This is a genomic window from Pseudomonas sp. KBN10P06128 (assembly GCF_037574945.1).
In the GTDB taxonomy this organism is placed as follows: Bacteria; Pseudomonadota; Gammaproteobacteria; order Pseudomonadales; family Pseudomonadaceae; genus Pseudomonas; species Pseudomonas aeruginosa.
This window is the reverse complement of sequence record NZ_JBBELR010000001.1, coordinates 4,614,228-4,836,957: the sequence shown is the minus strand read 5'-3', so window position 1 is coordinate 4,836,957 and position 222,730 is coordinate 4,614,228. Positions and strand designations below refer to the sequence as shown.

Annotated in this window: 217 protein-coding genes and 7 tRNA genes (2 of these 224 only partly in view); 144 read left to right on the top strand and 80 right to left on the bottom strand. The window is 65.1% G+C overall.

Annotated features, from left to right (window positions below):
* Positions 1-545, bottom strand: partial view of an RNA polymerase-associated protein RapA gene (gene rapA / locus VQ065_RS22650; protein ID WP_023434747.1) — the 5' portion only. The gene continues 2,308 nt to the left of window position 1, outside the view; the window shows 545 of its 2,853 coding nt (coding positions 1-545); its start codon is at positions 543-545; its stop codon lies beyond the left edge, outside the window.
* A 235-nt stretch (positions 546-780) separates the two neighbouring features.
* On the opposite strand from rapA, the gene VQ065_RS22645 reads away from it, so the two are divergent.
* The 7 genes from VQ065_RS22645 to VQ065_RS22615 all read left to right on the top strand — a co-directional run bounded on the left by VQ065_RS22645 (position 781) and on the right by VQ065_RS22615 (position 5,542).
* Complete coding sequence (locus tag VQ065_RS22645) at positions 781-1,089, top strand: hypothetical protein (protein WP_003091664.1); 309 nt, start codon at positions 781-783, stop codon at positions 1,087-1,089.
* Between the two features lie 53 nt (positions 1,090-1,142).
* Positions 1,143-1,745, top strand: a complete 603-nt coding sequence (locus tag VQ065_RS22640) for an alpha-ketoglutarate-dependent dioxygenase AlkB family protein (RefSeq protein ID WP_003091662.1) — start codon at positions 1,143-1,145, stop codon at positions 1,743-1,745.
* Positions 1,742-1,903, top strand: a complete 162-nt coding sequence (locus VQ065_RS22635) for a hypothetical protein (protein WP_003091659.1) — start codon at positions 1,742-1,744, stop codon at positions 1,901-1,903. Before VQ065_RS22640 ends, VQ065_RS22635 begins: the two co-directional genes overlap by 4 nt.
* Positions 1,904-2,151: 248 nt before the next feature.
* Positions 2,152-2,265, top strand: coding sequence for a cytochrome c oxidase subunit CcoM (gene ccoM, locus VQ065_RS22630; protein ID WP_003091657.1), 114 nt, complete (start codon positions 2,152-2,154; stop codon positions 2,263-2,265).
* 207 nt (positions 2,266-2,472) lie between these two features.
* Entirely contained in the window at positions 2,473-4,467 is a 1,995-nt protein-coding gene (locus VQ065_RS22625; RefSeq protein WP_003091656.1) for an FUSC family protein, read from the top strand.
* Positions 4,454-4,657 (top strand): DUF1656 domain-containing protein, encoded by a 204-nt coding sequence (locus tag VQ065_RS22620; protein ID WP_003091655.1) that lies wholly within the window; start codon positions 4,454-4,456, stop codon positions 4,655-4,657. The genes VQ065_RS22625 and VQ065_RS22620 overlap by 14 nt, the downstream gene beginning before the upstream one ends.
* 27 nt (positions 4,658-4,684) lie before the next feature.
* Positions 4,685-5,542 (top strand): efflux RND transporter periplasmic adaptor subunit, encoded by an 858-nt coding sequence (locus VQ065_RS22615; RefSeq protein ID WP_003091654.1) that lies wholly within the window; start codon positions 4,685-4,687, stop codon positions 5,540-5,542.
* Here VQ065_RS22615 and VQ065_RS22610 read toward each other — a convergent pair.
* The 3 genes from VQ065_RS22610 to VQ065_RS22600 all read right to left on the bottom strand — a co-directional run bounded on the left by VQ065_RS22610 (position 5,523) and on the right by VQ065_RS22600 (position 8,266).
* Positions 5,523-6,698, bottom strand: a complete 1,176-nt coding sequence (locus VQ065_RS22610; protein ID WP_003091650.1) for an MFS transporter — start codon at positions 6,696-6,698, stop codon at positions 5,523-5,525. The two genes, VQ065_RS22615 and VQ065_RS22610, sit on opposite strands and share 20 nt — an antisense overlap.
* A 150-nt stretch (positions 6,699-6,848) precedes the next feature.
* Positions 6,849-7,319: a MaoC family dehydratase gene (locus VQ065_RS22605; protein WP_003091647.1), complete on the bottom strand. Its 471-nt coding sequence runs from the start codon at positions 7,317-7,319 to the stop codon at positions 6,849-6,851.
* The gene (locus VQ065_RS22600) at positions 7,316-8,266 is read right to left on the bottom strand and encodes an alpha/beta hydrolase (RefSeq protein ID WP_003091646.1); all 951 of its coding nucleotides are present in this window, start codon (positions 8,264-8,266) and stop codon (positions 7,316-7,318) included. The genes VQ065_RS22605 and VQ065_RS22600 overlap by 4 nt, the downstream gene beginning before the upstream one ends.
* Before the next feature lie 246 nt (positions 8,267-8,512).
* Here VQ065_RS22600 and fadD2 point away from each other — a divergent pair, with 246 nt between their 5' ends.
* From fadD2 to hrpA, 4 genes are all read left to right on the top strand, one after another.
* A complete protein-coding gene (fadD2, locus tag VQ065_RS22595; protein ID WP_003091644.1) occupies positions 8,513-10,201 on the top strand; it encodes a long-chain-fatty-acid--CoA ligase FadD2 in 1,689 nt (562 codons plus the stop codon).
* A 234-nt stretch (positions 10,202-10,435) separates the two neighbouring features.
* Positions 10,436-12,124 (top strand): long-chain-fatty-acid--CoA ligase FadD1, encoded by a 1,689-nt coding sequence (gene fadD1 / locus VQ065_RS22590; RefSeq protein ID WP_003091643.1) that lies wholly within the window; start codon positions 10,436-10,438, stop codon positions 12,122-12,124.
* A 119-nt stretch (positions 12,125-12,243) separates the two neighbouring features.
* Positions 12,244-12,453: a hypothetical protein gene (locus tag VQ065_RS22585; protein WP_003091642.1), complete on the top strand. Its 210-nt coding sequence runs from the start codon at positions 12,244-12,246 to the stop codon at positions 12,451-12,453.
* A 174-nt stretch (positions 12,454-12,627) separates the two neighbouring features.
* Positions 12,628-16,608, top strand: coding sequence for an ATP-dependent RNA helicase HrpA (gene hrpA / locus VQ065_RS22580; RefSeq protein ID WP_003091640.1), 3,981 nt, complete (start codon positions 12,628-12,630; stop codon positions 16,606-16,608).
* A 72-nt stretch (positions 16,609-16,680) separates the two neighbouring features.
* Here hrpA and phoA read toward each other — a convergent pair whose 3' ends face one another.
* On the bottom strand, positions 16,681-18,111 hold the full coding sequence (phoA, locus tag VQ065_RS22575) for an alkaline phosphatase (protein WP_003091639.1): 1,431 nt from the start codon (positions 18,109-18,111) through the stop codon (positions 16,681-16,683).
* 204 nt (positions 18,112-18,315) lie between these two features.
* On the opposite strand from phoA, the gene VQ065_RS22570 reads away from it, so the two are divergent.
* The 8 genes from VQ065_RS22570 to VQ065_RS22535 all read left to right on the top strand — a co-directional run bounded on the left by VQ065_RS22570 (position 18,316) and on the right by VQ065_RS22535 (position 26,131).
* Positions 18,316-18,753, top strand: a complete 438-nt coding sequence (locus tag VQ065_RS22570; RefSeq protein ID WP_003091638.1) for an HIT family protein — start codon at positions 18,316-18,318, stop codon at positions 18,751-18,753.
* Positions 18,754-18,981: 228 nt separating this feature from the next.
* Entirely contained in the window at positions 18,982-21,048 is a 2,067-nt protein-coding gene (gene tssI / locus VQ065_RS22565) for a type VI secretion system Vgr family protein (RefSeq protein ID WP_014603942.1), read from the top strand.
* A 9-nt stretch (positions 21,049-21,057) separates the two neighbouring features.
* Positions 21,058-21,873, top strand: a complete 816-nt coding sequence (locus tag VQ065_RS22560) for a DUF4123 domain-containing protein (RefSeq protein ID WP_003091635.1) — start codon at positions 21,058-21,060, stop codon at positions 21,871-21,873.
* Positions 21,870-22,391 (top strand): DUF3304 domain-containing protein, encoded by a 522-nt coding sequence (locus VQ065_RS22555; protein WP_003091634.1) that lies wholly within the window; start codon positions 21,870-21,872, stop codon positions 22,389-22,391. Before VQ065_RS22560 ends, VQ065_RS22555 begins: the two co-directional genes overlap by 4 nt.
* Positions 22,376-22,726: a DUF3304 domain-containing protein gene (locus VQ065_RS22550; protein WP_079380431.1), complete on the top strand. Its 351-nt coding sequence runs from the start codon at positions 22,376-22,378 to the stop codon at positions 22,724-22,726. The genes VQ065_RS22555 and VQ065_RS22550 overlap by 16 nt, the downstream gene beginning before the upstream one ends.
* Positions 22,723-22,926 carry a DUF3304 domain-containing protein gene (locus tag VQ065_RS22545; protein ID WP_071534585.1) on the top strand — a complete coding sequence of 68 codons (204 nt, stop codon included), beginning with the start codon at positions 22,723-22,725 and terminating at the stop codon, positions 22,924-22,926. The genes VQ065_RS22550 and VQ065_RS22545 overlap by 4 nt, the downstream gene beginning before the upstream one ends.
* Positions 22,914-23,465, top strand: coding sequence for a DUF3304 domain-containing protein (locus VQ065_RS22540; RefSeq protein ID WP_034004990.1), 552 nt, complete (start codon positions 22,914-22,916; stop codon positions 23,463-23,465). The genes VQ065_RS22545 and VQ065_RS22540 overlap by 13 nt, the downstream gene beginning before the upstream one ends.
* A complete protein-coding gene (locus VQ065_RS22535) occupies positions 23,450-26,131 on the top strand; it encodes a T6SS phospholipase effector Tle1-like catalytic domain-containing protein (RefSeq protein WP_071534586.1) in 2,682 nt (893 codons plus the stop codon). Before VQ065_RS22540 ends, VQ065_RS22535 begins: the two co-directional genes overlap by 16 nt.
* A 38-nt stretch (positions 26,132-26,169) precedes the next feature.
* Here the strand turns inward: VQ065_RS22535 and VQ065_RS22530 are convergent, their stop codons facing one another.
* Entirely contained in the window at positions 26,170-26,583 is a 414-nt protein-coding gene (locus VQ065_RS22530) for a hypothetical protein (protein WP_003091632.1), read from the bottom strand.
* A gap of 112 nt (positions 26,584-26,695) precedes the next feature.
* Here VQ065_RS22530 and VQ065_RS22525 point away from each other — a divergent pair, with 112 nt between their 5' ends.
* Positions 26,696-27,166, top strand: coding sequence for a cysteine hydrolase family protein (locus VQ065_RS22525; protein WP_003091631.1), 471 nt, complete (start codon positions 26,696-26,698; stop codon positions 27,164-27,166).
* Between the two features lie 3 nt (positions 27,167-27,169).
* Here VQ065_RS22525 and VQ065_RS22520 read toward each other — a convergent pair whose 3' ends face one another.
* The gene (locus VQ065_RS22520) at positions 27,170-27,685 is read right to left on the bottom strand and encodes an ankyrin repeat domain-containing protein (protein WP_003091630.1); all 516 of its coding nucleotides are present in this window, start codon (positions 27,683-27,685) and stop codon (positions 27,170-27,172) included.
* Between the two features lie 490 nt (positions 27,686-28,175).
* Here VQ065_RS22520 and VQ065_RS22515 point away from each other — a divergent pair, with 490 nt between their 5' ends.
* From VQ065_RS22515 to VQ065_RS22455, 13 genes are all read left to right on the top strand, one after another.
* Positions 28,176-29,297, top strand: a complete 1,122-nt coding sequence (locus VQ065_RS22515) for a beta-ketoacyl-ACP synthase III (RefSeq protein WP_003091629.1) — start codon at positions 28,176-28,178, stop codon at positions 29,295-29,297.
* A gap of 2 nt (positions 29,298-29,299) precedes the next feature.
* Positions 29,300-29,911 carry an RNA polymerase sigma factor gene (locus VQ065_RS22510; RefSeq protein ID WP_003091628.1) on the top strand — a complete coding sequence of 204 codons (612 nt, stop codon included), beginning with the start codon at positions 29,300-29,302 and terminating at the stop codon, positions 29,909-29,911.
* Positions 29,905-30,144, top strand: a complete 240-nt coding sequence (locus tag VQ065_RS22505) for an anti-sigma factor family protein (protein ID WP_003091627.1) — start codon at positions 29,905-29,907, stop codon at positions 30,142-30,144. The genes VQ065_RS22510 and VQ065_RS22505 overlap by 7 nt, the downstream gene beginning before the upstream one ends.
* Before the next feature lie 405 nt (positions 30,145-30,549).
* A complete protein-coding gene (locus VQ065_RS22500; RefSeq protein ID WP_003091625.1) occupies positions 30,550-30,864 on the top strand; it encodes an HvfA family oxazolone/thioamide-modified RiPP metallophore in 315 nt (104 codons plus the stop codon).
* An 18-nt stretch (positions 30,865-30,882) separates the two neighbouring features.
* Positions 30,883-31,737, top strand: coding sequence for an HvfB family MNIO-type RiPP peptide maturase (locus VQ065_RS22495; protein ID WP_003091624.1), 855 nt, complete (start codon positions 30,883-30,885; stop codon positions 31,735-31,737).
* Positions 31,734-32,468 (top strand): HvfC family RiPP maturation protein, encoded by a 735-nt coding sequence (locus tag VQ065_RS22490; protein WP_003111723.1) that lies wholly within the window; start codon positions 31,734-31,736, stop codon positions 32,466-32,468. Before VQ065_RS22495 ends, VQ065_RS22490 begins: the two co-directional genes overlap by 4 nt.
* 2 nt (positions 32,469-32,470) lie before the next feature.
* Positions 32,471-33,061, top strand: a complete 591-nt coding sequence (locus VQ065_RS22485) for an HvfX family Cu-binding RiPP maturation protein (RefSeq protein WP_003091622.1) — start codon at positions 32,471-32,473, stop codon at positions 33,059-33,061.
* Positions 33,062-33,307: 246 nt separating this feature from the next.
* On the top strand, positions 33,308-34,624 hold the full coding sequence (oprO, locus tag VQ065_RS22480; protein WP_003104423.1) for an outer membrane porin OprO: 1,317 nt from the start codon (positions 33,308-33,310) through the stop codon (positions 34,622-34,624).
* Between the two features lie 458 nt (positions 34,625-35,082).
* Positions 35,083-36,405, top strand: coding sequence for an outer membrane porin OprP (gene oprP, locus VQ065_RS22475; RefSeq protein WP_003122437.1), 1,323 nt, complete (start codon positions 35,083-35,085; stop codon positions 36,403-36,405).
* Positions 36,406-36,573: 168 nt separating this feature from the next.
* Positions 36,574-36,873, top strand: coding sequence for a hypothetical protein (locus tag VQ065_RS22470; RefSeq protein WP_003091621.1), 300 nt, complete (start codon positions 36,574-36,576; stop codon positions 36,871-36,873).
* A gap of 124 nt (positions 36,874-36,997) precedes the next feature.
* Positions 36,998-37,810 (top strand): SDR family oxidoreductase, encoded by an 813-nt coding sequence (locus VQ065_RS22465; RefSeq protein WP_003091619.1) that lies wholly within the window; start codon positions 36,998-37,000, stop codon positions 37,808-37,810.
* Positions 37,811-38,042: 232 nt separating this feature from the next.
* Positions 38,043-38,465: a hypothetical protein gene (locus VQ065_RS22460; protein WP_003091617.1), complete on the top strand. Its 423-nt coding sequence runs from the start codon at positions 38,043-38,045 to the stop codon at positions 38,463-38,465.
* Positions 38,462-38,791: a YnfA family protein gene (locus tag VQ065_RS22455; protein WP_003091616.1), complete on the top strand. Its 330-nt coding sequence runs from the start codon at positions 38,462-38,464 to the stop codon at positions 38,789-38,791. The genes VQ065_RS22460 and VQ065_RS22455 overlap by 4 nt, the downstream gene beginning before the upstream one ends.
* A gap of 78 nt (positions 38,792-38,869) precedes the next feature.
* Here the strand turns inward: VQ065_RS22455 and VQ065_RS22450 are convergent, their stop codons facing one another.
* A complete protein-coding gene (locus tag VQ065_RS22450) occupies positions 38,870-39,157 on the bottom strand; it encodes a hypothetical protein (RefSeq protein WP_003091615.1) in 288 nt (95 codons plus the stop codon).
* A gap of 166 nt (positions 39,158-39,323) precedes the next feature.
* Here VQ065_RS22450 and VQ065_RS22445 point away from each other — a divergent pair, with 166 nt between their 5' ends.
* A complete protein-coding gene (locus VQ065_RS22445; protein ID WP_003091614.1) occupies positions 39,324-39,707 on the top strand; it encodes a hypothetical protein in 384 nt (127 codons plus the stop codon).
* 68 nt (positions 39,708-39,775) lie between these two features.
* Positions 39,776-44,122, top strand: a complete 4,347-nt coding sequence (locus tag VQ065_RS22440) for a DEAD/DEAH box helicase (RefSeq protein WP_014603939.1) — start codon at positions 39,776-39,778, stop codon at positions 44,120-44,122.
* A gap of 7 nt (positions 44,123-44,129) precedes the next feature.
* Here VQ065_RS22440 and VQ065_RS22435 read toward each other — a convergent pair whose 3' ends face one another.
* Positions 44,130-47,609, bottom strand: a complete 3,480-nt coding sequence (locus tag VQ065_RS22435; protein ID WP_003091610.1) for a PAS domain-containing hybrid sensor histidine kinase/response regulator — start codon at positions 47,607-47,609, stop codon at positions 44,130-44,132.
* A 265-nt stretch (positions 47,610-47,874) separates the two neighbouring features.
* On the opposite strand from VQ065_RS22435, the gene VQ065_RS22430 reads away from it, so the two are divergent.
* The 4 genes from VQ065_RS22430 (at position 47,875) to VQ065_RS22415 (ending at position 53,694) form a co-directional block, all read left to right on the top strand.
* Positions 47,875-48,462, top strand: coding sequence for a GNAT family N-acetyltransferase (locus tag VQ065_RS22430; protein WP_073660237.1), 588 nt, complete (start codon positions 47,875-47,877; stop codon positions 48,460-48,462).
* Between the two features lie 66 nt (positions 48,463-48,528).
* Positions 48,529-49,383: an AraC family transcriptional regulator gene (locus VQ065_RS22425; RefSeq protein ID WP_003091607.1), complete on the top strand. Its 855-nt coding sequence runs from the start codon at positions 48,529-48,531 to the stop codon at positions 49,381-49,383.
* 96 nt (positions 49,384-49,479) lie between these two features.
* Entirely contained in the window at positions 49,480-51,645 is a 2,166-nt protein-coding gene (locus VQ065_RS22420; RefSeq protein WP_003091606.1) for a TonB-dependent receptor family protein, read from the top strand.
* Between the two features lie 174 nt (positions 51,646-51,819).
* On the top strand, positions 51,820-53,694 hold the full coding sequence (locus VQ065_RS22415; RefSeq protein ID WP_003091605.1) for an MFS transporter: 1,875 nt from the start codon (positions 51,820-51,822) through the stop codon (positions 53,692-53,694).
* Positions 53,695-53,754: 60 nt separating this feature from the next.
* Here VQ065_RS22415 and VQ065_RS22410 read toward each other — a convergent pair whose 3' ends face one another.
* The 4 genes from VQ065_RS22410 to rdgC form a co-directional block, all read right to left on the bottom strand.
* Complete coding sequence (locus tag VQ065_RS22410; protein WP_003091604.1) at positions 53,755-53,964, bottom strand: cold-shock protein; 210 nt, start codon at positions 53,962-53,964, stop codon at positions 53,755-53,757.
* A 214-nt stretch (positions 53,965-54,178) separates the two neighbouring features.
* Positions 54,179-54,493 carry a quaternary ammonium compound efflux SMR transporter SugE gene (gene sugE / locus VQ065_RS22405; RefSeq protein WP_003091603.1) on the bottom strand — a complete coding sequence of 105 codons (315 nt, stop codon included), beginning with the start codon at positions 54,491-54,493 and terminating at the stop codon, positions 54,179-54,181.
* A gap of 139 nt (positions 54,494-54,632) precedes the next feature.
* The gene (locus tag VQ065_RS22400) at positions 54,633-55,568 is read right to left on the bottom strand and encodes a bile acid:sodium symporter family protein (protein WP_003091602.1); all 936 of its coding nucleotides are present in this window, start codon (positions 55,566-55,568) and stop codon (positions 54,633-54,635) included.
* Positions 55,569-55,654: 86 nt separating this feature from the next.
* A complete protein-coding gene (gene rdgC / locus VQ065_RS22395) occupies positions 55,655-56,575 on the bottom strand; it encodes a recombination-associated protein RdgC (protein WP_003091601.1) in 921 nt (306 codons plus the stop codon).
* A gap of 164 nt (positions 56,576-56,739) precedes the next feature.
* Here rdgC and VQ065_RS22390 point away from each other — a divergent pair.
* The 4 genes from VQ065_RS22390 (at position 56,740) to VQ065_RS22375 (ending at position 58,727) form a co-directional block, all read left to right on the top strand.
* A tRNA-Val gene (locus VQ065_RS22390) sits at positions 56,740-56,815 on the top strand.
* Between the two features lie 16 nt (positions 56,816-56,831).
* Positions 56,832-56,908, top strand: a tRNA-Asp gene (locus tag VQ065_RS22385).
* A 256-nt stretch (positions 56,909-57,164) separates the two neighbouring features.
* A complete protein-coding gene (locus VQ065_RS22380; protein ID WP_003091600.1) occupies positions 57,165-57,926 on the top strand; it encodes an FKBP-type peptidyl-prolyl cis-trans isomerase in 762 nt (253 codons plus the stop codon).
* Positions 57,927-58,295: 369 nt separating this feature from the next.
* Positions 58,296-58,727 carry a YkvA family protein gene (locus VQ065_RS22375; RefSeq protein ID WP_003091599.1) on the top strand — a complete coding sequence of 144 codons (432 nt, stop codon included), beginning with the start codon at positions 58,296-58,298 and terminating at the stop codon, positions 58,725-58,727.
* On the opposite strand, the gene VQ065_RS22370 is transcribed toward VQ065_RS22375, so the two are convergent.
* Positions 58,715-59,461, bottom strand: coding sequence for a substrate-binding periplasmic protein (locus VQ065_RS22370; protein WP_003091598.1), 747 nt, complete (start codon positions 59,459-59,461; stop codon positions 58,715-58,717). The two genes, VQ065_RS22375 and VQ065_RS22370, sit on opposite strands and share 13 nt — an antisense overlap.
* A gap of 103 nt (positions 59,462-59,564) precedes the next feature.
* Here VQ065_RS22370 and VQ065_RS22365 point away from each other — a divergent pair, with 103 nt between their 5' ends.
* From VQ065_RS22365 to VQ065_RS22355, 3 genes are read left to right on the top strand one after another with little or no spacing between them, the layout of a single operon-like run.
* Entirely contained in the window at positions 59,565-59,876 is a 312-nt protein-coding gene (locus tag VQ065_RS22365; protein WP_003091597.1) for a helix-turn-helix domain-containing protein, read from the top strand.
* A 2-nt stretch (positions 59,877-59,878) separates the two neighbouring features.
* A complete protein-coding gene (locus VQ065_RS22360; protein WP_003114793.1) occupies positions 59,879-60,244 on the top strand; it encodes a hypothetical protein in 366 nt (121 codons plus the stop codon).
* Positions 60,234-60,713 (top strand): tetratricopeptide repeat protein, encoded by a 480-nt coding sequence (locus tag VQ065_RS22355; RefSeq protein WP_003091595.1) that lies wholly within the window; start codon positions 60,234-60,236, stop codon positions 60,711-60,713. Before VQ065_RS22360 ends, VQ065_RS22355 begins: the two co-directional genes overlap by 11 nt.
* 13 nt (positions 60,714-60,726) lie before the next feature.
* Here the strand turns inward: VQ065_RS22355 and VQ065_RS22350 are convergent, their stop codons facing one another.
* Together VQ065_RS22350 and VQ065_RS22345 are read right to left on the bottom strand one after the other, a co-directional pair.
* The gene (locus VQ065_RS22350) at positions 60,727-62,475 is read right to left on the bottom strand and encodes a bifunctional diguanylate cyclase/phosphodiesterase (RefSeq protein WP_003091594.1); all 1,749 of its coding nucleotides are present in this window, start codon (positions 62,473-62,475) and stop codon (positions 60,727-60,729) included.
* A gap of 95 nt (positions 62,476-62,570) precedes the next feature.
* Positions 62,571-64,667, bottom strand: a complete 2,097-nt coding sequence (locus VQ065_RS22345) for a carboxy terminal-processing peptidase (RefSeq protein WP_003091593.1) — start codon at positions 64,665-64,667, stop codon at positions 62,571-62,573.
* 129 nt (positions 64,668-64,796) lie between these two features.
* Here VQ065_RS22345 and VQ065_RS22340 point away from each other — a divergent pair, with 129 nt between their 5' ends.
* On the top strand, positions 64,797-65,759 hold the full coding sequence (locus VQ065_RS22340) for an NAD(P)H-quinone oxidoreductase (RefSeq protein ID WP_003091592.1): 963 nt from the start codon (positions 64,797-64,799) through the stop codon (positions 65,757-65,759).
* 66 nt (positions 65,760-65,825) lie between these two features.
* On the opposite strand, the gene VQ065_RS22335 is transcribed toward VQ065_RS22340, so the two are convergent.
* From VQ065_RS22335 to VQ065_RS22310, 6 genes are read right to left on the bottom strand one after another with little or no spacing between them, the layout of a single operon-like run.
* Positions 65,826-66,476: an HAD family hydrolase gene (locus VQ065_RS22335; RefSeq protein WP_003091591.1), complete on the bottom strand. Its 651-nt coding sequence runs from the start codon at positions 66,474-66,476 to the stop codon at positions 65,826-65,828.
* Positions 66,476-67,471, bottom strand: a complete 996-nt coding sequence (locus VQ065_RS22330) for an ABC transporter ATP-binding protein (protein ID WP_003091590.1) — start codon at positions 67,469-67,471, stop codon at positions 66,476-66,478. The genes VQ065_RS22335 and VQ065_RS22330 overlap by 1 nt, the downstream gene beginning before the upstream one ends.
* 2 nt (positions 67,472-67,473) lie before the next feature.
* Entirely contained in the window at positions 67,474-68,271 is a 798-nt protein-coding gene (locus VQ065_RS22325) for an ABC transporter permease (protein ID WP_003091589.1), read from the bottom strand.
* Positions 68,258-69,097: an ABC transporter permease gene (locus VQ065_RS22320; protein WP_003091588.1), complete on the bottom strand. Its 840-nt coding sequence runs from the start codon at positions 69,095-69,097 to the stop codon at positions 68,258-68,260. Before VQ065_RS22320 ends, VQ065_RS22325 begins: the two co-directional genes overlap by 14 nt.
* The gene (locus tag VQ065_RS22315) at positions 69,094-69,903 is read right to left on the bottom strand and encodes an alkaline phosphatase family protein (protein WP_003091587.1); all 810 of its coding nucleotides are present in this window, start codon (positions 69,901-69,903) and stop codon (positions 69,094-69,096) included. The genes VQ065_RS22320 and VQ065_RS22315 overlap by 4 nt, the downstream gene beginning before the upstream one ends.
* A gap of 54 nt (positions 69,904-69,957) precedes the next feature.
* The gene (locus tag VQ065_RS22310; RefSeq protein WP_003091586.1) at positions 69,958-71,016 is read right to left on the bottom strand and encodes an ABC transporter substrate-binding protein; all 1,059 of its coding nucleotides are present in this window, start codon (positions 71,014-71,016) and stop codon (positions 69,958-69,960) included.
* A gap of 362 nt (positions 71,017-71,378) precedes the next feature.
* Between VQ065_RS22310 and VQ065_RS22305 the strand changes: the two genes are divergently transcribed.
* Positions 71,379-72,095, top strand: coding sequence for a UTRA domain-containing protein (locus VQ065_RS22305; RefSeq protein ID WP_003091585.1), 717 nt, complete (start codon positions 71,379-71,381; stop codon positions 72,093-72,095).
* Positions 72,096-72,160: 65 nt separating this feature from the next.
* Positions 72,161-72,712 (top strand): GNAT family N-acetyltransferase, encoded by a 552-nt coding sequence (locus VQ065_RS22300; RefSeq protein WP_003091584.1) that lies wholly within the window; start codon positions 72,161-72,163, stop codon positions 72,710-72,712.
* A gap of 42 nt (positions 72,713-72,754) precedes the next feature.
* Here the strand turns inward: VQ065_RS22300 and VQ065_RS22295 are convergent, their stop codons facing one another.
* The 5 genes from VQ065_RS22295 to minC form a co-directional block, all read right to left on the bottom strand.
* A complete protein-coding gene (locus VQ065_RS22295) occupies positions 72,755-74,044 on the bottom strand; it encodes a M18 family aminopeptidase (protein WP_003091583.1) in 1,290 nt (429 codons plus the stop codon).
* A gap of 168 nt (positions 74,045-74,212) precedes the next feature.
* Positions 74,213-74,848 carry an RluA family pseudouridine synthase gene (locus tag VQ065_RS22290; protein ID WP_003091582.1) on the bottom strand — a complete coding sequence of 212 codons (636 nt, stop codon included), beginning with the start codon at positions 74,846-74,848 and terminating at the stop codon, positions 74,213-74,215.
* Between the two features lie 103 nt (positions 74,849-74,951).
* On the bottom strand, positions 74,952-75,206 hold the full coding sequence (gene minE / locus VQ065_RS22285) for a cell division topological specificity factor MinE (protein WP_003091581.1): 255 nt from the start codon (positions 75,204-75,206) through the stop codon (positions 74,952-74,954).
* On the bottom strand, positions 75,203-76,018 hold the full coding sequence (gene minD / locus VQ065_RS22280) for a septum site-determining protein MinD (protein ID WP_003091579.1): 816 nt from the start codon (positions 76,016-76,018) through the stop codon (positions 75,203-75,205). Before minD ends, minE begins: the two co-directional genes overlap by 4 nt.
* Positions 76,019-76,079: 61 nt before the next feature.
* Complete coding sequence (minC, locus tag VQ065_RS22275) at positions 76,080-76,871, bottom strand: septum site-determining protein MinC (protein WP_003091578.1); 792 nt, start codon at positions 76,869-76,871, stop codon at positions 76,080-76,082.
* A gap of 159 nt (positions 76,872-77,030) precedes the next feature.
* On the opposite strand from minC, the gene VQ065_RS22270 reads away from it, so the two are divergent.
* A complete protein-coding gene (locus tag VQ065_RS22270; protein ID WP_003091577.1) occupies positions 77,031-77,969 on the top strand; it encodes a lipid A biosynthesis lauroyl acyltransferase in 939 nt (312 codons plus the stop codon).
* Between the two features lie 67 nt (positions 77,970-78,036).
* The gene (locus VQ065_RS22265; RefSeq protein ID WP_003091575.1) at positions 78,037-79,206 is read left to right on the top strand and encodes a patatin-like phospholipase family protein; all 1,170 of its coding nucleotides are present in this window, start codon (positions 78,037-78,039) and stop codon (positions 79,204-79,206) included.
* A gap of 63 nt (positions 79,207-79,269) precedes the next feature.
* Here the strand turns inward: VQ065_RS22265 and VQ065_RS22260 are convergent, their stop codons facing one another.
* The 4 genes from VQ065_RS22260 to VQ065_RS22245 all read right to left on the bottom strand — a co-directional run bounded on the left by VQ065_RS22260 (position 79,270) and on the right by VQ065_RS22245 (position 82,799).
* A complete protein-coding gene (locus VQ065_RS22260) occupies positions 79,270-80,127 on the bottom strand; it encodes a pirin family protein (protein WP_003109175.1) in 858 nt (285 codons plus the stop codon).
* A 139-nt stretch (positions 80,128-80,266) separates the two neighbouring features.
* Complete coding sequence (locus tag VQ065_RS22255; protein ID WP_003091554.1) at positions 80,267-81,070, bottom strand: MlaA family lipoprotein; 804 nt, start codon at positions 81,068-81,070, stop codon at positions 80,267-80,269.
* Between the two features lie 3 nt (positions 81,071-81,073).
* Positions 81,074-82,435: an alpha/beta fold hydrolase gene (locus VQ065_RS22250; protein ID WP_003091553.1), complete on the bottom strand. Its 1,362-nt coding sequence runs from the start codon at positions 82,433-82,435 to the stop codon at positions 81,074-81,076.
* 142 nt (positions 82,436-82,577) lie between these two features.
* Positions 82,578-82,799 (bottom strand): DUF2061 domain-containing protein, encoded by a 222-nt coding sequence (locus VQ065_RS22245; RefSeq protein WP_003091551.1) that lies wholly within the window; start codon positions 82,797-82,799, stop codon positions 82,578-82,580.
* A 292-nt stretch (positions 82,800-83,091) separates the two neighbouring features.
* Here VQ065_RS22245 and VQ065_RS22240 point away from each other — a divergent pair, with 292 nt between their 5' ends.
* The 7 genes from VQ065_RS22240 (at position 83,092) to VQ065_RS22210 (ending at position 90,309) form a co-directional block, all read left to right on the top strand.
* Complete coding sequence (locus tag VQ065_RS22240) at positions 83,092-83,949, top strand: glycine betaine ABC transporter substrate-binding protein (RefSeq protein WP_021265067.1); 858 nt, start codon at positions 83,092-83,094, stop codon at positions 83,947-83,949.
* Positions 83,950-84,166: 217 nt separating this feature from the next.
* Positions 84,167-84,478: a DUF485 domain-containing protein gene (locus VQ065_RS22235; protein ID WP_003091547.1), complete on the top strand. Its 312-nt coding sequence runs from the start codon at positions 84,167-84,169 to the stop codon at positions 84,476-84,478.
* Positions 84,475-86,130: a cation acetate symporter gene (locus VQ065_RS22230; protein WP_003091546.1), complete on the top strand. Its 1,656-nt coding sequence runs from the start codon at positions 84,475-84,477 to the stop codon at positions 86,128-86,130. Before VQ065_RS22235 ends, VQ065_RS22230 begins: the two co-directional genes overlap by 4 nt.
* 89 nt (positions 86,131-86,219) lie before the next feature.
* On the top strand, positions 86,220-88,019 hold the full coding sequence (locus VQ065_RS22225) for a CBS domain-containing protein (RefSeq protein ID WP_003091544.1): 1,800 nt from the start codon (positions 86,220-86,222) through the stop codon (positions 88,017-88,019).
* Entirely contained in the window at positions 88,016-88,642 is a 627-nt protein-coding gene (locus VQ065_RS22220; protein WP_003091543.1) for a 3'-5' exonuclease, read from the top strand. The genes VQ065_RS22225 and VQ065_RS22220 overlap by 4 nt, the downstream gene beginning before the upstream one ends.
* Positions 88,643-88,750: 108 nt before the next feature.
* Positions 88,751-88,909: a DUF3309 family protein gene (locus VQ065_RS22215; RefSeq protein ID WP_003091542.1), complete on the top strand. Its 159-nt coding sequence runs from the start codon at positions 88,751-88,753 to the stop codon at positions 88,907-88,909.
* Between the two features lie 275 nt (positions 88,910-89,184).
* Positions 89,185-90,309, top strand: coding sequence for a GNAT family N-acetyltransferase (locus VQ065_RS22210; protein WP_003091541.1), 1,125 nt, complete (start codon positions 89,185-89,187; stop codon positions 90,307-90,309).
* A gap of 32 nt (positions 90,310-90,341) precedes the next feature.
* Here the strand turns inward: VQ065_RS22210 and VQ065_RS22205 are convergent, their stop codons facing one another.
* The 5 genes from VQ065_RS22205 to VQ065_RS22185 form a co-directional block, all read right to left on the bottom strand.
* Positions 90,342-90,608: a DUF2790 domain-containing protein gene (locus VQ065_RS22205; RefSeq protein WP_003091540.1), complete on the bottom strand. Its 267-nt coding sequence runs from the start codon at positions 90,606-90,608 to the stop codon at positions 90,342-90,344.
* 281 nt (positions 90,609-90,889) lie between these two features.
* Complete coding sequence (locus VQ065_RS22200; RefSeq protein WP_003091539.1) at positions 90,890-92,722, bottom strand: ABC transporter ATP-binding protein; 1,833 nt, start codon at positions 92,720-92,722, stop codon at positions 90,890-90,892.
* A gap of 62 nt (positions 92,723-92,784) precedes the next feature.
* A complete protein-coding gene (ppiA, locus tag VQ065_RS22195) occupies positions 92,785-93,348 on the bottom strand; it encodes a peptidylprolyl isomerase PpiA (protein ID WP_003091538.1) in 564 nt (187 codons plus the stop codon).
* A complete protein-coding gene (locus VQ065_RS22190) occupies positions 93,330-94,157 on the bottom strand; it encodes an alpha/beta fold hydrolase (RefSeq protein ID WP_003091537.1) in 828 nt (275 codons plus the stop codon). The genes ppiA and VQ065_RS22190 overlap by 19 nt, the downstream gene beginning before the upstream one ends.
* A 6-nt stretch (positions 94,158-94,163) precedes the next feature.
* A complete protein-coding gene (locus VQ065_RS22185; RefSeq protein ID WP_003091534.1) occupies positions 94,164-95,093 on the bottom strand; it encodes a LysR family transcriptional regulator in 930 nt (309 codons plus the stop codon).
* 199 nt (positions 95,094-95,292) lie between these two features.
* Here VQ065_RS22185 and VQ065_RS22180 point away from each other — a divergent pair, with 199 nt between their 5' ends.
* Both VQ065_RS22180 and azoR3 read left to right on the top strand, forming a co-directional pair.
* Positions 95,293-95,610 (top strand): hypothetical protein, encoded by a 318-nt coding sequence (locus VQ065_RS22180; protein WP_003091533.1) that lies wholly within the window; start codon positions 95,293-95,295, stop codon positions 95,608-95,610.
* Positions 95,611-95,756: 146 nt separating this feature from the next.
* The gene (azoR3, locus tag VQ065_RS22175) at positions 95,757-96,398 is read left to right on the top strand and encodes an FMN-dependent NADH-azoreductase AzoR3 (RefSeq protein ID WP_003091530.1); all 642 of its coding nucleotides are present in this window, start codon (positions 95,757-95,759) and stop codon (positions 96,396-96,398) included.
* Between the two features lie 254 nt (positions 96,399-96,652).
* Here azoR3 and VQ065_RS22170 read toward each other — a convergent pair whose 3' ends face one another.
* The 6 genes from VQ065_RS22170 to VQ065_RS22150 all read right to left on the bottom strand — a co-directional run bounded on the left by VQ065_RS22170 (position 96,653) and on the right by VQ065_RS22150 (position 100,211).
* Positions 96,653-97,396: a DsbA family protein gene (locus VQ065_RS22170; protein WP_023098494.1), complete on the bottom strand. Its 744-nt coding sequence runs from the start codon at positions 97,394-97,396 to the stop codon at positions 96,653-96,655.
* Positions 97,397-97,480: 84 nt separating this feature from the next.
* Positions 97,481-97,867: a glycine cleavage system protein H gene (locus tag VQ065_RS22165; protein WP_003091526.1), complete on the bottom strand. Its 387-nt coding sequence runs from the start codon at positions 97,865-97,867 to the stop codon at positions 97,481-97,483.
* 111 nt (positions 97,868-97,978) lie between these two features.
* Positions 97,979-98,446, bottom strand: coding sequence for an NmrA family NAD(P)-binding protein (locus VQ065_RS32025; protein WP_224786710.1), 468 nt, complete (start codon positions 98,444-98,446; stop codon positions 97,979-97,981).
* Positions 98,355-98,819: an NAD(P)H-binding protein gene (locus VQ065_RS22160; protein WP_003091521.1), complete on the bottom strand. Its 465-nt coding sequence runs from the start codon at positions 98,817-98,819 to the stop codon at positions 98,355-98,357. Before VQ065_RS22160 ends, VQ065_RS32025 begins: the two co-directional genes overlap by 92 nt.
* Positions 98,820-98,963: 144 nt before the next feature.
* Positions 98,964-99,581: a glutathione binding-like protein gene (locus VQ065_RS22155; RefSeq protein ID WP_003091520.1), complete on the bottom strand. Its 618-nt coding sequence runs from the start codon at positions 99,579-99,581 to the stop codon at positions 98,964-98,966.
* A gap of 75 nt (positions 99,582-99,656) precedes the next feature.
* Entirely contained in the window at positions 99,657-100,211 is a 555-nt protein-coding gene (locus tag VQ065_RS22150; RefSeq protein ID WP_003091518.1) for an NAD(P)H-dependent oxidoreductase, read from the bottom strand.
* Positions 100,212-100,312: 101 nt separating this feature from the next.
* Between VQ065_RS22150 and VQ065_RS22145 the strand changes: the two genes are divergently transcribed.
* A complete protein-coding gene (locus VQ065_RS22145) occupies positions 100,313-101,266 on the top strand; it encodes a LysR family transcriptional regulator (RefSeq protein WP_003091516.1) in 954 nt (317 codons plus the stop codon).
* 79 nt (positions 101,267-101,345) lie between these two features.
* On the opposite strand, the gene VQ065_RS22140 is transcribed toward VQ065_RS22145, so the two are convergent.
* From VQ065_RS22140 to VQ065_RS22130, 3 genes are all read right to left on the bottom strand, one after another.
* Positions 101,346-102,239, bottom strand: a complete 894-nt coding sequence (locus tag VQ065_RS22140; RefSeq protein ID WP_003091513.1) for a DMT family transporter — start codon at positions 102,237-102,239, stop codon at positions 101,346-101,348.
* A 9-nt stretch (positions 102,240-102,248) separates the two neighbouring features.
* The gene (locus tag VQ065_RS22135; RefSeq protein ID WP_003091512.1) at positions 102,249-102,584 is read right to left on the bottom strand and encodes a tRNA-binding protein; all 336 of its coding nucleotides are present in this window, start codon (positions 102,582-102,584) and stop codon (positions 102,249-102,251) included.
* A 64-nt stretch (positions 102,585-102,648) separates the two neighbouring features.
* Positions 102,649-103,413, bottom strand: a complete 765-nt coding sequence (locus tag VQ065_RS22130) for a helix-turn-helix domain-containing protein (RefSeq protein WP_003091511.1) — start codon at positions 103,411-103,413, stop codon at positions 102,649-102,651.
* 146 nt (positions 103,414-103,559) lie between these two features.
* On the opposite strand from VQ065_RS22130, the gene VQ065_RS22125 reads away from it, so the two are divergent.
* Together VQ065_RS22125 and VQ065_RS22120 are read left to right on the top strand one after the other, a co-directional pair.
* Complete coding sequence (locus tag VQ065_RS22125) at positions 103,560-104,372, top strand: UDP-2,3-diacylglucosamine diphosphatase (RefSeq protein WP_003091510.1); 813 nt, start codon at positions 103,560-103,562, stop codon at positions 104,370-104,372.
* Positions 104,369-105,424 carry a glycosyltransferase family 4 protein gene (locus VQ065_RS22120; protein ID WP_023093910.1) on the top strand — a complete coding sequence of 352 codons (1,056 nt, stop codon included), beginning with the start codon at positions 104,369-104,371 and terminating at the stop codon, positions 105,422-105,424. Before VQ065_RS22125 ends, VQ065_RS22120 begins: the two co-directional genes overlap by 4 nt.
* Here VQ065_RS22120 and VQ065_RS22115 read toward each other — a convergent pair.
* Both VQ065_RS22115 and VQ065_RS22110 read right to left on the bottom strand, forming a co-directional pair.
* Positions 105,414-106,805: an adenylate/guanylate cyclase domain-containing protein gene (locus tag VQ065_RS22115; protein WP_019485235.1), complete on the bottom strand. Its 1,392-nt coding sequence runs from the start codon at positions 106,803-106,805 to the stop codon at positions 105,414-105,416. The genes VQ065_RS22120 and VQ065_RS22115 overlap by 11 nt on opposite strands.
* A gap of 218 nt (positions 106,806-107,023) precedes the next feature.
* Complete coding sequence (locus tag VQ065_RS22110; protein ID WP_003091504.1) at positions 107,024-107,341, bottom strand: Mpo1-like protein; 318 nt, start codon at positions 107,339-107,341, stop codon at positions 107,024-107,026.
* 142 nt (positions 107,342-107,483) lie between these two features.
* Here VQ065_RS22110 and VQ065_RS22105 point away from each other — a divergent pair, with 142 nt between their 5' ends.
* A complete protein-coding gene (locus tag VQ065_RS22105) occupies positions 107,484-108,497 on the top strand; it encodes an AraC family transcriptional regulator (RefSeq protein ID WP_014603938.1) in 1,014 nt (337 codons plus the stop codon).
* A gap of 22 nt (positions 108,498-108,519) precedes the next feature.
* Here VQ065_RS22105 and VQ065_RS22100 read toward each other — a convergent pair whose 3' ends face one another.
* The 5 genes from VQ065_RS22100 to VQ065_RS22080 form a co-directional block, all read right to left on the bottom strand.
* On the bottom strand, positions 108,520-109,152 hold the full coding sequence (locus tag VQ065_RS22100) for an ABC-type transport auxiliary lipoprotein family protein (RefSeq protein WP_003091501.1): 633 nt from the start codon (positions 109,150-109,152) through the stop codon (positions 108,520-108,522).
* Positions 109,149-110,087, bottom strand: a complete 939-nt coding sequence (locus tag VQ065_RS22095) for an MlaD family protein (RefSeq protein ID WP_003091500.1) — start codon at positions 110,085-110,087, stop codon at positions 109,149-109,151. The genes VQ065_RS22100 and VQ065_RS22095 overlap by 4 nt, the downstream gene beginning before the upstream one ends.
* Before the next feature lies 1 nt (position 110,088).
* On the bottom strand, positions 110,089-110,883 hold the full coding sequence (locus VQ065_RS22090) for an ABC transporter ATP-binding protein (RefSeq protein ID WP_003091499.1): 795 nt from the start codon (positions 110,881-110,883) through the stop codon (positions 110,089-110,091).
* A complete protein-coding gene (locus VQ065_RS22085; protein WP_023098496.1) occupies positions 110,880-112,025 on the bottom strand; it encodes an MlaE family ABC transporter permease in 1,146 nt (381 codons plus the stop codon). Before VQ065_RS22085 ends, VQ065_RS22090 begins: the two co-directional genes overlap by 4 nt.
* 66 nt (positions 112,026-112,091) lie before the next feature.
* On the bottom strand, positions 112,092-113,546 hold the full coding sequence (locus tag VQ065_RS22080) for a TrkH family potassium uptake protein (RefSeq protein ID WP_003091497.1): 1,455 nt from the start codon (positions 113,544-113,546) through the stop codon (positions 112,092-112,094).
* 157 nt (positions 113,547-113,703) lie between these two features.
* Here VQ065_RS22080 and VQ065_RS22075 point away from each other — a divergent pair, with 157 nt between their 5' ends.
* Both VQ065_RS22075 and VQ065_RS22070 read left to right on the top strand, forming a co-directional pair.
* The gene (locus VQ065_RS22075; protein ID WP_003114826.1) at positions 113,704-114,075 is read left to right on the top strand and encodes a YkgJ family cysteine cluster protein; all 372 of its coding nucleotides are present in this window, start codon (positions 113,704-113,706) and stop codon (positions 114,073-114,075) included.
* Between the two features lie 64 nt (positions 114,076-114,139).
* The gene (locus tag VQ065_RS22070; protein ID WP_003091495.1) at positions 114,140-114,700 is read left to right on the top strand and encodes a nitroreductase family protein; all 561 of its coding nucleotides are present in this window, start codon (positions 114,140-114,142) and stop codon (positions 114,698-114,700) included.
* On the opposite strand, the gene VQ065_RS22065 is transcribed toward VQ065_RS22070, so the two are convergent.
* The 7 genes from VQ065_RS22065 to VQ065_RS22035 all read right to left on the bottom strand — a co-directional run bounded on the left by VQ065_RS22065 (position 114,681) and on the right by VQ065_RS22035 (position 119,342).
* The gene (locus VQ065_RS22065) at positions 114,681-115,157 is read right to left on the bottom strand and encodes a hypothetical protein (protein ID WP_003091494.1); all 477 of its coding nucleotides are present in this window, start codon (positions 115,155-115,157) and stop codon (positions 114,681-114,683) included. The two genes, VQ065_RS22070 and VQ065_RS22065, sit on opposite strands and share 20 nt — an antisense overlap.
* 43 nt (positions 115,158-115,200) lie before the next feature.
* Positions 115,201-116,538, bottom strand: a complete 1,338-nt coding sequence (locus tag VQ065_RS22060) for a sensor histidine kinase (RefSeq protein ID WP_340080471.1) — start codon at positions 116,536-116,538, stop codon at positions 115,201-115,203.
* A 114-nt stretch (positions 116,539-116,652) separates the two neighbouring features.
* On the bottom strand, positions 116,653-117,093 hold the full coding sequence (locus tag VQ065_RS22055; protein WP_003091492.1) for a Spy/CpxP family protein refolding chaperone: 441 nt from the start codon (positions 117,091-117,093) through the stop codon (positions 116,653-116,655).
* A gap of 128 nt (positions 117,094-117,221) precedes the next feature.
* On the bottom strand, positions 117,222-117,899 hold the full coding sequence (locus VQ065_RS22050; RefSeq protein ID WP_003091491.1) for a response regulator transcription factor: 678 nt from the start codon (positions 117,897-117,899) through the stop codon (positions 117,222-117,224).
* A gap of 10 nt (positions 117,900-117,909) precedes the next feature.
* Positions 117,910-118,278, bottom strand: coding sequence for a hypothetical protein (locus VQ065_RS22045; protein ID WP_049285231.1), 369 nt, complete (start codon positions 118,276-118,278; stop codon positions 117,910-117,912).
* 175 nt (positions 118,279-118,453) lie between these two features.
* Positions 118,454-118,753, bottom strand: a complete 300-nt coding sequence (locus VQ065_RS22040) for a YciI family protein (RefSeq protein ID WP_003091489.1) — start codon at positions 118,751-118,753, stop codon at positions 118,454-118,456.
* Position 118,754: 1 nt separating this feature from the next.
* Entirely contained in the window at positions 118,755-119,342 is a 588-nt protein-coding gene (locus tag VQ065_RS22035; protein ID WP_003091488.1) for a septation protein A, read from the bottom strand.
* A gap of 215 nt (positions 119,343-119,557) precedes the next feature.
* Between VQ065_RS22035 and VQ065_RS22030 the strand changes: the two genes are divergently transcribed.
* The 6 genes from VQ065_RS22030 to VQ065_RS22005 all read left to right on the top strand — a co-directional run bounded on the left by VQ065_RS22030 (position 119,558) and on the right by VQ065_RS22005 (position 124,048).
* The gene (locus VQ065_RS22030) at positions 119,558-120,445 is read left to right on the top strand and encodes a PHP domain-containing protein (RefSeq protein ID WP_003091487.1); all 888 of its coding nucleotides are present in this window, start codon (positions 119,558-119,560) and stop codon (positions 120,443-120,445) included.
* A complete protein-coding gene (locus VQ065_RS22025; protein WP_003091486.1) occupies positions 120,442-121,071 on the top strand; it encodes an L-threonylcarbamoyladenylate synthase in 630 nt (209 codons plus the stop codon). The genes VQ065_RS22030 and VQ065_RS22025 overlap by 4 nt, the downstream gene beginning before the upstream one ends.
* Before the next feature lie 172 nt (positions 121,072-121,243).
* Positions 121,244-121,996 (top strand): segregation and condensation protein A, encoded by a 753-nt coding sequence (locus VQ065_RS22020; RefSeq protein ID WP_073660263.1) that lies wholly within the window; start codon positions 121,244-121,246, stop codon positions 121,994-121,996.
* Between the two features lie 145 nt (positions 121,997-122,141).
* The gene (gene scpB / locus VQ065_RS22015) at positions 122,142-123,140 is read left to right on the top strand and encodes an SMC-Scp complex subunit ScpB (protein WP_003091483.1); all 999 of its coding nucleotides are present in this window, start codon (positions 122,142-122,144) and stop codon (positions 123,138-123,140) included.
* Between the two features lie 80 nt (positions 123,141-123,220).
* Positions 123,221-123,751 (top strand): hypothetical protein, encoded by a 531-nt coding sequence (locus VQ065_RS22010; protein WP_003091482.1) that lies wholly within the window; start codon positions 123,221-123,223, stop codon positions 123,749-123,751.
* A gap of 114 nt (positions 123,752-123,865) precedes the next feature.
* Positions 123,866-124,048, top strand: coding sequence for a DUF1289 domain-containing protein (locus tag VQ065_RS22005; protein WP_003091481.1), 183 nt, complete (start codon positions 123,866-123,868; stop codon positions 124,046-124,048).
* Between the two features lie 6 nt (positions 124,049-124,054).
* Here the strand turns inward: VQ065_RS22005 and gap are convergent, their stop codons facing one another.
* Positions 124,055-125,059, bottom strand: coding sequence for a type I glyceraldehyde-3-phosphate dehydrogenase (gene gap, locus VQ065_RS22000; protein WP_003091480.1), 1,005 nt, complete (start codon positions 125,057-125,059; stop codon positions 124,055-124,057).
* Positions 125,060-125,188: 129 nt separating this feature from the next.
* Between gap and edd the strand changes: the two genes are divergently transcribed.
* The 11 genes from edd to VQ065_RS21945 all read left to right on the top strand — a co-directional run bounded on the left by edd (position 125,189) and on the right by VQ065_RS21945 (position 137,646).
* The gene (gene edd / locus VQ065_RS21995) at positions 125,189-127,015 is read left to right on the top strand and encodes a phosphogluconate dehydratase (RefSeq protein WP_003091478.1); all 1,827 of its coding nucleotides are present in this window, start codon (positions 125,189-125,191) and stop codon (positions 127,013-127,015) included.
* Positions 127,016-127,117: 102 nt separating this feature from the next.
* On the top strand, positions 127,118-128,113 hold the full coding sequence (locus VQ065_RS21990; protein WP_003091477.1) for a glucokinase: 996 nt from the start codon (positions 127,118-127,120) through the stop codon (positions 128,111-128,113).
* A 34-nt stretch (positions 128,114-128,147) separates the two neighbouring features.
* Entirely contained in the window at positions 128,148-128,876 is a 729-nt protein-coding gene (gene gltR, locus VQ065_RS21985) for a two-component system response regulator GltR (RefSeq protein WP_003091475.1), read from the top strand.
* 23 nt (positions 128,877-128,899) lie between these two features.
* Positions 128,900-130,321, top strand: a complete 1,422-nt coding sequence (gtrS, locus tag VQ065_RS21980) for a two-component system sensor histidine kinase GtrS (RefSeq protein WP_003130488.1) — start codon at positions 128,900-128,902, stop codon at positions 130,319-130,321.
* A gap of 57 nt (positions 130,322-130,378) precedes the next feature.
* Positions 130,379-130,732 (top strand): endonuclease domain-containing protein, encoded by a 354-nt coding sequence (locus VQ065_RS21975; RefSeq protein WP_305954232.1) that lies wholly within the window; start codon positions 130,379-130,381, stop codon positions 130,730-130,732.
* A 113-nt stretch (positions 130,733-130,845) separates the two neighbouring features.
* Positions 130,846-132,108, top strand: coding sequence for an ABC transporter substrate-binding protein (locus VQ065_RS21970; protein WP_003091472.1), 1,263 nt, complete (start codon positions 130,846-130,848; stop codon positions 132,106-132,108).
* Between the two features lie 100 nt (positions 132,109-132,208).
* Complete coding sequence (locus VQ065_RS21965) at positions 132,209-133,141, top strand: carbohydrate ABC transporter permease (protein WP_003091471.1); 933 nt, start codon at positions 132,209-132,211, stop codon at positions 133,139-133,141.
* Complete coding sequence (locus tag VQ065_RS21960; RefSeq protein ID WP_003091470.1) at positions 133,134-133,979, top strand: carbohydrate ABC transporter permease; 846 nt, start codon at positions 133,134-133,136, stop codon at positions 133,977-133,979. The genes VQ065_RS21965 and VQ065_RS21960 overlap by 8 nt, the downstream gene beginning before the upstream one ends.
* Positions 133,980-134,011: 32 nt before the next feature.
* On the top strand, positions 134,012-135,172 hold the full coding sequence (locus tag VQ065_RS21955; protein ID WP_003091469.1) for an ABC transporter ATP-binding protein: 1,161 nt from the start codon (positions 134,012-134,014) through the stop codon (positions 135,170-135,172).
* A gap of 43 nt (positions 135,173-135,215) precedes the next feature.
* Positions 135,216-136,580, top strand: coding sequence for a carbohydrate porin OprB (gene oprB, locus VQ065_RS21950; protein WP_014603936.1), 1,365 nt, complete (start codon positions 135,216-135,218; stop codon positions 136,578-136,580).
* A gap of 214 nt (positions 136,581-136,794) precedes the next feature.
* Positions 136,795-137,646: a D-hexose-6-phosphate mutarotase gene (locus VQ065_RS21945; RefSeq protein WP_003112064.1), complete on the top strand. Its 852-nt coding sequence runs from the start codon at positions 136,795-136,797 to the stop codon at positions 137,644-137,646.
* 8 nt (positions 137,647-137,654) lie between these two features.
* Here the strand turns inward: VQ065_RS21945 and VQ065_RS21940 are convergent, their stop codons facing one another.
* Entirely contained in the window at positions 137,655-138,512 is an 858-nt protein-coding gene (locus VQ065_RS21940; RefSeq protein ID WP_003091466.1) for a MurR/RpiR family transcriptional regulator, read from the bottom strand.
* Positions 138,513-138,698: 186 nt separating this feature from the next.
* Between VQ065_RS21940 and zwf the strand changes: the two genes are divergently transcribed.
* The 3 genes from zwf to VQ065_RS21925 are packed head-to-tail and all read left to right on the top strand — an operon-like array spanning position 138,699 to position 141,551.
* Positions 138,699-140,168: a glucose-6-phosphate dehydrogenase gene (zwf, locus tag VQ065_RS21935; protein WP_003091465.1), complete on the top strand. Its 1,470-nt coding sequence runs from the start codon at positions 138,699-138,701 to the stop codon at positions 140,166-140,168.
* The gene (gene pgl / locus VQ065_RS21930) at positions 140,155-140,871 is read left to right on the top strand and encodes a 6-phosphogluconolactonase (RefSeq protein WP_003130495.1); all 717 of its coding nucleotides are present in this window, start codon (positions 140,155-140,157) and stop codon (positions 140,869-140,871) included. The genes zwf and pgl overlap by 14 nt, the downstream gene beginning before the upstream one ends.
* Before the next feature lie 17 nt (positions 140,872-140,888).
* Positions 140,889-141,551, top strand: a complete 663-nt coding sequence (locus VQ065_RS21925) for a bifunctional 4-hydroxy-2-oxoglutarate aldolase/2-dehydro-3-deoxy-phosphogluconate aldolase (protein ID WP_003112105.1) — start codon at positions 140,889-140,891, stop codon at positions 141,549-141,551.
* Positions 141,552-141,640: 89 nt separating this feature from the next.
* On the opposite strand, the gene VQ065_RS21920 is transcribed toward VQ065_RS21925, so the two are convergent.
* Positions 141,641-142,078 (bottom strand): NUDIX hydrolase, encoded by a 438-nt coding sequence (locus VQ065_RS21920; protein WP_003091462.1) that lies wholly within the window; start codon positions 142,076-142,078, stop codon positions 141,641-141,643.
* A gap of 147 nt (positions 142,079-142,225) precedes the next feature.
* Here VQ065_RS21920 and rluB point away from each other — a divergent pair, with 147 nt between their 5' ends.
* Both rluB and VQ065_RS21910 read left to right on the top strand, forming a co-directional pair.
* The gene (gene rluB / locus VQ065_RS21915) at positions 142,226-143,386 is read left to right on the top strand and encodes a 23S rRNA pseudouridine(2605) synthase RluB (RefSeq protein WP_023098498.1); all 1,161 of its coding nucleotides are present in this window, start codon (positions 142,226-142,228) and stop codon (positions 143,384-143,386) included.
* A gap of 92 nt (positions 143,387-143,478) precedes the next feature.
* The gene (locus VQ065_RS21910) at positions 143,479-143,856 is read left to right on the top strand and encodes a hypothetical protein (protein ID WP_003091461.1); all 378 of its coding nucleotides are present in this window, start codon (positions 143,479-143,481) and stop codon (positions 143,854-143,856) included.
* A gap of 103 nt (positions 143,857-143,959) precedes the next feature.
* On the opposite strand, the gene VQ065_RS21905 is transcribed toward VQ065_RS21910, so the two are convergent.
* From VQ065_RS21905 to VQ065_RS21870, 8 genes are all read right to left on the bottom strand, one after another.
* Positions 143,960-144,883: a GGDEF domain-containing protein gene (locus VQ065_RS21905; protein ID WP_003091460.1), complete on the bottom strand. Its 924-nt coding sequence runs from the start codon at positions 144,881-144,883 to the stop codon at positions 143,960-143,962.
* Positions 144,884-145,111: 228 nt separating this feature from the next.
* The gene (gltS, locus tag VQ065_RS21900) at positions 145,112-146,326 is read right to left on the bottom strand and encodes a sodium/glutamate symporter (RefSeq protein ID WP_003091456.1); all 1,215 of its coding nucleotides are present in this window, start codon (positions 146,324-146,326) and stop codon (positions 145,112-145,114) included.
* 38 nt (positions 146,327-146,364) lie between these two features.
* Positions 146,365-147,300, bottom strand: coding sequence for a formimidoylglutamase (gene hutG, locus VQ065_RS21895; RefSeq protein ID WP_003091455.1), 936 nt, complete (start codon positions 147,298-147,300; stop codon positions 146,365-146,367).
* 15 nt (positions 147,301-147,315) lie between these two features.
* Positions 147,316-148,044 carry an IclR family transcriptional regulator gene (locus VQ065_RS21890; protein WP_003091454.1) on the bottom strand — a complete coding sequence of 243 codons (729 nt, stop codon included), beginning with the start codon at positions 148,042-148,044 and terminating at the stop codon, positions 147,316-147,318.
* A 158-nt stretch (positions 148,045-148,202) separates the two neighbouring features.
* Entirely contained in the window at positions 148,203-148,943 is a 741-nt protein-coding gene (locus VQ065_RS21885; RefSeq protein ID WP_003091453.1) for a YciK family oxidoreductase, read from the bottom strand.
* A 64-nt stretch (positions 148,944-149,007) separates the two neighbouring features.
* Positions 149,008-149,688: an N-acetylmuramic acid 6-phosphate phosphatase MupP gene (gene mupP, locus VQ065_RS21880; protein ID WP_019371598.1), complete on the bottom strand. Its 681-nt coding sequence runs from the start codon at positions 149,686-149,688 to the stop codon at positions 149,008-149,010.
* Positions 149,685-150,383 carry a bifunctional 2-polyprenyl-6-hydroxyphenol methylase/3-demethylubiquinol 3-O-methyltransferase UbiG gene (ubiG, locus tag VQ065_RS21875; RefSeq protein WP_003091451.1) on the bottom strand — a complete coding sequence of 233 codons (699 nt, stop codon included), beginning with the start codon at positions 150,381-150,383 and terminating at the stop codon, positions 149,685-149,687. Before ubiG ends, mupP begins: the two co-directional genes overlap by 4 nt.
* A gap of 150 nt (positions 150,384-150,533) precedes the next feature.
* On the bottom strand, positions 150,534-151,868 hold the full coding sequence (locus tag VQ065_RS21870; RefSeq protein ID WP_340080470.1) for a TRZ/ATZ family hydrolase: 1,335 nt from the start codon (positions 151,866-151,868) through the stop codon (positions 150,534-150,536).
* A 109-nt stretch (positions 151,869-151,977) separates the two neighbouring features.
* Here VQ065_RS21870 and mtnA point away from each other — a divergent pair, with 109 nt between their 5' ends.
* From mtnA to VQ065_RS21760, 22 genes are all read left to right on the top strand, one after another.
* On the top strand, positions 151,978-153,054 hold the full coding sequence (mtnA, locus tag VQ065_RS21865) for an S-methyl-5-thioribose-1-phosphate isomerase (RefSeq protein ID WP_003091449.1): 1,077 nt from the start codon (positions 151,978-151,980) through the stop codon (positions 153,052-153,054).
* 236 nt (positions 153,055-153,290) lie between these two features.
* Complete coding sequence (gene gyrA, locus VQ065_RS21860; protein ID WP_012613862.1) at positions 153,291-156,062, top strand: DNA gyrase subunit A; 2,772 nt, start codon at positions 153,291-153,293, stop codon at positions 156,060-156,062.
* A gap of 87 nt (positions 156,063-156,149) precedes the next feature.
* On the top strand, positions 156,150-157,235 hold the full coding sequence (serC, locus tag VQ065_RS21855) for a 3-phosphoserine/phosphohydroxythreonine transaminase (RefSeq protein WP_003111764.1): 1,086 nt from the start codon (positions 156,150-156,152) through the stop codon (positions 157,233-157,235).
* Positions 157,235-158,332 (top strand): prephenate dehydratase, encoded by a 1,098-nt coding sequence (gene pheA / locus VQ065_RS21850; protein ID WP_003091446.1) that lies wholly within the window; start codon positions 157,235-157,237, stop codon positions 158,330-158,332. Before serC ends, pheA begins: the two co-directional genes overlap by 1 nt.
* 68 nt (positions 158,333-158,400) lie before the next feature.
* On the top strand, positions 158,401-159,510 hold the full coding sequence (hisC, locus tag VQ065_RS21845) for a histidinol-phosphate transaminase (RefSeq protein ID WP_003091445.1): 1,110 nt from the start codon (positions 158,401-158,403) through the stop codon (positions 159,508-159,510).
* Positions 159,503-161,743, top strand: coding sequence for a bifunctional prephenate dehydrogenase/3-phosphoshikimate 1-carboxyvinyltransferase (locus tag VQ065_RS21840; protein WP_003091444.1), 2,241 nt, complete (start codon positions 159,503-159,505; stop codon positions 161,741-161,743). Before hisC ends, VQ065_RS21840 begins: the two co-directional genes overlap by 8 nt.
* Positions 161,743-162,432, top strand: a complete 690-nt coding sequence (gene cmk, locus VQ065_RS21835; protein ID WP_003091443.1) for a (d)CMP kinase — start codon at positions 161,743-161,745, stop codon at positions 162,430-162,432. Before VQ065_RS21840 ends, cmk begins: the two co-directional genes overlap by 1 nt.
* Positions 162,433-162,699: 267 nt before the next feature.
* Positions 162,700-164,379 (top strand): 30S ribosomal protein S1, encoded by a 1,680-nt coding sequence (gene rpsA / locus VQ065_RS21830; RefSeq protein WP_003091442.1) that lies wholly within the window; start codon positions 162,700-162,702, stop codon positions 164,377-164,379.
* 136 nt (positions 164,380-164,515) lie between these two features.
* Positions 164,516-164,800, top strand: a complete 285-nt coding sequence (ihfB, locus tag VQ065_RS21825) for an integration host factor subunit beta (RefSeq protein ID WP_003091441.1) — start codon at positions 164,516-164,518, stop codon at positions 164,798-164,800.
* A gap of 40 nt (positions 164,801-164,840) precedes the next feature.
* Positions 164,841-165,083, top strand: a complete 243-nt coding sequence (locus VQ065_RS21820; RefSeq protein ID WP_071534085.1) for a lipopolysaccharide assembly protein LapA domain-containing protein — start codon at positions 164,841-164,843, stop codon at positions 165,081-165,083.
* A gap of 86 nt (positions 165,084-165,169) precedes the next feature.
* On the top strand, positions 165,170-166,231 hold the full coding sequence (locus VQ065_RS21815) for a Wzz/FepE/Etk N-terminal domain-containing protein (protein ID WP_340080469.1): 1,062 nt from the start codon (positions 165,170-165,172) through the stop codon (positions 166,229-166,231).
* A gap of 86 nt (positions 166,232-166,317) precedes the next feature.
* On the top strand, positions 166,318-167,553 hold the full coding sequence (locus VQ065_RS21810) for an oligosaccharide flippase family protein (RefSeq protein ID WP_015502630.1): 1,236 nt from the start codon (positions 166,318-166,320) through the stop codon (positions 167,551-167,553).
* Complete coding sequence (locus tag VQ065_RS21805) at positions 167,553-168,557, top strand: glycosyltransferase family 2 protein (protein WP_003130527.1); 1,005 nt, start codon at positions 167,553-167,555, stop codon at positions 168,555-168,557. Before VQ065_RS21810 ends, VQ065_RS21805 begins: the two co-directional genes overlap by 1 nt.
* On the top strand, positions 168,554-169,789 hold the full coding sequence (locus tag VQ065_RS21800) for a hypothetical protein (protein ID WP_023100414.1): 1,236 nt from the start codon (positions 168,554-168,556) through the stop codon (positions 169,787-169,789). Before VQ065_RS21805 ends, VQ065_RS21800 begins: the two co-directional genes overlap by 4 nt.
* Positions 169,782-170,816 carry a polysaccharide biosynthesis protein gene (locus VQ065_RS21795; RefSeq protein WP_023093913.1) on the top strand — a complete coding sequence of 345 codons (1,035 nt, stop codon included), beginning with the start codon at positions 169,782-169,784 and terminating at the stop codon, positions 170,814-170,816. The genes VQ065_RS21800 and VQ065_RS21795 overlap by 8 nt, the downstream gene beginning before the upstream one ends.
* A 3-nt stretch (positions 170,817-170,819) precedes the next feature.
* On the top strand, positions 170,820-171,938 hold the full coding sequence (gene wbjC, locus VQ065_RS21790) for a UDP-2-acetamido-2,6-beta-L-arabino-hexul-4-ose reductase (protein WP_003091436.1): 1,119 nt from the start codon (positions 170,820-170,822) through the stop codon (positions 171,936-171,938).
* Positions 171,939-171,955: 17 nt separating this feature from the next.
* Positions 171,956-173,086: a non-hydrolyzing UDP-N-acetylglucosamine 2-epimerase gene (wecB, locus tag VQ065_RS21785; protein ID WP_003091435.1), complete on the top strand. Its 1,131-nt coding sequence runs from the start codon at positions 171,956-171,958 to the stop codon at positions 173,084-173,086.
* Between the two features lie 17 nt (positions 173,087-173,103).
* The gene (locus VQ065_RS21780) at positions 173,104-174,306 is read left to right on the top strand and encodes a glycosyltransferase family 4 protein (protein WP_023093914.1); all 1,203 of its coding nucleotides are present in this window, start codon (positions 173,104-173,106) and stop codon (positions 174,304-174,306) included.
* On the top strand, positions 174,303-175,247 hold the full coding sequence (locus VQ065_RS21775) for an NAD-dependent epimerase/dehydratase family protein (RefSeq protein WP_015502635.1): 945 nt from the start codon (positions 174,303-174,305) through the stop codon (positions 175,245-175,247). Before VQ065_RS21780 ends, VQ065_RS21775 begins: the two co-directional genes overlap by 4 nt.
* A gap of 100 nt (positions 175,248-175,347) precedes the next feature.
* On the top strand, positions 175,348-176,373 hold the full coding sequence (locus tag VQ065_RS21770; protein WP_023093916.1) for an MraY family glycosyltransferase: 1,026 nt from the start codon (positions 175,348-175,350) through the stop codon (positions 176,371-176,373).
* 12 nt (positions 176,374-176,385) lie between these two features.
* Positions 176,386-178,383: a polysaccharide biosynthesis protein gene (locus tag VQ065_RS21765; protein WP_021265047.1), complete on the top strand. Its 1,998-nt coding sequence runs from the start codon at positions 176,386-176,388 to the stop codon at positions 178,381-178,383.
* A gap of 190 nt (positions 178,384-178,573) precedes the next feature.
* On the top strand, positions 178,574-178,903 hold the full coding sequence (locus VQ065_RS21760; protein WP_003091430.1) for a ComEA family DNA-binding protein: 330 nt from the start codon (positions 178,574-178,576) through the stop codon (positions 178,901-178,903).
* A 72-nt stretch (positions 178,904-178,975) separates the two neighbouring features.
* Here VQ065_RS21760 and VQ065_RS21755 read toward each other — a convergent pair.
* Positions 178,976-179,051, bottom strand: a tRNA-Asn gene (locus VQ065_RS21755).
* 68 nt (positions 179,052-179,119) lie between these two features.
* Positions 179,120-180,316: an amino acid aminotransferase gene (locus tag VQ065_RS21750; protein ID WP_003091428.1), complete on the bottom strand. Its 1,197-nt coding sequence runs from the start codon at positions 180,314-180,316 to the stop codon at positions 179,120-179,122.
* 187 nt (positions 180,317-180,503) lie between these two features.
* Between VQ065_RS21750 and uvrB the strand changes: the two genes are divergently transcribed.
* Positions 180,504-182,516 (top strand): excinuclease ABC subunit UvrB, encoded by a 2,013-nt coding sequence (gene uvrB / locus VQ065_RS21745; RefSeq protein WP_003091426.1) that lies wholly within the window; start codon positions 180,504-180,506, stop codon positions 182,514-182,516.
* A gap of 3 nt (positions 182,517-182,519) precedes the next feature.
* Here uvrB and VQ065_RS21740 read toward each other — a convergent pair whose 3' ends face one another.
* Together VQ065_RS21740 and VQ065_RS21735 are read right to left on the bottom strand one after the other, a co-directional pair.
* Positions 182,520-184,019, bottom strand: coding sequence for an MDR family MFS transporter (locus tag VQ065_RS21740; RefSeq protein WP_073660307.1), 1,500 nt, complete (start codon positions 184,017-184,019; stop codon positions 182,520-182,522).
* Between the two features lie 49 nt (positions 184,020-184,068).
* A complete protein-coding gene (locus tag VQ065_RS21735) occupies positions 184,069-185,103 on the bottom strand; it encodes an HlyD family secretion protein (RefSeq protein ID WP_003091421.1) in 1,035 nt (344 codons plus the stop codon).
* A gap of 102 nt (positions 185,104-185,205) precedes the next feature.
* Here VQ065_RS21735 and VQ065_RS21730 point away from each other — a divergent pair, with 102 nt between their 5' ends.
* The 11 genes from VQ065_RS21730 (at position 185,206) to VQ065_RS21680 (ending at position 192,159) form a co-directional block, all read left to right on the top strand.
* The gene (locus VQ065_RS21730) at positions 185,206-186,126 is read left to right on the top strand and encodes a LysR family transcriptional regulator (protein WP_003091419.1); all 921 of its coding nucleotides are present in this window, start codon (positions 185,206-185,208) and stop codon (positions 186,124-186,126) included.
* A gap of 37 nt (positions 186,127-186,163) precedes the next feature.
* A complete protein-coding gene (gene gltX, locus VQ065_RS21725) occupies positions 186,164-187,648 on the top strand; it encodes a glutamate--tRNA ligase (RefSeq protein WP_003091417.1) in 1,485 nt (494 codons plus the stop codon).
* Between the two features lie 201 nt (positions 187,649-187,849).
* Positions 187,850-187,925, top strand: a tRNA-Ala gene (locus VQ065_RS21720).
* 48 nt (positions 187,926-187,973) lie between these two features.
* Positions 187,974-188,049, top strand: a tRNA-Glu gene (locus tag VQ065_RS21715).
* A gap of 93 nt (positions 188,050-188,142) precedes the next feature.
* Positions 188,143-188,218: transfer RNA gene (locus VQ065_RS21710), tRNA-Ala, on the top strand.
* A gap of 46 nt (positions 188,219-188,264) precedes the next feature.
* A tRNA-Glu gene (locus VQ065_RS21705) sits at positions 188,265-188,340 on the top strand.
* Positions 188,341-188,498: 158 nt separating this feature from the next.
* Positions 188,499-189,041 carry a TetR/AcrR family transcriptional regulator gene (locus VQ065_RS21700; protein ID WP_003091415.1) on the top strand — a complete coding sequence of 181 codons (543 nt, stop codon included), beginning with the start codon at positions 188,499-188,501 and terminating at the stop codon, positions 189,039-189,041.
* A gap of 11 nt (positions 189,042-189,052) precedes the next feature.
* Complete coding sequence (locus tag VQ065_RS21695) at positions 189,053-189,910, top strand: alpha/beta fold hydrolase (protein WP_003091413.1); 858 nt, start codon at positions 189,053-189,055, stop codon at positions 189,908-189,910.
* A 112-nt stretch (positions 189,911-190,022) separates the two neighbouring features.
* On the top strand, positions 190,023-190,670 hold the full coding sequence (locus VQ065_RS21690; RefSeq protein WP_003091412.1) for a bifunctional 4-hydroxy-2-oxoglutarate aldolase/2-dehydro-3-deoxy-phosphogluconate aldolase: 648 nt from the start codon (positions 190,023-190,025) through the stop codon (positions 190,668-190,670).
* The gene (locus VQ065_RS21685) at positions 190,670-191,107 is read left to right on the top strand and encodes an acyl-CoA thioesterase (RefSeq protein WP_003091410.1); all 438 of its coding nucleotides are present in this window, start codon (positions 190,670-190,672) and stop codon (positions 191,105-191,107) included. Before VQ065_RS21690 ends, VQ065_RS21685 begins: the two co-directional genes overlap by 1 nt.
* Positions 191,108-191,199: 92 nt before the next feature.
* Positions 191,200-192,159 (top strand): tRNA dihydrouridine synthase, encoded by a 960-nt coding sequence (locus VQ065_RS21680; protein ID WP_003091408.1) that lies wholly within the window; start codon positions 191,200-191,202, stop codon positions 192,157-192,159.
* A 14-nt stretch (positions 192,160-192,173) separates the two neighbouring features.
* On the opposite strand, the gene VQ065_RS21675 is transcribed toward VQ065_RS21680, so the two are convergent.
* Together VQ065_RS21675 and VQ065_RS21670 are read right to left on the bottom strand one after the other, a co-directional pair.
* A complete protein-coding gene (locus tag VQ065_RS21675) occupies positions 192,174-192,920 on the bottom strand; it encodes an SDR family oxidoreductase (protein WP_003091407.1) in 747 nt (248 codons plus the stop codon).
* Between the two features lie 16 nt (positions 192,921-192,936).
* On the bottom strand, positions 192,937-193,740 hold the full coding sequence (locus tag VQ065_RS21670) for a glyoxalase/bleomycin resistance/extradiol dioxygenase family protein (protein ID WP_003091406.1): 804 nt from the start codon (positions 193,738-193,740) through the stop codon (positions 192,937-192,939).
* A 157-nt stretch (positions 193,741-193,897) separates the two neighbouring features.
* On the opposite strand from VQ065_RS21670, the gene VQ065_RS21665 reads away from it, so the two are divergent.
* The gene (locus tag VQ065_RS21665; protein WP_003091405.1) at positions 193,898-194,347 is read left to right on the top strand and encodes an Hsp20 family protein; all 450 of its coding nucleotides are present in this window, start codon (positions 193,898-193,900) and stop codon (positions 194,345-194,347) included.
* A 43-nt stretch (positions 194,348-194,390) separates the two neighbouring features.
* Here the strand turns inward: VQ065_RS21665 and VQ065_RS21660 are convergent, their stop codons facing one another.
* Positions 194,391-195,719 (bottom strand): SGNH/GDSL hydrolase family protein, encoded by a 1,329-nt coding sequence (locus VQ065_RS21660; protein ID WP_022580339.1) that lies wholly within the window; start codon positions 195,717-195,719, stop codon positions 194,391-194,393.
* Positions 195,720-195,830: 111 nt separating this feature from the next.
* Between VQ065_RS21660 and VQ065_RS21655 the strand changes: the two genes are divergently transcribed.
* Complete coding sequence (locus tag VQ065_RS21655) at positions 195,831-196,742, top strand: LysR substrate-binding domain-containing protein (RefSeq protein ID WP_003091403.1); 912 nt, start codon at positions 195,831-195,833, stop codon at positions 196,740-196,742.
* Between the two features lie 79 nt (positions 196,743-196,821).
* Positions 196,822-197,199, top strand: a complete 378-nt coding sequence (locus VQ065_RS21650; protein WP_003091402.1) for a RidA family protein — start codon at positions 196,822-196,824, stop codon at positions 197,197-197,199.
* A gap of 92 nt (positions 197,200-197,291) precedes the next feature.
* Here the strand turns inward: VQ065_RS21650 and VQ065_RS21645 are convergent, their stop codons facing one another.
* Entirely contained in the window at positions 197,292-198,185 is an 894-nt protein-coding gene (locus VQ065_RS21645) for a LysR family transcriptional regulator (protein ID WP_003091401.1), read from the bottom strand.
* A 162-nt stretch (positions 198,186-198,347) separates the two neighbouring features.
* On the opposite strand from VQ065_RS21645, the gene leuC reads away from it, so the two are divergent.
* The 16 genes from leuC (at position 198,348) to VQ065_RS21565 (ending at position 216,651) form a co-directional block, all read left to right on the top strand.
* Positions 198,348-199,772 (top strand): 3-isopropylmalate dehydratase large subunit, encoded by a 1,425-nt coding sequence (gene leuC, locus VQ065_RS21640; protein WP_003091399.1) that lies wholly within the window; start codon positions 198,348-198,350, stop codon positions 199,770-199,772.
* A gap of 11 nt (positions 199,773-199,783) precedes the next feature.
* Entirely contained in the window at positions 199,784-200,422 is a 639-nt protein-coding gene (leuD, locus tag VQ065_RS21635) for a 3-isopropylmalate dehydratase small subunit (protein WP_003091398.1), read from the top strand.
* A 71-nt stretch (positions 200,423-200,493) separates the two neighbouring features.
* On the top strand, positions 200,494-201,255 hold the full coding sequence (locus VQ065_RS21630) for a class I SAM-dependent methyltransferase (protein ID WP_003091396.1): 762 nt from the start codon (positions 200,494-200,496) through the stop codon (positions 201,253-201,255).
* Between the two features lie 58 nt (positions 201,256-201,313).
* On the top strand, positions 201,314-202,396 hold the full coding sequence (leuB, locus tag VQ065_RS21625; protein ID WP_003091395.1) for a 3-isopropylmalate dehydrogenase: 1,083 nt from the start codon (positions 201,314-201,316) through the stop codon (positions 202,394-202,396).
* Between the two features lie 69 nt (positions 202,397-202,465).
* Positions 202,466-203,578, top strand: a complete 1,113-nt coding sequence (gene asd / locus VQ065_RS21620) for an aspartate-semialdehyde dehydrogenase (protein WP_003111187.1) — start codon at positions 202,466-202,468, stop codon at positions 203,576-203,578.
* Positions 203,579-203,679: 101 nt separating this feature from the next.
* Positions 203,680-204,690, top strand: coding sequence for an aspartate-semialdehyde dehydrogenase (locus tag VQ065_RS21615; RefSeq protein ID WP_003091393.1), 1,011 nt, complete (start codon positions 203,680-203,682; stop codon positions 204,688-204,690).
* A 168-nt stretch (positions 204,691-204,858) separates the two neighbouring features.
* A complete protein-coding gene (gene fimV, locus VQ065_RS21610; RefSeq protein WP_023098502.1) occupies positions 204,859-207,633 on the top strand; it encodes a motility hub landmark protein FimV in 2,775 nt (924 codons plus the stop codon).
* A 21-nt stretch (positions 207,634-207,654) separates the two neighbouring features.
* On the top strand, positions 207,655-208,512 hold the full coding sequence (gene truA / locus VQ065_RS21605) for a tRNA pseudouridine(38-40) synthase TruA (RefSeq protein ID WP_003091390.1): 858 nt from the start codon (positions 207,655-207,657) through the stop codon (positions 208,510-208,512).
* 89 nt (positions 208,513-208,601) lie between these two features.
* Complete coding sequence (locus VQ065_RS21600; RefSeq protein WP_003091389.1) at positions 208,602-209,237, top strand: phosphoribosylanthranilate isomerase; 636 nt, start codon at positions 208,602-208,604, stop codon at positions 209,235-209,237.
* Between the two features lie 268 nt (positions 209,238-209,505).
* Positions 209,506-210,378: an acetyl-CoA carboxylase, carboxyltransferase subunit beta gene (gene accD, locus VQ065_RS21595; protein ID WP_003104199.1), complete on the top strand. Its 873-nt coding sequence runs from the start codon at positions 209,506-209,508 to the stop codon at positions 210,376-210,378.
* Positions 210,375-211,664, top strand: a complete 1,290-nt coding sequence (folC, locus tag VQ065_RS21590) for a bifunctional tetrahydrofolate synthase/dihydrofolate synthase (RefSeq protein WP_003091387.1) — start codon at positions 210,375-210,377, stop codon at positions 211,662-211,664. Before accD ends, folC begins: the two co-directional genes overlap by 4 nt.
* A 3-nt stretch (positions 211,665-211,667) precedes the next feature.
* Positions 211,668-212,315 carry an SPOR domain-containing protein gene (locus VQ065_RS21585; protein WP_011666600.1) on the top strand — a complete coding sequence of 216 codons (648 nt, stop codon included), beginning with the start codon at positions 211,668-211,670 and terminating at the stop codon, positions 212,313-212,315.
* Between the two features lie 73 nt (positions 212,316-212,388).
* The gene (locus VQ065_RS21580; protein WP_003113932.1) at positions 212,389-212,931 is read left to right on the top strand and encodes a CvpA family protein; all 543 of its coding nucleotides are present in this window, start codon (positions 212,389-212,391) and stop codon (positions 212,929-212,931) included.
* A gap of 222 nt (positions 212,932-213,153) precedes the next feature.
* Positions 213,154-214,659, top strand: a complete 1,506-nt coding sequence (gene purF, locus VQ065_RS21575; protein ID WP_003091383.1) for an amidophosphoribosyltransferase — start codon at positions 213,154-213,156, stop codon at positions 214,657-214,659.
* A 16-nt stretch (positions 214,660-214,675) separates the two neighbouring features.
* The gene (locus VQ065_RS21570; RefSeq protein WP_003091382.1) at positions 214,676-215,887 is read left to right on the top strand and encodes an O-succinylhomoserine sulfhydrylase; all 1,212 of its coding nucleotides are present in this window, start codon (positions 214,676-214,678) and stop codon (positions 215,885-215,887) included.
* The gene (locus tag VQ065_RS21565; RefSeq protein WP_003091381.1) at positions 215,884-216,651 is read left to right on the top strand and encodes an SDR family oxidoreductase; all 768 of its coding nucleotides are present in this window, start codon (positions 215,884-215,886) and stop codon (positions 216,649-216,651) included. Before VQ065_RS21570 ends, VQ065_RS21565 begins: the two co-directional genes overlap by 4 nt.
* Positions 216,652-216,737: 86 nt before the next feature.
* Here VQ065_RS21565 and xcpQ read toward each other — a convergent pair whose 3' ends face one another.
* A complete protein-coding gene (xcpQ, locus tag VQ065_RS21560) occupies positions 216,738-218,714 on the bottom strand; it encodes a GspD family T2SS secretin variant XcpQ (protein ID WP_003091380.1) in 1,977 nt (658 codons plus the stop codon).
* 4 nt (positions 218,715-218,718) lie between these two features.
* Entirely contained in the window at positions 218,719-219,426 is a 708-nt protein-coding gene (gene xcpP / locus VQ065_RS21555; protein WP_003119750.1) for a type II secretion system protein N, read from the bottom strand.
* 219 nt (positions 219,427-219,645) lie between these two features.
* Here xcpP and xcpR point away from each other — a divergent pair, with 219 nt between their 5' ends.
* The 3 genes in view from xcpR to xcpT are tightly spaced (at most 4 nt apart) and all read left to right on the top strand, a layout consistent with a single transcriptional unit that may run on beyond the window.
* On the top strand, positions 219,646-221,154 hold the full coding sequence (gene xcpR, locus VQ065_RS21550; protein ID WP_003091377.1) for a GspE family T2SS ATPase variant XcpR: 1,509 nt from the start codon (positions 219,646-219,648) through the stop codon (positions 221,152-221,154).
* Positions 221,154-222,371: a GspF family T2SS innner membrane protein variant XcpS gene (gene xcpS / locus VQ065_RS21545; protein WP_003091376.1), complete on the top strand. Its 1,218-nt coding sequence runs from the start codon at positions 221,154-221,156 to the stop codon at positions 222,369-222,371. The genes xcpR and xcpS overlap by 1 nt, the downstream gene beginning before the upstream one ends.
* A 4-nt stretch (positions 222,372-222,375) precedes the next feature.
* A protein-coding gene (xcpT, locus tag VQ065_RS21540; protein ID WP_003130409.1) for a GspG family T2SS major pseudopilin variant XcpT crosses the window boundary here: on the top strand, positions 222,376-222,730 show its 5' portion. The gene runs 92 nt beyond the window's last position; the window shows 355 of its 447 coding nt (coding positions 1-355); its start codon is at positions 222,376-222,378; its stop codon lies off the right edge, out of view.

The window sequence follows — 222,730 nt, the reverse complement described above, 5'->3', positions numbered from 1 at the left end:
AGGCCCACTTCGTCGGCCAGCAGGACGCGCGGCGCCATGCGGTCGGCGACTTCGCGGGCGATGTGCAACTGGTGGGCGATCGGCTGGGCGCGGGCGCCGCCGAGGCCCCAGAGCGAGGACTGGAGCAGTTGGCTGCGGCGTTCGAGAGTGTGGTAGCGCAGGGAGAACCAGGGCAGGGGATCGATCTGTCCGGCGAACAGACGGTCGCTGGCGAGGCGGAACTGGATGAAGTTGGAGAGCTGGGTTTCCGGCAGGGTGCGCTGCTCGTTCTGCGCGGTGAGGCCGTGGTACACCAATAGGCCCTCGCTTTCCTCGACCTCGCGGACGGTCATCTTCCAGCCTTCGAAGTGCGTCACTTCATCGCCGGGGGCGAAGCGCACGCGGGTCAGCGGCGCATTGCGCAAGGCGTACTGGCGGGTATCGCCGGTCGCCGGATAGAGCACGGTGAGCAGGCGGCCATCCTGGGCCAGGATGGTCCCCAGGCCCAATTCCGCTTCACTGTCGCTGATCCAGCGTTGCCCCGGTTGATACTGCGCCATGTCCACCTCCCAAAAAAGCCGGGTATGGTACCGCAACGCGTGGCGTTGAGCGACGCTTGGCGATGGATTGCGTGTTGCGCCAGGGCTTCGTCGGAGAGCCGTCCGTCGGTACGGGAGCGACCGCCTGGCGGCTGGTTCTCAAGTCGAGCGGCGGGTCGACCGATAACCCTTGTAGAAGAACGCCGCAAACCGGCACGCTGCGAGAACCCATGACGCGGCACTACCCAGAGAGGTTGCCTGCATGCTTCCGCCGATCCCCCAGGGCCTGATCCCGGTCACCGTCCAGCAGGACCCGCCCAAGCCCCGTCCGGCCACGCCGCCGGTCGCGCCGACCCAGGCTGGCGCGGGCAGCGATGGCGTCGCCTTGCGCCAGGAGCGCGACGAGGAAAGCTGGCTGGAAGAGGAATACCGCCGTCGCCAGCGCCGCCAGGGCGGCGAGGCGCACGCGCGGAGCGACGAGGGGGACGAGGCGCCGGCTGACGAGGCGGGGGAGAGCGCCCAGGCGGACGAGCTGCCGCGCAAGGGACAATTGATCGACATCGAAGTGTAACCCTGGTTTTCCAGGCTTCAGCAGCGGCCTTGCGGCGTAGTAACCTGCGGCCCATGGACCTGTTCGCCGACGCACCCCTGACCCTGCCGGACGCCGACCTGCGCTATCTCCCGCATTGGCTGGATGCGCCGCTGGCGAGCGCCTGGCTGTTGCGCCTGGAACAGGAAACGCCCTGGGAACAGCCGATCCTGCGCATCCATGGCGAGGAGCGCCCGACCCCGCGCCTGGTGGCCTGGTACGGTGACGCGGAAGCCGCCTACCGTTATTCCGGCCAGGTCCACCGGCCGCTGCCATGGACCGCGTTGCTCGGCGAGATCCGTGAGCGCGTGGAGCGCGAGGTCGGCCAGCGGGTCAACGGCGTGCTGCTGAACTACTACCGCGACGGCCAGGACTCCATGGGCTGGCACAGCGACGACGAGCCAGAGCTGCGCCGCGATCCGCTGGTCGCCTCGCTCAGTCTCGGCGGCAGCCGCCGCTTCGACCTGCGGCGCAAGGGCCAGACCCGCATCGCCCATTCCCTGGAACTGACCCATGGCAGCCTGCTGGTCATGCGCGGCGCAACCCAGCATCATTGGCAACATCAGGTGGCGAAGACCCGCCGCTCCTGCATGCCCCGTTTGAACCTGACCTTCCGCCTGGTGTACCCCCAGCCATGAACGACGACGACAAGGTGATCGACCTCAGCGCCGAGCGCGACAAGCGCATCCACGACGTGCACGAGAAGCGCCTGCAGGAGGTCCGCAAGGCCTTCGAACAGGTGTTGCCGCTGGGCAAGCCGCGGAAGAAGCCGAAAGGCAAGCCGAAGAAGCGCTGAAGCCTCTGCCGCCGCGTTCGCCGGCGGCGCATTCCTGCGGGCAACGTGCGGCGATCGGGCAGGTTTTCCCCGGTTATCTGCGGCGTCCGACCGCATTCTCCCTCCTGCGAAACTTGACCTGGGTCAGTGTCATGCACCTGGCCGAAAAAGCCCGTCCGGGCGATTGATCCAGGTCAATATTGCGCCGCCGCGCCTCGCTAATCTGAGCCCATCGAGCAACACCCAACCGGCAACTGGAGGCCATCAACATGTTCATCGACGAAGTGGTTCTCGCAGGGATTCTTACGGTAGGCCTCATGGTCGCTTTCTTCGGTGGGGTCGGTTACTTCATCTGGAAGGATTCCCATAGCCGCAAAGGCTGATCCTCCCGGATACACAGAGCACGCAAGGCACTTAGGGCGACTTCGGTCGCCCGTTTTTTTGCGCCTGGAAAAACACCGGCGCAGCGATCGGGATACTACGAATGTCGCTGGACGATATTGTTAGCAACCTAATAATATAGGCTGCACATATCGCCTCGGCGTTCGCCGGCTATCTATGCTGATGTAGACCCCGTTTCGGAAGACCCTGTGCCCATTCACTGGAAGCCGTTCCTGGCACCCTCGACGCTGGCGCTCAAGTTCGCCATCAAGACGCTCCTGGCCGGCGGCCTGGCGTTGTGGTGCGCCTTTCGCTTCGACCTGGAGCAGCCGCAATGGGCGCTGATGACCGTGCTGATCGTGTCCCAGCCGTTGTCCGGCATGGTGGTGGCGAAGGGCTTGTTCCGCCTGCTCGGCACCCTGGTCGGCACCGCGATGTCGGTGCTGATGATCGCGCTGTTCGCCCAGGCGCCCTGGTTGTTCCTGCTGGCCATCTCGCTCTGGCTGGGGCTCTGCACGGCGGCCTCGACCTCCCTGCGCAACCACGTTTCCTATGCCTTCGTACTTTCCGGCTATACGGTGGCGATCATTGGCCTGCCGGCGGTGGACCAGCCGCTGCTGGTCTTCGAGCAGGCGGTGGCGCGTTGTACCGAGATCTGCCTGGGGATCATCTGCGCCTCGGCGGTCAGTGCGATCCTCTGGCCGCAGCGGGTCGAGCAGAACCTCGACAAGCAGGCCCACGCCACCTGGCTGCTGGGCATGCAGGCCGCGCGCGGCGAGATCGACCCGCGCCAGCGGCAGCCGCAGGGGCTGCTCAACGCGCTGAGCAAGATCGTCGAGGTCGATGCGCAGCGCGACCATGCCTGGTTCGAAGGCGAGCGCGGGCGGCGCCGGGCCGGCGCCCTGGCGTTGCTCTCGCGCGACCTGCTCAGCCTGTTGCGCACCGCGCGCGGCGTGGCCCGGCAACGGGCGCGGCTGAGCGAAGAGGAAGAGCGCCAGGTGGAGCGCTGGCTGGCCGCGCTGGCCAGCGCCCTGGAAGGAACCGATCCGGCGTCGATGCAGGCGCTGCGCGAGGAGTTGGCGCAGGTCGCGGTCGAGCCGCAGTGGAGCAACGACCAGCGTTACCTGCTGACCCGCTGCTCGGTGCTGCTGCTCAAGGCGGTGAATGCCGAGAAGGGTATGCGCGCGGTGGCCAGCGGCGAGGTCGAGGGGCGGGTGGGCAGCGCCGGCACCCTGTCCTGGCATCGCGACCTGCAGATGGCGCTGTTCTACGGCGCGCGTAGCGCCCTGGCGTTGCTCGGGCTGTCGGTCTACTGGATCTATACCGCCTGGCCGGCGGCGTCCGGCGCGATGCTGCTGGCGGCGGTGGTGTGCAGCCTGTTCGCCAACCGCGACAACGCGGTGGCCATCGGCCTGAGCTTCCTGCGCGGCATCGTCTACGCGATCCCGGCGGCGATGCTGGTCAGCCAGTGGCTGCTGCCGCAGTGGAATGGCTTCCCGCTGCTCTGCCTGGCGATGGGCGTGCCGCTGTTCTTCGCCACCCTGGGCATGGCCGTACCGGTCACCGCCGGCACCGCCACCTCGTTCGCGATCCACTTCATCGTCCTGGTCGCGCCGCGCAACCAGATGGACTACAACCTCGCGACCCTGCTGAATTCCGCCCAAGGCGTGCTGATCGGAGTCGGCTTCGCGGTGGTGATCTTCCGCTTGCTGACCTTGCGTCCGGGCTGGCTGACCCGACGCCTGCTGGACGCCACCTGCGTCGATCTCGGCCGCCTCACCCGGCGCCCGCTGGCGCAGGCGGAGAACTGGTTCGGCGGGCGCATGGCCGACCGCCTGTTGCGCCTGGCGCGGCACGCCAACCTGTTGCCGGAACAGGAACGGCGGCGTTGGGACGATGGCCTCCTGGCGCTCGACCTGGGTAACGAACTGATCCACCTGCGGGCCTGCCTGGAAGGCGCCCGTGGCGTCCTGCGCAAGGCGCGCGACCGCTTCCTCGGGGAACTGGGCGAGCTGCTTGAGGCCGGTCCCGCGGGGCCGCGCAGCGACCGCCTGGAACGGATCAGCCTGCCGTTGCGCGAAGCCCTGGAGCGCGACGCTCGCCACGACGACGAAGCCAGCCGCCTGGCGCGCGCGGCCCTGGCGCAACTGCTGTTCACCTGGCAGCAGTGGTGCCATCAGGAGGAAAGCCATGAGTCTGCATGAGTCGGCCTGGGGCGGCGTCTACCTCAGCCCGCTGTTCGTCTATGCCCTGCTGGCGCTGGCGGCCACCGCCGCGCTGCGGGTGCTGATCCAGAAAACGCCGTTGCGTCGCTGGGTCTGGCACGAGGCGCTGTTCGACTGCGCCCTGTTCATTTTGATGTTGAGTGGCATTACCTGGGCGGCCACGACCTGAATCCGTCGCCCCGAGAAGGAGATTCGCATGCGTGCATCGCTTCGCGTCGTCGTCACCCTGCTGGTGGTCGCTGCCGCTGTCCTCGCCGGCATCTGGCTCTGGCGCTACTACATGCTCTCGCCCTGGACCCGCGATGCCCGGGTACGGGCCGACGTGGTGGTGGTGGCGCCGGACGTGTCCGGCTGGGTGACCGACCTGGAGGTCAAGGACAACCAGGTGGTCAAGGTCGGCGACGTGCTGATGCGCATCGACCAGGAACGCTACCAGGCCAACCTGGAGCAGGCCCGCGCCGTCGCCGAGACCCGTCACCAGCAATACCTGTTGCGCCAGAACGAGGCGGCCCGGCGCAGCCGCCTGGGCATCGGCGCGATCAGCGCCGAGGACAAGGAAAACGCCCAGATCAATGCCGCCATCGCTCGCAGCGAGTACCAGGAAGCGCTGGCCCAGGTGAAGATCGCCGAACTCAACCTCAAGCGCAGCGAACTGCGCGCTGCGCGCAACGGCCAGGTGACCAACCTGCGCCTGGCCCAGGGCAACTACGCCACGGCGGGCCAGGCGGTGATGGCGCTGGTCGACCAGCAGTCCTTCTATGTGGTCGCCTACTTCGAGGAAACCAAGCTGCCCGGCATCCGCGTCGGCATGCGCGCCCAGGTCCGCCTGATGAGCGGCGATCAGCCGATCGACGGCACGGTGGAGAGCATCAGCAGCGGTATCACCGACCGCAACTCGACGCCGGACGGCCAGTTGCTGGCCAATGTCGAGCCGACCTTCAACTGGGTGCGCCTGGCGCAGCGCATTCCGGTGCGCATCCGCCTCGACCAGGTGCCGGCGGATGTCCACCTGAGCGCCGGGATGACCGCCAGCGTTACCGTGCAGGGGGACTGAGCGGCAGCGCTTGCGTGGCGCCATCCAGCGTGCTGGCGCCAAGCGCGCAGGCCAGCGCCGCCAGCACCAGGGCGAGGCCGACCCAGGGCGTCGCGGCGACTCCCAGTGCCGCCACCACCAGGCCGCCCAGCGCCGCGCCGAGGCCCACGCCCAGGTGCATGGCCGAGGTGTTCAGGGCGACGCCGGCGGAACCGCTGGCCGGATCGCTGCGCAGCAGGAAGCTCTGCACCACCGGCGAGATCATCCAGCTGATCGCGCTCCAGACCATCAGTACCGGCAGGAACCCGATGCTGCCCAGGCTCAGCGGCACCGCCGCCAGCGCCAGGGCGAAGGCCGCCGGCACCAGACGCAGGGCGCGCCGGTGGCCGAGGCGGTCGGCCAGCCAGCCGCCGATATAGCCGCCGCTCAGCGCTGCCAGGCCGATCAGCAGGAGGATCAGGCTGATCTCGCCGGGCGAGCGAATACCGGCCATGCTCGCCAGGTACGGGGTGAAATAGGCGAACAGGGTGAAGTGCCCGCCGAGCAACAGGATCGATACCAGTTGCGCGAGCCACAGCGCGGGCTGGCGCAACTGCTGCAGGTAGCCTTCGCGGCCGGGCAGGTCGCCGGCCTGGCGTTGCGGCAGGTAGCGCCAGAGCAGCAGGCACAAGGGCAGCGAATAGACCGCGATGCCGGCGAAGATCCAGCGCCAGCCGAACCAGTCGCTGATCTGTACGCCCAGTGGCACGCCGAACACCAGCGAACCGCTGATGCCCATGAAGATCAGGCCGATCGCCCGGCCGCGCTGGGCCGGGGCGGCCAGCTCGGCGGCGAGCAGGCTGGCGAGGACGATCAGCAGCCCGCAACAGGCCGACATTCCCAGGCGAGCCAGGAGCAGGCCGAGATAGCCCGGAGCGAGGGCGGCGAGCGCGTTGCTGAGGGCGAACAGCAGCAGGGTCGCCAGCAGCAGGCGGCGGCGTTCGATGCGCCGGGTCAGCCAGCCGAGCAGCGGTGCGGCGAGGGCGAAGCCGAGGGAGAACAGGGTGGTGAGCTGGCCGGCCAGGCTGATGGAGACCCGCAGGTCTTCGGCCAGGGGCGGCAGGATGCCGATCAGGATGCTTTCCGCCAGGCCGGCGGCGAAGGTGGTCAGGGATAGCAACAGCAAGCGAAGGTCCATGGCGGCTCCGATTCCCGGTAAGGGGTTTCGGGCGGTGGAATGCCTTCGGTTATCCCTGGTGATTGAGGTAAGACAGCGGACAGGGTAGAGCAGCGCGCGGCGGCCCGGCAAGTCCGCCGGGCCGGATGGCCCGACGGTAGGGAAAGCCGCTCAGCCGATGCTGATCGGTGGCAGTTCGGCCAGCTCGACGCTGAGCTTCTCTTCCGGCGCCATGATCTCTGCTTCGCCGTCGACCACCTGCTTGCCTGCCTGGTTGAACACCCGCGTGGCCATGCGCACGCGGTTCTTCGGCAGCTTCTCGAGGACTTCCAGTTCGACCTTCAGGTCGTCGCCGAGCTTGACCGGACGGGTGAAGCGCAGGGTCTGGCCGAGATAGATGGTGCCTGGGCCGGGCAGCACGGTGGCGATCGCCGCGCTGATCAGGGCGCCGCTGAGCATGCCGTGGGCGATGCGTTCCTTGAACTGGGTGGTGGCCGCGTAGGCGGCGTCCAGGTGCACCGGGTTGCGGTCGCCGGAGACTGCGGCGAACAACTGCAGGTCGCGCTCGGCGATGCTGCTGGTGTACTCGGCCTTTTGCCCGACCTCTAGCTCGGCGTAGGGAATGTTCTGGACCTGGCTCATGTTCTCTCCTTTGTCGAATGATCCCGGCGGTGGCGCAGGGCCTGTTCCAGCCAGTCGATCAGGTCTTGGGTGACCGCGTCGCGGTTGCTCTCGTTGAACAGCTCGTGACGGGCCTCGGGATAGGTCTTCAGGGTCACCTGGCGCAGCCCGGCGCCGCGCAGGGCGTCGGCCAGGTCGCCCAGGCGCCTGCCCTGGCTGACCGGGTCGCGTTCGCCGCCGATGACCAGCAGCGGTAGGCCGGCATCGATCTGCCGCAGATGGGTGGGCGGGGTGATATCGGCCAGGCCGCCGAGCAGGTCCATCCACAACTGGTTGCTGCAGCGGAAGCCGCACAGCGGGTCGGCCACGTACCTGTCGACTTCCTGCGGATCGCGACTGAGCCAGTCGAAGGCCGTGCGATTGGGCTTGAACGCCTTGTTGAACGAGCCGAACGAGAGGAAGTCGATCAGCGCGCTCTTGCCCAGCGGCCCCTGGCGCCAGCGCTCGAAGCGGGCGATCAGGCGGGCGACCCGGTAGAGCGCTTGCGGCTGGTAGTTGGAGCCGGAAAGGATCGCCCCTTGCAGGCTGCAGCTGTGGTGCAGCAGGTAGGCCATGGAGATGTAGCTGCCCATGCTGTGGCCCAGCAGGAAGATCGGCAGTTCCGGGTGCTGCTGGCGGATATGGTGGTTCAGGCTGGCCAGGTCGCCGACCACCTTGCCCCAGCCGCCCTGGTCGGCGAAGTGGCCCAGCTCGTCGGCTTCGGCGGTCCGGCCGTGGCCGCGCTGGTCGATCGCATAGAAGTGGTAGCCGGCAGCGTTCAGCGCGGCGGCGAGACGCTCGTAGCGACCGGCGTGCTCGGCCATGCCGTGGGACAGCATCACCGCGCCGACGGCCGTTGCGCTCGGCCAGTGGCGGGTGTACAGCGGGGTTTCGTCGCTGGCGGGGAGCCAGTAGGCAGCGGCGGGCATGTTCGTTCCTTGTGCCGGGCGGACGCGTTCCGGCGCATTCTAGCAGCGTGCGCGGTTTCGTCCCGGAAAAGCGCCACCCTTGGGCACGGGCCGCTCTGGAATGGCGGGCGGCGAAGAGCGACAGGCTGGAGATTCACACTATCAATAAGGGCAGGAGGAGTATTTGCGCTGTCCGATGCAACTGCTAAGTTGCCCGATACCCCGCACACGCGGGCCAGACCCGCTCAGGTAAGAGGACAAGAATAAATGCAACCTGAATTCTGGAACGACAAACGCCCGGCCGGCGTACCCGACAGTCTCGACTTCGCCGCCTACCGTTCCGTGGTCGAGGTCTTCGAGCGCTCCTGCAAGAAATTCGCCGACCGCCCGGCCTTCAGCAATCTCGGCGTGACGCTCAGCTACGCCGAACTCGATCGTCTGTCCGCCGCCTTCGCCGCCTACCTGCAGAAACAGACCGATCTCCAGCCCGGCGACCGCATCGCGGTGCAGATGCCCAATGTCCTGCAATATCCCATCGCGGTGTTCGGCGCCTTGCGCGCGGGGCTGGTGGTGGTCAACACCAATCCGCTGTACACCGCCCGCGAAATGCGCCACCAGTTCAAGGACGCCGGCGTGCGTGCGCTGGTCTACCTGAACGTGTTCGGCAAGCTGGTCGAGGAAGTGCTCCCGGATACGCGGATCGAGTACCTGATCGAGGCGCGCATGGGCGACCTGTTGCCGGCGCTGAAGGGTTGGCTGGTGAACAGCGTGGTGAAGTCGGTGAAGAAGATGGTCCCCGATTATCGCTTGCCCCAGGCGCTGCCGTTCAGGCAGGCCTTGAAGCAAGGCCAGGGCCATGCCCTGCAGCCGGTCAGGGTCGGCCTGGAGGATGTCGCCGTGTTGCAGTACACCGGCGGCACCACCGGGGTCTCGAAGGGGGCGATGCTCACCCACGGCAACCTGGTGGCGAACATGCTGCAGGTCCACGCCCAGCTTTCCCAGCTCGGCAAGGATGGCCTGCCGCTGATGAAGGAGGCGCAGGAGGTGATGATCGCGCCGCTGCCGCTCTACCACATCTATGCCTTCACCGCGAACTGCATGTGCATGATGGTCAGCGGCAACCATAACGTGCTGATCACCAACCCGCGCGACATCCCCGGTTTCGTCAAGGAACTGAAGAAGTGGCGTTTCTCCGCGCTGCTCGGCCTCAACACCCTGTTCGTCGCGCTGATGGAGCACCCCGGGTTCAAGGACGTCGATTTCTCCAACCTGAAGCTCACCAACTCAGGCGGCACCGCACTGGTCAGCGCCACCGCCGAGCGCTGGAAGGGCGTCACCGGCTGCACCGTGGTGGAAGGCTATGGCCTCACCGAATGCTCGCCGGTGGTGACCACCAACCCCTACGGCGAGCAGGCACGCCTGGGTACGGTGGGGATACCGGTCGTGGGCACGGCGCTCAAGGTGATCGACGAGCAGGGCAACGAGCTGCCTGTCGGCGAACGTGGCGAACTCTGCGTGAAAGGTCCGCAAGTGATGAAGGGGTACTGGCAGCGTCCCGAGGCCACCGAGGAGATTCTCGATGCCGAAGGCTGGCTGAAGACCGGCGACATCGCGGTGATCGACGAGGACGGCTTCGTGCGCATCGTCGATCGAAAGAAGGACCTGATCCTGGTCTCCGGCTTCAATGTCTACCCCAACGAGATCGAAGACGTGGTGATGGCCCATCCGAAGGTGGCCAGTTGCGCGGCGGTGGGCATTCCCGACGAGAAGTCCGGCGAGGCGGTGAAGCTGTTCGTGGTGGCCCGCGACCCCAGCCTGTCGGTCGAGGAACTCAAGGCCTACTGCAAGGAAAACCTCACCGGATACAAAATTCCGCGACAGATTGTGCTCAAGGATGCATTACCGATGACGCCTGTGGGTAAAATCCTCCGTCGTGAGCTGCGCGAAATCGCCTGATAGCCTTACAAGGCTCTGAAACGGGCATTTGCCGGGGACAGGAAAGACCGTGACCGAGACTAATGTCTCGGTCATTTTTTTGACCGAATAGGTCATGTTTGGTGCTGGTCTGCCTCTGGCAAAGCTGATAATCTCGGCGCGCCTAATAGCCCTGGGTCCAGGGTTAGCGAGCAGATCACAACAAGATGCCGCCATGAGCGGTGAAGATTAGCTGTTGCTTAGGAGTGGGCTTCCATGATCGAAAACTTCTGGAAGGACAAGTACCCAGCGGGTATTGCTGCCGAGATCAATCCCGACCAGTACCCGAACATCCTGTCGGTACTGAAGGAGTCCTGCCAACGTTTTGCCACCAAGCCCGCGTTCACCAACCTGGGCAAGACCCTGACCTACGGCGAGCTGTACAAGCTGTCCGGCGACTTCGCCGCCTACCTGCAGCAGCACACCGATCTCAAGCCCGGCGACCGCATCGCCGTCCAGTTGCCCAACGTCCTGCAATACCCGATCGTGGTCTTCGGCGCCATGCGCGCCGGCCTCATCGTGGTCAACACCAACCCGCTGTACACCGCGCGCGAACTGGAACACCAGTTCAACGACTCCGGCGCCAAGGCGGTGGTCTGCCTGGCCAACATGGCCCACCTGGTCGAGGGCGTACTGCCGAAGACCGGCGTCAAGCAGGTGATCGTCACCGAAGTCGGCGACATCCTGCCGCCGCTGAAGCGCTTCATCGTCAACTTCGTGGTCAAGCACATCAAGAAGATGGTGCCGGCCTACAGCCTGCCGCAAGCCACCAAGCTGACCGACGCGCTGGCCAGGGGCGCCGGCAAGTCGTTCCAGGAAGCCGCGCCGCAGGCCGACGACGTCGCCGTGCTGCAATACACCGGCGGCACCACCGGGGTCGCCAAGGGCGCCATGCTGACCCACCGCAACCTGGTGGCCAACATGTTGCAGTGCAAGGCGCTGATGGGCGCCAACCTCAACGAGGGCTGCGAGATCCTCATCGCGCCGCTGCCGCTGTACCACATCTATGCCTTCACCTTCCATTGCATGGCGATGATGCTCACCGGCAACCACAACATCCTGATCACCAACCCTCGCGACCTGCCGTCGATGCTCAAGGACCTCGGCCAGTGGAAGTTCACCGGCTTCGTCGGCCTGAACACCCTGTTCGTCGCCCTGTGCAACAACGAAACCTTCCGCAAGCTGGACTTCTCCGCGCTGAAGCTGACCCTCTCCGGCGGCATGGCGCTGCAACTGGCCACCGCGGAGCGCTGGAAGGAAGTCACCGGCTGCGCCATCTGCGAAGGCTACGGCATGACCGAGACCGCGCCGGTGGTATCGGTCAACCCGTTCCAGAACATCCAGGTCGGCACCATCGGTATCCCGGTGCCCTCGACCCTGTGCAAGGTGATTGGCGACGACGGCCAGGAAGTGCCCCTGGGCGAGCGCGGCGAACTCTGCGTGAAGGGTCCGCAGGTGATGAAGGGCTACTGGCAGCGCCAGGAAGCCACCGACGAGATCCTCGACGCCGATGGTTGGCTGAAGACCGGCGATATCGCCATCATCCAGGAAGACGGCTACATGCGCATCGTCGACCGGAAGAAGGACATGATCCTGGTCTCCGGCTTCAATGTGTATCCGAACGAACTGGAAGACGTGCTGGCGACCCTGCCGGGCGTCCTGCAGTGCGCCGCGATCGGCATCCCCGACGAGAAGTCCGGCGAGTCGATCAAGGTCTTCGTGGTGGTCAAGCCGGGGGCGACCCTGACCAAGGAACAGGTCATGCAGCACATGCATGACAACCTGACCGGCTACAAGCGGCCGAAGGCCGTGGAGTTCCGCGACAGCCTGCCGACCACCAACGTCGGCAAGATCCTGCGCCGCGAACTGCGCGACGAAGAGCTGAAGAAAGCGGGCCAGAAGTAAGTCCGCCGTTGCCTGAAGAAGCCCCGCCGATGCGGGGCTTCTTCGTTGCAGGCAGTCGGTTGCGGGGTGAGCGGTGTGCGGACGTGCCGGCAGCGCATCACCTGCCGGAGGAACCCCCCATGGCCCGCCTCGATCCTGCCCTGGCCGAAGAAATACGCCGTCTGCCGATCAGCCGGCGTCTGGAACTGACCCAGGCATTGCTGCATCGCGCCGGCCTCGAGGTGGAGCGCCAATGGCTGCGAGTGGCCGAGGATCGCCTCGCCGACTGCCGGGCGGGGACCGCCGATGCGCTGCCGCTGGCCGAGATGCTCAAGCGACTGGGGCGCTGAGAGGGCCATCGCCCACCTGCAGCGTCGGCCGTATCGCGGCAGCGAGCGTTAACCGGGATTCTTCCTCTTCCGCTCAAATCTGCGACAATTCCGAATATTTTTCGCCTCGGCAGTGGCCGGAGCTTCTCCCGTCCTCCGCGACTGCGGCACGCTCACAGCATTCGAAAAGCCTAGATGACCGACCAGACTCCTTCCCTCGACCAACTCGTCCGGCGCCTCGACCAGGCCCAGATCAGCGACCGCCACCGCTTGCGCCGGCAGCTCCACGAACTGCGCAAGCAGCCCGACGACGCGCGCCTGGCGCAGTGGGTCGAGCGCTTCCAGACCTCCTGCGCCAAGGTCGAGGCGCGGCGCGCCAGCGTGCCGGCGATCCGCTACGACGACAGCCTGCCGATCGCCGCCAAGCGCGACGAGATCAAGGCCGCTATCGCCGCCCACCAGGTGGTGGTGATCGCCGGCGAGACCGGCTCGGGCAAGACCACCCAGTTGCCGAAGATCTGTCTGGAGCTGGGTCGCGGCATCCACGGCCTGATCGGCCATACCCAGCCGCGTCGGCTGGCGGCGCGCAGCGTGGCGACGCGGGTCGCGGAAGAGATCGGTACGCCGCTGGGCGCGCTGGTCGGCTACCAGGTGCGCTTCGAGGACCAGAGCGACGACAGCACCCTGGTCAAGCTGATGACCGACGGCATCCTCCTGGCCGAGACCCAGCACGACCGCTACCTGGAGCGCTACGACACGCTGATCGTCGACGAAGCCCACGAGCGCAGCCTGAACATCGACTTCCTCCTCGGCTACCTGAAGACCCTGTTGCACCGGCGTCCGGACCTGAAGCTGATCATCACCTCGGCGACCATCGACCTGGAGCGTTTCTCCCGGCATTTCGACGGCGCCCCGGTGATCGAGGTTTCCGGCCGCACCTATCCGGTGGAGACCTGGTACCGGCCGCTGGCGGCGGAAACCGACGAGGAGGGCAACCGGGTCGAGGACGACCTGTCGGTGGACCAGGGCATCCTCGCCGCCCTCGACGAGATCGCCGCCCACGAACGCGAGGTCGGCAAGCGGCCCGGCGACGTGCTGGTGTTCCTCCCCGGCGAGCGGGAGATCCGCGACGCCGCGGAGATGCTGCGCAAGGCCAACCTGCGCCACACCGAGGTGCTGCCGCTGTACGCGCGACTGACCCCGGCCGAGCAGCAGAAGATCTTCCAGCCGCGCCCGGGACGCAAGATCGTGCTGTCCACCAACGTCGCGGAAACCTCGCTGACGGTGCCGGGCATCCGTTACGTGATCGACAGCGGCACCGCGCGGATCAGCCGCTACAGCTACCGCGCCAAGGTCCAGCGGCTGCCCATCGAGGCGGTGTCGCAGGCCAGCGCCAACCAGCGCAAGGGCCGTTGCGGACGGGTCGAGCCGGGCATATGCGTGCGTCTCTACAGCGAGGAGGACTTCAACGCGCGTCCGGCCTTCACCGACCCGGAAATCCTCCGCACCAACCTGGCCGCGGTGATCCTGCAGATGCTGCACCTGCGCCTCGGCGACATCGAGGCGTTCCCCTTCATCGAGCCGCCGGACGGCAAGGCGATCAAGGACGGCTTCACCCTTCTGCAGGAACTGTCGGCGGTCAACCGCGAAGGCCAGCTGACCCCGCTGGGGCGCCAACTGGCGCGCCTGCCGATCGACCCGAGGCTGGGCCGCATGCTGCTGGAGGCGGCCCAGCAGGGTAGCCTCGAGGAAGTGTTGACGGTGGCCAGCGCGCTGTCCGTGCAGGACCCGCGCGAGCGTCCGGTGGAGCGGCAGCAGGCCGCCGACCAGGCGCACGCGCAATGGAAGGATCCGGATTCCGACTTCGCCGCGCTGATCAATCTCTGGCGTGGCTTCGAGGAGCAGCGCCAGGCGCTGGGTTCCAACGCCCTGCGCAGCTGGTGCCGGAAGAACTTCCTCAACTACCTGCGCCTGCGTGAGTGGCGCGACGCCCACCGCCAACTGACCCTGATCTGCCGCGAACTGAAGCTGCCGTTCGGGCGTCCGGCCAAGGCCGAGGCGCGCAAGCCGGAGGCGAAGAAAGGCGCGTCGGCCGACAACGAACGCGAGGTACCGGGGATCGATTACGCGGCGGTCCACAAAGCGATCCTGTCCGGCCTGCTCAGCCAGATCGGGCAGAAGGCCGAGGAAGGCGACTACCTCGGCGCTCGCCAGCGACGTTTCTGGATCCATCCGTCCAGCGGCATCGCTCGCAAGCGCCCGCAATGGATCATGGCCGCGGAACTGGTGGAGACCACCAAGCTGTTCGCCCGAATGGTCGCGAAGATCGAGCCGGACTGGCTGGAGCCGCTGGCCGGGCACCTGATCAAGACCAACCACTTCGAGCCGCACTGGGAGAAGCGTCGTGGCCAGGTGGTGGCGTTCGAGCAGGTCACCCTCTACGGCCTCATCGTCATCGGTCGACGTCCGGTGCACTATGGTCCGATCGACCCGCCGGTGGCGCGCGAGCTGTTCATCCGCGAAGGCCTGGTGCGCGGCGAGATCAACAGCCGCGCCAGGTGCCTGAGCGCCAACCGGCAGTTGCTGGAAAAGCTCGACGAGCTGGAAGCCAAGGCACGCCGGCGCGACATCCTGGCCGACGAGGAAACCCTGTTCGCCTATTACGACGCGCGCCTGCCGGCGGATATCTACCAGACCGCCAGTTTCGAGAAATGGTACGCCCGCGAGCGGCAGAACCAGCCGGACCTGCTGCTGATGCGCGAGGAAGACGTGCTGGCCCGCGAAGCCAGCGAAGTCACTGCGGCGCAGTACCCGGATCGCCTGCGCCTGGGCGATCTGCACCTGTTGCTGAGCTACCAGTTCGAGCCCGGCACCGCGCGCGACGGCGTCACCGTGCGGGTACCGGCGCCGCTGCTGCCGCAATTGCCGGCCGAACGCATCGACTGGCTGGTGCCCGGCCTGCTCTACGACAAGGCGGTGGCGCTGGTGCGCAACCTGCCGAAGGCGATCCGCAAGAGCTTCGTGCCGGTACCGGACTTCGTCCGCGCCGCCCTGGAGCGCATCACCTTCGGCGAAGGTTCGCTGCCGCAGGCGCTGGGCCGCGAGCTTCAGCGCATGACCGGCGTGCGGGTAGCCGATGAGGCCTGGGCCGAGGCGGCGACGCAGTTGGACGATCACCTGCGGATGAACATCGAGGTGGTCGACGCCCAGGGCAAGTTCCTCGGCGAGGGCCGCGACCTGGCCGAACTCACCGCGCGTTTCGCCGAAGCCAGCCAGGCGGCCCTGGCGATACCCCAGGTCGACAAGGAACAGCAGCGTCCGGTGGAGGCCAAGGCCTTTGCCAGCGTCGCCGAGAAGGCCCAGCAGAAGGTCGCCGGATTGTCGATGACGGTATACCCGGCGCTGGTGGAGGAGCAGGGCGAGGTCAAGGAAGGGCGCTTCCCGACCCAGGCCGAGGCCGACTACCAACATCGCCGCGCCCTGCAACGACTGCTGTTGCAGCAACTGGCCGAGCCGGCCAAGTACCTGCGCGCCAAGCTGCCGGGGCAGACCGAGATGGGCCTGCTGTACCGCGAGCTGGGACGGGTCGAGGCGCTGGTCGAGGACATCCTCCTGGCCAGTCTCGACAGTTGCGTGCTGCAGGGCGAAGGCCTGCCGCGCGACGGCGCCGCCCTGGCCGCGCTGGCCGAGCGCAAGCGCGCTGCCTGGCACGAGCACGCCGAGCGCCTGGCACGCCTGGTGCTGGATATCCTCAAGCTCTGGCACGGCCTGCAGAAGCGCTTCAAGGGCAAGGTCGAGCTGGCCATGACCGTGCCGCTGAACGACGTCAAGGGCCAACTGGCCAACCTGGTGTATCCGGGGTTCGTCCGCGCCACCCCGCTGGAGTGGTTGAAGGAGTATCCGCGTTACCTCAAGGCCATCGAGCAGCGCCTGGACAAGGTCGCCGGCCAGGTCCAGCGCGACCGGGTGTGGAGCGGCGAGCTGGGCGAACTCTGGGCGCAATACCAGGCGCGCCTCGCCAAGCACGCCCAGGAAGGCAAGCGCGACGCCGAGTTGCAGGTGTATCGCTGGATGCTGGAGGAGTACCGGGTCTCGTTGTTCGCCCAGCAACTGGGGACCCGGCTGCCGGTCTCGGACAAGCGCCTGGCCAAGCAGTGGAGCCAGGTCGAGGGCTAGTTCCAGGGATGCCGCGCGAAATGAAAAAGGCGCGCCGGTCGAAACCGGCGCGCCTTTTTCGTTCTGGTCCGATCAGTCGCGCAGGTTCAGTGCGCGACGGATGGTGAAGAACAGGTCGGTCTGGTCGGTCAGGCCGGTGACATTGGCGGCCTGCGGGCCGTAGGCGGCGATGCGCAACTGGGTGCCGGTGTGCTCCTGGGAGCCTTCCTCGGAGTTGCCGTAGCTGATCGCCAGCGGCGCGCCGTCCTTGGTCGTGAGCAGTTGGGTCAGCCCCGGCGCGGCGGTTTCCGGCGGGATGATCTGGCTGGAGTGGGCGTGGTCGGCGGTGACGATCACCAGGGTCTCGCCATCGGCCTTGGCGAAGGCCAGGGCCTTCTGCACGGCTTCGTCGAGGTCGACGGTCTCGCCGATCTGGCCGCACGGATTCGCGGCGTGGTCCTGCTTGTCGATGGACGCGCCCTCGACCTGCAGGAAGAAGCCGTTCGGATTGTCCTTCAGCAGCTCGATGGCCTTGCTGGTCATTTGCGCCAGGGTCGGGATGTCGGCGGTGCGCTTCGGGTTCGCCTCGCAGCTCACCGCCGGCTGGTTCAGGTTGCCGTGGTAGGTGGCGGTCGGACCGAGCCAGCGCACTGGCATGTTGCCCGGCGCGAACAGGCCGATCAGCGGCTGCTTCTGGTTGGCGCGGCGCACGGCTTTCAGCTCGTCGAGGTTCTCGACGATCCGGTAGCCGCGGGCTTCGGCCTGGGTGCGGAGGGTCTTGCCGGCATAGCGGCCAGCCTTGGCGGTTTCCGCGAAGGTCGCGGCGCCGCCGCCGAGGACCACGTCAGGGCGGGTCTTCAGCCATTGCTCGGTGATCGAGCCGGCGCCGCCGTTCTCCAGGGCATTGCTCGGGCACTGCTTGCTGGTGGCTTCGGGGCCGTAGCACTTGCGAGCGGTGACGTGGGCGAGCAGGGCGGCCGGGGTGGCGTCCTGCAGCTCGGCGGTGGAGACGTTGCCGGTGGCCTTGCCGTTGAGCTTGGCCAGCTCCAGCAGGTTGCGGTGTGGCTGTTCGTGGATATCCACGCCGATTGCGCCGTTGTACGACTTGACCCCGGTGGTCCAGGCGGTGGCGGAGGCGGCGGAATCGGTCACGTAGTCCGGCAGGCCGCTGTCCTTATGCAGGGAGTAGTGGGTGTACTGGCCGGTCAGCGGCAGCGCATCGATACCCTTGAAGTAGCCGCCCGCGCCGCGCGCGTAGTTGCGCGCCACGGTGATCTCGGAGTCGCCCATGCCGTCGCCGATCAGCAGGATCACGTTCTTCGCCTTCTTCTTCGACAGCGACTGCTTCAGGGCCTGGGTCAGGTCCTGCTCGACGCGCCGTGCGCCGCCGTATTCGCTGAGTTCGCCACGGGCCTGGCGGTTGAACAGCGACGGATCGTCCTGGCGCGCCTGGGCCGGCAAGGCGCTGCCGAGCACGGCCATGGAGACGGCAAGAGAGAGGGCGAGGGGATAACCTGGGGTCATGACGCATTTCCCTATGTTGAGGAGGTGGCTGTGCGAGACGGCGGGGCCATCCGGCGAGTGCTACGAAAGTAGGGAAGGGTGATGACGGGCTTGTGACAATTTCTTTCGAAGTGTGTGGAGCGCGCGACGCATCACGTCGTGACGAGCGGGGAGCGAGCCGGTATGGTGCGCAGGTCTATTCCGGTTCGTTCAAGGAAAGCCTTCATGAGTCTGCACGGCGTTTACGATTCCCAGAACATCTTCGCCAAGATCATTCGCGGCGAAGCTCCCTGCTACAAGGTCTACGAAGACGAGGACGTGCTCGCCTTCCTCGATCTGTTCCCGCAGTCCTACGGGCATACCCTGGTGATTCCCAAGCACGCCGAGGCGCGCAACCTGCTCGAGATCGATGCGCAGAACCTGGCCAAGGTCATGGCCGTGGTCCAGCGCCTGACCCGCGCCCTGGTCGAGGAGGTGCAGCCGGACGGCGTGCAGGTCGCCCAGTTCAATGGCGCCCCCGCCGGGCAGACGGTCTTCCACATCCATTTCCACATCGTCCCGCGCTTCAGTGGCGAGAACCTCGGCATCCATGCGGCGAAGCAGGGCGACCCGGAAGTGCTCGCACAACTTCAGGAGCGTTTGGCGCAGCGTCTGCAAGGCTGATTGCGCAAGGGCCGGCCCGGGACGGGGGCGGTCCTTCGCTCGTCGGATTTCTCTGAAATATTTTGTTACATACTGTCGAGGGTCAGGCGCGCCGCGGTTTTCCGGCGATGTGCGCAACAATTTGCACAGTTTTTTTGACGTAGCATCCGCGCTATCCCGCTCTTCGGAGCGACCACGGCGAACAGGGACGCCAGCCGTGCAGGTTTTTCGAGAAACAGGGGACAGCGGATGTTCAACCCGGCCAACCAGACCCACTTCAGCCTCAGCCTCGACGGCCTCCGTCACGACCTGCAGGTTCTCGAATTCAGCGGCCACGAAGGCATCAGTCGCCCCTACCGTTTCGAACTCGAACTGGTCGGAGAGCGTGCCGGCCTCGACCTCGAAACGTTCCTCCACCGGCCCGCCTTCCTCGCCTTCACCCCGCAGGGCCAGGGTGTCCACGGCCTGGTCTACGGCGCTGCCCAGGGCGATGCCGGCAAGCGCCTGACCCGCTATCGCCTCACCCTCGTCCCACACCTGGCCTACCTCGCCCAGCGCAACAACCAGCGGATCTTCCAGCACCTCACGGTGCCGCAGATCGTCGCCCTGATCCTCGAGGAGCACGGCATCCTCGCCGACGCCTACCGCTTCCAGCTCGGCACCCGGTATCCCGAGCGCGAATACTGCGTGCAGTACGACGAAAGCGACCTGCATTTCGTCCAGCGCCTCTGTGCCGAAGAGGGCATCCATTTCCATTTCCGGCACAGCGCCGAGGCGCACCTGCTGGTGTTCGGCGACGACCAGACGGTGTTCCCCCGCCTGGGCCGTCCCACCGCCTACGTGCACGACAGCGGGCTGGTCGCCGACGAACCGGTGATCAAGCGCTTCAGCCTGCGCCTGGCCAGCCGCACCACGCGCACCACTCGCCGCGACTACGACTTCGAGAAGCCGCGGCTGCTGCTGGAGGCCGGCAATCGCCCCGCTGCCGACGCCCCGGCCGAGCCGGACCTGGAGGACTACGACTACCCCGGTCGCTTCGTCGATCGCCAGCGCGGCAAGCTGCTCAACCAGCGCGCCCTGGAGCGGCACCGCGCCGACTGGCGCCTGGGCGAAGGGGTCAGCGACCAGCCGCTGCTGGTCAGCGGGCACTTCCTGGAGATCGCCGAGCACCCGCGCGCGGAGTGGAACGACCTGTGGCTGCTCAGCGAAATCTTCCACGAAGGCAAGCAGCCGCAGGTGCTGGAAGAGAACGTCACCTCCGACACGTCGGCCAGCACGGACGACTTCCAGCAGGGCTACCGCAACCGCTTCCTCGCCACGCCCTGGGAGGTGTTCTTCCGCCCGCCGCTGGAGCACCCGAAGCCGCGCGTGCTGGGCAGCCAGACCGCGGTGGTGACCGGCCCGCCGGGCGAGGAAATCCACTGCGACCGCTACGGCCGGGTCAGGGTGCAGTTCCACTGGGACCGCGAGGGCCAGGGAGACGACAAGAGCAGTTGCTGGCTACGCGTAGCCAGCGGTTGGGCCGGCAACGGCTATGGCGGCATCGTCATTCCGCGGGTCGGCATGGAAGTGCTGGTGGACTTCCTCGAAGGCGATCCCGACCAGCCGCTGGTCAGCGGCTGCGTCTACCACGCCGCCCACCCGGTGCCCTACGAGTTGCCGGCGAACCAGACCCGCAGCGTCTTCAAGAGCCTCAGCAGCCCTGGCGGCGGTGGCTACAACGAGCTGCGCATCGAGGATCGCAAGGGCCAGGAACAGATCTTCGTCCATGCCCAGCGCGACTGGGACGAGAACATCGAGCATGACCAGAAGATCCGCGTCGGCCACGAACGCCACGACACCGTGGAGGCGAACAGCTACAGCGAGTTCAAGGCCGAGGAGCATCACACCGTGCACGGAGAGCGCAAGGTCGAGCTGAAGGCCGATGACCACCTGACGGTCGGCGACAGCCAGCACGTGAAGCTCGGTCGTGCCTACCTGGCCAGGGCCGGGCGCGAGATCCACCTGAAGGCCGGGCAGAAGATGGTGATCGAGGCTGACAGCGAACTGACGGTGAAGGCCGGCGGCAGCTTCATCCGGCTTGACGCAAGCGGCATCGCCATCAGCGGCCCGCTGGCACGGATCAATGCAGGCGGCGCACCGGGAAGCGGCTCGGGGATCGCGATCAAGATGCCGCGGGTGCCGGGCATGGCCGACCAGGACAGCCCCGGCGCGCCACCCGAGGCGGTCGCGGCCAACCTGCCGCCGCGACAACCGGTTTGCGAAGAGTGCCTGCTACAGGCGAAGAAAAGAGGCCAGGCGCTCGCCGAGCGCTGAGGAACCGCGATGACGCCGAACCCCCGCCATTGGGCCCGCGAGTTGTGGCAGCGCTCCCGCGATCGCGGCTTGCAGACCCACATCGATGTATTGGTCGATGCCACCGGGCTGGACGACTATCCCTTGCTCGCCGAGCACGCGCGGCAAAGCGATCCTCCGGCGCTGTTCAAATTGCTGAAGCAAACCCCGGAGGCCGCCCTGGCCGGCGAGGGCCCGCTGCTGCTGCGCCTGGAAGACGGCCACGCGGCCTGGCTGGACGAGCTGCTCGAGCGCATCGACTGCCGCCGCCACCTGATGCTCCTGTTCAGCCCCTGGCCGTTGCCGCGCCTGGGCGAGCACCTGCGCAGCTGCACCCAGGCCGAGTGGAACCAGGGCCGTTCCAGCGGCGTGCTGCGTTTCTACGAGCCGGGCCTGTTCATGGCCGTCAGCGACATGCTCGACCCCCGGCAGAGCCGTTACCTGCATGCCCCGGTTTCCAGCTGGCACTGGCTGGACCGCGACGGCCGGCCGAGGGAGCTGGCCGGTCATTACCAGGCCCACGAGACGCCGCCGCTGCAAGCGGCCCTCCGCCTGGAAGCGCACCAAGTCGCCGCCTTGCGCGCCTGGAGCGAGGCCGAAGCCTACCGCCGCGAATACTTCGTGCTGCCCCGCGAGCATGGCCTGGGCGGCCAGGAAAGCCTGCTCCAGCATCTGGTCCAGGCGCACCTGGCCGCCGACCGCCAGGGCTTGCAGGACTTCGACCAGCGCGATGCCTTCGTCGCCCAGTGGCTGCGCGAACAGACCCCCGGCCCCGGCTTTTCCCCGGCGGGAACGAGTCGCGCATGAACGCGCGCGGCATCGGCCTTCCCGCCCTGCTTCCGGGGCCCCTGCTGGCCGCGGGCTGCCAGAGCGGGCCGGACATGCTGGCGGCGCCGGTGATGGGTTCCAACCATACGTCCGCGGCGATCAATTGGTTTTCGGTGAATGGGGCGGGTGGACCGCGTTTAGCCCCTTATCAGGGGGATGGTAGCCAGGTTTGTTGCGGAGTGATTCCAAAGAAGTGGAATCCAAATTTGAAAGCTGTCGTGGAATGGGAGAAAGATCCCAAACCGCACGCCGCTATAAGGCGAGATAAATATGGACGGCTGGATAAAGATGATTACTTGAGACATGCCTCAAGCTACACCCGACACAAGATGATCGTGGATATACCTAGATGTAGTGAAAAAATATGCCTGTTGCAGGTGCATTTCCTCCCGTGCGACCAGGTCGCGGTCTCAACAACCTATTACAGCCAGGGGCATCCAGAGTATCCAGATAGAAAGTATTTTCAGAAGAGAGAGCCTTCATGCAAAAGCTCTTGAATGCAAAGGGGTTAAGGACACCTGTTTGGCTGATTGCTTTACTGATAGGTTTTTTGTTTTTACAAGCGTGCCAGGCAGGCCCTGATATGGTGTCTACTCCTATCGGAGGATACAACCATACTTCGGCGGCTATTAACAGATTCAGTGTAAATGGTGCTGGCGGATTAAACCTTGGTCCATTTCAGGGGGGAGCAGGGCAGGTATGTTGTGGTGTCGTTCCTAGAGTTTGGAAGCCGGGCTTGAAGGCAACCGTAGAGTGGGAGGTAGATCCTGAGCCAGGGGCTTATAAAGACTGGCCGGAAAGATATTTTCAGATGGCTGGAGAAAACGTATGAGAGGGCATGGACTCTTGTATGTTCGTCATAAGGAAACTGTCGATATACCTTCTTGTGATAGTAAGGAGATTTGTTCGCTAAAAATACACTTTCTTCCATGTGATAAGGTTGCTACTTTAGCTGCCTGTTATACGCCGTTTCATCCTGAATATCCGAATAAAGGTTACTTTGATATGAGGGGTATGTCATGCAGAAGTTGATGAACTTGATCTGTGTGGGAAATAAAAAGTCCATTGGGCTGGTGGTTTTTCTCAGCACCTTCTTTGGGCTGGTGGCATGCCAAGCTGGGCCTGAAGTGCTGTCTGCACCTGTCATGGGTTACAACCATACTTCGGCGGCGATTAACGAATTTACGGTGAATGGTGCCGGGGGGGCAAACCTGGGCCCTCATCAGGGCGGAGGTGGGCAAGTATGTTGTGGCGTGATTCCAAAGTACTGGGTGCCGGGTTTGGAGGCGATTGTAGAGTGGGAAATTGATCCTAATCCTAAGGCTGAACTAAAGCGAGATCGGTACGGGAGTCTGGATATGCAGGACTATCGACGACATGCTAAAAATTACACGCACCACAAGGCGGTTGTTGAAATACCTAGGTATGAAAGGCCTGGGCCGATAAGAGTTCACTTTCTGCCTTGCAATCAGGTTCGTATAACTGCTGCGGCCACTTCTCCGGGGTACCCTGGATATCCTTATAACTATCCGATGGTTATGGAGAGAGTGGCAGAATGTCCGAAGAAATAAATGTCTTGCGAGAAGATATTCGTGTGACTGTCAGTGTTGCTCCTGAATTTCCGAAGGAAAGGCTTCTTCCGCTTGAGCCAAGTGTTCTCTCTAAGAATATAAGTCGGCAGGTAGAAGAAGAGCGGAAGTATAATGAGGAAAAAATCAAGCGGGATAGGGAGGGTGGCGGAGAAAGCAGTGGAATACCTTGTTGTAAGACTCTGCATGTGAGCATAGGCTATGATGGCACTAATAATAATGATCGGGCTGATGGTGCATCATTGCCGCCTTCTAGAAGTAATGTGGCAAAGCTATTTCATGCTTCTGTCGGAGAAGGTTCCGTGCAGGAAGGGTTGGGTTTCTTTCGATATTACTGCCCTGGGGTTGGTACGGTATTTCCAGATATTCGGGAATATACTCCGTCGAGTCTCGGTTTGATTGCGGCGGCTGGTGGGGAGAACAGAGTAAACTGGGGAATAACCCGCTTGGTTGATGTTTTGCAAGGAACGCTTACCCCAGAAAGTCCTCTTCTGCTAGATGAGTCTCAAACAATGATTGAGAACATGGCAACTAATGGAGTTGCCAAGGTTCTAACCGGTGGGTTATTGGAGAACGGCGAAAAAAAACGCCGAGCTGCCTTGGAGCCAAAACTCAAGGAACTGGAAGAAAAGCTTCGACAGCGTCAGAACTCTGGGCAGAAACCGCATATCCTGGCCATGCGCTTGTATGTCTATGGATTCTCCCGTGGGGCGGCGGAGGCACGGACATTCGCCAACTGGCTACAGGAACTGACCCGGGCCAGCGGTGCCGACGGTCGGGTGGAATACCGCTTCGCCGGCCTACCGATCTCCATCGAGTTCCTCGGCCTTTTCGACACCGTGGCCGCCGTGGGCCTGGCGGATAGCGCGCCGTTCGCCGCCGGGCATATGGATTGGGCCGACGACACCATGCGTTTGCCCGATGAGGCCCAGGCTCAGTGCCTGTCGACCATCCTGCCAGAGGACTGCTCTTTTCTGAAACGTTGCGTGCATTTGATCTCATGCCATGAGCAGCGTGCCAGTTTTCCGCTGGATTCGATTCGCCGTCGCGACCTGGATGCCAACGGACGTCGTACGGGGCCTTCCTGCTATCGGCAGGGTACGGTGGAATATGCATACCCTGGTGTTCACTCGGATGTTGGAGGGGGTTATGGCGTTGGCAACCAGGGTAAGGCGGTGGGAGGTTCGGAATTCCTGCTATCCCAGATAGCGCTGCAGCATATGTATGCGGAAGCTTTTGGTGCCGGTGCTCCTTTGCAGGTTCCCAAATCAGCCGTTCATCCGGACTTTCATGAAGTCTGGCGGGAGATGACGCCTGAAACCGAAGCGGAGTTCAGCGTCTCCGAAGAACTCGCCACCCGTTTCAACGCCTGGCAGGCCCAGGCCAAGGCCGGCCCCCTGGAAGAGGTGATCCGTCGCGAGACCGCGTTGATCACCGCCTGGCGCATCGACCGCTATGCCGGCGGGCTGCGCAACAAGGCGTTCTTCGCCAATGTCCCGCCGGACATGCCGGAAGCCCAGCAGAAGGCCTGGGAGGCCCTGCACAAGCGGCGTAGCCGGGAGTACGCGGCCGCCCAGCAGGGCAAGCCGCTCCCGCCGATGAGCGCCGCCGAACAGGCGGAGTGGGATCGCAACGTGGCGCTGATCGGCGGCGAGGACAAACTGCGCGACCTGCGGGTGGAGAAGCAGTTCGACCCGCCGCTGGACCAGCGCCAACTGCTCGGCGCCGCCGCCGAATTCGCCCATGACTACAAGGGCGACTGGGGCGTGCTCGACGACTGCATGACGGTGGGGGGAGTGATCGACCTGCTGCTCGGCGGCACCGTATTCCTGATCAACGAGGAAGACGAAGCCGAGGAATACAGCCAGATCCACCGCGACGGCAGCGCGCGCTACCACCAGTTGTTCAGCGCTCCCGACCGGGTGGCGCCGGGCCAGGAAAAACTGGTGGCGCTGTTCGACGAACAGGTGCACGACTCCCGCGCCTGGTTCATGAACACTTCGGCGATAGGCCCGCGAGAACCTTTCACCGACTACTTCCGCTATCGCCTGGTGCATTTCGACAACGAGTCGAACAAGCGGCTCTCGGTACTGGCCACCGCCGGGCGGGTGGTAGGCGTCGGGGTGATGCTGGCCAGCGTCGGCCTCAGCGTCAAGCGTCGCGATCCGCGGATGCTGCTCGGGCTGTTCCTGCCATCGCTGGCGCGTCCGCTGCTGAGCGGCAAGGTCGGCCTGCCGGAGATCAGCGCCTTCGACCCGCTGACCGGGATCGCCTTGCCGATGGTCGGCGGGGCGGCGCTGGACAACCTGCGGGCCTTCACCCGCGAGCCTGGCGACAAGGTCGAGCAGATCGGCCAGTTGCCGCCACCGCCGCCGCTGGCGGTCGCGGCGGTGCAATCGCCCGCATTGCAGCAGGTGCTGCTGGCTCAGCAGACCGTGGAGGCGCTCAAGGCGCGCGACCTGGGCAGCCTGGCCGGGCTGGTGGCCAAGGCCGAACTCACCCAGGCGCCCGCGGCGGCGACGCCGGCCTGGCTCGCCGAGGCGAAGCAGGCCTTGCAGGACATGGGCACGGAGCAGGCGCAACCGCCGGGCTCCGGCTCGGCGCCGGGCTGGCTGCAGCGCGGCAAGGACCTGATGGAATCGCTTTGAACCTCGACCGGCGAACGCGGCCGACCTGTCGCCCCGGATCATTCGGCGCGGATGTCGAACCCGCTGCTGGCCTCGCTGACGATGCGGAAGCGCGCGTTGCCGTCCGCGGCGATCCGGGTTCTCAGCTCGCGGTTCAGCAGGCCCTTGCCGCAGAGAGTGTCGTCCTGGGTATCGATGCCGATACCGACCACATGCTCGCCCGCCGGCACCTGGAAGCTGGCTTCCTCGCCGACGCCGATGCGCGCGGCGACCTGGCGGTCGATAAGGAACGCCACGTAGCAGCCGCCGCCCAGGTAGCCATAGTCGCGGTGGACTTCCAGCCGGCCGCCACCGCTCACCGGTTGCTGGTAGCCGAGCAGGCGTTCGGCGGGGATCGCCCGGGTCTTCTCGGCGGGAACCGAGGAACAGCCAGCCAGGAGGAAAAGGATCGCTACGGCGTACATCGGGCGCATGAAGGCTCTCCGTCGAAAGGTTTCCTCAGGCTAGCCCAGTTTCGCTGGAGCGCGGAGCGACGGGGCGGAGTGGGCTAGAATGCCTGGCCTGTTCTCCCGGAGCTGACTACCGATGCGCCAGGCCCTGCTGATCGTCGACGTGCAACCCTGTTTCGCCCCGCCGGACTGGCTGCTGGAAGGCATTGGCCAACTGCTCGGGCGGATGCCCTCGGTGGCCAGCGTCGAGCGCCATGACGAGTCGCGTACGCCGTTCCAGCGCCAGCTCGGCTGGCGACCGCCGCTCGACGATGCCTGCCTGGTGGCGGCCGACCGGGTCTTCATCAAGCATGGCTACCTGCCGACGGCGGAACTCGTCGACCATCTGCGTGCGCTGCGAGCGGAACGGGTGCTGGTCTGCGGCATCCAGGCCGACACCTGCGTGCTCGCCGCCGGCTTCGCCCTGTTCGACGCCGGCCTGCAACCGACCCTGGTCGGCGACCTGGTGCTCGGCTCCTCGCTGGATCGCTCGGGGGAGCTGGGTGTGCGCCTGTGGAAGCATCATTTCGGCCAGGTCGTCAGCCTGGCCGAGGTGCTGGCGGATTGAGGCTCAGTGGGGCCGACTGAGCAGCGCGACCGTGGCCTCGGCATTCATCATCCGCGCCGCCGCCAGCGGCGTCAGCCCGGCGGCGTCCTGGGCGTCACGACGGGCGCCGTGGGCCAGCAGGCTGGCGGCGACCTCGGCCTGGTTGAACATGGCCGCCATCATCAGTGCGGTCTTGCCGTCGGCCGAGGCGCCCTCGACGTCGGCGCCGCCGGCGAGGAGCAGTTCGACCATCGCCAGGTCGCCCTTGAACGCAGCGCCGGCCAGCGGTGTCTGCCCGGCCAGGTTGCGCAGGTCCGGGTCGGCCTTGTAGGCCAGCAGCAGGCGTACCGTGTCGGCGTGGCCATGGTAGCTGGCCAGCATCAGCAGGCTATCGCCCTTGTGGTTACGCAGGTTCGGCGGCAGGCCCTGTTGCAGCAGTTGCTCGAGGCGCTGGCTGTTGCCCTGGCGGGCCAGGTCGAACAGTTGGTGGACGAACTCCTGGGTTTCCATATCCAGTTCTGGGCGAGGGCTATCGGTCATGGGGCTGCTTCCTTGTGAATACCGGGTTTGCCGAATGATAGGCGGCCTTGCCGAGGTGGGCTGTTGAGCGTTGCCTATGGGGCGGGTTGGCAAATTCAATCGATGGTTGGGGTGGGAAGGTGCCAGCCTGCTGTGACCGGAAGCCGGCCTGGTTGCGTCGTCTTTACAGTTCGATACGGATATCGGTGGCGAAAACGGGGAAAATAAACCGATCGTGCGCCTATCGGCTGTGCCCGGCGCGCACTCTGGAATATCCTTGTCGCCTTCGATACCACTGAGCGGTGCGCGCGCTTGCCGAAGCGAGGCGGTGGCACACTGCGCAATGGCCGACCTTGCCCGGGCCCTGTACGAAAGCGCGCCGCCAACGTCTTTTCGTAGAGCGCCCGGCATCGCCGCGAGCGAACCCGTTTCCGGTGCCGGCCCCAGGCGGGCACCGCTATGCCTAATCGGCCCCGTTCGACGGCGGCCCAGCGAGAGAAGAGGAACAACTGTGCATAAAGCCGTCATCAGCGGAACCGGTCTTTATACTCCGCCCTACAGCATCTCCAACGACGAGCTGGTGGAGAGCTTCAATACCTTCGTGCGCCAGTACAACGACCAGCACGCCGAGGCCATCGCCAAGGGCGAACTGGAGGCGCTGGCCGAGTCCAGCTCGGCGTTCATCGAGAAGGCGTCCGGCATCAAGAGCCGCTTCGTGATGAACAAGGAAGGCATCCTCGACCCGCAGCGCATGGTTCCGTACCTTCCCGAGCGCAGCAACGACGAGTGGTCGATCCTCTGCGAGATGGCCGTGGCCGCCGCCAGGGAGGCGCTGCAGCGTGCCGGCCGCAGCGCCGCCGACATCGACGGGGTGATCGTCGCCTGCTCCAACCTGCAGCGCGCCTACCCGGCGATCGCGGTGGAGGTGCAGGCCGCGCTGGGCATCCAGGGCTACGGCTACGACATGAACGTGGCCTGCTCCTCGGCCACCTTCGGTATCCAGGCCGCCACCACCGCGATCCAGACCGGCCAGGCGCGGGCGATCCTGATGGTCAACCCGGAGATCTGCACCGGCCACCTGAACTTCCGCGACCGCGACAGCCACTTCATCTTCGGCGACGCCTGCACCGCGGTGATCGTCGAGCGCGCCGACCTGGCCGGGTCGAAGCACCAGTTCGACATCGTCAGCACCAGGCTGCTGACCCAGTTCTCCAACAACATCCGCAACAACTTCGGCTTCCTCAACCGCGCCGACGAGAGCGGTATTGGCAAGCGCGACAAGCTGTTCGTCCAGGAAGGCCGCAAGGTGTTCAAGGATGTCTGCCCGATGGTCGCCGAGCTGATCGGCGAGCACCTGGCGGCCAATGAAATCCAGGTCGCCGAGGTCAAGCGCTTCTGGCTGCACCAGGCCAACCTGAACATGAACCTGCTGATCACCCGCAAGCTGCTCGGCCGCGACGCCGAGGCGCACGAGGCGCCGGTGATCCTCGACAGCTACGCGAATACCAGTTCCGCCGGCTCGGTGATCGCCCTGCACAAGCACCAGGATGACCTGCCCAGCGGCGCCATCGGGGTGCTCAGCTCGTTCGGCGCCGGTTACTCGATCGGTAGCGTGATCCTGCGTAAACACTGATCGTGGCGGCGCCTACCGACGCCGAGCTGCTGCCGCGCCTGCTGGCCGGCGAGCAGCGAGCCTTCCGCGAGCTGGTTGGCGCCTACCAGGGCGCCATGCGGGCCGTGGCCTGGGCGATCATCGGCAGATCGCATACCGAGGAAGTGGTGCAGGACGCCTGGCTCGCGGCGGTTCGCGGGCTGGACGGGTTCCAGGGGCGTTCGAGCCTGAAGACCTGGCTGCTGACCATCACCGCCAATACCGCCAAGAGCCGCTTGCGCCAGGTTCGCCGGGAAGTTTTCCTCGACGACCTGCCGGGGCCCCATGGTACGGTGGATGACCAGCGCTTTGCCGCCGACGGTCACTGGAGCCAGCCGCCGCACGCCTGGCACGAGGATTCGCCGGAAGCCCTGCTCACCGAGGGCGAACTGCGCGATTGCCTGGACAAGACCCTCAACGGTCTGTCCGAACTGCAGCGCAGCGTGCTGACCCTGCGCGAACGCCAGGGCTTGGAGCTGGAGGAAATCCGTGATCTCCTGGATATCACGCTTTCCAATGTCCGGGTGCTGCTGCATCGCGCCCGCCTGAAGGTCTTCGCCACCCTGGAGCATTTCGAGGAGACCGGCCAATGCTGAGTTGCAAGGAACTGGTCGCCCGGTCCAGCGACTTTCTCGATGGGCAACTGGACTTCCGCGGACAACTGGCGGTGCGCAGCCACCTGCTCATGTGCCGGCATTGCCGGCGCTTCATCCGCCAGATGCGCCTGACCCAGGCGACCGTGCGCCATCTGCCGGAAGGGCAGGGGCCGGAACTCGACCGCCTGGCCGCGCATCTCTCCGAGTTGCGCAAGGACGCCGCGCGGCGCTGAGCCGGGGTACCCTCGACACCAAGCCGCCGTCCGCGATTCGTGGGCGGCGGCTTTTTCGTTTCCGCTATCCGGCGTGGGCGAACCGAACCCGGCCTGGCGTGGGCGGCTCTCTCTTCCGCGTGACGAGGTCGAGGAGTGTGGCTGGGCTTGGCGGATATCGCTGCGCGATATGCGCCCTACGGAGGGGCGGCAATCCGTTTCGCTGGGCGGGCATCCGAAGTCGAGGAGAACGCCTGGGACCTGGCGGATATCGCCGCCCGATATTTCTCCAGCAGGGGCAAACCCTGACGCCAGGCGAAGGGACGGGAAATTTTTTTCGACTCCGCTGTAACGCCGCCGGGGGGGCTCCGTCCATTGGAGCGAGGACGCCATACCGGCGCCCGCTACCAACTTCAGGAGTTACCCATGAAAAAGATTTCCCTCGCTTCCTCCGTCGTCGGCGCTGCTCTGCTCGGCGTAGCCAGTGTCGGCGCGCATGCCGCGCAGAATCCCTTCGCCGTGCAGGAGCTGAGCAGCGGCTACAGCGTGGCTGCCGCCGAGAAGGCCAAGGAAGGTTCCTGCGGCGAGGCCAAGTGCGGTGCCGACAAGGGCAAGCGCGAAGCCTCCAAGGCCGGCCATGAAGGCAGCTGCGGTGCGGATCGCAAGGCCAAGGAAGGTTCCTGCGGTGGCGAGAAGAAGGCCGGCGAAGGCAACTGCGGCGCCGACAAGAAGAAGTCGTAAGGCCTGAGGAGACGGACCATGCAACGGGAATTCGTCAGCGGCGCCGGGCTAGGCCTGCGTCGCGCGCTGCTGGAGCCGCTCGGCGCCGGCGATGAGGTCCGGGTCGACTTCCTCGAGGTCGCCCCGGAGAACTGGATCGGCATCGGCGGCCGTCTCGGCCGCCAGTTCCGCGAGCTGACCGAGCGCCTGCCGTTCCTCTGCCATGGTCTGTCTCTCAACCTCGGCGGCTACGCCCCGCTGGACATGTCGTTGCTGCGCGCGATCAAGGGTTTCATCGAGCAGCATGGCATCCGTGCCTACAGCGAGCACCTGTCGGCCTGCGCCGACGACGGCCAGCTCTACGACCTGATGCCGCTGCCGTTCAGCGACGAGTCGGTGCGCCGGGTCGCCGAACGGGTCAGGGTGGTACAGGACGTCCTCGAGCGGCCGTTGATCGTCGAGAACGTCTCGGCGTATGCGCGCTTGCCGGGCGAGCTGGAAGAGGTCGATTTCGTCCGCGCGGTACTGGAGGAAGCCGATTGCCAATTGCTGCTGGACGTCAACAACGTCTACGTCAACGCCTGCAACTTCGGTTTCGACGCCCACGCCTACATCGCCGCGATGCCCAGCCGGAGGATCGCCTACCTGCACATGGCCGGGCACGACGAACAGGGCGCCAGCCTGAAGATCGATACCCATGGCGCGCCGGTCTGCGATCCGGTCTGGGAACTGCTGGCACATGCCTATGCCTGCCATGGCGAACGCCCGACGCTGCTGGAGCGCGATTTCAACCTCCCGCCACTGAGCGAGCTGTATGCCGAAACCGATCGCATCCGCGAGCTGCAGCGGCGCAGCGGTGAAGCGCAACTGCGCAGCCTGGGGTACGGCACATGAACCACACGACCTTGCAACGGCGTTTCGCCGCACGTATCCGCGATCCGCAGCAGGCCTTGCCGCCCGGCATCGCGACGGAGCGCATGGCGATCTACGAGGAACTGTTCTTCAACAACCTGGACGGTTTCATCAGCAGCGGTTTCCCGGTCCTGCGCCAGTTGTTCGACGAGCCGCGCTGGCATCGCCTGGTGCGTGCCTTCATGCGCGAGCATCGCTGCCGCACACCGTACTTCAGCCAATTGGGCGAGGAGTTCATCGGCTGGCTGCAGGACGGCTACCGCGCGGAGGAGGGCGATCCGCCCTTCCTGCTGGAGCTGGCTCACTACGAGTGGGTCGAGCTGGCCCTGTCGCTGGCCGAGGCGCCTGTCGAGACGCTGCCGCAGGCCTGGTCGTGGTCGCCACTGGCCTGGCCGCTGGCCTATCGCTGGCCGGTCCATCGCCTGGGGCCGAGCCATCGGCCGGTGGAGCCGCCGGCCGAGCCGACCTGCCTGCTGGTCTGGCGCGATCCGGCGGAGCGGGTGCGCTTCCTGCACCTGTCGCCATTCGCCTATCGCCTCGCGCAGCGCCTGAGCGAGGAGGGGGAGGCGTCGGTGACGCTGCTGCCGTTGTTGCGCGAGTTGGCCGGAAGCTGCGGCCTGAGCGCCGACGCGGAGTATTTCGAAAATGCCTTCGCCTTGCTGGAGGACTGGCACGCCCAGGGCATCCTCATGGGCGAGGGCGCTCTGGAGTGATGATGAAGACTGTCTTCTTGCGTTTACAGCATGCCCTCGACGTCACCCGTCGAGCGGATTTCCTCGCCCCGCTGGCGCTGCGCCTGTACCTGGCGCCGGTGTTCTGGATGGCCGGCAGCCAGAAGCTGGCGGACATGCCGGCCACCATCGAGTGGTTCGGCAATCCCGACTGGGGACTCGGTCTGCCGTTTCCCGAACTGCTGGCCTGGCTCGCCGCGCTGAGCGAGGCCGGTGGCGCCGTGCTGCTGTTGTGCGGCCTGGCCGTGCGCTGGATCAGCCTGCCGCTGATGGTGACCATGCTGGTAGCGATCTTCGCCGTGCACTGGCCGAACGGCTGGCAGGCGATCGCCGATCCGTCCGCGCCGTTCGCCAACACCCAGGTGCTGGAGGCCGGCGAGAAGCTGGCGCGGGCCCGGGAAATCCTGCGCGAATACGGCAACTACGACTGGCTGACGTCGAGTGGAAGCTTCGCCATCCTCAACAACGGCATCGAGTTCGCCGCGACCTACCTGGTGATGTTGCTCGCGCTGTTCTTCGGCGGCGCCGGCAAGTGGCTTTCTGCTGACTTCTGGATTGCGCGAAAATTGCGCTGAGCTTTCTACCCATATCGAATAACCCGAAAGGCCCGTAGTAGAGGGCTTTTCGCGTTATTCGCATTGGAGATAAAAAGTTCCTCTGTAATGAAACATTTATCTCCATGCAATTTGGCTGCAATCTGCCATCGCCAAGATTCCCCCCAACACAAAGGGGCCGCCTTACGGCCAGCGCGGAACAAGGGGCGCGCTGTAGCCAGGCACTCGCGTGTTGCCAATGCACACACCATTAAGGGGAAATCTTCGATGATCCGTAAGCACTCGCTCGGCTTCGTTGCCAGCGCTCTGGCTCTGGCCGTATCTGCCCAGGCGTTCGCCGGCACCGTGACCACCGACGGCGCCGATATCGTGATCAAGACCAAGGGCGGCCTCGAAGTCGCCACCACCGACAAGGAATTCAGCTTCAAGCTGGGCGGTCGCCTGCAGGCCGACTACAGCCGTTTCGACGGTTTCTATACCAAGAATGGCAACACCGCCGACGCCGCCTACTTCCGCCGCGCCTTCATCGAACTCGGCGGCACCGCGTACAAGGACTGGAAATACCAGATCAACTTCGACCTGTCGCACAACACCGGCAGCTCCGACAACGGCTATTTCGACGAAGCTTCGGTCACTTACACCGGCTTCAACCCGGTCAACCTGAAGTTCGGTCGCTTCGACCCCGACTTCGGCCTGGAAAAGGCCACCAGCTCCAAGTGGGTGACCGCTCCCGAGCGTAACGCCGCCTACGAACTGGCCGACTGGATCAACACCCACCAGGACGGCATGGGCGCCCAGGTCAACTCGACCCTCGCCGACATGGCCTACCTGTCCGCCGGCGTATCCGCCAAGGACGCCGACGACAGCGACGGCGACAGCGTCAAGCAGTTCAACTTCCGCGGCGTGTTCGCGCCGATGCACGAAGCCGGCAATGTTCTGCATGTCGGCGTGAACTATGCCTACCGCGACCTCGACGACACCGCCTTCGACTCGCGCATCCGTCCGCGCCTGGGCATGCGCGGCATCGCCACCAGCGGCGGCAACGACGCCGGTGACAACGGCAACCGCGCGACCTTCGGCGGTGTCTCCAACTCGCCGGCCGGTTCCTACAAGGACGACAGCGTCTGGGGCCTGGAAGGCGCCTGGGCGATGGGCCCGTTCTCGGCCCAGGCCGAATACCTGGCACGCAAGCTGAAGGCCGATGACAACGCCTACAAGGACATCAAGGCCAAGGGTTACTACGCGCAACTGGCCTACACCCTGACCGGCGAGTCCCGCCAGTACAAGCTGGAGGGCGCCAAGTTCGACTCCGTCAAGCCGGAAAACAAGGAAATCGGCGCCTGGGAAGTGTTCTACCGCTACGACAACATCAAGGTGGAAGACGACAACGTCGTCGCCGATACCGCCACTCGCGAAGTCGGCGACACCAAGGCCAAGGCCCACAACCTGGGCGTGAACTGGTACGTCAACGATGCGGTGAAGATCAGCGCGGCCTACGTCAAGGCGAAGACCGACAAGATTACCAACAACAATGGCGACGATGACGGCGACGGCTTCGTGACCCGTTTGCAGTACGTGTTCTAAGAAGCGACAACGATCTGCTCCTGTTTTCGGCCTCGCTCCGGCGAGGTCTTTTTAATCGCTTCCTTACCCGGTTGTGGCGATGTTGGCAGCCTGCAACCGGGTCTTTCTTTCGTTACAGGTCCACCCGCAGGTACTGGCAGGAATATCCGAAAGCCAGACGGTTATCGGCAGAAACTCTTGAGTTTCATTGCAGCCATGCAATCTTCGCAAGGTTGCCGCAATATATGAAACAAGCTGTTACATCTGTCGCCCGGACCTGATGCCTCTAGGCCTGCGCCCTTATCCGACGGCCTCATCCAGGCGCTATCCGGCTGCCTGTCACAAAAGCTTTCGCGCTTTGCAGTCTCGCTGTCACAACCCATCCAGATGATCCCCCTCCAGCAGCGCCGGCCGGCGACAGAACCGGCCGTTTCCGCGCTGCTCAAGACCATTCGAAATCCGAACAGGGGACTTACCTGATGATTCGCAGACACTCGTGCAAAGGGGTGGGGAGCAGTGTTGCCTGGAGTTTGCTGGGCCTGGCGATTTCCGCGCAGAGCCTGGCCGGGACCGTGACCACCGACGGTGCCGACATCGTGATCAAGACCAAGGGCGGCCTCGAAGTCGCCACCACCGACAAGGAATTCAGCTTCAAGCTCGGCGGCCGCCTACAGGCCGACTACGGCCGCTTCGACGGCTACTACACGAACAACGGCAATACCGCCGATGCCGCCTACTTCCGCCGCGCCTACCTGGAGTTCGGCGGCACCGTCTACCGTGACTGGAAGTACCAGATCAACTACGACCTGTCGCGCAACGTCGGCAACGACAGCGCCGGCTACTTCGACGAAGCCTCGGTCACCTATACCGGCTTCAATCCGGTCAACCTGAAGTTCGGCCGCTTCTACACCGACTTCGGCCTGGAAAAGGCCACCAGCTCCAAATGGGTCACCGCGCTGGAGCGCAACCTCACCTACGACATCGCCGACTGGGTCAACGACAACGTCGGTACCGGTATCCAGGCCAGCTCGGTGGTGGGCGGCATGGCCTTCCTCTCGGGCAGCGTGTTCAGCGAGAACAACAACGATACCGACGGCGACAGCGTCAAGCGCTACAACCTGCGCGGCGTGTTCGCGCCGCTGCACGAGCCGGGCAACGTGGTGCACCTGGGCCTGCAATACGCCTATCGCGACCTGGAGGACAGCGCGGTGGATACCCGGATCCGCCCGCGCATGGGCATGCGCGGCGTCTCCACCAATGGCGGCAACGATGCCGGCAGCAATGGCAACCGTGGCCTGTTCGGCGGCAGTTCGGCAGTCGAGGGGCTGTGGAAGGACGACTCGGTCTGGGGCCTGGAAGGCGCCTGGGCGCTGGGTGCCTTCTCGGCCCAGGCCGAGTACCTGCGGCGCACGGTCAAGGCCGAGCGCGACCGCGAGGATCTCAAGGCCTCCGGCTATTACGCGCAACTGGCCTACACCCTCACCGGCGAGCCGCGCCTCTACAAGCTGGACGGCGCCAAGTTCGACACCATCAAGCCGGAGAACAAGGAAATCGGCGCCTGGGAGCTGTTCTACCGCTACGACTCGATCAAGGTCGAGGATGACAACATCGTCGTCGACAGCGCCACCCGCGAGGTCGGCGACGCCAAGGGCAAGACCCATACCCTGGGCGTCAACTGGTACGCCAACGAGGCGGTGAAGGTCTCCGCCAACTACGTCAAGGCGAAGACCGACAAGATCAGCAATGCCAACGGCGACGATAGCGGCGATGGCCTGGTGATGCGCCTGCAGTACGTGTTCTGAGGCGGTCGGGCCCCGTCCGGCGGGCGGGGCTCGTTTCCGCAGGATGTTACCCGCGTCATGAAATTGCCTGGTGGATGTCCGGGCGGGCCGCCCAGCTTGACCCAGGGCACAGATCGCATGGCGGCATCTGGCTATGCTGGTCCCTCGGAAACGCTCTGGGAGGGACTGATGATCGGCTGGGGACGTGCCTGTATTGGCGTCGGGGGGCTGCTGTTGCTGGGCCAGTTGCTGGGGGGCGCCCTGCTGCTCGCGGACGACGGCGAAGCGACGCTGGCGGTCGAACACTTCTGGCAATTCGTCTTCCTGATCCCGGCGATCCTGGTGGCACTGGGAATGTTCGTCCTGCAGCATCACGTGGGTTCCTTCGCCCAGTTGTACCGCCGGCGTCTCGATGGCGCCTCCTACCTGCTGGTTTCCTGCGGCATCGCCCTGGTCCTGGGCAAGCTCTGCGTCCTGCTGCTCGCCTGAGCCCCTCGCGCGGCCCGGCATGTCCGGGTTTGCCCGAGGCATTCAGCTTCCTGATTTAGCCGGAGGCCGCTGAAACCCTTGGTTACACTGGCCTTCATCACACGAACAGGAAGGCAGGACCCCTATGCAAAACCGCATGATGATCACCGGTGCCGGCTCCGGGCTGGGGCGCGAAATCGCCCTGCGCTGGGCGCGTGACGGCTGGCGCCTGGCGCTGGCCGACGTCAACGAAGCCGGCCTGGCGGAAAGCCTGAAACTGGTGCGCGAGGCGGGTGGCGATGGCTTCACCCAGCGTTGCGACGTACGCGACTACAGTCAACTGACCGCGCTGGCACAGAGCTGCGAGGAGAAGTTCGGCGGCATCGACGTCATCGTCAACAACGCCGGGGTGGCCTCCGGCGGCTTCTTCGGCGAGTTGTCCCTGGAGGACTGGGACTGGCAGATCGCGATCAACCTGATGGGCGTGGTCAAGGGCTGCAAGGCCTTCCTGCCGTTGCTGGAGCGAAGCAAGGGCAAGATCGTCAACATCGCCTCGATGGCGGCGTTGATGCAGGGCCCGGCGATGAGCAACTACAACGTGGCCAAGGCCGGGGTGGTGGCGCTTTCGGAAAGCCTGCTGGTAGAGCTGGCGCTGGTCGAGGTCGGCGTCCATGTGGTCTGTCCTTCGTTCTTCCAGACCAACCTGCTGGACTCTTTCCGCGGCCCGAGCCCCGAGATGAAGCACCAGGTCGGCAAGTTGCTGGAGAGTTCGCCGATCAGCGCCGCCGACATCGCCGACTACATCCACGCCGAAGTGGCCAAGGGCAGTTTCCTGATCCTGCCCCACGAGCAGGCGCGGATGGCCTGGAGGATCAAGCAGCAGAATCCCCAGGCGATCTATGACGAGATGACCGCGATGGCCGGCAAGATGCAGGCCAAGCGTCAGCGCCAGGCCTGAGTGGAAATGGCTGCAGGCCAGCAGGGGCGCGGCTTTGCACCATTGCGGTGCGGCGCAGATAGTGCTTGCCCAAGGCGGTGCGATCGAGTAGCTTGAGTCACCGGCCTGCCTGCCGAAGTACGTTGGACCCCACAAGAAGCCTCGCTCATTTGCGAGGCTTTTTGCTTTTCCGGCCTCGCGCCCTGTGCTAGAAGGCTGCCTCTGCGAGTCCGTTCTGTTCTGGAGTACCCCTGTGGAGTCTGAATCCATCGTCTATGGCTGCATCCGCGACTGGCCGGGCGATTCGATGGAACGGCGCATGCGCCGTGCCGCCAACCGCCGCGTGCTGGACAGCCTGCCGGGCGGCGAGGCCTGGCCGTTCCTCGGCCGCGAGATGTTCAGCCGCTGCGAGCAGTCCGGGGCCGGGCTCTACCAGACCCAGATCATCCACTTCGGTGCCAGCTACCAGGCCATCGAATACGAGTGGAGCCTGTGGGTCGAGCAGTTCGAGGCGTTGCTCAGGCGCCTCTACTGGGCCAGCGCGGTGGTCCACCTGGAGACCGAAGTGAACGGCAGCCATACCTTTCGCTGGGAGTCCGAGCGTGGCTTTCATACCCCCCAGGAGAGCGACCTGCAGGTCCGCTGCGCCTGGGAGCGGGAGGGCGGGCGGCGGTGATCAACTACCTCTGGTTCGTCCTCGCGGCGTTCTGCGAGATCGCCGGCTGCTACGCCTTCTATCTCTGGCTGCGGCTGGGCAAGAGCGCCCTCTGGGTGCTGCCCGGCCTGCTCAGCCTGACCCTGTTCGCCTTGCTGCTGACCCGCGTGGAGGCCAGCTACGCCGGCCGCGCCTATGCCGCCTATGGCGGCATCTACGTCGCCGCGTCGCTGTTCTGGCTGGCTTTCGTCGAGCGCTCGCGGCCGCTATGGAGCGACTGGCTGGGTGTGGCCTTGTGCGTGGTCGGTGCCAGCGTCGTGCTGTTCGGCCCGCGCCTGTCTCAGTGACTCAGGCGGGGTGGGTGGCGCGCCCGTCACGGGCGCCGGACCCCGCCGTCCCGGGCCGCCGCACCCCGAACCGGCGGATCACTGCGAAGTGTTGCGCTGTACGTCACCTTTTTCCTGATCCAGTTCCTTGAGCATCTGCGCGTAGGCATCGCAATCGCTCGGCCGGTTCTGTTCCGAGCGGGCTTCCTGGCGCTGGCGCAACTGCTCGTTGAGTTCCCTGGCCCGTTGCGGGTTCTTCTGGGTGATCGAGGCGACCTTGGTGGCGACTTCCTTGCCCATCTTTTCCGCCTCCGCTTCGGAACAGGCGAAGACCGGCGTGGCGACCAGCAGGGCGCAGGCGCTGGCGAGGGCGAAAAGCGGTTTCATGGCGTACTCCTGTGGGGTGGTCCTGAGCGGTGGAGCCCGGTCGAGCCGACAAAGTTCAGCCGCAACGCCGGACGGCGACCGATTCGAACCCTCGCTGCGGGTTGCGGGTCGCACGCATAGAGAGGGTGCGAAGGACCCTCGTCGCTTATGCCGCAGGAGGTATGCCATGACTCACGATTGGGATCTGGTCGAACGGTTGCTGCTGGAGGTCCGGCAGTCCGCCCATGAGAACTTCGCCCCGCGCGCCCATGCCGAACGCCTGGCCGAGGAACGCTCCCAGGCCGGGCAGCGGGTCGGCGACATGGATGCGTTGAAGCAGAAGGCCGCCGACTACGAGGCGATCCTGCTGGAGGGCGGCTTCATCGAGCCGCGTCCGGAAGAGCAGGGCGGCAATGGCGAGAACTTCGTCCTCACGCCGCGCGGCGAGCGCCTGCTCGGCCTGATCGGCGGCGAGACGCCGAAGGCCGCCGAGGCTCGCCGGCTGCTCGAGGAGAACGGCAGCGAAGCGCTGCACGCCGAGCGCTTCGACCGTTTCGTCGCCGGGCTCTGAAACTGCGCCCGACGGGCGATCGGCGGGGCTTGTGAGTCGCCCGCGGCGCCACCATAGTGCGGAGCATGATGCCTATTTCATCCTCTTCCGCCCGCCGCGCCGAGCCGGCTCCGCGGCCCCTGGCGGAGTTCCATCCCGTCGTCCGCCAGTGGTTCGAACGCCACTTCGCCGCGCCCACGCCGGCGCAGGTGGAGGCCTGGCCGGCGATCCGCGAGGGGCTTTCGACCCTGGTCGCCGCGCCCACCGGTTCGGGCAAGACCCTGACCGCCTTCCTCGCCGCCATCGATGCCCTGGTGGTGGAGGGGCTGGCCGCCGGCGGCGAGTTGGCGGATGCCACCCAGGTGGTCTATGTCTCGCCGCTGAAAGCGCTGTCCAACGACATCCGCATCAACCTGGAGCAACCGCTGGCTGGCATCCGCGAGGAACTGGCGCGTCTCGGCCTGCCCGACGTCGATATCCGTAGCGCGGTGCGCACCGGCGATACGCCGCAGGTCGAACGCGGAGCGATGCGCAAGCGCCCGCCGCACATCCTGGTCACCACGCCCGAATCGCTGTACATCCTGCTCGGCTCGGAGTCGGGCCGGCAGATGCTTGCCGGGGTGCGCAGCGTGATCGTCGACGAGATCCATGCCCTGGCCGGCAGCAAGCGCGGCAGCCACCTGGCGCTGTCGCTGGAGCGCCTGCAGGCGCTGTGTCCGCGACCGCTGCTGCGGATCGGGCTGTCCGCCACGCAGAAGCCGATCGAGAAGGTCGCGCGCTTCCTCGTCGGCGCCAGCGGCAATCCGCGCGATCCGGCCTGCCGGATCGTCGACATCGGCTATACGCGCCCCCGCGACCTGGGCATCGAGGTACCGCCGGTGGCGCTGGAAGCGGTGATGTCCAACGACACCTGGGAGCTGGTCTACGACCGCCTGGCGCACCTGGCCGGCGAGCACCGCACCACCCTGGTGTTCGTCAACACCCGGCGCATGGCCGAGCGGGTCACCCGCTTCCTCGCCGAACGCCTCGGCAGCCGCCAGGTGGCGGCCCACCACGGCAGCCTGGCCAAGGAGCTGCGCCTGGATGCCGAGCAGCGCCTCAAGGCCGGGCAATTGAAGGTACTGGTGGCGACCGCCTCGCTGGAGCTGGGCATCGATATCGGCGACGTCGAGCTGGTCTGCCAGTTGTCGTCGCCGCGCTCCATCGCCGCCTTCCTGCAACGGGTCGGGCGTTCCGGGCACAGCGTCGGCGGCACCCCCAAGGGCCGGTTGTTCCCGACCTCCCGCGACGACCTGGTGGAATGCGCGGCGCTGCTCGACAGCGTGCGCCGTGGCGAGCTGGACAGCCTGGTGCTGCCGCGCCAGCCGCTGGACGTGCTGGCGCAGCAGATCGTCGCCGAAGTGGCCTGCCAGGAGTGGCGCGAGGACGACCTCTATCGCCTGGTGATCCGCGCCGAGCCCTACGCCGGGCTGGAGCGCGAGCGCTTCGACGAAGTCCTGCGGATGCTTGCCGAGGGCTACCACTCACGCCTCGGCGTGCGCGGCGCCTATCTCCATCGCGATGCGCTCAACGGCCTGCTCCGTGGCCGCCGTGGCGCGCGGCTGACCGCGCTGACCTCGGGCGGGACCATTCCCGATACCGGCGACTACAGCGTGCTGCTGGAGCCGCAGGGCCTGCTGGTGGGGACGGTCAACGAGGATTTCGCGGTGGAGAGCCTGGCCGGCGACGTGTTCCAGCTGGGCAACACCTCGTACCGGATCATCCGCATCGAGCCGGGACGGGTGCGGGTCGAGGACGCCCAGGGCCAGCCGCCGAACATTCCGTTCTGGCTGGGCGAGGCGCCGGGGCGCAGCGACGAGCTGTCGGCCAGCGTGGCGCGCCTGCGCGACACCCTCGACGAGCTGCTCGGCGAAGGCCAGGCATTGCCGGAAGGGCAGCGGCTGGAGCCAGCCATCGCCTGGCTCGGCGTCACCCTCGGGCTGGACGATGGCGCCGCGCGGCAGATCGTCGAGTACCTGGCCCGCGCCCGCCAGGCCCTGGGTGGCCTGCCCGGGAGCCGGCGGCTGGTGATGGAACGCTTCTTCGACGAATCCGGCGGCATGCAACTGATCATCCACAGTCCTCACGGCAGCCGCCTCAACCGCGCCTGGGGCCTGGCGCTGCGCAAGCGTTTCTGCCGCAGCTTCAACTTCGAGCTGCAGGCGGCGGCCACCGAGGACGCGATCATCCTCTCGCTGTCCACCAGCCACAGCTTTCCCCTCGACGAGGTCTGGCGCTACCTGCATTCGGCGAGCGCCGAGCATCTGTTGGTACAGGCCGTGCTCGACGCGCCGCTGTTCGGCGTGCGCTGGCGCTGGAACCTGACCACTTCGCTCGGTTTGCCGCGCTATGCCGGCGGTCGCAAGGTGCCGCCGCAACTGCTGCGGATGAAGAGCGAGGATCTGCTGGCCAGCGTGTTCCCCGATCAGGTGGCGTGCCTGGAGAATATCGTCGGCGAGCGCGAGGTGCCCGATCACCCGCTGGTGGCGCAGACCCTCGACGACTGCCTGCACGAGGCGATGGATTGCGACGGCTGGCTGGCCCTGCTGCGCGACATGGAGAGCGGCGCGGTGGACTTGCTGGCGCGCGACCTGCCGGCGCCTTCGGCGTTGGCGGCGGAGATACTCACCGCGCGTCCCTACGCCTATCTCGACGATGCGCCGCTGGAAGAGCGGCGTACCCAGGCGGTACAGAATCGCCGCTGGAGCGATCCCGAGTCCGCCGACGATCTCGGCGCCCTGGACCTTGAGGCGATCGAGGCGGTGCGTGGCGAGGCCTGGCCGGAAGCGCGCAACGCCGACGAGATGCATGAGGCGCTGAACAGCCTGGGCTACCTCACCTCGGGCGAGGCCGAGGCCAATCCGGGCTGGGGGGAATGGCTTGCGCAACTGTCGGAGCAACGCCGCGCCGGACGCCTGGACTGCGCAGGCAGCATTCTCTGGCTGGCGGCGGAGCGCCTGCCGGCGATGCGCCTGGTGCATCCCGCGGCGAAGGTGCCCGACGCTTTCCAGGCGCCTCGCGGCTATCCGCCGCCGGACTCGGCGGAAGCGGCGACCGTGGAGCTGACCCGCGCCCGCCTGGGTGGCTTCGGGCCGCGCACGGCCGGGCAGTTGGCGGCCGACCTGGGCATCGGCCTGGCCGACCAGCAGTACGCGTTGGCCGCCCTGGAGCGCGAAGGCTATGTGCTGCGTGGCCGCTTCAGTCCTGGCGCGACGGAAGAGGAGTGGTGCGAACGCCATCTGCTGGCGCGCATCCATCGCTATACGGTGAAGCGCCTGCGCCGGGAAATCGAGCCGGTGCAGCGCGCCGATTTCATGCGCTTCCTGTTCGACTGGCAGCGCCTGGCGCCGGGCACCCGTGGCCGGGGAGCGGAGTCCCTGGCTACGGTGGTCGAGCAACTGGAAGGCTTCCAGGCCGCGGCGGCCGCCTGGGAAAGCGAACTGCTGGCAGCGCGGGTGGCCGACTACGCCAGCCATTGGCTGGACCAGCTGTGCCGTTCCGGACGCATCGTCTGGGCGCGCCTGGCCGGACGCAGCAAGGCCGCCGGCGGTCCGCTGCGCAGCGCGCCGATCGTGCTCCTGCCGCGCCGCGAGCTGGGGCTCTGGAGCGTCCTGCAGCGCGACGCGCCGGAGCCGGAACTGTCGCCGCGCGCGGCCAGGGTACTGGAGGTGCTGCGCGAGCAGGGTGCATCGTTCTTCGACGAACTGAGCCAGGACGCCCACCTGCTGCGCAGCGAGCTGGAGAACGCCCTCGGCGAGCTGGTCTCGGTCGGCCGGGTCAACGCCGACAGCTTCGCCGGGCTGCGCACCCTGCTGATGCCGGCGGACAAGCGCAGCCGCCAGGAGCGCCGCTCGCGCGGCCTGCCGGGCGGCATGCAGGACGCCGGGCGCTGGGCGCCGCTGCGCCGGGCGAAGGCGGAAGAGGCGGGGCAGCGTTTGCCGGCGGAGGTTCTCGAACATGTCGCCCGGACCTTGCTGCGGCGCTATGGGGTGGTCGCCTGGCGCCTGCTGGAGCGCGAAGTCGACTGGCTGCCGCCGTGGCGCGAGTTGCTGCGCGTCTACCATCGCCTGGAAGCGCGCGGCGAGATTCGCGGCGGGCGCTTCATCGCCGGCCTGGCCGGCGAGCAGTTCGCCTTGGCGGAAGCGGTCGGCCTGTTGCGCGAGGTGCGCAAGCGGCCGCCGGATGGGGCGATGCTGGTGGTGTCGGCAGTCGATCCGTTGAACCTGGTCGGCGGCCTGCTACCCGGCGAACGGGTGCCGGCGGTGACCGGCAACCGCCTGCTCTATCGAGACGGAGCGCCGCTGGCGGCGCTGGTAGCCGGCAAGGTGCGGATGCTCGCGGAAGTCGACGGCGAGACCGCGCAGCAGATCCGTGCGCTGCTGATCCGCCGTCACTGAGGCCCGCTCAGCGCAGGCTCAGATGGCGGCTGAGCAGGGCCCGCAACGCGGCCGGCTTGACCGGCTTGGACAGGTAGTCGAGGCCGGCGGCGTGGATCTCCGCCACCAGTTCCGGCCGCGCGTCGGCGCTGATCACCACGCCCGGCACCGGCTCGCCCAGGCGCGTGCGCAGCCAGGCCATCAATTGCGTACCGGTCTCGCCGTCGTCCAGGTGATAGTCGATCAACGCCAGTTGCGGGCGCATCTCGCTGTCCAGCAGCGTGGCGCATTCCTCGCGGCTGCGCGCGGTCCAGACCTGGCAGCCCCAGCGGCTGAGCAGGCTGTTCATGCCGGCGAGGATGCTGTCTTCGTTGTCCACGCAGAGCACCTGGGCGCCGTTCAGCGCTTGCGCCGGTTCGGCCTTGTGGCCGTTGGCCAGGGCCGGCGGCGCCTGCCGCGCCAGCGGTACGCGGACGCTGAAGACGCTGCCCTTGCCCGGCCAGGAACGTACCTCCAGCGGATGGCCGAGGACCTTGCAGAGCCGGTCGGCGATCGCCAGGCCGAGACCGAGGCCTTTCTCCGCGCGGGTCTGGTGGCTGTCCAGGCGCTTGAACTCTTCGAAGATGACTTTCTGCTTGTCCGGTGGGATGCCCGGCCCCTGATCCCAGACTTCCAGGCGCAGGCAGCCGTCCTCGCGGCGCACGCCGAGCAGCACGTGGCCCTTGGCGTAGCGGAAAGCGTTGGTCAGGAAGTTCTGCAGGATGCGCCGCAGCAGCTTGATGTCGCTGTCCACCCGCAGCTGGCTGCCGCGCAGGCGGAAATGCAGGCCCTGTTCCTGGGCCAGCGCCTTGAACTCGACGCCGAGGGCATCGTAGAGGTTGTTCAGCGGGAACGGGTTGCGTTCGGCGCTGACCCGGCCGCTTTCCAGGCGCGAGATGTCCAGCAGGTCGGTGATCAGGTCCTCGGCGGAACGCAGCGACGAGTCGAGGTGCTGCACCAGGTCGCGGACCTCGCCGGGCAGCGCGTCCTGGTGGGCGAGGGCGGCGGAGAACAGCCGCGCGGCGTTCAGCGGCTGCATCAGGTCGTGGCTGACGGCGGCGAGGAAGCGGGTCTTCGACTGGTTGGCGGCCTCGGCGTTGCTCTTCGCCTCGCTGAGTTCCTGGTTCAACTGCGAGAGTTCCTGGGTACGCTCCTGGACCCGCTGTTCCAGCGACTCGTTGGCGCCCTTGAGGCCCTGTTCGGCCTCGCGGTAGGCGGTGATATCGGTGAAGCTCATGACGAAGCCGCCGCCGGGCATCGGGTTGCCGATCAGCTCGATGACCCGGCCGTTGGGGAACAGCCGCTCGGAGGTGTGCGGAGTGCCCTGGCGCATCCAGTACAGGCGCTTGGCCACGTGCATGTCCGGATCGCCGGGCCCGCACAGGCCGCGATCGGCGTTGTAGCGGATGATGTCGGCGATCGGTCGGCCGACGTAGATCAGCCCGTCCGGGTACTCGAACAGTTCCAGGTAGCGGTGGTTCCAGGCCACCAGGCGCAGCGACTGGTCGACCACGCTGATGCCCTGGGTGATGTTCTCGATCGCGCCCTGCAGCAGGGCGCGGTTGAATTGCAGCACCTCGGAGGCTTCGTCGGCGATCCGCACCACGTCCTCCACCTGCATCTCGCGCCCTTCGATGGCGGCCTTCACCACCGCCCGCGCCGAGGACGCGCCGAGGACCCCGGCGAGCAGGCGCTCGGTGTGCGCGATCCACTCGTTGTTGGCGGTCTGGTTCGGGGTGAAGCCCTTGCCCTGGCGGTAGGCGAAGCGGATGAAGCTTTGCCGCGCGCGTTCCTCGCCGACGAAACGCGCGGCGAGCATCAGCAGGTCTTCCACCTGCACCGCGAGCATGAAGCGCGAGTTCTGCCGCTGGGAGATCTCCTGGCCGATGAAGCGGCTGGCCTGCCAGTGCTCGGACACGCGGGTGCGCGAGAGCACCGAGACCAGGCCGAACAGGGCGAAGTTGCCGACCAGCGAGATCAGCACGCCCTGGGTCAGCGGCTCGATCGGCAGGCCGAAGGGATTGCTTGCCAGCCAGGTCAGGCCGGGGATGCGCTCCAGCGGCCAGCCAAGGCCCTTGGCCACCACCGGCAGGACCAGCGTATAGGCCCACAGCAGCGAGCCGGCGGCGAGGCCGGCGAAGACCCCGCGGCGGTTGGCCTGTTTCCAGTACAGCGCGCCGATCATCGCCGGGCCGAGCTGGGCGATGGCGGCGAAGGCGATCTGGCCGATGGTCGCCAGGCTGGCGCTGGAGCCGAGCAGGCGGTAGGCCACGTAGGCGAGCAGCAGGATCACCGCGATGCTCACCCGGCGCACGGTCAGCAGCCAGTGACGGAAGGCCTCGAAGGGCCGTTCGGTGTCCTTTTCCCGGCGTCGCAGCAGCCACGGCAGGAGCATGTCGTTGGAGACCATGGTCGACAGCGCGACGCTGGCGACGATGACCATTCCGGTGGCGGCCGAGGCGCCGCCGATGAACGCCAGCAGGGCCAGCGCCGGGTGCGCCTCGGCCAGCGGCAGGCTGATGACGAAGGAGTCCGGCATTACCCCGGCGGGCAGGTGCAACTGGCCGGCGAGGGCGATCGGCACCACGAACAACGCGGCCAGCACCAGGTAGATGGGGAACACCCAGCGCGCCAGGTTGAGGTCGCGCGGCTCGATGTTCTCCACCACGGTGACGTGGAATTGCCGCGGCAGGCACATGATCGCGGTCATCGCCACGCCGGTCTGCAGCAGCATCGCCGGCCAGTGCACGGTCTCTTCCCAGTAGTCGGCCAACTGCGGCGCGGCGCGGGCCTGGGAGAAGAGATCGGCGAAGCCGTCGTAGAGGCCGAAGGTGACGAAGATGCCCACGGCGAGGAAGGCGGTGAGCTTGACCAGCGACTCGAAGGCGATGGCCAGGACCATGCCGCGGTGGTGTTCGGTGACATCCAGGCTGCGGGTACCGAAGACGATGGTGAACAGCGCCAGCACCAGCGACACGATCAGCGCCGTGTCCTGGGCGCGGGTACCGGTGGAGTCGGCGCCGGAGCCGATCAGCAGATTCACCCCGAGGACGATGCCTTTCAGTTGCAGGGCGATGTAGGGCAGTACGCCGACCATGCAGATCAGCGCCACCACCACCGCCAGCGCCTGCGACTTGCCGTAGCGGGCGGCGATGAAGTCGGCGATGGAGGTGATGTTCTCCTGCTTGCTGATCATGATCATCTTCTGCAGCACCCAGGGCGCGAACAGCATCAGCAGCACCGGTCCGAGGTAGATCGGCAGGAACGACCAGAGCTGGTCGGTGGCCTGGCCGACCGCGCCGAAGAAGGTCCAGCTGGTGCAGTACACTGCCAGGGAGAGGCTGTAGACCCAGGCGCGCAGGCGGGGTGAGAGCGGGGTGCGGCGACGGTCGCCATAGAAGGCGATGGCGAACAGGATGGCCATGTAGACCAGGGCGACCACGGCGATCAGCCCGATGGACAGCGACATGCGAACTCCGATGATGTCCCCGCGTGAAGCTGGCGTGAGGCGGGGGTCTTGCTTTCGCGCCAGTTTCGCACTTGTCGGCCCGCGCGTCAGGCCGCCTGCGACCAAGGTCGCACGCATGCTTGAGCCGGACGCGCGGAGTTGGTAGCGTGCCGGGCTGCGTGAGCGCGGACGGCCTCGGCGGCCGGCTGTCCGTTCATCGTAGCCGGTTTCGGCTGCGGCACTAAACGCGGCCGCTGCGCTCTGATGGGAGCGGAGTTTTGCGTCGATGTCGAGGAGGGCGCCCATGTTCAAGCCGCTACCGATCACCCTGCAGCGCGGAGCCTTGCGTCTCGAGCCGCTGGTGGAAGCGGACATTCCCGAGCTGGTGAGCCTCGCCGAAGCCAACCGCGAGGCGCTGCAGTACATGGACGGACCGACGCGGCCGGACTGGTACCGCCAGAGCCTCGTCGAGCAGCGCGAGGGCAGGGCGTTGCCGCTCGCCGTCCGCCTCGGCGTGCAACTGGTCGGGACCACGCGCTTCGCCGAATTCCTTCCCGCCTTGCCGGCCTGCGAGATCGGCTGGACCTGGCTCGACCAGGCCCAGCACGGCAGCGGCCTGAACCGCATGATCAAGTACCTGATGCTCAAGCATGCCTTCGACAACCTGCGCATGGTCCGCGTGCAGCTCAGCACGGCGGCGAGCAACCTGCGCGCCCAGGGCGCCATCGACAAGCTCGGCGCGCAGCGCGAGGGCGTACTGCGCAACCACCGGCGGCTGGCCGGCGGGCGGCTAGACGACACCTTCGTCTACAGCATCACCGACCACGAATGGCCGCAGGTCAAGGCGGCGCTGGAAGCCAGCTTCACCGGCTGAAGCCGGTTCCGTCGCTCCTGCGGTATGCTGGGCGGCCCGTCCGGACGGGCGAACGAGGAGACGGCAGTGCCGGACGAGACGAGCGGAGAACACACGCATTTCTGGCGCGCCGCCGAACTGGGCGGCGTCGAACTGCTGCACGCGCGCTATGTGGAGCAGCGCTTCGCGCCGCACGTGCACAGCAGCTTCGCCCTGGTCATCATCGAGCAGGGCGCGCAGCGCTTCCGCCATCGTGGCGGCGAGCACCTGGCCCCGCTGGGCAGCATGGTGCTGATCAACCCCGACGAAGTGCACACCGGCTCCAAGGCCCATGATGCCGGTTGGCTCTATCGCGGCTACTACCCGGAAATGGAACAGATCGACGGGATTCTCGACGAGCTGGAAATCCATCATGGCGGCGTGCCGCGTTTCGCCGACAGCGTGATCCACGACCAGCCCCTGGCACGCGCCTTCGTCCACTTGCACCGCCTGCTGGCCGAGCATGCCGGCAGCCTGGAAACCCAGACCCGCTGGCGCGAGACGATGCTCGCCCTGTTCCGTCGCCACGCCCGCCTGCCAGAAGCGCCGAAGGCCGGGCAGGAGCCGTTGGCGGTGGCCCGCGCCCGCGAACTGCTGGCGGCGCGGTTGCTCGATCCGCCTTCGCTGGAGGAACTGGCGGCGGCGGTCAATCTGTCCCCGTTCCATTTTGCCCGGGTCTTCCGTCGCGCCACCGGCATGCCGCCCCACGCCTGGCTCAGACAGCGCCGCCTGGAGCAGGCCAGGGCACTGCTCAAGAGCGGCCGGGCGCCGCTGGAGGTGGCCCTGGAGCTGGGCTTCGCCGACCAGAGCCACCTCGGTCGCCAGTTCAAGCAGGCCTACGGGGTGGCACCGGGTGAATACCGCTCGGCCTGCGCGCGCTCGTCCTTGACGACATACGAATAAGTCAAGCTCACATTTGCAAATCATTTGTATTTACGCTCTTTACGATTTGCCGTACTTTTGCGCCCCACTTTTTCCTGCGTCCCTGGGGGAGCCTCGATGTCGTCCGTGAGTTCGTTGTCGCGCCTGGCCGTCGCCATCGCGCTGGGTGTGTCCATGCAGGCGGCGCAGGCCGAAGAGGAAGCCAAGGAGCTGGGCACGGTCACCGTGGTCGGCGACTGGCTGGGCGAAGCCGACCAGGCGGTGGTGCAGAACCATCCCGGCGCGCGCAGCGTGGTGCGTCGTCGGGAAATGCTCGAGAGCGGTGCGCAGAACGTCCGCGACGTGCTGCGCAAGGTGCCCGGCGTGCAAGTGCAGGACAACAACGGTACCGGCGGCAGCGACATCTCCCTGAACGTCGGGGTGCGTGGCCTGACTTCACGCCTGTCGCCGCGCTCGACGGTGATGATCGACGGCGTGCCGGCGGCGGTGGCGCCCTACGGCCAGCCGCAGCTGTCGATGATGCCGCTGTCCATCGGCAACCTGGAGAGCATCGACGTCGTGCGCGGCGCCGGCTCGGTGCGCTACGGCCCGCAGAACGTCGGCGGGGTGATCAACTTCGTGACCCGGGCGATTCCGGAGAAGTTCTCCGGCGAAATCGGCACCACCATCGAGCATGCCGGCCACGGCGGCTGGAAGAAGCTCAACCAGGCGTTCCTCGGCGGGACCGCCGACAACGGCCTGGGCGTGGCGCTGCTGTATTCCGGGGTGAAGGGCGCCGACTACCGCGACGGCAACAACGACAACGATATCGATGACGTGCTGCTCAAGACCCATTGGCAGCTCACCGACAGCGACCAGTTGGCGGCCAACTTCCACTACTACGACGCCTACGCCGATATGCCGGGCGGCCTGACCCAGGCGCAGTACGACGACGATCCCTTCCAGTCGGTGCGCGACTGGGACAACTTCCGTGGTCGGCGCAAGGACTTCTCGCTGAAGTACACCCGCCAGGTCGACGACCTCACCCAGTTCGAGGTGCTCACCTACTACAGCGACAGTTTCCGCGGCAGCAGCATCGCCGCGCGCAACCTCAGGACCATCACCTCGTACCCGCGCGACTACCATGTGTTCGCGGTGGAGCCGCGGGTCTCGCGGATCTTCTTCGCCGGCCCGACCACCCAGGAGATCGGCATCGGCTACCGCTACCTGAAGGAAGCGATGAACGAGCGCGCCAGCCAACTGGCCCTGGTCGACAATGTGCCGACCGTGCGTCCCGGCTCGGACGGCCATACCTACCAGGACCGTACCGGCGGTACCGAGGCCAGCGCCTTCTACATCGACGACAAGATCGATGTCGGCAACTGGACCATCACTCCCGGCATCCGCTTCGAGAAGATCGACAGCGACTGGCGCGACCGCCCGGTGCTCGGCCTGAACGGCAAGCCGGTGCAGGAGAAGAAGCGCAGCAAGGACTACAACGAACCGCTGCCGGCGCTGAGCCTGATGTATCACTTGAGCGACGAGTGGAAGCTGTTCGCCAACTACTCCGAATCGTTCGGCAGCCTGCAGTATTTCCAGCTCGGCCAGGGCGGCAGCGGCAACGATACCGCCGCCGGCCTGGAGCCGGAGAAGGCCAAGACCTACGAACTGGGCACGCGCTACGACAACGGCAGCTGGGGCGGCGAGATCACGCTGTTCTACATCGACTTCGACGACGAGCTGCAGTACGTCAGCAACGACGTCGGCTGGACCAACCTCGGCGCCACCAAGCACCAGGGCATCGAGACTTCCGGCCACTATGACTTCGCCGCTCTCGATCCGCGCCTGGACGGCCTGTCGGTCTACGGCAGCCTCACCTATACCCGCGCCACCTACGAAGGCGACATTCCCTCCTTCAAGGGGCGCGACCTGCCGCTCTACTCGCGCCAGGTGGCCACCGCCGGGGTGCGCTACGAGGTCGACCGCTGGACCTACAACCTCGACGCCTTCGCCCAGTCCATGCAGCGCGCGCCAGGGCTGAGCACCGACAGCCAGGGCAACTTCACCCACAACTACATCACCGAGCCCAGCGCCGACGGCCAGTACGGCGACATTCCCGGCTACGTGACCTGGAATGCCCGCGTCGGCTACGACTTCGGCCCGCAGGCGTCGAACCTGAAGCTCGGCCTCGGGGTGAAGAACCTGTTCGACAAGCAGTATTTCACCCGCTCCAGCGACAACAATTCGGGAATCTACGTGGGTCAGCCGCGAACGCTGTTCATGCAGGCCAGCGTCGGTTTCTGAATATTCGGATGCGACTTGGCGCATCGTCCGACGACAGGCGTCCTGCGGCAACGCGGACGCCTGTTCTATGATGGGCGCGGAATTTCCATCGGAACGCTGTGGCCTGATCCGCGGTCCATGCAGTCCAATCGATGACGGGCTTCCTTTCGGCGGCCACGCAAGGTAACAAGGACGATGACCCAACATTCGCAATTCGCCCTGCTGGGCAAGCGGCGTTTCCTGCCGTTCTTCATCACCCAGCTGCTCGGCGCCTTCAACGACAACATCTTCAAGCAGTCGCTGATCCTCGCCATCCTCTATCACCTCAGCGTCAGCGGCGACCGCAGTCTGCTGGTCAACCTCTGCGCGCTGCTGTTCATCCTGCCGTTCTTCCTGTTCTCGGCACTGGGCGGACAGTTCGGCGAGAAGTACAACAAGGACGCGCTGATGCGCGCGCTGAAGCTGGCCGAGGTGGGCATCATGCTGGTCGGCGCTGCCGGCTTCGTCTTCGGCAGCCTGCCGCTGATGTTCGTCGCGCTGTTCGCCATGGGCACCCACTCGGCGCTATTTGGCCCGGTGAAGTATTCGATCCTGCCCCAGCACCTGCACGAGGACGAACTGGTCGGCGGCAACGCGCTGGTGGAGATGGGCACCTTCCTGGCGATCCTGGCCGGCACCATCGGCGCCGGCGTGCTGATGTCCCATGCGCATTACGCGGCGGCGGTGGCCACCGCGGTGGTGCTGGTGGCCGCCTGCGGCTACCTGGCCAGCCGCGGCATTCCGCGAGCGGCGGCGGCGCTGCCGGGGTTGAAGCTCGACTGGAACATCTTCGCCCAGTCCTGGAGCATCCTCCGCCTGGGGCTCGGCCAGCGCCCGGCGGTCTCGCGCTCGCTGGTGGGCAACTCCTGGTTCTGGTTCCTCGGCGCGGTCTACCTGACGCAGATCCCGACCTTCGCCAAGGAATGGCTGCACGGCGACGAAAGCGTGGTGACCCTGATCCTCACCGTGTTCTCGGTGGGCATCGCGCTGGGCTCGATGCTGTGCGAGAAGCTTTCCGGTCGCAAGGTGGAGATCGGCCTGGTGCCGTTCGGCTCGATCGGCCTGACCGTCTTCGGCATCCTCCTCTGGTGGCACGCCGGCGGCATTCCCCCAGGCGAGGCGCCCTACGACTGGCTGGCGGTGCTGCGCCACCATGAGACCTGGGCGGTGCTGGCCGACATCCTGTTCATCGGCATTTTCGGCGGCTTCTACATCGTACCGCTGTACGCCCTGATCCAGGCGCGCACCGACGAAGACAAGCGGGCTCGGGTGATCGCCGCCAACAACATCCTCAACGCCCTGTTCATGGTCGCCGCGGCGCTGGTCTCGATCCTCTTCCTCAGCGTCGCCAAGCTGTCGATCCCGCAGCTGTTTCTCGCTCTGTCGCTGATGAACGTCGCGGTGAACGTGTACATCTTCAAGATCGTCCCGGAATTCACCATGCGCTTCCTGGTCTGGCTGCTCAGCCACACCATGTACCGGGTCCGGCATGTGAATCTGGAGGCGATCCCGGACGAGGGAGCGGCGGTGCTGGTGTGCAACCACGTCTCGTACGTGGACGCGCTGCTGATCGCCGGCTCGATCCGGCGGCCGGTGCGCTTCGTCATGTACTACAGGATCTTCTCGCTGCCGGTGCTCAACTTCGTCTTCCGCACCGCCGGCGCGGTGCCCATAGCGGCGCGCCACGAGGACGAAGGGATCTACGAACGAGCCTTCCAGCGCATCGCCGACTACCTGAGGGACGGGGAGCTGGTGTGCATCTTCCCTGAGGGCAAGCTGACCGCCGACGGCGAGATGAATGAGTTCCGCGCCGGGATCGAGCGGATCATCGAGGAAACCCCGGTTCCGGTGATCCCCATGGCGCTGCAGGGCCTGTGGGGCAGCTTCTTCAGCCGCGACCCGAACAAGGGCTTCTTCCGCCGCCTGTGGTCGCGGGTAAGCCTGGTGGCCGGCGAATCGGTGGCGCCGGGGGCGGTGGAGCGCCTCGACCTGCAGGCGCGGGTGACGAGCTTGCGCGGCGAAGCTCGTTGATCGATCCGCAGAAACGAAAAAGCCCCGGCGATGCCGGGGCTTTTTTTGGCGAACTACAAGTTAGATAACTTGTACTTCGTCGGCTTGCAGGCCTTTCTGGCCGTTGACGACCACGAAGGAAACCTTCTGGCCTTCCTGCAGGCTCTTGAAGCCGGTGCCCTGGATGGAACGGAAGTGAACGAACAGGTCGTTACCGCTTTCCGGGGTGATGAAGCCGAAGCCTTTGGCGTCGTTGAACCATTTTACGGTGCCGTTCTGACGATTCGACATGGTGTAACTCCTGAAACAAAGTTGATTGCGGCGACGGGAATATCCGAGCCGGTAGGTACTGAGTTGCAAAGAGTACGAGGAGCCGAGGCGATGAGCGGACCGAGATCTACCACACCAGGTCACGATTCACTGTGACCCAAGCAAGCACAGTGGTCGCAGAGTACGCGATAAAACTGCGGAAAGCGATACCCCTCGGAGCATATTCGATGGATGTCTAATGGCTCAGCTTGAGGCCGACCAGTCCGCAGACGATCAGCGCGACGCTGGCCAGGCGCAGCAATGCCATGGATTCGCCGAACAGGACGATCCCGGCGATTACCGTGCCGACCGCGCCGACCCCGGTCCAGACGGCATAGGCGGTGCCCAGCGGCAGGTGCTTCATGGCCAGGCCGAGCAGGCCCAGGCTGACCAGCATGGCGAGCGCCGTGAGGACCGTGGGAAGCGGCTTGCTGAAGCCTTCGGTGTATTTCAGACCAACGGCCCAGCCCACTTCGAACAGGCCGGCGAAAAACAGGATGATCCAGGACATGGCGATCTCCAGGGCAACGGGTGGCGGGGCCGTCCCCATTCGGTCACCGGCCGGAGGCGGGTGGTGAGGTCGTCCTCACTGCGTGCGGTATTTTGCATGGTTCATCGGTCGGGACAAGGCTTCCCGACCGGGATCCAGCTCAACGCGGCATATCTTCCATGCGCCGGAACAGGGCGGCCAGCAGCGAACCGGAGAGATTGTGCCAGACGCTGAACAGCGCGCTGGGCACCGCTGCCAGGGGCGAGAAGTGGGCGTTGGCCAGCGCCGCGCCGAGCCCCGAGTTCTGCATGCCGACTTCGATGGCCAGGGCCTTGCGCTGCGCCAGCGGCATGCCGGTCAGCTTGCCGGTGAGATAGCCGAGCGACAGGCCGAAGCCGTTGTGCAGCATCACCACGGCCATGATCAGCAGGCCGGACTCGGCGATCCGCGCCTGGCTGGCGGCCACCACCGCGGCGATGATCACCACGATGCTGAATACCGAGACCAGCGGCAGCACCTCCGCCACCTGCCGGGTGCGCTCGCCGAGCAGGCGCTGTGCCAGCAGGCCGAGGGCGATGGGCACCAGCACCACCTGGAGGATCGACAGGAACATCGCCGCGAACGACACCGGCAGCCAAGCCGAGGCCAGCAGCCAGACCAGCGCCGGCGTGACCAGCGGGGCAAGCAGGGTGGTCACCGAGGTGATCGCCACCGACAGGGCGACATCGCCACGGGACAGCCAGGTCATCACGTTGGAAGCGGTGCCGCCGGGGCAGCAGCCGACCAGGATCACGCCCACCGCGATCTCCGCCGGCAACTGCAACAGGCGGCAGAGCAGCCAGGCCAGGCCGGGCATGATGACGAACTGGGCCAGCACGCCGATCAGCACCCGTATGGGGTGCCGGGCGACCTCGCGGAAGTCTTCGGCCTTGAGCGTCAGGCCCATGCCGAACATCACCAGGCCGAGCAGCGGCGCGATGGCGACGGTGAGCGGGAGGAACCAGGCCGGCTGGAAGAAGGCGAGGATGGCGAACAGCAGGACCCAGAACGGGAAGCTGGCGCTGACGAAACGGCTCAGGGCGGTCAGGGCACGCATGGGCTTTCCTTGTTATTGGACGGCCGCCAGTCTGCCATGCCGGGCGCGACTCTCCCAGCGGCGGGCGCCGCCGGGAGAGCGGGGCGTCAGACGCCCTGGGGGATTTCTTCGCCGCCGAGGGCCTCGAAGAGCGCCGGAAGGAATTCGGCGAAGGTCAGCATCATCAGGGTGAAGCTGGCATCGAGCTGGCCGAGGGCGTCTTCGCCGCCGTCCTTTTCCGCCTGCTCCTGCAGCAGGTCTTCGAAGCGCAGGCGCTTGACCGCCAGCTTGTCGTCGAGGACGAAGGACAGCTTGTCCGACCAGGCCAGGGACAACTGGGTGACCAGCTTGCCGGCGGTGAGATGCAGCTGGATTTCCTCGCTGGTCAGGTCCTGGCGCTTGCAACGGACCACGCCGCCGTCCTCGTGGGTGTCGCGCAGTTCGCATTCGTCGAGCACGTGGAAGTCGCCGGCGGCTTCCTGGGTCTTGACCCAGTCGGTGAGGGTCGCGGTCGGCGCGACCTTCACGCTCAGCGGGCGTACCGGCAGGGAGCCGAGCGCTTCGCGCAGCGTCGAGAGCAGGTCTTCGGCCTTCTTCGCGCTGGCCGAGTCGACCAGGATCAGGCCGAGGCTCGGCGCGATCGCGGCGAAGGTGCTGGAGCGGCGGATGAAGGCGCGCGGCAGCAGGGTCTGGACGATCTCGTCCTTCAACTGGTCGCGTTCCTTCTTGTAGACCTTGCGCATCTGCTGGGCTTCGATCTCGTCGACCTTTTCCTTCAGTGCGTCACGCACGACGCTGCCCGGCAGGATGCGTTCTTCCTTGCGTGCCGAGATCAGGAAGAAGTCCTGGCTGACGTGTACCAGCGGTGCGTCCGGGCCTTTGCCGAACGGCGCGGTGAAGCCGTAGGTGGTCAGCTCCTGGCTGGCGCAGGGGCGGGCGGGTTTTTCGCCGAGGGCTTTCTCGAGGGAATCGGCATCCAGTTGCAGATCCTGGGTGAGGCGGTAGACGAGCAGATTGCGGAACCACATGGGGTCGTTCTCTCCGGGCACAAAGGACCCATTATTCCGCCGCTGGCGGCTCAGGCCAACCCCGGTCCGTCGCTAACTCCTTGGAACGGCAGAAAATTTTTTTCATCGAGGGGCTTGCCAGGGGCCGAATCGCTCCGTAGAATGCGCCCCACTTCGAGAGTGAAGGGTGATTAGCTCAGCTGGGAGAGCATCTGCCTTACAAGCAGAGGGTCGGCGGTTCGATCCCGTCATCACCCACCAATCTCGCAAGTTACGCGCAGCGGTAGTTCAGTCGGTTAGAATACCGGCCTGTCACGCCGGGGGTCGCGGGTTCGAGTCCCGTCCGCTGCGCCATTTCCTTCCTTCGCTGTATCTCTTGCGCTTCCTTCCCGCTTCATAATTCGACGTTTTTCGACGCTTCCTTTCCGCTGTTCTTCTGTCCTCGTTCCGCGCGTTCGTTCTGCTATCTCCTTCATTTTTCGGAAAGTTCGGCCTTGAACTTATCCGCGCGCACCTGTTCCTATTGCCCATAGCCACTGGTCGCGACAGCCTGCTAAGCTCGCGGCTTCATCGAATATGCCCGAGCGGCGAACAGATTAAAGGACTCAGCATGAAACAACATCGGTTGGCAGCAGCGATCGCACTGGTCGGTCTGGTTCTCTCCGGCTGCGATTCGCAGACCAACGTTGAGTTGAAGACCCCGGCGCAGAAAGCTTCCTATGGTATCGGCCTGAACATGGGCAAGAGCCTGTCCCAGGAAGGCATGGACGACCTGGATTCGAAAGCCGTCGCCAAGGGCATCGAAGACGCCCTCGGCAAGAAGAAGCAGCAGCTCACCGATGAAGAGCTGACCGAAGCCTTCGCCTTCCTGCAGAAACGTGCCGAGGAGCGCATGGCCGCCATCGGCGACGAAAACGCCAAGGCCGGCAAGAAGTTCCTCGAGGAAAACGGCAAGCGCGACGGCGTGACCACCACCGCTTCCGGCCTCCAGTACGAAATCGTGAAGAAGGCCGATGGCCCGCAACCGAAGGCCACCGACGTGGTGACCGTCCACTACGAAGGCCGCCTGACCGATGGCACCGTCTTCGACAGCTCCATCGAGCGTGGCAGCCCGATCGACCTGCCGGTCAGCGGCGTGATCCCGGGTTGGGTCGAAGCCCTGCAACTGATGCATGTCGGCGAGAAGATCAAGCTGTACATCCCCAGCGAGCTGGCCTACGGCGCGCAGAGCCCGAGCCCGGCGATCCCGGCCAACTCGGTACTGGTCTTCGACATGGAACTGCTCGGCATCAAGGATCCGTCCAAGCCGGACGCGGAGCCCGAGGCCGGTGCCGCAGCGCAGCCCGAAGCCAAGGCGGACGCGAAGAAGTAATTCTTCCGCCGCGATGCATGAAACGCCCCGTCCATGACGGGGCGTTTTCATTTGCGGATTCGGCTGAACCCAGGCGCTGCCGCGAGGGTCTGAAAACAGGTCGAGGGCACGGCCGGTGTTACCCTTATGCACACATTTGTCGCACGTCGACCCGACCTACGGTATTGACCTCGGGTTGTCCGTTGCGCTAGGTCAAACCCTTGATTTTCAATGCTTTTAGAGCATTGTCTAAAAAGTGTCCGATCTGTCGGAAAGCCTGTAGCGACGGGCTTCTCGCCGACGGAAGGGGGGGCTGTTCACAAGGTTATCCACAGTATGCGTGGATAACCCGGAGAGCCTCGGCGGCAAGCGCTTGAGCGAGGTGGAAGGATGGATGCACCACGAGGATTCAGTCGTTACCTGGGGATCGCGGAACGTTTCCTGGCCCGTGGCCGGGTGCCCGCCTTGTTGATTGCGGTAGCACGCAAGCGCTCGCGCCTGAAGCTGGTGAAGAGCGACCTGCGCCTGCTGCAGGAACTGCTGGTGGCCTGGGTTCGCGGCGAATACCGCGGACTCAGCCGCCAGGCGTTGCTCTCGGTGATCGCGGCGCTGGCCTATTTCCTTTCGCCGGTGGATATCGTCCCCGACTTCATCTTCGGTGTCGGCCTGCTCGACGATCTCGCCGTCCTGGCCTGGGTAGTGCGTCGCTGGCAGTCCGAGCTGGATGCCTTCAAGGTCTGGCGCGACGCCCAGGCCGTCGAGACGCAGCAGGCGCTGCGAGAGCTGCCGGCTCCCAGGGCGGAGCGCGTTCAGGGTTCCTGAGGGGTTCGCAGGCTGTTTTCCAGCAGGCGCTCGATGCTGCCGTCCCTGACCATCTCGTCGAGCACCCGGTCCATACTTTCGACGGGGACCGGCAGTTGTCCGCCATAGATGCAGTGCATCCGATAGCTCTGCAGTACCAGCGGACTGACGCTCAGGCCCAGCTCGGGATGCTGGCGCGTCAGGTAGAGCAGCGGGCGGCGCATGTCCACTGCGGCGTCCAGGCGCGAACGCTTGAGCATCTGCACGCGACTGGCCAGGTCGCGGGTATCTTCGCGGCGAATTTCCCCGGCAGCGAAGGCCTGCATGAGATCGTCCGCGTAGACATAGCCTAGACTTGTACCCAGGGTCTTGCCGCGCAGCTCGGCGAAGTCGCGGATCGCCGGACGGTCGTCGCGCTGCAGCAGGACGTCCTGCTCTTCGAAGAGGGCGGGAGACCAATGGTAGCGTTCGGGTTTGCTATCCCATCCGGGGTTGGAGTTGCAGATCACGTGAATATGTCCGCTGGCCATGAAGCCGTCGATCCTTCGGTTCGGCGTTTCCACGAAACGCAGCGACAATCCCAGCCGCTGCGCGACCCGCTCCCCCAACTGGCGGGTGAAGCCGCCTTGCAGCTGGTGATCGACGATGTCCACGTAGGGCATGCCGTCGGCGGGGCTGAAGCCCCAGCGCAGCTCGCCGGCGAAGGCCTGTCCGACTCCCAGCAGGATGCACAAACCAAGACTTCTCCGGCGCACCCGTGGGCTCCTCCACCAGGCAGACTGTGTGACCAGGGCAGCAGTATAGCCAGTCCGCAGCGGCGCGGTGCCTGATAAGATGGCGGCTTGCAAGGAGACCGACATGAATGTCCAAGTGATCACGCGAGACGGCGAGGCGGAATACGCGGTGTTGCCCTGGGCCGAATACCAGGCGTTGCTGGCCGCCGCCGGTCGCCCGGCCGCCAGTGTCGCGGTGGAGACGACCGCGCCGGCGGTGCCATCCGCGAGCCTGCTGGAGCGCCGCGAGGCGCGCGGCCTGAGCCTGGAACAGGTGGCCCGGGAGGTCGGTATCAGTCCTTCCTACATGGCGATGATCGAACGCGGCGAACGCGAGGCCAGCGAGGCCATCCTGTTCGCCCTGGAGCGTGTGCTGGGCAAAGCGACGGGGGCCTGACCTTGAGTGTGCTGATCAGCCGTAAACACTGGGATAGCCTGCTGCTGGAAATCGAGGATGCGCGTCGCCAGCGTCATCTGCTCACCTACCGGGCGCTGATCGAGCGCCTGCAGCTGCCGACTCCGGCGATGACCACCCTCACTGCGGCTCTCGAGCACCTGGCATCGCTGGATGCGCGCTCGGGGCGTCCGTTGCGCAGTTCGCTGGTCATCAGCCAGGGCGCAAGCCGCTTGCCACGCACCGGTTTCTTCGAGTGCGTGGAGCGCCTCGGGCGTTTTTCCGGTCCGCCGGACGGCCCGGCCGCGGCTGGCTGGCATGCGGCGGAAGTGGTCCGTGTCTTCGAATTCGAGTATCCCGATGAACTCTGAATGGATCTGGCGCCTGCGCGCCCGCCTCGGTTACGGCGTGGCCCGGCAGTTGCTGGGCTGGCCCTGGCTGGTCAAGCAGCCGCGAGCCTGGCAGTGGATGCAGGGGCAGTTCTCGCGCATGGCCAACCTCGGACACCGTGACGCCCAGGCGTTCTACGGTCACCTGCTGCTGTTCCGTGGACAGGGCTTCGGCGCGCGCGAGGAGGGACTGCGCCTGCTGCGCCTGGCTGCCAGCGCGGGTGATGGGAAAGCGGCCTACCAGCTCGGCGTGCAGGCGCTCAAGGGCGACAGCCGGCAAGCGCCCGACGCGCTGGCAGCCAGCCGCCACTGGGCGCAAGCGGCAGAGGCGGGCCACCCGCTGGCGGCGCGCAAGCTGGCGGAACTCTACCGCGATGGAGGCCCGGGCCTGGCGCCGGACAGCGAGCGCGCCGAGCACTATGCGCAACGGGCGTCCGCGCTCGGTCTCTAGCTGAACGAACGGTTCAGGCGGCCTCGATCAGGTGCAGGCTGTAGCCTGGCACCGCCTTGGCCTGGCGCTTGGCCTCGGAGGCCAGCGTCGCCAGGTGCGCGGCATCCATTCCCTGGCAGGCTTCGGCCGGTAGATGCACCACGCCGACGGATAATGACAGCAGCGGGTACTCCTCGCGCTGGCCATGGCGGTTGTGCGCAACGAAACAGCCGGCTTCCAGGTGCTCGCGGCTGTAGAAGCGCCGGCATTGGCTCTGGAAGGTTTCCAGCAACCGGTCGATCCGTGTGCGCCAGTCCTCGGGGCCGAGCACCAGCATGAAGTCGTCGCCGCCGATGTGGCCGACGAAGTCGCTGCCCGGGTCGATCCGTTCGCTCAGGCACTGTGCCAGGCACAGCAGGACCTCGTCGCCGCGGGCGTAGCCGTAGAGATCGTTGAAGGGTTTGAAGCTGTCGATGTCGATGTAGCAGATCACCGCCTCGCGCCTTTGTTGCAGCAGGCGTTCGAGGCATTGCTGGATCGGCACGTTGCCGGGAAGCAAGGTGAGCGGATTGGCGTGTCGCGCCTGCTGGAGCTTTTCCTCGGTGATCAGCCTGAGCACGTCGATCACCCGGCCCATGCCCGCATAGTGCCCGCCGCGGGTGACGATGAAATCTTCCTCGATACGCTGGCGTGCGCGGCTGGTCAGCAGGCGGCTGACCTGCTGCAGGGTCTGGCCGAGTTCCACGGCGAGAAAATCGTCGCTCATCAGGCGGCTGATCGGCTTGCGCAGGAACAGGTCGCAGGCGAAGGGCCGGAGCAAGGCGTCGGTGAGCGCGTGGCGATGGACGATGCCGATGGGACGCCCCTCTTCGTCGAGGATCGCCAGGGAGTTCAGGTTGGCCTGGCGGCGGAAGATTTCCACCACTTCCTGGGTCGAGGTGCGAACGTCGACCGCGCGCTGTTCCAGCAGCAGCGCACGCAGGTCGCTGTGCTCGTCGCTGGAAGACTGGCTGGGGGCGCCAGCGCTGGGCAGCATCTGTTGTACGTCGCTCGCCGGGTGTTCCTGCGGGCGGCCGAACAGATAGCCTTGCACCAGGTCGACCCCCATCTCGCTAAGCACCGCCAGTTCCTCGGGCAGTTCGATGCCTTCGGCGATGACCTGGGCGCGAGAGGCTCGGGCCATCTTCAGGATGGAGCCGACGAACTCGCGTTTCACGGTGTCCAGGTGGATGCCGTCGACGAAGTGGCGGTCGATCTTCACGTAGTCCGGACGCAGTTCCGACCACAGGCGCAGGCTGGAGTAGCCAGCGCCGAGGTCGTCGAGGGCGATGGAGAAGCCCATGGCGCGATAGTGGTGCAGCGCGGTGTCGAGCAGGTCGAAGTCGTCGATGGGGGTCTGTTCGGTCAGTTCGATCACCACCCGGTTCGGCGAGATCCCCAGCTGTTGCAGCAATTGCAGGGTGCGGCCGGGCGGATGGCCGGCTTCGAGGAGGGACTCCGGAGAGACGTTGAGGAACAGCTTGGCGTCGCCCTGGATGTCGCGGAAGCGGCTGAAGGCGCGTTGTCGGCAGAGCAGTTCCAGTTCGCTCAGCCGTCCGCATTGGCGGGCCACGGCGAACAACGCCAGGGGCGAGTGCAGCGGGCTGTTGGACGGACCGCGGGTCAGCGCTTCGTAGCCGACCAGACGCCGTTCGGAAAGCGAGAGGATGGGCTGGAACAGGCAGTGCAGGTCGCCGTGGGCCAGGATGCTGTCCAGGGCGCTCAACTGCTCGGTGACGGTCATGGAACGCTCTCGTCGCAATGAAAAAGGGCCGGTTGTGCAACCGGCCCCGTATTTCACGACAGTCCCATGACTGTTTTATGACGCTCCCGCTGAACTCAGTGCTTGGCCACCGCCGAGTTGAGGTTCAGGTAGTCCAGCAGGATGTGCCCGGACTCGGTGAGGTAGGCGTCGTCCTGCGGCTTGGTCTTGTCGTCCTCTTCCGGCAGGGCGTTCTCGTCCTCGCGCTTGAGTTCCTTCAGCGGCTCCTGGCCCTTGGACTTGCGCAGGGCGTTCTCCATGGCCAACTGGCGGTTCTCGATGCTGGTCTGCTGGGCGCGGCGCTTGGCCTCGTTCAGGCTGACGGTCTTCTCCTTCATCAGCTCCTGGGCCAGCGCCAGGCGCTCGCGGGCGTAGACGAAGTCGGCGTTGTTCTCGGTGCGCGCGTCGTGCTGGGCCTTGAGTTGCGCGAGGAACGGCTTGAACGGGTTGGCCTCGTCCTTCACCACCGGGCGGATGGTGTCCCAGGGCATCGAGTCGGGCAGGGCGCTTTCGCCGATTTCCTTGTCGTCGACGATGGACGGGTAGCTGATGTCCGGGATCACGCCCTGGTGCTGGGTGCTCTGCCCGGAGACACGGTAGAACTTCGCCAGGGTCAGCTTCAGTTCGCCGTGGTTGAGCGGCTGGATGGTCTGCACGGTGCCCTTGCCGAAGGTCTGTCCACCGAGGATCAGCGCGCGGTGGTAGTCCTGCATGGCGCCGGCGAAGATCTCCGAGGCGGAGGCCGAGAGACGGTTGACCAGCACCGCCAGCGGGCCGGTATAGAAGGCCTTGCCTTCGTCGTCGTTGAGCACGTCGACGCGGCCGTCGCTGTTGCGCACCAGCACGGTCGGGCCCTGGTCGATGAACAGGCCGGTCAGCTCGGTGGCTTCCTGCAGGGAGCCGCCGCCGTTGTTGCGCAGGTCGAGGACGATGCCGTCGACCTTGTCCTTCTGCAATTCGGCGACCAGCTTCTTCACGTCGCGGGTGGTGCTCTTGTAGTTCGGGTCGCCGGCGCGGTAGGCCTTGAAGTCCAGGTAGAAGGCCGGCAGGTCGATCACGCCGAGCTTGTAGCTGCGGCCTTCGTGGTCGACCTTGATGATGGATTTCTTCGCCGCCTGGTCCTCCAGCTTCACCGCCTCGCGGGTGATGGCGACGATCTTGCTGGTCTGGTCGTTCGGCGCGTTGCTCGCCGGAATCACTTCCAGGCGTACCTGGGAGCCTTTCGGCCCACGGATCAGCTTGACCACTTCATCCAGGCGCCAGCCGACCACGTCGACCATTTCGCCCTTGCCCTGGGCGACGCCGATGATCTTGTCGGAGGTGGCGATCTGCTTGCTCTTCGCCGCCGGGCCGGCCGGCACCAGGCGTACGACCTTGACGTAGTCGTTGTCGCTCTGCAGCACCGCGCCGATGCCTTCCAGCGAGAGGCTCATGTTGATGTCGAAGTTTTCCGCGTTGTCCGGCGACAGGTACTGGGTGTGCGGATCGTAGGACTGGGCGAAGGCGTTGATGTAGGCCTGGAAGATGTCTTCGCTGCGGGTCTGCTTCAGGCGCGACAGCTGGTTCTTGTAGCGCTTGGTGAGCTGTTCCTGGATCGCCTTGTCGTCCTTGCCGGTGATCTTCAGGCGCAGGACCTCGTCCTTCACCTTCTTGCGCCAGAGGTCGTCGAGCTCTGCGGTGTCCTTCGCCCAGGGGGCCTTCTCGCGGTCGATCAGCAGGCTCTCGTCGACGCTGAAGTCGATCTTGTCGACGCCCTTGTCGAGCATCGCCAGGGCGTAGTCGAGACGGCCTTTCAGGCGGTCGAGGTGACGCTTGTAGATGACGAAGCCGGGATCGAGATCGCCGCTCTTGAGGAAGTCGTCGAACCTGTTGCGCCAGCGATCGAACTCGGCGATGTCGCCGGCGGTGAAGTACATCCGCGCCGGATCGAGCATCTTCAGGTAGCTGTCGTAGATCTTGGCCGAGCGTTCATCGTTCAGCGGCGGCTTGTTGTAGTGGTGCCGCTTGAGCAGCTCCACCACGTTGAGGCTGGCGATGACCTGCTCGCGGTCCGGCTGCAGGCTGTCCCAGGAATTCTGGGCGCTGCCGACGGAGACGGCGGTCGAGGCGAACAGCGGCAGCGAACTGGCGCCGAGGAGGAGCAACAGGGCGGTACGGGGCAGAAAACGCTTCATGCTGATTCGACTGATCGCGGAGTAATGACGCATATTAGGCCTTATTAGCCGGCGCCGGGTTCCCTTGGCGCAATGCAAAAAGCCCGACTCTGGGTGATCGGGCCGTGACAACCCCACTATGGAGGCAGCGTGAACGCATTGCAAGGTATCGAAGGTCGTGTCGAGTGGTCGGAAATCGCCGCCCCGTCCTGCGGTCAGGGCGAAATCCGCATCCGCGTGGCGGCCGCCGGACTCAACCGCGCCGACCTGTTGCAGAAGGCCGGGCTCTACCCGCCGCCACCCGGCGCCAGCCCGGCGCTGGGGCTCGAGTGTGCGGGTGTGGTCAGCGAGGTGGGCGCGGGCAGCACCTGGCAGGTCGGCGACCGGGTCTGCGCGCTGCTCGCCGGCGGCGGCATGGCCGAGGAAGTGGTGGTGGACGCGCGCCACGTACTGCCGGTCCCGGCAGGGCTGAGCCTGGCGGAGGCGGCGGGGATTCCGGAGGTCTACGCCACGGCCTGGCTGAACCTGTTCCAACTGGCGGCGTTGCAGCCCGGCGAGAAAGTGCTGCTGCACGCCGGCGCCAGCGGCGTCGGTTCGGCCGGCATCCAACTGTGCAAGGCGTTCGGCAACCCCTGCTGGGTCAGCGTCGGTTCTGCCGAACGCCTGGCCTACTGCGAATCCCTGGGCGCCGCCGGTGGCGCGCTGCGCAAGCAGAGCCTGGAATCGCTGCGCGATTTCGCCCCGTTCGACGTGATCCTCGACCCGGTCGGTGCCCGCTATGCCGGGTTGAACCTGGAGCTGCTGCGGAGCGACGGGCGCTGGGTGATCATCGGCCTGATGGGCGGCCGCGAGGCGCAACTGGACCTGGCACAACTGCTAGGCAAGCGTATCCAGTTGACCGGCTCGACCCTGCGTACCCGCGATACCGAGTTCAAGGCGCAGTTGATCGCCGAGCTGGGGTTGAAGGTCTGGCCATTGTTCTCCGCCGGGAAACTCCGTGCGCAGCTGGAGCGAACCTTCCCGATCGGCGACGCCGAGGCGGCGTTCGAGGCGCTGGCGAGCAACCAGGTGCAGGGCAAGGTCGTGCTGGTGGTGGACCCATCGCTGGCCTGAGGAGCCGCTTCGGCACCGTCGAGGCGATGGAAAGCGCGATCCGCTCGCGCTTTCGCGGCGAGCCTGTCAGCGCCAGGCGTTGACCGGCCAGCCCATTTCCTTGGCGTAGGCGAGCAGGGTTGGGTCCGGATTGACCGTGTTCGGATGGCCGACCAGCTTCAGCAGCGGCAGGTCGTTGCGCGAGTCCGAATAGAACCAGGCGTCGGCCAGTTGGCGATCGTCTCCTTCCAGCAGGTCGAGCAGACGCAATACCTTGCCTTCGCGATAGGTGAGGGTGCCGAGGGTGCGGCCGGTGTAGTGTCCGTCGAGCACTTCGAGATCGATGGCGAGGACTTCGTCGACGCCGATCCGCGCCGCGATCGGCTTGACCAGGTGCACCCCGGATGCGGAGACGATCAGCACCCGGTCGTTGGCGCTGCGGTGGCGCGCCAGGCAGGCGCAGGCGTCGCTGTAGATCAGCGGCTCGATGACCTCCTCGACGTAGGCCTCCACTTCCCGCTCGACTTCCTCGACGCTGCGACCGATCAGCGGTTGCAGGGTGTAGTCCATGTACAGGTCCATGGACAGCTTGCCTTCGGCGTACTGCTCCATCAGTTCGGCGTCGCGGCGGACGAAGGATTCGTCGACCCAGCCGAGACTCGCCATGCGCTGGCTCCACAGGCTGGAGCAGTCGCCGTGGATCATGGTCTCGTCCAGGTCGAAGATCACCAGGCTCATCAAGCTACCTCTCGAATACTGTTGCGATCGATGACCAGCGTCAGCTGACTGCCGGCCGGATACAGGCGGTCTGCGCTGCGGTTGAGGACGTCGACGGTGAGTTCCACCCCGGCGGCCTCGACGCGGTAACGGATCACGTTGCCGAGCAGACTGTGCGAGCGTACCAGCGCCGGCACGCCTTCGCTCGGTTCGTTGCCCAGGCGCAGGGATTCCGGGCGGATCGCCACCTGGTGCGCGCAGGGCTGGCCGAGCAGGCGGCTGGCCTGTTCGGCGTCGAGCAGGTTGTAGTTGCCGATGAAGCCGGCGGCGAAGGCGTTTTCCGGCGCGGTGTAGAGGGTCTCCGCGTCGCCGCTCTGGACGATGCGTCCGGCGTTCATCAGGACGATGCGGTCGGACAGGGTCAGCGCTTCTTCCTGATCATGGGTGACGAACACCGTGGTCAGCCCCAGCTCCTGCTGGATGCGGCGGATCTGTTCGCGCAGGTGCTTGCGGATGCGCGCGTCGAGGGCCGACAGCGGCTCGTCGAGCAGCAGCAGGCGCGGGCGCGTCACCAGCGAGCGGGCCAGCGCCACCCGCTGGCACTGGCCGCCGGAGAGCTGGTGCGGGTAGCGTGCGGCGTACTCGCCCAGTTCCACCAGTTCGATGGCTTCGGCGACCCGCTGCTTCAGTTCCGCCGCCGGCACCTTCTGCATGCGCAGGCCGAAGGCGACGTTCTGTTGCACGGTCATGTTGGGGAACAGCGCGTAGCTCTGGAACACCATGGCGATCCCGCGCTTCTGCGGCGGCAAAGGCACCACATCCTCGCCGTCGATGAGGATGCGCCCGCTGTCGACCTCGGTCAGCCCGGCGATGCAACGCAGCAGGGTGGACTTGCCGCAGCCGCTGGGGCCGAGCAGGGTGACGAACTCGCCGCGGGCGGCAGCGAAGTCGATATCGCGGAAGATGCTGGTGGCACCGTAGCTCTTGTCGAGCTGTTCGACGCTGACGAACGACATGATCAGGCCTTGTCCTTGTTCAGTCGGTTGGCCGCCCAGGTCAGGACCAGGACGAACACGAAGTAGGAGACCACCACTGCGCTGGTGTAGTGGCCGCTGCTGTTGCGCATGTTGTTGAGGAACACCTGCAGGGTCTCGTAGCGGGTACCGACCAGCAGGTTGGCGAAGACGAATTCGCCGATGAGGAAGGAGAACGACAGCAGCAGGGCCACCATCACGCCCTTGCGCAGGTTCGGCAGCACGACCAGCAGCGCCGCCTTCCAGGTGCTGGCGCCGAGCAGGTGGGCGGCGTCCATCAGGTCGCGCAGGTTGATCGCCTGCAGGTTGTTGGTGATCGCCCGGTACATGAACGGCAGGGCGATGGTGAAGTAGCAGCCGACCAGCACCCAGGGCGTGCCGATCATTTCCAGCGGCCCGCTGGCATAGAGTTGCAGCAGGCCCACCGAGGAGACGATCGGCGGCACCGCGAAGGGCAGCAGGATGAGCACGTTCATCACGCCGTCCAGGCGCGGGAAGTGGTAGTGGATGACGAACATCAGCGGCAGGATCAGCAACACGCTGAACGCCAGGGCGCCGAAGCAGACCAGCAGCGAGCGGGCGAAGGCCAGCAGGAAGCGCTGGTCGCTCCACAGCGTCAGGTACCACTTCAGGGTCAGGCCGTCCGGCAGCAGGGTCGCCGACCACTGGGTGGCCAGCGAGTAGAGCAGGGTCGCCGCCAGCGGCAGGACCAGGATCAGGAACAGCGCGCAGACCACCAGGCGATGGTAGAGCGCGGCAGGACGTCGATCAGCGCGCGACATGGTAGCTCCTGCGCAGCAGCCATTGGTGGACCAGGGTGATCAGGGTCATCAGGCCGACCAGCACCATGGCCAGGGCGCTGGCCATGTTCGGGTCGGGGAACACGTCGCCGGCGACCAGCGCGCCGATGCGGATCGGGATCACGTTGAAGTTGCCGGTGGTCAGCGAGTACACCGTGGCGTAGGCGCCGAGGGCATTGGCCAGGAGGATGACGAAGGTGCCCAGCAGTGCCGGGGTCAGCACCGGGATGCCGATGTGTCGCCAGTACTGCCAGCCGTTGGCGCCGAGCAGCGCGGCGGACTCGCGCCAGTCCTCGCGCAGGGCGTCGAAGGCCGGGTAGAGCAGCATCACCCCGAGGGGGATCTGGAAATAGGTGTAGAGGATTATCAGGCCGGTCTTCGAGTAGAGATTGAAGTCGTCGATCCAGCCGGCCTGCTTGAGCAACAGGGTCAGCGCGCCGTTGAAGCCGAGCAGGATGATGAAGGCGAACGCCAGCGGTACCCCGGCGAAGTTGCTGGTCATGTTGGAGAAGGCCATGACGAAGTCGCGCAGGCGGCTGTCGACGTGGCGCAGCGAATGGCTGCCGAGCACCGCGATGAGCAGGCCGAGCAGGCTCGACCAGCCGGCGATCTCCAGGCTATGGCGGATCGCCTGGCGGTAGAAGGGCGAGCCGAACAGCTCGAGGTAGTTGGCCAGGCTCCAGGCATCGCTGGCCTTCAGGCTGTTCAGCGCGACCCAGGCCAGCGGCGCTATCTGGAAAATCACGAAGAACGCCGCGAAGGGCAGCAGGAACAGCAGCGCCAGCCATTTGCCGGAGAGTCGTTTCATGGGGCGAGCAGCTCCCGGCAGACGGGTTTGTCGTGGGCGGCGCCGAGGATTTCGCAGAGCGTGCCGCAGAGGTCGGTCTGCAGCGGTTGCGCCAGGTCGTCGCGGCTGAAGGCGTCGCCGAAGACGAACAGCGGCACCTCGCGCTCCTCCTCGAGGATGCCGCCGTGGCTGCGGTCCTCGTTCATTCCGTGATCGGCGGTGATCGCCACCTGGTAGCCGGTCGCCAGCCACTGGTGCAGGTATTCCGACAGCAGCGCGTCGGCGCGCCGCGCGGCGTTGCGGTAGGCGGGGCTGGCGAGGCCGTGCCTGTGCCCGGCGTCGTCGATGTTCATCGAGTGGACCAGCATGAAGTTCGGTGCGTGCCGGCGGCGCAGGCTTTCCGCATCGGCGAACAGGTGCGAGTCCGGATAGTGGTCGTTCCAGTAGAAGTGTCCGCGCTGGATCGGCAGTGCGCTGTCGTCGGTGTGGCGGTCGCGGGCCGGGTCGAACGGCGCGCGGTTGTACAGTTCGCTGACCCAGTGGTAGGCCGCTGCCGCGGTACTCAGGCCGGCCGCGCGGGCATAGTGGAACAGGCTCTGTTCCTGGCTCAGGCGGACCACGTCGTTGTGCAGGATGCCGCTATCGATCGGCGGCACTCCGGTGAGGATGCATTCGTAGAGCGGTCGGGACAGCGAAGGCAACTCGCATTCCAGGCGGTACGACTGGCCGCGGCCGGCGCCGCAGAGGGCCTGGAGATGCCCCATGCAGTCGCGGGCGACGCTGTGGTTGAGGCCGTCCAGCAGGACGAGGATGACGTCGTGGCGCATTCGGGGTATCCGTCGATGCGGGGCGGCCGCCGGCGAGGGCGGCCGCGCTCCGCGTCACTGCATGTTGATGATCACCGCTTCCTGCCACTGCCGCGGCAGGCGCTTGGAGGTTTCCTCCCAGGCCTTGGCGTCTTTGATCGGCTGGGCCTTGGCGTACTGCTCGTTGGGCAGCAGTTGGGCCTTCACGTCGTCCGGCAGGGTCAGGCTCTCGGCGCGGATCGGTCGCGCGTTGCCCTTGGCCAGGTTGATCTGTCCGGCGTCGCTGAAGATGTACTCGCGGGCGAGCTTGGCGGCGTTCGGGTGCTTGGCGTACTTGTTGATGATGGTGGTGTAGCCGGAGATCACCGAGCCGTCCGAGGGGATCAGCACCTCGAAGCGCTCCGGGTCGATCTGCTGGCGGTAGCTGAGGCCGTTGAAGTCCCAGACGATGCCGACTTCGACCTCGCCCTTTTCCAGGGTGGCGATCACCGGGTTGGTCAGCGACAGGCGGCCCTGCTTGGCGATCTTGCCGAAGAACTCCAGGCCCGGCTTGATGTTCTTCTCGTCGCCGCCGTTGGCGATGGCCGCGGCGAGCACCCCATTGACCGCCTGGGCGGCAGCGCTGACGTCGCCGATGGTGACCTTGTACTTGCCCTGCAGCAGGTCGGCCCAGCTGTGCGGTACGTCCTTCACCAGTTGTTTGTTGACGATGAAGGCGATGGTCCCGGTGTAGGCGAGCGCCCAGTGGCCGTCCTGGTCCTTGGCCCAGGCCGGGATCTGTTCCCAGGTGCTCGGCTTGTACGGCTGGCTGACGCCCTGCTGCACGGCGATGGGGCCGAAGGCGGCGCCGACGTCGCCGATGTCGGCGCTGGCGTTGTCCTTCTCGGCCTTGAACTTGGCCAGCTCCTGGGCCGAACTCATGTCGGTATCCATGTGCTTGAGCCCATACTTGCTCTCAAGGTCCTTCCAGGTGTCCTTCCAGTTCGCCCAGCTGTCGGGCATGCCGACGCTGTTGACCTGGCCTTCCTTGCGCGCGGCCTGTTCCAGCGCCTGCAGGTCCGCTTCGGCGGCCAACGCCAGGCCGCTGCCGAGGGCGATGGCGGTTCCCAGCAATGAAGCAAGCATGCGTTTCATTCGGTGCTCCTTCGTTCGAGAGGTTCGGTCGGGCAGCCTCGGGAGTTCTCGACGCTCCTTCGGGCGGGACTGCCGCGGGTGTGGTCTAGATCAGCAAGACCCAGGCCAATCTAGAGCCGCTGGATGACGGTTTCATGTCAGCTAGCCGCGCCTGGCATCGCCGCGGCTTGCATCCGCAGAAGCGTAGACCATGCTTAAGCCCTCGATTCCATGGGCGTCGGGCGCTTCCGGGAAGACCGCTGTCTTGTGCCTGTCACGTCCCGGTCATCTGGGTTTCCTAGCATCGGACCAGCCGGAGGCGCAGGGCGGGCCGGTGGAAAGCCCCTGCCTGGGGTTGGACTAGACCAATAAGGAAGCAGTCGATGCGTGACGAAGCGCTACCCACCGTAACGGCGATCTGCCGGGCGCTCAGCGAGCAGATCGGCCATGGTCTGCTGCCGGCGGGTGGCAAGCTGCCGGCCGAGCGCAAGCTCAGCGAGCTGTTCGCGACGACCCGGATCACCCTGCGCGAGGCGCTGATCCAGCTGGAGTCGCAGGGCCTGATCTACCGCGAGGAGCGCCGCGGCTGGTTCGTCTCCCCCGAGCGGCTGGCCTACAACCCGCTGGTCCGCAGCCACTTCCATGCGATGGTCAGCGAACAGGGCCGGGTGCCGGCGACCGAGGTTCTGTCGGCCCGGCAGATGCCGGCGAGCGCGGCGGTCTGCGAGCTGCTGGAGCTGCCGGCGCTGTCCAGCGTCTACCAGATCCGCCGGGCGCGGCGGGTGGACGGGCGGCTGGTGCTGTATGTCGAGCACTACCTGAACGCGCAGTACTTCCCCGGAATCCTCGGCCACGACCTGACCCGCTCGCTGACCGAACTCTATGCCAGCGAGTACGGCATCCACTATGGGCGGGTGCGTTTCGACATGGTGCCCACTGCACTGCATGCCGAGGCTGCGGCGCCGCTGAAGGTGGCGGTGGGCAGCCCGGCCCTACGCATCAGCCGGATCAACCGCGACCAGCGTGGTCGGCTGATCGACTGCGACCTGGAGTTCTGGCGCCACGACGCCATCCATATCAGCGTCGAGGTACCGCAGTAACGCCACGCGTCGACGACCTGCGGCACCTTCTGCGAGGATGGGCTCCCGGGAAAAGGAGCCCTCGCATGTTCATACTGCCGATTTCGTCCGACCTGCACCTGGAGCTGCTCGACCAGCCGCGCGCCGAGGAACTGTTCCGCCTGGTGCGCGCCAACAGCGAGCACCTGGCGCCCTGGATGCCGTGGGTGCCACTGACGCAGAGCGCGGACGATACCCGCCGTTTCATTGGTGAAGGCCAGCGGTTGTGGGCGGAGCGCAGGAGTTGCCGCTGCGGGATCGTCGAATCCGGATGCCTGGTCGGCGTCATCGACCTGCACGATTTCACCGAGGACAGCCGCAGCGCCAGCATCGGCTACTGGCTGGCGGCGTCCGCGCAAGGGCGCGGGCTGCTCGCCAGGGCGCTGGGGAAGACGATCGAGCTGGGTTTCCTTGGCTACGACCGGCAGCGCCTGGTGATCCGCTGTTCCACCGAGAACCTGCGCAGCCAGCGCGCCGCTGAGCGCCAGGGCTTCCGGCGCGACGGAGTGATCCGGGCCAACGAGATCATCGCCGGGCGTGCCCACGACCATGCGATCTACACGCTGTTGCGCAGCGAATGGCACGCTGCGCACGCCTGAGTGGCCCCGGGCGAATGCCCGGAGCGTGAGCGCGGCTGGCGCTCAGGGCAGCTCGCTGCTGGCGTAGAAGGCGCCGAGCACCTTGACCAGGTGCGCCAGGTCATGGCTGCCGGCCAGCTCGCGAATCGAGTGCATGGCGAAGGTCGGCAGGCCTATGTCGACGGTGCGCACGCCGACCTGGCTGGCGGTGATCGGGCCGATGGTCGAGCCGCATCCCATGTCGCTGCGGGTCACGAAGCTCTGCACCGGCACTTCGCTGTCCTGGCAGAGGTGGCGGAAGAAGCCGGCGGTTTCGCTGTTGGTGGCATAGCGCTGGTTGCTGTTGATCTTGATCACCGGACCGCCGTTCAGCGCCGGGCCATGGTTGGCGTCGTGCTTGTCGGCGTAGTTCGGGTGTACGCCATGGGCGTTGTCGGCCGAGACCAGCAGCGAGCGCTGGATCGCCCGGCTGAAGGCGTCGCCTTCCGGCAGCAGGCGGCGCAGTACCTGTTCGAGGAACGGACCGTCGGCGCCGCAATGCGAACAGGAACCGACTTCCTCGTGGTCGGTGCAGACCAGGATGCAGTTCTCGTCGCCTTCGGCGTTGAGCAGGGCTTCCAGGCCGGCGTGGCAGGACAGCAGGTTGTCCAGGCGCGCCCCGGCGATGAACTCGTCGTTGAGGCCTACCACCGCGGCGGACTGGGTGTCGTAGAACGACAGCTCGTAGTCCAGTACCACGTCGGCGGTGATGCCGTGCTCGCGCAGCAGCTGTTCGTCGAGCAGCAGGCGGAAGTCGGCGGCCTCGCCCGGCGCCAGTTGGGCGATGATCGGCGGCAGTTCGTTCTGCGCGTTGATCGGCCAACCCTCGTTGGCGGCGCGGTTGAGATGGATGGCCAGGTTGGGGATGACCGCGATGGCCTTGCGGAAGTCGACCAGGCGGCTTTCCAGCTTGCCATTGGCGCGGAAGGTGACGCGCCCGGCCAGTGACAGGTCGCGGTCGAACCAGGGGGCGAAGAGGGCGCCGCCATAGACTTCGACGCCGAGCTGGAGGAAGCCGTTGCGAGCGATCTCCGGGTTCGGCTTGACCCGCAGGCAGGGGCTGTCGGTGTGCGCGCCGACCAGGCGGAAGCCGCTTTCCAGGGGCGAGCGACGGCCCAGGCGGATGGCGATCAGCGACGAGTCGTTACGGGTCACGTAGTAGCGGCCGCCGGCTTCGGTGTGCCAGGCGTCGCGCTCGTCGAGGCGGCGGTAGCCGGCGGCTTCCAGGCGGCGGGCGAGGCTGGCGGTAGCATGGAAAGGCGTGGGCGAGGCCTTGAGGAAATCGATCAGGCCCTGGTTGAGTTCTGCGCGCATAGTGGCTCCGGACGGCAATCCATGCAGTCTATCGTATTGTCCGACGGGGTTCAGGTCGTTGGCGGCGGGGCCGGCCAGAAAAAGCGGAAGCTGGTCGTTGTATGGCAAGACGGGGTACCGGAAATCGGCGGGCGGCGTCCCGGCGGGCCGGGACGCGGCGGGGAAGGCTCAGAACGGCGCCGGCGACTCGAAGCGCAGGCGTTCGCCGCTCTGCGGATGGGTCAGGCACAGCAGGCTGGCGTGCAGGCACAGGCGTTCGTGGGCGGCGAGGGCTTCGGGGTTGGCGTAGAGGCGGTCGCCGAGCAGCGGATGGCCGATGGAGAGCATGTGCACGCGCAACTGGTGCGAACGGCCGGTGATCGGCGTCAGCTCGACCCTGCTCCAGCGCTCATGACGCTCAACCACACGCCAGAAGGTCAGGGCGTGGCGGCCGTGCTCGAAGTCCACCACGTGACGCGGCTTGGTCGGCGGGTCGTAGCGCAGCGGCAGTTCGATGCGCCCGCTGTCCAGTTCCGGCAGGCCCCAGCAAAGGGCGGTATAGGCTTTCTCGGTCTCGCGGTCGTGGAACTGGCGGGACAGCTCGCGGTGGCTGTCGGCGTCGCGGGCGAGCACCATCAGGCCGGAAGTTTCCCAGTCCAGGCGATGGACGATGCGGGCCTCGGGATAGCCGTTTTCCTGCAGGCGGGTGACCAGGCAGTCCTTGTTGTCATCGGCGCGACCGGGCACCGACAGCAGCAGGGTGGGCTTGTCGACCACCAGCAGGGCGTCATCCTGGTGAACGATTCGGATCTGGGACAGCGGCATAGCGAACGGGCTCATCGCCGGGAGGCGGCAGGGAGCCTGGCGGGCAGGCTCGGTGAAACGACTGCGGCGGCCAATGGCCGCCGCAGTATGGACCCTGGGCGAATCAACGATCCGGCAGGGTGATGTTGAGTTCCAGGATCGAGCAGTTGCCCTGGTTCTCCAGTTCCACCTGGATCTGCTCCTGGTCGATCGGTACGTACTTGCGGATCACTTCCAGCAGGTCTTTCTGCAACTGGGGCAGATAATCCGGCTGTGCGCGCTGGCCACGTTCGTGGGCAACGATGATCTGCAGTCGTTCTTTCGCGATGGAAGCGCTGTTCTGCGATTTCCGACTGCGAAAGAAGTCTAAAAGGCTCATTCACGTCCTCCGAACAGTCTTTGCAGGAATCCTTTCTTCTGCACATCGAGGAATCGATGCGGTATTTCCTTGCCGAGCAGGCGGTCGACCGCATCGCTGTACGCCTGGCCGGCGTCGCTCTGCTCGTCGAGGATCACCGGCACGCCCTGGTTCGACGCCTTGAGCACGGCCTGGGATTCCGGGATCACCCCGAGCAGGCGGATGGCGAGGATCTCCTCGACGTCGTCGACGCCGAGCATCTCGCCCTTGGTGACGCGCTCCGGGTTGTAGCGGGTCAGCAGCAGGTGTTCCTTGATCGGCTCCTCGCCTTTCTCGGCGCGCTGCGACTTGCTTGCCAGCAGGCCGAGCATGCGGTCGGAGTCGCGTACCGAGGAAACCTCGGGGTTGGTCACGACGATCGCTTCGTCGGCGAAGTACATGGCCAGGTGGGCGCCTTTCTCGATGCCCGCCGGGGAGTCGCAGATGATGTATTCGAAGTCCTTGCGCAGCTCGGCCATGACTTTCTCGACGCCTTCCTTGGTCAGGGCGTCCTTGTCGCGGGTCTGGCTGGCGGCCAGGACATGCAGGTTCTCGAGGCGCTTGTCCTTGATCAGGGCCTGGGTGAGGGTGGCCTCGCCGTTGACGACGTTGACGAAGTCGTACACCACGCGGCGTTCGCAGCCCATGATCAGGTCGAGGTTACGCAGGCCGACGTCGAAGTCGACGATGACGGTCTTGAAACCGCGCAAGGCCAGGCCGGTGCCGATAGCTGCGCTGGTGGTGGTTTTACCGACGCCACCCTTACCGGAAGTGACTACGAGAATTTTGGCCAAGGTGATTCACCCCAATGAAAAACGTAAGAATTCTGGTCCCTGAAAGTGGCGGCAGTATCCGTTAAAGGCGGGTGATGTTCAACACGTCACCCGACAGGCTGACGTGCACTGCCTTGCCCCACTGCGGGCTGCGTCGCAGGTCCTCCGCGACCTTGTAGTTACCGGCGATGGAGACCAGTTCGGCGGCCAACTGCTGGCAGAAGATTCGCGCCGTGGCGTCGCCTTTCACGCCGGCCAGTGCGCGTCCGCGCATCGGGCCGTACACATGGATGTTTCCGTCGGCGAGAAGTTCCGCGCCGGGACTGACCGCGGCCAGCACGATCAGGTCGCCGCCGGCGGCGTAGATCTGCATGCCGCCGCGCACCGGGGTCTTCACCACCTTGGTCGGGCGGCTGACGGGCTCGGCGGGCTTCTCTTCCGCCTTGGCCGGCTCGGGCCTGGCTTCACCGACGCTCGGGCTGGGCTCTTCGGCAGGCTTGCGCGGGGCGCTGTCCTTGATGTCCAGCGGTCGTTCGCGGGCGCCCGAGGGCGGCAGCACCGGCAGGTCCAGGGCCTGGGCGGCGGCGATGTCCTCCTCGCGCCCGGCGCGGATCGCCAGGGTGCGCAGGCCGTGGCGGCGACAGACCTCGAGGAGCGCCGGCAGGTCGAGGCGGCCTTCGCCTTCGGGCAGCTTGTCGAGGGCCATGACCAGGGGGGTGTCGCGGAAGAAGTTGGGCGCTTGCGCCACCTTGTCGGCGAGTTGCCGTTCGAGCCTCGCCAGGTCGTTGTGCGCCAGTTCGAGGATGGTCACCGCGAGCATGCTGCCCTTGAGCTGGAATACGGGGTCTTGATCGAGGAGGTCGGCTTGGCTCATGGGGCTTGTCGGTCGTTGAATTGCAGGGACTTATAACGAGAACGCCGGATGCCCGCAAGCGTGGCAGATAGCCGGGGCGGCATCGATCGGCAACGCGGCGTCCCGCCGGGACGGCGGGCAGGGTAGAATGGCGGGCTTTGATCGTCGTCGGAACCGTCCATGGATCGCCCCCGTTTCTCCAGCGCTTTCCTCCATCCCCGCTACTGGCCGCTCTGGTTCGGCCTGGGGCTGCTCTGGCTGGTGGTGCAGTTGCCGTATCCCGTCCTGCTGATGCTCGGCCGTGGCCTGGGGGCGCTGATGTACCGCTTGGTCGGCTCGCGCCGCGAGATTGCCGCGCGCAACCTCGAACTGTGCTTTCCGGAAAAGTCGCCCGCCGAACGCGAGCGTCTGCTGAAGGAGAACTTCGCCTCCAGCGGCATCGCCTTCTTCGAGATGGCCATGAGCTGGTGGTGGCCGAAGGCGCGCCTGGCCCGTCTTGCCCATATAGAAGGCCTGGAGCATCTACGCGAGGCCCAGGCCAAGGGCGAGGGGGTGATCCTCATGGCCCTGCATTTCACCACCCTGGAGATCGGCGCGGCGCTGCTCGGCCAGGTGCACACCATCGACGGCATGTACCGTGAGCACGACAACCCGGTGTTCGACTACATCCAGCGCCGTGGCCGCGAGCGGCATAACCTCGATGCCACCGCCATCGAGCGCGAGGACGTGCGCTCGATGCTCAAGGTGCTGCGTGGCGGCCGCGCCATCTGGTACGCACCGGACCAGGACTACGGCGCCAAGCAGAGCCTGTTCGTGCCGCTGTTCGGCATCCCGGCGGCCACCGTCACCGCCACTACCAAGTTCGCCCGCCTGGGCCGGGCGCGGGTGTTGCCGTTCACCCAGAGCCGTCTGGCCGATGGCAGCGGTTACCGCCTGACCATCCACCCGCCGCTGGAGGACTTCCCTGGCGAGAGCGAGGAAGCCGATTGCCTGCGGATCAACCAGTGGGTCGAGCGTTGCGTGCGCCAGCAGCCCGAGCAGTACCTGTGGGCGCACCGGCGTTTCAAGACCCGCCCGCCAGGCGAAGCCAAGCTCTATCCGAAACGGCGCAAGCGCTGAGGACGGGCATTCCGGACGCGCGCGGGGTCTGGCTATACTCGCCGCAGTTCATGACGGAAGCCCCGCTGTGTCCGATCCCCTTGCCCCACGTCCGCCGCTCACCGGCCTGATCCTTTCCGGGGGCGGTGCCCGCGCGGCCTACCAGGTCGGCGTCCTGGCCGCCATCGCCGACCTGCTGCCGGACAGCGCCGGCAATCCTTTCCCGGTCATCGTCGGTACCTCCGCCGGCGCCATCAACGCCGTTGGCCTGGCTTGCGGCGCCCTGCAATTCCGCCAGGCGATCCAGCGCCTGACCGCGGTCTGGCAGGGATTCCGCACCGAACATGTCTATCGCAGCGACTGGCCGGGCGTGACCCGCCAGGCCTCGCGCTTCCTCGGCCATAGCCTGCTCGGCCTGGGGCGGCGGGTGCCGGTGGCGTTGCTGGACAACCGGCCGTTGCATGAGCTGCTGGCACGTGAGCTGGATTTTTCCGGGATTCATGCGGCGGTGCGCCAGCGCCAGTTGCGCGCGGTGGCGGTGACCGCGTTCGGCTACGAGTCGGGGCAGGCGGTGACCTTCTACCAGGGGCGCGCGACCATCGATCCCTGGGTACGCCATCGGCGCCTGGGCATTCCCACCCGCCTGGAGCTTCGGCACCTGCTGGCCAGCGCGGCGATCCCGCTGCTGTTCCCGCCGGTGCGGATCAACCGCGAATACTTCGGCGACGGCGCGGTGCGTTCCCAGGCGCCCATCAGCCCGGCGTTGCACCTGGGCGCCACGCGGGTGCTGGTGATCGGCGTCAGCGGCAACCCGGCCACCGGTGGCGACAGTGCCATGACCGGCCTGCCGCCGTCCGACCGACCGCCGAGCCTGGCGCAGATCGGCGCCCACCTGTTGAACAGCACCTTCATCGACAGCCTGGAAGGCGACATCGAGCAGTTGCAGCGGATGAACCAGATCGGCCAGTTGGTGGCGCCGGAGGTGCGCCGCCAGGCGGGTGGGCTGGAGCCGGTGGAGGTATTGCTGGTGTCGCCGAGCCGGCCGCTGGACGAGATCGCCGCGCGGCACTACCGGGAGCTGTCGCGGGTGCTGCGGCTTTTCCTGCGCGGTCCCGGAGCGACCCGCGCCAGCGGGGCGGGGGTATTGAGCTACCTGTTGTTCGAGCGCGGCTATTGCAGCGAACTGATCGAACTGGGCTACCACGATGCGATGGGCAAGCGGGCGGAACTGGAGCGCTTCCTGCGGATCGAGCGGTAAACCTTATTCAGGACGGGACAGGCGGAAGGAAAAAGCCGCCCCGAAGGGCGGCTCGCGCACGGCTCAGACGGCCAGGACACCGTCGCGATAGTCGCGTAGCGCCTGCTCGATTTCCTCGCGGCTGTTCATCACGAACGGACCGTACTGGACGATCGGCTCGCGCAACGGCTTGCCGGCGAGCACCAGTACCCGCGCGCCGGCTTCGCTGCGCAGGCTCAGTTCCCCTTCTTCGGACAGCCGAGCCAGGCGATTGGTGGCGATTTCCACCGGGCGTTCGCCTTCCACCGTCAGGCTGCCTTCGTAGACGTACAGCAGCACGCGATGGCCGTCCGGCAGGCGCGGGGCGATGCGGCCGCCGGCAGGCAGTTGCAGGTCGTAGTAGTGCGGCTCGGTGTCCGGCCTTTCCACGGCGCCGATCTGCTGCGCCTGGCCGTCGTCGAAGCGACCGGCGATTACCGTGACCTTCACGCCTCCGGCGGTTTCCAGGCGCGGCACGTCTTCCGGCTCGATATCGCGATAGCCGGCCGGAGCCAGCTTGCTCTTCGCCGGCAGGTTGACCCACAGCTGGAAGCCACGCATCGCGCCTTCCACCTGTTCCGGCATCTCGCTGTGGATGATGCCGTGGGCGGCGGTCATCCACTGTACGCCGCCGGGCTTGAGCAGGCCGCGATTGCCGAGGTGGTCTTCGTGGCGCATACGCCCTTCGAGCATGTAGGTCACGGTCTCGAAGCCGCGGTGCGGGTGCGAAGGGAAGCCGGCGACATAGTCGTCCGGGTTCTGGGTATCGAACTGGTCGAGCATCAGGAACGGATCGAAGCGTTCCGGGGACGGGCCGCCGATCACGCGGGTCAGGCGGACGCCGGCGCCATCGGAGGCGGGGTGGCCGGTATGCAGTTCGAGGACATCACGGTAGCGGGTCATGGGAACCTCCTGGTTCGTGTATGGCTCGATGATAGTCCTCTCTGGTCGATATATGGTTGCGAGTTTTATGTAATTCCTATCGATTTATTGAATCGTTATGAGGAAAAGAAACCGCCGCACAGGGCGACGGTTCTTCGTCTCACTCGGCGATCTGCAGCTTGCGCGCCTCGGTATAGATGTAGCGCAGTTTCTCGTACTCGAACGGCGAGTTCATCTGGCCGTAGCGGAAGCTGGTGTTGTAGCGCCTGTCCACCACGCGCAGGGCGGTGATCTCCGGGTGGTCGCCGCTGGTCTGGGGAACGTTGAGGTAGTTCACCTGGTATTCGCCGACGTAGTCCACCACCAGTCCGCCGGTGTCGCGCAGGTTGGACGGGCCGAGGATCGGCAGCACCAGGTAGGGGCCGCTGCCCACGCCGTAGAAGCCGAGGGTCTGGCCGAAATCCTCGCTGCGCTTGTGCAGGCCCATCTTGGTCGCAGGGTCCCACAGGCCGAGCACACCGAAGGTGGTGTTGAACAGCAGCCGCGCGGTGGTTTCCATCGCCGCCTTGCCCTTCAATTGGGCGAGGTTGTTCAGCAGATTGGGCACGTCGCCGAGGTTGTCGAAGAAATTGCTCACGCCGCTGCGGACGAAGTGCGGGGTGACGTACTCGTAGCCTCGTACCACGGGCAGGAACACCCACTCGTCGAAGCGATAGTTGAAGTGGTAGACCCGGCGGTTCCAGGATTCCCAGGGATCGTACATGTTCAGTGCGTCGAGGGTGGCGCGCTCGAATTCGCGTTGATCCAGGCCGGGATTGAACTTGAGTTGGTCCAGCGGACGGCTGAAACCGTCGCCGTCGAGCTGGCGTGGCGGCAGTTCGACCGGCGCGGCGGCCTCGTCGGCCTGGGCGCTGGCGGCTGCGCTCAGCAGAAGGGCGAACATCCAGTGTGCGGTTCGGCTCATCGATCAGTTTCCTGCCTGCTGGGTGAGGGCCGCGCTGGCGACCTGGGTCTGTCCGGCGGCGGGCGTGGCGAAGAAGTCCAGCATGTCCTGCGCGTTGACCTTGTAGTTGAGGTTGCCGCAGTGACCGCCATAGGGATAGACGGTCAGGCGTTCGCCGAAGGTCCGGCGAAGGAAACCGAGGTCGCCCGGGCCGAGGATGACGTCGTCGGCGTTGTGCATCACGGCGATCTTCGGGCTGTCGTGCAGATAGTCCTGCAGCTTGTAGAGGCTGACCTGGTTGACCAACTGGGTCAGGCTGCCGCCGTCGTAACGGGCTCGCCACATCGGGATCAGTTGCTCAGTCATGTAGCACTCGAAGTCGCACTGCAGCGCGCGCTTGAAGAAGGGCTCCAGGCTGGTGCCTTCGTTGATCGGGTAGTTCGGCGGGGTGATCAGGCCGCGACGGTTGACCAGGTCCGAGGTGAAGGCGATGTCGGCGGCGGAGAAACGGAACGAGGTGCCGATCAGCATGGCCATTTCCTCGTTGCTCAGGCGCTGCTTCGACTGCTGGAAGTCGTAGAGCATGGCGTCGTTGATGTCGACGTAGCCTTTCTGCCGGAAGTAGCGGGTCAGCTTGCTCAGCACCACCTCGTAGAAGGTGCGCGAGTCGGTGATGCCCTTGACCTGGGTTTCCACCAGTTTGTCGAGGTTGCTCACCGAGGTGTAGAGGTTCACCGGTGGATTGAGCAGCAGCACCTTCTTGAAGTTGAAGCTCTGGCGGCTTTCGTCGAGGTGGCTGACGAACGCGGCGTTCAGCGCCCCCAGGCTATAGCCGGTGAGGTAATAGTCGGTCACCGGCAGGTCGCGCTGCTGCGCGCGCACCGCCTGCATCACCCGGTACAGGTCATCGGCGTCGTCGCTGGAAAAGCCCGGTGTGGCGAAGCGCGAGGCGCTGGCCATGAAGTCCCAACTGGTCGGCGAGGACAACTGCACCACGTGGTAGCCGGCCTGGTAGAAGAGCTTCTTCAGGTATTCCGGGTAGCTGCTGGCATAGTGCGCGCCAGTCCCGGCGATGATGAAGATCAGCGGCGCCGCATGATCCTGGCGGGCCAGGCGGTAGCGCAGCTTCTTCACCGGCCAGAAGTTGTCCGGCAGGGCGAACTCGCGCTCCGGGCGCAATTTCAGGCTGTAGTCCTTCTGGTCGATGTCCTCGCTGTGCGGAAGCTCGGGACGCAGTTCCGGCGGCGTGGTGGCGATGGTCGCCTCGAACGGGTTGGTCAGTGGATAGCCGTAGCTCGCGGCGTCCACGTCCCGGGCCTGCGCCAGATTGGCACAACCGAGGGCGAGGCCGCCGAGCAGGGCAGCGAAACGGAGGAAGTGGGGCATCGGGGGAATCCCTTCGAGGGAAAAGTACTGAGTGAATATACTGCCGCTATGACAACTGCAAGCCTCAGTAGTGCAGTGGGTTATTGCAGCCAGCGTTCCAATCGGTCTTTCCCGCCTCTTGCCGTGCCTCGCGAATATCCCTTCAGGCGTGGCGGTGCAGCCAGCCGTGGGCGCTAGCCGGGCGCGGCGCGCCGTCTTTCTCGAAGCGTTTCCAGATCTTCTCGTGGAAGTAGAAACCGACCGAGTTGCACAGCGGCTCGACCGCCGCCACCAGCCCGCCGACCGCTATGCTGCCGGTCAGCGCGTAGGCCACGCTGAAGGCGATGATGAAATGCATGACGGTGAAAGTCAGGGTCTTGAGCATGGTGGCTCTCCTTTAACGAGAATCGTTCCTCTTTGTAGGGAGCCTATCCAGGCGGCCGGCCAAGCGGAAATCGGCCTGTCCAATCGAGAGCATAGAGCGCTTCGATCGCACCGTCGCGGAGCACATCCTTTGAGGGCCGCAGCGCAGTTCGGGACATGTCGTTATCGGGGGCGATGGGTGTCGTTCTCAGAGCAGTCCGCCGTCCGGGCGCGCCGATGATGGACGGCGGCACCGCAGAGTGCCGCGACCGCCGGGGAGCGTCCCCGGCGGCATAGAACAAGGGGTACGTCTGATGCGAATGATGCGACGACTGTTGTGCTGGAGTGCGGGCCTGGCAATGTCGGCGGCGGTGGGGATGGCGGCCGCGGCGGACAAGCCGGTGATCACCATCGGTTACGTGGACGGCTGGTCGGACAGCGTGGCGACCACCCATGTGGCCGCCGAGGTGATCCGCGAGAAACTCGGCTACGAGGTGAAGCTGATGCCGGTGGCGGCGGGGATCATGTGGCAGGGCGTGGCGCGCGGCAAGCTCGATGCCATGCTCTCGGCCTGGCTGCCGGGCACCCACGGCGCCTACTACGAGAAGATGAAGGATAAGGTGGTCAACCTTGCCATCAACTACCCGGACGCACGCATCGGCCTGATCGTCCCCGAATACGTGAGCGCCAACGGCATCGCCGACCTCCAGGCGCAGAAGGACGCTTTCGGCGGCCGCGTGGTGGGCATCGATGCCGGCGCCGGGGTGATGATCAAGACCGACGAGGCGATCAAGCAATATGGCCTCGACTACAAGCTGGTGGCCAGTTCCGGCAGCGGCATGATCGCCGAGCTGACCCGTGCCGAGAACGAGAAGAAGCCGGTGGTGGTGACCGGCTGGATTCCGCACTGGATGTTCGCCAAGTGGAAGCTGAAGTTCCTCGACGACCCGAAGAAGGTCTATGGCGATACCGAGCATGTCGACACCGTCGCCAACCCGGCGCTGGAAGCCAAGGCCAAGCCGGTCTGGGAGTTCCTGAAGAAGTTCGGCTGGAAGGATGGCAACGAGGTCGGCCAGGTGATGCTGGCGATCCAGGAGGGCGCCAAACCCGAGGATGCGGCGAAGCAGTGGGTGGCGGCCAACCCGGGACGGGTCAAGGACTGGGTGCAGTAGCACGGCTGGTTCGATTGGGGAACGCCGTGCCCGGGCAACCGGGCACGGCGTTTTTCCTTGCCGAAGGCTGGCTCCGGAATCTGCCGGAAGGCCCGGGAATACCGGTCTAGAGCGGCTGGCGAAACGCTACGACTAAAGTCGTCTGGAGCGCTTGCACCAGCGTCCTACAGTGGATATCGACGACATTCCGCGTCACCCCGCTGTGAGGATAAAAACAATGAACGACAGCATCTACCAGCGGATTGATACCAATCCGCGCTTCAAGGAGTTGGTGGCCAAGCGAGAGCGTTTCGCCTGGATACTTTCTTCGATCATGCTTGGCCTCTACGTGATATTCATCCTGCTGATCGCTTTCCAGCCGCAGCTGCTGGGCGCGCGTATCAGTCCCGATTCGTCCGTGACCTGGGGTATCCCGATGGGTGTCGGACTGATCCTTGCCGCGTTCATCCTGACCGGCCTGTACGTGCGTCGCGCCAACGGCGAGTTCGACAGCCTGAACCAGGAAATCCTCAAGGAGGCGCAGCAATGATCGCTCGTCTCCTTGCCGCGCTCGGCCTTGCGGCCTTCGCTCCGGCCCTCTGGGCCGACGCGCTGACCGGCGACGTGCAGCGCCAGCCGCTGAACGTCTCGGCCATCGTCATGTTCGTCGCCTTCGTCGGCGCGACCCTCTGCATCACCTACTGGGCATCCAAGCGCAACCGCTCGGCGGCCGACTACTATGCCGCAGGCGGCCGCATCACCGGCTTCCAGAATGGCCTGGCGATCGCCGGCGACTACATGTCGGCGGCATCCTTCCTGGGTATTTCGGCGCTGGTCTTCACTTCCGGCTACGACGGCCTGATCTACTCGATCGGCTTCCTGGTCGGCTGGCCGATCATCCTCTTCCTCATCGCCGAGCGCCTGCGCAACCTGGGCAAGTACACCTTCGCCGACGTCGCCTCCTACCGCCTCAAGCAGAAGCAGATCCGCACCCTGTCGGCCTGCGGCTCGCTGGTGGTGGTGGCGTTCTACCTGATCGCGCAGATGGTCGGCGCCGGCAAGCTGATCGAGCTGCTGTTCGGCCTCAACTACCATGTCGCGGTGGTCCTGGTGGGCATCCTGATGGTGCTCTACGTGCTGTTCGGCGGCATGCTGGCGACCACCTGGGTGCAGATCATCAAGGCCGTGCTGTTGCTCTCCGGCGCCTCGTTCATGGCGATCATGGTGCTCAAGCACGTCAACTTCGACGTCAGCACGCTGTTCTCCGAAGCCATCAAGGTGCATCCGAAGGGCGAGGCGATCATGAGTCCGGGCGGCCTGGTCAAGGATCCGATCTCGGCATTCTCCCTGGGCTTCGCGCTGATGTTCGGCACCGCCGGGCTGCCGCACATCCTGATGCGCTTCTTCACCGTCAGCGACGCCAAGGAAGCGCGCAAGAGCGTGTTCTACGCCACCGGTTTCATCGGCTACTTCTACATCCTGACCTTCATCATCGGTTTCGGCGCGATCCTGCTGGTCAGCACCAACCCGGACTTCAAGGACGCCACCGGCGCCCTGATCGGCGGCAACAACATGGCGGCGGTGCACCTGGCCGACGCGGTGGGCGGCAGCCTGTTCCTCGGCTTCATCTCGGCGGTGGCCTTCGCCACCATTCTCGCGGTGGTCGCCGGGCTGACCCTGGCCGGGGCCTCGGCCGTCTCCCATGACCTGTACGCCAGCGTGTTCAAGGGCGGCAAGGCCAACGAGAAGGACGAGCTGCGGGTCTCGAAGATGACCACCGTGGCCCTGGGCGTGGTCGCCATCGTGCTCGGCATCCTCTTCGAGAAGCAGAACATCGCCTTCATGGTCGGCCTGGCCTTCTCCATCGCCGCCAGTTGCAACTTCCCGGTGCTGCTGCTCTCCATGTACTGGAAGAAGCTGACCACCCGCGGCGCCATGATCGGCGGCTGGATGGGCCTGATCACGGCGGTGGGCCTGATGGTCCTCGGCCCGACCATCTGGGTGCAGATCCTCGGCCACGAGAAAGCCATCTACCCGTACGAGTACCCGGCGCTGTTCTCGATGATCGTCGCCTTCGTCGGTATCTGGTTCTTCTCCATCACCGACAAGTCGGCGGCGGCCGACGAGGAGCGGGCGCGCTTCTTCCCGCAGTTCATCCGTTCCCAGACCGGCCTGGGCGCCTCTGGCGCGGTGGCCCACTAAGCGCTACGTGAAGGCGTAGCCCGAGGCGGCGGCCGGGTTTCCGGTCCGCCGCCTTTCGTTTCAGCGTCCCGGCCACAGCGAGATGAGCCATGCCTGACAGTTTCAACTTCGCCTCGCCACCCTTCGACCAGTTGCGCCCCCATCAACGCGAGACCTTCAAGCAGGCTCTCAGCGTCGGCTACTATGCGCCGGGGGAAACCTTGCTGGAGGCCGGCTCGGCGGTCCCCGGGCTGTTCGTCCTGCTCAAGGGCGTGGTCGAGGAGCGCGGCGACGACGGGCGGGTATTCGCCCAATACGCCGCGGACGACCTGTTCGACGTCCGCGGGCTGTTCTCCGGCAGCAGCAAGCACCGCTACCTGGCGATCGAGGAAAGCATCGTCTACGAGTTGCCGGCCAGTTGCTTCCACCAGTTGTGCGGGGAGAACCCGGGGTTCGCCCGCTTCTTCCAGGCCGACCTGGCGGCCAAGCGCCAGTTGGCCCAGCGCGACGGGCAGAACCTTGCCGAGTTCATCCTTACCCGCATCGCCCGCGAGCACTTGCTGCCGGCGCTGGAGGTGGAGGCCTCGCTGTCCCTCGGCGACGCCGCGCGCCTGCAATTGAGCCACGGCGCCGATGCCCTGCTGGTGCGGCTGGAGAGGGACGGGTCCGAACTCGGCATCGTCACCCGCACCGACCTCATGAGCGCGCACTTCCGCGACGGGCGCAGCGAGCTGGAGGCGATCGGGCCGTTGGCCCATGGTCCGCTGGCCAGCGTCGAACTGGGCGATTTCCTGTTCGACGCGATGATCCTCATGACGCGCCAGCGTATCGAGCGGGTCGCGGTCACCGAGGACGGCCAGGTGATCGGCCTGTTGCACCTGACCCAGGTGCTCAGCCTGTTCTCCACCCATTCCCACGTCCTGGCGCTGCGCATCGCCCGCGCCGACGACCTCGGCGACCTGCGCCGCTGCGCGGAAACCCTGGACACCCTGATCGCTACCCTGGCCGGCAACGGTATCCGCCTGCGCTTCATCATGCAGCTGGTCAGCGCGCTCAACGAGCAATTGCTCGAACGGCTTTTCGAACTGTTGCTGCCGCCAACCCTGCGCGGGCGCTGCTGCTTGCTGGTGATGGGCAGCGAAGGACGCGGCGAGCAGTTGCTGAAGACCGACCAGGACAATGCCCTGGTCCTGGCCGACGATCTGCCGCAGGAACAGGCCCTGGCGATGATGCAGCGCTTCAGCGCGGCCTTGCTGGAGTTCGGTTATCCGCCCTGTCCCGGAGGGGTGATGGCCAGTCGGCCGGAATGGTGCAAGCCGCTGGCGGCCTGGCAGGCGGAGCTGCGCGGGACGCTGCTGGAGGGCAAGCCGGAGCAGCTGTTGCGCCTGTCGATCCTGGCCGATGCCTGGCCGGTGGCCGGTAACCTGCAACTGTTCGAGCCGTTGCGTCGGCAACTGCGCGGTTTCGCCGACGGCGGTGAGCGCTGGCTGGCGGATATCGCGGCAGCGGCCCTGCAATTCGATACGCCGCTGACCTTCCTCGGCCAACTGAAGACCCAGGACGCCCGCCTCGATCTCAAGCGCGGCGGGATCTTCCCCATCGTCCACGGCATCCGCACCCTGGCCCTGCGCGAAGGCCTGGAAACCCGCGGGACCCTGGCACGGATCGAGGCGCTGAAGCGACACAAGGTCCTCGAAGCGCGCCTGGCGGACGACCTGAGCGAGTCTTTCGAGCTGTTCCTGCAACTGCGCCTGACCCGCCAGTTGGCCGGCCAACGCGACGGTCGCCAGCAGGGCCTGGACGTCAGCGGCATGAGCCGCCACGATCGCGACATGCTGCGCTACGGCCTGCATGTGGTGAAGAAGTTCAAGCAGAGCGTGGCCCGTCAATTCCACCTGGAGACCCGATGAACACCATGGTCAAGTTGCCCGACAGCCGCTGGCCGGGCTGGCGCCGCCGGCTGTATTGGTGGATGCACGAGGCGGTCGAGGCGGAGGAAGTGATCTCCCTCGATCTCGAGACCACCAGCCTCGACCCGCGTCGTGCCGACATCCTCAGCATCGGCGCGGTGCTGGTGCGGCGCGGCAAACTGGTCATGGGCGAGCGCCTGGAACTCTACGTCGAGCCGCCGCCGAGCCTGGACGCGGAGTCGATCCGCATCCACAAGCTGCGCCGCGCCGACCTGGAGGGACAGTTGCAGCTGGAGCAGGCTCTGCGCCAGTTGCTGGCGTTCATCGGCGACCGGCCGCTGCTTGGCTACTACCTGTCGTTCGATGTCGCCGTGCTGAACCGGCACCTGCGCCAGCTCTTCGACCGACAGTTGCACAACCCTTCCATCGAGATTTCGTCGCTGTACCACCGGAAGGTCAGCCGGCATTTTCCCGACGCACACATCGACCTGCGCTTCGACACCCTGGCGCGGGCCCTGGATGTGCCGGTCAGCGGTCGCCATACCGCCCTCGGCGACGCCCAGGCGGTGGCGCTGATGTTCATGCGCCTGCTCAAGGGGCCGGCGCCCAAGGTCATCCACTGAGGCTGGAGGGCGCGGATTTATTGAATCTTCGTTGCTCGGCGGGGGTCGAGAACTACAAGGGCGGAATCTGCCGCCCTTTGCCCCATGAGCCGAACAGGAGCGACGCCCATGAGTCTCGGTACGATTCTTCTGATCATCCTGATCCTGCTGCTGATCGGCGGCCTGCCGGTCTTTCCTCATTCGCGCAACTGGGGCTACGGACCCTCGGGGATCGTCGGCGCATTGCTGGTGGTGCTGTTGGTCCTGTTGCTGCTGGGCATGATCTAGGGCCCGATCGGGAATGCCGTCGTGGTTGTCCGCCGTCGCGACGGGTATCGGCGGATAACGCCTCCGGCGTTATCCGCCCTACGCGGAGGGTTCCCAGCTTTCGCTCCGCCGTTGCGGCGGGGTATCGGCGGATAACGCCGTTGGCGTCATGCGCTCTACGTAGGATGGATCGAAGCCTTCGCTTGGTGAAGGGCGGTTTCATCGCGGGTCCGCCGGGCGCTTTTTTTCCATCGACCGGCTTCACTTGCCTTGCGTCTCGCGCCAGACTGGCGCGCATGCCGATCCAGACGCTCGCCACCCTTGCCGATATCGACGCCGCCGAGTGGGACGCCTTGTTGCCTCCCGCCCAGCCATTCCTGCGTCATGCTTTCCTGTCCGCGCTGGAAGACAGCCGCAGCGTGACGCCCGCCACCGGCTGGCGCCCGGCCCATCGCGTGCTGCGCGATCCGCAAGGGCGCCTGAGCGCGGCGCTGCCGGCCTATGTGAAGGCGCACTCGTACGGCGAATACGTGTTCGACTGGAGCTGGGCCGACGCCTGCCAGCGGGCCGGTATCCGCTACTACCCGAAGCTGCTGGTAGGGGTGCCCTTCACCCCGGTCGCCGGTGCGCGCCTGCTGGGCGAGGACGAAGGGTTGCAGGGGCTGCTCGCGTCCCTTGGCGAGGAGGCCGAGGCGAGCGGTCTGTCGAGCATCCATGTGAATTTCACCGACGCCCGGGCGGACACCTTGCTTGCCGCGCGTGACGGTTGGCTCGAACGCCTGGGCTGCCAGTACCACTGGCACAACCGCGGCTATCGGGACTTCCAGGACTTCCTCGAGGCCCTCAGTTCGCGCAAGCGCAAGCAACTGCGCAAGGAGCGCGAACAGGTCGGCGGACAGGGCATCGAGTTCGAATGGCGGGAAGGCGGCCAGTTGTCCGAACTGGAGTGGGATTTCGTCTATCTCTGCTATGCCAACACCTACCTGGTGCGCGACCGCGATCCCTACCTGAGCCGCGAGTTCTTCGGCCTGCTGGCCGAGCGCATGCCGGAGGCGATCCGCGTGGTCTTCGCCCACCAGCGTGGCAAGCCGGTGGCGATGGCGTTCAGCCTGGTCGCTGGAGACACCCTGTACGGGCGCTACTGGGGATGCCTGGCCGAGTTCGACCGGCTGCACTTCGAGACCTGCTTCTACCAGGGCCTGGAATTCGCCATCGGCGCCGGCCTGGCGCGCTTCGACGCCGGCGCCCAGGGCGAACACAAGCTGATCCGCGGTTTCGAGCCGGTGCTGACGCGCTCCTGGCACTACCTGGCGCATCCCGGTCTGCGCGATGCCGTGGCGCAGTTCCTCGAACAGGAGCGGGCGGGAGTGCGCGCCTACGCCGAGGAGGCCCACGGCCTGTTGCCCTACCGCCAGGCCTGAAGGGGGCCGGAACGATAGGGCGTGGCGTCCGCTCAGCCGTTGCTGGTGCTGCCGCCCCATTCGAGGAAGCGGATCTTGTGCAGCTCGCCGCTATGGTCCTCGTAGACCACGGTCACCGGCACTACGCCGGTCCTGGTCGAATTGTCGGTACGGTGCAGGACATTCTTCACGTCCAGTTGCATGCCGTAGTGGTATTCCTCGACCGGCAGGCCGCGGCCCGGGTCCTTGTCCACGTCCTGGGCGAAGGCCATGGGGGCGAGGCTGGTGATGACGGCGGACACGACAGAGGCAAGTTTCATTCTGTGATTCTCCGTAGCGATGGGGCGAAACCCCCGGTACCGAGCACTGGCATCCTTGGTCGTCCGTGGCCGACGCCAGGTGGACGGGGACGATGCGGCAGGCGTCGGGATCGAGCCGGGGCACGGGTTCGATAAGAACACCGTTTCGCTGGCGGAAAAAATCGAAGCGCGTGTTAGTCGAGATCGACGGCGGTGATGATTGCCGCGCAAAGGCCCGTTGCAGAGCCGTTGACAAGGTCACCCAAGCCGGGCGGCGCGAGCCGCCGCCCGGTGCCGAGGCTTCAGTCGACGCCGACGAAGCCGCCGGTCTGGTGTTGCCAGAGGCGCGCATAGAGGCCGCCATGGGCGAGCAACTCGGCATGCGTGCCGCTTTCGGCGATGTGGCCCTTGTCCAGCACCACCAGGCGGTCCATGCGCGCAATGGTCGACAGGCGGTGGGCGATGGCGATCACCGTCTTGCCCTGCATCAGGGTCTCCAGGCTTTCCTGGATCGCCGATTCGACTTCCGAGTCCAGCGCCGAGGTCGCTTCGTCGAGGATCAGGATCGGCGCGTCCTTGAGCAGCACCCGGGCGATGGCGATGCGCTGGCGCTGGCCGCCGGAGAGCTTCACTCCGCGTTCGCCGACATGGGCGTCGAAGCCGCGGCGGCCCTCGGCGTCGCTGAGCAGCGGGATGAACTCGTCGGCGCGAGCCTTGCGCACCGCTTCCATGAGTTCCGCGTCGCTGGCGCCGGGGCGGCCGTAGAGCAGGTTGTCGCGGATCGAACGGTGCAACAGCGAGGTGTCCTGGGTGACCATGCCGATCTGCGCGCGCAGGCTTTCCTGGGTCACCCCGGCGATGTCCTGGCCATCGACCAGGATGCGTCCGCTCTCCAGGTCGTACAGGCGCAGCAGCAGGTTGACCAGGGTCGACTTGCCGGCGCCGGAAGGTCCGACCAGGCCGATCTTCTCGCCGGGCCGGACCTTCAGGTCGAGACCCTGGATCACGCCGCTGCCCTTGCCGTAGTGGAAGGCGATGTGCTCGAACTCCACCTCGCCGCGCTCTACCCGCAGCGGCTGGGCGTCCTCGCGGTCGACCACCTTGCGCGGCAGGGCGATGGTCTGCATGCCATCCTGGACCTGGCCGATGTTCTCGAAGATGCCGCCGACCACCCACATGATCCAGCCGGACATGTTGTTGATGCGGATCACCAGCCCAGTGGCCAGGGCGATGGCGCCCACCGAGATCAGTTCCTGGCTCCACAGCCACAGGGCCAGGCCGGTGGTGCCGGTGATCAGCACGCCGTTCATCACCGTGATGGTCACGTCCATGGAGGTCACTACGCGCCCGGCGCGTTGCGACTTGAGGGTCTGGTCGCCGATTGCTTCGCGGGCGTAGTCCTCTTCCTGGCGGGTGTGGGCGAACAGCTTCAGCGTGGTGATGTTGGTGTAGCCGTCGACGATCCGCCCCATCAGCTTCGAGCGCGAATCCGAGGCCTCCACCGAGCGGCGCTTGACCTGGGGAACGAAGTAGGCGAGGGCGCCGACGTAGGCGAACACCCACAGCACCAGAGGGATCATCAGGCGCCAGTCGGCCTCGGCGAACAGCACCAGGGCGCTGACGGTATAGATCAGCACGTGCCAGAGGGCGTCCACCACCTGCACCGCCGAATCGCGCAACGAGTTGCCGGTCTGCATGATGCGCTGGGCGATGCGCCCGGCGAAATCGTTCTGGAAGAAGCCGAGGCTCTGCTTGAGCACGTAGCGGTGGTTCTGCCAGCGGATCAGGTTGGTCATGCTCGGGTTGATGCTCTGGTGCACCAGCATGTCGTGCAGGGCGTTGAACAGCGGGCGCAGGACCAGCGCCACCACCGCCATCCAGATCAGTTCGTTGGCGTGCACGCGGAAGAATTCCGCGCTGGGCGTGCTCTGGGCGAGATCGACGATGCGGCCGAGGTAGCTGAACAGCGCCACCTCGATCAGCGCGACGATCAGGCCGACCGCCAGCAGGGCCAGGAACACCGGCCAGACCTGGCGCAGGAAGTAGACATAGAAACGCAGCACTTCGCTGGGCGGCATGCGTTCGGAAGCGCTGCGGAACGGGTCGATCAGACGTTCGAAACGACGATAAAGCATGATGGCTCTCTTCTGGAGCGGGCCCGTCCTGGGCCCGCCGGATCAAGCCCCTGCGGCTGGACTCAGAGGCGTTTGGCGGACAGGATCACCACGTCGTCGCTCGGCACGTCGGCGAAGCCGTTGCGGCGGGTGGTGGGAACCTTGGCGATCTGGTCGACCACGCCCATGCCACGCACCACCTTGCCGAACACCGCATAGCCGAAGTCGCGGGCACCATGGTTGAGGAAGTCGTTGTCGGTCAGGTTGATGAAGAACTGGCTGGTGGCCGAATCGACCACGCCGGTGCGGGCCATGGCGAGGGTGCCGCGCTCGTTGAGCAGGCCGTTGTCGGCCTCGTTCTTGATCGGTGCGCGGGTCTTCTTCTCCTGCATGCCGGCGCTGAAGCCGCCGGTCTGCACCATGAAGCCCGGGATCACGCGGTGGAACAGGGTGCCGTCGTAGTAGCCGCTGTCGACGTACTCGAGGAAGTTCTTCACGCTGATCGGCGCCTTGGTCGGATCGAGTTCTACCTCGATCTCGCCGAGGCTGGTGGCGATCAGGACGTGCGGCTTGGCGGCAGGCGTGGCGGCCAGCAGGGAACCGGCGAAGAGCAGGGTGCAGGCGGCGATCAGGAGACGTTTGAGCATGGTTGTTCCTTGGTTTTATCGATATCGGCGAGGAAGCCGAGCAGGGTGGTGTTGAAAATCTCGGGTTGGTCCATCGGCGTGGCGTGGCGGGAGTCCTCCACCACCACCAGGCGGGCGTCGGCGATCCGCTCGCAATAGGCCTGCTTCAGCGATACCGGCGTGTAGTCGCGATCCGCGCTGATCACCAGGGTCGGACAGGCGATCTCGGCCAATCGTTCCTGCACGCCCCAGCCGATGATCGCGTCGAGGCTGGCCAGGTAGGCGCGCTTGTCGTTCTCCGCCCAGCGCGCCTCGATCTTTTCTCGCAGCCCGGCCTGTTCCGCCTTGGGAAACAACAGCCGGCCGAGGGCGCGGCCGATGGTCCGCAGGCTGAGCAGGCGCGAGAGGAGCCTGCGCTTGGCCACTTCCAGATGTTCGCGGGGCTTGCGCGGGATGACTTCCGGAGTGCTGTTGACGATGGTCAGGCTGCGCAGCAGGTCGGGGCGGTCGCAGGCCAACTGGAAGCCGATCATCCCGCCCATGCTGATGCCGACCAGGTGCACCGGGCCGCAGCCGAGCCGGTCGAGCAGCGCCGCGCAGTCATCGGCGAAGCCGGCCATGCTGTAGCCGCCGCGCGGCTTGCCGGAGCGGCCGTGGCCACGCAGGTCCGGGACCAGCAGGCGGTAGCGGCCCAGCAGGGCCGGCAGCTGGTATTCCCAGTCGCGGGCGCTCGAACCGAGACCGTGCAGCAGCAGGACCGGCGCGCGCTCGGCGGGTCCGGGGTGGTCGTCGTAGACGAGGGTGCAGTCGCGGTGCTGGAAGTCAGGCATCTGCGTTCACTCGGCGGCCGGTTCGGGCGCCGCGAAGGGCGCGTTGAGCGGTACGTTGGCGAACGACTTGAGCATTTCCATGAGGATCTGGCTGGCCGGGCCGAGCGGCTTCTCCTTGTTGGTGTAGAGGTAGAAGCGGCTCTGCCGCACGCCGCCCTGGCTCAGCGGCAGCGGCTTGAGTTGGCCGCTCTGCAATTCGCGCTCGATGATGTGTCGCGGCAGCCAGGCGAAGCCCAGGCCGTTGCCGACGAAGGTCGCCGCGGTAGCCAGGCTGCCCACCGTCCAGCGCTGTTCGGCGCCCAGCCAGCCGTGGTCGCGCGGCTGTAGCCGGCCGCTGTCGCGGATCACCACCTGCATCTGGGTTTCCAGGTCCTGGTGGGTCAGCTCGCGTTGCAGGCGGTGCAGCGGATGGTCGGGGTGGGCCACGGCGACGAACTCGACCACGCTGAGGTCGGCGCCGAGGTGGCCGGGAATGATCAGGCCGCTGATCGCCAGGTCGGCGGCGCCCTGGATCAGCGCTTCCTCGACGCCGGAGAGCACTTCCTCGCGCAGCAGCACGCGACAGCCGCGGCTCTGCGGCATGAAGGCGGACAGCGAGCGGACGATCCGCGCGGTGGGGTAGGCGGCGTCCACCACCAGACGCACCTCGGGCTCCCAGCCCTGTTCCATGTGGTGGGCCAGTTCCTCCAGTTGCCCGGCCTGCTTGACCAGTTGCCGCGAGCGGCGCAGCAGCACCTCGCCGGCCTCGGTCAGCACCGCCTTGCGTCCGTCGATGCGCAGCAGCGGCACGCCGAGCTGTTCCTGCATGCGCGCCACGGTATAGCTGATCGACGATTGCGAGCGGTGCAGGGCTTCCGCGGCCTGGGCGAAGCCGCCGTGGTCGACCACCGCCTGCAGGGTCCGCCATTGGTCCAGGGTTACGCGTGGCGCTTTCATTTCCGCCTCCTCGAATGCAGGGATGCCTCGCCGGCGTTTCCGCGGCCGGCAGGCGATGACGAGTGCGCCGGAGGGGCGACTTCGCTTATCGTGTCGTCGGCATCCTGTACGGGATGGCTGTCCATTCTCTTGACGTACGGGATGCCGTGGTTTTCAGGGTGTTGCCATTTTTCCATCTGTCGCTACCGGGAGTCCGGCCATGAAAAGGCTTTGCTGTTTCGCACTATCGCTGCTGCCCCTGTCCGCTTTCGCCTATCCGATCGAGGTCGACCCGCAACTCAACGGCACCGAGGTCTCCTACAGCACCCAGGACATCGGTCGCGACATGGGCGCCATCCTCCTCACCAACCTGGGTGGCCAGGCGGCGGAATGCACGGCGGTGTTCCGCAACGGCCCGGAGACCCCGAAAGTGCGCAAGGGCGTGATCCAGCCCGGGCAGAACAGCAACTTCACCGCGCAGTTCGGCCGCGACATCATCAAGTTGCGGATCAAGCTGACCTGCAAGATCGCGAAATAGAGCGTTCTCTCACCGAAAGACTAGGTGTTGCCTGTTTATAAATCAATATGGTCGATACTTAACAGCGGTTTTTTCAACTTTTTAATCGATTAATCATTCTCTACCCTCACCTCCATCGTTGTAACGCAGTGGGTGGAGGTCGAGTCATGTCCCGTGTCCTGGTTATCGAGAGCAGTGCCCGCCAACGGGGCTCGGTTTCCCGCCTGCTGACGGCGGAATTCATCTCCCACTGGAAAGCCGCGCATCCCGCTGATCGCTTCCAGGTCCGCGACCTGGCGCGCGAGCCGCTGCCGCACCTCGATGAATTATTGCTGGGAGCCTGGACCACTCCCTGCGATGGCCATAGCGCTGCGGAAAGGCGCGCCCTCGAGCGTTCCAATCGCCTGACCGAGGAGTTGCGGATAGCGGACGTGCTGGTGCTGGCGGCGCCGATGTACAACTTCGCCATTCCCAGCAGCCTGAAGAGCTGGTTCGACCATGTGCTGCGCGCCGGCCTGACCTTCCGTTACGCCGAGCAGGGGCCGGAAGGCCTGCTACAGGGCAAGCGCGCCTTCGTTCTCACCGCCCGCGGCGGAATCTACGCCGGCGGCGGTCTCGACCACCAGGAACCCTATCTGCGCCAGGTGCTGGGCTTCGTCGGCATCCACGACGTCACCTTCATCCACGCGGAGGGCATGAACATGGGCCCGGAGTTCCGTGAGAAAGGCCTGGCGCGAGCCCGCGAGCGGATGCTGCAGGCGCTGGAAACGAACACTTCCCTTTGCGTCCCTCTGCCAACGCTCCGGTGATTGGACGCAGCACCCGGTCGAACCCCTTCCCCCCGCGTGTTCGACCGGGTTTTTTTATTTCGCGATGGTTCCAGGCCCCGGGTTCCGGAGCGCAGACAGTCTGGCAGGGGCTTTCGCGCTGGCGTTGTCGCATCGACACGGGTGAACGGCGCCAGGGGGCCGCGGGGACTGTTGCAAGGAGGACGGTGGACCCTGCCCGCAGAATGCTGTTGGCGGGCCGTGCATTGCGCCACCCGCCTCGCCGGTCCGGATGTTCAGTCGGTGCGTGCGCCCAGCAGATGTTCGATCCGTTCGATCACGCTTGCCGCTGTGGTGGCGCCTGAACTGAGTTGCTTCAGATCACCAGCCAGGTCAAGCAGAAGGGTGGGGAATGCGCGTACGCCCCACTCTCCGCACTGGGCGAATTGCCGATAGACGGCTTGCCGTGCAGCGGCAGTGGCGAAATGCGCGCGGAAGTCTTCGAACGATAGCGAAGCGTCTTCGCAAATGGATCTATAAAAGTCCACGTTCTTGGGGTCCTCGCCTTCGACATAGAACTTGCGCTGCACGGCAGAGAAAAATGCCAGGGTCGCGGAGGCGACAGGCCGCTTCTGGTCGAGCATTTGCTCGGCGACCACAACGGCTCGGCAGGCAGGCTCCGTGTCATAGTCGAAATGCTTTGCCGACAGCAGGGAAAAACCGAATGGTTGACCGGTGACCTTGGCGATATGGGTCCATTCCCGGCGTAGAAACTCCCGGAACTCCGGCCCCCATGCGTCGCCCCCGCCCGCGCGCAGGCCGCCCATGGAGAGGGTGAAGCCGATACCCTTCTGTTCGCAGTACCGTGCGAGTTCTTCGAGCGTGGAGGAAATACCCCAGCACCAGGAGCACATGGGGTCGCCGATGTACCTGAGCGTGACTTCGCCGCCAGGGGCCTGCTTCGCCCCCTGGGGGAGGATGGGAGCAGCGTCGGGAATCCGGCAACTGCCGGTGGCCGGATCGCAGTTCATGAGTGTCATGGTTGGAGTCCACAGGTTGAGGCTGTATGGAGGTCTGCCGCGGCTATCGCGACGCCAGCGCAGTGCCGGCCAGCCAATCGGTCGTCACGGGGCCCAGAACAGTTCGGCATAAGCCTTCTCGTCGAGCAGCGCATCCAGTTGCCCCGGGTTGCTGAGTTTGACCCTGAAGAACCAGCCGGCGCCCAACGGGTCGGTGTTGGCAAGCGTCGGGGTGTCGCGCAAGGCCGCGTTGACGGCGATGATTTCGCCGGAGACGGGGGTGTACAGGTTCGTCACCGCTTTGTCCGACTCGATCTCGGCCGCGGCGGCTCCCTGCGCCAACGTCTCGCCGACGTTGGGCAGGATCACCGAAATCAGGTTGCCCAGGCCGGCCAGCGCCCGTGGGGTGACACCGACGACAACGCTGTCGATAGCGTGGCCATCGAGGGTGTCGGCGAGGCGAACCCAGTAATGGTCTTTGGAAAATTGCATGGACACGGTCGTCTCCCGTTCAACCTGGAAAAACAGAGGTTATGCTGGCGCCCCCAGGCGTTTCTGGTCGGCGCCTGCGACTTTCGACGCCCAAGGCGTCGCAGCCTGGCCCTAGGCCGTCAGGGCGGCGACCTTGTCTTGTGCGTATTCCCGCAGTGTCCGCGGTCTCTTGCCGGTGAGCTTCATGACATCGTCGGTCACTACGCTCATCCAGCCTTGGCGCACCGGGTGGAAGATCGAGGCCATGTGCGCCGCATTGGCGGCGGGCACACCGTTGTTCTCCAGCATGTCGATGAACGCCTTGTCCGATGTCGCGGCGTATCGCACGGGCTTGCCGGTCACTTCGGACAGGATCGCCGCGGCATCGGCATAACTGAGCGCTTCGGGACCGGTGAGGTTGAATGCTTTGCCGTCGAAAGCGGTTGAGGTGAGCGCGGCGATGGCGCTGGCCGCAATATCGCGCACATCGATGAAACTGGTCCTGCTATCACCGGCTGGCAAGGCGATCTGCCCCTGGTCGAGGCCGGCTTTCCAGAAGTGATGGAAATTGTCGGAGAACCAGTTCGGCCGCAAGATCACATGGGGCGTGCCGGATTTCTCCAGCAGGATTTCCCATTTGGCGCATGGGGTTGGCGTCATTCGCATCCACGCCAAAGGCGCTCTGGAAGACTATTTTCACCTTGCGGCTTGCGGCGGCTTCGACGAACGGCAGGAGCAGATCGCGTACGTTCAGGTAGCCGGCGGGCAGGAGCATGTAAGTGCGATCCACACCCTCCAGGGCGGTGGCGATGGTTTCCGGTTTGCCGAAATCGAAGGGCGTACTCTCGACTCCATCCATTTTCCGATTTGCGCGGGAAGCGGCCTTGACGGCCTCTCCCTTGGCCAGCAGGCCTTCGACTAACGGCTTGCCGACTGTTCCCGTCGCACCTAGAACAAGAATTTTCTTCGACATATCGATCTCCAGGATGTCCGCCTCGAGCAGCGGGACGCGTTCAGGAAAGTCCAGGGGGCTGACGTCGGCTGCGAAACCCAGCCACGGGTCTCGTCTGTGCTAGCGCTGGCGTCAGTCCGCGTAGAACCGGTACCTAGCGAGGGCTCAGCACTGGTCGGGGTGTTCCTCCAGTCCTTCGGCCTGTAGCGCGGCCCTGACTGCCGGACGGGCTGCAATCCTGGCCATGAAATCCATCAAGGCTGGGAATGGGGCCAGCGAAATGCCGAATTGGGGGCACCAGCGCGTAAGGGCGAAGAGATGTGCGTCCGCGACGGTGAACTCGTCACCCAGGATGTATGGGCGGCCGTCCGCGAGGAGGTTGTTCAGGTAGGCCACTTTGGCTATCACTGGGCGCTGCGCGGCCGTGGGGTCGTCCGAAGGGGACAGGTAGAACAGCGGGGTGAAGGACTTGTGGTAATCCGAAGAGAGGTAATTCAGTATCTCGTGCAAACGGCTGCGTTCCAGCGTTCCGTTGGCTGGCACCAACGTTGGGGCGTAGCGATCCGCGAGGTATTGGCTGATGGCGGCGCCTTCGGTCAGCAAGCCGCCTTCGAACTCGAGGGCGGGCGCCGTGCCCTTCGGGTTTATCTGGAAGTAATCGCCGCCCGAGGCGGTCTTGTGCTGCCACAGGTCGACCTTGGCCAGTTCGTGAGGCACGTTGGCCTCGCGAAGCACGATGTGGATGGCCAGCGAGCAAGAGCCGGGGGAGTAGTACAGTTTCATGATCGATATCCTTCGAGGTAGTTGCAGGTTCAAGCGACGCGCGCAGGGTGCGCCGGTGATTCATCGGCGCCTGGCTCAGGCGTGCAGCTGTTGTCCGATCCTGGCGACGCGAGCGGCGTAGAGCTTCACGGTCTCGAGATCGCCGCTGGGAATGGCCTGGGCATCCGCGTCGGACGGCGACTGCACCAGCGCGCCGACCGAGGCGCCGAGGTTGTTGATATCCGCGCGGCTCGAGGCCGAGGTGTTGGCGGGAGCCAGGCCCAGGCTGACCCAGATGCCGCCGTGCTGGGACGCCAGCGTGTGCATGAGGATCAGGGAAACCTGCTTGTCGCCGTTCAGGCTTGCGCTGTTGGTGAAGCCGCCGAAGACCTTGTCCTGCCACTGCCGAACAAACCACTTCTTGGAAGTGGCGTCCGCGAACTTCTTGAATTGCCAAGGCACCGAGCCCATGTACGTGGGCGCGCCGAAGAGGATGGATTGCGCCTGGTCGAGCAGGTCCCAGGCTGCCTCGGGAATGTTGCCCTCGCTATCGATCTCGATCAGCGAAGCCTGTGCGCCTTCCGCCGCCGCTTGTGCTACGCGCTTGGTATGGCCATATCCGGAGAAATAAACAACGACTGCTTTTGACATGATGGTTCCCTGGTGGGTGGACGGAAGGAACCATAATTGGGATTGAGAATAAGAAAAATATTATCCAAAGTTACTCTTGGTTCAATAATCGCGAACAATCTATGGACAAACTCACCGCCATGGCCACCTTCGTGAAGGTGGTGGACGCCGGCAGCTTCACACGCGCGGCCGATGCCCTGGGCCTGCCGAAAGCTCGCGTTTCGCAGCGCGTCAGCGATCTTGAAAAGCATCTAGGCGTGCGCTTACTCAATCGTACGACCCGTGCCCTGAGCCTTACGCACGATGGCAGCGCGTACTTCGACAAATGCCAGGTCCTGCTGCAGCAGATAGACGAACTGGAGGCCACGCTCAGGGGCGGGACGGCGACGCCCATCGGCCGGCTCAGAGTGGACTCCCTGATCACCATCGCCCGATGGGTGATCGCTCCAAGGCTGCACGACTTCCAGGCGCGCTACCCGAGGATCCAGCTGCGGCTGAGTAGTTCGGACCGGATCAGCAATCTGCTGGAGGACGGCATCGATTGCACGATCCGGGGAGGTGCGCTCAAGGATTCCAGCATGATCGCCAGGCATCTTTGCGACATCCAGATGGGCTTGTATGCCTCGCCCGAGTACCTGGCCTCCATAGGCGGTGTAGACAGTCCGGACGATCTATCGCAGTTCAGGCGGTTGAGCTGGTTCAGCGGCAGGGAGCGCAACCCGTTCATGTGGGAGCTGGAGTCCGGCTCGGAGCGTTTCGTGGTGCAGTCCGGCGATGGAATGCAGTTCGACGAACCCGACGTGGCTATTTCGGCCTGCGTGGCGGGCAGCGGCATCTGCCCTGGCGCCCCATTCGCGGTGGCTGGATTCGTACGCGCAGGGAAACTTGTTCCGGTACTGCCGCAATGGCACTTTTCTGCGGCGCCGGTGCATGTCATCTACCCGGGCTCCAGGCACCTGTCGGTTCGTGTGCGCTGCTTTGTGAACTGGGTCATGGAGCTGTTCGCGGAGAACCCCGAGATACAGCTCACGCCCATCGCGCTGGCGCTCGAGTCCGGCCTCGCGCAACGAACCTGAGGCCCGCCGCCGCCATTCCGGGGCAGCTCGAACCTTCCGCTATCCGGTGCGCGTGACCCGGATGCAAGGCTCGGCGGGTTCAGCCCCGGTTAGCGGATAAGCCGCTGTCCGGGACCGGCCGGTTCCTGGCGCCGAGCCGCGCCGACAGCACGATGGCGAGGACGATCAGGGCGCCGCCGAGGAACATCCGCGGCCCCGGCGTCTCATGGAACAACAGCCAGGCGAAGGCGATCCCGTAGACCGGCTCCAGGGCGAATACCAGTGCCGCGGTGCGGGCCTTGACCACCGCCAGGCTGGCCACGAACAGGCTGTGCGCCAGGCCGGTGCAGAAGACGCCCAGCAGGGCCAGCCAGAGCCAGTCGAGAGCGGGTAGCGCCGGTAGTTCGCCGACCGCGAATGGCAGCAGGCACAGGGCGACTACCAGGTTCTGCCAGAGCGCCGCCTGCACCGGGCCGACCTGCCCGCTGTTGCTACGGTTGGCCAGCGACAGCAGGGCGAACAGCAGGCCGGAAAGGATCGCCCAGAGCAGGCCGAGGGTGGCGCCGCTGGCGAGGTCGAAGTTCGGCGTGACCAGCACCAGGCCAAGGCTGACCAGGACCACCAGCAGTCCTTCCGCGAGATGAATGCGCTCGCGGAAGAGCAGCCCTTCGAGGATTACCGTGAAGGCCGGGAAGCTGGCGAAGCCGAGGGTGGCGATGGCCACGCCGGCGGTCTTCACGGCGATGAAGAAACTCACCCAGTGGCCGGCCAGGAGCAGGCCGCAGAGCGCCAGGCGCAGCCATTGCGCGGGTCCCAGGGCGCGCCAGGCCTGGCCCGCGAGGCGGGCGAAGAGGCCGAGGGCGAGCACCGCGAACAGCGCACGACCGAACACGATCACCCCGGGGGAGGCGCTGGCCAGCTTGCCGAACACCCCGGTCAGGCCGAAGAGGAGGGCGCCGCCGTGCAGGGCGGCGAGGGCGGAACGTCGATTCATGGGGATCCTTCAGGCGAGGCGCGCACCGTTGGGCAGGGGCTTGTCGAAGCCGGCCAGGACCACCTTGTCCTCGCTATCGTAGACCCCGGTGACCAGGACCTCCGAGCGCACTCCGGCGATCTGCTTCGGAGCGAAGTTGCAGACGCAGAGAACCTGACGGCCGACCAGTTCCTCGGCCTGGTAGTGCGCGGTCAGTTGCGCACTGGAGGTGCGCAGGCCGAGCGGGCCGAGGTCGACCTCGAGGATGTAGGCGGGTTTGCGTGCCTTGGGGTTGGGCGCGGCGCCGAGGATGGTGCCGACGCGCAGTTCGACGCGTTCGAAATCCTGCCATTCGATGATGTCCATGCTGACTCCTGGTCTGTCGATGGGCAGAGAGTAAGGAGTCGCGACGGATTTGTCTGTCGTGCGGCTAGCCGGTTTTGTCGCGGGACTCGCGACGCAATTGCCGCGGGGTGACGCCGAACTCGCGGACCAGCGCCGCGGTGAAGGCGCTCTGCGAGGCGTAGCCGACCCGGGCGGCGATCTCGCCCACCGCCAGGCTGCTCTCCAGCAGCAGTTCGTGGGCCTGGTGCAGGCGCCGGCTGCGCGCGTAGTCCATGGGCGTCTGCCCGGTCTCGGCGAGGAACAGGCTGTGGAAGCGCGCCACCGAAAGACCGGCCAGCCGTGCCAGGTCGGCGACCTGCAACGGATGGGCGGCATGGCGGTCGAGGTAGGCGTCCAGGCTGGCCAGCGGCAGGCGGGGCTGCTGGCGCGGCGGCTGGCGCTCGCTGGCCAGGCTGGCGAGGAGCAGGCCGGCGCCCTGGTGGGCGATCACCGGGTCGTTGATCGGGCCGCTGGCCAGCCAGTTCACCAGTTGGCCCTGGGCGGGCGTCAGCGACAGCGCCTGCGGTCGCTCGAACAGCCGCCGACCGGCTTCGGCGTGTTCGCCCAGGCCCAGCAGCAGGCTGCCGTCGCAGGGCAGGTCGAGGACCAGGCAGCGGCTGCCGGCGGGACTCGAGCAGGCATGCCGGGCTTGCGCCGGCACCACCGCGAAGGTCTGCCGCAACACGCGGCTGCCGCGCCCCTCGACCTCGAACTCGAGGCAGCCGCTGAGGCCCAGGACCAATTGGGCATGGTCATGGCTGTGGACGATCTGGTCGTGGCTGTAGTGGCGCAGGGAAAGGATCGAACCCATGGCGAAGCTCCCGGAGGCAGGCGCCCAGTCTACCCGCTGGCGCCGGCGACAGACAGTCGCGCCCTGTCACGCAACGGTCGCCGGCCTGTCACAGTCGTTTCACCGGCGCCGTCCAAGATCGGAAAAACACCGTCGGAGACCCGCCGATGAGCACCGCGCAACGCTTCACCTCGAACCGCAAGCAGCGGGTTCGGACCCTGTGGATCTCGGATGTCCACCTGGGGACGCGGGATTGCCAGGCCGAACACCTGGCGGCGTTCCTCAAGCGCTACCACGCCGATCGCATCTACCTGGTGGGCGACATCATCGACGGCTGGAAGCTGCGCGGCGGCATCTACTGGCCGCAGGCGCACACCAACGTGATCCGCCGCCTGCTCACCCTGAGCAAGCGCGGCACCGAGGTGATCTACGTCACCGGCAACCATGACGAATTCCTGCGCCGCTATTCGAGCCTGATCCTCGGCAACATCCGCCTGGTCGACGAGGCGGTGCACAGTACCGCCGACGGCCGCAAGCTGCTGGTGATACACGGCGACCAGTTCGACGTGATCACCCGCTACCACCGCTGGCTGGCGTTCCTCGGCGACTCCGCCTACGAGTTCACCCTGCTCCTCAACCGTTGGCTGAACCACTGGCGGCGGCGCTGGGGCTACGGCTACTGGTCGCTGTCGGCGTACCTCAAGCACAAGGTCAAGACCGCGGTGAACTTCATCAGCGACTTCGAGGAAGCCATCGCCCACGAGTGTCACAAGCGCGGGCTCGACGGGGTGGTCTGCGGGCACATCCACCATGCCGAGATCCGCCGCATCGAGGGCGTCGACTACCTCAACTGCGGCGACTGGGTAGAATCCTGCACGGCGCTGATCGAACATTGGGACGGCAGCATCCAGCTCTACCGCCTGGCCGAGGAGCAGGCGCGGCTGGCGGCGCAGGCCGCGGCGGTCGAGCCGGCGGCATGAGGCTATTGATCGTCAGCGACGCCTGGTTACCGCAAGTCAACGGAGTCGTCACCAGCCTGCTGGCCCTGCAGCGCGAGCTGGAACTGCTGGGCCACCAGGTACGGGTGCTGTCGCCCGCCGACTTCCGCTGCCTGCCCTGTCCCAGCTATCCGGAAATCCCCCTGGCCTGGAATCTCTGGCGCCTCGGCGGGCTGATCGAGGCCTTCGCCCCGGATGCCGTGCACCTGGCCACCGAGGGGCCGCTCGGCTGGGCCGCGCGGCGCTGGCTGGGCAAGCGCGGCCTGGACTTCACCTCGGCGATCCATACGCGTTTTCCCGAATACCTGCGTGACCGCTGTCCGTGGCTGCCGCTGTCCTGGGGCTATGCCTTCCTGCGCGCCTTCCATCGGCCGAGCCGGGCGGTGCTGGTGAGCACCCCGCGCCTGCGCGACGAGTTCTGCGCCTGGCGCTTCCAGCACCTGCGGCTGTGGCGCAAGGGCGTCGATACCGAACTGTTCCATCCCGCCGAGACACCCGCGGCGGAAGAGCGGCCGCCGGTGTTCCTGTATGTCGGGCGGCTGGCGACGGAAAAGAACCTGGAGGCGTTCCTCGATCTCGAACTGCCGGGCGAAAAATGGCTGGTGGGCGACGGCCCGCAGCGGGCGGCGCTGGAGCAGCGCTATCCACAGGCGCGTTTTCTCGGCTACCGCCATGGCCGCGCACTGGCCGACGCCTACCGGGCGGCCTCGGTGCTGGTGTTTCCCTCGCTGACCGATACCTATGGCCTGGTGATGCTCGAAGCACTGGCCTGCGGCGTGCCGGTGGCGGCCTTCGCCGTGCCGGGGCCGCTGGATGTATTGCAGCAGGGCGTGACCGGGGTCATGCACGAGGATCTTGGCGAAGCCTGCCGCCAGGCGCTGGCGCTGGATCGCCAGGCCTGCGGGCGCTGGGCGCGGGAGCAGTCCTGGCGGGTTTCGGCGGAGGAGTTCCTGGCGCTGCAGGCGAGCGGCCCGCGGACTGCGCCGGAATGGCGCGACGAACTGCCGGCGGCGCTCGACGAACTCAGAGGATGACCTTGTCGCGTAGGCGCTCGGCGGCCTGTTGCAGGGCCTGGATGACCCGTTCCTTGTCGTAGTTCTGGATGTTGTTGGTGTCCAGGTACATGGAGAAGCCGGGCAATTCGTGCTCGACGTAGCTGGGCGCGGCGCCGAGGTCACGGCGCGAGTCCACCACCTGGTAAATCTGCACCGGGCGGCTGAAGCCCTTGACCGCGATCTGGCCCTTGTCGCGGCACATGATCACGTCCTTGATCAGCGAGTAGGTCTCGTGGGAAATGAGGATTTCGCCGGCTTCCGAGGCGCTTTCCAGGCGGCTGGCGAGGTTCACCTCGCGGCCGATGATGGTGTAGTCCATGCGCGTGTCGGCGCCGAAGTTGCCCACCGTGCAATAGCCGGTGTTGATGCCCATGCGGATTTCCAGCGGCTTGGTGATGCCCTGGGCCCGCCACTGCTGGCGTAGCACCTTCATGTGCTTGCGCATGGCGATGCCCATCGATACCGCAGCCACCGCGTCCTTCTTCGCGCCCTGGGTGCTGGGGTCGCCGAAGAACACCATGACGCAGTCGCCGACGAACTTGTCGATGGTGCCGCCGTACTTGAGGGCGATCTTCGACATTTCGTTGAGGTAGTTGTTGAGCAGGTCGGTCAGGGCCTCGGCTTCCAGTTCCTCGGATAGCTCGGTGAAGCCGCGGATATCGGAGAAGAACACGGTGAGCTTCTTGCGCTGGGTTTCCAGGCGCACGCTCTTCTTGCCGCTGAAGATCATTTCCCAGACCTGCGGCGACAGGTACTTGGCCAGGTTGCGCGCGAGCCGCGCGGCCTTTTCCTGCTCGCGGGCGATCTCCTGGCGCACCTGGGCCAGGCGCAGGCCCTGCTGGTGGCCGAAGAAGGCGGTGATGCAGATGTACAGTCCGCAGAACAGGATGCTGACCGCGGCCACCTCGACCGGGGTATTGCCCAGCAGCGGCGGGGCGACGAGCACGGCGACCAGCAGGGCGCTGCTGGCCGATACCAGCAGGGCCATGCCGAGCAGGCGCAGGCCGCCGATGACCAGCGCGGTGAAGCTCAGAACCAGCAGGAACATCAGGCTGGGCACCACGGAGAAGCCGAGCAGCGCCATGCCCAGGCCGCAGTGCACGGCGTCCACCGCGAGCAGGACGCGGGTCACCTTGCGCGGGTCGTGCTGGCGGAAGCGCTGGCCGAGATGGTACGCCAGGTGCGGGTAGAGCAGCGCATAGGGCACCATCCAGAGGATGCCGTAGCTGAAATACTGGGTGTAGGTTCCCGCCGCGATGCTGGCGCCACAGGCGATATAGGCCAGCACGCGCGAATAGTATTCACGCATGGACGCGACGGACCGGCTCGTCGGCGAGCGGTCGGGGAGGGTAGGCTTCATGCGCTGGAGAGGATCCCTGTGTATTTTCGTCCTGGCTCGGCTTCGTGAGCTTTCCGCCTGAGGAATGGCGGTTGGCCAGGTTGCTGGCGGAATCTTAACCAAGCGTTTGCGCGGCGGCCAGTGACAGCTGAGCGATAGTTCAGGAAAGCGCACCGATCCGGGACCGACGGTCGTCCCGGCGGAGCGACCGGCCCGGGCGGCCGGCCGCGCGGGACGGGTCAGAAGCGGATGCGGCCGGTGAAGGCGTCCTTGAGCATCACCCAGTCGCCCATGAACGACCACAGCGGGTACTTGAAGGTGGCCGGGCGGTTCTTCTCGAAGACGAAGTGGCCGACCCAGGCGAAGCCATAGCCGACCAGCGGCAGCGCCAGCAGCCATAGCCACTGCTGGCTGGCCACGGCGAGGAACAGCACCGCCAGCACCAGCAGGCTGCCGACGTAGTGCAGGCGGCGGCACACCGCATTGCTGTGTTCCTGCAGGTAGTAGGGGTAGAACTCGGCGAAACTGTGGAAACGCTCGTCGTCAGGGCTGCTCATGGAATGCCTCCTCTCGTTGTGTCCGCGCAGTGTAGTGCGGGCCGCACGATGTCGCGGATGACATACAGGGCCAGTTTAGTATCCTTGGGCCGCCAGGCCGGTCGACGGTCGGCGTGCCTCCCGCCAGAACAAGAAGAGACCGATGCCGGAACGTACAACCTTGTCCAGCTGGGTCCAGGGCATCGTCCTCGCCCTGGAGCTGGAAGGCCTCGACGGACGCCAGCTGTTCGCCGAGCTGGGCCTCGACTACCAGGCCTTGCAGGACCCCGACGCGCGCTTCCCGCAGGATGCGATGAGCCGTCTGTGGCAGCGTGCGGTGGCGCTCAGCGGCAACCCGGCGATCGCCCTGAACATCGCCCGGGTCCGGCGCCCGGCTTTCCACGTCGTCGGCTATGCGCTGATGTCGAGCCGCAACCTGGCGGAAGGCTTCGCGCGCCTGGAACGCTACCAGCGGATCATCGCGGAAGCGTCCGACCTGACTTTCCGCCGCACGCCGCAGGGCTATCGACTCGGCGTCACGGTGCATGGCGATCGCCTGCCGGCGCCGCCGCAGAGTGCCGAATGCTCGCTGGCCTACCTGGTGGACATGGTCCGCTGGATCACCGGCCGGCCGCTGGACCCGCTGGCGGTGGAACTGCCCGGTGCGCCCCGCGAGCCGCTGGCACCCTATGCCGAGCTGTTCCGCGCGCCGCTGCGCTTTCACGCCGAGGAGTTCGCGCTGGTGTTTTCCCGCGTCGACCTCGAGACGCCGCTACCCTCGGCCAACGAGGCGCTGGCCCAGTTGCACGATCGCTTCGCCGGCGAATACCTGGCGCGTTTCAGCACCAGCCGCATCACCCATCTGGCCCGGCAGACCCTGTGCCGGCTGTTGCCGCAGGGAGAACCCAAGCGCGAACGGGTGGCCCAGGCGCTGCACCTGTCGCAGCGCACCTTGCAACGACGCCTCCAGGAAGAGGGCACCAGCTACCAGCAACTGCTCGACGACACACGTCGGGATATGGCCGATCAGTATCTCCAGCAGCCCGGCCTGACCTTGCTGGAGGTCGCCTACCTGCTGGGTTTTGCCGATCCGAGCAATTTCTTCCGGGCGTTCCGCCGCTGGTTCGGCTGCACGCCCAACGAATACCGGGCGCGCCGCCAGGAGCGCCTGGGTTAGTCGCCAGGCCAGGCGGGACGCTTCAGGGTTGCCCGGCGGGTTGCGCCGAGGCCTGGCGCAGGGTCCAGTCGAGAACCTGGGCCGACAGCGTATCGCCGGCCTTGCCGAAGGCGCTGACCACCGCCGCGACCTTCTTGCCGTCCACCGGCTGGCTGACCTCGAAACGCCGGCTGGCGACCACGCGCTTGTCGTCGGTACGCACCAGGCGCGCGTCGTAGCGGATCAGCGCGCTGGCCTGGCCGTTCGGGTACTCGGTCTGGAAGGCGCGAAGGTCGCCGCCCAGTTCGAAATCGGCCTGCAGGTTGCTGTCGTCGCTGCTCAGGCCGCGGACCCGGCCGTCGGCCTGGAACGCCTGCATCAGACGGTCACGCAGCAGCGACGGTGCCGGATCGCTCCAGCGCGCGCCCTGGTACACGCTGATTTCGTCGCCGTGCGGGCGCACTGCGATGCGCGGGCTCTCCAGCACCAGGCTGGTACGCGGCCGGGCGATCCGCAGCGACCAGTCGACCGGCCGCGCGGCGGCGCTGGCCGGAGGGTTGTGCACCGGTAGCAGGTAGACCTGGAGGACCTGCGCTTCCGGCAGGATCGAGCAGGCGCCGAGGGTGGCGAGCGCGGCCAGGGACAGGCGACGCAGCGGGCGAAGGGCGAGCCTCATGGGGTGAACTCCTTGGTTTTTTCCCGGCCCAGCAGGTAGTTCGCCGGGTTCTCTTCCAGGCGCCGGCTGATTCCGCGCAGTGCCGCCAGGGTATCGCGCAGTTCGCTGACCGCCGGGCCCAGCTCGGCGAGTCCCTGGATGCCGCCGTCCAGCGAGTGGCGATTCTCGCTGATCAACTGGTCGAGGGTGGCGCTGGTGCGCTCCAGCGAAGCCATGGTCTTGTTGGCGTTTTCCAGCATCCCCTTGCCTTGCTCGTTGAGCAGGCCGTTGGCGCTGCGCATCAACTCGCTGGCCTGGGCCAGCGCGGCGTTGGCCTGCCTGCTCGCCTGGGCCAACTGCTGCATCACCGCGCTGACGTTCTCGCGCTCGGCGGAGAGCGCGCCGGTGGCCTGGTCGAGATGGTCGAGGGTGCGGCTGATGCGCGCTGTGTTTTCCTCGGAGAGCAGGTTGCTGAAGCGCGCGATGAGCTGGTTGATGTTGCCCATCAGGTCTTCGCCGTTGCTCAGCAACTGGGTCAGCGGCGAGGGCGTGGCGACGATCACCGGGATCTTCCCGTCCTTGCCCTCCAGCATCGGGCTGGCGGGCGTGCCGCTGCTGAGCTGGATGATCGAGGTGCCGGTGATCCCGGTGAGCGCCAGCTTGGCGGTGGTGTCCTGCTTGATCGGCGCGCTGGCCACCACGCGGATGCGTGCCCAGACCTTGCGCGGGTCCTGCGGATCGAGGCGGAGGAAGGCCACGTCGCCGACCTTGATCCCGCTGTACTGCACCGAGCTGCCCTGGGAAAGGCCGCTGACCGCTTCGTTGAAGACGATGTCGTAGTAGTTGAACTTGCCCTCCGAGCCGGACTTGGCCAGCCACAGGCCGAAGAGCAGGGCGGCGCCGATCACGATCACGCTGAACAGGCCGATCAACACATGGTGGGCTCGGGTTTCCATCTCAGTGATTCTCCGGCACGGCGGCGGCTTGGTGGGCGGCGCGCCCGCGCGGCCCGTGGAAGTATTCGCGGACCCAGGCGTCGTCGGTGGCGGCGACCCGTTCCAGGGTATCGACCACCAGGACCTTCTTCTGCGACAGCACGGCGACCCGGTCGCAGATGGTGTACAGGGTGTCCAGGTCATGGGTGACCAGGAACACCGTCAGGCCGAGGGCGTCGCGCAGGGTACGGATCAGGTTGTCGAAGGCCGCCGCGCCGATCGGGTCGAGGCCGGCGGTGGGCTCGTCGAGGAACAGGATGTCCGGGTCCAGCGCCAGGGCGCGGGCCAGGGCGGCGCGCTTGATCATGCCGCCGGAAAGCGAGGCCGGATACTTGTCGCCGGCGTTGGCCGGTAGCCCGGCCAGGGCCAGCTTGACCTGGGCCAGGTGCTCGGCGTCGGCGCGCGGCAGGCCGGCGTTCTCGATCAGCGGCAGGGCGACGTTCTCCACCACGGTAAGCGAGGAAAACAGCGCGCCCTGCTGGAACAGCACGCCGAAGCGCCGTTCGACCAGGGAGCGGCGCTCCTCCGGCAGTTGCAGCAGGTCTTCGCCGAACACCCGCACGCTGCCGGAGGTCGGCCGGCGCAGGCCGACGATACTGCGCAGCAGCACCGACTTGCCGGTGCCGGAGCCGCCGACCACGCCGAGGATCTCGCCGCGACGGACGTCGAGGTCGAGGTGCTCGTGGACCGCCTGGGCGCCGAAACGGTTACACAGGTCGCGGACCTGGATGATCGCCTGCGGGTTGTCCTGGCTCACCAGCCCATCTCCATGAAGAACAGCGCGGCGAGGGCGTCGAGCAGGATCACCACGAAGATCGAGTGGACCACGCTGGTGGTGGTGTGCTCGCCCACCGACTGGGCGCTGCCGCTGACCTTGAAGCCTTCCAGGCAGCCGATCACGGCGATCAGGAAGGCAAACAGCGGGGCCTTGCTGATACCGACCAGGAAATGCTGTACGCCGATTCCGTCCTCCATGATCGACAGGAACATCGCCGGCGGGATGTCCAGGGTCCAGGCGCAGACGGTCATGCCGCCGACGATGCCGCAGAGCATGCCGACGAAGGTCAGCATCGGCAGCGATACCAGCAGCGCCAGCACCCGCGGCAGCACCAGCAGCTCGATGGGGTTGAGGCCGAGGGCGCGGATCGCGTCGATCTCCTCGTTGGCCTTCATCGAACCGATCTGCGCGGTGAAGGCGCTGGCGGTACGGCCGGCCATGAGGATCGCGGTGAGCAGCACGGCGAACTCGCGGAGGAAGGAGAACACCACCAGGTTGACCGTGTAGATGGTCGCGCCGAAGTTGGCCAGCACCGTGGCGCCGAGGAAGGCGATCACCGCGCCGACCAGGAAGGTCAGCAGGGCGATGATCGGCACCGCGTCCAGGCCGCTCTTCTCGATGTTCGCCACCAGCGGCGTGACCCGCCAACTGGCCGGGCGGACCAGGCTGCGGAGCAGGGTCTCCAGGGTCAGGCCGATGAAGCCGAGGAGTGCCTTGAGGTGCAGCCAGAAGGTCTCCATGGCACAGCCGATGCGAGCCAGCAGTTCGATGGCGGTGGTCGGCGGCTTGGGTTTTTCCGGTTCGCAGAAGTCGTGCAGGGCGTGGCCGACGGTCTTCAGCAGGGCCTGGCGCTCGCGCGGCAGGCTGGGCTCCAGCTCGGCGAGGTCGGCCAGGCGCTCGGCGCCGAGCAATTCGGCGAGCAGGGCGGCGCCGGCGGTATCCAGGGCGCCCAACTGGCTCAGGTCGAAGCTGGCGTTGCCCGCCACTTCGCTGCGCAGGCGCGTCACCTCGCGCTCCAGAGCCGTGTAGTGGGCGAGCGTCCAATCACCTATGGCTCTGACGCGGGCGGGCTGGGTGGAGCTATCCAGGCTCACGTGGCCGGGTTGCGGCTGTGTCGTCATGGTGCAGAAGCTTACACCGGCTTTTCAGTCCCTGAGTAGAGCCATTGCAGACAGGCCCGTGAGCGCTCAGTGGCGCCAGAACGCCGGGGTCAGCAGGACCAGCACGGTGATGATCTCCAGGCGACCGAGCAGCATGCCGGCGGCCAGCAGCCACTTGGCGGCGTCCGGCAGGCTGGCGAAGTTGCCCGAGGGGCCGATGATGGGGCCCATCCCCGGGCCTACGCCGGCCACGGTGCTGGCGGCGCCGGTGAGGGCGGTCATCCAGTCCAGGCCGATCAGCGACAGGCAGAGGGCGAGCAGGCAGACGACGATGGCGAAGAAGAACGAGAAGGTCAGGATCGAGCGGACGATTTCCTCGTCCAGGCGATGGCCGTTGTAGTTCTGCTTGAGCACCGCGCGCGGGTGGATCAACTGGTAGAGGTTGGCCTTGAGCAGGGTGTAGGCGACCTGGAAGCGGAAGATCTTGATGCCGCCGGCGGTAGAGCCGGAGCAACCGCCGATGAAGCCGAGATAGAAGAACAGCATGATCGAGAAGTGCCCCCACATGCTGTAGTCGCCGAGGGCGAAGCCGGTGGTGGTGACCACCGAGGTGACATTCACCGCGACGATGCGGAAGGCATCCATCCAGGGCAGCTTGGAGGTTACCGCGTACCAGGTGCCCATCAGCAGCCAGGTCACCAGCAGCAGGCCGAGCAGGCCGCGGACCTGCTGGTCCTTGATCAGCGCCTTGCGGTGTCCGCGCAGGGTGGCGACGTAGAGCGCGAACGGCAGGCTGCCGAGGATCATCACCACTACCGCGGTCCAGTGCACCGCCGGCTGCTTCCACTTGGCCAGGGATTGGTCGGAGGTGGAGAAACCGCCGGTGGAAATCGCCGACATGGCGTGGTTGACCGCGTCGAACGGGCTCATGCCGGCGCCCCAGAAGGCCAGGCTGCCGAGCAGGGTGATGCCGACATAGGTGGCGACGATGTACTTGGCGACCATGTGCGAGCGTGGCAGGACCTTTTCCGAGCGGTCCGAGGATTCGGTCTGGAACAGGCGCATGCCGCCGATCCGCAGCATCGGCAGGATCGCCACGGCCATGGCGATGAAGCCGATGCCGCCCAGCCAGTGCAGCAGCGAGCGCCAGATGAGGATGCCCGGGGACATGTCGTCCAGCCCGCTGAGCACGGTGGAGCCGGTGGCGGTGATCCCCGACATGCTTTCGAAGAAGGCATCGGTGTAGCTGATGTGCTGCTGCAGGACGAACGGCAGGGCGGCGAAGATGCATACCAGCACCCAGCTCGATACGGTGAGCATGTACATGTCCCGCGGGCGCAGGTGGACATGCTCGGGACGCCCCGGCAGGACCAGGCCGAGGCCGGTGACGAAGGTGGCGACGCTGGACCAGATGAACGCCTGGATGCCTTCGGTACGGTCGAAGGCGAGCATGGTCAGGATCGGGACCAGCATGCTGGCGGCCAGAGTGATCAGGAAGATGCCGATGATGAAACCGAGGATGCGTAGGGTCGGCAAGGCCATGGATCGTGGGGCTCTGGGCGGTGGCGGACCGGTCATTCTACCAGCCGTCCGCGGAGAGTAAATCTGCCGCTGCGCCCCTCTTCACAGCAGCCGCGAAATCGCTAGAATCTCGCTTCGCCCGCCGGCGCTCGCCGGTTTCTCTGGTGTTCTGCCAACCATGTCGACTGACAATCCGTGTCTTACCTGCGGCGCCTGCTGTGCGCATTTTCGTGTGTCTTTCTATTGGGGCGAGTGCCGTTCCGCAGGCGGCGTCGTACCCGACGAACTGACCGTCCGCATCAGCCCGCAGATGGTCGCCATGAGCGGTACCGAGAACAAGCCGGCGCGCTGCGTCGGGCTGCTCGGCGAGGTCGGTTGCGGCGTTCGCTGCACCGTCTACGAGCAGCGCTCGAGTACCTGCCGCGAGTTCGAGGCGGCCTGGGCCAACGGCCAGCCCAACCCGGCCTGCGATGCCGCGCGCGCCGCCTACGGCCTGCCACCGTTGACCCCGCCGCTGCAGCCGCACCTGGCGCCGGGACGGGTCGCCTGAGAGCGGGCGTGAGCCTGGCGATTGCGTCTACAATGGCGATTTCGTTTCTGACAGGAGTTCGCCCATGGAGGCTCTCGACGCCTTGCTCACTCGCGTTTCCCACGCCCGCCTGAGCGATCCCGCGCCCTCGCCGGAGCAGCTCGACCGGCTGTTCCGGGTCGCCTTGCGTGCCCCGGACCACGGGCAACTGCGGCCCTGGCGCTTCATCTTGGTAGAGGGCGAAGGCCGCCGGGCCCTGGGCGACCTCTACGCCCGCGCCCTGGCGAGCCGCCAGCCGGACGCCGCCGAGGAAGCGCTGGCCAAGGCCCGCAACATGCCGCTGCGGGCACCGCTGCTGGTCGTGGCGGTGGCCTGCCTGCAGGACCACCCGAAGGTGCCGTACGGCGAGCAACTGCTGGCCGCCGGCTGCGCTGCCCACGGCCTGGTGCTGGGCGCCTATGCCCAGGGACTGGGGGCGATGTGGCGGACCGGCGAGATGGCCACCGATCCGGTGGTGCACGCCGGCCTGGGGCTCGGCGAGCAGGAGCGGATCATCGGCTTCGTCTACCTGGGTACGCCGATGGGCGAGTTGCGCACGCCGGCGGAACTCGACCCGACGGCCTTCGTCAGCGCCTGGCCGGGCTGAGCGGCAACAGCAGGCGTACGCACCAATACGCGCCCTGGGCGTGCCAGAGCAGTCGTCCGCCCTGCCAGCCGGCTAGTCGTCGGGCGGCTTCCACGGCCGCCGGCAGCCAGCGCCGGCCTTCTTCCGCCTGGCCGAGGATGTCCAGGCGCAGCCGGCCGTGGCGCGCGTCCAGCGCCGGATTCAGCGTGATGCGCTGCCACGGGCGGGCCTGCGCGGCGCCGCCGAGCAGGCCGTAGAGCGCCTCGTGCAAGGCCGGGCGCCAGCTCTCCAGCGGCCAGGTGCCGCGCTCCGGCAGGCTCAGGTCGAGGCGCGCCCAGCGTTGCCGCAGTTGCTGGGCGACCTGTCCCAGCTCGACCGCCAGGACCAGCGATTGCGGCTCGTCGCCGGGAAGTTCCGGCGGCGCGATGGCCTGGGCGAGCGGGCGTTCATCGAGGAACAACGAAGCGGGAAGAGTCATGCCGGATGCTCCTGGGGGAAGTGCCGCGCATCGGGGCATGGCGTCATTCGGTCGCCTTGCGCCGTAGCGGCAGGCTGAGGGTGGCGATGAAGCCGCCGTCGGGATGGTTGCCCAGGCGCAGGTGCCCGCCGTGGCGCTCGATGGCGCGGCGGGCGATGGCCAGGCCCAGGCCGTGTCCCGGGCTGCTCTGGTTGGGTGCGCGGAAGAACGGTTCGCCCAACTGCTCCTGCAGTTCGACGGCGATGCCCGGCCCATGGTCGCGGACGCTCAGGCGCAGGTAGTCGCCGGCGCTGCTGGCGCGCACCTCCAGCGGTTGGCCGGCGGGGTTGAAGCGCACGGCGTTGCGCAGCAGGTTGTCCACCGCGCGCTCGAACATGTCCGGCCAGCCGTCGATGCTCAGGTCAGGCGCCACTTCCAGGCGGATATCCTGCTCCGGAGCCAGCAGCAGGGCGTCTTCGCGCAGCCGCTGGAGCAGCGGCAGCAGGGCGATCCGTTGGCTCGCGCCGGGTTCGGCGTCGAGCCGGGCGAGGGCGAGGATCTCGCCGATCAGCGCTTCCAGGCGGTCGCATTCCTGTTCCAGGCGCGGCCACATCTGCGCCCGCGCTTGCGGTTCGGCGCGCTCGGCCAGGGCCAGGGCGATGCGCAGGCGCGCCAACGGCGAGCGCAGTTCGTGGGACACGTCGCGGAGCAACTGTCGCTGGCTGCCGATCAGGCTTTGCAGGCGTTCGCCCATGCGGTTGAAATCGCGCGCCAGGGTGCCCAGTTCATCACCGCGCCGCGCCAGGCGGGCCAGGCTGTCCTTCTGGTAGGCGGTCTGGCCGAGGTCGTGCACGGCGCGCCGCAGACGGTTCAGCGGACGGGTGATGGACAGCGTCAGCAGCAGGCTGAACAGGGTCAGCACCACCAGTGCGATGCCCAGCGCGCTGAGCGGCCAGAGCAGGCTGCCGCGGTGCCAGGCCTCCAGCTCCGGGTGCGGGATGCGGTAGATGAACAGATAGGTATGGTTGCTCTGCGGGCTGACGTATTGCTGGCTCAGTTGGCGCCAGGGGAAGCGCGGCAGGTTGCGGTCGCTGGTGCGCGGCGGGCGGTGGCGGGGGCGCGGCAGGTAGGTGCCGTCGACCAGGCGCTGGCCGCTTTCGTCGAGCACCTGGATGGAAATCCCGTAGTCGCGGCGGCGTTGCTCCAGCAAGCCCTGGGCCGCGTAGCTGCCCTGTTCTTCGTAGAGGGCGGTCCACTGCTCGGCGAGATCCTTCAGGCCGGGATGGCGGGCGATGATCCAGGTGTCCTGGTTCAGCGCGCGACCCAGCAGGATGGAAAGCCCGGCTACCAGCAGCAGGGCCAGCCAGAAGGCGGCGAGGATTCGCCAGAAGAGTGAACGCATGGTTTTCCTGTTGAATCGCATGTCGGGCCGGCCGCGTGGGTAAACCCCTAGGATATGCGATTCCGGCTGGTCGGAAGACCGCTACCGGAGGACCCGGTAGCGGTGGCTCGGACGTCAGTTGGACTTCTTGTCGGCCTTCCATTGCTGGAATTCGGCCCACTCTGCCTTGCGCTGCTCGCGCTTCTTCTGCAGTTCGTCGAACTTCTTCTGCTGCTCGGGGGTGAGCAGGGCGCGGATGTCTTTCTGGGTCTTCTCGTGGCTGGCCTTGAGTTCGTCCTTCAGGGCCTTCTGCTCGGCCGCCGGCAGCTTGGCCAGGTAGCGCTGGGTGATCTCGTGGCGGGCCTTCATCTGTTCGCCCATCAGTTTGCCCATCTGCTGGCGCTGTTCGCGGGTCAGGTTCAGTTCCTTCATCGGGCCGCCATGCCGGGGACCGTGCTGGCCCATCATGTGGCCGCCTTCCATCGGCGGGGGCGGCAGGTCGTTGGCGGCGGGCGCGGCCATGGCGAAGGTCGGCAGGGCGGCGGCGATGAACAGGGCGGTTAGCGTCTTGCGCATGGTGTTTCTCCTTTCTGGGTCCGGCCATTTACCGGATGAGCCCAGTCTAGGGAGGTCAAGGTCAAGCGCGGTCAGCCCTGGGTAAAGCTTGGGTAAAGACCTTGTGTCGGCGGGCTGACGAAACCCGCTCAGTGGCTGTAGTAGTAGCCGCGGCCGCGCAGGGCGAGGATGCGCGGGCTGCCGTCGGGGTGGCTGCCGAGCTTCTTGCGCAGGTTGCTGACGTGCATGTCCAGGCTGCGGTCGTAGAGGGTCAGCTTGCGGCCCAGCGCCAGTTGCGCCAGGGCCTGCTTGTCCAGCGGCTCGCCGGGCTGGCGCAGGAGCGCTTCGAGGATGCGGCTTTCGGAAAGGGTCAGGCTGATCTCCTGGCCGTCGATCTGCGCCACGCCGCGCGTCAGGTTCAGCGACAGGTCGCCCAGTTGCATCTGCGCGCTGGGCTGCGCCGGGTGGGTTCGCCGCAGCACGGCGCGCAGCCGTGCGGTGAGTTCGCGCGGGTCGCAGGGCTTGGCCAGGTAGTCGTCGGCGCCCAGTTCCAGACCGAGGATGCGGTCCAGCGGCTCGCCGCGGGCGGACAGCATCAGCACCGGCAGGTCGGGATGGTCGCCGCGCAGTTGCTTGAGCAGTTCCAGGCCGCTGCCGTCCGGCAGCATCACGTCGAGCACCACGGCATCCGGCGTCTGCTCGGCGAGGGCGCGACGGGCCTGGGCGCCGTCGTGGCTGGCACGCACGGAGAAACCTTCCTGGACCAGCCAGGTACCGAGCAGCTCGCAGAGCTCCCGGTCATCGTCGATCAACAGCAGTTCGCTCATCGGGTGTCGCTCAATTGATCCATTCGCGTCGCTGTCGCCGGCGGCCGCGGCTCAGGGCGCCGAGGACGAACGCGAGCAGGGCGGTGGCGGCGCCGGCGACATACCAGGTCTGCTCTTCTGTGAGCAGCGGCGGTTGCCGCTGCGCCTGGGCCGCCTGCAACTGCTCGCGCAACTGGCGGTTCTCCTGGCGCATACGACTGACCAGTTCGTCGCGCTGGCGTTCCGTTTCCACCAGGCGGTGCTCCAGTTCGGCGGTAGCCTGCGCAATGGAAGGCTGCGCGGCTGGAGTCGGTGCTGGCGCGGGTTCCTCGGCCTGGGCCAGGGAAGCTCCCAGGCTCAGGCTCAGCAGCAGGCAATGGGCAGTGGATGGACGCATCATGACTCCTTGTACCGATGAAGCGACGGATTGCACTGTCTTCCGGTTCGCCCTTCCGGCTTGGCGAAAGCGCCGGGCCGGCCTGATTGCGCTGCGGCGGGCACCGGAAAGCGGCGTCCGGTGCGAAAACGTTTGCCGGGAGGGCGACCGGGCCGGCCGCCGGTACCCGGCGACTGCCTCAGGGCAGGACTTTCTTGAACGGCTTGACCACCACCTCGGCATACACCCCGGCGGCCCGGTAGGGGTCGGCCTCGGCCCAGCTCTGCGCCGCGGCCAGGGAATCGAATTCGGCGACGATCAGGCTGCCGGTGAAGCCGGCGGCGCCCGGGTCGTTGCTGTCGATCGCCGGGTGCGGGCCGGCGAGTACCAGGCGGCCTTCTTCCTTCAGCTGTTCGAGACGGGCCAGGTGGGCCGGGCGGCTGGCCAGGCGGCGTTCCTGGGAAGCGGGAATGTCACGGGCGATGATCGCGTAGAGCATGTCAGTCCTTGGGCTTTTCGCCGGTATCGGCGTCGTGCAGGTGGCGAGCCAGGAACAGGCCCTGGCCGATCAGGAACAGCAAGGTCATGCCGAGGCTGCCGAACACCTTGAAGTCCACCCAGAAGTTCGGATAGGTGAAGACCACGTACAGGTTGGCGAAGCCGCACACCAGGAAGAACACCACCCAGGCGATGTTCAGGCGCACCCAGAGGCCCTGCGGCAACTGGATGGCATGGCCCATGATGCGCTGGATCATCGGCTTGTCGCCGATGAAGTGACTGCCGGCGAAGGCCAGGGCGAACAGCCAGTTGACCAGCGGCGCCTTCCATTTGAGGAAGGTGTCCTCGTGGAAGGCCAGGGTCAGGCCGCCGAGGACCAGGCAGGCGCCGAGGGTGAACCACTGGCTCTTTTCCAGGTGGCGGTGCTTGAGCCAGAGGGCGCCGTAGACGATCACCGAGGCGAGGATCAGGGTCGCGGTCGCGCCGTAGATGCCACTCAGATTGAACCCGGCGAACTCGACGTTCTGAGGGTCTATCTTGTAGACGATGAAGAACAGGATCAGTGGGATGAAATCGATGAATTGCTTCATGGTGGCAGTCAGGACACGGTTGAAGCGGCATAATAGCAACCTCTGGATGTTCTGAAACAGTCATCCTGTCTTTCCGAATGCGTCAGGCCTGTGCCGCAGGCGCATTCGCCAGGTGGAGCAGGCTCCCCGGACCCATGAACGGTACGTCTCGATACCGCGAGGCAGCGAATCGGCGTTGCTTCATCACCATTCTTCACTGGAATCAGGATTCAGCCATGCGTGTCGATCTGCATTGCCACAGTACCGCCTCCGATGGCGTTCTCGCGCCCGCCGCCCTGGTGCAGCGGGCCCACGAGAAAGGCGTCGGGCTGCTGGCGCTGACCGACCACGACACCCTGGAAGGCCTGCCGGAAGCCCACCAGGCGGCCGCTCGACTCGGTATCGAACTGGTCAACGGCGTCGAGCTGTCCTGCACCTGGGGTGGCGCCACCATCCATGTGCTGGGCTACGGTTTCGACCTCGACGCCGCTCCCCTGCGCCAGGCCACCGAAGCCCTGCACCGCGGCCGCTGGGCGCGCGCCGAGGAAATCGACCGACGGCTGGCGGCCAAGGGTATGCCCGGGGCGCTGGAGGGCGCGCGGGCGATCCAGCGGGCCCTGGGCGACAGTGGCAACGCGCCGGCGCGGCCGCATTTCGCCGAGTTCCTGGTCCAGGGCGGCTGGGTCAAGGATCGCGCCGACGCGTTCCGCAAATGGCTGGGGGCCGGCAAGCTGGGAGACGTCAAGCAGCACTGGCCGACCCTGGAGGAAGTGGTCGGCTGCCTGCGCGAGGCGCGCGCCTGGATCAGCCTGGCGCACCCGTACCATTATGATTTCACCCGGACCAAGCGCCGGCGCCTGGTCGCCGACTTTCTCCAGGCCGGCGGACACGCCATCGAGGTGGTCAATGGCGTGCAGCCGGCCGAACAGGTCGGTACCCTGTCGATCCTGGCCCGCGAGTTCGGCCTGATGGTCACCGCCGGCAGCGATTTCCACGCGCCGGGCGACTGGTCCGAACTGGGCATGTACCGTGCGGTTCCAGAGGACCTTCCGGCCATGTGGCCGCGTTTCGCCAGGCATTTTCGCGATACCGAACGTCATTCCGAAGCCAAGGGGGCCGAATGAGCCAGTTCTTCCAGATCCATCCGGAAAATCCCCAGCCACGGCTGGTCAAGCAGGCGGTGGAAATCGTCCGCCAGGGTGGGGTGATCGTCTATCCCACCGACTCGTCCTATGCCCTGGGCTGCCGCATCGGCGAAAAGACCGCGGTGGATCGCATCCGCCGCATCCGCCAACTGGACGACAAGCACAACTTCACCCTGGTCTGCCGCGACCTTTCCGAGCTGGGGGTCTATGCCAAGGTCGACACCGGCCTGTTCCGCCTGCTCAAGGCGCACACCCCCGGTCCCTACACCTTCATCCTCAGCGCCACCCGCGAGGTGCCGCGCATGCTCCTGCACCCCAAGCGCCGCACCATCGGCCTGCGCGTGCCGAACTGTCCGATCGCCCGGGCGCTGCTGGAGGAACTGGGCGAACCGCTGATGAGCGTGAGCCTGATCATGCCCGGCAGCGGCGAGCCGCTGAACGATCCCTATGAAATGCGCCAGGTACTGGAACACCAGGTCGACCTGATCGTGGACGGGGGCTATGGCGGCGGCGAGGCCTCCACCGTGATCAGCCTGACCGACACCGATCCCGAAGTGATCCGCGTGGGTTGCGGCGATCCGGCGCCGTTCATGCAGCCGGCCTGAGCGCCGCCCGAATCCGCCCACCACGAGCCTACCGATGCAGGACGATAACCCGGTCAACGCCGCCCCCCCTCCAGCCGAACCCGCCGCCGAGCGGGTGCCGCTGCAACTGGCGCTGGTCTACGGCGAGGCGGTCACCGAGCTGCCGCAGGACCTCTATATCCCGCCGGACGCGCTGGAGGTCTTCCTCGAGGCCTTCGAGGGCCCGCTCGACCTGCTGCTGTACCTGATCCGCAAGCAGAACATCGATATCCTGGATATCCCGGTGGCGGAAATCACCCGCCAGTACATGGGCTATGTCGAGCTGATGAAGGCGGTGCGCCTGGAGCTGGCCGCCGAGTACCTGGTGATGGCGGCGATGCTGGCGGAGATCAAGTCGCGCATGTTGCTGCCGCGCTCGGCGGAAGCCGAGGAGGAAGAGGAAGATCCGCGGGCCGAGCTGATCCGCCGCCTGCAGGAGTACGAACGGTTCAAGAAGGCCGCCGAAGACCTCGACGAACTGCCCCGGGTCGGCCGCGACGTGCTGGTGCCGGCGGTGGCTGCTCCCGAGGCGCGGGCGCGCAAGCTGCTGCCGGAGCTGGCGCTGCAGGAGCTGATGCTGGTGATGGGCGAGATGCTGCGCCGCGCCGACCTGTTCGAGAGCCACCAGGTGACCGGCGAGGTACTGTCCACCCGCGAACGCATGAGCGAAGTGCTGGAGCGCCTGAAAGGCGGCGCCTTCGTGCCCTTCATCCAGTTGTTCACCCTGGAGGAGGGCAAGCTCGGCGTGGTGGTCACCTTCATGGCGATCCTCGAACTGGTCAAGGAGCAAATGGTGGAACTGGTGCAGAACGAGGCTTTCGGCGCCATCCATGTGCGCCTGCGGATAGCCCGCGAAGCGGAGGAAGGCGAAACCCTGGAGGAAGCCCTGGAAGGCGATTTCGAGTGATCGCGCCGCGCCGCTGGCCGTTCGTCCCCCCTGCGGACGGTCAGCTTTTCCGAGCTTCCGGCTTCGCTCCCTGCCATGGCCTGTTAAGCTGCATGCCCGATTCCGCTATCTTTCCCTCTTCCTGGCTCCGGTATCCGTTGCGACGATGAACCTGTCCGATCCCCACGAACTCGCCACCCTGCTCGAAGGCATCCTCCTCGCGGCCGGCAAGCCGCTGTCGCTGGAGCGCCTGGCCGAGCTGTTCGACGAGGCCGAGCGGCCGGAACCGGGGCAGTTCCGCGACGCCCTGGCGATCCTGGCGCTGTCCTGCGCGGGGCGCTCCTTCGAGCTGAAGGAAGTCGCGTCCGGGTATCGCCTGCAGATTCGCGAGCGTTTCTCGCCGTGGGTCGGCCGCCTCTGGGAGGAGCGTCCGCAGCGCTATTCGCGCGCGCTGCTGGAAACCCTGGTGCTGATCGCCTACCGCCAGCCGATCACCCGTGGCGAGATCGAGGAGATCCGCGGCGTGGCGGTGAACACTCAGATCGTCAAGACGCTGATGGAGCGGGAGTGGATCCGCATCGTTGGCTACCGCGAGGTGCCGGGGCGCCCGGCGATGCTGGCGACCACCAAGGCGTTCCTCGATTATTTCAACCTGAAGAGCCTCGACGAGCTGCCGCCGCTGTCGGCGCTGCGCGAGATGGAGCCCGAGCCGGAACCGCCGGTCGAAGTGGCGCCCGCGGCGCAGCCGCCGCGCGACGATCTCGACGAGGATGCGATTCCCGCCTCGATCCAGGCCCTGGCCGATCGCGCCATCGCCGAGGCCGGGGAAAGCCTCGAGGAGATCGAGGGCGAGGCCGGCGAGCCGGAGAAACCGCGCGAGGAAACCAGCTTCCGCAGCCTGCTGCTGGAACTGGACGAGATGGAGCAGGGCCTGAAGACCGACTTCGACGACCTGCTCGACCCTCCGGAGCCCTCGGAGCAGGGCGACGAGTCCGCCGAGCCAGCGGCTGGGCCGATTCCCGTGGTCGCGGAGCAAGCCGTCGAGCCTGCCGTCGCGGAGGCTGTCGCGGACGCCGATCCCGATGACGAAGAGCGCGCCCTGGCGGAGGCCATGCGCGAGGAGCGCGAGGCACTGGACGCCGACGACGACTGGCCGCGCCGCTGACCGTCGTTCCACCCTGTAGAATTCATCCGGCCGCGCCGGCGAGGCCGGCCCGCTCCGTTTCATCGACCCTGGAACTCCCCATGAAAGAGACCCTGAACGAACTGATCACCCTCATCAGCACCGGCTGCATGGGCGCCGAGGAGATCCGGCGGATCGCCGACGAGGCGGCCCAGGCCTACGCCGATCCGGCAGGGTTCCTCGCCGCCAACCCGGACATCAACTACGACGACAGCTTCCCGATCCCGCTCGGCGAGTGGGTGGTGGTCGGTAGCCTGCCGCATATCGTGCTGTTCCAGGCCGATACCTATGCCGAGCTGTTTGCCCGGATCGTCGCCTCCTTCGGCAAGGACGTGGCGTTCAACATCAAGCCGAAGCAGTTGCTCAAGACCGAGCCGCTGGTCGCCCTCAACCGTATCCAGGTGCAACTGAGCAGCATGTATCCGGAAAAGGGCGGCTACGTGCTGGTGGATTTCAGCGAGCCGCTGGACGACGAGTTGCAGGCGGTGCTGGTCTATACCCAGGACCTGCCGCGGGTCATGGCGCTCTGCGTCGAGGCCGGCATCTATGCCGCGCCTGCCTACGAAAGCCTGCGCGACGCCGAGGCCGAGTGACCGCGGGCCGCTCGATCGGCCCGATAGTCATTCCCTCCTGGACGCCGGCCCACCGCCTGTCGTGAAGTGACGGGCGAGGACCGGTTGCGGTCCGCGCCGAAAAAGGGGGAACGCTTGAAAAGTCCTTGCATCAATATCTGTGAGTTCGATGCCGACGTGTGCCGCGGCTGCGGGCGTACGCGCCAGGAAATCCGTGCCTGGAAGCGCGCGGACAAGGCCGAGCAGCGACTGATCCTCGCCGAGGCCGACCTGCGCCTGCTGGCGTTGCAGGCGCGCGGTCGGCGCAAGTTCCGCTGAGGCGCGTCAGTCGCGGGCGGCGGCCAGCGCCAGGGCGCTGTCCAGCATGCGGTTGGAGAAGCCCCACTCGTTGTCGTACCAGGCCATCGCCTTGACCAGCCGGCCGCTGACCTTGGTGTGGTTGGCGTCGAAGATCGACGAGCGCGGGTCGTGATTGAAATCCACCGACACCAGCGGCTGGGTGTTGTAGCCGAGCACCGGAGAGCCCTCGCTGGCCTCGCGCAGCAGGCGGTTGACCTCGTCTACGCTGGTATCCCGGGCCACCTGCACGGTGAGATCGACCAGCGACACGTTGATCACCGGCACCCGCACCGCCAGGCCGGTAAGCTTGCCGGCGAGTTCCGGCAGGACCAGGCCGACCGCCTCGGCGGCGCCGGTCTTGGTGGGGATCATCGACTGGGTCGCCGAACGTGCGCGGTACAGGTCCGGGTGGTACACGTCGGAGAGGTTCTGGTCGTTGGTGTAGGCATGGATGGTGGTCATCAGGCCGTGCTCGATGCCCAGCTCGCGATGCAGCACCTGGGCCACCGGTGCCAGGCAGTTGGTGGTGCAGGAGGCGTTCGAGACGATCCGATGGGAGGCGCGCAGCACCTCGTGGTTGACGCCGTAGACCACGGTGGCGTCGACGTCCTTGCCGGGCGCCGAGATCAGCACCTTGCCGGCGCCGGCCTGCAGGTGGGCGGCGGCTTTGTCGCGGCTGGTGAAGAGCCCCGTGCACTCGAGCACGATGTCCACGCCGAGGCTCTTCCAGGGCAGTTCCGCCGGGTTGCGGATGGCGCTGACGGCGATGCGGTCGCCCATCACCCGCAGGCTTTCGGCATCGTGCTCGACCTCGCCGGGAAAGCGTCCATGGACGCTGTCGTACTGGAACAGGTGGGCGTTGACCGCGGCGTCGCCGAGGTCATTGATCGCCACTACCTGCAACTGTTCGCGGTAGTGGCCGGTATACAGGGCGCGAAGAACGTTTCGGCCGATGCGACCGAAGCCGTTGATGGCCAGGCGGATAGTCATAATGAGGTCGTCTCTTTTCTATTGTTGTGGTAAAAACCATTACATTTCGTCCAGAAAGAAAAGTAAACATCCTTCAACCGATGATTATGTTGTAAAAACAACAATTGATAGTCTGTAGGAGAATCTGCCATGCACCCTCGTGTGCTCGAAGTCACCCGCCGCATCCAGGCCCGTAGCGCGGCCACTCGCCAGCGCTACCTCGAGATGGTCCGGGCGGCGGCCAGCAAGGGGCCGCACCGCGGCACCCTGCCGTGCGGCAACCTCGCCCACGGGGTCGCGGCCTGTGGCGAAAGCGACAAGCAGACCCTGCGGCTGATGAACCAGGCCAACGTGGCCATCGTTTCCGCCTACAACGACATGCTCTCGGCGCACCAGCCGTTCGAGCGCTTTCCGGGGCTTATAAAACAGGCGCTGCACGAGATCGGTTCGGTCGGCCAGTTCGCCGGCGGCGTGCCGGCCATGTGCGACGGGGTGACCCAGGGCGAGCCGGGCATGGAACTGTCGCTGGCCAGCCGCGACGTGATCGCCATGTCCACCGCCATCGCGCTGTCTCACAACATGTTCGATGCGGCGCTGTGCCTGGGCGTCTGCGACAAGATCGTGCCGGGCCTGCTGATCGGCTCGCTGCGCTTCGGCCACCTGCCCACCGTGTTCGTCCCGGCCGGGCCGATGCCGACCGGCATCTCCAACAAGGAAAAGGCCGCGGTGCGCCAACTGTTCGCCGAGGGCAAGGCCACTCGCGAAGAGCTGCTGGCCTCGGAAATGGCCTCCTATCATGCACCCGGCACCTGCACCTTCTATGGCACCGCCAATACCAACCAGTTGCTGGTGGAGGTGATGGGCCTGCACTTGCCCGGTGCCTCCTTCGTCAACCCGAACACCCCGCTGCGCGACGAACTCACCCGCGAAGCGGCACGCCAGGCCAGCCGGCTGACCCCCGAGAACGGCAACTACGTGCCGATGGCGGAAATCGTCGACGAGAAGGCCATCGTCAATTCGGTGGTGGCGCTGCTCGCCACCGGCGGCTCGACCAACCACACCCTGCACCTGCTGGCGATCGCCCAGGCGGCGGGCATCCAGTTGACCTGGCAGGACATGTCCGAGCTGTCCCATGTGGTGCCGACCCTGGCGCGCATCTATCCGAACGGCCAGGCCGACATCAACCACTTCCAGGCGGCCGGCGGCATGTCCTTCCTGATCCGCCAACTGCTCGACGGCGGGCTGCTTCACGAGGACGTACAGACCGTCGCCGGCCCCGGCCTGCGCCGCTACACCCGCGAGCCGTTCCTCGAGGATGGCCGGCTGGTCTGGCGCGAAGGGCCAGAACGGAGTCTCGACGAAGCCATCCTGCGTCCGCTGGACAAGCCGTTCTCCGCCGAAGGCGGCTTGCGCCTGATGGAGGGCAACCTCGGTCGCGGCGTGATGAAGGTCTCGGCGGTGGCGCCGGAACACCAGGTGGTCGAGGCGCCGGTACGGATCTTCCACGACCAGGCCAGCCTGGCCGCGGCCTTCAAGGCCGGCGAGCTGGAGCGCGACCTGGTCGCCGTGGTGCGTTTCCAGGGCCCGCGGGCGAACGGCATGCCGGAGCTGCACAAGCTCACGCCGTTCCTCGGGGTCCTGCAGGATCGTGGCTTCAAGGTGGCGCTGGTCACCGACGGGCGCATGTCCGGGGCGTCGGGCAAGGTGCCCGCGGCCATCCATGTGAGTCCGGAAGCCATCGCCGGCGGTCCCCTGGCGCGCCTGCGCGACGGCGACCGGGTACGGGTGGATGGGGTGAACGGCGAGTTGCGGGTGCTGGTCGACGACGCCGAATGGCAGGCGCGCAGCCTGGAGCCGGCGCCGCAGGACGGCAATCTCGGTTGCGGCCGCGAGCTGTTCGCCTTCATGCGCAACGCCATGAGCAGCGCGGAAGAGGGCGCCTGCAGCTTTACCGAGAGCCTCAACGGCTGGCGCTGATTCTGATAGGTCGATGTCCGCCGGCGCTTGGCTGGCGGCTGTCTCTCCGGCAACATCTGCCGACCGTCCCGCCCTGGCGCGGGGCATTGCGGTTCAATGACGATGAATAACGACAACAAGAGAAGCGCCGGCGGCCTCGGCCTGGTCGGCGATATCGGCGGCACCAATGCGCGTTTCGCGCTCTGGCGCGGGCAGCGCCTGGAATCCATCGAGGTGCTCGCCTGCGCCGACTACCCACGGCCTGAACTGGCCGTGCGCGACTACCTGGCGCGGATCGGCGAATCGGTGGCGAACATCGACTCGGTCTGCCTGGCCTGCGCCGGTCCGGTTGGGGCGGCGGATTTCCGTTTCACCAACAACCACTGGGTGATCAATCGCGCCGCGTTCCGCGAGGAGCTGGGGCTGGATCACCTGCTGCTGGTCAACGACTTCAGCACCATGGCCTGGGCCGCCTCGCGGCTGGGCGCGGACGAGCTGGTGCAGGTCCGGGCCGGCAGCGCCCAGGCGGATCGCGCCCGGCTGATCATCGGTCCCGGCACCGGCCTTGGCGTCGGCAGCCTGCTGCCGCTGGGCGGGGGACGTTGGGAAGTGCTGCCCTGCGAGGGCGGGCATGTCGACCTGCCGGTCACTTCGCCGCGCGACTTCGCGCTCTGGCAGGGCCTGCAGGCGCGCTACGGACATGTCTCCGCCGAGCGCGCACTGTCCGGCAACGGCCTGCTCGCCCTCTATGAAATCAGCTGTGCCCTGGACGGGGTCGCCGTACGCGCGAGCAGTGCGGCGGAAGTCGGTGCCCTGGCCATGGCCGGCGACGCCCAGGCGGACGCCGTGCTGGAGCACTTCTTCCTGTGGCTGGCGCGGGTCGCCGGCAACGCGGTGCTCACCGTCGGCGCGCTCGGTGGCGTCTACATTACCGGCGGCATCGTCCCGCGTTTCCTCGAGCGTTTCATCGCCAGCGGCTTCGCCGAGGCCTTCGCCAGGCGTGGCAAGACCAGCGGCGCTTACCTGCAGGACGTACCGGTGTGGGTCATGACCGCCGAACATCCGGGCCTGCTCGGCGCCGGGGTCGCCCTGCAGCAGGCCCTGGACGCCGAGGGCTGAGTCGGCGTCGAGCAACCGCATAAGGAGGAGCCTCGTGAGCGCGAACGGACGATCGATCCTGCTGGTGGACGATGACCAGGAGATCCGCGAATTGCTGGAGACCTACCTGAGCCGCGCCGGCTTCCAGGTCCGCAGCGTCTCGCGGGGCGCCGACTTCCGCCAGGCGCTGTGCGAGGAGGAGGCGAGCCTGGCGATCCTCGACGTGATGCTGCCGGACGAGGACGGCTTCAGCCTCTGTCGCTGGATTCGCTCCCACCAGCGCCTGGCCTGCATGCCGATCATCATGCTCACCGCCAGTTCCGACGAGGCCGACCGGGTGATCGGCCTGGAACTGGGCGCCGACGACTACCTGGGCAAGCCGTTCAGCCCGCGCGAGCTGCTGGCGCGGATCAAGGCCCTGCTGCGCCGCGCGCAGTTCACCCAGGTGCGCGGTGGCGACGTACTGGCCTTCGAGGACTGGCGACTGGATACGGTCAGCCACCGGCTGTTCCACGAGGACGGCGAGGAGTTCTTCCTCAGCGGCGCGGATTTCGCCCTGCTCAAGCTGTTCCTCGACCATCCGCAGCAGATCCTCGACCGCGACACCATCGCCAACGCCACCCGCGGCCGCGAGGTGCTGCCGCTGGAGCGCATCGTCGACATGGCGGTCAGCCGCCTGCGCCAGCGCCTGCGCGACACCGGCAAGGCGCCGCGGCTGATCCAGACCGTGCGCGGCAGTGGCTACCTGCTGGCGGCGCAGGTGCGGCCGCACCTGCAGCCATGAGCGAACGGCGGCGCTGGTCGCCGGTGCCGCGCTCGCTGCTCGGGCGCATGCTGCTCCTGACCCTGCTCGCGGTGCTGGTCGCGCAAGGGCTTTCCAGCCTGTTCTGGCTGTCGCACCTGCGCTCCAGCCAGCGCGAGGGCCTGCTCACCAGCTCGCGCAGCCTGGCCTACTCGATGGCGGCCAGCGTCAGCTACTTCCGTTCCCTGCCGCTCGGCTACCGTCCGCTGGTGCTCGACCAGTTGCGCAGCATGGGCGGTACGCGCTTCTTCGTCTCGCTGAACGACCGGCCGCTGGAGATGCGTGCCCTGCCGGACACGCCGAACAAGCAGGCGGTGCTGGAGATCGTCCAGGACGTGTTGCATCAACGCCTGGGCAAGGAGGTCGAGCTGCAGGTCGAATTCGTCAGTCCCGACGAGCTGCGCCTGTTCAACGGCGCGCTGAAGCTCGACGAGCTGCCGCGTTCCTGGGCGCACTACGCGCTGACCCTGGAGCCGGTGAACCCGCCGGTGCTGGTGACCCAGATCCGCATCGGCGACAGCGAGTGGCTGTACATCGCCAGCCTGATGCCGGCGCCGTACGTCAGCCTGGAACCCGAGGGACTGCAACCGCAGCAGGTGCTCTCGATCGTTTTCACCAGCCTGTTGCTGCTGCTTTTCACCGGCTTGCTGATGCATTGGCAGAGCCGTCCGCTCAAGCGCCTGGCGCGCGCCGCACGCGACCTGGCCCTGGGCAGTCCGTCGGCAGCGCTGGAGGAACGCGGCGCCAGCGAACTGGTGGAGGTGGCGCGCGCCTTCAACACCATGCACGAGCGCATCGACCGTTACCTGAACGAGCGCGGGCAGTTGTTCAGCGCCATTTCCCACGACCTGCGCACGCCGATCACCCGCCTGCGCCTGCGGGTAGAACTCCTCGAGGACGAGCGCTTGCAGGAGAAGTTCGGGCGCGACCTGGACGAGCTGGAACTGCTGGTGAAGGGCGCGCTGCAGTGCGTGAAGGACACCGATATCCACGAGAACGTCGAGCCGGTCGACCTCAACCTGTTGCTCCAGCACATCGCCGAGCCCTACCTGGCCGATGGCCGGGTGGAGGTCGTCGGTCGCGCCGCGGAGCCTTATCCGGGCAAGCCCCTGGCGCTCAAGCGCTGTATCGGCAACCTGCTGGACAATGCGCTGAAATACGGCGAACGCGCCCGCCTGAGCCTGGAGGACGGGCCGGAAGCGGTGGTGCTGCACGTCGACGACGACGGCCCCGGCGTGCCCGAGCAGCGTCTGGAACAGATCTTCGAGCCGCGCTTCCGCCTGTCTCCGCGAGGGCAGGGCTACGGGCTGGGCCTGGGCATCGCGCGCAACATCGCGCACACCCATGGCGGCGAAGTCAGTTTGCAGAACCGTCGCGAGGGCGGCCTGCGGGTCAGCCTGCGCTTGCCGCGCCTGGGGCTGGAGTGATGGGCTGGCTTGGCGGGCCCTTGAACGAGGCAGGTAGGCACGAGGTTCTCCCGTGTTCTGCGGCAGCGGCAGACAGAGGCGGAGCGGGCGCTATGGCAGTGTTTGCGCGGGCATCGATTGCTCGGGCTGAAGTTTCGTCGGCAGAAGATTCTCGGGGCGTACATCGTCGATTTCGTCTGTCATGAGCGGATGCTGGTGATCGAACTGGATGGCGGGCAGCATGTGGGTTCGCCGGCCGATGCCTGGCTGGAGAGCCGGGGTCCAGGGTACTGCGGTTCTGGAACGACAACGTGCTGGCGCGCAGGGAGGTGGTGGTGGAGGTCATTCTCGTGTTGTAGGAGGTTTCTGTCGCGAAACCGCCTTGCCGAGTTCAAGTCCAGATTTTCCTGCTCTGCCTCAATTCCAATGTAACCACTCCGTGACAAACCCGGATCGCTTCGTTACCCGCGACGCGGAACGCTTGAATAGACTCGAAGCATTGCAAGCGCAGACTTGCTCCGAATAACAAGAAGAAGGTTTTCCTCATGAATGCGATCCGTCGCCTCTCTGCCGTCATCTGTCTTTCCTCCCTCTGTCTCTCCCCGCTGCTGGCCCAGGCCGGCGAAGTCGAAGTGCTGCACTGGTGGACCTCCGCCGGCGAGAAGCGCGCCGCCGAAACCCTGAAGAAGCTGGTCGAAGCCAAGGGCCACACCTGGAAGGACTTCGCCGTGGCCGGCGGTGGCGGCGAGGCGGCGATGACGGTGCTGAAGACCCGCGCGGTGTCCGGCAATCCGCCGGCCGCGGCGCAGATCAAGGGGCCGGATATCCAGGAGTGGGGCGAACTGGGCCTGCTCGCCGACCTCAACGCGGTGGCCGCCGAAGGCAAGTGGGACAGCCTGCTGCCGAAGCAGGTGGCGCAGATCATGAAGTACGACGGCGACTACGTAGCTGTGCCGATCAACGTACACCGGGTCAACTGGCTCTACATCAACCCGGAAGTGTTCAAGAAGGCCGGCGCCACCCCGCCGACCACCCTCGACGAACTGTTCGTCGCCGCCGACAAGCTCAAGGCCGCCGGTTTCACGCCGCTGGCCCATGGCAGCCAACCGTGGCAGGACGGCACCGTGTTCGAGAACCTGGTGCTGAGCAAGATGGGCCCGGAAGGCTATCGCAAGGCCTTCGTCGAACAGGACAAGGCGACCCTCACCGGAGCGCAGATGGTCGAGGTGTTCGCCGCGCTGAAGAAGCTCCGCGGCTACGTCGATGCCGACGCCGCCGGTCGCGAATGGAGCGCCGCCACGGCGATGGTGATCAACGGCAAGGCCGGGATGCAGATCATGGGCGACTGGGCGAAGAGCGAGTTCACCGCCGCCGGCAAGGTGCCGGGCAAGGACTACCAGTGCCTGCCGTTCCCCGGCACGCAGAAGGCCTTCGACTACAACATCGACTCGCTGGTGATGTTCAAGCTGAGCAACGCGGAGAACCGCAAGGCCCAGGAAGACCTGGCGCGCAGCGTGCTCGATCCGTCCTTCCAGAAGGACTTCAACCTCAACAAGGGCTCCATCCCGGTTCGCCTGGACGCCGACATGGCGCCGTTCGACAGTTGCGCCCAGCAGTCGATGAAGGACTTCAAGCAGGCTTCCCAGGACGGCAACCTGGTGCCGAGCATGGCCCACAGCATGGCCGCTTCCAGCTACGTGCAGGGGGCGATCTTCGACGTGGTGACCAACTTCTTCAACGACCCCGCCGCGGACCCGCAGAAGGCCGCCCAGCAACTGGCGGCCGCCATCGAGGCGGCGGCGCAGTAAGTCCCTGGCGCGGAGCCCGGCCTGGGCTCCGCTCGATCCTCCCGACTGGCTCCGTGCCGCCGAGCGGCACGGGTGGGTTCCTTCGCACGCGAGAAAACGCATGGCGACCAATTCCCCTGTCTATCCCACGGCTCCGGTAGCGCCTCGTCGCGTCTCGCCGCTCGATCGCCTGCAAGGCTGGCTGCCGAAGCTGGTGCTGGCGCCAAGCGTGGTCGTGGTGCTGTTCTGCATGTATGGCTACATCGGCTGGACGCTGCTGCTGTCCTTCACCAACTCGCGCTTCATGCCCAGCTACAAGTGGGCCGGGCTGAGCCAGTACCAGCGCCTGTGGGACAACGACCGCTGGTGGGTGGCGAGCAAGAACCTGCTGCTCTTCGGCGGCTCGTTCATCGCCATCTGCCTGGTGCTCGGGGTGTTCCTCGCGGTGCTGCTGGACCAGCGTATCCGCCGCGAAGGCTTCATCCGCACCCTCTACCTGTATCCCATGGCGTTGTCGATGATCGTCACCGGCACCGCCTGGAAGTGGCTGCTCAATCCGGGCCTGGGCCTGGACAAGCTGCTCCGCGACTGGGGCTGGGAAGGTTTCCGCTTCGACTGGCTGGTGGACCCGGAGCGGGTCGTCTACTGCCTGGTGATCGCCGCCGTGTGGCAGGCCTCCGGCTTCGTCATGGCGCTGTTCCTCGCCGGCCTGCGCGGGGTCGACCCGGCCATCGTGCGCGCCGCCCAGGTCGACGGTGCGAGCCTGCCGACCATCTACCTGCGCATCGTCCTGCCGAGCCTGCGCCCGGTGTTCTTCAGCGCGCTGATGATTCTCGCCCATATCGCGATCAAGAGCTTCGACCTGGTAGCGGCGATGACCGCCGGCGGGCCGGGTTATTCCTCCGACCTGCCGGCGATGTTCATGTATGCGCATACCTTCACCCGTGGCCAGATGGGGCTCGGCGCGGCGAGCGCGATGCTGATGCTCGGCGCGGTACTGGCGATCGTGGTGCCTTACCTGTATTCAGAACTGCGAGGCAAGCGCCATGCGTGACGCGTCCCTGAACCCGAGCTTCAGCGTCAGCCGCCTGGCCGTGCACCTGACCCTCTGGGGCGCCTGCGCGCTTTACCTGGTGCCGCTGCTGGTGATGCTGCTGACCAGCTTCAAGACGCCGGACGACATCCGCACCGGCAACCTGCTGTCGCTGCCCGACACCTTCACCGTCATCGGCTGGCTCAAGGCCTGGGACAGCGTCGGCGCGTTCTTCTGGAACTCGGTGCTGATCACCGTGCCCGGCGTGCTGATCTCCACCTTCATCGGCGCGTTGAACGGCTACGTGCTGTCGATGTGGCGCTTCCGCGGTTCCCAGCTGTTCTTCGGCGCGCTGTTGTTCGGCTGCTTTCTACCGTTCCAGGTGATCCTCCTGCCGATGTCCTTCACCCTCGGCAAGCTCGGCCTGGCCAATACCACCAGTGGCCTGGTGCTGGTCCACGTGATCTACGGCCTGGCCTTCACCACGCTGTTCTTCCGCAACTATTTCGTGGCGATCCCGGATGCCCTGGTCAAGGCCGCGCGCCTGGACGGCGCCGGTTTCTTCACCATCTTCCTGCGCATCCTGCTGCCGATGTCCACGCCCATCGTGATGGTCTGCCTGATCTGGCAGTTCACCCAGATCTGGAACGACTTCCTGTTCGGCGTGGTGTTCGCCAGCGGCGATTCGCAACCGATCACCGTGGCCCTGAACAACCTGGTGAACATCACCACCGGGGTCAAGGAATACAACGTCGACATGGCCGCGGCGATGATCGCCGCGCTGCCCACGCTGGTGGTCTACGTACTGGCCGGCAAGTACTTCGTGCGCGGCCTCACCGCCGGTGCCGTGAAAGGCTGAGACGGGTCGCTGACCCCGGAGACGAACGAAACATGGCAACCCTCGAACTGCGCAACCTGCACAAGAGCTACGGCAGCGGCCTGGCCGATACCCTCAGGGACATCCGGCTGAAGATCGACTCCGGCGAATTCCTGATCCTCGTCGGCCCCTCGGGCTGCGGCAAGTCGACCCTGATGAACTGCATCGCCGGACTGGAGAGCATCACCGGCGGTGCGATCCTGGTGGACGGCCAGGACATCAGCGGCATGAGCCCCAAGGACCGCGACATCGCCATGGTCTTCCAGTCCTACGCCCTGTACCCGACCATGAGCGTGCGCGAGAACATCGCCTTCGGCCTGAAGATCCGCAAGATGTCCCAGGCCGCCATCGACGAGGAGGTGGCGCGGGTGGCCAGGCTGTTGCAGATCGAGCACCTGCTCGAACGCAAGCCGTCGCAGCTCTCCGGCGGCCAGCAGCAGCGGGTGGCCATGGGCCGGGCGCTGGCGCGGCGGCCCAAGGTCTACCTGTTCGACGAGCCGCTGTCCAACCTCGATGCCAAGCTGCGGGTGGAAATGCGCACCGAGCTGAAGCTGATGCACCAGCGGCTGAAGACCACGACCGTGTATGTCACCCACGACCAGATCGAGGCCATGACCCTCGGCGACAAGGTGGCGGTGATGAAGGACGGCGTCATCCAGCAGTTCGGCACGCCGCAGCAGATCTACAACGACCCGGCCAACCTGTTCGTCGCCAGCTTCATCGGTTCGCCGCCGATGAATTTCATTCCGTTGCGCCTGCAGCGCCGGGACGGACGCTGGACCGGCCTGCTCGATAGCGGCCAGGACCGTATCGAACTGCCGCTGAGCCTGGAGCCTGGCCTGGAGGAGGGGCGCGAGCTGATCCTCGGCGTACGGCCCGAGCAGATCGCCCTGGGCGATGGCAGCGCTGCCCATGACCTGCGTACCGAGGTCGAGGTGCTCGAACCGACCGGGCCGGACACCCTGGTCTTCGTCACCGTCAACCAGGTCAAGGTCTGTTGCCGCCTGGCGCCGGACGTCGCGCCGGCCGCGGGCAGCGGCATGAGCCTGCGCTTCGATCCCGCGCGGGTCCTGCTGTTCGACGCGCAGAGCGGCGAGCGCGTGGCCGTGCGCACGGCGGGCGTGGCGGCGGAGAAGGTCACCGCCTTGAACGGCAATCGCCAGAAGAACTCCTGAATCCTTTCGTACTGCCTAGACCACAACCACGAGGACGCTGGAAATGTACAAGAACAAGAAAACCAGACCGGCCGCCAGGACCGTTGGCTGCCTGTTTGCCCTTGGAGCGCTGGGCTTGGGGAGCGCGGCGCACGCCGCCGAGGCGTTCTCCCCGAACTCGAAATGGATGCTCGGCGATTGGGGCGGCAAGCGCACCGAGCTGCTGGAGAAGGGCTACGACTTCAAGCTGGAGTACGTCGGCGAGGCGGCGGCCAACCTCGACGGCGGCTATGACGACGACAAGACCGGGCGCTACACCGACCAGTTCGCCCTGGGCGTGCACATGGACCTGGAGAAGATCCTCGGCTGGAAGGCCGCCGAGTTCCAGTTCACCGTCACCGAGCGCAACGGCAAGAACCTTTCCAACGACCGCATCGGCGACCCGCGTGCCGGGCACATCAGCTCGGTGCAGGAGGTCTGGGGCCGCGGGCAGACCTGGCGGCTGACCCAGCTGTGGCTCAAGCAGCAGTACTTCGACGGCGCGCTGGACGTGAAATTCGGCCGTTTCGGCGAGGGCGAGGACTTCAACAGCTTCCCCTGCGATTTCCAGAACCTGGCCTTCTGCGGCTCGCAGGTGGGCAACTGGGCGGGGAGCATCTGGTACAACTGGCCGGTCAGCCAGTGGGCGTTGCGGGTGAAGTACAACTTCGCGCCGGACTGGTACGTGCAGGTCGGCGCCTACGAGCAGAACCCGTCGAACCTGGAGACCGGCAACGGCTTCAAGATGAGCGGCAGCGGGACCAAGGGCGCGCTGCTGCCGGTGGAGCTGATCTGGCAGCCGAAGGTCGGCGCCGAGCAACTGCCGGGCGAGTACCGGCTGGGCTACTACTACAGCACGGCGAAGGCCGATGACGTCTACGACGACGTCGACGGCCAGCCGCAGGGGCTGACCGGCAACGACTTCAAGTCGCGCGGCAGCAAGCATGGCTGGTGGGTGGTGGCGCAGCAGCAGGTCACTTCGCACAACGGCGATGCTTCGCGCGGGTTGAGCCTGTTCGCCAACCTGACGGTCCACGACAAGGCGACCAACGTGGTGGACAACTACCAGCAGCTCGGGGTGGTCTACAAGGGTCCGTTCGATGCGCGGCCGAAGGACGACATCGGCCTGGGCATCGCGCGCATCCACGTCAACGACGATGTGAAGAAGCGCCAGCGCCTGGTGAACCAGGTGAACGGCATCGACGATTACGACAACCCGCTGTACCAGCCGCTGCAGGACACCGAGTACAACGCCGAGCTGTACTACGGGGTGCATGTGACCGACTGGCTGACGGTGCGGCCGAACCTGCAATACATCAAGCAGCCGGGCGGGGTCGACGAGGTCGACAACGCGCTGGTGGCGGGGATCAAGATCCAGACGGTGTTCTGACCGTCGCGTTGCCTGCTCCGGTGTTGTGCCTGGGCCCGCCCGAGCGTTTCGGGCGGGCCGTTTTTTTCCGGCGACCGCTCTTCCCGGCTGCCTGTTACAAACCGACTACGCTTTTCCTGTGCCGATCATTTGGGGCTTGCGTGCGAAATGTAGTAAAACTACACGGATGCACGCCCGGGCTTTCCGGGAAGGGGAGAGGGTAGGACAATCGGACATGCTTGAGCATCCGCTGCAGCGTTTCTTTCATTCCATGCGGGCCAAGCGACCGTTCGACTGGGTACGCTTCCAACGTCGCGATCTGCTGTTGATCGACCATCCGCTGTGCCAGGCCGTATTCAGTCGGCAAGGGGCGCAGCTCCTGCATTTCCAGCCGCAGGGCGAACGCCCGTTGCTGTGGTGCGCCAGCGAATGGCCGGCCCTCAGCAGTGCGCCGGTGCGCGGCGGCATCCCGGTCTGCTGGCCGTGGTTCGGCAGCCATCCGAACGGCAGCGAATGGCCGCAGCAGGGCTGGGCGCGGCAACGCGAATGGCGCCTGCTGGATGCCTACGCCGACGAAAGCAAGGTGGTGGTGAGCTGGCAACTGGACCTGGAGGACTGGCACGTGCGCCTCGATGCGCGCCTTGGCCAGCGCCTGGAGCTGGAGCTGTGCAGCTACCATGAGGAAGACGACGATTGCCTGTTCAGCTTCGCCCTGCAGCCCTACTGGCGGGTCGGCGCGCTGAGCCGGGTGGTGGTGCACGGCATGGAGCTGGAGTCGGCTCGCGGCCAGCGCGGCGCTTCGCGGATTCCGGGAACCTGGATACCGCGCGGCGCGGTCAAGCAGGTGCTCTACCATCCCGGATCGCTGGTGCTGGAGGACGGCGGCTGGAACCGCCGCTTGCGGATCGACAAGAACGTCAGCGCCGGCAGCGTGATCTGGCACCCCGGCAGCCGCCCGGTGGAGCAGGTCGAGCCGGGCGAAGCGGAACGCTTCCTCTGTATCGGCGCCGCTGGCTACCGCCCGGGTGGGCTGATCCTGGCGCCCGGCGAACGCATGCGCCTGAGTCTCGCCGCCGGCCTGCAATAGGCGGGCGGTCAGTTGTCCTCGTCGAGGGGATAGCGGGTCGGCACCAGGCTTTCCTTGATCCGCCGCAGGTGCGGCTGGAAGTCCACGCCGCGGCGCAGGGTCACTCCGGTGGCCAGTACGTCGAGCACGGTGAGCTGGACGATCCGCGAAGTCATCGGCATGTAGATGTCGGTGTCTTCCGGCAACGGGATGTCCAGGCACAGGGTGCTGGCCCTGGCCAGCGGCGAGCCGGCGGCGGTCAGGCCGAGCACCGAGGCGCCGTTCTCCCGCGCCAGGTGCGCCACCTCCACCAGCTCGCGGGTGCGTCCGGTATAGGAAATCACCACGAACAGGTCGCCGGTATGCGCCACCGAGGCGATCATCCGTTGCATCAGCACGTCGGCCTGGGCGCTCACCGCCAGGTTGAAGCGGAAGAACTTGTGCTGCGCGTCGAGCGCTACCGAGGCCGAGGCGCCGAGACCGAAGAAGTGGATCTGCCGGGCCTGGATCAACAGGTCCACGGCGCGGTCGATGACGCGTGGGTCGAGCAGCTTGTGGGCGCTGTCGAGGGAGGCGATGGTGTTGCTGAAGATCTTCCGTGTATAGGCTTCCGGCCCGTCGTCCTCGGCTACCGCCTGGGTCACGAAGGCAGCGCCGCTGGCCAGGCTCTGGGCCAGCTGGATCTTCAGTTCCGGATAGCCGCTCATGCCGAAGGAGCGACAGAAGCGGTTCACCGTCGGTTCGCTGACCGCTGCCGCCTGGGCCAGGGCGGCGATGCTGAAGCGGGTGGCCTGCTGCGGGTTCTGCAGGATGACCTCGGCGACTTTGCGCTCCGCCTTGTTCAGTTCGTCCAGGCGGCTTTGGATCTGCTCCAGCAGGTTTTTCATCCGGGTTCCTCGTCTTCTGTCGGCCCGGCGGGGAAGGGCCGGCGGCGGCGCCTATCCTAACGTCAGGCCGGCATGCGACCAACAGCGTGGCGGGCTGGGAAAAATATGTTGTTTAATTACTACATATTTGTCTTAATTGCGCAGTGGATGGCTCAATATCACTCAATATTTGGTTGGTAACAACAAATGCCTGATGTCCGCGTTCTGCCTTGCACGTTAGCGCTGTTCGGTGCGCTGGGCGATCTCGCCTTGCGCAAGCTGTTCCCGGCGCTCTACCAACTCGATCGCGAGAACCTGCTGCACCGCGATACCCGCGTCCTGGCCCTGGCCCGTGACGAAGGCGCTCCCGCCGAACACCTGGCGACGCTGGAGCAGCGCCTGCGCCTGGCGGTGCCGGCGAAGGAGTGGGACGACGCGGTCTGGCAGCGTTTCCGCGAACGCCTCGACTACCTGAGCATGGACTTCCTCGACCCGCAGGCCTATGTCGGCTTGCGCGAGGCGGTGGACGACGAACTGCCGCTGGTCGCCTACTTCGCCACGCCGGCCTCGGTGTTCGGCGGCATCTGCGAGAACCTCGCCGCCGCCGGTCTCGCCGAGCGCACCCGGGTGGTGCTGGAGAAGCCCATCGGTCATGACCTGGAGTCGTCCCGCGAGGTCAACGAGGCAGTCGCCCGGTTCTTCCCGGAAAGCCGCATCTACCGGATCGACCATTACCTGGGCAAGGAGACGGTGCAGAACCTGATCGCCCTGCGCTTCGCCAACAGCCTCTTCGAGACCCAGTGGAACCAGAACCACATCTCCCACGTGGAGATCACCGTGGCCGAGAAGGTCGGCATCGAAGGCCGCTGGGGCTACTTCGACCAGGCCGGGCAACTGCGCGACATGGTGCAGAACCACCTGCTGCAACTGCTCTGCCTGATCGCCATGGATCCGCCCAGCGACCTTTCGGCGGACAGCATTCGCGACGAGAAGGTCAAGGTGCTCCGCGCCCTCGAGCCGATTCCCGCCGAACAACTGGCTTCGCGCGTGGTGCGTGGGCAGTACACCGCCGGTTTCAGCGACGGCAAGGCAGTGCCGGGCTACCTGGAGGAGGAACATGCGAATCGCGACAGCGACGCGGAAACCTTCGTCGCCCTGCGCGTGGACATCCGCAACTGGCGCTGGTCGGGCGTGCCGTTCTACCTGCGCACCGGCAAGCGCATGCCGCAGAAGCTGTCGCAGATCGTCATCCACTTCAAGGAGCCGCCGCACTACATCTTCGCTCCCGAGCAGCGTTCGCTGATCAGCAACCGGCTGATCATCCGCCTGCAGCCGGACGAAGGTATCTCCCTGCAAGTGATGACCAAGGACCAGGGCCTGGGCAAGGGCATGCAATTGCGTACCGGCCCGCTGCAACTGAGTTTTTCCGAGACCTACCACGCGGCGCGGATTCCCGATGCCTACGAGCGTCTGCTGCTGGAGGTCACCCAGGGCAACCAGTACCTGTTCGTGCGCAAGGACGAGGTGGAGTTCGCCTGGAAGTGGTGCGACCAGCTGATCGCTGGCTGGGAACGCCTGAGCGAAGCGCCCAAGCCGTATCCGGCGGGGAGTTGGGGGCCGGTGGCCTCGGTGGCCCTGGTGGCCCGCGATGGGAGGAGTTGGTATGGCGATTTCTGAGTTGAAGCTGCCGGCCGGCGTCGGCCTGCAGGTCTGGGGCAGCGCCGCCGAGCAGGCCCGCGGCCTGGCCGCCGAGGTCGCCGGCCGGTTGCGCTCGGCGCTGGCCGAGCAGGGCCAGGCGCTGCTGGTGGTGTCCGGTGGGCGCAGTCCGGTGGCCTTCCTCGAAGCCTTGAGCGAGGAGCCGCTGGACTGGTCGCGGATCACCCTCAGCCTGGCCGACGAGCGCTGGGTGCCGGAGTCCCATGCCGATAGCAACGCCGGCCTGGTTCGCCGCCACCTGCTCCGTGGCGAGGCGGCGAAGGCGCGCTTCATCGGCCTCTACCAGCCGGCGGCGAGCCTGGAGGAAGCGGCCGAGCTGGCCGACCACCACCTGCACGAGCTGCCGTTGCCGATCGACGTGCTGGTCCTCGGCATGGGCGACGACGGCCATACCGCCTCGCTGTTCCCGAACAGCCCAGGCCTGGACCTGGCGATGGATCCCCAGGGCACGCGCCGTTGCCTGCCGATGTGGGCGCCGAGCGTGCCGCACCAGCGCCTGACCCTACCGCGCGCCGTGCTGGCGGCGGCGAAGGTGCAGCTGCTGGCGATCCAGGGCCAGTCCAAGCTGGCCACCCTGAACACCGCGCTGGCGGTCGAGGACGAACGGCGGATGCCGGTTCGCGCCTTCCTCCGCGCGCCGCTGACGATCCATTGGTACCCCTGAGTGGCGGAGCTGTAGCCATGCACAACCTTGAACAGAAGACCGCCCGCATCGACACGCTGTGCCGGGAGGCGCGCATCCTCCCGGTGATCACCATCGACCGCGAGGCGGACATCCTGCCGATGGCCGATGCCCTCGCCGCCGGCGGCCTGACCGCCCTGGAGATCACCCTGCGCACGGCGCACGGGCTGACCGCCATCCGTCGCCTCAGCGAGGAGCGCCCGCACCTGCGCATCGGCGCCGGCACCGTGCTCGACCCGCAGACCTTCGCCGCTGCGGAAAAGGCCGGGGCGAGCTTCGTGGTCACCCCGGGATGCACTGACGAGTTGCTGCGCTTCGCCCTGGACAGCGAAGTCCCGCTGTTGCCCGGCGTGGCCAGCGCTTCCGAGATCATGCTCGCCTACCGCCATGGCTACCGCCGCTTCAAGCTGTTTCCCGCCGAGGTCAGCGGCGGCCCGGCGGCGCTGAAGGCGTTCTCGGGACCATTCCCCGATATCCGCTTCTGCCCCACCGGAGGCGTCAGCCTGAACAATCTCACCGACTACCTGGCGGTACCCAACGTGATGTGCGTCGGCGGCACCTGGATGCTGCCCAAGGCCGTGGTCGACCGCGGCGACTGGGCCCAGGTCGAGCGCCTCAGCCGCGAAGCCCTGGAGCGCTTCGCCGAGCACCGCAGACACTGAGACTGCCCGCCTGGGCATGCCCGGCTTCGGCCGGGTTTTTTTATGCCGTCCGGATTATCCGGGGCATGGAACGGCTAACGTCATCCGCGTTATTCGTCGATGCGCCGGCGTTCCCGCAGATAGTCGCCGAGCCGGCTCTGCAGGTAGGGTACGGCCATGGCATGCGCGAGGTAGGCGTCCACCTCCATCAATCGCCAGTATTGTCCTTCGTCGCCGAAGCGGATGGCCTCGAACTCGCGGTCCTCCAGGCGCGCCACCAGGAAGTAGGCGAAGGGCGCGCTGCCGCTGGTGCTCGGATACTGTCGCTGCCATTCGATACGAGGTTCTTCCAGGCGGATGGAGAACTCTTCCTCGAGTTCGCGCAGGGCGCATTCGGCAGGCGTCTCCAGGCCCTCGCGGCCGCCGCCGGGAAAGTCCCAGTAGCCGGGGAAGGGAATGCCGGGTTTTTCGTCGCGTTTGTAGACGACCAGGTGGTCGCCATAGAACAGCGCCAGCTTGGCGCCGCTGAAGGGAGGGACATCGTGCACCGGGGCCTCCGGGTGGCGGGGTGGGTGAACCCGGCCTAGTCTAGCGGGATTGTCCGGGTTTCCGCCCGGGGACGGTGCTTTGTCCTGACGAAGCGCGTATGATGCGCGCCCTTCGATTCGTTGCCAGCCACACCGGGAGGTGCCCAGATGAACGATACCCCAGAGAATCCCCACGTACCGGTCGGGGAAAAATTGCAGAAAGTCCTCGCCCGTCTCGGCGTCGGTTCCCGGCGCGACGTAGAAGTGTGGATCGCCGAAGGCCGGGTCAACGTCAATGGTAGCGTGGCCAGCCTTGGCCAGCGGGTCGACAGCCACGATGCGATCACCGTCGATGGCCACCTGATCCGCCGCGAAGAGGCCGCCGAGAGTGTCCGTCGCGTGCTGATCTACAACAAGCCGGAAGGCGAGGTCTGCACCCGCGACGATCCGGAAGGCCGCCCGACCATCTTCGACCGCCTGCCGCGCCTGCGCACCGGTCGCTGGATCAATGTCGGTCGCCTGGACATCAATACCACCGGCCTGCTGCTGTTCACCACCGATGGCGAACTGGCCAACCGCCTGATGCATCCTTCCTATGAGATGGACCGTGAATACGCGGTACGGGTGCGCGGCGAGGTCACCGAAGAGATGATCGAGCGCCTGCTCAACGGCGTGATGCTCGAGGACGGCCCGGCCAAGTTCAGCGATATCCAGCAGGCGCCGGGCGGCGAAGGCTTCAACCACTGGTACCACTGCGTAGTGATGGAGGGCCGCAACCGCGAGGTGCGCCGGTTGTGGGAATCCCAGGGATTGGTGGTCAGCCGCCTGAAGCGAGTGCGTTTCGGCCCGGTGTTCCTGACCTCCGAGCTGACCATGGGCCGCTACCGCGAAATGGACCAGCGCGAAATCGACATCCTCAGCGAGGAAGTCGGCCTCAAGCCGGTGGCGCTGCCGGGCATGACCACCAAGGCGCGCGAGAAGGCCGAACGCCAGCAGCGCAAGCAGGCCCGTCCGCTGGCGCGCAGCGAGCGTCCGGAAGCCGGGCGCAAGCGTGCGCCAAGGCGCGAGGACGGCGAGAATGCCGCTCGTCGCGCGCCGGCTTCGCGTCCCGCGCGCGGTCCGCAGCCGAGCGCCGAGCGCAAGGGGCGCGAGCAGGGCACTCCGGTTGCCGAGCGGCCCCGCGAGAGCAACCGCAAGCCGCGCCCGAGCAAGCCGCGCGACGAGCGTCCGGCCAGCGCGACGGGCGACAAGCCGGCGGCCCGCAAGCCGCAGGTCAAGCGGCGGCCGAAACCGGCCGGCGACGGTATGCGTCCGGGCTTCCGCCGCTGAGCGGAAAGCGCCCTGGAAAGGCCCCTTCGGGGGCCTTTTTCATGCCTGGGAATCGGTGTCTAATGGTCGCCCGCACACAAGGAGGTGGTGAAATGCACAGGATCCTGGCTATCGCGCTCTGCATGCTATGGAGCGTCGCCGGGCTGGCCGAGGATGCGGCGATGCCGGCGCAGAGCTGTGCAAGCCTTGACGAGGCGACGGCCGGCCCCGAGGACAACTTCCGTCCGCCCCTGGAGGGCGAGGTGATCGACAAGGGGCGCGCCTATTTCCACAGCGCGCCGCGTGCCGACTGTGTCACCGGGGTCTTCGTGATTCCCGGCGACTTCATCACTGTCTACAAGCCGAGCGGCGAGTGGCTGAACGTCATGTACGTGGCTCGAGACGGCAAGGAAACCAGCGGCTGGCTGCTGGAGAAACGCATCCGCTTGCGCCAGGTCTATGGCGCCCCGGACGAGCCGGCGCAGCCATAAGCGGCAGGACCTTGGCGGAAACCGTGACTGCGCCGGTGAGAGCCGTCGCTACTGCCGTCGCCCGATGCGCCTGCTCCGCGCTTCGGGGGCGAGTCGGCAAGCCTCAGGCGCAGCGCAGGCGGTTGCGGCCGTCGCGCTTGGCTTCGTAGAGCGCCTCGTCGACCCGTCGCAGCAGGTCGTCACTGCCTTCGCCGGGCCGCAGGTCGGCGCAACCGAGGCTGATCGACAGCTTCAGCGGTTCGCCGGCGTGCCGGTAGTCCAACTCCTCCACCGCCTGGCGCAGGCGTTCGCCGACCATGCAGGCAGCCTGCAGCGGCGTGCTGGACAGCAGGACGAGGAATTCCTCGCCGCCGAAACGGAACACCATGTCGACATTGCGCAGGTGGTCCTTGATGGTTTCCGCCACGGCCTTGAGGGCTTCGTCGCCGACGGTGTGACCGTAGTGGTCGTTGACCCGCTTGAAGTGGTCGATATCGAGCATCAGCACCGAGAGCGGTTGCAGGTTGCGCCGGGCCAGTTCCAGTTCGCGGCCGAGCGCCTGGTCCATGGCGATGCGGTTGCCGGTGCCGGTCAGGGCGTCGCGCAGGGCGGTCTGGATCGCGGCGCGATAGAGCAGGGCGTTGCGCAGCGGGAACAGCAGGGTGCCGAGCAGGCTCTCCAGTTGCCGTTGTTCGTCTTCGCCGAGGCGCTGGCGGCGACGGAAGATCAGTTCGCCGAGGTAGTCGCTGTCATGGCTCAGGCGATAGCTCACCGAATGCTTGGCGCTGCTGCCGAACTCCAGGCGCAGGTCGGAGCCCGGATGGCGGTAGCCAAGGGCGTCCAGCGGGATCAGTTGGCGGACTTCCTCGAAGAACAGGCCGAGAATCCGCTCCGCCTCCAGGCTGCTCTGCAACTGTAGGGTCAGTTGCTGGCGCAACTCCGTCAGGTTGCTGGCGCGCGGCCCGCTGGCGTTGCCGCCGGGCTGGGGGCCGCGCTTCTGCTTGGCGGCGTCGAAATCGATGGTATTGGACTGCTTGGGAGGAGCCATGCGCGGAACCTCTGGCGCGAAAGACGGCGACAGTAGGGCTAAGGCGAGTTTCGTGCCAGCCAACTGAAGAACGGAGAAATCAGAGGCACAGACAGGTTTTCCTAGGAATGGTTTCCACATTCTGTAGGAATTTCGGAGAGATTTCGACGGAATAATGGCGTTTTGCTGGCGAGTGGCCGAGGCGCTCGTCGGAAAGCTGGCGCTCCGCTAGCGGAGCGCCGCCATGGTTCAACTGAAGGCGTTGATGAACCAGGTGATCGCCGGGATGGCGACGAGATCGATCAGTACCGCGCCGCACAGGGGCACGATGATGAAGGCCTTGTGCGAGAACACCCGATAGTGCTCGCAGACCGCGCCCATGTTGGCCACCGCGTTGGGCGTGGCGCCCAGGCCGTGGCCGAGGAAGCCGGCGCAGAGCACCGCGGCGTCGTAGTTGCGGCCGAGCAGGCGGAACAGCACGAAGATCGTCAGCAGCAACAGCACCGCGACCTGGATGAACAGTACGCCGAGCAGCGGCAGGCCGAGGTTCTCCAGCTCCCAGAACTTCAGGCTCATCATCGCCATGGTCAGGAAGATGCCCAGGCAGACGTCGCCCAGGGTACCGACGGCGTGGTCCGGAATGCGCAGCCAGCCGAGCCGGTCGTCGAGGTTGCGCAGGACGATGGCGATGAACATCGCCCCGACATAACTGGGCAGCACCAGGCCCAGGCGTTCCTGGAGCGCGTCGCCGAGCCAGAAGCCGAGCACCATCACCAGCAGCACGCAGGTCAGCAGGCGCAGCAGGAGATTGCCGTCCAGCGTGGCCGCCGCATGCTGGCGTCGCTCCTGCTGCCCGAGGGCTTCCAGCCGATTGTCGCTTTCCGCCTGCACCGGCAGGCGGTTGCGTTCGATCAGCCAGCGCGCCACCGGGCTGCCGAGCAGCCCGCCAGCGACCATGCCGAAGGTGGCCGAGGCCAGCGCCACGGTGGTCGCGCCCTGGGCGCCGAGCCCTTCCGCAACCGGGCCGAAGGCCGCCGCCGCGCCGAAGCCGCCTTCCAGCGACACCGCGCCGGCCATGATCCCGAGCAACGGGTCGAGGCCGAGCAGTCCGGCGCTGCCTACGCCGATCAGGTTCTGCAGTATCGCCAGCGCCCAGCAGGCCGACAGGTAGACCAGCAGGGTCTTGCCGCCCTTGCGCAGCAGGCCGAGGCTGCCACCGAGGCCGACGGTGGTGAAGAACGCCACCATCAGGGGCGTCTGCAGGCTGGTGTCGAGGCCGATGTCGAGCCAGCCGCGATCCCTGAGCAGCCAGACCAGGAAGGCGAAGCCGAAGCCGGCGATCACCGGCGACGGTACGCACAGACGTGTCAGCCAGCGGCTGCGCTTCTTCAATTGGCTGCCGAGGGCGAGCAGGAGCAGGGCGAGGGCGGTGGTGGACAGGGCGTCCAGGTGCAATGTCGGCATGGCGGGGCTCTATTGTTGTTGTGTGGGCGAAAGGGCGATCAGTTGACCAGGCTGTCGACCAGGCGCGCGGCGATCCGGGCGGTGCGCTGGTCGCTATCGAGTTGCGGGTTGAGTTCGGCGATGTCGGCCAGGCGCAGCTTGCCGCTGGCCTTGGCGCGGCGGACCAGGTGCTCCACCACCGGCATCTCCACGCCGTGCGCCGAGGGCGCGCTGACGCCGGGCGCCTGGGCGGCCGGGAGCACGTCGAGGCAAACGGTCAGGTAGAGGTGGTCGACGGATTGCAGGAAGCTGTCGAGGAAGGCTTCGCTGCGTTCCAGGTTCCATGGCTGCAACTGACGGTCCAGCAGGTAGCGCACACCCAGGCGCTGGGCCTGGTCGAACAGCGCCGCGGTGTTGCTCAGGCGGCTGATGCCCAGGCAGCAGTAGGCGAACGGCCAGTCGCTGGCCTGGCAGAGTTCGGCGATCTGGCGGAACGGCGTGCCGGAGCTGGCCCGTTCGGCGTGGCGCAGGTCGAAATGCGCGTCGAAATTGAGGATACCGATGCGCGGCAGGCGCTCATGCCGACTCAAGTGGCGGGCGAGGCCGGCGAAGCTGGCGTAGGCGATTTCGTGGCCGCCGCCCAGTCCGACCACCCGGTGGCCGCGCGCGAGCAGGTCGGCGACGCGTTGCGCGTAGCGTTCCTGGGCGGCTTCCAGATCGTCGCCGGCGACGATGTCGCCGGCATCGTAGATCGCTTGCTCGCCGTGCCAGGCCAGGTTGGCCAGCGCGCGACGCAAGGCTGGCGGTCCGTGGCGCGCGCCCTGGCGACCCTGGTTGCGGCGCACGCCTTCGTCGCTGGCGAAACCGAGCAGCACGCTGGCCGCTTCGGCGTCGTCTGCGTAGGGGCGCATCCATTGGTGCCAGCGCCGCGCGTCGGCGCCTTCCTGGCTATCGATCCGGCCTTGCCAGAGGCTCATGTCGGGGGCGGGGTACATCGAAACTCCTGTTGGTCAGTCCAGCCGCGCGGAAAGTCGCGCGGCGGCGTCGAGGGTCCATTGCCGCAAGCGTTCGCTGCGCGACTGGGCGCGCAAGGCGGGGGCCATCAGGCTGAGGGCGCCGTGCAGGCGCTGGCGGCTGTCCAGCAGCGGTACGCTGATGCCCCAGACGCCTTCGTCGATCTCGCCCTGGCTGACGGCGTAGCCCTGTTCGCGGATCAGCCGGAGTTCCTGCTCCAGCTTGTCGATACGCTCGGCGGAGAGTTCCTGGGCGAGGTACAGCTCCTCGCGCCGTTCGTCCTCCAGGTGCGCTAGCAGGGCTTTGGCCGAGGCGCCATGCAACAGCGGCTGCGCCAGCCCTTTCTGGTAGCAGCAGCGCAGCGGCTGCGGACTGTCGAACAGTTCCAGGCAGATCGCCTGCTGGTTGCTGGCCACCATCAGCGCCACGCTCTCCTGGCTCAGGTCGGCCAGGCGCTTGAGTTCCGGTTTGGCGAGACCGATCAGCGAGGCCTCGCGATCGAATTTCTTCGCCAGTTGCAGGCAGGCCGGGCCGGGCAGGTAGCGGCCCTGGCCGGCCTGTTCTTCGGCCAGGCCCCAGCGCAACAGGGTCTTCAGGTGCCGGTAGGTGCTGCTCAGCGGCTGCTCCAGGGTCAGCGACAGCTCCTTGGCAGACAGGGCTTCGGGCGCCTGGCCAAGGGCAATGAGGATCTGCAGCAGGCGATCGGTGGGGGAATGCTTCGACATGGGAACTCCTTGACCCACAGGGTGAAGGCGATTTCCCGGAAAATGAAACCACTTTCCCACTCAGTGGGAAAAATATGCAAAAAGAATGGGAAGTTCCGGACGGGAAGAGGGAAGGGAAGGACAGGGCAGCCTCGCCGGGCGGCGAGGCTGCCGGGGAATCACTGGGCGTCGAAGGCCTGGCCGTTGACGCCGGCGCTGTCCGGCCCCATGAGGTACAGGTAGACCGGCATGATCTCCTCGCCGGTGGGGTTGTTCAGCGGGTTTTCCCCAGGGTAGGCGAGGGCGCGCATGCTGGTGCGGGTGGCGCCGGGGTTGACGCTGTTGGCGCGGATCGCGCTGGTACCGTCGAGTTCGTCGGCAAGGGTCTGCATCAGGCCCTCGGTGGCGAACTTCGATACCGAATAGGCGCCCCAGTAGGCGCGGCCCTTCCGGCCCACGCTGCTCGAGGTGAAGATGATCGAGGCGTCGCTGGAGAGCTTCATCAGCGGCAGCATGGCGGTGGTCAGCATGAACATGGCATTGACGTTCACCTGCATCACGCGCATGAAGTTCTCCCCGGAAATCTGCTGCATCGGCGAGCGCGGACCGAGGATCGAAGCGTTGTGCAGCAGGCCGTCGATGCGGCCGAACTCGTTCTCCAGGGTTGCCGCCAGTTCCTCGAACTGGTGCGGCTGGGCGGTCTCCAGGTTGAACGGGATCACGGCGGCCTGCGGATGGCCGGCGGCCTCGATGGCGTCGTAGACCTCGTTCAGGTACTCCTCGGTCTTGCCCAGCAGCAGCACGGTGGCGCCGTGGGCGGCGAAGGTCTTGGCGGCGGCGGCGCCGATGCCGCGGCCGGCGCCGGTGACCAGGATCACGCGGTCTTTCAGCAGGTCGGGGCGGGCGGAGTACTGGAACATGTCGAATCCTTTGAATGCATGACCCGCCTGGCGGCGGGTCGTTGTCTGTCGGCGGCGCTGCGGATCAGCAGTCGCAGAGCGCGCGGTCGAGAACGTCGATGAGTTCGCGCGGGTGGTCGACGATCACGTCGGCGCCCCAGTGCGCGGGGTTGTCTTCGGGGTGGATGTAGCCGTAGCGCACCGCCGCGGTCTTGGTTCCGGCGTCGCGGCCGGATTCGATGTCGCGCAGGTCGTCGCCGATGAACAGCACCCTCGACGGATCGATGCCGAGCTGGCTACAGGCCAGTAGCAGCGGCTCGGGATCGGGCTTGCTGCGGGTCACGTGGTCCGGGCAGACCAGCACCCTGGAACGCTCGGCGTAGCCCAGGCGCTGCATGATCGGTTCGGCGAAGCGCACCGGCTTGTTGGTCACCACGCCCCAGATCAACCCGGCTTTCTCGATCGCCGCAAGCAGTTCGGGGATGCCGTCGTAGGGCCGGCTGAGAACCGCGCAATGCTCCTGGTAGCGGTCGAGGAACTCCTGGCGCAGGGGTTCCAGTTCCGGGCTGTCCAGCGACAGGCCGAAGGCCGCGGCAACCATCGCGCGCGCGCCGCCGGAGACCACGTCGCGCACCTGTTGCTCGTCCACCGGCGGCAGGCCGTGGGCGGCACGCATGGCCTGGGTGATGGCGATGAAGTCCGGCGCCGTGTCGAGCAGGGTGCCATCCATGTCGAACAGTACCGCTTTGAGCCGCATGCGCTTCACGCCTCCCGCTGGGTCTGGACCATGTAGTTGACGTCGACGTCGTTGGCCAGCTTGTAGTGCTTGGTCAGCGGGTTGTAGGTCAGGCCGATGATGTCCTTGACCTCGAGACCGGCCTCGCGCGACCAGGCGCCGAGTTCCGACGGACGGATGAACTTGCGGAAATCGTGGGTCCCGCGCGGCAGCAACTGGAGGATGTACTCCGCGCCGATCACCGCGAACAGGTAGGCCTTGGGATTGCGGTTGATGGTCGAGAGGAAAACCTGTCCGCCCGGCTTGACCAGGCGGTGGCAGGCGCGGATCACCGAGGCCGGGTCCGGCACGTGTTCGAGCATCTCCAGGCAGGTGACCACGTCGAATTGCCCGGGCATTTCCTCGGCCATCTGCTCGGCGGTGATCTGCCGGTAGTCGACGGCGACGCCGGATTCCAGCTGGTGCAGGCGCGCCACCGCGAGCGGCGCTTCGCCCATGTCGATGCCGGTGACGTTGGCGCCGCGCTGGGCCATGGCTTCGCTGAGGATGCCGCCGCCGCAACCGATGTCGAGCACCTTCTTGCCGGCCAGGCCGGCGCGCTCGTCGATCCAGTTGACGCGCAGCGGGTTGATGTCGTGGAGCGGCTTGAACTCGCTCTCGCGGTCCCACCAGCGATGGGCCAGTGCCTCGAATTTGGCGATCTCGGCGTGGTCGACGTTGCTCATAATCGTTCCCGTTGAAGAGTGAAGCCTTTGGGGGAAGGGCCGCCGCGGCGGAATCCAATCCTTCATGTTGCCAGCTTTGGCAGAGGGATGGGGCCGGCGGCGGTTCGCCTTCCTATGTCAGTTTGTCGCAGCGGGCCGGCCCGCCGCGGTTCAGGACCTGTCGCTGGCGGCGATCTTCGCCCCCCATTCGCGGGCCCTGGCGATCAGGCGCTGTTCGTCGTGACGGAGCAGGCGGCCGTCGTCGAGGAGTTGCCTGCCGCCGACCCAGACATGCCGCACGCAGTCGCGGCCGCTGGCATAGATAAGTTGCGAAACCGGGTCGTAGACCGGTTGCTGGGCCAGGCCGGACAGGTCGAAGGCCACCAGATCGGCGGCCTTGCCGGCTTCCAGGGAGCCGATCAGGCGCTCCAGGCCAAGCGCGCGGGCGCCGTTCAGGGTGGCCATGCGCAGCGCGCGGTGGGCGTCGAGGGCGGTGGCCTGGCCGTACACGGCCTTGGCCAGCAGCGCCGCGGTGCGGGTCTCGCCGAGCAGGTCGAGATCGTTGTTGCTCGCCGCGCCGTCGGTGCCGATGGCCACGTTGACCCCGGCCTGCCAGAGCTTTTCCACCGGGCAGAAGCCGCTGGCCAGCTTGAGGTTGGATTCCGGGCAGTGGATCACCGAGCTGTTGGTTTCCACCAGCATCGCCAGGTCGTCGTCGTCCACCTGGGTCATGTGCACCGCCTGGAAGCGCGGGCCGAGCAGGCCGAGGCGGTGCAGGCGGGCCAACGGGCGCTCGCCGTTGCGCTCCATGGCCTGCTCCACCTCGAAGGCGGTCTCGTGGACGTGCATCTGGATGCTGGCGTCGAGTTCCTCGGTGAGCACCAGGATCTGCTCCAGCTTGTCGTCGCTCACCGTATAAGGGGCGTGCGGGCCGAAGGCGATGCGGATGCGCGGGTGGTGCTTGAGGTCGTCGAACAGCGCCATGCCCTGGCGGATCGCCTTGGCGCTGTCGCGGGCGCCGGGGATCGGGAAGTCCAGCACCGGGATCGCCACCTGGGCGCGTACCCCGCTGTCATGGACCACGCCGCAGATGGCCTGTGGATAGAAGTACATGTCGGAGAAACAGGTGATGCCGCCCTTTACCTGTTCGGCGATGGCCAGCTCCGTGCCGTCGCGGATGAAGTCCTCGCTGACCCATTGGCCTTCGGCCGGCCAGATGTGGTCCTGCAGCCAGGTCATCAGCGGCAGGTCGTCGGCGAGACCGCGGAACAGACTCATTGCCGAATGGCCGTGGGCGTTGACCAGACCGGGGGCGAGCAGCATGCCGGGCAATTCGCGGATTTCCGTGGCGCCATGGCGCATGGCCTGCTCGCGCGGCGCGACCAGGGCGATCTGGCCGTCGCGGATGCCCAGCGCGTGATCGCGCAGCACCACCCCGGCGGGCTCCACGGGGACGATCCAGGTCGGCAGCAGGAGGAGGTCGAAGGGGTTACGGACGTTGGGCATGGCGGCGCATCCTGGGCGCAGAGCGGGAAGCCGGAAGTATACCCGAGCGTCCGCGGCTGGGGCTCGTTATAATCCGCAGCTTTTCCGTGATTCAGCGAGAGGTGTGTGCATGCGAGAGCGACTGCTGGCGGCCGAGCGGGTCAAGGCGATCGAGTGGCGGGACGGTACGCTGCGGTTGCTGGATCAGCGCCTGCTGCCCCAGGAGGAGGTCTGGCTCGAACATGAGTCGGCGGCCGAGGTGGCCAAGGCCATTCGCGATATGGTCGTGCGCGGCGCGCCGGCCATCGGCATCAGCGCCGCCTACGGCATCGTCCTTGGCGCCCGCGCGCGCCTGGCGCAGGGCGGCGACTGGCGCGCCGCGCTGGAGGAGGACTTCCGCCTGCTGGCCGACTCGCGACCCACGGCGGTCAACCTGTTCTGGGCGCTGAACCGCATGCGCGACCGTCTGGAGCGAATGAAAGAGGGCGACCAGCCGCTGGCGGTGCTGGAAGCCGAGGCGATCTCCATCCATGAAAGCGACCGCGAGGCCAACCTGACCATGGCCCAGTTGGGCATGGAGCTGATCCGCAAGCAGCAGGGCAGCCCGCAGAACATCCTCACCCACTGCAATACCGGCGCCCTGGCGACCGGCGGGTTCGGCACCGCGCTGGGGGTGATCCGCGCCGCGCACCTGGAAGGCCTGGTCAATCGCATCTACGCCGACGAAACCCGGCCCTGGCTCCAGGGCTCGCGGCTGACCGCCTGGGAACTGGCCAACGAAGGCATCCCGGTCAGCCTGAACGTGGATTCGGCCGCCGCGCACCTGATGAAGACCGAGAACATCACCTGGGTCATCGTCGGCGCCGACCGCATCACCGCCAATGGCGATGTCGCCAACAAGATCGGCACCTACCAGTTGGCAGTCAACGCCATGCACCACGGCGTGCGCTTCATGGTGGTGGCGCCGAGTTCGACCATCGACATGAACCTGGAGAGCGGCGAGGACATCCCGATCGAAGAGCGCGACGGTCGCGAGCTGCTGGAAATCGGCGGGCGACGGGTAGCGGCCGAGGTCGATGCCTACAATCCGGTATTCGACGTGACCCCGGCGGACCTTATCGATGCCATCGTGACCGAGCGTGGCGTCGTCGAGCGTCCCGACGCCGAGCGCATGGCCGCCCTGATGAGCCGCAAGCGCCTGCATTGAACGAGGCGACTGGAGGTCGTCCCCGCCAGGGCCTTTGCCTTGGGCTGGGGCGTGGGCTGTGGTAAGCTCCGACGGTTATTCGAGTGCCCCGCGGAGGGGCCTCGAGAGTGCGCGAATCCTTGACTCAAGTCGTTGATTTGTAGTGAGTTGGCGCTGCTCGGGCATGCGCCGACCTACTTCGTTTGCCTCAGGATCGAGGCGGCGAAGTTCCACCAGAAAAAGGAACCAGGCTTCTCATGGGCGAACTGGCCAAAGAAATTCTCCCGGTCAATATCGAAGACGAGCTGAAACAGTCCTATCTCGACTACGCGATGAGCGTGATCGTCGGGCGGGCCCTGCCGGATGCACGTGACGGCCTGAAGCCGGTGCACCGCCGTGTGCTTTATGCCATGAGCGAGCTGGGCAACGACTGGAACAAGCCCTACAAGAAATCCGCCCGTGTGGTCGGCGACGTGATCGGTAAGTACCACCCGCACGGCGACATCGCGGTCTACGACACCATCGTGCGCATGGCGCAGCCGTTCTCGCTGCGCTACATGCTGGTAGACGGCCAGGGCAACTTCGGTTCGGTGGACGGCGACAACGCCGCAGCCATGCGATACACCGAAGTGCGCATGGCCAAGCTGGCCCACGAACTGCTGGCGGACCTGGAAAAGGAAACCGTCGACTGGGTGCCCAACTACGATGGCACCGAGCAGATCCCGGCGGTCATGCCGACCAAGATTCCCAACCTGCTGGTCAACGGTTCCAGCGGTATCGCCGTGGGTATGGCGACCAACATCCCGCCGCACAACCTCGGCGAAGTGATCGACGGCTGCCTGGCGCTGATGGACAACCCCGACCTGACCGTCGATGAGCTGATGCAGTACATCCCCGGTCCGGACTTCCCCACCGCCGGCATCATCAACGGCCGCGCCGGGATCATCGAGGCCTACCGCACCGGTCGCGGGCGCATCTACATCCGCGCCCGCGCCGTCGTCGAGGAGATGGAGAAGGGCGGCGGTCGCGAGCAGATCATCATCACCGAGCTGCCGTACCAATTGAACAAGGCGCGGTTGATCGAGAAGATCGCCGAGCTGGTGAAAGAGAAGAAGATCGAGGGTATTTCCGAGCTGCGCGACGAGTCCGACAAGGACGGCATGCGCGTGGTCATCGAGCTGCGTCGCGGCGAGGTGGGCGAGGTGGTCCTCAACAACCTCTACGCCCAGACCCAGCTGCAGAGCGTGTTCGGCATCAACGTGGTGGCCCTGGTCGACGGCCAGCCGCGCACGCTGAACCTGAAGGACATGCTCGAAGTGTTCGTCCGCCACCGCCGCGAAGTGGTGACCCGGCGTACCGTCTACGAGCTGCGCAAGGCCCGCGAGCGCGGGCACATCCTGGAAGGCCAGGCGGTCGCCCTGTCGAACATCGATCCGGTGATCGAGCTGATCAAGAGTTCGCCGACCCCGGCCGAGGCCAAGGAACGCCTGATCGCCACTGCCTGGGAGTCCAGCGCGGTGGAAGCGATGGTCGAGCGTGCCGGCGCCGACGCCTGTCGCCCGGAAGACCTGGATCCGCAGTACGGCCTGCGCGACGGCAAGTACTACCTGTCGCCGGAACAGGCCCAGGCGATCCTCGAGCTGCGCCTGCATCGCCTGACCGGCCTGGAGCACGAGAAGCTGCTCTCCGAATACCAGGAAATCCTCAACCTGATCGGCGAGTTGATCCGCATCCTGACCAACCCGGCGCGCCTGATGGAGGTGATCCGTGAGGAGCTGGAAGCGGTCAAGGCCGAATTCGGCGATGCTCGCCGCACCGAGATCGTGGCTTCCCAGGTCGACCTGACCATCGCCGACCTGATCACCGAGGAAGACCGCGTGGTGACCATTTCCCACGGCGGCTACGCCAAGTCCCAGCCGCTGGCCGCCTACCAGGCGCAGCGTCGCGGCGGCAAAGGCAAGTCCGCCACCGGGATGAAGGACGAGGACTACATCGAACACCTGCTGGTGGCCAACAGCCATGCGACCCTCCTGCTGTTCTCCAGCAAGGGCAAGGTCTACTGGCTGCGTACCTTCGAGATTCCGGAGGCCTCGCGTACCGCGCGTGGCCGGCCGCTGGTGAACCTGCTGCCGCTGGACGAGGGCGAGCGGATCACCGCGATGTTGCAGATCGACCTGGAGGCGCTGCAGCAGAACGGCGGCGCCGATGACGACCTCGACGAAGCCGAAGGCGCGGTGCTCGAGGGCGAGGTGGTCGAGGCCGCCGAGGTCGAGGAAGTCGAGGGCGAGACCGCCGAGCTGGTGGCCGAGCCGACCGGCGCCTACATCTTCATGGCCACCGCCTTCGGTACCGTGAAGAAGACCCCGCTGGTGCAGTTCAGCCGTCCGCGCAGCAGCGGCCTGATCGCGCTCAAGCTGGAAGAGGGCGACACCCTGATCGCCGCCGCGATCACCGATGGCGCCAAGGAAGTCATGCTGTTCTCCAGTGCCGGCAAGGTGATCCGCTTCGCCGAGAGCGTGGTGCGCATCATGGGCCGCAACGCCCGCGGCGTACGTGGCATGCGCCTGGGCAAGGGGCAGCAGCTGATCTCCATGCTGATTCCGGAGTCCGGGGCGCAGATCCTCACCGCCTCCGAGCGCGGCTTCGGCAAGCGTACCCCGCTGAGCAAGTTCCCGCGTCGCGGCCGTGGCGGCCAGGGGGTGATCGCCATGGTCACCAACGAGCGCAACGGCGCGCTGATCGCCGCGGTACAGGTCCAGGAAGGCGAGGAGATCATGCTGATTTCCGACCAGGGCACCCTGGTGCGGACGCGTGTCGACGAAGTCTCCCTGTCCGGCCGCAATACCCAGGGCGTAACCCTGATCAAGCTCGCCAGCGACGAGGTACTGGTCGGTCTGGAGCGTGTCCAGGAGCCGTCGGGCGGAGATGACGAGGACCTGCCCGAGGGCGAGGAAGCTGCCGAATCTCTGGGCGAGTCGGCCGAGTCCGAGTCCGAGCCCGCGGCGGAAGCGGAAGGCAACGAAGAGTAAGGCTCGGGGCGGGCGCCTGCGCCCGCCCGGCCGATGACGTCGGCGGATAACTCACGGCTATCCGCCCTACCTATAGCGAGAGTGGATGTGAGCAAGCGAGCCTTCAATTTCTGCGCCGGTCCCGCGGCGCTTCCCGACGCAGTTCTGCAACGTGCCCAGGCCGAGCTTCTCGACTGGCGGGGCAAGGGCCTTTCGGTCATGGAAATGAGCCACCGTAGTGATGACTACGTGGCCATCGCCAGCAAGGCCGAGCAGGACCTGCGCGACCTGCTCGACATTCCCTCGGACTACAAGGTGCTGTTCCTGCAGGGCGGCGCCAGCCAGCAGTTCGCCGAGATTCCGCTGAACCTGCTGCCCGAAGATGGCGTCGCCGACTATATCGATACCGGTATCTGGTCGAAGAAGGCCATCGAGGAGGCTCGTCGCTATGGCACAGTGAATGTCGCGGCCAGCGCCAAGGAGTACGATTACTTCGCCATTCCGGGTCAGAACGAGTGGACGCTGACCAAGGACGCGGCCTATGTGCACTACGCCTCCAACGAGACCATCGGCGGCCTCGAGTTCGACTGGATTCCCGAGACCGGCGACGTGCCGCTGGTCACCGACATGTCCTCCGATATCCTCTCGCGCCCGCTCGACGTGTCCCGCTTCGGCCTGATCTATGCCGGGGCGCAGAAGAACATCGGCCCGTCCGGCCTGGTGGTGGTGATCGTTCGCGAAGACCTGCTCGGCCGCGCCCGCAGCGTCTGCCCGACCATGCTCAACTACAAGATCGCCGCGGACAACGGTTCCATGTACAACACCCCGGCGACCTACTCCTGGTACCTGTCCGGCCTGGTCTTCGAATGGCTGAAGGAGCAGGGCGGGGTGACCGCGATGGAGCAGCGCAACCGCGCCAAGAAGGACCTGCTGTACAAGACCATCGATGCCAGCGACTTTTACACCAACCCGATCCAGCCGAGCGCCCGCTCCTGGATGAACGTGCCGTTCCGCCTGGCCGACGAGCGTCTCGACAAGCCGTTCCTGGAAGGCGCCGAGGCGCGCGGGCTGCTCAACCTGAAAGGCCACCGCTCGGTCGGCGGCATGCGCGCTTCCATCTACAACGCCCTTGGCCTGGACGCGGTCGAGGCGCTGGTCGCATACATGGCGGAGTTCGAGAAGGAGCACGGCTGATGGCGGATCAGGACCAGCTCAAGGCCTTGCGCCTGCGCATCGACAGCCTCGACGAGAAGTTGCTCGAGCTGATCAGCGAGCGTGCCCGTTGCGCCCAGGACGTGGCGCGAGTGAAGACCCAGACCCTGGGCGAGGGCGAGGCGCCGGTGTTCTACCGTCCCGAGCGCGAAGCCTGGGTGCTCAAGCACATCATGCAATTGAACAAGGGGCCGCTGGACAACGAAGAGGTCGCGCGGCTGTTCCGCGAGATCATGTCGTCCTGCCTGGCGCTCGAGCAGCCGCTGAAAGTGGCCTATCTCGGACCCGAGGGCACCTTTACCCAGGCCGCGGCGCTCAAGCATTTCGGCAACGCGGTGATCAGCACGCCGATGGCGGCGATCGACGAGGTGTTCCGCGAGGTCGCTGCCGGCGCGGTGAACTTCGGCGTGGTGCCTGTGGAAAACTCCACCGAGGGGGCGGTCAACCATACCCTCGACAGCTTCCTCGAGCACGACATGGTGATCTGCGGCGAAGTCGAGCTGCGTATCCACCATCACCTGCTGGTCGGCGAAACCACCAAGACCGACAACATCACCCGGATCTATTCCCATGCCCAATCCCTCGCGCAATGTCGCAAGTGGCTGGACTCGCACTACCCGAGCGTCGAGCGGGTGGCGGTGTCGAGCAACGCCGACGCGGCCAAGCGGGTGAAGAGCGAGTGGAATTCGGCAGCGATCGCCGGCGACATGGCGGCCAGCCTGTACGACCTGAGCAAGCTGCACGAGAAGATCGAGGACCGCCCGGACAACTCCACGCGCTTCCTGATCATCGGCAACCAGGAGGTTCCGCCGACCGGCGACGACAAGACCTCGATCATCGTTTCCATGCGCAACAAGCCGGGAGCCCTGCACGAGCTGCTGGTACCGTTCCACAACAACGGTATCGACCTGACCCGCATCGAAACCCGCCCGTCGCGCAGCGGCAAATGGACCTACGTGTTCTTCATCGATTTCGTCGGCCACCATAAAGAACCGCTGATCAAGGATGTCCTGGAGAAGATCGGCCAGGAAGCCGTCGCCCTGAAGGTCCTGGGCTCCTATCCGAAAGCGGTGCTCTGAGCGCGCTGTCATTCCGAAGAGACGGGTCATCGATGAATGCCCCGTCCCGCGTCGAGGCTGAACTATCCATGTCCGATTTCCTTGCCCTGGCCCAGCCGGGGGTGCAAAAGCTGTCGCCCTACGTCCCTGGCAAGCCGGTGGACGAACTGGCCCGCGAGCTGGGCATCGACCCTGCGGCGATCGTCAAGCTCGCCAGCAACGAGAACCCGCTGGGTGCGAGCCCAAAGGCGCTGGAGGCTATCCGCGCCGAACTGGCGGAACTGACCCGTTATCCTGACGGCAACGGTTTCGAACTCAAGCGCAAGCTGGCCGAGCGTTGCGCGGTGGATGCGGCGCAGGTGACCCTGGGCAACGGCTCCAACGACATTCTCGACCTGGTCGCCCGTGCCTACCTCGCGCCTGGTCTGAACGCCGTGTTCAGCGAACATGCCTTCGCCGTCTACCCGATCGCCACCCAGGCCGTGGGCGCCGAGGGGCGGGCGGTCAAGGCGCGCGTCTGGGGGCATGACCTGGAAGCGATGCTCGCCGCCATCGATGGGCAAACTCGCGTGGTGTTCGTCGCCAACCCGAACAACCCGACCGGGACCTGGTTCGGTGCGGACGCCCTGGAGCGGTTCCTCGCCCAGGTGCCGGCGGAGGTGCTGGTGGTGCTGGACGAGGCCTATATCGAATACGCCGAGGGCGACGAGCTGCCCGATGGCCTGGACTACCTGGCGCGCCATCCCAACCTGCTGGTCTCGCGGACTTTCTCCAAGGCCTATGGCCTGGCTTCGCTGCGGGTCGGCTACGCGCTTTCGAGCAAGGCGGTGGCCGATGTGCTCAACCGCGTGCGCCAGCCGTTCAATGTCAATAGCCTGGCCCTGGCGGCTGCCTGCGCGGCGCTGGATGACCATGACTACCTGGCGCAGAGTCGCCGCCTAAACGATTCCGGCATGGCGCAGCTGGAGGATGGCTTCCACGCGTTGGGCCTGTCCTGGATTCCCTCGAAGGGCAACTTCATCGCCGTGGATCTGGCTCGCGATGCCGGTCCGGTCTACCAGGCGCTGCTGCGCGAAGGCGTGATCGTGCGTCCGGTGGCTGGCTACGGGATGCCGACCTTCCTGCGCGTCTCCATCGGGCTGCCGGAAGAGAACGATCGTTTCCTCCAGGCGCTGGGCAAGGTGCTGGCGCATGACTGAGGTCACGCCGCTGCAACAGTCGACCCCTAAGCTGGGCCGCCTGGTGGTGGTGGGGCTGGGCCTGATCGGCGGCTCCTTCGCCAAGGGGTTGCGGAGCAAAGGGTTGTTCCGGGAAGTGGTCGGCGTGGATCGGGATGCCGAGTCTTGCCGCCTGGCGGTGGAGCTCGGCGTGGTCGACCGTTGCGAGGAGGATCTTGGCCGCGCCTGCGTCGGCGCCGACGTGATCCAGTTGGCGGTGCCGATCCTGTCGATGGAGCGGGTGCTGGCCGACCTGGCGAAGCTCGACCTGGGCAAGGCTGTATTGACCGACGTTGGCAGCGCCAAGGGCAATATCGTGCGTGCCGCGCGTGTCGCGTTCGGCGGGATGCCGCGGTACCTGGTACCGGGGCATCCGATCGCGGGTTCCGAGCAGAGCGGAGTGACCGCGGCGAAGGCGACCCTGTTCCGCCGGCACAAGGTGATTCTCACGCCCTCCGCGGAGACCGATGCCGACGCGCTGGCGCTGGTCGACAGCCTGTGGCGCGCGCTGGGCGCGGACGTCGAGCACATGGAGGTCGAGCATCACGACGAGGTTCTGGCGGCCACCAGCCACCTGCCTCACCTGCTGGCCTTCACTCTGGTCGACTCCCTGGCCAAGCGCAGCGAGAACCTGGAGATCTTCCGCTATGCCGCCGGCGGTTTCCGTGATTTCACACGGATCGCCGGCAGCGACCCGGTGATGTGGCACGACATCTTTCTCGCCAATCGCGAGGCGGTGCTGCGTACACTGGATGTTTTTCGTGACGACCTCGACGCGCTGCGCGAGGCCGTCGACACTGGGGACGGGCACCAGTTGTTGGGCGTTTTCACGCGCGCCCGGGTAGCCCGTGAGCATTTCAGCAAAATCCTGGCCCGTCGGGCCTATGTGGACGCCATGCACAACAACGACCTGATTTATCTGGCCCAGCCGGGCGGCAGCCTGTCCGGAACCATCCGGGTACCGGGCGACAAGTCGATTTCCCATCGCTCGATCATGCTCGGCTCCCTGGCCGAAGGCACCACCGAAGTGGAGGGCTTCCTCGAGGGCGAGGACGCACTGGCAACCATCCAGGCGTTCCGCGACATGGGAGTGGTGATCGAGGGGCCGCAGAACGGCCGCGTCACCGTCCATGGCGTTGGCCTGCACGGCCTCAAGGCGCCGCCTGGGCCGATCTACCTGGGTAACTCCGGTACTTCCATGCGTCTGCTCAGCGGTCTGCTGGCGGCCCAGCCGTTCGACAGCACCCTGACCGGCGACGCTTCCCTTTCCAAGCGGCCGATGAATCGCGTAGCCAAGCCGCTGCGCGAGATGGGCGCGGTAATCGAGACGGGGCTAGAAGGCCGTCCGCCGATGACCATTCGCGGCGGCCAGCGCCTCACCGGTATGCATTACGACATGCCGATGGCCAGCGCCCAGGTGAAGTCCTGCCTGTTGCTCGCCGGGCTCTACGCCGCGGGTGAGACCTCGGTCACCGAGCCGGCGCCGACCCGCGACCACACCGAGCGCATGCTGCGCGGCTTCGGCTATCCGGTGGAGGTCGAGGGCAGCACCGCCAAGGTCGAATCCGGGCATAAGTTGAGCGCCACCCATATCGAGGTCCCGGCCGACATTTCCTCGGCAGCCTTCTTCCTGGTTGCCGCCAGTATCGCCGAAGGTTCGGAACTGGTCCTGCAGCACGTCGGCATCAACCCGACGCGCGTCGGCGTCATCGAGATCCTGCGCCTGATGGGTGGTGACCTGAGCCTGGAAAACCAGCGCGAGGTCGGCGGCGAGCCGGTCGCCGACATCCGCGTGCGCTCCGCGCGGCTCAAGGGCATCGACATTCCCGAGGACCTGGTGCCACTGGCCATCGACGAGTTCCCGGTACTCTTCGTGGCTGCCGCCTGCGCCGAGGGGCGCACCGTCCTGCGTGGCGCCGAAGAGCTGCGGGTCAAGGAGTCGGACCGTATCCAGGTCATGGCCGACGGCCTGAAGGCCCTGGGCGTGAAGGCCGAGCCGACCCCGGATGGCATCGTCATCGAGGGTGGTGCGTTCGGTGGCGGCGAAGTCTGGGCGCACGGCGACCACCGTATCGCCATGTCCTTCAGCGTCGCTTCGCTGCGCGCCAGCGGGCCGATCCGCATCCACGATTGCGCCAACGTCGCCACCTCCTTCCCCAACTTCCTCGCCCTGTGTGCCCAGACCGGTATCCGGGTCGCCGTGGAGAACAATTGATGAACGGCGCTGTACCGATGCTCGCCATCGATGGCCCCAGTGGCGCCGGCAAGGGCACGGTCGCCGGGCTGCTCGCCCGGCGCCTGGGCTGGAACCTGCTGGATTCCGGGGCGCTTTATCGGCTGTTGGCGTTCGCCGCGGTCAACCATGGTGTCGACCTGACCAATGAAGAGGCGCTGAAGGTCCTGGCTGCGCACCTCGATGTGCAGTTCGTCGCCGCCGATGGCAGCCATGGGCAGCGCATCATTCTCGAAGGCGAGGAAGTGACCGATGTGATCCGTACCGAGCAGGTCGGTGCCGGCGCCTCGCAGGTCGCCGCCTTACCGGCTGTGCGCGATGCGTTGCTGCAGCGCCAGCGGGCGTTCCTCGAAGCGCCGGGGTTGGTGGCCGACGGCCGCGACATGGGCACCGTGGTGTTTCCCGATGCGCCTCTGAAGATCTTCCTCACCGCCTCGGCGGAGGAGCGTGCGCGTCGACGCTACCTGCAGTTGAAGGCGAAGGGCGCGGATGTCGACCAGTCTGCCTTGCTGGAAGAAATCCGCGAGCGCGACGAGCGCGACAGCCAGCGCGCGGTCGCGCCGCTGAAACCGGCCGATGACGCGATCCTGCTGGACTCCACCGAAATGAGCATCGAGGCGGTGGTCGAGACGATCATCCGGCACTGCGAGCGGCAGGGCTGGGACGTCTGAGGTTTCGGCGCGGGAATTGACGATACAGGGCCTGGTTGCTAATATTCCAGACCTTATGTTGTGGCGTTTTGCAGGTGCGGCGAGGGTTGCCTCCCGACTTGCCTGGCGCCATCGCAGAACAACCCAACTGGGCATTCCCATTCGGGAGTGCAATCAGAAGCTAGCAGGAAACCAGCAAATTGTCCTGCGGCTTCATTTAATGACTTGACCGCATTGGCTGGTGATGCGGAATCGGGCCCTTCCGGGCCTTTGACTACAGGTATGAACATGAGCGAAAGCTTCGCAGAACTCTTTGAAGAAAGTCTGAAATCCCTCGACATGCAGCCGGGTGCCATCATCACCGGCATCGTGGTCGACATCGATGGTGACTGGGTCACCGTCCATGCCGGTCTGAAATCCGAGGGCGTCATCCCGGTCGAGCAGTTCTACAACGAACAGGGCGAGCTGACCATCAAGGTGGGTGACGAAGTCCACGTCGCACTGGACGCGGTAGAAGACGGCTTTGGCGAGACCAAGCTGTCCCGCGAGAAAGCCAAGCGCGCCGAGAGCTGGATTGTTCTGGAAGCGGCTTTCGCTGCCGACGAAGTGGTCAAGGGCGTCATCAACGGCAAGGTCAAGGGCGGTTTCACCGTCGACGTCAACGGCATCCGCGCGTTCCTGCCGGGTTCGCTGGTCGACGTTCGTCCGGTTCGCGACACCACCCACCTGGAAGGCAAAGAGCTCGAGTTCAAGGTCATCAAGCTCGACCAGAAGCGCAACAACGTTGTCGTTTCCCGCCGCAGCGTCCTGGAAGCCGAGAACAGCGCCGAGCGTGAAGCTCTGCTGGAATCGCTGCAGGAAGGCCAGCAGGTCAAGGGTATCGTCAAGAACCTCACCGACTACGGCGCATTCGTGGACCTGGGCGGCGTAGACGGCCTGCTGCACATCACCGACATGGCCTGGAAGCGCATCAAGCATCCGTCCGAGATCGTCAACGTTGGCGACGAGATCGACGTCAAGGTCCTGAAGTTCGACCGCGAGCGCAACCGTGTATCCCTGGGCCTGAAGCAACTGGGCGAAGACCCGTGGGTTGCCATCAAGGCGCGTTACCCGGAAGGCACCCGCGTCATGGCTCGCGTCACCAACCTCACCGACTACGGCTGCTTCGCCGAGCTGGAAGAGGGCGTGGAAGGCCTGGTACACGTCTCCGAAATGGACTGGACCAACAAGAACATCCATCCGTCGAAAGTCGTCCAGGTTGGCGACGAAGTGGAAGTTCAGGTTCTGGACATCGACGAAGAGCGTCGTCGTATCTCCCTGGGTATCAAGCAGTGCAAATCCAACCCGTGGGAAGACTTCTCCAGCCAGTTCAACAAGGGTGACCGTATCTCCGGTACCATCAAGTCGATCACCGACTTCGGTATCTTCATCGGTCTGGACGGCGGCATTGACGGCCTGGTCCACCTGTCCGACATCTCCTGGAACGAAGTCGGCGAAGAAGCCGTACGTCGCTTCAAGAAGGGCGACGAGCTGGAAACCGTCATCCTGTCGGTCGACCCGGAGCGCGAGCGCATCTCCTTGGGCATCAAGCAGCTGGAAGACGATCCGTTCTCCAACTACGCGTCCCTGCACGAGAAAGGCAGCATCGTCCGCGGTACCGTGAAGGAAGTCGACGCCAAGGGCGCTGTCATCAGCCTGGGCGACGACATCGAAGGTATCCTGAAGGCTTCCGAAATCAGCCGTGACCGCGTCGAAGACGCGCGCAACGTCCTGAAGGAAGGCGAGGAAGTCGAAGCCAAGATCATCAGCATCGACCGCAAGAGCCGCGTCATCAGCCTCTCCGTCAAGTCCAAGGACGTCGACGACGAGAAGGACGCAATGAAAGAACTGCGTAAGCAGGAAGTAGAAAGCGCTGGTCCGACCACCATCGGTGATCTGATCCGTGCTCAGATGGAGAATCAGGGCTAAGTCTCTGATCCATCATGAAAAAGGGCGGCCTAGGCCGCCCTTTTTCGTTTTCCCCTTCTTGGACCTGTTCAAAGACTGATCAGCATGCTAAAAGAGACCTGAGCTGATCTAGCCGCTTGAAAAAGAAGGGAAAACCATGACCAAGTCGGAGTTGATCGAACGGATCGTTACCCATCAGGGGCAACTGTCCGCGAAGGATGTCGAGTTGGCAATCAAGACCATGCTGGAGCAAATGTCCCAGGCCCTGGCGACCGGGGACCGGATCGAGATCCGTGGCTTCGGCAGCTTTTCCTTGCACTACCGCGCCCCGCGCGTCGGTCGCAACCCCAAGACCGGGGAGTCGGTACGCCTCGACGGCAAGTTCGTGCCGCACTTCAAGCCGGGCAAGGAGTTGCGGGATCGGGTCAACGAGCCGGAATAAGGCTGTTTAGAGGCTTGACCTGCTTGGTATGGAGGTATTCATGCGCACGCTTAAAAGAATGCTTGTTGGGCTACTGATAGTGGTTGTGGCCTTGTCGGCAATTATTTTTACTTTGGAAAATCGTGCTCTTATCCAATTTTCCTTCTTGGGGTGGGAGACGCCTGCGATTCCGAGTGCATTGTTATTTTCATTGGTGTTTGTTGCGGGCGGTCTGCTCGGTTGGTTTTTTGGAGTTTTTGCAGGCTTTGCGCATCATAAGTCGTCAAGACAACCTTCCGTGTAGAACTTGTCGGGGATCGTGGTGTCCAATATATCTTGTTGGGCTTTTCCCCTGATAGAGTTTCCGATTGGACTGATGATGGACTGAATGTGAATAAGCAGAATTCTTCTTTGATGACGGCTGATGGTGAGGTTGACCTGGTGAAGCTGGTCAAGGAGCTTTGGGTTAACAAGGTTCTGATTCTTCTGACTACTCTTCTTGCATTAATCGGGTCTTTTACCTATGCGTATCTGAGTAAGCCTGTATATGAATATAGGGTTGCAGTAGTGCCTCCTGCTCTTGGGTCTATCGAAGGTTTCAATGTTGGTAGAAGGGAGAATGGCCTAGATGCATATACTGTTAGAAGTATCTATGCGATCTTTTCGCGCAATCTGCTTTCGGATGAGAATAAAAAAGAGTTCTTCTATAAGATATACCTTCCCCAGGTGGGTGAGGGAGCGGAAAGCGAAGATGAGCAGGAGGAGTTTTATAAGAAGTTCTCCAAAGAGGTAAAGATTGATCCTGCTAACAAGCCAGATGCAGACCGTTATACGGTAATTGTGGAGGGCACGAAGCGAGAGGTTCTTGCTACATGGGCACAAGCTTTCGTGCGTTTGGCTGCGGATCGGGCCGTGCATGAGGTTATTGATAGTGCAGGTAGAGATTTCCAGGTAAGAAATGCTGCAATGCAGAGCCGCATAACCGTGCTGCAGAATATGGCGAAGGGCCGTCGTGATGATAGAATTGCACGTTTGAAGGACGCATTGCTGATTGCGGAGTCGCTCAAGATAGATGGCCCGCCATTAATAGAAGGGGCGTCCGAGCAACAACTCTCCTCGATCATGGATGGTGACTTGATGTACATGCGAGGAGCTAAGGCGCTGCGCGCTGAAATCAACAATCTTGAGTCGCGTAGTGTAGATGCTCCATTCATTCCTGAGTTGAGAACTCTCCAAGAGAAACTATCTTGGAACTCCAGTTTGTCTGTGGATTCTGATGCGGTGGCTGTCTACAAGGAAGACGAGGGACTCTCTTTTTCAAATCAACCCATTAAGCCGAAGAAGATTCTTATAGTTACTATAGGTACTTTGGCAGGATTGATAATTGGAATTCTACTCGCAGTGCTCGCTGGTTTTATAAGGAAGCTTCGTAGCGATGGCTCTCTTCGCTAAGTTTTGATCTAAACCCTGATGCCACTTACTGGCATCAGGGTTTACTTGTTGTAGTTGTTGAATTGTATTAGGGGGTATCGAGTAGAATGTCAATAAGGCGGGGCGTTTTCTACTCCGGTATATCCATGGGCAGCAACTATCTTTTGCCTCTTGCTGCGATTCCTTTTCTCACGAGAACATTGTCAAGCGAAGCGTTTGGCCAATTGGTGATTGCCCAGGCCGTGGCTGTCATTCTATGTCAACTGGTAGACTTTGGATTTATTCTGGCAGGATCAAGAAAGGCTGCCATTATCGATAACAAAGTTGAACTGTCTAGTTTCTTTTCTGTTGTACAGAGTGCTAGATTCTTATTGTTGCTGCTTTCACTTTTAGTGCTGGCCATTTTGGCTGTATCTTCTATTTTACCAATCCCCTTGCTTGTATTGGTTGCGGCTGCTCTTCCGGCAGTAGTTGGAAATTATCTTCAAGCAGTATGGTTCTTTCAGGGAAGAGCGCTGTTTGGATGGTTGGCGCTTACCAATTTTTTGTCTAAGGTATTTTATTTCCTATTGGTCGTTTTTTTTGTCACGAAGGATTCTGACCTTGTGCTGGCTTCGTTGGGGTTTGGTTTTTCCTATGTCATAGGTGGAAGTGCTCTCTGTTGTATTTTATTTTCTATGGGAATACGGTGGCGCCCGGTTCTCGAGAAAGACAGAATTCTCGATATATTGCGTGACGGTGCTCGATCTTTTCTTTCTCTGGCTTTTCTTAGCTTGCACATGCAAGTGCTCGTTGCGGCGGTTGGTGTTGTTGGTGGAGCCTCCGCGGCCGGAGTGCTTTCTACTGCGGATAAATTCCTTCGCGGGATCGCGGCTGCTACTTCACCCATAGCTAGCGCTCTATTTCCGACTTTTAGCAGGATGTATGCGAGTGCCGACCCGGCAGTCGGCAGTTTAAGAAGGAAAGCGCTAGGTCTGATGTTACTAATAGCTATTCCTAGTTGTTTATTTCTTTTCTTATTTTCTGAATACATTTCATATCTCCTATTCCCGGAACAGTCCAGAGGTCTAACTGTTGTAATAAGAATGTTTTCGATAGTGCCAGTGTTTGCTTGTATTGGTGTTCTGTATGGAGGGTTGACTCTTGTTCCTTCTGGGTATGATGGTGTATATTTGCGAGCAATTTTTTTTGCGGAATTGGGCGGGGTATTAACATTTATCCTCTTGGCGCTTTGGGGGGATGAGCTTTTTGGAGCGTGGACGCTGGTCGTTACAGAGGTCTCTTTGGGGATGGGAATGTTTTTCCTGGCCACGGTTAAGTTGAGAGAGAAAAGGGGACTTTGATGTTGTTGAGTGTCGTCGTTAGTACTTGGCGTCGTCCCAAGGAACTAAAATTGGTCCTGGCCGGCCTTGTAGCGCAGTCTCTGGCTTTTAAGGATTTTGAAGTTATTGTTGTCGACAGTAATAGTGGTGATGAAACACCCGATGTGGTCCGCGAGTTCGAAGCGGTTCAGGGCTTCAACGTCCGTCTTGAGCAGGCCGAGCTGAATTCGGCTAGTGCAAAACGAAATAAAGGCGTTCGTTTAGCGAAGGGGCGCTACGTAGTGCTTCTTGATGATGATTGTGTGCCAGATCCTGCTCATCTCTCGAATTTTCTGAACGCTGCTAACTCTCGAAGGGGGGAACGCGTTATCTGGTGCGGTGGTGTCAGATTTTCTTGCTCATTGGTGTCGACGAGTAATTACTATCGCTATAGGGATAGTTGTCACTTCTCTGCTGACAAGCCGCTGCCCAACTCCTTGGGGTATAAAACTATTGTTACCATGAATATGCTTGCTGAGAGGGATATTCTGCTCCAAGATAATGCTCTTTTTGATGAGCGATTTGTTGGATACGGCTTTGAAGATACGGAGTTTGGGTTAAGGGTTGGCAAGCTTGGTTATTCTGTTCTTCCTTGTCGGGCTGAAATCGAGCATGTCGAACCGGAAGGCAGTATTTCGAAGTTCTGTCGCAAGTACTATCATGCCGCCCGTGACGGAATGCCGGAATTCATGAAAGTTGCAACAACTGATGACCTTGAGACTCTTGGTCCTATACGATGGATGGAGCCGGGCTTTGCTTTGTCAAGCAAGTTTCAGAGTCTATTCAGAGCAGTGCTGTGTCTTGCGCTGGAGTCAAAGTTTTCAAATATTCTTATTCATTCTCTAGAGAAAACGGACTCTATTCGATGGCTCTACTCTAGAGCTGCTTATAGGCTCGTTTTGGCCTCATCCTATCGGAAGGGGGTTCTCGATAGAAAGTCGAAACTTTCCAAAGAGAAAGCAAACAAAGATGGGTGGTACTCGTGAAGCAGAGAAGCGTTGCTCTGGTTCTCCTTTTTGTGTTTCTCTTTCATATTCTCCGGAATCTATCCGGTGCGTATTATTTAGTTCTTGCTGGGTTTTGTGGGCTGTTTTTTCTATTATTTATTAATAACTGGAGGGATATTAAATATAGCGCATTAGGAATATTTGTTATTTTCTTCTGGACGTATGCCTCGCTCGTTTCGGTGTTATGGTTCGATCTATATGGAGACTATTCCATAGGGATTTTCAGGTTGTGGGCATCATTACCTCTTCTCTTTGTTGCTATGGTTCTTGCCAGAGATAATCTAAAAGTGCCCATGCAACTTATTTCATTTTTCTTCAGTCTGGCGGCTCTTTCTTTTCTCTGGCAGTATGTATTTGGACCTATAGAATGGTTCGCTGAAGCCAGTGAGCGTGCTGGGGGCGCCCGTTTTGCATCATTGGTAGGAAGTTTGACCGCATATGGTGTTATGGTGGGAGTTCCCGCACTTGCTTCACTCTTTTATCTAAAGGGTTGGGCGCGCGTGGTATGTTTCTTTCTTCTTTGCTTGGGGGCGATGCTGTCGCTGCAGAAAGCTGCTCTGGCCAATATCGTCATTGTCTTATTCTTTGCCTATTGGCTAAAACTGATCAAAAAGACATACTTGTTTTTCACCTTCCTTCTTGCAGGGCTGGGTTTATCTGTATTTTTCCTTGCAGACTTCGGGGCTGGCAGTCTGGAAACCGTGCATCGACTGATTGTCGGGCTCCTCACCTCCGATTCCTCAGTCTCGCAAGATGTTCCATTCTTCGAATCCATATTCGATCGGGTAACTGCACTGCCTTTGGAAACATTGTCTTTCTACGGTAGCGAGATACTTGTTTTGGGCGCGGGCGTTTTTGGGGGAGGGGGGGTTCTAGGGTATGCGCAATATCCAATGGCGCACAATGGTATTGTCGAGCTGCTTTGCATCTATGGTTTCATTTTTGGTGGCTTGGCTGTTCTTTTGCTATTGTTGCTTTTTGTCTACTCTGTATTTTTGCTTGTCTTCCGGCGAAGAAAAACAGCTTGTACAGAGTTAGGCTTCTTATGCTCTGCATTTATAATCTGGTTCGTTAATTATGTCTTTAGCGGCGGTGGGCTTTTCCATCCGGTAGGGGCTGCATTGTTCTGGCTCGTTGTTTTTCGCTTTCTTTATATTTTGAGGCGGAAAAGGGACGTTGAACACATTAGTAAAGAGGTGGTGTATGGATAAGAACTCTGTTCTGTTAATTACCGGTGGAACTGGTTCCTTTGGAAATGCCGTTTTGAAGCGTTTTCTGGATACAGATATTGGTGAAATACGCGTATTCAGTCGGGATGAGAAGAAGCAAGATGATATGCGTAAGTGCTATGCTCACCCCAAGTTGAGGTTTTATATTGGAGATGTCCGCGACTATCAAAGCACTCTGAATGCTACTCGCGGTGTGGACTACATTTTCCATGCGGCTGCATTGAAACAGGTTCCCTCTTGTGAGTTCTACCCGATGGAGGCTGTGAAGACCAATGTCATCGGAACGGAAAATGTCCTCGAATCTGCTATCCAGAATGGCGTCAAAAAAGTCGTTTGTCTGAGTACGGATAAGGCAGTTTACCCAATCAATGCCATGGGTATTTCAAAGGCCATGATGGAAAAGGTCATGGTCGCCAAGTCTCGAAACCTGGAACGCACTCCTACCGTAATTTGTGGCACCCGTTATGGTAACGTCATGGCTTCAAGGGGCTCGGTCATTCCTCTCTTTATCGAGCAAATGCGATCAGGCCAGCCTCTCACAATCACTGATCCAAACATGACACGTTTCATGATGACGCTTACGGATGCCGTAGACCTTGTGCTTTATGCTTTCGAGCATGGTACCAATGGAGATCTTTTTGTACAGAAAGCACCGGCTGCAACCATCGAGGTGCTGGCTCATGCGCTTACTCAATTGCTTGGCAAGAATGGTTATCCTATCAATGTAATAGGTACGCGTCATGGAGAGAAGCTTTATGAGGCGCTTCTTAGTCGAGAGGAAATGGCCTGTGCTGAAGACATGGGTGACTATTATCGTATCCCCCCAGATTTGCGTGATCTGAACTATAGTAAGTTTGTGGAGCAAGGCGAGGAAAAAATTACTCATACAGAGGACTATAATTCTCATAATACCAAACGTCTGGATATCGAAGGAATGAAAAAGCTGTTGCTGAAGTTGGATTTCATTCGTGCTATTCAGCGTGGCGAGAGTGCCAGTCCAGAGGAATAAACGATGAAAGTTCTTGTAACTGGCGCGAATGGATTTGTTGGAAGGAATCTGTGCGCTCATCTTGCAGAGCGGGGTGGTATCGAGGTGGTGCCATTCACCCGCGAGAGTAGTGTTGGTAATTTGCCTGAGCTAATTCGTTCCGTCGATTTTATTTTTCATCTTGCCGGGGTCAATCGTCCGGAAAAACCAGAAGAGTTTAAGATCGGGAATTCCGAACTCACGTATGCTCTGTGTGAGGCGGTAAGGTCCAATGGACGAGCCATACCACTTCTTTATACTTCATCCATTCAGGCTGAGGTGGATAATGAGTACGGTTTAAGCAAGCGAGCCGCAGAAGAGCATCTCCAAGTGCTAGGTGAGGATATTGGTTGTCCTGTCTACATATTTCGCCTTCCTAATGTATTCGGTAAATGGTCGCGTCCGAATTATAATTCAGCGGTTGCGACTTTTTGTCATAATATTATTCGAGATATTCCGATTCAAATTAACAATTCCTCGGCAGAGATCACTCTTGTATACATAGATGATGTGGTTCGCACCTTCATGAAAGTCATGGATGGGAAGCTATCCAATGCAGTTTCACTACAGGTCGAGCCCCAGTATCAGATTTCTGTTGGTGAGCTCGCAGAACAATTGTATGAGTTTCGTAATAGTCGAAAGTCACTGACTACCGCAAGGGTTGGCTCGGGATTGACGCGCGCCTTGTACTCGACTTATCTAAGTTTCTTGCCAGAAGATAGTTTTAGTTACGACGTGCCAATGCATTCGGATCCGCGTGGCACATTCGTCGAGATGCTGAAGACCGCGGACTCTGGCCAGTTCTCGTTTTTTACGGCTCATCCAGGTGTTACCAGGGGCGGGCATTACCATCACTCGAAAACAGAAAAGTTTCTGGTTATCAAAGGGATGGCACGTTTCAAGTTTAGAAACATCCTGACCGGGGCATTTTACGAAATTTGCACTAATGGTGAAAAGGCAGAAATTGTCGAAACAGTACCTGGATGGACTCATGACATTACTAATGTCGGAACTGACGATATGGTAGTCATGTTGTGGGCTAACGAAGTATTTGATCGGGAAAATCCGGATACCTACGCTTGTTCAGTAGGCGAAGGTGCGTAAGGTATAGTGAGATAACAATGCAGAAGCTAAAAGTCGTTACGGTTGTTGGAACTCGTCCTGAGATTATTCGCTTGTCTAGGGTCATGGCGAAGCTTGATCAGTACTGCGATCATGTACTTGTCCATACTGGACAGAATTATGATTACGAACTTAATGAAATATTTTTTCAGGACCTCGGTATAAGAAAGCCGGATTATTTTCTAAACGCCGCCGGGTCTTCCGGGGCTGAAACGATAGGGAATGTAATAATCGCAGTCGATCGTGTTCTGGGCGAAATAGATCCCGATGCGCTGCTCGTGCTGGGTGATACCAATAGTTGTATGGCGGTACTGCCTGCAAAACGGCGTAAGATACCGACCTTTCATATGGAAGCAGGCAATCGCTGTTTCGATATGCGTGTGCCTGAAGAGATAAATCGGCGCATTGTCGATCATACAGCTGATGTAAATTTGACCTATAGTACAATTGCGCGTGATTATCTCTTGCGTGAAGGACTTTCTCCAGACATGGTTATCAAGACTGGTAGCCCTATGTTCGAAGTTCTCGAGCACTATCGTGACGGGATCGAGTCCTCCGATATTCTTGAAAGGCTCGGGTTGAAAACAGAGCGGTTCTTTGTCGTGAGTGCGCACCGAGAGGAAAACATAGATTCGGATAAGAATTTCTTGAAGTTGGTTTCTATGCTCAACGCTGTGGCAGAAAAGTACTCGCTGCCCGTCATCGTATCAACTCACCCTAGAACAAAAAAGAGAATTGAGGCGACGGAGGCAAAGTTTCACGAGGGTATTAAACTGCTGAAACCCCTCGGCTTTAAGGATTACAATAAACTGCAAATTACAGCCAAGGCAGTTATTTCTGACAGTGGGACCATCAGTGAGGAGTCTTCAATACTGAATTTTCCCGCTTTGAATATTCGTGAGGCTCATGAACGCCCAGAAGGCATGGAAGAGGCTGTGGTGATGATGGTAGGACTGGATTCGGATCGAGTACTACAAGCACTCGAGGTGTTGGAGGGACAGAGGCGCGACGCAGAGCGCATGTTACGCTTGGTCGCTGACTATAGCATGCCCAACGTTTCTGAAAAGATTGTTCGCATAGTTCATAGCTATCGGGACTATGTCATGCGAACTGTCTGGAAAAAATATTAATTTGAGGCGTGGAGTTGATGGCAAGGATATTTGTGGTTTCTGAGTATGTCGGTGCCAATCAGAACTCCACGGGATACTATTGGGAGAAGATAATAGGAAAGATGCAGCGGGAGTTTGGTGGGCTAACCGTAATTTTCCCGCTGACCGCAGGTGAAACCCCGCCTGTGGTTTCACCTTCCGTTGAGCAAGAATGCTTTAAGTTTCCGAGGAGCAATAAGAATAGGCTCCTTTCTAGAGGATTAGCGCAGATTTTTCAGGCGTTTCTGTTCTCAGTAAAATTGACTTCTCGTGCCAGACGAGGAGATGTGGTATTGAGTGGAACCAACCCTGCTCTTCTACTGATGACGTTTCCCTTGCTAAGGTATGCCCTCGGTTTCAAGTGGGTGCTGCTGGTGCATGATGTGTTTCCCGAGAACTTGGTGCCGGCGGGCGTTCTGAAGAAAGATAGTATTGCCTACCGGCTTCTACGTCGTCTCTTTTCTTTCATTTACTCATCCGCTGATCGTCTAGTCGTAATAGGGCGCGATATGGAAGCTCTTATGAAAGAGAAGGTGAATGACCCGCGATCTTTGGTCTTTATTTCGAATTGGGCCTGTGAGAAAGAGGTTTTCCCAGTACCGAGAGAGGATGCTCCTTTTATCAATATTCCTGAATGGAAAGGTAAAAGGGTTTTCCAATTTTTTGGTAATGTCGGTCGATTACAAGGTATAGAAAACATACTTTCTGCTATTCAGTTGGTTAAAAACGAGAAGGCGGCTTTTGCTTTTATTGGAGATGGTGCCTTGGTCGACAGTGTAAAAAAACACGCGCTGGAAGATCAGTGTGCTCGGTTGAGGTATTTTGGAAGGCTGCCATTAGCCGAAAAGAATTTTGGTTTGGCTGCCTGTGACGTTGCCTTAGTTACCTTAGAAGAAGGAATGTTCGGGCTTGGGGTTCCCAGCAAGGCATATTTCTCCATGGCAGCAGACAAACCGATTCTAGCTGTCATGGAAAAAGGGGCTGAAATCTCCCGTATAATAGATGAGACCGGAATCGGTTGGAACTGTCCGCCGAATGATCCGGTTGCTTTGGCAAGATTGATCGATGAGATTTGTGAACTCGACTTGTCTAGTTTAGGCGGAGTCCCGCGGAGTGTCCTTCAGCAAAATTATTCTGAATATATTTCATTGGAAAAATTCGCTGCCTGTGTTCGACCGCTTCTGTCTGAGTCGAAAATATGATGAAGGTGCTGGTAACCGGGGCTAGCGGTTTTGTCGGGAGTGCGCTTTGCAGGTCGCTTGCTGCCGGCCCCTTTCAGGTTGTCGGACAAGTACGATCCCTGTGCAATCCTGTTACGGGGGTTGAGTATGTTCGAGCGGAGCTGAAAGAGAGCACTAAGCTTGATGCTGCGCTGCGGGGTGTTGAATGTGTAGTTCATCTAGCTGGACGAGCCCATATCTTTGGAAGGCAGCGTGATTCACTAGATATTTTTCGGAAGGTGAATCGCGATGCTACTCTGGCGCTTGCTCGGCAGGCGATCGAAGCATCTGTAAAGCGTTTCATTTTTGTTAGTTCTATTGGTGTAAATGGCGCTTTAACCAAAGAAAAGCCCTTCGATGAGAACTCCAAGCCGGCTCCTCATGCAGAATATGCGATTTCAAAGTTTGAGGCTGAAGTAGCGCTTCGGGAGCTTTTCAAGCAGTCCTCAACAGAACTTGTTATCGTCAGGCCTCCACTCGTTTACGACTGGAATGCTCCTGGAAATTTCTCGCGATTGTTGAAGCTGGTTGCTTCGGGACTTCCTCTTCCATTTGGTTGCATAGATAACCGACGAAGTTTTGTTTCTCTGGATAATTTAGTTGACTTTCTAGCTTGCTGTATGACGCACCCTTCTGCTGCCGGCGAACTGTTTTTGGTATCCGATGGTCAGGAGATTTCTACCAAGCAACTGGTGACTGCGCTTGCTGCGGGAATGGGGCGTCGCCCCATCATGTGGCCTGTTCCTAGGTTTATTCTGAGGTTTCTTAAATTAGTAGGAAAGGGTGGGTTATACACTCAGTTATGCTGCTCACTAGAGGTCGACTCGTCGAAAGGCAGGCTTTTGCTTGGTTGGGAACCCCGCAAGAGCACCCTTTCCGCGTTGGAAGATGTTGGTAGAATATATGTCAAACGTACTGAATGATTATCTGCAGGCGCTTTGCTACTAGCATGGCGTACCACGCAGAACAATCGAATAGAACCCTGTTGAAGGGGTGAGAGTATTTTTGGGGATAAATTTATAAATGGAAGAATGGTATTTGTTACTCGCTGCAGCTGGGGTTTCGGGACTGCTTACAGGCCTCTTGCGTCGTTATGCCTTAGCGAGGAGCTTACTTGACACCCCTAACTCTCGAAGTTCCCATGTCGTTCCCACTCCACGCGGAGGAGGGGTCGCCATTGTAGTTACTTTTTGTCTCATGCTGCCTATTTGGGCTGTACTGGGAAATATCTCATGGGCCGTGTCCTGGGCTTTACTTCTCGCTGGCGGCGGGGTTGCCATTATTGGATTCATGGATGATCACGGTCATATCGCCGCACGCTGGCGTCTGCTGGGACATTTTAGTGCAGCCTTGGTCTCATTGTACTTTTTGAATGGCATACCACCATTTCAGATTGTTGGTGTCAGTTGGGACCTGGGGTGGTTCGGAGGACTTCTCTTTGCTTTCTATCTCGTGTGGTTGCTGAATCTCTATAACTTCATGGATGGGATCGATGGACTTGCTAGCCTTCAGGCCATTTTTGTCTGTGTTGGTGGGGCATTATTATACTGGCTGAATGGCCAACTGACGCAGGCTTTGCTCCCCTTATCGCTAGCTTTTGCCGTTTTTGGATTCTTGTTCTGGAATTTTCCACCCGCAAAAATTTTCATGGGAGATGCGGGTAGTGGTTTTCTGGGGATTGTTTTAGGAATTCTTTCCATTCATGCCATGTGGATGAATACGAATTTTTTCTGGGCATGGTTGGTCCTGTTAGGCGTTTTCATCGTCGATGCGACCTATACCCTGATTCGTCGCTTGCTGAGAGGGGACAAGGTGTATGAGGCTCATCGAAGCCATGCCTATCAATACGCAAGCCGATACTATGGAAAGCATGCTCCTGTTACGATTGGCGTCACGGCATTGAACGTCATCTGGCTCCTCCCTATAGCCTTGTTGGTCGGGAGTGGGTCTCTAGAGCCTTTGATGGGCATCGTCATAGCCTACGTCCCTCTCGTTTTTCTGGCAGTGAGGTTCAAGGCGGGTAAGCTAGAGTCGTCCGCTCAGGCCTAAAGGAGTAGGGGAATGCTAGATCGTTTAAGAGTAAAGTTGTTATCCATGCCTCGTCGCTGGAAACGTTTGCTTCAAGTGGCTACGGATATCCTTCTGGTATGGCTGTCTCTGTGGCTCGCTTTTGTGGTCCGTCTAGGCACAGACGATATGATCGACGTGTTCGGCGAGCATGCATGGCTTTTCATCACTGCGCCGGTCATCGCCATTCCACTATTCATTCGCTTCGGCATGTATCGCGCGGTGATGCGCTATCTCGGTAACGACGCATTGATCGCCATCGCCAAGGCGGTGACCATCTCGGCTCTGGTGCTGTCGCTGGTGGTGTACTGGTATCGTGGCGCGCCGGCGCCGGTGCCGCGTTCCCTGGTGTTCAACTACTGGTGGTTGAGCATGCTGCTGATCGGCGGCTTGCGTCTGGCCATGCGCCAGTATTTCATGGGCGACTGGTACTCTGCTGTGCAGTCGGTACCATTTCTCAATCGCCAGGATGGCCTGCCCAGGGTGGCTATCTATGGCGCGGGGGCGGCCGGCAACCAGTTGGTTGCGGCGTTGCGTCTCGGTCGGGCGATGCGTCCGGTGGCGTTCATCGATGACGACAAGCAGATCGCCAACCGGGTCATTGCCGGTCTGCGGGTCTATACCGCCAAGCATATCCGCCAGATGATCGACGAGACGGGCGCGCAGGAGGTTCTCCTGGCGATTCCTTCCGCCACTCGGGCCCGGCGCCGAGAGATTCTCGAGTCCCTGGAGCCGTTCCCGCTGCACGTGCGCAGCATGCCCGGCTTCATGGACCTGGCCAGCGGCCGGGTCAAGGTGGACGACCTGCAGGAGGTGGACATCGCTGACCTGCTGGGGCGCGACAGCGTCGCACCGCGCAAGGAGCTGCTGGAACGGTGCATCCGCGGTCAGGTGGTGATGGTGACCGGGGCGGGCGGCTCTATCGGTTCGGAACTCTGTCGGCAGATCATGAGTTGTTCGCCTAGCGTGCTGATCCTGTTCGAGCACAGCGAATACAACCTCTATAGCATCCATCAGGAACTGGAGCGTCGGATCAAGCGCGAGTCGCTTTCGGTGAACCTGTTGCCGATCCTCGGTTCGGTGCGCAATCCCGAGCGCCTGGTGGACGTGATGCGTACCTGGAAGGTCAACACCGTCTACCATGCGGCGGCCTACAAGCATGTGCCGATCGTCGAGCACAACATCGCCGAAGGCGTTCTCAACAACGTGATAGGCACCTTGCATGCGGTGCAGGCCGCGGTGCAGGTCGGCGTGCAGAACTTCGTGCTGATTTCCACCGACAAGGCGGTGCGGCCGACCAATGTGATGGGCAGCACCAAGCGCCTGGCGGAGATGGTCCTTCAGGCGCTCAGCAACGAATCGGCGCCGGTGCTGTTCGGCGACCGGAAGGACGTGCATCACGTCAACAAGACCCGTTTCACCATGGTCCGCTTCGGCAACGTCCTCGGTTCGTCCGGCTCGGTCATTCCGCTGTTCCGCGAGCAGATCAAGCGCGGCGGCCCGGTGACGGTCACCCACCCGAGCATCACCCGTTACTTCATGACCATTCCCGAGGCGGCGCAGTTGGTCATCCAGGCCGGTTCGATGGGGCAGGGCGGAGATGTATTCGTGCTGGACATGGGGCCGCCGGTGAAGATCCTGGAGCTCGCCGAGAAGATGATCCACCTGTCCGGCCTGAGCGTGCGTTCCGAGCGTTCGCCCCATGGTGACATCGCCATCGAGTTCAGTGGCCTGCGTCCTGGCGAGAAGCTCTACGAAGAGCTGCTGATCGGTGACAACGTGAATCCCACCGACCATCCGATGATCATGCGGGCCAACGAGGAACACCTGAGCTGGGAGGCCTTCAAGGTCGTGCTGGAGCAGTTGCTGGCCGCCGTGGAGAAGGACGACTACTCGCGGGTTCGCCAGTTGCTGCGGGAAACCGTCAGCGGCTATGCGCCTGACGGTGAAATCGTCGACTGGATCTATCGCCAGAGGCGGCGAGAACCCTGAGTCATCGTTCTCCGGAAAAGGCCGCCTAGCGGCCTTTTTTGTTTTCTCCGTACGATGTTTCCGGTGCCGGACCAGGAAGCGACTGCTTTGCTGGGGCTGTCGATCCAGGTGCGTTCCACGGCGATAAGGTGGTTTCGTGGATGGGCATGAAGCCCTCTACGTGGTCATTCATCTCTGAAGGAGTGCACCCATGCACCTAATCAAATCCGCTCTGCTTCTCATCCTGTTCGCCTGTCTTCCGTTTTCGGCTTCCGCCGCACCGGTCGCCGTCGCCAAGAATCCGCTGGCCGCAACGACACCTGCGACGACCGTGTCGCCGGGGGAGCAGGTCAATATCAATACGGTCGATGAGGCCGCCCTGATACGGGGGCTCAACGGTGTCGGCGAGGCCAAGGCCAGGGCGATCCTCGAGTATCGTGCGGCCCATGGTCCGTTCGTCTCGGTGGATCAACTGCTGGAAGTGAAAGGGGTAGGCCCGGCGTTGCTGGAGAAGAACCGGTCGCGGATCGTCATCGAGTGAGGTGCGACTGAAGGGGCGAACTTTCGTCACGATAACGAAAAAGCCCCCGGCATGTGCCGAGGGCTTTGAATTTGGCTCCGCGACCTGGACTCGAACCAGGGACCCAATGATTAACAGTCATTTGCTCTACCGACTGAGCTATCGCGGAACAGCGAGGCGTATGTTACTGATTAAAAAGGGGAAGTCAAGCCTCTCCAGATGACTTCCCCTTTTTCCCTACAGGACCTGGACGATGGCCTTGGTGATGGTCTCCAGGTTCGATTTGTTCAGCGCGGCGACGCAGATACGGCCGGTGCTGACGGCATAGATACCGAACTCGGTCTTCAGGCGCTCGACCTGGTCGGCGGTCAGGCCGGAATAGGAGAACATGCCACGCTGGCGACCGACGAAGCTGAAGTCGCGCTTGGCGCCGTGGGCTGCCAGTTGCTCGACCAACGCCAGGCGCATGTCGCGGATGCGGTCGCGCATCTCGCCCAGTTCCTGCTCCCAGAGGGCCCGCAGTTCCGAGCTGTTGAGCACGGAGGAGACGACGCTGGCGCCGTGGGTCGGTGGGTTCGAATAGTTGGTGCGGATCACCCGCTTCACCTGGGACAGCACGCGGGCCGATTCATCGCGGCTTTCGGTCACGATCGAGAGGGCGCCGACGCGTTCGCCATAGAGCGAGAAGGATTTGGAGAACGAGCTGGAAACGAAGAAGCTCAGGCCCGACTGGGCGAACAGGCGCACCGCGGCGGCGTCTTCCTCGATGCCGTTGCCGAAGCCCTGGTAGGCGATGTCGAGGAACGGCACGTGGCCCTTGGCCTTGAGCACGTCCAGCACCTGTCTCCAGTCGTCCAGCTCGAGATCGACGCCGGTCGGATTATGGCAGCAGGCGTGCAGGACCACGATCGAACGGGCCGGCAGGGCATTCAGGTCTTCCAGCAGGCCGGCGCGGTTCACGCCATTGCTGGTGGCGTCGTAATAGCGGTAGTTCTGCACCGGGAAGCCGGCGGCTTCGAACAGTGCGCGGTGGTTTTCCCAGCTCGGGTCGCTGATGGCCACGGTGGCGTCGGGCAGCAGGCGCTTGAGGAAGTCGGCGCCGAGCTTGAGGGCGCCGGTGCCGCCGACGGCCTGGGTCGTGACCACGCGGCCGGCGGCCAGCAGCTCGGATTCGTTACCGAACAGCAGTTTCTGTACGCCCTGGTCGTAGGCGGCGATCCCTTCGATCGGCAGGTAGCCGCGCGGCGCGTGGGCCTCGATGCGGGCCTTCTCGGCAGCCTGCACGGCACGCAACAGCGGAATGCGCCCCTCCTCGTTGTAGTACACGCCCACGCCCAGGTTGATCTTGCCCGGACGGGTATCGGCGTTGAAGGCTTCGTTCAGGCCAAGGATGGGATCACGCGGTGCCATTTCGACGGCAGAAAACAGACTCATTTTGCGGCTGCTCGGAGTGTGAAGAGAGGAGGGCAACGCAACCCGTTATGCGGGGGCGCAAAGGGTTGCGCAAACGGGGGGTTATTATAGACACCCCTTGATGCATGCGGCGACATTTAGGTGCATGCTTTCAGCTATTTCTGACGCCGGATTTTCCTTGGCGTCACAGCTCCCTGCGAGGTTTTTCATGGATACGTTCCAACTCGACTCGCGCTTCAAGCCCGCCGGCGACCAGCCGGAAGCCATCCGGCAGATGGTCGAGGGGCTGGAGGCGGGGCTTTCGCACCAGACCCTGCTGGGGGTGACGGGCTCTGGCAAGACTTTCAGCATCGCCAACGTGATTGCCCAGGTGCAGCGCCCGACCCTGGTCCTGGCGCCAAACAAGACCCTGGCGGCCCAGCTCTACGGGGAGTTCAAGACGTTCTTCCCGCACAATTCCGTGGAGTACTTCGTTTCCTACTACGACTACTACCAGCCGGAGGCCTACGTACCGTCTTCCGATACCTATATCGAGAAGGACTCCTCGATCAACGACCATATCGAGCAGATGCGCCTGTCGGCGACCAAGGCGCTGCTCGAGCGTCCGGATGCGATCATCGTCGCCACCGTGTCGTCCATCTACGGCCTCGGTGATCCCGCGTCCTACCTGAAGATGGTCCTGCACCTGGACCGCGGCGACCGCATCGACCAGCGCGAACTGTTACGGCGACTGACCAGCCTGCAGTACACCCGCAACGACATGGATTTCGCCCGTGCGACTTTCCGTGTGCGTGGCGATGTGATCGACATCTTCCCGGCCGAATCCGATCTCGAGGCGATTCGTGTCGAGTTGTTCGACGACGAGGTGGAAAGCCTCTCGGCCTTCGATCCGCTCACCGGCGAGGTGATCCGCAAGCTGCCGCGCTTCACCTTCTACCCCAAGAGCCACTACGTGACTCCGCGCGAGACGCTGCTGGAGGCGGTCGACCAGATCAAGGCCGAACTCAAGGAACGCCTGGACTACCTGCGCAACAGCAACAAGCTGGTGGAAGCGCAGCGCCTGGAGCAGCGCACCCGTTTCGACCTGGAGATGATCCTCGAACTGGGCTACTGCAACGGCATCGAGAACTACTCGCGCTATCTTTCCGGGCGGGCCCCCGGCGAGCCGCCGCCGACGCTCTACGACTACCTGCCGGCCAACTCGCTGCTGGTTATCGACGAATCGCACGTCAGCGTTCCGCAGGTCGGTGCGATGTTCAAGGGCGACCGCTCGCGCAAGGAGACCCTGGTGGAATACGGTTTCCGCCTGCCTTCGGCGCTGGACAACCGGCCGCTGCGCTTCGAAGAGTGGGAGGCGGTGAGTCCGCAGACCATCTTCGTCTCCGCCACCCCGGGCCCCTACGAGGCGGAACATGCCGGGCGGATCATCGAGCAGGTGGTGCGTCCCACCGGGCTGGTCGATCCGGAGATCGAGGTACGCCCGGCGATGACCCAGGTGGATGACCTGCTCTCGCAGATCCGCCAGCGGGTGGCCAAGAACGAGCGGGTGCTGGTGACTACCCTGACCAAGCGCATGGCCGAAGACCTCACCGATTATCTCGGCGATCACGACGTGCGGGTGCGCTACCTGCACTCGGACATCGATACCGTCGAGCGAGTGGAGATCATCCGCGACCTGCGCGCCGGTGCGTTCGACGTGCTGGTGGGGATCAACCTGCTGCGCGAAGGCCTGGACATGCCCGAGGTGTCGCTGGTGGCGATCCTCGACGCGGACAAGGAAGGCTTCCTGCGCTCGGAGCGCTCGCTGATCCAGACCATCGGTCGTGCCGCGCGCAACCTGCACGGCAAGGCGATCCTCTACGCCGACAACGTCACCGGCTCGATGCAGCGTGCGATCGACGAGACCGAGCGGCGTCGGGCCAAGCAGATCGCGTTCAACCAAGCCCATGGCATCGTGCCCAAGGGGGTGCGCAAGGATATCAAGGACATTCTCGAAGGCGCCGTGGTGCCCGGCGCGCGCGGCAAGCGCAAGGGCGTGGCCAAGGTGGCGGAGGAGAGCGGGCGCTACGAGAACGAACTGCGCTCGCCGAGCGAGATCAGCAAGCGCATCCGCCAACTGGAGGAAAAGATGTACCAGTTGGCCCGCGACCTGGAGTTCGAGGCGGCGGCGCAACTGCGCGACGAGATCCAGACGCTGCGCGAGCGCCTGGTCAACGTCTGAACCTCAGTGAGCCCCGGCGTCGGCGCGGGCGCCGATGCCGGCCGGCAGCGAGCGGGTCAGCAGCACCGCGAGCATGCTCACTGCGAGCACCATGCCGATGACATGGAAAGCATCGTTGTAGGCCATGATCATCGCCTGCTGGTGGGTGATCTCGCTGAGTTTGCCCAGCGCCGCCTGCTGGCTGCCCAGTTGCGCGGCGAGTTGCGCGAGGCGTTCGTCGACCTGCGGGTTGGTCGGCACCAGGGCTTCGCGCAGATAGTCGAAGTACACCTTGGCGCGACTGTCGAGCAGGGTCGCGAGCAGGGCGATGCCGATGGCGCCGCCGAGGTTGCGCAGGATGTTGAACAGGCTCGAGGCCGAGCCGGCATCCTGTGGCTGCAGGTAGGCGGTGGCGATCAGCGAAATGGTCACCATGATCATCGGCTGGCCGAGGGCGCGCAGTAGCTGGATCTGGTTGAACTGCGGTCCGGCGAAGTCCGGGTTGAGCACTCCGGAGAAGAAGCTGGCAAGGCCGAACAGGCCGAAGCCGGCGGCGCAGAGCAGGCGCGGCGAGACCAGCTTCATCAACTTCGGGACCAGCGGGATCAGGAACAGCTGGGGAATGCCCATCCACATGATCACCTCGCCGATCTGCATGGCGTTGTAGCCCTGGATTTGCGCCAGGTACAGCGGCAGTACGTAGATCGAGCCGTACAGGCCCATGCCCAGACCGATGCTGGAAATGCTCGCGAGGCCGAAGTTGCGGTTGCGCAGGATGCCCAGGTCGATCAGCGGGTTCGGCCGCGACAGCTGCAGGATGACGAACAGGACCAGGCTGAACAGGGCGACGCTGCCGAGGCTGACGATCAGTTGCGACTCCAGCCAGTCCTTGCGGTGACCTTCCTCGAGGAAGACCTGCAGGCAGCCCAGGCCGATGCCGAGGGTGACGATGCCGGAGTAGTCGGTACTCTTCAGCAGTTCCCAATGCGGCGCCTTTTTCTCCAGGCCGTAGAGCAGCCCGGCGATCATCAACAGGCCCGGCGGCACGTTGATATAGAAGATGTATTCCCAGCCGAAGTTTTCCGTCAGCCAGCCTCCCAGGGTCGGTCCGATGGAGGGCGCGAAGGTGGCGGTGATGGCGAACAGCGCCATGCCCTTCGGACGGTGGTGTTCCGGCAACTTGACCAGGGCCAGGGTGAACGCCAGCGGAATCAGCGCGCCGCCGGTGAAACCCTGCATGGCGCGGAACACGATCATGCTTTCCAGGTTCCAGGCGAACGAGCAGAGCAGCGAGGACACCAGGAAGCCCACCGAGATCATCACCGCCAGGCGCCGTGCCGAGAGCAGCTGCACCAGCCAGGCGGTCATCGGGATCATGATGATCTCCGCCACCAGATAGGAGGTGGAGATCCACGAGCCTTCCTCGAGGGTCGCCGCCAGCGCGCCCTGGATGTCCTTCAGTGAGGAGTTGGTGATCTGGATGTCGAGCACCGCCATGAATGCGCCGAGCATGGCGCTGAGCACCGCGATCCAGTCGCGCCGGGTCGGTTCGCCAAGCGGCCGGGCCAGCGCCTCAGCGGTCACGGAGCTCGACCTCGGCTTCGACGGACATGCCGGGGCGGATGCGGCCATGCAACGGGTTGTCGGCCTCGAACACGATCTTCACCGGGATGCGTTGCACCACCTTGGTGAAGTTTCCGGTGGCGTTGTCCGGTGGCAGCAGGCTGAACTGCGCGCCGGAAGCGGCAAACAGGCTATCGATGCGGCCGTCGATAGGCGTGTCGGGGAAGGCGTCGAAGGTCAGGCGCGCCTTCTGCCCGTCGCGCATGCGGCCGACCTGGGTCTCCTTGAAGTTGGCCTGGACCCAGATGTCTTCGTCCGGCACCAGTGACAGCAAATGGGTACCAACCTGCACGTACTGGCCGTTGCGTGCGCTGCGCTGGCCGACCAGGCCGTTGATCGGCGAATGGATCAGGGTGCGTGACAGGTTGATTTCGGCTTGCGCCAGTTCGGTGCGGGCGCTGGCGATCTGCGCTTCCAGGCGCTTGATCTCGGCGCCCAGGGTGTCGCGCTGGACGCGTTGTGCCTCGAGGTCGGCGCGGGCCTTGGCCAGTTGCGAGCGAGCCACGTGGTTGTCGGCGGTGAGGGTGGTGACCCGTTCCTCGGAAACGTAGCCGGGCTTGCGCAGGGCTTCGGCGCGGTTCAGGTCGATCTGTGCGCGGCCGAGGGTTGCCTGGCTGGCGTTGACGTCGGCGGCGCTGGCGGCGATCAGGCTGCCCTGCTGCACCAGCTTGCTGCGCGCCTGGGCCAGTTCCGCCTCGCGGGTGGCCAGCGCGGCCTGGGCGCGCTCGACGGCGAGCTTGAAGTCGGCGTCTTCCAGGCGTACCAGTAGCTGCCCCTTGTCCACGTGCTGGTTGTCGCGCACCAGGACTTCCTCGACCCGCGCGCCCAACTGGCTGGCCACCCGCGTGATCTCGCCCTGGACGTAGGCGTTGTCGGTGCTTTCCACGTGGCGGCCGATGAACCACCAGTGGAGGAAGAAGGCCAGGGCGATCAGGCCGACGGCCACCAGGAAGACGGTCAGGCGACGTTTGAGTTGGGCGGGCATGGGTGGAGTGTTCCGTCGGCAAAATTCGGCCAATCTAGCAGTGTTCCGCCGGACGTTATAGGCGCTACACTTCGGACTCTTTGTTGCTTATAGGGAACAATAATGGGGCTTGATGATGCGCTGATCTTCACCCGCGTGGTGGAGTACCACAGCTTCACCCAGGCCGCGCAGAGCCTGGGCATGCAGAAGTCCACGGTGAGCCGGCGCATCGCCCTGCTGGAGGAGCGCCTGGGCGTGCGCCTGCTCAATCGCACCACCCGCAAGTTGCGCCTGACCGAAGTAGGGCAGGCCTACTACGAGCGCTGCCGGCAGATCATGCACGATTTCGCCGAGGCCGAGCAGGCGGTCATGCAGCTGCAGCAGGCGCCGTCGGGATTGCTGCGGATCACCTCGCCGATAGAGTTCGGCCAGATGTTCCTCGCCAGCCTGCTGGGCGACTTCATGCGCCAGTACCCGCAGATCACCGCCGAGGTCGAGCTGGCCTCGCGCAGCGTCGATCCGCTGCAGGAGGGCGTCGACATCGTGATCATGGTCGGCCAGCCGGAGGATTCCACCCTGGTGGCCCGTCGCCTGCTCTCTACCAGCCGCTGGCTCTGCGCCAGCCCCGACTACCTGGCGGCGCACGGCACGCCGACATCGGTGGCCGAGCTTGCCGGGCATCGCGCGGTCCTTCTGTCCACCGACTCCCAGCGCTACTGGCCGCTTTCCGGAGACAGCCTGCCCTGCCAGCGGGTGCTGTCCTGCAACAACATCACCTTCGCCCGCGAGGCGGTGGTCGCCGGTGCCGGCATTGCCGCGCTACCGGCGCTGATCTGTGCGGAGAGCGTGCACAGCGGGCGTCTGGTGCGTTTGCTGGCGGACGTGCCGTTGCCGGTTGGCGAACTGTATGCGGTCTATCCTTCGCGGCGTTTCCAGGCGATGAAGGTCAAGGCCTTCCTCGATTTCCTGATCAGCCGCCTGCCGGCCGACACCGGTCGTTTACTGGAGCCGGAGGCGGCCCGCCTGATAACATCGCGCCCCTGAATTTCCGTTTTAACTTCCGCTTGGCAAGAGAGTCTCCATGACCACTGTTCGTACTCGCATCGCCCCGTCGCCGACGGGCGACCCGCACGTCGGTACCGCATACATCGCGCTGTTCAACCTGTGCTTCGCGCGTCAGCACGGCGGTCAGTTCATCCTGCGCATCGAGGACACCGACCAGCTGCGTTCGACGCGGGAGTCCGAGCAGCAGATCTACGACGCCCTGCGCTGGCTCGGCATCGAGTGGGACGAGGGCCCGGACGTCGGCGGCCCGCATGGCCCGTACCGGCAGAGCGAGCGCGGGCACATCTACAAGAAGTATTCGGACGAACTGGTCGAGAAGGGCCATGCCTTCACCTGCTTCTGCACGCCCGAGCGCCTCGATGCGGTTCGCGCCGAACAGATGGCGCGCAAGGAAACCCCGCGCTACGACGGCCACTGCATGCACCTACCGAAGGATGAGGTGCAGCGCCGCGTCGCCGCCGGCGAGTCCCATGTCACCCGCATGAAGGTGCCGACCGAGGGTGTCTGCGTGGTGCCGGACATGCTCCGCGGCGATGTCGAGATTCCGTGGGATCGCATGGACATGCAGGTGCTGATGAAGGCCGACGGCCTGCCCACCTACTTCCTCGCCAACGTGGTCGACGACCACCTGATGGGCATCACTCACGTCCTGCGCGGCGAAGAGTGGCTGCCGTCGGCGCCCAAGCTGATCAAGCTCTACGAGTATTTCGGCTGGGAGCAGCCGCAGCTGTGCTACATGCCGCTGCTGCGCAACCCGGACAAGAGCAAGCTGTCCAAGCGCAAGAACCCGACCTCTATCACCTTCTACGAACGCATGGGCTACCTGCCGCAGGCGCTGCTCAACTACCTTGGGCGGATGGGCTGGTCGATGCCGGACGAGCGCGAGAAATTCACCCTAGCCGAGATGATCGAGCATTTCGACCTGTCGCGCGTCTCCCTGGGCGGACCGATCTTCGACCTGGAGAAGCTCTCCTGGCTGAACGGGCAGTGGATCCGCGAGCAGTCCGTGGAGGAGTTCGCCCGTGAGGTGCAGAAGTGGGCGTTGAATCCCGAATACCTGATGAAGATCGCTCCGCACGTGCAGGGACGGGTGGAGAACTTCAGCCAGATCGCACCGCTGGCCGGATTCTTCTTCAGCGGCGGGGTGCCGCTGGACGCTTCGCTGTTCGAACACAAGAAGCTCGATCCGACCCAGGTCCGCCAGGTCCTGCAACTGGTGCTGTGGAAACTCGAATCCCTGCGCCAGTGGGAGAAGGAACGCATCACCGGCTGCATCCAGGCTGTCGCCGAGCACCTCCAGCTCAAGCTGCGCGACGTGATGCCGCTGATGTTCCCGGCCATCACCGGGCATGCCAGCTCGGTTTCGGTGCTGGACGCCATGGAGATCCTTGGCGCCGACCTGTCGCGCTATCGCTTGCGCCAGGCCCTGGAGCTGCTGGGCGGGGCGTCGAAAAAGGAAACCAAGGAATGGGAGAAGATCCGCGACGCCATTCCCGGCTGACCGGCTTTCTTCTACAGTCGATGACGAGGCCCGCCCAGTTGCGGGCCTCGTTTTTTGGGGAGGGGAGGTAAGTGATTGTTCTTCCGGTAAAATTTTTTAGGTTTCGATGAAAAATAATGTTGACAGCCTCAAGCCTCGCCCTTAGTATGCGCCCCGTCTTCACGACGAACTCAACGAAGTGAAGCGATCCAGCGGTACTTTGGGGCTATAGCTCAGCTGGGAGAGCGCTTGCATGGCATGCAAGAGGTCGACGGTTCGATCCCGTCTAGCTCCACCAAATTGCCGGGAATACGCGGTTGGTTTTGCGGATTCCTACGAAGGTTTCGTCCCCTTCGTCTAGTGGCCTAGGACACCGCCCTTTCACGGCGGTAACAGGGGTTCGAGTCCCCTAGGGGACGCCACTTCATGTTCATCCGTCCCAGCAATGGATGAGCGTGTCGATGACCGGAAGGTTGTCGAAGCGATCGGAAGATCGCCCGCCTGATGGCGAATTCGGGGCTATAGCTCAGCTGGGAGAGCGCTTGCATGGCATGCAAGAGGTCGACGGTTCGATCCCGTCTAGCTCCACCACATTCCAAGGCCAGCATCGCTGGCCTTACTTTTCGAAGGTTTCATTGTCCCCTTCGTCTAGTGGCCTAGGACACCGCCCTTTCACGGCGGTAACAGGGGTTCGAGTCCCCTAGGGGACGCCACTTTTTCCCGCTCTGCGGGGCTCTATAGGGCCATTCCGAATTGGAATGGCCCTTTTGTTTTTTCCCTTTTCGAATTTCCTGACAGACGGTCCGGCCGTACGCTTGCCGATTTTTATTATGCATATAATATTTCATCCATAATATTTTCGGAGCCCGTCATGAGCGACAAGAAAACCCAGACCCGTGCCCGCATCCTCGGTGCCGCCACCCAGGCCCTGCTCGAGCGGGGCGCCGTCGAGCCTAGCGTCGGGGAAGTGATGGGCGCGGCGGGGCTCACCGTCGGCGGCTTCTATGCCCACTTCCAGAGCAAGGATGCGCTGATGCTCGAGGCATTCGAGCAATTGCTCGGCAAGCGCCGCGAACTGCTCGGCGAACTCGACCCCGGATTGTCGGGAAAGGAGCGTCGGGCCTTGGCGGCCGCCTTCTACCTGTCGCGCAAGCATCGGGACGCACAGGTCGACGCCGGTTGTCCGCTGCCGGCGACCCTCGCCGAGGTGGCGCGCCTGCCGGAGGGGTTTCGCGAGGTCTTGAGCAGGCATGTCGAGATCATGGTCGCCAGCCTGGCGGAAAGTCCCGAGGAAACCGACGTCGCCCTGGCCGACCTGGTGTTGATGATTGGCGGTTTGGCGCTGGCCCGGGCATTGGGGCCGGGCGAGCTGTCCGACCGGGTTCTGCGTGCCGCCAAGCAGGCGGTGAACTGAGGAGGTGCGAGATGAGCAGCCTGACCTGGATTCGCGGTTTCAACGGGACGATCGGCCGCATCGCGCCGCGTTGGACGGCCGAGCGTATGCGTCGGGCGTTCATGATGCCTGGCGAGTGGCCGCCGAAGGATTGGGAGCTGCCGCTGCTGGCCAGCTCGGAGCGCGTCACTCTGCGCTTCGGGCTGTCGGTGTTGCGCTGGGGCGAGGGGCCGGCAGTCCTGCTGCTGCATGGCTGGGCCGGCAGGCCGACACAGTTCGCCCATCTGATCGAGCAACTGGTTGGCGCGGGTTATTCGGTGTATGCCCTCGATGCGCCGGCCCATGGCCGCTCGCCGGGCAGGGAGGCGAACGTGGTGCTGTTCGCCCACGCCTTGCTGGAGGCCGCTGGCGAGTTGCCGCCGCTGCGTGCGGTGGTCGGTCATTCCCTGGGTGGCGCGGCGGCGTTGCTGGCGGCCCAGATGGGGCTGCGCAGCGAAGCGCTGGTGACGGTCTCGGCGCCGTCGCGGATTCTCGAACAGTTGCGCCTGTTCGCTCGTTTCGTCGGTTTGCCGGCCCTGGCTCGCTCGCATTTCATCCGCCTGGTCGAGCGTCAGGCGGGCATATCCGCGGCGTGCCTGGATGTGGCGCGCTACCGTCTGGAAATGCCCGGACTGGTGGTGCATGCCGGCGACGACCCGCGCGTAGCGGTGGAAAATGCCGAGCGCATCCATGCCGCCTGGCCGGCCAGTCGCTTGCTGCGCCTGCCGGGCGGCGGCCACTACCGACTGCTCGGCGAGCGCAGGCTGAGCGAGTCGCTGCTGGCGCTGCTCGAGGAGCGCCCGGCGATGCGCGCTTGCCGGCGCGTGGAAAAGACGGCGAGCGCTTCCTGAGGCGCGTAGCAGAGGGGTTGTCGTTGTCCTGACCTCGGTTCTTCGGTAAAAAGCGCTGTGGCCCGCGCGGAGCGATCCGGCGGAGCGAGCCGTTTCGAATCGAGGAATGCCCATGACATTGCCGCTGGATCGGGTCCTGCTGCAGGCCAGCCCGGTATTGCCGGTGCTGGTGATCGAGGACGTGGCGCTGGCGCCCGACCTGGCGCGCGCGTTGTATGCGGGCGGCGTCACGGTGCTGGAAGTGACGCTGCGCACGCCGCAGGCGCTGGACGCGATCGCCGCCATCCATCGCGAGGTGCCCGAGGTCCTGCTGGGGGCGGGTACCCTGATCCACACCGAGCAGTTTCTCGAGGCACGCGACGCGGGCGCGCAGTTCGCCGTCAGCCCCGGATGCACGCCGCGCCTTGCCGCCGCCGCGGAGGATGCCGGCCTGCCATACCTGCCCGGGGTGATGACGCCTTCGGAAGTGTTGCTGGCGCTGGAGTACGGTTATCGCTCGCTGAAGCTGTTCCCGGCCGATGGCACTGCCAGCGTGAAAATGCTGAAAAGCCTGAAGGGGCCGTTCACCGGTATCCGCTTCTGCCCGACCGGCGGGGTCAACCTGGACAACCTGCTGAATTTCCTCCGCCTGCCCAATGTCGCCTGTGTCGGCGGCACCTGGCTGGCGCCGCCGAGCCTGATCCGGGCGCGGGCCTGGGATCAGATCACACAACTGGCCAGGGAAGCGCGCGAACTGGCCGGCAGCCTGGAGCAGCATTGATGAGTTGGGACTACGCCGATCCGTTCGTGATCGACCTCAGGGTCCTCGCCGAGGACATCGACGGGCTCGGCCACGCGAACAACGCCGTCTACGTCAGTTGGTTGGAGCGCTGCGCCTGGCGCCACTCGCAGCGGCTGGGCCTGGACCTGGCCGAGTACCGCCGGCTGGACCGGGCGATGGCGGTGCTGCGCCACGAGATCGACTACCTGGCCGCGGCCTACGAGGGCGACGAACTGCAACTGGCGACCTGGATCGTCGAGTCCGACCAGCGCCTGCGGATGAACCGGCGCTTCCAGTTGGTACGCCCGGCGGATGGCGCCACGCTGCTGCGGGCGCAGACCACCTTCGTCTGCATCGAACTGTCCAGCGGCAAGCCGAAGCGGATGCCGGCGGAGTTCATCGACGGCTACGGCCAGGCTCTGCTCGCCGGGGCCTGACCCGTCGCGCGTCGGCCGGCAGGCATTCGCACTTTGTTCCGGGCGGCGGATTCTCTAGAATCCGCCGCCTGTCATTTTCGAGGTAGTGGTTCGTGCAAATCGCCCTGGCGCCGATGGAAGGTCTGGTGGATGAAATCCTCCGCGACGTGCTGACCCGCGTCGGCGGCATCGATTGGTGCGTCACCGAATTCATCCGCATCACCGATCGCCTGCTGCCGGCCACGGCTTTCCACAAGCTGGCGCCGGAGCTGCGCGACGGCAGCCGGACCCGCGCCGGGACGCCGATGCGTGTGCAGTTGCTCGGCTCCGATCCTGCGTGCCTGGCGGATAACGCCGCGTTCGCCTGTGAGCTGGGTGCCCCGGTGATCGACCTGAACTTCGGTTGTCCGGCCAAAACCGTGAACCGCTCGCGCGGCGGCGCGGTATTGCTCAAGGAGCCGGAGCTGATGCACGACATCGTCGCCGCCGTGCGTCGCGCGGTGCCGAGCGAGATTGCGGTGACCTCGAAGATGCGCCTGGGCTACGACAGTCCCGACGGCGCCCTGGATTGCGCGCGGGCCCTGGCCGACGGCGGCTCGGCCCATGTAGTGGTGCATGCCCGGACCAAGGTCGATGGCTACAGGCCGCCGGCGCACTGGGAGTGGGTGGCGCGGGTGGCCGAGGCGGTGCGCGTGCCGGTGTTCGCCAATGGCGAAGTGTGGACGCTCGACGACTACCTGCGTTGTCGCGAGGTCAGCGGGGTGGAGGACATCATGCTCGGTCGCGGCCTGGTCTCGCGTCCTGGCCTGGCTCGGCAGATCGCCGCCTGGCGCGATGGCGGCGAAATCCACGAGATGCCCTGGAGCGAGCTGTTGCCGCTGCTGCGCGACTTCTGGCTACAGGCCCGGCGCAAGCTCGCCCCGCGCTATGCCCCGGGGCGTCTCAAGCAGTGGCTGGGCATGCTCACGCGCACCTATCCCGAAGCCGTCGAGCTGTTCGCGCGGATTCGCCGGGAAAGCGATTGCGAAACCATCGACCGGCTGTTGCAGGTGTCGTTCAGCCAGGCGGCCTAGCTTGCGTAGCAGGCCTAGCGGCCGCCGCTGACATCGATGAAGGTGCCGGTGCTGTAGCTGGCTTCGTCCGACGCCAGCCAGAGAATCGCCCGCGCGACTTCCTCCGCCGTACCGCCGCGTCCTAGCGGTATGCCGCCCTTCAGGCGTTCGATACGGCCGGGCTCGCCGCCGCTGGCGTGGATCTCGGTATCGATCAGTCCGGGCCGCACCGCGTTGACCCGGATACCCTCCGCCGCCACTTCCCTGGCCAGCCCGATGGTCATGCTGTCGATGGCGCCCTTGGCGGCGGCATAGTCGATGTATTCGTTGGGCGATCCCAGCCGCGAGGCCATCGAGGATACGTTGACGATGCTGCCGCCGCGCCCGCCGTGGCGGGTCGACAGGCGCTTCACCGCCTCGCGGGCGCAGAGGAAGCTGCCGGTCACGTTGGTCGCGAATACCCTGTGCAGGCGCGCCGCGTCGATGTTTTCCAGGCGCGTCTGCGCTTCCAGCACGCCGGCGTTGTTGACCAGCACGTCGAGGCGGCCGAAACGTTCGTCGATGGCGGCGAACAGCCGCTCGACATCGCCTTCCTCGGCTACGTCGGCCGCCACCGCCAGGGCTTCGCCGCCCTGGCGCTCGATGCGCTGGCGCAGCGCTTCGGCGGCCTCGCGGTTGCGCAGATAGTTGAGGACGACCGCATAGCCGCGCTCGGCGGCGAGCAGAGCGGTGGCGGCGCCGATGCCGCGGCTGGCTCCGGTGATCAGCATGACGTTGCGCATGATGATGCTCCCCAGGTCAGTAGCGAGTGAAGGTCAGGTAGTCGGCGTCCCAGCCCAGGCCCTGCCAGAACAGGTTGGACAGCGGCGCGTCAAGGGCCGATTGCGCGCGGATCAGGCCGGCGCCCCGCGAGCGCAGGGCCTCCTCGGCGCTGCCCACCAGTTCCCGGGCCAGGCCCTGGCGGCGGGCCTGCGGCAGTACGTAGAGCTCTGCGATCTCTCCGACCCGTGCCTGACCGTCCTCGATCTGCCACAAGTGGGCGAGGACGAAACCGCGGGGATGCTGCTGGGCCTCCGCCAGCCAGAGCAAGCGGTTGCGCGAGGCGGCCAGGAGCAGTGCCTGGATCGCCTGTTGGTCGCCGGCATCCAGGGTTTCCCCGGCTTCGCGGACATTGGCTTGCCAGAGGGCGGCCACCGCGGGGACGTCGTCGGCGCTGGCCAGGCGAACCCGGTGTTGCTCTGGCGTCGCATCGAGCTCCTGGCCGACCCGCAGCAGGTTGCCGTCGGGATCGACCAGGGCGAATTCGCGCATACCCCAGGGCTGGTCTTCCAGGGCCGTGATGCGTGGAATCCCCTGGCCGCCCAGGCCGAGGGCCGCGGCCTGGCGATGCAGCGCCTGGGCGTCCTCCAGGCGCAGGTAGGCAGCGCTGCAATTGGTCTTCGGTTCGAGCGCTTCGAACAGCGACAGGTGCAGCTCCAGGGCGCCGCGCTGGAGGATGGCGTAGGTCGGATAGCGAGCGCCAAGGTGGAAGCCGAGGGACTGGTAGAAGGCGCTGGCGCTGTCCAGATCGCGGCAGGGGAAGGTCGGGATTGCGCGTTCCATGGCGACGGTTCTCGAAAGGATGAGTTTCGATCTGAGCACGACGAACGGTCGTTCTCAAGGCTCTTGAAATACTTCCGACGATCCCTATCTAGTTCGTGCGGGATGCCGAAGACGGGTTCCGCATCAGAGTACTTGCTGATAATTCAGGAGATTCGCAATGAGCAACGCTTTTTCCCTCGCCCCGCTGTTCCGTCATTCCGTAGGCTTCGATCGCTTCAACGATCTGTTCGAGTCGGCCCTGCGCAATGAGGCCGGGAGTACCTACCCGCCCTACAACGTCGAAAAGCACGGTGACGACGAGTATCGCATCGTCATCGCCGCCGCCGGCTTCCAGGAAGAAGACCTGGACCTGCAGGTCGAGCGCGGCGTGCTGACCGTCAGTGGCGGCAAGCGCGAGAAGTCCACGGACAACGTGACCTACCTGCACCAGGGCATCGCCCAGCGCGCCTTCAAGCTGTCGTTCCGCCTCGCCGACCATATCGAGGTCAAGGCGGCTTCGCTGGCCAACGGCCTGCTGAACATCGACCTGGTCCGGCTGGTTCCGGAAGAAGCCAAGCCGAAGCGTATCGCCATCAATGGCCAGCGCCCGGCACTGGACAACCAGTAACCGTCAGCGGTGATCGAAAAAAGGCGCCTTCGGGCGCCTTTTTTCATTTCGTTGCGCTATCGGCCCGGGGCTCTGCCGGTGTGCCGTCAGGCACCTCGTCCAGCAGGACGTCGAGGTCGACGGCGGCCGCCATCGCACGGTTGCCTTCGTCGCTGGGGTGCAGATGGTCGCCGGAGTCGTAGCGCGCGGCGAGCCGCGACGGCTGCTCCGGATCGCGCAATGCCGCGTCGAAGTCGATCACCGCATCGAAGGCGCCGGCATGACGGATCCACTCGTTAACCTGCCTGCGCAGGGCTTCCTTGGCGGGATGGTAATAATCGCTCAACGGCGTGCCGGGCAGTGCGCCCTCGAACGGCGTGAGGGTCGCGCCGACGACCCGGATACCCCGGTTGTGCGCCCGTTCGATCAATTGCCGGTAGCCGGCGATCAGCGCTTCCAGGGTGGGCGGTGCGGCATTCCGGGCAAAAGCGGTACCGGGCCAGGCAATGTCGTTGATGCCGAGCATCACCACCATGCTGCTTGTGCCTGGCTGGGCCAGTACGTCGCGGTCCAGACGTGCCAGCGCGCTCGCGCCCATGCCGTCGCTCAGCAGACGGGCGCCGGAAATCCCCGCATTGACCACGGCGACGCCATGCGGGGCCAGGCGTTCGGCGAGGAAGTCCGGCCAACGGCTGTTCCGGTCGAGGCTGGCGCTGGCTCCGTCGGTGATCGAGTCGCCGAGCGTCACCAGCGTCCGCGTTGCCGTTTCGGTTTCGACCAGGATACCTGTCAACAGCAGGCGCGCGGTGGTGCTCTGGCTGTCCGCCGCGTCCAGCTGCAATGCGTGGCTTTGGGTCTGCTCGCCGGCGACGATCCAGCCCGTCTGGCGGCCGTCCCAGTGGAAGGTTTCCATGGGCGTGGCGGCCGGCAGGTAGAGACTCACCAGCACCTGCGAGAGCGCGGCCACCGGCATCGCCACCGGATCGCTGAGTAGCGTGGCGCCGGGCGCGATGGTCGCCGTCCGGCGTCCGCCGAAGGTCACGTCATGCAGGCTGCCGGTGGCGACCGCGGCGCGCTCGGAACCCGGTTTGGCCAGGGTGGCCCGGCCGATCCGGATCGGGCGCTTTCCATAGGTATTTGCCAGGACGATGCGCACGCGCGTTCCTCCCAGGCTGATTCGCGCCAGTTGCCGCACCGTCTGGTCGTGCAGTTCGGCCGGCACGTTGCTGGGAAACAGGAAGTCCTCAGCCCAGACCGGCTGCGGGCTGGCCTGCCAACTGGCGGTCCAGGAAGCGGCCGGCGCGGCGCAGGCGTACAACAGGCTCGTCGCGAGCGCGAAGGCCCGGGTTGCGCTGGAGGTCGCGGCGGGAAGTCTTTCGATGGGTCGTTTCATGTCGTTGAATTCAGTGGTTATCCTGTAGCTGATGATGAATTCAACGATTTAAGGGAAATAGACCGTAGCGGGGAACATCATTTATGAAGCGAAATCATCAGGCGGGGCGCCATGGCCCGGCTTGAAGTCAACCGTTCCGGCGAACTGGAGGTGTTTGCCCGGGTCGTCGAGTCGGGGGGCTTTTCCGCCGCCGCTCGACGTTGCGGCATGACGCCCTCGGCAGTCAGCAAGCTGATCACCCGGCTCGAACAGCGCCTGGGAACCCGCTTGCTGAACCGCTCCACCCGTCAATTGCAACTGACGCCCGAGGGATGCACGTTCTACGAGCGCGGGGTACGTATCCTGGCCGACCTGGAGGAAGCCGAGCGGTGTGCGAGCGAAAACGCGGCGCCGCGCGGGCGCTTGCGAGTCAGCGCCAACGTGCCTTTCGGGCATCATTTCCTGCTGCCGCTGGTGCCCGAGTTCCTCGCGCAGCATCCCGAGGTGACGCTGGATATCGTGCTGACCGATGAGGTCGTCGACATCCTCGAGCAGCGCACCGACGTGGCCGTGCGCGCGGGGCCGCTGAAAAGCTCGAGCCTGGTGGCGCGCAAGCTGGGGAGCACGCGCATGCTGATCGTCGGTGCGCCGGCCTACCTGGCCCGGCATGGCATGCCGGCCACGCCGCAGGCGCTGCTGGGGCACAACCGCCTCGGCGCCAACTATGTGCGAACGCGCTCCGGCTGGCCGCTGCGGGACGCCGGCGAGGAACTCGTGGTGCCGTTGTCGGGCAACGCCCAGGCCAGCGATGGCGAGGCGCTGCGCCGTCTGGCCGTGGCCGGCCTGGGCCTGGCGCGGCTGGCCGCGTTCCAGGTGCGCGAGGACATAGCCGCCGGTCGCCTGATTCCCGTGCTCGAGGCATACAACCCGGGCGACCTGGAGGAAGTCCACGCCGTCTACGTCGGCCAGGGCGGCTATCTGCCGCTGCGCGTGCGGGCGTTCCTGGACTTTCTGGCGGAGCGCGTCGATATGAGCCAGGGTTGATCGCAGTGCTACATGAATACGCCGATTCCGCGGCCGAAAGCTTTTCTTCCTAGCGCTTCAGTAACAGGAGGCAATCCAGATGAGCGATGACATCCAGCGTTACCCCAGCAGCCTGCCGTTTCCCTTTTCCCGCGCGGTGCGGGCCGGCGGCTTCCTGTTTCTTTCCGGACAGGTGCCGATGAGTCCGACCGGCGAGGTGGTACGTGGCGATATCCAGACCCAGACCGAAGCGGTGATGGCACGCATCGGCGAGACCCTGGAGAGCTGTGGCGCGCGTTTCGACCAACTGGTGAAGGTCACCGTCTGGCTGTCGGACATGGCCCACTTCGCCGGTTTCAACGAGGTCTACCAGCGTCATGTGCAGGGGGCCTTGCCGGTACGCTCGACGGTGACCGCCGGGCTGGCGCTGGGGGTCGACGTGGAGGTCGAGGTGCAGGCGTGGGTCGGCGAGGGCTGAGTCGCGAGGGCATTGGCATGCAGGTCGGGTGAGCGCTGGCCGCGGACGGCGAAGAGGGAAGGGCCTACCCGTGGCGTTCGTCCTGAATCGCTTCAGGCCGCTGGAGTGCCGTTGCCGAATGCCTGTTCGTCGAGCAGGCGCATGAAGGCGCGCGCGGCGTTCGACAGGGTCCGCTCGGTGTGCAGGATGTAGCCGAGCTGGCGGCTGAGCTGGATGTCCTGTAGCGGCAGGCGCACCACCTGGTCGTCGAGCATGGTCCGCGGCAGCACGCTCCAGGCCAAGCCGATGGAGACCATCATCTTGATGGTCTCCAGGTAGTTGGTGCTCATGGCGATGTTCGGCGTCAGCCCTTCGGCTTCGAACATGCGCCGCACGATGTGGTGGGTGAAGGTGTTGCCGCCGGGGAATACCGCGGGGTGCTTGGCGACGTCGGCGAGGAACACCGTGCCCTGTCGGGCCAGCGGGTGCTCCGGGGCGGCGACGAAGTCCAGCGGGTCGTCCCACACCGGGACTGCGCGCACCGGTTCGGCGGTTTCCGGGGCCAGGGTGATCACCGCCAGTTCCGCACGGCCATGAAGGATCTCCTCGTAGGCCACTTCCGAATCCAGGAACTGGATATCCAGCGCCACCTGCGGATGCGCCCGGGTGAAGGCGCGCAGCAGCGGCGGCAGGCGATGCAGGCCGATGTGGTGGCTGGTGGCCAGGACCAGCCGGCCGCTGACCTCGCCGGTGAGGTTGTTCAGCGCCCGGCGGGTGTCGTCGAGCACGTTGAGCAACTGGTAGGCGCGCGGCAGCAGGGCGCGGCCGGCCTCGGTGAGGTTGACCTCGCGGCCGACCCGGTCGAACAGCCGGGCATTGAGCTGCTGTTCGAGGGCGGCGATGCGCTTGCTCACCGCCGGTTGGGTCAGGTGCAGGCGCTCGCCGGCTTCGGAGAAGCTGCCGGTCTCGGCAATGGCGATGAAGGTGTTGAGGCTGTTCAGGTCCATTGCGGGCCTCCGCTGGTTTCGGCTGCCCGGAGCTTAGCGCCAATGGATTCCTGTTGGGAATGCTTTGGATGAAAAATATGAATTTGAGTTATTCGTAGACAAGCCATAGGATCATCCTCACAAGCCCTGTGGGCATAGAAATAAGCTGATGAGGAAATCCCGATGGCCGGCAAGACCCTCTACGACAAACTCTGGGACATGCACCTGGTCAAGCAGCGCGACGACGGTTCGGCGCTGATCTACATCGACCGCCATATCCTGCACGAAGTGACCTCGCCGCAGGCCTTCGAGGGTCTTCGCCTGGCCGGGCGCAAGCCGTGGCGGATCGACGCCAACATTGCCACCCCGGACCACAACGTGCCGACCACCCGCACCGAGCGCAAGGGCGGCATCGCCGCCATCGCCGACGAGGTCTCGCGCCTGCAGGTGCAGACCCTCGACGAGAACTGCGATGACTTCGGCATCACCGAATTCAAGATGAACGACGTGCGCCAGGGCATCGTCCATGTGGTCGGTCCGGAGCAGGGCGCGACCCTCCCGGGGATGACCGTGGTCTGCGGCGACTCGCACACTTCCACCCACGGCGCCTTCGGCGCGCTGGCCCACGGCATCGGCACTTCCGAGGTCGAGCATGTGCTGGCGACCCAGTGCCTGGTGGCGAAGAAGATGAAGAACATGCTGGTCAAGGTCGAAGGCAGGCTGCCGGCCGGCGTCACGGCGAAGGATATCGTCCTCGCGGTGATCGGCAGGATCGGCACCGCCGGCGGCAACGGCCACGCCATCGAGTTCGCCGGCAGCGCCATCCGCGACCTGTCCATCGAAGGGCGGATGACCATCTGCAACATGTCGATCGAGGCGGGCGCCCGCGTCGGCCTGGTCGCCGTCGACCAGAAGACCATCGACTACGTGAAGGGCCGGCCCTTCGCGCCGAGCGCCGAGCAATGGGACCAGGCCGTCGCCTGCTGGCAGGGGCTGGTGTCGGACGCCGATGCCCGCTTCGATACCGTGGTCGAGCTGGACGCCGCGCAGATCAAGCCGCAGGTCAGCTGGGGCACGTCGCCGGAAATGGTCCTGGCCGTGGACCAGAACGTGCCGGACCCGGCCCGCGAGAGCGACCCGATCAAGCGCGGTTCGATCGAGCGCGCCTTGAAATACATGGGCCTGCGGCCGAACCAGGCGATCACCGACATCCAGCTGGACCGGGTATTCATCGGTTCCTGCACCAACTCGCGGATCGAGGACCTGCGTGCCGCCGCCGAAGTGGCCAGGGGCCGCAAGGTCGCCGCGACCATCAAGCAGGCGTTGGTGGTGCCGGGTTCCGGGTTGGTCAAGGAGCAGGCCGAGAAGGAAGGCCTGGACCGGATCTTCATCGAGGCCGGCTTCGAATGGCGCGAGCCGGGCTGTTCCATGTGCCTGGCGATGAACCCGGACCGGCTGGAGAGCGGCGAACACTGCGCCTCGACCTCCAACCGCAACTTCGAGGGCCGTCAGGGCGCCGGTGGCCGTACCCACCTGGTCAGCCCGGCGATGGCCGCCGCCGCGGCCGTCAACGGCCGCTTCATCGATGTCCGCGAATTGCTCGCCTGAGGAGAACCGAGATGAAACCCTATACCCAGACGACCGGTCTCGTCGCTCCGCTGGATCGCGCCAACGTCGATACCGATCAGATCATTCCCAAGCAATTCCTCAAGTCGATCAAGCGCACCGGCTTCGGCCCCAACCTGTTCGACGAATGGCGCTACCTGGATGTCGGGCAGCCGGGACAGGACAACTCGAAGCGTCCGCTGAACCCGGACTTCGTCCTCAACCAGCCGCGCTACCAGGGCGCCAGCGTACTGCTGGCGCGGGAGAACTTCGGCTGCGGCTCGTCCCGCGAGCACGCGCCCTGGGCGCTGGACGAGTACGGTTTCCGCACGGTGATCGCACCGAGCTATGCCGACATCTTCTTCAACAACAGTTTCAAGAACGGCTTGCTGCCGATCATCCTGCCCGAGGCCGAGGTGGACGAACTGTTCCGCCAGGTCGAGGCGAACGAAGGCTACCAGTTGTCCATCGACCTGGCGGCGCAGACCGTTACCCGTCCTGATGGCAAGGTGCTGGGGTTCGAGGTCGACCCGTTCCGCAAGCATTGCCTGCTCAACGGCCTCGACGACATCGGCCTGACGCTGCAGGACGCCGATGCGATCCGTGCCTTCGAGGACGGCTACCGCCAGCAGCAGCCCTGGCTGTTCCGCTGAGCGGCACGCGAGTCCCCTTGCCGGGCGCATCCTGGGTAGGGTGCGCCCGGTTTTTCTCCTGGAGTAGGTTCATGAGCGACCACGATGACGTTGTCCAGCGCCAGTTCGGCGCCCAGGCTGCGGCCTACCTGAGCAGCGCCGTGCATGCCCAGGGCGAGGAATTCGCCTTGCTGCGCGACGCCCTGGCCGGGCGCCCGGAAGCGCGGGTCCTCGACCTGGGTTGCGGCGCCGGCCACGTGAGCTTCCAGGTCGCCGCCCTGGCAGGGGAGGTGGTGGCCTACGATCTTTCCGCCGAGATGCTCGCCGTGGTGGCGCAGAGCGCCGCGGAACGGGGCATGGCGAACATCCGTACCGAACAGGGCAAGGCGGAGAGCCTGCCCTTCGCCGACGGCGAGTTCGATTTCGTCTTCAGTCGCTATTCCACCCATCACTGGCGCGACGTCGGCCTGGCCCTGCGCGAGGTGCGGCGGGTGCTCAAGCCCGGCGGGGTGGCGATCTTCGTCGACGTGGCGGCGCCCGGGCAGGCCTTGCCGGACACCTTCCTGCAGACCGTCGAGCTGCTCCGCGACACCAGCCATGTGCGCAACTACTCGCCGGCCGAGTGGGCGCGCCTGAGCGGCGAGGCGGGCTTGCTGGTCACCGGAAGCCGGCGCCAGCGCCTGCGCCTGGAGTTCCAGTCGTGGGTCGAGCGGATGCGTACGCCGGAGGTGTTCCGCCAGGCGATCCGCAGCCTGCAACTGGCGGTAGGCGAGGAAGTCAGAGAGTATTTCGAGATTGCCGACGACGGCTCGTTCAGCACCGACGTGCTGGTGCTGTGGCTGCGTCGGGAGTGACGGTTCGATCACGGCGGCGCATGCCCGCCGTTCAATGAATGAAGGACAAGAGGGTGTTATGAGCAAGCAGATCCTGGTTCTCCCCGGTGACGGTATCGGTCCGGAAATCATGGCGGAAGCGGTCAAGGTGCTGGAGCTGGCCAACGACAGGTTCCAGCTCGGCTTCGAACTGGCCGAGGACGTCATCGGTGGCGCGGCCATCGACAAGCACGGCGTGCCGCTGGCCGACCAGACCCTGCAGCGCGCGCGCCAGGCCGATGCGGTGCTGCTGGGCGCGGTAGGAGGGCCGAAATGGGACAGGATCGAACGCGATATCCGTCCCGAGCGCGGCCTGCTGAAGATCCGCTCGCAACTGGGCCTGTTCGCCAACCTGCGTCCGGCCATCCTCTACCCGCAACTGGCCGCGGCCTCCAGCCTGAAGCCGGAAGTGGTCGCCGGGCTGGACATCCTCATCGTCCGCGAACTGACCGGCGGCATCTACTTCGGCCAGCCCCGCGAGCAGCGCGTGCTGGAGAACGGCGAGCGCCAGGCCTACGACACCCTGCCGTACAGCGAGAGCGAAATCCGTCGTATCGCCCGCGTCGGTTTCGACATGGCCCGCGTACGCAACAACAGGCTCTGCTCGGTGGACAAGGCCAACGTCCTCGCCTCCAGCCAGCTGTGGCGGGAAGTGGTGGAAGAAGTGGCGAAGGACTACCCGGACGTCGAGCTTTCCCATATGTACGTGGACAACGCCGCCATGCAGCTGGTGCGCGCGCCCAAGCAGTTCGACGTGATGGTCACCGACAACATGTTCGGCGACATCCTGTCGGATGAGGCTTCCATGCTGACCGGTTCCATCGGCATGCTGCCTTCTGCCTCGCTCGACGCGAACAACAAGGGCATGTACGAACCCTGCCACGGTTCCGCCCCGGACATCGCCGGTCAGGGCATCGCCAACCCGCTTGCGACCATCCTCTCGGTCTCGATGATGTTGCGCTACAGCTTCAGCCAGGCGACCGCCGCCGACGCCATCGAGCAGGCGGTGAGCAAGGTCCTCGACCAGGGGCTGCGCACCGGCGACATCTGGTCCGAAGGCTGCCGCAAGGTCGGCACCCGGGAAATGGGCGATGCCGTAGTCGCGGCACTCAAGAATCTGTAATCTGACGGGCTTGGCCGGCGCCATGATGGCTGTCGGCCAGCTCACTTCTCTCATATAGGTGTAGTTGCGATGAAGCGTGTAGGTCTGATCGGTTGGCGCGGGATGGTGGGTTCCGTACTCATGCAGCGGATGCTGGAAGAGCGGGACTTCGACCTGATCGAGCCGGTGTTCTTCACCACGTCGAACGTCGGTGGCCAGGGCCCGGAAGTGGGCAAGGACATCGCTCCGCTGAAGGACGCCTACAGCATCGACGAGCTGAAGACCCTCGACGTGATCCTGACCTGCCAGGGCGGCGACTACACCAGCGAAGTATTCCCCAAGCTGCGCGAGGCCGGCTGGCAGGGCTACTGGATCGATGCCGCCTCCAGCCTGCGCATGGAAGACGACGCGGTGATCGTCCTCGACCCGGTCAACCGCAAGGTCATCGACCAGGCCCTGGACGCCGGCACCCGCAACTACATCGGCGGCAACTGCACCGTCAGCCTGATGCTGATGGCCCTGGGCGGGCTGTTCGACGCCGGGCTGGTCGAGTGGATGAGCGCCATGACCTACCAGGCCGCCTCCGGCGCCGGCGCGCAGAACATGCGTGAACTGCTCAAGCAGATGGGCGCCGCCCATGCATCGGTGGCGGATGACCTGGCCAACCCGGCCAGTGCGATCCTCGACATCGACCGCAAGGTGGCGGAGACCCTGCGCAGCGAAGCCTTCCCCACCGAGCATTTCGGCGCGCCGCTGGGCGGCAGCCTGATCCCCTGGATCGACAAGGAACTGCCCAACGGGCAGAGCCGCGAAGAGTGGAAGGCCCAGGCGGAGACCAACAAGATCCTCGCCCGCTTCAAGAACCCGATCCCGGTCGACGGTATCTGCGTGCGCGTCGGCGCCATGCGTTGCCACAGCCAGGCGCTGACCATCAAGTTGAACAAGGATGTGCCGCTGACCGACATCGAGGGCCTGATCAGCCAGCACAATCCCTGGGTCAAGCTGGTGCCGAACCACCGCGAGGTAAGCGTGCGCGAGCTGACCCCGGCCGCCGTCACCGGCACCCTGAGCGTTCCGGTCGGGCGCCTGCGCAAGCTGAACATGGGCTCCCAGTATCTCGGCGCCTTCACCGTCGGCGACCAGTTGCTGTGGGGCGCTGCCGAGCCGCTGCGGCGCATGTTGCGCATCCTGCTGGAGCGCTGATCGATCCGGCGCCGCCCGCAATGGGTGGCGCCTCGATTGCCTGGGCGAAGGTGGGCAAGTAAAGTGCCACGCCTATTTCGCAGACCGCCGAGGCTTTTCCCATGTCCCAGCCCCTCAATGTCGCAGTCGTAGGCGCCACCGGATCGGTTGGCGAGGCTCTGGTCGGTCTCCTCGACGAACGCGACTTCCCGCTTCATCGTTTGCACCTGCTGGCCAGCGCCGAGTCGGCCGGGCAGCGCATGGGTTTCGCCGAAAGCAGCCTGCGCGTCGGCGATGTCGATAGCTTCGATTTTTCCAGTGTCGGCCTGGCCTTCTTCGCCGCGGCAGCCGAGGTGTCGCGTGCCCATGCCGAGCGCGCCCGCGCGGCGGGTTGTTCGGTGATCGACCTGAGCGGCGCCCTGGAACCGAGCGTCGCACCGCCGGTCATGGTTTCGGTGAATGCCGAACGCCTGGCCTCGCAAGCGGCGCCGTTCCTTTTGTCCAGTCCTTGCGCCGTAGCCGCCGAACTGTGCGAAGTGCTGGCGCCACTACTGGCCACGCTGGATTGCCGGCAACTGAACCTGACAGCCTGCCTCTCCGTCTCCAGCCTGGGGCGCGAAGGGGTGAAGGAACTCGCCCGGCAGACCGCCGAACTGCTCAATGCGCGCCCCCTGGAGCCGCGTCTCTTCGACCGCCAGATCGCCTTCAACCTGCTGGCGCAGGTCGGCGCGGTGGATGGCGAGGGGCACAGCGCCATCGAGCGGCGCATCTTCGCGGAGGTGCAGGCCTTGCTTGGCGAGCGTATCGGACCGTTGAACGTTACCTGCATCCAGGCGCCGGTATTCTTCGGCGATAGCCTCAGCGTGACCCTGCAGTGCGCGGAACCGGTGGACCTGGCCGCGGTGACGCGGGTCCTCGATGCGACGAAAGGTATCGAATGGGTCGGCGAGGGCGATTATCCGACGGTGGTCGGCGATGCCCTCGGCCAGGACGAGACCTATGTCGGCCGGGTGAGGGCGGGGCAGGCTGATCCCTGTCAGGTCAATTTGTGGATTGTGTCTGATAATGTGCGAAAAGGTGCCGCGCTGAATGCCGTGCTCCTGGGTGAGTTGTTGATAAAACACTATCTGTAAAAGATACTTACCCACAGATTTGTAGAATTATTCGAGCTTGTTAATACTGGTTCGATCCGCTGCTGCCGGGGAGCGTCCGTCCATGCATGGCTGGGCGAGCGGACAGCAAGCACCGACGCACTCCCTCTCGTGAAACGAGAAAAGATATTAAAACCAAGGGATTACACTATGGTTCGGCTTCGTACACTGGTTCGGGCAATCGCGGCGGCCTCGGTCCTGACTTCCGGCATGGCGCATGGATTGGGACTGGGGGAAATCACCCTGAAGTCGGCGTTGAACCAACCGTTGGATGCCGAGATCGAGCTGCTCGAAGTTCGTGACCTGGGTTCGGGCGAGGTGATCCCGAGCCTGGCGTCGCCGGAAGAGTTCAGCAAGGCGGGCGTCGATCGCCTGTACTACCTCACCGACCTGAAGTTCACGCCGGTGGTGAAGCCCAACGGCAAGAGCGTCATTCGCGTGACCTCGTCGAAGCCGGTGCAGGAGCCCTACCTGAACTTCCTGGTCCAGGTGCTCTGGCCGAACGGCCGCCTGCTGCGCGAGTACACCGTCCTGCTGGATCCGCCGCTGTACTCCCCGCAGGCCGCGGCAAGCGCTCCGCAAGCGCCGGTCAGCGCGCCGCGCGCGACCGGCGCCCCGCGAGCCCCGCAGGCTCCGGCTCCGGTGCGTACCACCGCGCCGGCAGGCAGCGACACCTATCGCACCGTTTCCAACGACACGCTCTGGGAGATCGCCCAGCGCAACCGTACCGATCGCGTTTCCGTACCCCAGGCGATGCTCGCGTTCCAGGAACTGAATCCGGGCGCCTTCGTCGATGGCAACATCAACCGGCTGAAGAGCGGCCAGGTCCTGCGCATTCCCACCGAACAGCAGATGCTGGAGCGCTCGCCGCGCGAGGCGCTGTCCCAGGTGCAGGCGCAGAACCAGAGCTGGCGCGGCAGCCGCAATCCGGCCGCGGGCAGCGCTGGCGCCAGGCAGTTGGATGCGACCCAGCGCAATGCCGCCGGGTCGGCGCCATCCAAGGTCGACGCCACGGACAACCTGCGCCTGGTGTCTGGCGAGGGCAAGGCCAGCAAGGGTGCCGACAAGGGCGGGAAGGGCGACAGCAAGGCGCTCGCCGATACCCTGGCGGTGACCAAGGAAAGCCTCGATAGCACTCGCCGCGAGAACGAAGAACTGCAGAGCCGCATGCAGGATCTGCAGAGCCAGCTGGACAAGCTGCAGAAGTTGATCCAGTTGAAGGACGCCCAGTTGGCCAAGCTGCAAGGGCAGTTGGGCGCCGAAGGCCAGGGCGCAGCCCAGCCGAACGCAGCCCTGCCGGATGCGTCCCAGCCCAATGCAGCCGCGCAGGCGCCGGCTCAGCCCGGGACTCCCGCTGCGGCAGCGCCGACTCCTGCTCCGGCCGGAGAAGCACCCGCCGCTCCGGCGCAGCCTCCGGTGGCGCCGCCGCCCGCGCCAGCTGCCGAGAAGCCTCCGGCACCTGCCGTTCCGGCGCCCGCTCCGGTACAGGCGGCAGAACAGCCGGCACCGAGCTTCCTCGACGAACTGCTGGCCAACCCGCTGTGGTTGGCGGTGATCGGCGGTAGCGCACTGCTGGCGTTGCTGGTGCTGCTGATGATCCTGTCGCGGCGCAATGCGCAGAAAGAGAAGGAAGAAGCCCAGGCTTTCGCCGCGGATGCCGGCGAGGAACAGGAGGATGCGCTGGACCTGGGAAAGGACGGCTTCGACGACCTGACCCTCGACGAGCCTGAACCGCAGGTCGCAGCCGCTGCGCCGCAGGTCGAGAAGACCACTGCGCAGACTTCCGATGCGCTGGGCGAGGCCGACATCTATATCGCCTACGGGCGTTTCAACCAGGCCGCCGAACTGTTGCAGAACGCCATCTACGACGAGCCGCAGCGCACCGACCTGCGCCTCAAGCTGATGGAAGTCTATGCCGAGATGGGCGATCGCGAAGGTTTCGCTCGCCAGGAAAACGAGCTGCGCGAAATCGGCGGCGCACAGCCGCAGGTCGAGCAGCTCAAGTCGCGCTACCCGGCAATGGTCGCGGTCGCCGCGGTTGCCGGCCTGGCCGGCGCCAAGCTGGCGCAGGACGAGCTGGATAGTTTCAGCCTCGACGACCTGTCGCTCGACGACAGCGGTCACGCGGCCAAGCCGGATGCGGCAGGACAGGATCTCGACGACGCCTTCGACCTGAGCCTGGACGACCTGGGCGGCGGCGATCTTGGCAGCGACGACGTGCAGGCCGACCTCAAGTCCGACAGCGGGGCGCTGGACGACCTGACCCTGGACAGCGATCTGGACCTGGCGGCCTCGACCGCGGCGGACAAGCCTGTCGACGATCTCGACTTCGGCCTGGATTTCGCGGAATTGGCAGAGACTCCGAGCCAACCCAAGCATGACGACCTGGGCGATTTCTCCCTGAATCTCGATGCGCCGGAAGACAAGCTTTCGGACGACGACTTCCTGCTTTCGCTGAACGACGAGGTGCCCGCCGCGGCGCCAGCCGACAACGAATTCACCCTCGATACCGAGGCTGCCGAAGAGCCGGCGTTGTCCCTGCCGGACGACTTCGACCTGTCGCTGGCCGACGAGCCGACGGAGCCGGCCGCTCCGGAGAAGGGCGAGGACAGTTTCGCCGCCCAGTTGGACGAGGTGAGTGCGCAGTTGGACGAGTTGGCCAGCAACCTTGACGAGCCGAAGAGCGCGGCGCCGAGTTTCTCCGCCGAGGATGCAGCGGTCGCCTCCGCCCTGGACGGAGACGCCGACGATGACTTCGACTTCCTCTCCGGTGCCGACGAAGCGGCGACCAAGCTGGATCTGGCTCGCGCCTATATCGACATGGGCGATAGCGAAGGCGCGCGCGATATCCTCGACGAAGTCCTGGCCGAAGGTAACGACAGCCAGCAGGCGGAAGCCCGCGAGTTGCTGGAGCGCCTGGCCTGATCCGGAAATGAAGCGACCCTCATGAACGATGTTGTTCCGCCAGCGGCAGCCGAATCGGCTGCCGCTGGCGTTTCCAGAATCGCCCTCGGCATCGAGTACAAGGGCTCCCGCTATCGTGGTTGGCAGCGCCAGGAAGCCGGCGTGCCTTCCGTGCAGGAAGCGCTGGAGCGCGCCTTGTCGAAGGTTGCCGCCGAGCCGGTCGGGGTGATCTGCGCCGGCCGTACCGACGCTGCCGTTCATGCCAGCGGCCAGGTGGTGCATTTCGACACCGCGGTGGAGCGCCCGTTGAAAGCATGGGTGATGGGCACCAACGCCAACCTGCCCGCGGATATCAGTGTGACCTGGGCGAGGGTGATGCCGGCGCATTTCCACGCGCGCTTCTCGGCCATGGCCCGGCGCTATCGCTACGCCATCTACAACGATCCGATCCGCCCGGCGCACCTGGCCGAGGAAGTCACCTGGAACCATCGGCCGCTGGATATCGGGCGGATGCGTGAGGCGGCCCAGGTGCTGGTCGGCACCCATGACTTCACCTCGTTCCGGGCGGTGCAGTGCCAGGCCAAGTCGCCGGTCAAGACCATGCATCACGTGCGCTTGCTGGAGCATGGTCGGTTGATCGTGCTGGACATCCGCGGTAACGCTTTCCTTCACCATATGGTGCGCAACATCGCTGGCGTCCTGATGACCATCGGTGCCGGCGAGCGGCCGATCGAATGGGCGAAGGAGGTGCTCGAGGCGCGCGACCGGCGCGCCGGTGGGGTCACCGCGCACCCATACGGACTCTATCTGGTGCGGGTGGAGTACCCCGGGGAGTTCGAGTTGCCCGAGCGCTACCTGGGGCCGCATTTCCTTTCCGGATTGCCCGATATCGTCGGCTGACGTCGAATCGGGCTTTTGCTACCATCGAAAATTCCCGCCGGACCGGCCGTCCGGCGGTTCGTCGCTCACTCGCCGAGGATTCTCCGTCGTTGCCAGCCGTTCGCATCAAGATCTGCGGTATCACCCGAGTCGAGGACGCCCTGGCCGCCGCCGCGGCGGGCGCCGATGCCATCGGCCTGGTGTTCTATGCGAAGAGCCCGCGGGCGGTGGATATCCATCGGGCGCGGGAAATCGTTCGTGCCCTGCCGCCGTTCGTGACCAGCGTCGGCCTGTTCGTCAACGCCAGCCGCTGCGAACTGGGCGAGATTCTCGATGCGGTGCCGCTGGACCTGCTGCAATTCCATGGCGACGAGCGCGCCGAGGACTGCGAGGGACATCGGCGACCCTACCTGAAAGCCCTGCGGATGAAGCCCGGCGACGACATCGTCGGGCGCGCGGCGGCATATCCGGGAGCTGCCGGGATTCTCCTGGATACCTATGTGGAAGGCGTGCCCGGCGGCACGGGGGCGGCGTTCGACTGGTCGCTGGTGCCGGCCGACCTGGGCAAACCCCTGGTGCTGGCCGGCGGTCTGACGCCGGATAACGTCGGCAGGGCAGTCGAGCAGGTCAAGCCCTACGCGGTGGACGTCAGCGGTGGCGTCGAGGCGAGCAAGGGAATCAAGGATGCGGCGAGGGTCCGCGCGTTCGTGGACGCGGTGCGTTCGCGGCGCCGCGACGAGACATGATGTGACGACGGGCGGTCCGCCGCCGTCCACTAGCGTGTCGCCGTTTCCGCGACAACGCCCGGCCGCCGATAGGGAGGCCAGATATTTCGCGATAGCCGCTCGCCGGGTATCGCCCAGGTGACCGCGCAGGCGGGGGATGGGACAGGCCGCGAAACGCTTCGCAGCCGTGGGGCCCACCGCTGCCGGCGGTCACGAAGATGAATTTGCTCAGGGACGCCGTCACCGGATCGGTGCGGCCATCCCGACCTTGCACTGGAGAACAAAGAGCATGAGCAACTGGCTGGTAGACAAGCTGATCCCTTCCATCATGCGTTCCGAGTCCCAGAAGAGTTCGGTACCGGAAGGCCTGTGGCACAAATGCCCGTCCTGCGAAGCCGTGCTGTACCGTCCGGAGCTGGAAAAGACCCTGGATGTCTGCCCGAAGTGCGACCACCACATGCGCATCAACGCGCGTACCCGCCTGGACATCTTCCTCGATGAGGACGGTCGCGAGGAGCTGGGTGCTGACCTCGAGCCGGTGGACCGCCTGAAATTCCGCGACAGCAAGAAGTACAAGGATCGCCTCGCCGCGGCACAGAAGGACACCGGCGAGAAGGACGCGCTGATCGCCATGAGCGGCAAGCTGCAGGGTATGCCGGTGGTCGCCTGCGCCTTCGAGTTCTCCTTCATGGGCGGTTCGATGGGCGCCATCGTCGGCGAGCGCTTCGTTCGCGCGGCCAACGTCGCCCTGGAGAAGCGCTGCCCGCTGATCTGCTTCTCCGCCTCCGGCGGCGCGCGCATGCAGGAAGCGCTGATCTCGCTGATGCAGATGGCCAAGACTTCGGCGGTCCTGGCGCGCCTGCGCGAAGAAGGCATCCCGTTCGTCTCGGTATTGACCGACCCGGTCTACGGCGGCGTTTCCGCCAGCCTGGCGATGCTCGGCGACGTGATCGTCGGCGAACCCAAGGCGCTGATCGGCTTCGCCGGTCCCCGCGTGATCGAGCAGACCGTCCGCGAGAAGCTGCCGGAAGGCTTCCAGCGTAGCGAGTTCCTCCTCGAGCATGGCGCCATCGACATGATCGTGCATCGTGCCGAGTTGCGGCCGCGCCTGGCCAATCTGCTGTCGGCCTTCACTCATTCGCCGAGCCCCGTATCCGCATGACCCAGCGTTCCCTGGCCGATTGGCTGAGCTATCTCGAACAACTCCATCCGACGGCCATCGACATGGGCCTGGAGCGTTCCCGCGAGGTAGCGCGCCGGCTCGGCCTGGGAAGGCCGGCGAAACGCGTGGTCACCGTTACCGGGACCAACGGCAAGGGGTCTACCTGCGCCCTGCTCGCCGAACTGCTGCGTGAGCAGGGGTTGTCGGTCGGGGTCTACAGCTCGCCGCACTTGCTGCGCTACAACGAGCGGGTGCGGATCGATGGCGTCGAGGCCGGCGATGCGCAACTGTGCGACGCCTTCTCCGCGGTGGAGGCCGCACGCGGCGAGATTTCCCTGACCTATTTCGAAATGGGCACGCTGGCCGCCTTCTGGCTGTTCGAGCGCGCCGGGCTGGACTTCGCGGTGCTGGAAGTCGGCCTTGGCGGGCGCCTGGATGCGGTCAACCTGATCGACGCCGACCTGGCGCTGATCACCAGCATCGGCCTGGACCATGCCGAGTGGCTGGGCGATACCCGCGAAAGCGTGGCTTTCGAGAAAGCCGGTATCCTACGCGCCGGCAAACCGGCCCTGTGCGGCGATCTCGATCCCCCGCAGCCATTGCTGGAGCAGGTGACTGCGCTGGGGGCACCGCTTTACCTGCGCGGTCGCGACTACGATCTGGCGCTCGTCGATCATGGCTGGCACTGGCGCGGACTGGCCGCGGACGGCCAGGCGTTGGCGCTGCACGATCTGCCGTTGCTCGGGTTGCCCATGGAAAACGCCGCGCTGGCCCTGCAGGCCTACGCGTTGCTCGAGTTGCCCTGGCAGGCGGAGCGCCTGGCCGAGGCGCTGCGGCGGACCCGGGTGACCGGTCGCCTCGATCGCCGCGACCTGTCCTGGGACGGCCAGCCACGCCAGCTCCTGCTGGACGTCGGGCACAATCCCCAGGCCGCCCAGTACCTGGCGCAACGCCTGCGTGCCGCAGCGCCACGAGGACGCTACCTGGCGGTCTTCGGCCTGCTGGCGGACAAAGACCTGGATGGCGTACTGGAACCCTTGACCGGCTTGGTGCAGGATTGGGCCGTTGCACCGTTGCCGACCCCGCGTTCGCGGCCGGCCGCGGAGCTGGAGGCGGCGCTGATCCTGCGCCAGGTTCCGGCGAGCAGCCATGCGGATATCGCCGCTGCCCTGGACGCGCAGTGCGCCAAGGCTACCGCGGATGATGTCATTCTGCTGTTCGGATCGTTCTATAGCGTGGCCGAAGGCCTGGAGTGGCTGGCCCGTAGAACGGATAAGGGGGAGTAAACCATGGCCTTGCTGGAAAGAGGGCTGAAGCAGCGCATCGTCGGGGCGTTGGTGCTGATCGCCCTGGCGGTGATCTTCCTGCCGATGCTGTTCACCCGCGAAGACGAGTCGCGCCAGGTCGTGGTGGAAGCGCCGCCGCGCCCGCAAGCGCCGGCCATGCCCAGTGTCGAGGTGCAGCCGACCGAGGTGCCGGAACTGCAGCCCGGCGAAGAAGACATCGCTCCCGAGATCGTCGAGGAAGGCTCCCCGGCCGCCGCCGGCCAGCCCAGCCAGCCGATCGGCGGCCTGCCGGCGACCCCGCCGCCTGCCCAGACCCAGGCGCCGGCCGCCAGCCCGCCGCCAAGCCAGCCGCAACCGCCCGCTGCGCCGCCGAGCCCGCCGCCCGCGGAGAAGCGCCTGGACGCCAACAACCTGCCGCAGAGCTGGTCGGTACAGCTTGCCAGCCTGTCCAACCGGGCGCGCGCCGAGGAACTGCAGAAGACCCTGCGCTCCCAGGGCTACAACGCCTACATCCGCAGCTTCGACGGGATGAACCGGGTCTTCGTCGGGCCGGTGATCCAGCGCGCCGAGGCGGATCGCCTGCGCGACCAGCTGAGCAAGCAGCAGAAGCTCAACGGCTTCGTCGTGCGCTTCCAGCCGGAACGCGGTTGACCGCGACCCGCGGCTTACCGTCGCGGGCGCGCTCTGCTAAAATGCAGCGCCTTTTCTGCTTGTGGGCTGCATAGTGGCATTTACCTGGGTCGATTGGACGATGGTCGCCATCATCGTCGTTTCCAGCCTGATCAGTCTGAGTCGCGGCTTCGTCAAGGAAGCCTTGTCCCTGCTTACCTGGATAGTCGCCGGCGCGGTGGCCTGGATGTTCGGCGGGGCGCTGGCGCAGCACCTGGGCGAATACATCCAGACCCCCTCGGCACGCATCATCGCAGCCTGCGCGCTGCTGTTCATCGCGACCCTGCTGCTCGGGGCGCTGGTCAACTACCTCATCGGCGAACTGATCCGGGTCACCGGCCTGTCCGGCACCGACCGCTTCCTCGGCATGGTCTTCGGCGGTGCGCGCGGCGTACTGCTGGTCGTGCTGCTGGTCGGCCTGCTCAGCCTGGCCCCGGTACAGCAGGACCCTTGGTGGCAGCAGTCGGTGCTGATGCCGCATTTCCTGATGGTTGCCGACTGGTCGAAGAACTTCATTCTCGGTTTCGCCGGCCAGTGGTTGCCGGCCGCGCCGATAACGCCGCCGAGCGGCATCGGCGGGCTGCTTCCCAGCCAGTGATTTTGGCGGGACACTGGCTGAGGCCAAGTCCCGCGGTTTTCCAGGGCGGCGCGTCGATGGCGCGGCGCCGGCGGCACAGGACGTGCCGCGAGCCAGTCGGCGGCGAAGGTCGCCGATTCGCGGGAGCCAGCGGCCCACGAGGCCCTGGTCAGCTCGATGGTCCGGGACGGACCGATCGCGCTTCCCATCTTTCCAGCTTGAGCCAAGTAGGGGTTGCGTCACATGTGTGGCATCGTCGGTATCGTGGGCAAGTCGAACGTCAATCAGGCGCTGTATGACGCGCTCACCGTCCTCCAACATCGCGGCCAGGACGCTGCCGGTATCGTCACCTGCCATGACGATAAGCTGTACCTGCGCAAGGACAACGGCCTGGTCCGCGACGTCTTCCAGCAGCGCCACATGCAGCGCCTGATCGGCAGCGTCGGCATCGGCCATGTGCGTTACCCGACCGCCGGCAGCTCCAGCTCGGCGGAGGCGCAGCCGTTCTACGTCAACTCGCCCTACGGCATTACCCTGGCGCACAACGGCAACCTGACCAATGTCGAGCAGTTGGCCAAGGAAATCTACGAATCCGACCTGCGCCACGTGAACACCAACTCCGACTCGGAAGTGCTGCTCAACGTGTTCGCCCACGAGCTGGCGGTGCGCAACAAGCTGCAGCCCACCGAGGAGGACATCTTCGCCGCGGTTTCCTGCGTGCACGACCGTTGCGTCGGCGGCTACGCGGTGGTGGCGATGATCACCGGCCACGGCATCGTCGGTTTCCGCGACCCCAATGCGATCCGTCCGATCGTCTTCGGCCAGCGGCATACCGAGAATGGCGTCGAATACATGATCGCCTCCGAGAGCGTGGCCCTGGACGTACTCGGCTTCACCCTGATCCGCGACCTGGCGCCGGGCGAGGCGGTGTACATCACCGAGGAAGGCAAGCTCTACACCCGCCAGTGCGCCAAGGCGCCGAAATACGCGCCGTGCATCTTCGAGCACGTCTACCTGGCGCGTCCGGATTCGATCATGGACGGCATCTCGGTGTACAAGGCGCGCCTGCGCATGGGCGAGAAGCTTGCCGACAAGATCCTCCGCGAGCGTCCCGACCACGACATCGACGTGGTCATCCCGATCCCGGACACCAGCCGCACCGCGGCGCTGGAACTGGCCAACCGGCTCGGCGTGAAGTTCCGCGAGGGCTTCGTCAAGAACCGCTACATCGGCCGCACCTTCATCATGCCCGGCCAGGCGGCGCGGAAGAAATCCGTGCGGCAGAAGCTCAACGCCATCGAGCTGGAGTTCCGCGGCAAGAACGTGATGCTGGTGGATGACTCCATCGTCCGCGGCACCACCTGCAAGCAGATCATCCAGATGGCCCGCGAGGCCGGGGCGAAGAACGTCTACTTCTGCTCCGCCGCGCCGGCCGTGCGCTACCCCAACGTCTACGGCATCGACATGCCGAGTGCGCACGAGCTGATCGCGCACAATCGCAGCACCGAGGACGTCAGCAAGCTGATCGGCGCCGACTGGCTGGTCTACCAGGACCTGCCCGACCTGATCGATGCGGTCGGCGGCGGCAAGATCAAGATCGATCACTTCGACTGCGCCGTGTTCGACGGCGAGTACGTGACCGGCGACGTCAACGAGGCCTACCTGAACCGGATCGAACAGGCGCGCAACGATGCGACCAAGGCCAAGAGCCAGGCGGTCAGCGCGATCATCGATCTGTACAACGACTGACAAAGGGGAGAGCGGCATGACTCAGGACTGGGATGCCGGGCGTCTCGACAGCGACCTGGAAGGCGCGGCCTTCGACACCCTGGCGGTTCGCGCCGGGCAACGGCGGACGCCGGAGGGCGAGCACGGCGAGGCGCTGTTCACCACCTCCAGCTACGTCTTCCGCACCGCCGCCGACGCGGCCGCGCGGTTCGCCGGCGAAGTGCCGGGCAACGTCTATTCGCGCTACACCAACCCCACGGTACGCACCTTCGAGGAGCGCATCGCCGCCCTCGAAGGAGCCGAGCAGGCGGTGGCCACGGCGTCGGGCATGTCGGCGATCCTCGCCCTGGTGATGAGCCTGTGCAGCTCCGGCGACCACGTGCTGGTCTCGCGCAGCGTGTTCGGCTCGACCATCAGCCTGTTCGACAAGTACTTCAAGCGCTTCGGCATCCAGGTCGACTATCCGCCGTTGAGCGATCTCGCGGCCTGGGAGGCGGCGTGCAAGCCGAATACCAAGCTGTTCTTCGTCGAGTCGCCATCCAACCCGCTGGCCGAGCTGGTGGATATCGCCGCGCTGGCCGAGATCGCCCACGCCAATGGCGCACTGCTGGCGGTGGACAACTGCTTCTGCACGCCGGCGCTGCAACAGCCGTTGAAGCTCGGTGCGGACGTGGTGATCCACTCCGCGACCAAGTACATCGACGGCCAGGGCCGGGGCATGGGCGGGGTGGTCGCCGGTCGCGGCGAGCAGATGAAGGAAGTGGTCGGCTTTCTCCGCACCGCCGGACCGACCCTCAGCCCGTTCAACGCCTGGCTGTTCCTCAAGGGCCTGGAAACCCTGCGTATCCGCATGCAGGCGCACAGCGCCAGTGCCCTGGCCCTGGCCGAATGGCTGGAGCACCAGCCGGGCATCGAGCGGGTCTACTACGCGGGCCTGCAGAGCCATCCTCAGCATGAGTTGGCTCGGCGCCAGCAGAGTGGCTTCGGCGCGGTCGTCAGCTTCGACGTGAAGGGCGGGCGCGATGCCGCCTGGCGCTTCATCGACGCCACCCGGATGGTCTCGATCACCACCAACCTGGGCGACACCAAGACCACCATCGCCCACCCGGCGACCACCTCCCACGGTCGGCTGTCCCCCGAGGACCGCGCGCGCGCCGGGATCGGCGACAGCCTGATCCGGGTCGCGGTCGGCCTGGAAGATCTCGACGACCTCAAGGCCGACATGGCCCGGGGGCTGGCCGCGCTGTGATCGAACCCAATCTGCGAGGCAACGGCAAGGTCGCCCTGGTCACCGGGGCGGCCCGGGGCATTGGCCTGGGCATCAGTGCCTGGCTGATCGCCGAGGGCTGGCAGGTAGTGCTTGCCGACAACGACCGTGAACGCGGTGCCAGGGTGGCCGAGGCGCTGGGCGAGCACGCCTGGTTCGTGGCCATGGACGTGGCCCAGGAGGGCCAGGTGGCGATGAGCGTGGCCGAGGTGCTCGGTCAGTTCGGCCGCCTCGACGGCCTGGTCTGCAACGCCGCCATCGCCAATCCGCGCAATACGCCGCTGGAGGCGCTGAGCCTCGGCGAGTGGACCCGCACCCTGGCGGTCAACCTGACCGGTCCGATGCTGCTGGCCAAGTACTGCACGCCTTATCTGCGCGCGCACAACGGCGCCATCGTCAACATCGCCTCGACTCGTGCCCACCAGTCGGAGCCTGACTCCGAGGCCTACGCCGCGAGCAAGGGCGGGTTGCTGGCGCTGACCCATGCCCTGGCCGCCAGCCTGGGCCCGGAGATCCGTGTCAATGCGCTCAGCCCCGGCTGGATCGATACCCGCGAGGCCGCCGAGCGCGAGGCTGCGCCGCTGACCGAGCTGGACCACGACCAACACCTGGTCGGCCGGGTCGGAACGGTGGAGGATGTCGCGTCGCTGGTGGCCTGGCTGCTCTCCGAGGACGCCGGTTTCGTCACCGGCCAGGAATTCCTGGTCGATGGCGGCATGACCCGGAAAATGGTCTACCTCGACTGAGTTGGCGGGGAGATGCGGAAAAGGCGCTGTTCCGAAAGGAGCAGCGCCTTTTTTTCGTATGAGGCCGCCTTGCCGGTATGGCGCCGTTATTCCGTCTTCAGTTCGCGCAGATCGACGGCCTGTCCATCGAACAACTGGTTGGCGTTGGTCGGCAGGATGCTGGGTCGTCCCTCCGGGCCGCGAGTGCCGTCGATGACTCGGATGTCGCTGTATTTCTTGCCCGAGAGCGCGGCGAGACCGGCGCTGTCGCGGACCACCGTAGGACGCAGGAAGACCATCAGGTTGCGCTTGGTGTGGGTGTCCTTGGTGGAACGGAACAGGCGACCGAGGAATGGGATGTCCCCGAGCAGGGGAACCTTCGACTCGGCTTGGGAAACGTCGTCCTGGATCAGGCCGCCGATCACGATCACCTGGCCGTTCTCGGCGAGGATGGTGCTCTTGATCGAGCGCTTGCTGGTGATCAGGTCGGTATTGTTGCGCTGCTGGGCGTTGGGCAGCAGGGCCGAGATCTCCTGCTCGATCTCCAGGCGCAGGGCCGCGCCGTCGTTGATGTGCGGAGTGACCTTGAGGCTGACGCCGATATCCTTGCGCTCCACGGTGGTGAACGGGTTGCTCGAACCTTCGCTGTTGGTGGTGTAGGAGCCGGTCTGGAACGGTACGTTCTGGCCGACCAGAATCTCCGCTTTCTGGTTGTCCAGGGTCAACAGGCTCGGGGTCGACAGCAGGTTGCTCTTGGTGTTGGCCGAGAGCGCGGTGACCAGCGCGCCGAAGCTGCTGCTGCCGATGCCGACGATGGCGCCGTCGGGGATGGATTCCGGTGCCTTGTTGCTCTCGAGCGATTGCAGCAGGGTGCCGATGGACAGTCCGGTATTGGCGAAGTTGGTCTTGGTTCCGCCCATGCCGCCCTTGTTGATCGCCCATTGCACGCCGACGGCATCCTGGATGTCGCCGGAGATCTCGACGATGGCCGCCTCCACCAATACCTGGGCACGCGGCACGTCGAGCTGGCGAACGATGTCTTCGAGAGCGTTGACCGTATCCGGGTCGGCCAGCAGGACCAGGGCGTTGGTGCTTTCGTCGGCACGGATCAGGATGTTGCTCGGTCGGCCGCCGCCGGTCTGTTCGCCGCCCTGGCCGCCGTTGTTCTTCATGCCTTCGGAGATCTGGCCGAGGGTTTCCGCGAGGGTCTTGGCGTCGTTATGGCGCAGGCGGATCACCCGGGTGTTGGCCGAGCGCGCGGTCGGGGTGTCCAGCGACTGCGCCAGTTGCACCAGCTTGGCGCGCGCCTGCGGCGGGCCGAGGATGATCAGGCGGTTGGTGCGCGCGTCGGCGATCACCTGGGCGCCCGCCGCGCCCTTGGCCTGGCCGCGGCTCATGGCGTTGTTGAGCACCTCGGCGGCGTCCATCACCCAGCCGTAGCGCAGGTTGATCACGCTGTAGTCGTGGCTGCCCTTCTGGTCGAGCTGGCGGATCACGTCTTCGATTCGCGCGATATTGGCGCTGCGGTCGCTGATGATCAGCGCGTTGGCCGAAGGCACCGCGGCGAGGTGGCCATATTGCGGGACCAGCGGACGAATCAGCGGGATGAGTTCCGATACCGGGCTCTGCTGCACCTGGATCACCCGCGTCTCCAGCCGATCCGGCGCGCTCTGGCCGCCACCGGCCTCGGTCTTGGCCTCAGCGTTGGGCACGATGCGCGCCTGGTCGCCCTGGGCGACCACGGTGAAGCCGTGGGTGCTCATCACCGAGAGGAACAACTGGTAGACCTCGCTCAACGAGAGCTGGGCCTTGGAGACCACGCTGACCTGGCCCTTGACCCGCGGGTCGACGACGAAGGTCTCGCCGGTGATTTCGGAAATCTGGTCGATGAATTCGCGGATGTCGGCATCCTTGAGGTTGATCGTCCAGTGCGCCTCCTGCTGGTTGCCGGCCGGGACGAAGGCGTTCCCGCCGCTGTCTTCGGCGTGCGCCGCCTGGATGCCGAGGGCCAGGCTGAGAAGGACGGCGGGAACGTACGAACGACTGGAAGGGGCAAACAGGGCGCGGAGCAAAGGCTGGGACATCGGGTCAGTCGCTTTCCGTAGGCGTGGTCGTGGGCTCGCTCGAGTCTTCTTCGGCGGGTTCTGCGATGGGCGTGGCTTCCATTTGCTGGCGCAAGGCGTCCAGGCGCTCGCGCAATGCTGCAGCGTTCTCATCCTGCAGGCTTTGCAGTTGTTCGATCGAGTCGTTCTCGCTTGTAATGTCGTCCGCGCTGGCCAGCAGTCCCCCGGAACGGTGCGGGAAGGGCAGGCTTTCCAGGCGCCCGCCGCGCTGCAGTTCGACGCGGTCGCGGTAGACCGCGTGCAGCTTCACGCCGTCGCTGATCTCGCCGCCGACCGCGTAGCGGTGCGGCTTGTCGCCCTGGCGCTGGATGATCGCGCTGGACAGCTTGGGATCGCTCTGGACGAAGCTGCCCTTGAGCACCAGGTCGAGGTTGGTGGCCGGTGGCGGGGCGTTGGGGTCCTGGGCGCTGGTGCCGAAGAGGCGCGCCAGGCGGGTCGGATCGCTGCGGATCGACTCGTGGCTGACCGGCGAGGCGGCGACGGCTACCGGGCTGCGTTGCAGGCGCAACCAGCCGGCCGCCTGCCAGGCGAGGCTGATGCTCATGGCGATGATCAGGGCAACAGCCAGAAGGGCCGGGGCATACCGCTGCAGCCAGCGGGAAGAGGCGCCGGAGAAAGGCAATACATCACTCCTGGTCTTTATCGTTATGTCTGAAGATCGCCGAGGGATCATAGCAGTTCGTTGCCGGTAGGCTACCTACTTCTATCAATAGGTGTGACTGGCCGGGCCAGGCACGCTTGTGCTTAAGATAACGGCTCGCCAGGATACTTCTGCAAGAGGAACTCGGGATCGGCCGCACAAAACGACTAACAACTAACAATACTGACGGTAACCGTTCAGTGGTCATATACGACCAAGATACTTCTGTAAGGTTACCGCTATAAGGCATCCATGATGACAGCCCCATTACCCGACATCGCCGCGCCGGCCGCACCGCCACGGCGTCTGCCGTTCAGCTTCGCCAAGCGCCAGGGCCTGTTGTTCCTGTGCCTGGAGGAGCAGTACTGGCTGGCCTGCCGGCCGCAGGTGGAGCTGGCGGCGATCGCCGAGGCGCAGCGCTTCGCCGGCCGCCGCCTGCCGCTCAAGGCGCTCGGCGAGGACGCCTTCAACCAGGCCCTGGCGGCCTCCTACCAGCACGACTCCTCGGCGGCCATGCAGCTCGCCGAGGACCTCGGCGGCAGCCTGGACCTCGCCGCGCTGGCCGACCAGGTCCCGGAAACCGAGGACCTGATGGAGCAGGAGGACGACGCGCCGATCATTCGCCTGATCAACGCGATCCTCGGCGAGGCGATCCGCGAGAACGCCTCGGACATCCACCTGGAAACCTTCGAGAAACGCCTGGTGGTGCGCTTCCGCGTCGACGGCGTGCTGCGCGAGGTGCTGGAGCCCAAGCGCGAGCTGGCGGCCCTGCTGGTATCGCGGATCAAGGTCATGGCGCGGCTGGACATCGCCGAGAAGCGTATTCCCCAGGATGGGCGGATTTCCCTGCGGGTCGGCGGGCGCGAGGTGGACATCCGCGTCTCGACCCTGCCCTCGGCCAACGGCGAACGGGTGGTGCTGCGTCTGCTCGACAAGCAGGCCGGGCGCCTGAACCTGCAACACCTGGGCATGAGCGAGCGCGACCGCAAGCTGATGGACGAAACGGTGCGCAAGCCGCACGGCATCCTGCTGGTCACCGGCCCCACCGGCTCGGGCAAGACCACCACCCTGTACGCCAGCCTGACCACGCTCAACGACCGCACGCGGAACATCCTCACCGTCGAGGATCCGATCGAATACCACCTGGAGGGCATCGGCCAGACCCAGGTCAACGCCAAGGTCGACATGACCTTCGCCCGCGGCCTGCGGGCGATCCTCCGGCAGGACCCGGACGTGGTGATGGTCGGCGAGATCCGCGACCGGGAGACCGCCGAGATCGCGGTGCAGGCTTCGCTGACCGGCCACCTGGTGCTCTCGACCCTGCACACCAACAGCGCCATCGGCGCGATCACCCGCCTGGTGGACATGGGCATCGAGCCGTTCCTGCTGTCCTCCTCCATGCTTGGCGTGCTGGCCCAGCGCCTGGTGCGGGTGCTCTGCCCGGCGTGCAAGGAGCCCTACCGCGCCGACGAGGCCGAGTGCGCGCTGCTCGGCGTCGATCCCGCCGCGCCGCCGACCCTGCATCGCGCCCGCGGCTGCGGCGAGTGCCACCAGCATGGCTATCGCGGGCGTACCGGTATCTATGAACTGGTGGTGTTCGACGACCACATGCGCTCGCTGATCCACAACGAATCCTCCGAGCAGGAAATGACCCGGCATGCCCGCACCAGTGGACCGAGCATCCGCGACGACGGTCGGCGCAAGGTGCTGGAAGGCGTCACCACGGTCGAGGAAGTCCTGCGCGTGACCCGGGAGGAATAATGGCCGCCTTCGAATACCTCGCCCTCGACCCCAGCGGTCGCCAGCAGAAGGGCGTGCTGGAGGCGGACAGCGCGCGCCAGGTCCGCCAGTTGCTGCGCGAGCGCCAATTGGCGCCGCTCGACGTGAAGCCCACCCGTACCCGCGAGCAGAGCGGGCAGGGCGGGCGCCTGACGTTCGCCCGCGGACTGTCCGCGCGCGACCTGGCATTGGTAACCCGCCAACTGGCCACCCTGGTCCAGGCCGCGTTGCCGATCGAGGAGGCGCTGCGCGCCGCCGCGGCGCAGTCCACCTCGCAGCGCATCCAGTCGATGCTTCTCGCCGTGCGCGCCAAGGTCCTCGAAGGCCACAGCCTGGCCGGCAGCCTGCGCGAGTTTCCCACCGCCTTTCCCGAGCTGTACCGGGCGACGGTGGCTGCCGGCGAGCATGCCGGGCACCTCGGCCCGGTGCTGGAGCAACTTGCCGACTACACCGAGCAGCGCCAGCAGTCGCGGCAGAAGATCCAGCTGGCGCTGCTCTATCCGGTGATCCTGATGGTCGCTTCGCTGGCCATCGTCGGCTTCCTGCTGGGCTACGTGGTGCCCGACGTGGTCCGGGTGTTCATCGACAGCGGGCAGACCCTGCCGCTGTTGACCCGCGTGCTGATCGGCGTCAGCGACTGGGTCAAGGCCTGGGGTGCGCTGGCCTTCGTCGCGGCGATCGGCGGGGTGATCGGCTTCCGCTACGCGCTGCGCAAGGATGCCTTTCGCGAGCGCTGGCATGGCTTCCTGCTGCGCGTGCCGCTGGTCGGTCGGCTGGTGCGTTCCACCGACACCGCGCGCTTCGCCTCGACCCTGGCGATCCTCACCCGCAGCGGCGTGCCGCTGGTGGAGGCGCTGGCGATCGCCGCCGAGGTGATCGCCAACCGGATCATCCGCAACGAAGTGGTCAAGGCCGCGCAGAAGGTCCGCGAGGGCGCCAGCTTGACCCGCTCGCTGGAAGCCACCGGGCAGTTCCCGCCGATGATGCTGCACATGATCGCCAGCGGCGAGCGCTCCGGCGAGCTGGACCAGATGCTGGCGCGCACCGCGCGCAACCAGGAGAACGACCTGGCGGCGCAGATCGGCCTGATGGTCGGCCTGTTCGAACCGTTCATGCTGATATTCATGGGCGCGGTGGTGCTGGTCATCGTCCTTGCCATTCTTCTTCCGATCCTTTCTCTCAACCAACTCGTGGGGTAATCGCGTGAATCAGAGCCGCCCATTGCAGCGTCGCCAACAGTCGGGCTTCACCCTGATCGAAATCATGGTCGTGGTGGTCATCCTCGGCATCCTCGCCGCCCTGGTGGTGCCGCAGGTGATGAGCCGTCCCGACCAGGCCAAGGTCACCGTGGCCAAGGGCGACATCAAGGCCATCGCTGCCGCGCTGGACATGTACAAGCTGGACAACTTCGCCTATCCGAGCACCCAGCAGGGCCTCGAGGCGCTGGTGAAGAAGCCCACCGGCAACCCGCAGCCGAAGAACTGGAACAAGGACGGCTACCTGAAGAAGCTGCCGGTCGATCCGTGGGGCAATCCCTACCAGTACCTGGCGCCGGGCA

Bases quoted from the DNA above. Each gene is read 5' to 3' on its own strand.
- VQ065_RS22645 (WP_003091664.1), top strand. From the start codon at position 781: ATGCTTCCGCCGATCCCCCAGGGCCTGATCCCGGTCACCGTCCAGCAG.
- VQ065_RS22640 (WP_003091662.1), top strand. From the start codon at position 1,143: ATGGACCTGTTCGCCGACGCACCCCTGACCCTGCCGGACGCCGACCTG.
- VQ065_RS22635 (WP_003091659.1), top strand. From the start codon at position 1,742: ATGAACGACGACGACAAGGTGATCGACCTCAGCGCCGAGCGCGACAAG.
- ccoM (WP_003091657.1), top strand. From the start codon at position 2,152: ATGTTCATCGACGAAGTGGTTCTCGCAGGGATTCTTACGGTAGGCCTC.
- VQ065_RS22620 (WP_003091655.1), top strand. From the start codon at position 4,454: ATGAGTCTGCATGAGTCGGCCTGGGGCGGCGTCTACCTCAGCCCGCTG.
- VQ065_RS22615 (WP_003091654.1), top strand. From the start codon at position 4,685: ATGCGTGCATCGCTTCGCGTCGTCGTCACCCTGCTGGTGGTCGCTGCC.
- VQ065_RS22610 (WP_003091650.1), bottom strand. From the start codon at position 6,698: ATGGACCTTCGCTTGCTGTTGCTATCCCTGACCACCTTCGCCGCCGGC.
- VQ065_RS22605 (WP_003091647.1), bottom strand. From the start codon at position 7,319: ATGAGCCAGGTCCAGAACATTCCCTACGCCGAGCTAGAGGTCGGGCAA.
- VQ065_RS22600 (WP_003091646.1), bottom strand. From the start codon at position 8,266: ATGCCCGCCGCTGCCTACTGGCTCCCCGCCAGCGACGAAACCCCGCTG.
- fadD2 (WP_003091644.1), top strand. From the start codon at position 8,513: ATGCAACCTGAATTCTGGAACGACAAACGCCCGGCCGGCGTACCCGAC.
- fadD1 (WP_003091643.1), top strand. From the start codon at position 10,436: ATGATCGAAAACTTCTGGAAGGACAAGTACCCAGCGGGTATTGCTGCC.
- VQ065_RS22585 (WP_003091642.1), top strand. From the start codon at position 12,244: ATGGCCCGCCTCGATCCTGCCCTGGCCGAAGAAATACGCCGTCTGCCG.
- hrpA (WP_003091640.1), top strand. From the start codon at position 12,628: ATGACCGACCAGACTCCTTCCCTCGACCAACTCGTCCGGCGCCTCGAC.
- phoA (WP_003091639.1), bottom strand. From the start codon at position 18,111: ATGACCCCAGGTTATCCCCTCGCCCTCTCTCTTGCCGTCTCCATGGCC.
- VQ065_RS22570 (WP_003091638.1), top strand. From the start codon at position 18,316: ATGAGTCTGCACGGCGTTTACGATTCCCAGAACATCTTCGCCAAGATC.
- tssI (WP_014603942.1), top strand. From the start codon at position 18,982: ATGTTCAACCCGGCCAACCAGACCCACTTCAGCCTCAGCCTCGACGGC.
- VQ065_RS22560 (WP_003091635.1), top strand. From the start codon at position 21,058: ATGACGCCGAACCCCCGCCATTGGGCCCGCGAGTTGTGGCAGCGCTCC.
- VQ065_RS22555 (WP_003091634.1), top strand. From the start codon at position 21,870: ATGAACGCGCGCGGCATCGGCCTTCCCGCCCTGCTTCCGGGGCCCCTG.
- VQ065_RS22550 (WP_079380431.1), top strand. From the start codon at position 22,376: ATGCAAAAGCTCTTGAATGCAAAGGGGTTAAGGACACCTGTTTGGCTG.
- VQ065_RS22545 (WP_071534585.1), top strand. From the start codon at position 22,723: ATGAGAGGGCATGGACTCTTGTATGTTCGTCATAAGGAAACTGTCGAT.
- VQ065_RS22540 (WP_034004990.1), top strand. From the start codon at position 22,914: ATGCAGAAGTTGATGAACTTGATCTGTGTGGGAAATAAAAAGTCCATT.
- VQ065_RS22535 (WP_071534586.1), top strand. From the start codon at position 23,450: ATGTCCGAAGAAATAAATGTCTTGCGAGAAGATATTCGTGTGACTGTC.
- VQ065_RS22530 (WP_003091632.1), bottom strand. From the start codon at position 26,583: ATGCGCCCGATGTACGCCGTAGCGATCCTTTTCCTCCTGGCTGGCTGT.
- VQ065_RS22525 (WP_003091631.1), top strand. From the start codon at position 26,696: ATGCGCCAGGCCCTGCTGATCGTCGACGTGCAACCCTGTTTCGCCCCG.
- VQ065_RS22520 (WP_003091630.1), bottom strand. From the start codon at position 27,685: ATGACCGATAGCCCTCGCCCAGAACTGGATATGGAAACCCAGGAGTTC.
- VQ065_RS22505 (WP_003091627.1), top strand. From the start codon at position 29,905: ATGCTGAGTTGCAAGGAACTGGTCGCCCGGTCCAGCGACTTTCTCGAT.
- VQ065_RS22500 (WP_003091625.1), top strand. From the start codon at position 30,550: ATGAAAAAGATTTCCCTCGCTTCCTCCGTCGTCGGCGCTGCTCTGCTC.
- VQ065_RS22495 (WP_003091624.1), top strand. From the start codon at position 30,883: ATGCAACGGGAATTCGTCAGCGGCGCCGGGCTAGGCCTGCGTCGCGCG.
- VQ065_RS22490 (WP_003111723.1), top strand. From the start codon at position 31,734: ATGAACCACACGACCTTGCAACGGCGTTTCGCCGCACGTATCCGCGAT.
- VQ065_RS22485 (WP_003091622.1), top strand. From the start codon at position 32,471: ATGAAGACTGTCTTCTTGCGTTTACAGCATGCCCTCGACGTCACCCGT.
- oprO (WP_003104423.1), top strand. From the start codon at position 33,308: ATGATCCGTAAGCACTCGCTCGGCTTCGTTGCCAGCGCTCTGGCTCTG.
- oprP (WP_003122437.1), top strand. From the start codon at position 35,083: ATGATTCGCAGACACTCGTGCAAAGGGGTGGGGAGCAGTGTTGCCTGG.
- VQ065_RS22470 (WP_003091621.1), top strand. From the start codon at position 36,574: ATGATCGGCTGGGGACGTGCCTGTATTGGCGTCGGGGGGCTGCTGTTG.
- VQ065_RS22465 (WP_003091619.1), top strand. From the start codon at position 36,998: ATGCAAAACCGCATGATGATCACCGGTGCCGGCTCCGGGCTGGGGCGC.
- VQ065_RS22450 (WP_003091615.1), bottom strand. From the start codon at position 39,157: ATGAAACCGCTTTTCGCCCTCGCCAGCGCCTGCGCCCTGCTGGTCGCC.
- VQ065_RS22445 (WP_003091614.1), top strand. From the start codon at position 39,324: ATGACTCACGATTGGGATCTGGTCGAACGGTTGCTGCTGGAGGTCCGG.
- VQ065_RS22440 (WP_014603939.1), top strand. From the start codon at position 39,776: ATGCCTATTTCATCCTCTTCCGCCCGCCGCGCCGAGCCGGCTCCGCGG.
- VQ065_RS22435 (WP_003091610.1), bottom strand. From the start codon at position 47,609: ATGTCGCTGTCCATCGGGCTGATCGCCGTGGTCGCCCTGGTCTACATG.
- VQ065_RS22430 (WP_073660237.1), top strand. From the start codon at position 47,875: ATGTCGAGGAGGGCGCCCATGTTCAAGCCGCTACCGATCACCCTGCAG.
- VQ065_RS22420 (WP_003091606.1), top strand. From the start codon at position 49,480: ATGTCGTCCGTGAGTTCGTTGTCGCGCCTGGCCGTCGCCATCGCGCTG.
- VQ065_RS22415 (WP_003091605.1), top strand. From the start codon at position 51,820: ATGACCCAACATTCGCAATTCGCCCTGCTGGGCAAGCGGCGTTTCCTG.
- VQ065_RS22410 (WP_003091604.1), bottom strand. From the start codon at position 53,964: ATGTCGAATCGTCAGAACGGCACCGTAAAATGGTTCAACGACGCCAAA.
- sugE (WP_003091603.1), bottom strand. From the start codon at position 54,493: ATGTCCTGGATCATCCTGTTTTTCGCCGGCCTGTTCGAAGTGGGCTGG.
- VQ065_RS22400 (WP_003091602.1), bottom strand. From the start codon at position 55,568: ATGCGTGCCCTGACCGCCCTGAGCCGTTTCGTCAGCGCCAGCTTCCCG.
- rdgC (WP_003091601.1), bottom strand. From the start codon at position 56,575: ATGTGGTTCCGCAATCTGCTCGTCTACCGCCTCACCCAGGATCTGCAA.
- VQ065_RS22380 (WP_003091600.1), top strand. From the start codon at position 57,165: ATGAAACAACATCGGTTGGCAGCAGCGATCGCACTGGTCGGTCTGGTT.
- VQ065_RS22375 (WP_003091599.1), top strand. From the start codon at position 58,296: ATGGATGCACCACGAGGATTCAGTCGTTACCTGGGGATCGCGGAACGT.
- VQ065_RS22365 (WP_003091597.1), top strand. From the start codon at position 59,565: ATGAATGTCCAAGTGATCACGCGAGACGGCGAGGCGGAATACGCGGTG.
- VQ065_RS22355 (WP_003091595.1), top strand. From the start codon at position 60,234: ATGAACTCTGAATGGATCTGGCGCCTGCGCGCCCGCCTCGGTTACGGC.
- VQ065_RS22350 (WP_003091594.1), bottom strand. From the start codon at position 62,475: ATGACCGTCACCGAGCAGTTGAGCGCCCTGGACAGCATCCTGGCCCAC.
- VQ065_RS22345 (WP_003091593.1), bottom strand. From the start codon at position 64,667: ATGAAGCGTTTTCTGCCCCGTACCGCCCTGTTGCTCCTCCTCGGCGCC.
- VQ065_RS22335 (WP_003091591.1), bottom strand. From the start codon at position 66,476: ATGAGCCTGGTGATCTTCGACCTGGACGAGACCATGATCCACGGCGAC.
- VQ065_RS22330 (WP_003091590.1), bottom strand. From the start codon at position 67,471: ATGTCGTTCGTCAGCGTCGAACAGCTCGACAAGAGCTACGGTGCCACC.
- VQ065_RS22325 (WP_003091589.1), bottom strand. From the start codon at position 68,271: ATGTCGCGCGCTGATCGACGTCCTGCCGCGCTCTACCATCGCCTGGTG.
- VQ065_RS22320 (WP_003091588.1), bottom strand. From the start codon at position 69,097: ATGAAACGACTCTCCGGCAAATGGCTGGCGCTGCTGTTCCTGCTGCCC.
- VQ065_RS22315 (WP_003091587.1), bottom strand. From the start codon at position 69,903: ATGCGCCACGACGTCATCCTCGTCCTGCTGGACGGCCTCAACCACAGC.
- VQ065_RS22310 (WP_003091586.1), bottom strand. From the start codon at position 71,016: ATGAAACGCATGCTTGCTTCATTGCTGGGAACCGCCATCGCCCTCGGC.
- VQ065_RS22305 (WP_003091585.1), top strand. From the start codon at position 71,379: ATGCGTGACGAAGCGCTACCCACCGTAACGGCGATCTGCCGGGCGCTC.
- VQ065_RS22300 (WP_003091584.1), top strand. From the start codon at position 72,161: ATGTTCATACTGCCGATTTCGTCCGACCTGCACCTGGAGCTGCTCGAC.
- VQ065_RS22295 (WP_003091583.1), bottom strand. From the start codon at position 74,044: ATGCGCGCAGAACTCAACCAGGGCCTGATCGATTTCCTCAAGGCCTCG.
- VQ065_RS22290 (WP_003091582.1), bottom strand. From the start codon at position 74,848: ATGCCGCTGTCCCAGATCCGAATCGTTCACCAGGATGACGCCCTGCTG.
- minE (WP_003091581.1), bottom strand. From the start codon at position 75,206: ATGAGCCTTTTAGACTTCTTTCGCAGTCGGAAATCGCAGAACAGCGCT.
- minC (WP_003091578.1), bottom strand. From the start codon at position 76,871: ATGAGCCAAGCCGACCTCCTCGATCAAGACCCCGTATTCCAGCTCAAG.
- VQ065_RS22270 (WP_003091577.1), top strand. From the start codon at position 77,031: ATGGATCGCCCCCGTTTCTCCAGCGCTTTCCTCCATCCCCGCTACTGG.
- VQ065_RS22260 (WP_003109175.1), bottom strand. From the start codon at position 80,127: ATGACCCGCTACCGTGATGTCCTCGAACTGCATACCGGCCACCCCGCC.
- VQ065_RS22255 (WP_003091554.1), bottom strand. From the start codon at position 81,070: ATGAGCCGAACCGCACACTGGATGTTCGCCCTTCTGCTGAGCGCAGCC.
- VQ065_RS22250 (WP_003091553.1), bottom strand. From the start codon at position 82,435: ATGCCCCACTTCCTCCGTTTCGCTGCCCTGCTCGGCGGCCTCGCCCTC.
- VQ065_RS22245 (WP_003091551.1), bottom strand. From the start codon at position 82,799: ATGCTCAAGACCCTGACTTTCACCGTCATGCATTTCATCATCGCCTTC.
- VQ065_RS22240 (WP_021265067.1), top strand. From the start codon at position 83,092: ATGCGAATGATGCGACGACTGTTGTGCTGGAGTGCGGGCCTGGCAATG.
- VQ065_RS22235 (WP_003091547.1), top strand. From the start codon at position 84,167: ATGAACGACAGCATCTACCAGCGGATTGATACCAATCCGCGCTTCAAG.
- VQ065_RS22230 (WP_003091546.1), top strand. From the start codon at position 84,475: ATGATCGCTCGTCTCCTTGCCGCGCTCGGCCTTGCGGCCTTCGCTCCG.
- VQ065_RS22225 (WP_003091544.1), top strand. From the start codon at position 86,220: ATGCCTGACAGTTTCAACTTCGCCTCGCCACCCTTCGACCAGTTGCGC.
- VQ065_RS22220 (WP_003091543.1), top strand. From the start codon at position 88,016: ATGAACACCATGGTCAAGTTGCCCGACAGCCGCTGGCCGGGCTGGCGC.
- VQ065_RS22215 (WP_003091542.1), top strand. From the start codon at position 88,751: ATGAGTCTCGGTACGATTCTTCTGATCATCCTGATCCTGCTGCTGATC.
- VQ065_RS22210 (WP_003091541.1), top strand. From the start codon at position 89,185: ATGCCGATCCAGACGCTCGCCACCCTTGCCGATATCGACGCCGCCGAG.
- VQ065_RS22205 (WP_003091540.1), bottom strand. From the start codon at position 90,608: ATGAAACTTGCCTCTGTCGTGTCCGCCGTCATCACCAGCCTCGCCCCC.
- VQ065_RS22200 (WP_003091539.1), bottom strand. From the start codon at position 92,722: ATGCTTTATCGTCGTTTCGAACGTCTGATCGACCCGTTCCGCAGCGCT.
- ppiA (WP_003091538.1), bottom strand. From the start codon at position 93,348: ATGCTCAAACGTCTCCTGATCGCCGCCTGCACCCTGCTCTTCGCCGGT.
- VQ065_RS22190 (WP_003091537.1), bottom strand. From the start codon at position 94,157: ATGCCTGACTTCCAGCACCGCGACTGCACCCTCGTCTACGACGACCAC.
- VQ065_RS22185 (WP_003091534.1), bottom strand. From the start codon at position 95,093: ATGAAAGCGCCACGCGTAACCCTGGACCAATGGCGGACCCTGCAGGCG.
- VQ065_RS22180 (WP_003091533.1), top strand. From the start codon at position 95,293: ATGAAAAGGCTTTGCTGTTTCGCACTATCGCTGCTGCCCCTGTCCGCT.
- azoR3 (WP_003091530.1), top strand. From the start codon at position 95,757: ATGTCCCGTGTCCTGGTTATCGAGAGCAGTGCCCGCCAACGGGGCTCG.
- VQ065_RS22170 (WP_023098494.1), bottom strand. From the start codon at position 97,396: ATGACACTCATGAACTGCGATCCGGCCACCGGCAGTTGCCGGATTCCC.
- VQ065_RS22165 (WP_003091526.1), bottom strand. From the start codon at position 97,867: ATGCAATTTTCCAAAGACCATTACTGGGTTCGCCTCGCCGACACCCTC.
- VQ065_RS22160 (WP_003091521.1), bottom strand. From the start codon at position 98,819: ATGTCGAAGAAAATTCTTGTTCTAGGTGCGACGGGAACAGTCGGCAAG.
- VQ065_RS22155 (WP_003091520.1), bottom strand. From the start codon at position 99,581: ATGAAACTGTACTACTCCCCCGGCTCTTGCTCGCTGGCCATCCACATC.
- VQ065_RS22150 (WP_003091518.1), bottom strand. From the start codon at position 100,211: ATGTCAAAAGCAGTCGTTGTTTATTTCTCCGGATATGGCCATACCAAG.
- VQ065_RS22145 (WP_003091516.1), top strand. From the start codon at position 100,313: ATGGACAAACTCACCGCCATGGCCACCTTCGTGAAGGTGGTGGACGCC.
- VQ065_RS22140 (WP_003091513.1), bottom strand. From the start codon at position 102,239: ATGAATCGACGTTCCGCCCTCGCCGCCCTGCACGGCGGCGCCCTCCTC.
- VQ065_RS22135 (WP_003091512.1), bottom strand. From the start codon at position 102,584: ATGGACATCATCGAATGGCAGGATTTCGAACGCGTCGAACTGCGCGTC.
- VQ065_RS22130 (WP_003091511.1), bottom strand. From the start codon at position 103,413: ATGGGTTCGATCCTTTCCCTGCGCCACTACAGCCACGACCAGATCGTC.
- VQ065_RS22125 (WP_003091510.1), top strand. From the start codon at position 103,560: ATGAGCACCGCGCAACGCTTCACCTCGAACCGCAAGCAGCGGGTTCGG.
- VQ065_RS22120 (WP_023093910.1), top strand. From the start codon at position 104,369: ATGAGGCTATTGATCGTCAGCGACGCCTGGTTACCGCAAGTCAACGGA.
- VQ065_RS22115 (WP_019485235.1), bottom strand. From the start codon at position 106,805: ATGAAGCCTACCCTCCCCGACCGCTCGCCGACGAGCCGGTCCGTCGCG.
- VQ065_RS22110 (WP_003091504.1), bottom strand. From the start codon at position 107,341: ATGAGCAGCCCTGACGACGAGCGTTTCCACAGTTTCGCCGAGTTCTAC.
- VQ065_RS22105 (WP_014603938.1), top strand. From the start codon at position 107,484: ATGCCGGAACGTACAACCTTGTCCAGCTGGGTCCAGGGCATCGTCCTC.
- VQ065_RS22100 (WP_003091501.1), bottom strand. From the start codon at position 109,152: ATGAGGCTCGCCCTTCGCCCGCTGCGTCGCCTGTCCCTGGCCGCGCTC.
- VQ065_RS22095 (WP_003091500.1), bottom strand. From the start codon at position 110,087: ATGGAAACCCGAGCCCACCATGTGTTGATCGGCCTGTTCAGCGTGATC.
- VQ065_RS22085 (WP_023098496.1), bottom strand. From the start codon at position 112,025: ATGACGACACAGCCGCAACCCGGCCACGTGAGCCTGGATAGCTCCACC.
- VQ065_RS22080 (WP_003091497.1), bottom strand. From the start codon at position 113,546: ATGGCCTTGCCGACCCTACGCATCCTCGGTTTCATCATCGGCATCTTC.
- VQ065_RS22075 (WP_003114826.1), top strand. From the start codon at position 113,704: ATGTCGACTGACAATCCGTGTCTTACCTGCGGCGCCTGCTGTGCGCAT.
- VQ065_RS22070 (WP_003091495.1), top strand. From the start codon at position 114,140: ATGGAGGCTCTCGACGCCTTGCTCACTCGCGTTTCCCACGCCCGCCTG.
- VQ065_RS22065 (WP_003091494.1), bottom strand. From the start codon at position 115,157: ATGACTCTTCCCGCTTCGTTGTTCCTCGATGAACGCCCGCTCGCCCAG.
- VQ065_RS22060 (WP_340080471.1), bottom strand. From the start codon at position 116,538: ATGCGTTCACTCTTCTGGCGAATCCTCGCCGCCTTCTGGCTGGCCCTG.
- VQ065_RS22055 (WP_003091492.1), bottom strand. From the start codon at position 117,093: ATGCGCAAGACGCTAACCGCCCTGTTCATCGCCGCCGCCCTGCCGACC.
- VQ065_RS22050 (WP_003091491.1), bottom strand. From the start codon at position 117,899: ATGAGCGAACTGCTGTTGATCGACGATGACCGGGAGCTCTGCGAGCTG.
- VQ065_RS22045 (WP_049285231.1), bottom strand. From the start codon at position 118,278: ATGATGCGTCCATCCACTGCCCATTGCCTGCTGCTGAGCCTGAGCCTG.
- VQ065_RS22040 (WP_003091489.1), bottom strand. From the start codon at position 118,753: ATGCTCTACGCGATCATCGCCCGTGACATTCCCGCTTCCCAGGAACGC.
- VQ065_RS22035 (WP_003091488.1), bottom strand. From the start codon at position 119,342: ATGAAGCAATTCATCGATTTCATCCCACTGATCCTGTTCTTCATCGTC.
- VQ065_RS22030 (WP_003091487.1), top strand. From the start codon at position 119,558: ATGCGTGTCGATCTGCATTGCCACAGTACCGCCTCCGATGGCGTTCTC.
- VQ065_RS22025 (WP_003091486.1), top strand. From the start codon at position 120,442: ATGAGCCAGTTCTTCCAGATCCATCCGGAAAATCCCCAGCCACGGCTG.
- scpB (WP_003091483.1), top strand. From the start codon at position 122,142: ATGAACCTGTCCGATCCCCACGAACTCGCCACCCTGCTCGAAGGCATC.
- VQ065_RS22010 (WP_003091482.1), top strand. From the start codon at position 123,221: ATGAAAGAGACCCTGAACGAACTGATCACCCTCATCAGCACCGGCTGC.
- gap (WP_003091480.1), bottom strand. From the start codon at position 125,059: ATGACTATCCGCCTGGCCATCAACGGCTTCGGTCGCATCGGCCGAAAC.
- edd (WP_003091478.1), top strand. From the start codon at position 125,189: ATGCACCCTCGTGTGCTCGAAGTCACCCGCCGCATCCAGGCCCGTAGC.
- VQ065_RS21990 (WP_003091477.1), top strand. From the start codon at position 127,118: ATGAATAACGACAACAAGAGAAGCGCCGGCGGCCTCGGCCTGGTCGGC.
- VQ065_RS21970 (WP_003091472.1), top strand. From the start codon at position 130,846: ATGAATGCGATCCGTCGCCTCTCTGCCGTCATCTGTCTTTCCTCCCTC.
- VQ065_RS21965 (WP_003091471.1), top strand. From the start codon at position 132,209: ATGGCGACCAATTCCCCTGTCTATCCCACGGCTCCGGTAGCGCCTCGT.
- VQ065_RS21960 (WP_003091470.1), top strand. From the start codon at position 133,134: ATGCGTGACGCGTCCCTGAACCCGAGCTTCAGCGTCAGCCGCCTGGCC.
- VQ065_RS21955 (WP_003091469.1), top strand. From the start codon at position 134,012: ATGGCAACCCTCGAACTGCGCAACCTGCACAAGAGCTACGGCAGCGGC.
- oprB (WP_014603936.1), top strand. From the start codon at position 135,216: ATGTACAAGAACAAGAAAACCAGACCGGCCGCCAGGACCGTTGGCTGC.
- VQ065_RS21945 (WP_003112064.1), top strand. From the start codon at position 136,795: ATGCTTGAGCATCCGCTGCAGCGTTTCTTTCATTCCATGCGGGCCAAG.
- VQ065_RS21940 (WP_003091466.1), bottom strand. From the start codon at position 138,512: ATGAAAAACCTGCTGGAGCAGATCCAAAGCCGCCTGGACGAACTGAAC.
- zwf (WP_003091465.1), top strand. From the start codon at position 138,699: ATGCCTGATGTCCGCGTTCTGCCTTGCACGTTAGCGCTGTTCGGTGCG.
- pgl (WP_003130495.1), top strand. From the start codon at position 140,155: ATGGCGATTTCTGAGTTGAAGCTGCCGGCCGGCGTCGGCCTGCAGGTC.
- VQ065_RS21925 (WP_003112105.1), top strand. From the start codon at position 140,889: ATGCACAACCTTGAACAGAAGACCGCCCGCATCGACACGCTGTGCCGG.
- rluB (WP_023098498.1), top strand. From the start codon at position 142,226: ATGAACGATACCCCAGAGAATCCCCACGTACCGGTCGGGGAAAAATTG.
- VQ065_RS21910 (WP_003091461.1), top strand. From the start codon at position 143,479: ATGCACAGGATCCTGGCTATCGCGCTCTGCATGCTATGGAGCGTCGCC.
- VQ065_RS21905 (WP_003091460.1), bottom strand. From the start codon at position 144,883: ATGGCTCCTCCCAAGCAGTCCAATACCATCGATTTCGACGCCGCCAAG.
- gltS (WP_003091456.1), bottom strand. From the start codon at position 146,326: ATGCCGACATTGCACCTGGACGCCCTGTCCACCACCGCCCTCGCCCTG.
- hutG (WP_003091455.1), bottom strand. From the start codon at position 147,300: ATGTACCCCGCCCCCGACATGAGCCTCTGGCAAGGCCGGATCGATAGC.
- VQ065_RS21890 (WP_003091454.1), bottom strand. From the start codon at position 148,044: ATGTCGAAGCATTCCCCCACCGATCGCCTGCTGCAGATCCTCATTGCC.
- VQ065_RS21885 (WP_003091453.1), bottom strand. From the start codon at position 148,943: ATGTTCCAGTACTCCGCCCGCCCCGACCTGCTGAAAGACCGCGTGATC.
- ubiG (WP_003091451.1), bottom strand. From the start codon at position 150,383: ATGAGCAACGTCGACCACGCCGAGATCGCCAAATTCGAGGCACTGGCC.
- VQ065_RS21870 (WP_340080470.1), bottom strand. From the start codon at position 151,868: ATGCCCAACGTCCGTAACCCCTTCGACCTCCTCCTGCTGCCGACCTGG.
- mtnA (WP_003091449.1), top strand. From the start codon at position 151,978: ATGCGAGAGCGACTGCTGGCGGCCGAGCGGGTCAAGGCGATCGAGTGG.
- gyrA (WP_012613862.1), top strand. From the start codon at position 153,291: ATGGGCGAACTGGCCAAAGAAATTCTCCCGGTCAATATCGAAGACGAG.
- pheA (WP_003091446.1), top strand. From the start codon at position 157,235: ATGGCGGATCAGGACCAGCTCAAGGCCTTGCGCCTGCGCATCGACAGC.
- hisC (WP_003091445.1), top strand. From the start codon at position 158,401: ATGTCCGATTTCCTTGCCCTGGCCCAGCCGGGGGTGCAAAAGCTGTCG.
- VQ065_RS21840 (WP_003091444.1), top strand. From the start codon at position 159,503: ATGACTGAGGTCACGCCGCTGCAACAGTCGACCCCTAAGCTGGGCCGC.
- cmk (WP_003091443.1), top strand. From the start codon at position 161,743: ATGAACGGCGCTGTACCGATGCTCGCCATCGATGGCCCCAGTGGCGCC.
- rpsA (WP_003091442.1), top strand. From the start codon at position 162,700: ATGAGCGAAAGCTTCGCAGAACTCTTTGAAGAAAGTCTGAAATCCCTC.
- ihfB (WP_003091441.1), top strand. From the start codon at position 164,516: ATGACCAAGTCGGAGTTGATCGAACGGATCGTTACCCATCAGGGGCAA.
- VQ065_RS21820 (WP_071534085.1), top strand. From the start codon at position 164,841: ATGCGCACGCTTAAAAGAATGCTTGTTGGGCTACTGATAGTGGTTGTG.
- VQ065_RS21810 (WP_015502630.1), top strand. From the start codon at position 166,318: ATGTCAATAAGGCGGGGCGTTTTCTACTCCGGTATATCCATGGGCAGC.
- VQ065_RS21805 (WP_003130527.1), top strand. From the start codon at position 167,553: ATGTTGTTGAGTGTCGTCGTTAGTACTTGGCGTCGTCCCAAGGAACTA.
- VQ065_RS21795 (WP_023093913.1), top strand. From the start codon at position 169,782: ATGGATAAGAACTCTGTTCTGTTAATTACCGGTGGAACTGGTTCCTTT.
- wbjC (WP_003091436.1), top strand. From the start codon at position 170,820: ATGAAAGTTCTTGTAACTGGCGCGAATGGATTTGTTGGAAGGAATCTG.
- wecB (WP_003091435.1), top strand. From the start codon at position 171,956: ATGCAGAAGCTAAAAGTCGTTACGGTTGTTGGAACTCGTCCTGAGATT.
- VQ065_RS21780 (WP_023093914.1), top strand. From the start codon at position 173,104: ATGGCAAGGATATTTGTGGTTTCTGAGTATGTCGGTGCCAATCAGAAC.
- VQ065_RS21775 (WP_015502635.1), top strand. From the start codon at position 174,303: ATGATGAAGGTGCTGGTAACCGGGGCTAGCGGTTTTGTCGGGAGTGCG.
- VQ065_RS21770 (WP_023093916.1), top strand. From the start codon at position 175,348: ATGGAAGAATGGTATTTGTTACTCGCTGCAGCTGGGGTTTCGGGACTG.
- VQ065_RS21765 (WP_021265047.1), top strand. From the start codon at position 176,386: ATGCTAGATCGTTTAAGAGTAAAGTTGTTATCCATGCCTCGTCGCTGG.
- VQ065_RS21760 (WP_003091430.1), top strand. From the start codon at position 178,574: ATGCACCTAATCAAATCCGCTCTGCTTCTCATCCTGTTCGCCTGTCTT.
- VQ065_RS21750 (WP_003091428.1), bottom strand. From the start codon at position 180,316: ATGAGTCTGTTTTCTGCCGTCGAAATGGCACCGCGTGATCCCATCCTT.
- uvrB (WP_003091426.1), top strand. From the start codon at position 180,504: ATGGATACGTTCCAACTCGACTCGCGCTTCAAGCCCGCCGGCGACCAG.
- VQ065_RS21735 (WP_003091421.1), bottom strand. From the start codon at position 185,103: ATGCCCGCCCAACTCAAACGTCGCCTGACCGTCTTCCTGGTGGCCGTC.
- VQ065_RS21730 (WP_003091419.1), top strand. From the start codon at position 185,206: ATGGGGCTTGATGATGCGCTGATCTTCACCCGCGTGGTGGAGTACCAC.
- gltX (WP_003091417.1), top strand. From the start codon at position 186,164: ATGACCACTGTTCGTACTCGCATCGCCCCGTCGCCGACGGGCGACCCG.
- VQ065_RS21700 (WP_003091415.1), top strand. From the start codon at position 188,499: ATGAGCGACAAGAAAACCCAGACCCGTGCCCGCATCCTCGGTGCCGCC.
- VQ065_RS21695 (WP_003091413.1), top strand. From the start codon at position 189,053: ATGAGCAGCCTGACCTGGATTCGCGGTTTCAACGGGACGATCGGCCGC.
- VQ065_RS21690 (WP_003091412.1), top strand. From the start codon at position 190,023: ATGACATTGCCGCTGGATCGGGTCCTGCTGCAGGCCAGCCCGGTATTG.
- VQ065_RS21685 (WP_003091410.1), top strand. From the start codon at position 190,670: ATGAGTTGGGACTACGCCGATCCGTTCGTGATCGACCTCAGGGTCCTC.
- VQ065_RS21675 (WP_003091407.1), bottom strand. From the start codon at position 192,920: ATGCGCAACGTCATGCTGATCACCGGAGCCAGCCGCGGCATCGGCGCC.
- VQ065_RS21670 (WP_003091406.1), bottom strand. From the start codon at position 193,740: ATGGAACGCGCAATCCCGACCTTCCCCTGCCGCGATCTGGACAGCGCC.
- VQ065_RS21665 (WP_003091405.1), top strand. From the start codon at position 193,898: ATGAGCAACGCTTTTTCCCTCGCCCCGCTGTTCCGTCATTCCGTAGGC.
- VQ065_RS21660 (WP_022580339.1), bottom strand. From the start codon at position 195,719: ATGAAACGACCCATCGAAAGACTTCCCGCCGCGACCTCCAGCGCAACC.
- VQ065_RS21655 (WP_003091403.1), top strand. From the start codon at position 195,831: ATGGCCCGGCTTGAAGTCAACCGTTCCGGCGAACTGGAGGTGTTTGCC.
- VQ065_RS21650 (WP_003091402.1), top strand. From the start codon at position 196,822: ATGAGCGATGACATCCAGCGTTACCCCAGCAGCCTGCCGTTTCCCTTT.
- VQ065_RS21645 (WP_003091401.1), bottom strand. From the start codon at position 198,185: ATGGACCTGAACAGCCTCAACACCTTCATCGCCATTGCCGAGACCGGC.
- leuC (WP_003091399.1), top strand. From the start codon at position 198,348: ATGGCCGGCAAGACCCTCTACGACAAACTCTGGGACATGCACCTGGTC.
- leuD (WP_003091398.1), top strand. From the start codon at position 199,784: ATGAAACCCTATACCCAGACGACCGGTCTCGTCGCTCCGCTGGATCGC.
- VQ065_RS21630 (WP_003091396.1), top strand. From the start codon at position 200,494: ATGAGCGACCACGATGACGTTGTCCAGCGCCAGTTCGGCGCCCAGGCT.
- leuB (WP_003091395.1), top strand. From the start codon at position 201,314: ATGAGCAAGCAGATCCTGGTTCTCCCCGGTGACGGTATCGGTCCGGAA.
- asd (WP_003111187.1), top strand. From the start codon at position 202,466: ATGAAGCGTGTAGGTCTGATCGGTTGGCGCGGGATGGTGGGTTCCGTA.
- VQ065_RS21615 (WP_003091393.1), top strand. From the start codon at position 203,680: ATGTCCCAGCCCCTCAATGTCGCAGTCGTAGGCGCCACCGGATCGGTT.
- fimV (WP_023098502.1), top strand. From the start codon at position 204,859: ATGGTTCGGCTTCGTACACTGGTTCGGGCAATCGCGGCGGCCTCGGTC.
- truA (WP_003091390.1), top strand. From the start codon at position 207,655: ATGAACGATGTTGTTCCGCCAGCGGCAGCCGAATCGGCTGCCGCTGGC.
- accD (WP_003104199.1), top strand. From the start codon at position 209,506: ATGAGCAACTGGCTGGTAGACAAGCTGATCCCTTCCATCATGCGTTCC.
- folC (WP_003091387.1), top strand. From the start codon at position 210,375: ATGACCCAGCGTTCCCTGGCCGATTGGCTGAGCTATCTCGAACAACTC.
- VQ065_RS21585 (WP_011666600.1), top strand. From the start codon at position 211,668: ATGGCCTTGCTGGAAAGAGGGCTGAAGCAGCGCATCGTCGGGGCGTTG.
- purF (WP_003091383.1), top strand. From the start codon at position 213,154: ATGTGTGGCATCGTCGGTATCGTGGGCAAGTCGAACGTCAATCAGGCG.
- VQ065_RS21570 (WP_003091382.1), top strand. From the start codon at position 214,676: ATGACTCAGGACTGGGATGCCGGGCGTCTCGACAGCGACCTGGAAGGC.
- xcpQ (WP_003091380.1), bottom strand. From the start codon at position 218,714: ATGTCCCAGCCTTTGCTCCGCGCCCTGTTTGCCCCTTCCAGTCGTTCG.
- xcpP (WP_003119750.1), bottom strand. From the start codon at position 219,426: ATGATCCCTCGGCGATCTTCAGACATAACGATAAAGACCAGGAGTGAT.
- xcpR (WP_003091377.1), top strand. From the start codon at position 219,646: ATGATGACAGCCCCATTACCCGACATCGCCGCGCCGGCCGCACCGCCA.
- xcpS (WP_003091376.1), top strand. From the start codon at position 221,154: ATGGCCGCCTTCGAATACCTCGCCCTCGACCCCAGCGGTCGCCAGCAG.